Origin of the sequence: Corynebacterium ammoniagenes DSM 20306 (genome assembly GCF_001941425.1) — a bacterium.
GTDB classification, from domain to species: Bacteria; Actinomycetota; Actinomycetes; order Mycobacteriales; family Mycobacteriaceae; genus Corynebacterium; species Corynebacterium ammoniagenes.
The window spans coordinates 2356474-2587159 of the sequence record NZ_CP009244.1; the positions used below are offsets into that span (position 1 = coordinate 2356474).

Here is a 230686-nt window from a genome sequence, read left to right on the forward strand (position 1 = left end):
TAAATTCTTGACCATGATGATTTTCTGGTCAAAGGTCGAGGTCACCGAAGCAGACCTCGCCATCGTTTCGCTACTCGGCACGCTCCCCGAGCTTCCCACCAAGGTGCAGGAAGCCGCAGCGTTTGTGCGCAAGGTGGAGAATTGGACCGAAACCCCGCGCACCGATATCGCGGTTCCACGCGAGCAGCTGCGGGAGATGGCACAAGAGCTTATCGACGCCGGGTTTAAACCCGCTGGCTTGATGGCCTATACCGCCGAACGTGTGCGCAACCTCGAGCCCGAGCGTGCTGCAGATTTGGATGATAAATCCATCGCGCACGAAATCCCGCATTGGATTGGACGCGGTGAGCTACAAGGTGCGGTGCACCTCGAAAAAGGCTGCTACCGCGGGCAGGAAACCATTGCCCGTGTGGAAAACCTTGGCCGCTCTCCCCGACTTGTCGTCCGGCTCTACCTCGACGGCTCGGTTCCGGAGATGCCAGAAACCGGCGCCGATATCACCTCCGGTGGTCGTCGCGTTGGCCGCGTCGGCACCATCATCGATGACTTCGAATTAGGCCCAATCGCGCTTGGTTTAATCAAGCGCTCGGCGCTTCCGAAGCCTGATAAGCCTGACTCCGAAGCCCCAGAACTTCTGATCGGCGAGTGCGCTGCAACGGTCGATGATGATTCATTGCCCGCTGATGAAGGCGTCAAGCTCGGCCGCAGTGCCATCGATAAGCTGCGCGGCAGATAAGACCACTGCCTTTTACTCTCAGGCTATAAGGCCAAAGCCGCACGGTTCTCCCAGTTGAGAGCCGTGTGCGCCTGAGAATTATCCCTTAAATTGAGCCCTCGCGCGTTTTCTACAACTTTTGGAGGCGCTGAGTGCATTTAAGTGACGCATTTTTCAAAACTACGCCCTCTCCCGCATGGTAAACATGCAGGTCATGACATCGCACGGGGGGCGGTGCGGCATTCTCCGGCTGTACAGGCTATTGTGTCTAACAGGAACATATACAAGATTACAGCCGATGGGGCTTCCGAATTCCCTGGATTGCCCTACACACCTCAAGGGGGTCATGCACATGGGACGCGGACGCGCAAAGGCAAAGCAGACCAAGGTTGCACGCCAACTAAAGTACAACACTCCTGATATGGACTTGGATTCGCTACAACGGGAGCTGGCATCCCAGCGCCCAGGTAATTCACGGTCTCAGGATGACGACGACTACGGCGACTCATACGACGATTACGTCGATGAGTGGGACGACGACCAGGATGAGGTTGATGACCGGCGCTAGCTTCGGCTTGGCGTCGCATGAGTGTTGAAAATCTTTGTGGCTTTCAATCTTTGATTGATCGCTTCGAAGTTTGAGTAAATCCCAACTCCGCCCACTGTACAACACATAAATACCGCACCTTGTGGAATTCTCGGTTCCTAGTATTTCCGGCTATAGGTGCGGTATTTATGTGTTTTGGTACTTCTTGTACCGCAGTAAGCACAAAGCCCGAACTATCACTGCGCAAGCATAGTTCGGGCTTTCTCTAACGATTTGTGGTGGTTAGAAGTTGGAGTGCTCGCCGTGCATGACAACACCGGCGGTATCCTCATCCTTTTTGGTGCGGACTGTGCCCAACTCCCACGCGTCGACGTGGCGCGCGGTCAACATTGCCAAGGCGCGGTCACGGTCTTCCGGAGAAACAATCGCGATCATGCCAACACCCATGTTGAATGTCTTTTCCATTTCTTCCAGGCTCACTTTGCCGAAAGACGCGATGGTGCGGAAGATTGCTGCTGGTGTCCACGAAGAACGGTTGACCTCCGCGACGAGCCCTTCAGGGATAACCCGCTCGAGGTTGCCCGCCAAGCCACCGCCGGTGACATGGCAGAAAGTGGAGACTTCACATTCTGCGATGAGCGCAAGGCAATCTTTCGCATAAATGCGGGTGGGCTCGAGCAGTTCTTCACCCAAGGTGCGGCCGAGGTCATCAATGTAGCCATCGAGAGGCAAGCCTGCTCGTTCCAGCAAGACGTGGCGCGCTAGTGAATAACCATTCGAGTGCAGGCCAGACGAGCCCATGGCAATCAACACGTCACCGTCGCGGACCTTATCTGGTCCCAAAAGTTCATCTGCCTCCACAACGCCCACAGCGGTAGCCGAGACGTCATAGTCATTTTCGTCCATAACACCGGGGTGCTCTGCAGTTTCACCACCGAGCAACGCGCAGCCTGCCTGCACGCAACCTTCGGCGATACCGGAAACAATTTCGGCGACCTTTTCCGGGATTACCTTGCCAACAGCAATGTAGTCCTGCATAAACAGTGGCTCCGCACCGCAGACAACCAAGTCATCCACGCACATGGCCACCAGGTCAATGCCGATGGTGTCATGCTTGTCCATGGCCTGAGCGACGGCGAGTTTGGTGCCCACACCATCTGAGCCCGCGGCCAGGATCGGCTCTTTGTACTCACCAAGTTTGAACAGACCGGCAAAACCACCGAGCCCGCCCATGACCTCGGGGCGCGTTGCGCGCTTTGCTAGCGGCGCAAAAAGCTCCACTGCGCGATCGCCTTCTTCAATGTTGACGCCTGCCGCGGCGTAGGTATTTTCCGACATGTCAGATCAAATCTTTCAGTTCTTTTCGCTGAGCAAGGTTCGCACAGCGTCAGCATTGGGGTTAGCGGTTGGAAGACCAAGCTCATAATTGCCATCAAAGCAGGCAGTGCACAGCTCATTAATGGGCTGATGGGTAGCTTCCACCATGTCATCAACGGAGACAAAGCCTAAGGAGTCTGCTCCGATAGCTTCGCATACTGCCGCAGTGATGACCTCAGGGTCATCGGAGGGTTGGATATTGGCGATCAACTCCCCTGGTGAAGCGAAGTCAATGCCGTAGAAACACGGCCACTTCACTGGCGGGGAGGCAATACGCACGTGCACTTCCGCGGCACCTGCTTCGCGCAGCATGCGAATCAGCGCACGCTGGGTATTGCCACGGACGATGGAATCATCCACCACGACGAGCTTTTTGCCCTCGATGACCTCGCGCAACGGGTTCAGTTTCAGCCGAATGCCCAGCTGGCGCAGGGTTTGGGTGGGCTGAATAAACGTGCGGCCCACATACGCGTTTTTCACCAAGCCATGCGCAAAGGTCAAACCGGATTCACGGGCGTAGCCCACGGCTGCGGGATTGCCCGACTCCGGCACGGGGATGACCATATCGGCATCCTCAGCAGGGTGCGATTTAGCCAAAGCACGGCCAATGTCCACGCGGGTGGCATGGACGTTGCGGCCCTTGATCACGGTATCGGGACGAGCCAGGTAGACATATTCAAAGACGCAGCCTTGGCGCTTGGCCTGTGCGAATTTCTCGCTGCGAATGCCTGCCTCATCCACGGAAATCAGCTCGCCTGGCTCAACTTCCCGGATAAACTGCGCACCAACGATATCCAGCGCACATGTCTCAGATGCCACAACCCAGCCTTGGGATAAACGGCCCAATACCAATGGCCGCACCCCATGCGGGTCGCGTGCGGCATACAAAGTCTTGCCGTCGGTAAAGGTCAAGCAGAAGGCACCTTGGATACGGGGCAAGAGTTCCTTGGCGGAAGCGAAGACGGATTTGTCTTCGCCGACACCGTGCGCCAGCAACGCCGTCATGATCATGGAATCCGACAGGGATTTCTCACTGTCTCGGTACAGCCCCTGTGCCACTGCTTCATCACGTAGTTCTTGGTAGTTGACCAAGTTGCCGTTATGACACAACGCAATGTCCACACCATTCGCGGTGGTGTTAAACATCGGCTGGACATTGGCCCACTCTTTGCCACCGGCGGTGGAATAGCGAGTGTGCCCCACGGCGACGGAGCCGTGCAGGGAATTTAAAATAGATTCATCGAAAATATTCGAGACCAAGCCCATGTCTTTAAAAACAACGAGGCGGTCTCCATCACCGACGCCGATACCGGCGGCTTCCTGGCCACGATGTTGCAGTGCGAAAAGGCCAAAGTAGCTCAGCTTCGCAACATCCTCACCAGGAGCCCAGACGCCAAAGACACCGCACTCTTCGCGGGGTTCTTGCTCGCCTTGGTCATCTAAGTTCAGGTCGCTGGGGAAAGTAGTGTTCACCACACGGCTGATTCTACTAATTTTGGTGCGCGATAACTAACTGTTGCTACTTTTTCCATGCACGATCGGGGGCGTATGCTTGCATTTTATTCAGCACCAAAACCTTTTAAGGGGATGATCGGCAGCCACGCGGCAATCTCCGCAGCGCGTGAACCGGAGGCATCGACATCAGCCTGATCCCAGCTCAACAGGCCGGTCGCTAAAAGCAACCAGGTCCGTGGTGAGCACTCCACCACATTGGGTGGGGTCCCGCGGGTATGTCGGGGGCCTTCGATGCATTGAACAGCAACAAATGGGGGTACCCGTAGTTCCACTGAATGCCCCGGCGCATCATGTTCTAAAGTGCGTGCGGTTGTGCGCACAGCTTTGGCTAATTCATTGCGAGATGGTGCCGGAGCTGCTTTAAAGTCATGCAGCCAGTCGGCAATGGCATCCACGGCAGCTTTCGTCTCATGCGAATTGGGCTTGGAACGTTGGGGACTCATGCGAACCATTATAGTGACCTGCTATTTTGATTGATATGTCCCAACAGAATCCAAGTGAACAGTCCGCCGAGAAAATCAATGAGCATGCTAAAAAGCAAGAGGCGCAATCACAAGAGTCCCTAAAAAATCCGAATATCACCCTGCGCTTTATGGCCGCGCCAATGGATGTCCTCAACGCTGGCGCCCAAGGAATCTCCGGTGGCCGCGTTTTAGAGTGGATCGATAAGGCTGCCTATGCGTGCGCCACGCAGTGGTCAGGTCAGTACTGTGTGACCGTCTATGTTGGCCACATTCACTTTATGCGCCCCATTGAATCGGGACACTTGGTCGAAGTTCGCTCTCGCTTGGCGATGACCGGTACGTCGTCCATGCACATCGTCAACGAGGTATGGTCCGCAGACCCTCGCGATGGAATTTTCACCCGCGCTTGCGACTGCTTGGTTATCTTCGTAGCTAAGGACGCCGATACCCAGCGTCCTACCCCAGTTCCGACCTTCGTGCCGGAAACTGATGAGCAGATGCGCGTGATGGAAGCAGCCAAGACGCGCATCGATCTGCGCAAGGCGATTGAAGCTGAAATGCAAAAGCAGACCTATGTCGGACCATCAGATGCCCCACGTATGGTCAACCGTTTCTTGGCCAAGCCCACGGATATTAACTGGGGCGGCAATGTTCACGGTGGCACCGCTATGGAGTGGATCGATGAGGCCGGCACTGCGTGCACCATGGAGTGGTCAGGTGAGCAAACAATTGCTGTTTATGCCGGCGGCATTCGCTTCTACAAGCCAATTCACATTGGTGATCTCATCGAGGTCGACGCGCGCATGATGCGCACTGATAGCCGTTCGATGCAAATGTCGGTGCACGTGCGCTCGGGCGAAGCTCGCGGTGGCCGCGATAACCTCTCCACCGCCATCCACGCGACCGTGTCTTATCTCGCCATGGACCGTGACTGGAATCCTTTGCCTGCTCGCCAGTTCATTCCGCATACCGAAGAAGATAAGCGTCTGGCCGAACACGCCACTACCTTGCGCAACCTGCGCAGCCAATATTCACCGTTGCCGCTGGTCTACGCCCCTAATCATCAACACATTGATTAAGAGCTTCTAAGCAGGCCCGGAGCCAACCGGGGTGAGGGCGGCAGCCCTCACCCCGCTCCTACCCCGCTGCTTGGAGCACCGTCATCCAGATGGCGATCAGGTGCACGACCGCTGCTGCAATCGTGGCGGTGTGGAAGTGCTCGTGGTAGCCATAATATTTGGCATTGCGCCCTGGCCATTTCAGCCCATAGATCACTGCTCCCCCGGTGTAGAGCAGTCCACCGGCTGCGAGCAGCCAGACCACGGTGGGACCTAAATTAGTCCACAAGGTTGGGATAAGCGGTACAACCAACCAGCCCAGCGTCAGGTACACCACCACGTCAAGCCACCGCGGGTGGTTGATCCACACCAGGTTTAGGATGACCGCGCAAAGCGCCCCGGTCCATGCGATTCCAAGCATCCACGCTGCTGTTTGAGCGCTGAATGCAAGAATGCACATCGGCGTATACGTCGCCGCGATAAAAACGGAGATGGTCGCGTGATCCGCACGCCGCCACCATTGCACAGCGCGGGCTGTAGGCCACGGCCAACGGTGATAGAGCGCGGATACGGCGAAGAGCCCCACCAAGCCCACGCCATAGACGGTAACGCCGAGCGCTTCGACCCAGTTGAGCGTCATCCAGGAATAAGTGATGAGCACTGTGGAGGAGATGACAGATACTATCGCTGCTATTAAATGACCCCAACCTCGGGTCAACGGCCGCGGGCCGCGATCAACGACCCAGAAGCTGCGTTGGATGCGGTCAGCTACCGCATTGTGGTCTTTGGACATAGCCGACTCTTCGGTCTCCGTTCCGGGCGCAGAAACTGACTTGGTGTGGTGCGGATCAAATTTCATGGGCTTCCATCTCGCATTTCAACAGGGCGCGCGTAGTTTTCTTATGTTTACAAGGATAGTGTTGAGCATTTCTCCGCGCTGATCCTACGGTAGTGTAAATCTACCAATTTAGTTTTATCTTTCCTGTGCTTTGTCACCATCGTAGTCGCAGCGTACCTCGCCGAGCCTGTGATATTGCTTAGAATACCCGGAGGCTATTCTCCCAGGTGGCTCAACAAGACTGTTAAAACACGACGAACCCCGGCTGCGTCCACGACTTGAGTGTGGATGCAACCGGGGTTGTGCGGTAAGCCAACTAGTTAATAATGCCGAGCTCAGCTAAAGCAGCCGAGGATAAAAAGACCGGGAAAGTAGCTATCGCAATGAGCATCAACAGGCTTTCTTGAGGTACCGAGGAGTTTGTCATCACTCCCGCGGACTGTTGCGTGATATCGCTTGACGCAGCCTTAGCTGGTGCAGCCATTGCCGGCGCAGGTGCTACAACGCCGAGCGCCAGTGCGCCAGCTGCAGCGATGGATACGATCTTCTTGCGCATGATATTCTCCTGAATCTTGTCATTGCGCTGGAGTGTGATCTCTCGTGACTGGGAATAGATGTATTAATCGGGCAGGGTGTCTAGTCCAAACCAAGACGACAGAAAAATTGGAGCCATAGAGCCCATTCCCAAGCTGCCCATGAAAGTTCCAATGGGGTTAGTGATAAATGCTAGGCCAAGGGATTGTGCGGATTAGACGACAGTGCCAGCGTATTCAACGCTGGTATTTTCTACAACCATCGCAGGTGCAGGGGCGGCAATACTTGCGGCGAGTGCGCCGGCTAGAGCAATCGAACCGATCTTCTTGCGCATGATGTTCTCCTCAAAAGTGTCATGGTTCATGCTCTGCCGCGAACGCTACCAAAGGCTATGTGCTTCGTCACTAGAAAAAGTTCATACGCACATCATCCACGGTGAAATTTTGGCGCCCAAAACTACTACGCTGCTGGCCTTGCGCCCAGCGATGCAGTTCCTGTGAATTTGAAAACAATTCACACAGCTGTCGGGAATAGACAGAAAAAATGCCAGGCGACAGTTACGTTGCCTGGCACTTTTTAGCTATGCGAGAAGCGTTTACTCAACAACAGAGTTCGCACCGACAGCGTGGCCAAACAGCTTCGGCAAGGTGGCAGACCATGCCTCGCGCAGTTCGGAGATTGCAACTTCTTGTCCAGCGAAGGTGAAATTGCCCGAGTCGTTGGTGGTTCCCACGACAACAGCTGGAATGTCCAACTCAGCCGCACGTGCCAGGACACCGTCGAGGTGGTCGGAGGCAGTGGCGATGAGCGCGCGGGACGCAGACTCACTAAAGAGCGCAGTCAGTGCGTCCTCGTGAACTGCATCCAATTCCAGGTCAACACCGACATTGCTTTTCTGAGCCATCTCAAATGCTGCGATAGCCAGGCCGCCCTCAGACAGATCGTGAGCAGCCGCCACAGAGGTGTTGCCCACGAAGAATTCCGCGAGCTTAGCCTCGTTGGCTAGGTCTACCTGTGGAGGAAGTCCCTGCAGGCCGCCGCCGGAGACCTGCTGCCAGATGGAGCCGCCGAATTCTTCCTTGGTCTCACCCAAGAGAACCAGGGTTTCTGGCTCTTCAATGCCGCCCAAATCGTGAGCGATGGCGTTGTGCACATCATCGATGACGCCAAGGACACCAACCACTGGGGTCGGCAGAATTGGCTCCTCGCCCGTTTGGTTGTAGAAGGACACGTTGCCACCGGAGACTGGAATGTTCAGCTCCTTCGAACCATCGGCCAAACCATGAACAGCTTCACGGAATTGCCACATGACATCGGTGTTTTCCGGAGAACCAAAGTTCAAGCAGTTGGTCACAGCATATGGGCGAGCACCGGTCACAGCCACGTTGCGGTATGCCTCAGCCAAAGCCAAACGTGCACCCATGTTCGGGTCCAGCTTGGTGTAGCGGCCGGATGCATCGGCAGAAATAGCCACGCCGCGGGAGGTTTCCTCATTGATGCGCAAGACACCGGAGTCAGACTGCTTAGCCTTGACCGTATTTCCGCGCACATAGCGGTCATACTGGTCGGTGATAAATTCACGCGAGCTCAGCGCAGGAGAAGACACCATGTCCTTCAACGCCTGGACCAAAGACTCAGGGCGCGCGATTTCCGGGACCTGCTGCAGCTCATCCTGCCACTGCGGGCGTGCGTATGGACGCTCGTAGACAGGGCCTTCATCGATGGTTGATGGCGGAGCATCAACGACCAGTTCGTCGTTGTGGTAGACGAGGTAGGTGTCCTTGTTATCGGTTACCTCACCAATTTCAGCACAGGTCACGTCCCACTTTGCACAGATCTCGCGGAACTTGTCCACGTTTTCTGGAGAAACAACCGCGCACATGCGCTCCTGAGACTCAGACGCGAGAATCTCCGCTGCGGTCATGTTTTCTGCACGCAATGGAACATTGTCCAGGTTGACCACCATGCCGCCATCGCCAGCTGCTGCCAGCTCCGAGGTAGCACAGGCGAGTCCGCCGCCACCCAGGTCCTGAATGCCCACGACCACGCCAGCGGCGTAGAGCTCCAAGCAGCACTCAATGAGGACCTTTTCTGCAAACGGGTCGCCGACCTGTACGGCTGGTAGCTTGCGCTCTTCGCCTTCTTCGAAGGAGGCCGAGCCCAACACGGACACGCCACCGATGCCGTCAAGGCCGGTGCGCGAACCAAAGAGCATTACCTTGTTGCCGGTACCGGAAGCAAAGGCTAGCTTCAGGTCTTCCACGCGCAAGGTACCCACGCACAGTGCGTTGACCAGTGGGTTGCCGGCGTAGGACTCATCAAAGACGGTCTCGCCGCCAATATTGGGCAGACCAAGGGAGTTGCCGTAGCCGCCAATACCGGAGACCACACCAGGTAGTACACGCGCAGTATCCGGCGCATCAGCGGGGCCAAAGCGCAGCTGGTCCATAACCGCAATCGGGCGTGCGCCCATTGCCATGATGTCGCGGACAATACCGCCGACACCGGTCGCAGCACCTTGGTAAGGCTCCACGAATGAAGGGTGGTTGTGAGATTCCACGCGGAAAGTCACCGCGTCACCATCTCCGATGTCGACAACACCAGCGTTCTCGCCGATACCAGCAAGAATCTTCGACGCCATTTCTTCCGTGGTCGTTTCCCCGAAGTAGCGCAGGTGGGTCTTAGAAGACTTATACGAGCAGTGCTCCGACCACATCACCGAGTAGACAGTGAGCTCGGCATCGGTTGGGCGGCGGCCCAAAATGCCCACAATTTTGTCATACTCATCCTGCTTTAAGCCCAGTTCTTCCCAAGGCTGCTGCAGTTCAGGAGTGTTCTTGGCATTATCTACTGTGTCATTGGCAACAGTCATGTTTTACTCCTAAACGGACGCCGTGATGGCATTGATCGCGGATACAAACAAACCCAGACCATCGGTGGACGGTCCAGTCAAAGTTTCAATGGCGTGCTCTGGGTGCGGCATCAGGCCAACGATGCGGCCAGTTTCATTCGTAACACCAGCAATATCATTGAGTGAGCCATTGAAGTTATCGGTGTAGCGGAAGACCACCTGGCCTTCGCCTTCAAGCTTTTCGATGGTCTCGGGCGCCGCCTGGAAGCGTCCTTCACCGTGCTTGGCGGGGACATAGATCTTGTCACCGACTGCAAATTCGGTGGTCCACGCGGTTTGGTTGTTAACTACTTCCAGGTGGGTGTCCACGCAATGAAAATGCAGGCCTTGGTTGCGGGTAAGCGCACCATCGAGCAGGCCTGCTTCAGTCAAGATCTGGAAACCATTACAAATGCCTAAGGTCGGCATACCTTTGCGTGCGCTGTCAATAACTGACTGCATCACGGGTGCCAGTGCAGAAATCGCACCGGAACGCAGGTAGTCACCGTAGGAGAAGCCGCCGGGAACAACGACTGCGTCGACACCTTTGAGGTCAGTGTCTGCGTGCCACAGGCTAATTGGTTCGGCGCCGGCAAGGCGTACTGCGCGTTGTGCATCAACGTCATCGAGCGTGCCGGGGAACGTGATTACTCCGATTTTCGCGGTCAATTTACTTGACCTCCAGCCCTACAACTTCGTAGTCCTCGATGACGGTATTGGCCAGCAAGTTGGCTGCAACCTTTTGCAGGTCTTCTGCGCTCACGGAATCATCGACTTCGATTTCAAAGCGCTTGCCCTGGCGAACATCGCTTACTCCGTTTACACCCAGGCGTCCAAGCGCACGGACAACAGCTTGTCCCTGCGGGTCGAGGATTTCCGCCTTGGGCATGACATTGACAACAACACGAGCCATAATTCTAAGCCTTACTGTGCGAGTTTTACTGCTTGTCTGCAATTGCCCACTTTAGCGGTTAGGCATGCAAAACTCCTAGACGGCTGGGTCCATGCACTCCCCATCATTAGCCCCGCATCAATCCTCCCCCGTTTCATGAACGCGATATGTCAAGCGTTTAAACCACGGGATAACTTTCAGCTCCGCCTAAGCAAACTCCCAGCTCGCCATCATTTCTGCTGTTGCTGGGGTTATCAAACGGTAATAGAAACAGGAAGGTTGCTTCTTCGCACCCATTCGCCTCTTCATCTGAATAAGGATTTTCTATTTATGTCTTCCTCCCCGAAGCCAGCCTCGTCGGCTCGTCGTTTGCGCACCTTTGCACTCGCTGCCGTGGCATCTACTTCCCTGACCACCATCGCGATCCCTGCTGCGCAGGCTACGCCTGAAGGTGACAATGTCGTCATCAGCGAAGTCTTTGGCGGTGGTGGAAACTCCGGTGCACCGTTGGTCAATGACTTTATTGAGCTGTTCAACCCCACCGAAGAAGCCATTGACCTGGCGGGCTGGAACGTGGAATATTTCTCCGCTTCCGGCGGATCTAGCGGCACCACTGCTTTAACCGGCACCATTCCAGCCGGTGGTTACTTCCTCATTCAACAAGCCTCCGGCAAAAACACGAGCTTGACGGCGCTGCCGACCCCAGATGCTTCGGGCACATTGAATATGTCCGGCACCAAGGGGTCCGTGACGCTGAGCTCGCCGGCAGAAACCATTGACGTGGTGGGCTACGGTGCCGCGCAGATCAATGAGTCTTCACCTACGTCCCAGCTATCCAACTCGACGTCGGCTTCACGTGATGCGCTCGGTTCGGACACGGATAATAACGCGGCAGATTTCGCCGTGGGCACCCCTACTCCCACCAACTCCGCCAATGACTCCGAGGGTGGCGGCAGCACCGATCCGGAAGAGCCACAACCCCCAGTCAATCCGGGCGAGGTCATTGCCATCGCCGATATCCAGGGCACGGGTGCCACTTCCCCGCACGAAGGCCGCACGGTCACTACTCAAGGTGAGGTCACCGCGGTCTATGCCGAAGGCGGGTTGAACGGTTTTGTCATTCAAACTCCGGGTACGGGGGCACAGGTGCCATCGACAAGCGATGCTTCCCACGGCATCTTTGTCTACATGAACAACCGTCCTGCCGCCGAGTACCCTGAGCTTGGCCAGGTCTTAACCGTCACGGGTGACGCCGGGGAGCACTTCGAGTCCACGCAGCTGACCAACCCCACTTTTGCCGTCGCGGAGGGCGAATTCGAACCAGTGACCCCACTGCGCATCGATACGCTGCCAGCGGGCGATGCCGAACGCGAACCGTATGAGTACATGCTGGTCCTGCCGGGTAATCACACCGTGACCAACAACTATGCGCTCAATACCTTCGGCGAAATCGGCCTGGCTCCCGGCGAGGAAGCTTTCCGTCAGCCGACTGATTTCATGGCACCCGGCGCGGACGCCGTCGCGCAGGCTGAGGCGTACAAAGAAGAGCTAGTAACGCTTGACGATGCCCGCACTCGCAACTACATGCAATCGGACAAGCAGACCCCACTGCCGTATATCACCTCCGATGATGCGGAAACCATCAAGTCGATTCGCACCACCGACCAGGTGGAATTTCAAAGCCCGGTCATCGTGAAAAAGGATTTCGACCTGTGGCGCTTTTTGCCAACGACTCCGGTCACTGGCAACACTGCAGCGGAAGATTTGCCGATTACCTGGGAAGATTCCCGCGAGGCCGAATTGCACGCGGTCGATGATGTCGCTGGTGATTACACTATCTCCGCGTTTAACGTGCTCAACTACTTCACCTCTCTCGGCGAAGATGAATCTGGCTGCGGTGCGTATACGGATATCAACAACAACCCCGTGGCATCACGCAACTGCACCGTGCGCGGCGCATTTACCGACAGCGCCCTGCAGGACCAGCAGGAAAAGATTGTCTCTGCCATCAACGGCCTTAACGCTGATGTCATTGCGTTATCCGAAATTGAAGATACCTTCGCGGTCACTGGGGACATTGCCCGTCGCGATGAAGCATTGTCCACCCTCGTTGATGCCCTCAACGCCGACGGCGGCAACTGGAAATACGTCGAATCTCCTCAGCAGGTACCCAACGATCCGGATGTTATCCGCGTGGCCTTTATCTACAACCCGGACCGTGTGGAACCGGTCGGCGAATCCCGCATCTTTGAAGATGAGCGCTTCACTGGCACCGCGCGCGAGCCACTAGCGCAGGAATTCAAGCCTGTCGACGAAGACGTCACCGAAACCTTCGTCGCGGTGGCTAACCACTTCAAGTCCAAGGGCTCTATCGCTGGTGGCGACGCCGACCAAGGCGATGGCCAAGGCAATAACGCCAACCTGCGCGTATCCCAAGCCGAGGCCGTGCTCGACCACCTAGCTAAACAAAGCGATTGGCAGGATAAGGCCACCTTCGTGATGGGTGATTTAAACTCCTATACCCGCGAACACGCCATCGATACTTTCCGCGACGCCGGCTACTCCATCCCGCAGGAAGACCACCAGGCTGCCACGTCCTACCAATTCGACGGCATGCTGGGTTCTCTCGACCACGTTCTTGCCAACGCCAACGTCGAGGTCCAAGACGCGCAGGTGTGGAATATCAACGCCGATGAATCCATCGCCTTTGAATACTCCCGCCGCTTGTACAACGTGGTCGATTACCACGATGATTCCCCGTTCCGCTCCTCGGACCACGACCCCGTCAAGGTTGGTTTCAACCTGGATACCACCGATGACAACGGTGACAACGGCGACGGCGGCAATGTCGATGACGACGGCAATGACGGCTCAGACGGCGACGACCCATCCAACGAGGCACCTGGTGGTGGCTCCGCGGGTAGCTCTGCAGGCGGCATCCTCGGCGCAATAGCGGCCATCGCCGCAGCACTGGGTCTCAGCGCGATCTTCTCTGGCACCGTCGATCAGTACCTGCCGCGTGAGGCCAAGAGCTTCCGCGACCAGATCCGCGCATTCTTTAACGGACTGTTCTAAAAACGCGTGGTGTAATTGCCCGGTAACTACCCGGCGGTTTCATCTTCTTCAGGCTCTCGCCTGTGAAGGTGGAAACGCCGGGTTTTATTATTAGCTCTGCGTCAGCCGTGCGCGAGCCGTGCGCCAGCTCTGCGTTAGCTCTGCGGGCTTTTTCGTTTCGCCTGCGCTAAGAAGACGTCATAGGAGGCCGGCTTAGCGCCAGCTTTGATGGCTTTATCGATCGCGCGCATGAAATCGTGCTGGACCTTTTTATCGCTTAAGTTGCGGCCGGAGACCGATAAGCGCACGGTATTGCCGCGATTAGCACCGCGCTCGGCGGCACGAATGATAGAACGGCGCCACCACTTCGCGGCGCCAAAGCCCTCACCGTAGGACAGGTTGCGGGATTGATAGAACTCCTCGTGGCACAGATCGTGAATGCCTGTGGAAGAAACCGCTAAGGAAAAATCAAAGTACGGCAAGACATCCAAAGTCCCAGGAGACATGCGCCAGCGCGGCGGGGCGAAGATGTCGAATTCAAACCCTAGCTTCGACATCTGGCGCGTAGCTCCTTTCAGCCGCAGGGTGGCTTCGTGCGCATCTAGATTCGCAAACTCCGCGCGGCGGCCTTGCACGGCTTGGTCAAAGCCATTGAGAATCAACAAGCGCCCGCCGTCTTGCTGCTGCTCCAACCACTGTTTCGTGGTGGGGTCTTTTGCCAAGTGCCAGTTGCCATCAATGTGTGGGGCAACCAGCAAGGAGACGGGGACGCCTTCTTTATCGAGCTGATGTATCAGCCGCGCTGCGGACTTCCGGGTGTCGTCAAAAATAGATGAAATCGAAACCAGAAGATGCCCATGCATGCTTTCCATTATCACACAGGAGCGCCTGCCCCGCGCGGCAAGCAAGCAGGACTATTTCACCAATCCGGTGGCTTTATTAATCGTCCAGGCATACTCAAATGCGGTTTGGTACCAGCGGGCATAACGGCCGGAGACTCCGCCGTGACCAGCAGACATTTCCGTCTTCAGCAAGAATTCACCACCGGTGGCAACCTGGCGCAGCTTGGCAATCCACTTGGCTGGCTCCACATACAGCACGCGGGTGTCATTGAGAGATGTCACAGCCAAGATATCTGGGTAATCCTGCGCCACCACGTTTTCATACGGCGCGTAGGTCGCCATGTAATCGTAGACCTCCGGATCGTGGTACGGATCGCCCCACTCTTCCCACTCGCCGACGGTCAGCGGAAGTTCCGGCTTCAAAATCGACGTCAACGGATCCACAAAAGGCACCACCGCTTGAATGCCTTTAAACCGGTCCGGTGCCATATTGGCAATCGCACCCATCAGCAGGCCACCGGCAGAACCACCTTCAGCAACCAGCTGCTCAGGGCTGGTGAGCTGGTTATTAATCAAGTGGTCGGCAACGTCGATGAAATCAGTAAAAGTATTCTTCTTTTTCATCAACTTGCCCTCGTCGTACCACAGCCTGCCCATCTCACCGCCGCCGCGCACGTGCGCCACGACATAGAGCATGCCGCGGTCCAGCAAGGATAGGCGCGAGACCGAGAACCCGGGGTCCATGCTGGCCTCATACGAGCCGTAGCCATAGAGCAAGGTTGGCCGCGGGCTATCGGTGGCCAGGTCTTTTCGCTTGACGATGCTCACGGGGATCTGCGTACCATCTGCTGCAATCGCCCACTCGCGGTAGGCCTCATACTCTGCGGCGTCATAGCCGCCGGGGACTTCTTGTTCTTTGAGCAAGGTGCGCTCACCGGTAGCGATGCGGTACTGAAATAGCTGCGCCGGCTGGGTGTAGGACGTATACGACAAGCGAATAACCGGGGCATCCCACTCCGGGTTGCCCGCGGATCCGGCAGAGTAGACCTCTTCATCGAAAGTGATTTCTTCGAACTCGTCGAATTGGCCATTGGCAATTTTCATCACCGCAACGCGTGGGATGCCGCCACGGCGATACGCCAATGTCGCAAAATCACGATAGGTATCCACGCCTTCCAAGCGCACTTCATCATTGTGTGGCACCAAAATATTCAGGTCACGAATTGCCGGCAGCGGGCTGGCATCCGCATCAACCCAGGAGATTTCAAAGTTCGGGCCGTGCGCATTATGAGTGACCAACCACTGGTCTTTACCGTCGCGAACCACGTGGTCAATGTCGTATTCCACCCCTGGCTCACGCGTCCATAAGACCTCAAATTCGCCTTCTGGGTTATCCATATCCAGCACCCAGTATTCCGAGGTCAACGGGGATCCCGCGGCAATGATGAGGTATTTTTCGCTGCGCGTGGAGCCCACGCCGACGCGGAAACGCTCGTCATCTTCGCGGAAGACACACACGTCTTCGCTTTGCGCGGTGCCAACTTTATGGCGCCAGACGGTATCCGGGCGCCACGCGTCATCGACTTTTTGGTAGAAGATGTACTCTTCGCCGGCCCAGGTGGCACCGTAGAAGATATCGGTGAGGTGATCATCTAAAAGCTCGCCGGTATCTAAGTCTTTGATGAATAATTCAAAGCGTTCATCACCGGCGGTATCGGTGGAATAAGCCAGGTAGCGCCCAGACTTCGTCACCGAGGCCGCACCCAGGGCAAAGTAGTCATGGCCTTCGGCTAGCGCGTTATTATCCAGCAGGATCTGCTCGCCGTCGGGCTTTCCTTCCTCCGGAATAACCGGCGGCTCCCACGGATCTTGATCCTCAGAGACGGGAATACGGCAGCTATAGCCATATTCCTTGCCTTCTTCGGAGCGTCCGTAATACCAATAATCGCCCGCGCGCGAGGGCACGGACATATCGGTTTGTTTGACGCGGGATTTAATCTCTTCAAACACATTGTCAGTTAGCTGCTGCAAATGTGCGGTTTTCGCCTCGGTAAAGGCATTTTCTGCATTCAGGTAATCGAGCGTGTCTTGTGATTCCTTCGTGCGCATCCACTCGTACTCATCGACGAAGCTGCGCCCGTGAAATTCACGAATAAACGCTTCTTGCTTAGCGATGGGAGCCTGCAAGTTTTCGAGATTGTTTTCTGTCATAAGAAACAACCCTACCCGCGCGAAAAAGCAGACAGTTAGCTACCGATGAAGTCCACAAAGCGCTTGCCGGATAGACGCTCATACGCCTCGATATAGCGCAGGCGGGTTGCTGCCACGACTTCATCGGGAAGCGTGGGCGGCGGGGTTTCCGACTCCACGTCCCACCCGGATTCCTCCGAGGTCAACCAGTTGCGCACGTACTGCTTATCAAAGCTTGGCTGCACTACCCCTTCCGCGTAAGTATCTGCTGGCCAGTAGCGCGAAGAATCCGGGGTGAGCACTTCATCGCCTAAGACCAAGTTGCCGTCGGCATCAAGACCGAATTCGAACTTGGTATCTGCCAAAATAATGCCCTTGGCTTCTGCAATCTGGGCAGCTGCGGAGTAAATCCGCAGGGTTTCATCGCGAAGCTGCTCTGCTCGTTCTTGTCCCAAGTCCTGCACCACGCGCTCGAAAGTGACATTTTCATCGTGGTCTCCCTGCTCCGCTTTGGTCGCTGGGGTAAAAATTGGCTCGGGCAACCGCGATGCCTCCACGAGACCATCGGGAAGCTCAATGCCACAGACCGTGCCGTTGGCGTTGTACTCTTTCAGCCCGGAACCGGTCAGGTACCCGCGGGCTACGCACTCAAATGGCAGCATCTGCAATTTCTGCACCACAATGGCGCGCCCGAGTACTTCTTCAGGGATGCGCTCATCATCGATGGGCCCTGCTAGGTGGTTGGGAAAATCAATGGCGTCGAAGAAAAACATCGATGTTGCCGTGAGCACCCGGCCTTTATCGGGGATAGCTGGCTCCAAAGCGAAGTCATAGGCGGAGATGCGGTCGGTGACCACCATGAGCAAAGTGTTGTCATCTACTTGGTAGATATCGCGGACTTTGCCGGAGGACAGGTGCTGATAATCAGAAAGCTGTGGGCGCATGTCCTAAATATTAGTGCATGCGCCCACAGCTGCCGTGAACGGTCAGTGTTTTCCACTGCTCGACATTGTCTTGGCCTAGAGGATTTCTCCTGGGGTATAAGCCGCTGCCTTCGGGTGCTGGTCGGCTAATTCCTTAATCCGGCCAAGCACCGCATCCACCTGCGACTCGGCAGCGCCGATGAAAGCGTGCTTATCAGCGAGTGCTTCCTCGAGCTGTTCCTTGCTCATCGGCAGGCGATCATCGGCAGCCAAGCGCTCCAGCAAGTCCTGGTCGCCGCCATTTTCGCGCATATTCAACGCCACGGCCACCGCGTTTTCCTTGATGACTTCGTGTGCAGTCTCCCGGCCTACCCCGGCGCGCACGGCTGCCATCAAGATGCGCGTGGTCGCCAAAAATGGCAGGTAGCGCTCCAACTCACGGTCAATCATCGCTGGGAAGGCGCCGAACTCATCGAGCACAGTGAGGAAGGTTTCAAACTGGCCGTCGATGGCAAAGAAGGCATCGGGCAGCGCCACGCGGCGTACCACGGAGCAAAAGACGTCGCCTTCGTTCCACTGCTGTCCGGCCAAATCCGCCACCATCGTGAGGTAGCCGCGCAGGATTACCTGCAGGCCGCCGACGCGCTCACAGGAGCGAGCATTCATCTTGTGCGGCATCGCGGAAGAACCCACCTGGCCTTCCTTGAAGCCCTCGGTCACGGTCTCATTACCCGCCATCAAACGGATCGTGGTGGCCAACGACGATGGTGCCGCGCCCAACTCCACCAGAGCGGACACCGCATCGAAGTCGAGGGTGCGGGGGTAAATTTGTCCCACGGAATTAAAGACGCGGGCAAAACCCAGGTGGTCAGCAATATCGGTTTCTAAGGCTGCGAGCTTGTTTTCATCGCCGCCCATCAAATCCAGCATGTCCTGGGAGGTGCCCATGGGGCCTTTAATGCCGCGCAGCGGGTAGCGGCTGAGCAGGCTTTCCACGCGCTCAATGGCCAACAACATTTCATCGCCAGCTGAGGCAAAGCGCTTGCCCAACGTCGTTGCCTGTGCAGCCACGTTGTGCGAGCGTCCAGCCATGACCAAAGTCTGGTACTTGGCCGCGTGCTCACCAATGCGCGCAACAACGGCAATTGCCTTATCGCGGACCAGCTCCAGGGAGCGGTAAATCTGCAGCTGTTCTACGTTTTCCGTCAAATCACGCGAGGTCATGCCCTTGTGAATGTGCTCGTGCCCAGCCAATGCATTGAACTCTTCAATGCGGGCTTTGACGTCGTGGCGGGTCACGCGCTCACGGTCTGCGATGGATGCGAGATCTACCTGGTCAATGACCGCTTCATACGCATCGATTGCATCATTGGGGATATCTACGCCCAAGTCCTTCTGGGCGCGCATGACCGCAACCCAGAGCTGGCGCTCCATGATGATTTTATGTTCGGGGCTCCACAAGTTGGACAGTTCTGCAGAGGCGTAACGCGAGGACAAAACGTTGGAAATATTCTTTTTATCAGCCACACGCTTCATTATTCCACATGGCAAAAGGCGCAAGTACTCTACTTGCGCCTATGCCCTAATCATCAAGGCCTCTGCAGGTGACACTTACTTGATACGAATGCGGCCTTCTTCGGCAGCTTGACCGATATCGGTGCGGTAGAAACTGTCTTTGAGCTCGACATTATCCAACACCGCATAGGCGGCAGCACGCGCGTCTGCCAGGGTTTCTCCCTTGCCAATCACGTTAAGCACGCGGCCTCCGTTGGAGATAACGTGTGCATCTTTGACCGCGGTACCGGCATGCAAAATCTTCTCGGCATCAGCCAAATCAGGCGACGTAATCACATCGCCCTTACGTGGGTCATCCGGGTAATTAGCAGCGGCCACCACAACAGTGACGGCATAAGCATCCTCCCACTCCAGCGGCGGAAGTTGGTCCAAAGTGCCAGTGGCCACCGCGTTGAGAACCCCTGCCAGCGGAGTCTTGAGCAGCGCAAGCAGCGGCTGGGTTTCCGGATCTCCAAAGCGGCAGTTGAATTCGATAACCGATGGTCCTTGCTCACCCCACGCCAGACCGGCATACAGCAGGCCGGAGTAAGGAGTTCCGCGGTTGACCATTTCTTTCGCTACCGGCTCACAGACTTCGCGGACAATGCGGTCCACGCCCTCTGCTGGCAACCACGGAAGCGGGGTGTAAGCACCCATGCCGCCGGTGTTTGGTCCCTCATCATTGTCGTAGGCACGCTTGTGATCTTGCGCTGGCAACAACGGCACGACAGTTTCGCCATCCACCAAGCAAAACAGTGATACCTCTGGGCCATCCAAGAAGGACTCCAATAGCACTGGGTTGCCCGCGGAGTGCACAAGGTGGATGTGCTGGCGTGCTTCTGCGCGGTCAGAGGTGACAACCACACCTTTACCTGCTGCTAGGCCATCGTCTTTGACGACGTACATGGGACCGAAGTAGTCGAGCTCATGTTCAATATCATCATCGGTCATCCCCGGTGGCAGGGTCTGCGCACGGGCGGTGGCAACACCTGCTGCCTCCATGACCTCTTTCGCAAAAGCTTTAGAGCCCTCAATTTGCGCGGCCGCCGCATTCGGGCCAAAGACCGCGATGCCTTCCTCGCGCAATGCATCGCCGACACCGGCAACCAAGGGGATCTCCGGGCCAATGACAACTAGGTCTGGCGCAATGCTGCGAGCAAGTTCGACCATGCGATCAGGATCGGCTACTTCCTTGTAATCACCGTGCACGGTGGCAAGGGAGGCAAAAGCCGGTGAACCAGGTGCAACGTGCAGGTCAGTGGTAGCGGGGTCGGCCGCGAGGCCTTTGACAATGGCGTGCTCACGGCCGCCGGAACCAATTACAAGAATGCGCATGCAAACTATCTTAACTTTTTGTCCGACTGGGTACCCCACCACACAAGCCATAGTGGGTAAAAATCGATAGCATTGAAGACATGACCGAGATTGAGCCTTCTGTATTTACTAAAATTATCAACGGCGAACTTCCAGGCCGTTTCGTATACCGCGATGATAAATGCGCGGCATTTTTGACCATTGAGCCGCTGCGTTACGGCCACACGTTGGTCGTGCCGCTCAAGCAAGTTGATAAGTGGACCGACCTAGATTCAGAGACCTGGTTGCACTTGTCCAACGTCTCCCAGGAAATTGGTGAGGCCATCAAGACGGCCTATGACACTCCCCGCACCGGTTTTATCATCGCTGGTTTCGATGTCCACCACACCCACATCCACCTCTTCCCCACGGAGGAGATGGCGGAATTCGACTTCAGCAAGGCCATGGCCGCAGATGCCACGGACCCGAAGGCCATGGATGAGGCAGCAACGCGCCTGCGCCAGCACCTCAACACCGATGAAAATGGCTACCGCTTAAGCTAGGTTTCTTTTTCCTCGCGCGGGATATCGCCCCGCGGTGTGTCGCTATTACTTGTCGATGCCCCGTTTTTCTTACCATTGCGAAAACCCCGGCCCTTGCGGCTGGCTTTTACCGGCACCGCATTCGCCGTTGGGGTAGCACTGTCGTCAGCGCCGTCTTCGGCGTGGGTGGGTTCTGGATCGTCTGCCGCGGGCAAGCGCACGGTAAAGGTGGAACCCACGCCGAGTTCTGATTCCACATCGATGGAACCGCCGTGTTGTTCTACCAGGGATTTCACGATGGCCAGGCCCAGGCCCGAGCCGCCCGTATCCCGCGTGCGCGAGGTATCTTCGCGGTAGAAACGTTCAAAGATATGAGCGCTGACTTCTGGGTCCATGCCGCGGCCGGTATCAATAACCTTGATTAAGACATCATCGCCGTCGCGCTCTAATCCAATGGTGATTTCAGCTTCGTCCCCGCCGTGGCGGATACCGTTGGTGATCAGGTTCAAGATGATCTGGTGCAAACGGCTGGCATCGCCGTAGACCACCGGCACGCCCAAGGTGTCATTGGAGACATTGATGGTGCGATCGGTAAACGCCGCACGCGCAGAAGACGCGACCGATAGTGACAGCTCCAAGACATCGACCGGGCGGATATCCAACCGCGTTCCCTCCGCGCGGGTTAGCGCGAGCAAGTCTTCAACCAAATAGGACATGCGGGAGGATTCGGCATCGATTTTTGATAGCACCATGTCCACATCATCGGTAATCCCCGAGCGGTACAACTCGGTGTATCCGCGCAGCGAGGTCAATGGTGTGCGCAGCTCATGAGATGCGTCGCCGACAAAGCGACGCATCTGCTCTTCTTTGCCCTGGGCATGCTCAATGGATGCTTGCAGCTTGGCCAGCATGATATTCAAGGCGCTGGCGAGCTGACCGACCTCAGTGTGCTGCGGCCATTCCGGCACACGCTTGTCCAAATCACCCGCGGCGATTTCCGAGGCAGTTCGCTCCACCACGCGCAGCGGGCGCAACGCCCGTCTAATAAACCAGAACCCTGAGATCGCAATGAGCATCAAGACCACCACGGCGATCATCAGCTGCACAACGGCCAGCCCGCGCAGCAGCACTTGCTCAGAATCCAAGTTCTTCGCCACGACGGTGATAACCCCATCGCTTTCCGTGGCCATCGCACGCCATTCGGAGGTGGACCTGGATTCCTCCGTGGAATCGACGGTTTCCGGCGCGGCGCCAATCACGAGCTGGTCGACTTGCGGCATGGACTCATACGGATTGAGATAGCGCACCGAGCCATCCGGATAAATCTTAATCAGTGAATATTCTGTCGGCGGGCGCCCAGTCATATCCACGCCGAAGATATTGGCGGTGCGTGCCCACCCATTTTCGGCCTCGATAAGTTCATCATCGACCTGGTTGTACAACACATCACGCATCACCGCGGAAACAGCCACGGAGGCGCTGATAAGTCCCAGCCCAGAGACGACAACGAGCAAGACAACTAGCCAGGTGCGCAGCGGCATGGCCTGTGGCGAACCGGACATGCCGGGGTATAAATACCCGCGTACGCGTTCTTTAAATGTGCGCGTATCCACGCTAGGGGAAGCACTTGTAGGTACTTCACCGTTGCTGTCGCTATTATCTGCCGTTGCCTGATTAGTCACTCACTGCCTACTTTTACCTTGGACGCTAGAAATGTGGCGTAAAACGTGCCACCGATTCTAGGAGCGTGGGGTACGCAAGACATAGCCCACACCGCGCACGGTGTGGATCAACGGAGAATCTCCGGTATCAATCTTGCGGCGCAGGTAGGAAATATAGGACTCCACGACGTTGCCGTCGCCACCGAAGTCATAGTGCCAAACATTGTCCAAAATCTTGGCCTTGGACAACACAACCTCTTTGTTCTGCATCAAAAAGCGCAGCAGGTTGAACTCCGTTGGGGAGAGATCAATAATCTCGCCGCCCTTGGTCACCTCATGGGTGTCATCATTTAAGGTCAGGTCTGCATAGGACATGGTGGCATCGCTATTTTCATCCTGTCCTGCACCACCACGGCGCAAAATCACGCGCAGCCGGGTAATGACTTCTTCCAGGCTAAATGGCTTGGTGACATAATCATCAGCCCCAATGGTCAGGCCATGAATACGCTGGTCCACGCTGTCTTTTGCGGTCAAGTACAGCACGGGGCCATCCAGGCCTTCCGCGCGCAGCTTGGCGAGCAGCTCAAAGCCATCCATGCCCGGCATCATGACATCCAGGATGTAGGCCTCAGGGTTGATCTCACGCGCAATGCGCAACGCCTCAGTGCCAGAATTTGCACTACGGACGTTAAATCCCTGGAATTTGAGGGATACGGTCAAAAGTTCAACGATATTCGGTTCATCGTCGACGACCAAGACAGTTACTTGGTCATTGCTGGTGTCTTCCATATTGCTTCCTTAGAAAATCTTCGCCATTTCTTAACTGATCAAAAAGTGTGGCACACAGGCTATCAAAGCGACTGGACATTTTCTGGGAGGAAGCTGTGAGACTCAATGTGGTGTATATACTTTAATTTTTACTCCCACTGCACGTTCGCCAGATCGATTCCTTCCGCGCTCGCTTGGGCTTCCACCAAGTCTAGAAGGTACTGGCAATTATCGCCGTAAGCTTCGGCAAAGCGGTCATCGGCAACATACATCCGCGCCAAAATTACCTGCTTGGAGCGGCTCAGCGGCATGTACGGGCTAATGGTTGCTAAGTGCTTGTCGACGATTTCCTGCGCCTTCTCTGTTCCCGGCGCGATCCCGGCGGCGTGGGCGTTGCCGAGATCTACCTTGAAATCTTCATAGGCCTGTTGTGCTGCCTGAATATCTTCGGGGCTCATGCGTGCGACTTGTTCCTGACTTACTTTGTAATCGTCCGTATCGCCCCACCGCTGACGGGCTTCTTCCTGATAGGCGGGCCAATTCTCGCCGAATAGTTCAATTTTGTCTTCGGTGCTCATAGTGCGTCCTTTCGCGTGTGTTTCGGCAGCCAATAAAGCATCGACTGCTTCGATAAGTTCTTGCATGTGCCCGACTTTGTCCACCAGCACGGTGCGCTGGTGGCGTAAGATATCGGTTCGACTGGCTGCGGAGGCATCGATAAGCATTGCGATATCTTTCAGCGCTACTCCCGCACCGCGATAGATGAGAATATTCATCCCGCGCTCCACATCAGCCTCGGAATACAGGCGGTGATCACCCCAGCTACGCCAACTAGGCGTGAGCAAATCAATCTCATCCCAGTGGCGCAAGGTTCTGGTGGATATTTGCAGTATCTCCGCGGCCTCACCGATTGTGTAGTGTGCATCTTCTTTGTCGGTCACAAGAAGTATCTTCCTAGTTGACGCAGCGTTAAGTTCAAGTCCAATCCTAAACTTTCTTAGCCCCGACCCCGCGATATCGCTAGAATCTGGCCATGACCACCTTAAATGCCGGCGACAAAACCTTTGCCCTCGAGCGCGCCACGGCCGCTGATGTTGCAGATATCGTTGCATTGCTTGTCGATGACCCCCTCGGCCAAACCCGCGAGACCGCCCCCTTGGAGCACTACCTCGCGGCTTTTGCCGACATCGACCGCGACCCGAATCAAACCCTGCTGGTGCTGCGCGATGACACCCGCGCCGTTGCTGGCACCGTGCAGCTAACCGTCATTGCCTGTTTGGCGCGCGGGGGAACCAAGCGCTTGCAGGTGGAAGCTGTGCGCCTTGCATCCCATGTTCGCGGGCTCGGTTTGGGTACTGCGCTGTTTCAGTGGATTGACGAATTTGCCACAGACCACGGCGCGACGATGATTCAACTAACCTCCGATGCCCGCCGCACCGATGCCCAACGCTTTTATGAACGCTTAGGTTATGCCGCAAGCCATGTTGGCTATAAGCGGTTTCTCTGATTGGGGGTCCGGTTCAACCGCCATTGCGCTGCATAAGCGTGGCCGCCGCTTTAGGACAAGTGGCTATGACTAGCCCCGCGATAGACAATGTGCCAGATTCCGCCAAGCGCACAGATAAACTTACGGTCTTTTCCTGGGCCATGTGGGACTGGGGCTCCGCTGCCTTCAATGCGGTGCTGGTGACGTTTATTTTCTCCGTGTATCTCACCGATTCGGTAGGCGCGCAGATTGACACGGCGCGCACCCCGGCCCAGTGGCTTTCTTTATCCATGACCATCGCGGGGCTGGTTATCTTCGCGGTCACGCCCATTATGGGCCAGCGCTCCGACACCCGTGGCACGCGACGGCGCTCGCTGGCAACTTGGTCTTTTCTGACCTTCTTGTTGATGGCGGCGCTGTTTTTCATCCGCAACGACGCACCCGAGTACTTCTGGATTGGCCTGACCGTCCTTGCCATTGGCACCATCACCATTGAATTCGCCGAGGTGAACTACTTCGCGCAGCTTTCACAGGTCTCCACGAAAGAGAATGTAGGCAAAATTTCCGGCCTCGGCTGGTCCTTCGGCTATTTCGGCGGCATCGTGCTGCTGCTAATTTGCTACTTCGGTTTCGTCGCCGGCGATGGTGGCTTACTGGGCATTTCCACCGAAGGCGGACTCAATATCCGTCTGGTTGCGGTGCTTGCCGCCGTCTGGTTCGGCCTGTCATTTTTACCAGGTCTGTTCCGCGTGCCGGAGATTCCTCCCTCCGGCGAAAAAGCCAGCGGCATTGCCGGTTCTTATGCCAAGTTATTTCGCGATATCAAAGAGCTCTGGAACGTCGACCGCAACGCATGCTACTTCCTGTTTGCCTCCGCCATTTTTCGCGATGGCCTCGCCGGCGTCTTTGCCTTCGGCGCCGTACTTGGCGTGTCCGTGTACGGCCTCAACGCCGGCGACGTGCTCATCTTTGGCGTGGCTGCGAACGTCGCCGCCGCGCTGGGTGCGCTGATTGGCGGGCTTATCGATGACCACGTGGGACCAAAGCTCATCATCTTGACGTCGTTGTTTATCCTCGCCGCGACCGGCAGCGCCATGTACTTCGTTGATGGCCCCGTGGCCTTTTGGATTCTGGGGCTTATCCTGTGTCTTTTTGTCGGCCCCGCCCAGTCCGCCTCCCGCGGTTTCCTCGCACGTGTTGCCCCTGTTGGTCATGAAGGCCAGCTCTTCGGGCTCTACGCCACCACAGGACGTGCCGTCAGCTGGATGACTCCCCTGCTTTTTGGCGTTTTTGTCTCATTGATCGGCGAGGGCGACCGCGGTGGAGTCCTCGCGATCGCCCTCGTGCTTCTTATCGGCGCACTGATTTTAATTCCAGTGCGCGATCCTAAATCCGCCGAGCCTGCGCACTAATTACTCGGCGGATGTACGCGGCTATGGCCGTGGAATATTGCGCAAGTTCGAAGCCGCCATATCCACCATGTGGCCCACACCGCCATCAAAGACAGTGCGCGCCGCGGCCTTGGAAAAGCCCAGCAGCTGGTCGATGCTCAATGTTGGCGGAATAGACAGCGCATTCGGGTCCGTAATAAATTCCACCAGCACAGGCCCGTCATAGGACAATGCTTCACGCACCGCCTTGCGGACGTCCTTCGGCTTTTCGACGCGGATGGACTTGATTCCCGCGCCCGCCGCGATATCCGCAAAGCTGACTTCATCGTGGTCTGTTTCAAACTCTGGCATACCTTCTACCAGCATTTCCAGCTTCACCATGCCCAACGATGAGTTATTAAAGACAAATGTCTTCACCGGCAGGTCATGGCGCTTGACCGTCAGCAGCTCGCCAAGGAGCATGCCCAGTCCGCCATCACCGCTGAAGCTAATGACTTGGCGGTCCCGGTCAGCAAATTGCGCGCCGATGGCATGCGGCAAAGCATTTGCCATGCTGCCGTGGCGGAAGGAACCAATTTGTTCACGTTCGCCATTCGGGGTGATATAACGTGCGCCCCACACATTGCACATACCGGTATCGACGGTAAAGACCGCATCTTGCGATGCTTCCTCATCAATGACATCCGCAACATACTCTGGGTGCAGCGGCGTCATCTTCTCAATATTGGATGTATAAGCATCAATGACCTGGGTGAGCTTCTTGTGATGTTGCCTGAGCATCTTATCGAGGAAGGAGCGGTCCTTCTTTTCGTCGATGTGCGGCAAAATATTGGCAATCGTTGCTGCCACATCACCGGTAACCGGATAGGTGACCTTGGTGCGGCGACCAATGTGAGCGCCATTGATATCAATCTGCGCCACCACCGTATCGCCCGCTTCACCTTGCGGCAGGAAGTCTGCGTACGGGAAATCAGTACCCATCAAAATCAACAGGTCTGCTTCATTCATCGCGTCGTGCGCAGCGCCATAACCAAGCAGCCCAGACATTCCCACGTCGAAGGGGTTGTCATGCTGGATGTACATCTTGCCACCGAGAGCGTGCCCCACCGGCGCTTTAATCTTTTCCGCTAATTCCAGCACTTCCTTACGCGCATAACGCGCACCGGCACCGACGAAGAAGCTGACCTTCTCTGCCTCATTAATTGCCTGGGTCAGCGCCGCTGCCTCTGCGGGATCCGGGAAGGTAATGGGGTGACCGGAAGAGATAGTCGATTCCGCAAACTGCTGGTTCTCCGCTTCAAAGGAAGCCACATCACCGGGGATAACTAGCACGGATACGCCATTGCCAGCCATCGTGGACTGGATAGCCGCATGGGTAATAACTGCGCCTTGTTCTGCGGAATTGACCATCTCGCAGTAACCGGATGCTTCCTTAAACAAGATCTCCGGGTGGGTTTCCTGGAAAAACTGCAGGCCAATCTGGCGCGATGGAATGTGGCTGGCAATCGCTAGAACCTTTGCACCATTGCGATGAGCGTCATACAGGCCCTGAATCAAGTGGGTATTTCCCGGGCCACAGGAACCTGCACACACGGCGAGCTCACCGGTGACAAGCGATTCCGCGCCGGCCGCAAAAGCCGCGGCCTCTTCATTGTGAACGTGCACCCATTCAATGGAGGACTGGCGCACCGCGTCAACAATCGGGTTCAGTGAGTCACCGACAATTCCGTAAATGCGTTTTACGCCTTGCGCTTCAAGCGATTCAATGAGCTGGTCAGCATAAGTACGTGCCATGTCTAACCTCTTTTCATCTAAAAGTTTTATCGCTCGACTACGTGCCGAGCCTTACCCCATAGTGCGTCCAAAGCTCAAATTTCGCCACAATGCACGGTTATTCATCGCCAATTCATCGTGTGATTATTGCAACTACGCCTGCGTCAACACTTGTTTACTTTACCGAACGTCCGTTACAGTTACGCTTCATGACAGCAGGACACACTACGCGGCTGAGGACCGCGCGCAAAGAATTTCATAACAACTCCACACCAGCGCAGCGCTGGTCATTTTTCGCTGCCATTTCTTTAGGCCTGTTAATGATTGGCTTGGATAACTCCATCCTCTTTACCGCTCTTCCCACCCTGACCGAAGAGCTACACGCTGGAGAAACCCAACAACTGTGGATTATCAACGCCTATCCCCTGGTGCTTGCCGGCTTGTTGCTGGGCACCGGAACCCTAGGGGATAAAATTGGCCACCGCCGCATGTTCACCACCGGCCTGGTCATTTTCGGCGTCGCCTCGCTCGCCGCAGCGTTCTCCCCAACTCCCGCATTTTTGATTGGCGCTCGCGCGGTCTTGGGCCTTGGCGCTGCCGTGATGATGCCTGCTACTTTGGCGCTCATTCGCCTAACCTTCACAAATGAGCAAGAGCGCAATACCGCCATCGGCATTTGGGGATCGGTCGCCGTCGTCGGTGCCGCCGCGGGCCCGGTCGTTGGCGGCGCGCTACTGGAGATGTGGTGGTGGGGATCTGTCTTTCTCATCAACGTCCCCATCGTGGTCATCGCTTTAATCGCCACCGCGTTGCTGGCCCCACCAAATATGCCCAACCCGACTAAGCATTGGGATTTCAGCTCTTCTGTCTATGCGCTCATCGCTCTCGCGGGGCTTACCCTGACCATCAAGGAAATAGCCAACCCCAACCGCTCCTGGGTTCTGGTCGCTGCGGCGTTTTTCGCCTGCATCATTGGCGGATTCCTCTTTGTTCGCCGTCAGAATAAATTGGAAGAGCCTCTGTTGACCTTCGATATCTTCCGTAATCGTCTCTTCATCGGCGGCGTGATTGCTGCTTCGGGCGCGATGTTTATCATGGCCGGACTGGAGATGATCACGGCGCAAAAGCTTCAGCTTGCCGATGATTTCAGCCCCTTCCACGCCGGCGTCATCGTCGCCGTAGCGGCGATTGCCGCACTACCGACCTCCGCGCTCGGCGGCGCCAACTTGCACCGCATTGGCTTTATCCCGCTCATCTCTGGTGGCTTCTTGCTCAGCACGCTCGGCACCGTGCTGGCCATGTGGTCCGCACACGCCGATTCCGTAGCCGTGTTGATTACCGGCTTGATCTTCTTAGGCGCCGGCGCGGGTGCCACGATGTCGGTGTCCTCGATTGCGATCATCGGATCTGTTCCGATGCACCGTTCCGGCATGGCCGCCGGCGTAGAAGAAGTCTCCTACGAATTCGGCACCCTTTTGTCCGTAGCCTTCGTCGGATCGCTCACCCCAGCGCTCTACCTGTCTAACCTGCCTGCGAACCTCAAGCACATGGGCACCGAAGCTCTGCACGGTGGCCTTGGTCATGCGGATGCATCGACCGCGTATGCTTCTGCTTACGGCACCACCGTGGGATGTGTAGCAGTATTTGCATTCATCTTCACGCTGGCCACGCTCTGGTGCTTCCGAGGAAACCCAAAGTCAGGAGGAAACGGTGGCGCGGACGAGTAAGAAGGAAGAGGCTCTCCAAGCAGCCTTGCACATCATTGAACTCGATGGTGTGCAGGCCTTGACCTACGAGGCTTTGGCAGAAGCTACTGGCATGTCAAAGTCCGGGCTTATTTATCATTTTCCTTCTCGCCACGAGATGCTCATTGATATTCACGCCTGGTCAGCTCAGCGCTGGGAGGATGAACTGGTTTCCATCGCCGGCAAACCAGCATCTGAGCTCGATATCAAGCAGCGACTGCGCGCCGTGGTCTTGTCCCTGGGCAAAAACGATCCAGTCGTTGAGCTCATCCTGAGCATTCATTCCAAGTCTCACCCCGACTTTTCCGACCAATGGGCCCCGGTTGATACGCGATGGCTTCCCGATGCCTCCAACCCCGACCTTGACCCCGAGATCCTCGAAATTTCACTCATCGCCAATAGCCTGTGGGTCTACGACCACATCTCTCAACGGTCTCTTGCCCAATCCAACCGCAAACGCGCCGTCGACAATCTCTTAGATCGAATCGACAAGGTCTAGCGCCCACCACCGCCACGACTGAGCAAGCCCAAAGCACTATTTTCAGCTCTTTTGGCTCAAATAATTAAATAACCCCCGGCAGATAATGCGTCTGCCAGGGGTTTTGGAGCTGAAGACGAGACTTGAACTCGCAACCTACGCATTACAAGTGCGTTGCGCTACCAATTGCGCCACTTCAGCAGTGCCTACATAGAGTACAATACCGTCTTGAAAAACTGCCAAATAGGTGGCGGTGCACTGCAGAAAAGTCCCACTGACTCGGGAGTGTGCGCAAAATACATTCCATGATTAAAGTGCAGTACAGAAATCGTGCAACGCAACTGTGCGCAGTGTAAATATCCACAGAATCCGATGTCATTCATCACCGCTGATGTAGAGGAAATTCCTTGTCTGTATTTAGGTCTTTAAAGGCGCGCTTGTCCAAAAACGCGGCGCCAGAATCTGCGACGGAAGATACTTCGGCAACCCCTACGATGACGGATCAAGATTCCACGGTTCACGGCATTTTGACCGGTGAGTTCCCAGAGGGCTTTTTAAATACCGATCATGTTGCAACTGTCGATACGGCGATGGCGGCCCCGCCACCATCACCACTGGCACCGGTTGATTTGACGGACCCGGCGCAGGTAACGGGCGTGATGGAAATTGCCGCGCGCATCGGGGAGATTCTCATCTTTTCCGGCAGTTCAAACTCCGATGCCCGCGCGCAGGTGTACCTCGCCGCGGCCTCGTACGGCTTGCACTACTGCCACGTGGATATCGTCATGAACACAATTACGATCCACACCAATATTGGCACCGGTTCAAAACGACAGCCGCTCACAGTTGTGCGGTCAGCACGCAAGTGGACTATCAATTTCACGCGCTTATCAGCAGTCGACCGTCTTATCCGGTCGATCCACACGGGTTTTACCCCACCATCGGTCGCTGAGCAGGCGTTGGATGACATCGAAGCGATGAAATCCCCGCGCACCATCTTCACGGAGCTTCTTGGCTGGGCCACGATGGGTGGCGCTTTTTCGGTCATGCTGGGCGGCAACGTCTTTGTGGCCATCATGTCTTTCTTCGTGGCCTTTGCCATCATCGGCGTCGTCATCGCGATGGAGACCATGCGCATCCCGCCCTTTTACCACAATATTGTGGGCGGATTTATGGCCGTGGTACCCGCTGCGGTTGTCTACAACATTGCTTCATCCTTGGGCTTATCCTTCTCCCCCAGCCAGGTCATCGGTATGGGCATCATTGTCCTGGTTGCAGGGCTAACGCTGGTGCAATCAATTATCGATGGCATCACCAGGGCCCCAGTGACCTCCACCGCGCGCTTTTTCGAAGCACTACTATCCACCGCCGCCATCGTGGGCGGAGTTGGTTTGGGCATTCAGTTTTCCGAATGGATCGGATACCCACTACCACCATTGGCCTCCATGTCCGCGCCGGTGTACTACGAAGTCCCGCTTTTGGTCATCGCTGGCGGAATCGGCTCGGCCGGCCTCGCTTATGCCTGCCACGCAGCGTGGAAAGAAGTGCTCATCTCCGGCGCTACTGCCGCAGCCGGCATGCTCTTTTACTACTTTGTGGTCATTCCTTTTGGCACCGGCGTCGTCGTGGCCTCAGGAGTTTCCGCCATCGTCGTCGGCCTCGCCGGTGGTCTTTTAGCCCGTCGCTACTACATCCCGCCACTAATCACCATGGTCGTCGGCTATACCCCGATGCTGCCAGGTCTAACTTTGTACCGCGGCATGTATGCCTCGTTGAATGAGCAATTCATCACCGGCATGGCTAACTTGGCCACGGCTCTCGCCATTGCCGGGGCGCTGGCCGCCGGCGTGCTCTTGGGCGAGCGCGGGGCGCGGCGTTTGCGCCGACCCAAGCACTTCCGCCCGTACACGGCGTTTAAGCGCATCGGGCGCTACTCGGTCAACCAGGCGAAAGACCTCGCCGCCAAGGCACAAAAGATCCCGCGGGTTCCGCTGGCTCCCCTGGCACCACGCGCGAACCGACCCGAGCTGCCACCGATTCAAGGTCCAACACAAGCTCCCGAGGCAACCACCGCCATCTATGCCGACAGCACGCCGACCGCGCAGTGGGAAGTCCAGCCCAGCGATCACCCATATGACGAGTCCTGGCCACCACGAACGACCTTCCCCGCGCAGAGCTGGCCGGATGAAGAAGCCCCCACGGTGTATACCTCACCGGGCACCGAAGAGTTCATCGCACAGCATGCAGCAGCGGAAGAAGCCCAAGCGCAAGAAGACGCCTCAGCTGACGATGCACACAGCAAGGACTCCCCAGCCGAGCAAGAATAGGGCAAGGCGGCCTCACGAGGCCAAATGCGGTAGAATATACGGTCTGTACCCTACTTACGGTCAAATATCATCTTTCCTGGCCCAGCCCAGGGAAAGCATTTAGGAGGAACACGTGCCACCAAAGGTCACTGACACACAGCCAGCAGCGGAGCAGATGCATGCTGTGGAGGAAGAGACCGCGCGCTCAGCTCGCCGCGTCGTCGCAACTTATGCTCAAGATTTCTTGGACGGCGTTACTTTGATGTCCATGTTGGGCGTCGAACCAGAAGGTCTGGTTCACCGCAAGGTCTTGGCTGAGCAGGTAGATGCCGAGCCTAAGACCACCCGCAAGAAGGCGACGAAGAAGGCTACGAAAAAGACTCCTGCGAAAAAGGCCACCAAGAAAACAGCGGCGAAAAAAGCTACCAAGAAGACCGCTGCTAAAAAGGCCACGAAGAAAACCACAGCGAAGAAGACTTCTAACTAATTTCATTTCATCCAGCACATGCCACCTTGAGGAGCCTTTGAGCACATGAGCGAGACCGCCACGGGCGCTGAAGCCACTGGTACTACAGCTGCTGGCAATAACAGTTTTGTTGTCGTTGCCAACCGGCTACCCGTCGACATGATTTTGGAACCCGACGGCACCAAGTCCTGGCAGGAATCCCCAGGTGGTTTGGTATCTGCGCTCTCCCCAGTCCTGGAAAAACACCAGGGCTGCTGGGTTGGCTGGCCAGGCGTTGCTGATGAAGCCCCGGAGCCTTTTCGCACCGAACGCGGAGTCCTGCTGCACCCAGTAGAGCTAACGCACTATGACTACGAAGAGTTCTACGAAGGCTTTTCTAATGCCACACTGTGGCCGCTGTACCACAATTTGATTGTCACCCCAGAGTTCAATCGTTCCTGGTGGGATGCCTACCGCGACGTGAACCTGCGCTTTGCCACCGAGGTGGCAACGGTGGCAGCGCCCAATGCCACCGTGTGGGTCCAGGACTATCAGCTGCAGCTGGTGCCGGGAATTTTGCGCCAGATACGCCCCGATCTCACCATCGGGTTCTTCCTGCACATCCCGTTCCCGCCGTCGGAAATCTATCGCCAGCTCCCGTGGCGCGATGAAATCCTGCGCGGGCTACTCGATGCCGACCTCATTGGCTTTCATCTGGAAGCCAATGTTCGCAACTTCGTTGAATTGTGCCGCGCCTATGACTTGGAAGTCAGCGGAGAGATCAAGATTCGGGAAGCCGGCATCACCATCACCGCAGCCAATGGGCACGAAATCGGGGTGGGCGTCTTTCCCATCTCCATTGACACTTCGGCTATCGCCGCGACGCTAGCCGCAAACTCCCACCACGAAGCGCACGAAGAGCTCGAGCAGATTCACCGCGACATGGGCTCGCCGTCCACGGTCTTTTTAGGCGTAGACCGCTTGGATTACACCAAGGGCATCTTGCAGCGACTGCTAGCTTTTGAAGAACTCCTTGATTCTGGAGCCCTCGACCCGTCTGAGGTTGCGTTGGTGCAGTTAGCAACGCCGTCGCGAGAGCGCATCGATAGCTATCGCATTACCCGGTCCAAGGTGGAAGAAGCCGTCGGCCGCATCAATGGTCGCTTCGCACAAATTGGCCGCCCAGTGGTGCACTACCAGCACCGTTCGGTAACCAAAGACGTCTTGCTGCGCTACTACCGCTTGGCAGATATCATGCTGGTCACGCCATTTCGCGATGGTATGAACTTGGTCGCCAAAGAATTTGTGGCCACCCGCGCGGACTCGTCCGGTGCCTTGGTGCTGTCAGAATTCGCCGGCGCCGCGGATGAGTTGGACCAAGCGCATCTGTGCAATCCCTTTGATATCGAAGACATCAAAAAGGCCATGCTGCAGGCAACGTGGGGCTTAGATGATAATCCGGAGGCGATGAAAGAGCGCATGTCCGCGATGTATAACCAGGTCATTGAGCATGATGTTGACCTGTGGGCGAATTCCTTTTTAGGAGCCTTGGATAAATCACGCCCGTAATGAACTCGCCGATCAATTGTGTAAGTAGATCCATGAAAAAATTCCTCGCCCCCAGCCTCGCCGCAGCAGTGCTTTTAGCAGGTTGCAGCACCCCAGATGATGCCCCGCCGCAGCCGCTTGGCGATGACCGCGTGGGCGGAAAAACCTGGCAAGCCATTGGGATATACACCTCCCCGGAATCTAACGGTGCGATATCGGAAAACACGGTGTCTGTGCCGCGGGTGGTCTTCGGGGAAACGTCCATGATTGGCTCGACCGGGTGCGAGCAATTTAACGCCCAGGTCAGCTACTTTAGCGATGATGCGGAGGCCGGCGATGACGCTGCAGCCGAGCTACGTAAGGCCGATTCCGTGCGTATTGACTCGATTGTCTATGACACCGAAGGCGAGACCGGGAGTGTGGAATGCACCGGGGAGATGCTGTGGGCGCATAATAATCTCTCGCGGTTATATGCCGAAGGCAATGCCTTTGACATCGAGGTTGACACCAATAACCAGCTGATTTTAACGCTGCAAGATGACGTGGTGGATTCCCCCGCCATTCGCTATATCGGGCTCTAATCTGGGTGCATGGGTAATCTAGTACCCATGTCTGACTTCCCCATTGATTTTCGTGAATCGGCGAAGGCCGAAGAACTCATCGACAAGCTGGCGAGCACCCCTCGTTTGTTTGTCATCTCTGATTATGATGGCACGCTAGCCCACCACTCCACCGATATCTACGGCGTGGAGGTCAACCACGATTCGATCGATGCGCTCGGCGCTTTTGCCCAGCTGCCCGATACGTTCGCAGCCGCGCTCTCGGGACGGCATTTAGATGGCTTAAAGCAGGTCTTTCCGCTGCGCGACCCGGTGATGCTCGGCGGCTCTCACGGCGCGGAGACTGAAGGGGAAGAAACACCTTTCGATGAAGATATGCAGCGCTTCCTCGAGCGCGTCGGCGGTGAGCTGGAAGCTATCGCGGCCGATTATGAGGGGGTGTTCGTTGAGTCCAAGCCTTTCCACCGTGGCCTGCACGTCAAGGCTTTGGCGGAGCGTAACCCGCAGCAAGCTGAAGAGGCACTCGAGCGCGGTCGCGCCGTCGATCCCGGCGAGTATTTCCTGACCGAAGGCAAAAACATCGTGGAATTTTCTGCGACCACCGCTACCAAGGGCAAGTGGATTGACGCCGAGCGCCAAGCTGTCGATGCCACCGCCGTGGTCTTTTTAGGCGATGACGTCACCGACGAGCAGGGCTTCGACGTGCTGAACCAACCGACGGATCTCGGGGTCAAAGTCGGCGCTGGCGCAACCGCTGCCTACCTGCGCGTGGCCGATATTGATGAGGTCGCTACCTTCTTGCAGGCTTTGCTGACAGCGCGTCAGAATTTCCTCGCGGCGCGGCAATAGTATCCCCGGGAGAAAATTCCGTGTCTAAGAGCACGCGCAGTGGCGAGCCGTCGTCGGCGGTGGGATAGGCAGTGTTGGCCACGGTGGCATCGATAAGCTCGGCGAGCATCCGCCCGGCCTCGGCGCCTTTGTCAAAATTGGGCTGGCGAATAGTGCTCAAACCGCGCAGCCGGGCGGATTCAATGCCGTCGAAACCAGTCACCGACAGCTGTTCGGGAATGCTGATTCCGTGAGATTCCGCGTAGTCCATGACACCCAGCGCCATGGAGTCCGTTGTGCACAGCACGGCGGTCAACTCCGGATTATTGCTCAGCAATTCTTCGGCCGCTTCCCGCGCCGTATCACGGTTGTTAATATGCCGGGTGACCACGGGAATCTCATCAGCATCAATGCCGGCATCAGCGAAAGTCTTCAGCGCACCTTGCACACGCAAACGCTGCGTATCGAACTCCGCCGCAGCGAGGTTGTCCCGGTCCACAGCGCCATCCAAACGCTCGTGGCGCAGGCGGATGGACAGGATGCCGACGGTGGTGTGCCCGGCATCGACAAGCGCTTGTGCGGCGGGGGCAATGGCGGCGAAATCGTCGATGCCCACGAAAGGCTGACCGGTATCGCGCGGCTGGTCACAGACCACCACGGGCAAGCCCCGGGCGGTGGCAGCGGCCAAGTAGGGATCATCATCACCGACGGAATAGACCACGAAACCATCCACCACCGCTCGGCCTAAAAGCTCCGCGGCTCCGGTATCTTCGGCCGTGTCCGGGCCTGCGGGAATCAGCGTCAGGGTGCTATTTTTGCCTGCCAGCCCTTGCGCCATTCCGGCGAGAAAGTCCACGGAGGCGGCGTCTTCAAAGGCGTACGACAAATCTTCCGTCAGCACCACGCCAATCGAGCCCACCCGCCGGGTGCGCAAGCTGCGTGCCATCGGGTCTGGCCCTGAGTAACCATGCGCTGCGGCGGCGGCCAGGATGCGCTCGCGCAGCGCCGGCGAGAGCTGGTCTGGGCGATTATATGCATTGGAAACAGTGGTTCGGGAGACTCTTAATTCTGCTGCCAGCGAAGCTAAAGTCTTACGAACGGGACTGCGTTTTACCATGTCTTTAAGCTTACCGTCGGGCTTTTGTTTTCTTCCACGGGGAATGATGTCTGTGGTTTGCCGGTTGTACTAACTGGTTAAACCCTAAAGCCATTTTCATTTCATTTTCAGTTGACAATTGTTTTCAATAAGGCGATTATAGACATCATGCACTTCGACACCTCCCGCCCATTTTTCCGTCCGCGACGCGCGCAACGTGTGGCTTTAGCTGCGATGAGCGTTGGCGCCCTGGCTTTTGTCTCCGCCTGCTCAACGGCATCTTCGGATGAAGCAGCCGACTCCGATACGTTAAATATCGTCGCCTCTACTTCGATTTGGGGCGATGTCGCACAGGCTGTCGCGGATTCGACCGACGGCGTGGATATCGAAGTCACCTCTTTGGTGGAGGGCAATAACATGGACCCGCACCACTTTGAGCCTTCTGCCGCGGACATGGCGCGCGCACATGAAGCAGATGTCGTCGTGGTCGGCGGCGGTGGATATGATGCTTGGCTTTACTCTGCGCTCGATGATCAGGACAAGATCATCCACTCGCTTCCGCTGACCACCCACGACCATGACCATGGCGACGAGCACGACGACGAGGCTCACGGGCATGAAGCTCACGAGCACGTGGCTCATGCGCACGATCACGGCGAGGAGGGACACTCCCACGAGGTCGAATCCATCGATGGCAACGAGCACATTTGGTACGACCCCACCGCGGTGATGGAAGTCGCCCACGAGATTGCAGAGCACATCAACGACGTCGCCCCAGCAGCCAACGCCAGCGATGAAGAAGTCGTCAACCAGGTCTCTGGGCTGGATTCGCGGCTGCACGAGCTGGGGAAGAAAAACTACGTGCAGTCCGAGCCGATTGCTGATTACCTCCTCGCGCACACCGAGATGGAGGATCTGACCCCCGAGGGTTACCGCCACGCCAGCTTGAGCCACGGGGAGCCAGCAGCCGCTGATTTAGCTGCGCTTATCGATGAACTTAAATCCGGCAACGTCGATGTCCTGATTTACAATCCGCAAACTCAAACCGATATGACCACCCGGATTCGCACCACTGCGGAAGATGAAGGCATCGACGTGGTAGAAATCGGTGAAACTCCCCCGGATCATCAAAACTTCTTCGAATACTTTGACGAAGTAGTCTCCAGCCTTGAGGCGCTCGACGCTTAGTTTTTGGAAAAATACACGTAAGATGGTCTGGTTTGCGCCTTCGTCCTCAATGGGAGTTTGATGTTAGTTTCGTTCAACCAAGCAGCCGTGGATCCCTTGTGGTCAGGGTTGGACTTGGAGATTCACCCCGGCGAGTTCCTCGCGGTTCTAGGGCCTAATGGCGTCGGAAAATCCACGCTCTTGGGCACTATTTTAAAAACTCGTCAGCTCACCGGCGGCAGCCTCGATGTCAATGCGCGCATCGGGTATATCCCACAGCAACGCATGTTTCCCCAGCAGCTTCCGCTGCGCGCACGGGATCTGGTGTCGTTGAGTTTGGCACACGGGGTCATCGGAAAGCGAAGCCCATCGAAGCACAAAGTCAATGCACTTCTTGCTGAGGTCGGCGCGGAAGGAATCGCCGATCGTCGTGTGGGTCAGCTATCCGGCGGGCAGCAACAGTTGGTGCGCCAAGCACAAGCGTTGGCGAATAACCCGCAATTAATTTTGGCCGATGAGCCGCTGTTGTCTTTGGATCCGGCACGGCAGGCGGAGACCATCGATAGGCTGCAGCGCTGGCGCCACGACAAGGGCACCGCCACCATCTTTGTCACCCACGGTATTAACCCGGTATTAGACGTAGTCTCCCGCGTGCTGTATCTCGCGCCGCACGGGCATGTGCTCGGCACGGTCGAAGAAGTCATGCGCACCGAGGTGCTATCGGAGCTATACGGCGCCCACGTCAACGTTTTACATGTCGATGGAAGGATCATTGTCGCCTAATGGATCTGCAGACTTTCTTCGAAGACACCAACTACCTGCTGTCCGTGGACTTTGTGCAACAAGCACTCATTGCCTGTGCTTTGCTGGGCGTACTTTCTGGCGTGATGACGCCGTTGGTGGTCCTGCGGCAGATGTCCTTTTCGGTGCACGCCACCTCGGAGCTGGCGTTGATGGGTGCGTCGGCGGCGTTGCTTTTCGGCCTGAATATCGGCCTGGGCGCTATCGCCGGTGCTATCGGTGCCGCCATCGTGCTGGCGGTATTAGGTTTCCGGGGACAACAAGACAGCGCCATCGGCGTGGTGATGAGCTTCGGCTTGGGCTTATCCGTGCTGTTCATCCACCTCTACCCCGGCAACCCCACCGCCGCGATGTCGCTGTTGACCGGGCAGATTGTGGGCATTTCGGGTTCCTCGCTGTGGTTGTTGATGCGAACCACCATCATCGTGGTCGGCGCGGTCTTTTTCTTTTGGCGGCCGATGCTGTTTGCCTCCGCTGACCCCGTCATGGCGCAGGCCGCGGGCATCCCGGTGCGCGTTATCTCGGTGATTTTTGCCGTTCTGGTCGGGCTTGCGGCGGCGCAATCCGTGCAGATTGTCGGCGCCCTGTTGGTCATGGCGCTGCTGATTACCCCGGGCGCGGCGGCGGTGCAGCTAACATCCTCGCCGCTGAAATCAGTGGTGTTATCGGTCATTTTCGCCGAAGTAGCCGCCGTGGGCGGGTTGATTTTATCGCTGGCTCCAGGACTGCCGGTCTCCGTGTTTGTCACCACCATTTCTTTTGTTATTTATTTGATTTGTCGCGGCATCGCGATGGTGCACAATCGCCGGGCGGTGCGCGATGATATCGCGGCCAAACGCGAGAGCACGCAATTTCGCGCGGCTGTCTCTCCGCAGCTTAATAACGCCAACCCGGCGGAAGTTCATCACACGAGCGTGCACGATGAACACTGCGATCATGATGACGATTAAGCTTGAAACGTATGGAACAACGCCGGATTACTTTCCAAGACACTGAACGCCGCTACGTCCTCGTCCCGCCGGAAAACCCCGAGCCGGCGCCGCAGGATTTATTGCTGGTCTTTCACGGCTCGTTGCAATCGCCCAATGTCATCCGGCGCTTTACAGATTTCACTTTTGATGACCTAGCCAGCTGCAACACGATTGTGGCTTATCCCGGCGGCATTAAAAACCACTTCAATGACGCCCGCAAGCACCTGCCGGAGAAAACCCGCGAGCTGGGCACCGATGATGTGGGATTTACGCACGCTATCATCGATGAGCTGCGCAAGGAATACACTATCGGCCGCATCTTTGCCTGCGGATATTCCAATGGCGGGCAGATGGTGTTGCGCTTGCTTTTCGATGCCCCCGGGCTTCTTTCCGGCGCCGCCGTCTTCGCCGCGACCTTGGCTGCGGGTGAGAACCTCGCACCGACTAATCCGGTAGAGCTATATCAGCCCACCCCACTTCTGATGATTCACGGCACCTTGGATGACAAAGCTCCCTATGAAGGTGGCACGGCTGGTATCCACGTCAGGCGCACGCGTGGTGAAGTGCTGTCTGCGCCAGCAACGGGCGCGTATTTTGCCGAGCGCAACGGCGCAGGGACGGCACACAGCACCAAGCCCTTCCCCGATGTCGAAATCACCACCTGGCCCGGCGAGAACCGCGTGGAGCTGTGGACAGTCCAAGACATGGGGCATGTGGTGCCCTCGGGCAAAGAGCTCGACCCGCGGTTGGGAAAGAACACGGATTCTTTCACCGCTGCCGAAGTCACAGCAGCTTTCTTTGAGTTGAGCTAGATCAGGTCCATCGCCCCCAGACGCGAGACCTGATGCGTATTCGTGCAGCTGTGCCCACCCGGTGAGGTATAGCGCACGCACCCGCGGTGCCGGTTCATGCGCCCGCGACTTGGTGCTCCCGCGCCCCGTGAGCGGGAACTGCGTGGGTCATCGTCGTTGACGCCATTGTGATAGCGACACAACGTCGTCAGATTCGCAGGCGTGGTGTGCCCGCCGTGTTTGTGAGCATCAATATGGTGCACCTGGCACCTATCGGCCGGGACATTGCAGTCCGGCCACGGGCACACCAGGTTTTCTGCCTTCGCCAGCAGGCGATGTTTAAAAGACGCAAACCGTGCCTCATACAGGTTCACCGGCCCTTTGGTGGGATGGAAAAGCCCGGCGTAGAGCTTTTCTCCAAGGGCGTCGGTCAAGGCGGCATCGACAAGCTCTTGCCCTGTCATGGTGGTGCCGTCGGAGAGGCCGACGGTGATGTCATCGACAAGCCCTGCGGATATTTTGGCGACATCATCCAACCCAATAGCTATCACGGTGCTATAGGTAGGCCGAAAGGTCCCGCCGCGCTGCAAACGCGTCCGCAATGCGTGGAGCAAACCTTCCCGGCGCGGAGTTTCGGGGGATTGCTGCTGGGCGATGGTGTCGAGGGATTTTTCCAAATCCATAATCTCGCGCTCGGTATCGGTTATGACCATCGTGCGCATGCCCATCTTGGTCGTGCCAACCGTCACTCCGGGCACCGGCGGCTTGGGCGGCTTTAATTCTTTCACCCGGGCGAGGCCGAGCGCGCGAATGTCATCGACGCTGCCTTCGTGCGCGATAAGCTCCGCCCGCAGCTTCCAGGACTGCCCGCGGTGGGATTTTAGCTGCTTGGCGTAAAATTCGATCGCGAGTACGCGGTCTAAGGACAGACCGCGGGATTCGGCTAGTGCGATGGCGTCTTGTTGTTTGCGCGGGGAATCGGTCGGGCCGAAATACACCTTGGCGGTGTTGATGATGTTTTTGGCGGTTTTTAGCTCCATGCCAAAGCCCACGATGTCATGCGGCGACTGCGATGCAAAAAGACGCAACAGCTGCATACCGTGGCTGTTGATGAAAGCAAAGGCTGCTGTAAGGTCCATAACTTTGACGCTATGGCAGCCGGTGCACCTAGGCCAGCACAAGCTGGCAGGCCTGTGGATAACTCCGCTGACACCTCAACAACAAGCGGTAGTTATCCACATATTCTAGGATTCGTTGGCGACGCGGCGCTGGCGGGCGAACTCGGAGAGCACGGCGCCGGCAGCCACGGAGGCGTTGAGGGATTCCACCCAGCTGGTCATCGGGATAGACATGATGACATCGCAGTTTTCGCGGACCAAGCGCGAGATGCCCTTGCCCTCGGAACCGATGACAATAACGACGGGGTCTTTGCCGCCCTTGTAGGTATCCAAGGTGTGCTCGCCGCCGGCGTCGAGGCCGACGACCTGGTAGCCGTTTTTCTGGAATTCCTGCACGGTGCGGGTCATGTTGGTCTCGCGCGCTACCGGCAGGCGTGCTGCGGTGCCGGCGGAAGTGCGCCATGCCACTGCGGTCACGGAAGCCGAGCGACGCTCGGGGATGATGACGCCATCGCCACCGAAGGCCGCGACGGAGCGGATAACCGCGCCCAGGTTACGTGGGTCGGTGATGTTGTCCAAGATGACGAACATGCCGGGCTCTTGCTTCTTCGCGGCCTCGGCGATGAGGTCGTGGACATCGGCGTACTTGTACGGCGGGATTTGCAAGCCGATGCCTTGGTGCATGCCATTGCCGGTCATCTGGTCCATGACGTGGCGCTGGACTTCCAAAATGGGCAGGTTGCGGGCATTGGCGATGGCTACTGCTTCCGCCAGGCGCTCATCGCTGCGGGTTCCCTGCGCAATATACAGGTTGGTGGCCGGAACCTTGGCGTGCAGGCATTCGATAACGGGGTTGCGTCCCACAACCATCTCCGCGGTTTCTTTTTCATGCCGACCCGAATCGCGGCGCTGACGGTGCAGCTTCGCCTTGTGCTTGGCGTGGTAAACGCGGTCTTCTGCCTTCGGGGTTGGGCCTTTGCCTTCTAGGCCTTTGCGGCGCTGGCCGCCGGTGCCTTTAACAGCACCTTTTTTATTCGTTTTACGGGGGCCTGCGCCGCCGCGGCCGTGGGTACGTGCCATAAGTATTTCTCCTTCAAAGTGGTTTAATTAAGCGACCACGTGGCGCCATCAGCAGAATCTGTCACAGTAATTCCTGCTTGTGCCAGACGATCGCGGACTTCATCAGCAACAGCCCAATTCTTTTCTGCACGAGCTTGCGCACGACGCTCCAGTTCAGCCTGAACTAAAACATCTAATGCATCCAACGCCGCCGAATCATCGGAGGCGCCCTCCGACCACTGATGACTCAATGGGTCGAAACCTAAGATTTCCGCCATGCGGCGAACTGATTCTGCAAGTGTGCGTGCAGTGTCTTCATCGGAAGCAGACAGGGCCTTATTGCCCTCACGAACGGCAACATGGATTTCAGCTAGGGCCTTAGGAACTGAAAAATCATCATTCATGGCTTTTTCAAAACCGTCGGTCCACTCACCAAGAGCCACATCGTCAAAGCGTGCCAGAAACTCCTCAATGCGACGGTAGCCTGCGGCTGCCTCGGTCAACGCACCTTCGGAGTACTCAAGAACAGAGCGATAATGTGCAGACCCAAGATAATAGCGCAATTCCTGCGGACGAACTATATCGAGCAAATTATCCACGGCTAAGACGTTGCCCAATGACTTCGACATTTTCTCACCAGCCATGGTCACCCAGTGGTTGTGCATCCAGATATTGGCGAAACCATCGCCGGCAGCATGCGACTGGGCAATTTCATTCTCGTGGTGTGGGAACTGCAGATCCAGTCCGCCGCCGTGGATGTCAAAGCTCGAACCCAGGTAGTAGGTGGACATCGCCGAGCACTCGAGGTGCCAGCCCGGGCGGCCGGCACCCCACGGGGTTGGCCAGGAGGGCTCGCCGGGTTTCGCAGCTTTCCACAGGGCAAAGTCTTGCGGGCTTCGCTTTCCGATGACATCCGTTTCGCCCTGCTCCATATCCTCAACTCGGTTGCCGGAAAGTGAGCCATAATCGGAGCCTTCGGCGTTGACCCAGGCGGCGACGTCAAAATACACGGAGCCTTCCGAGGCGTAGGCGAAGCCGCGGTCAATCAAGCGTTGCATGTATTCGACCATTTGCGGCACAAAGCCGGTCGCGCGCGGTTCCACGGACGGCGGCAGCACGCCGAGGGTGTTATAGGCCTTGGTAAATTCGCGCTCGTAAGTAGACACCCACTCCCACCACGGGCGGTTATGTTCTGCTGCTTTATTTAAGATCTTGTCATCAATGTCGGTGACATTGCGAACAAAAGCTACGTCTAGCCCCTGGGCCATCAGCCAGCGGCGCACGATATCAAAGGCCACGCCGGAACGCAGGTGGCCGATGTGCGGCTTGGCTTGTGGGGTGGCACCACACAAATAGATCGAAGCATGGCCGGGAGTAATTGGCTCAAAATCGCGCAACGAACGGGTGGCGGTGTCAAAAATACGTAGGTTCACCTGTCCCAGTCTACCGCCCACCGCCGCAGGCACAATTAGGCCGGTTTGTGCTGCTGAATGAACTTATAATAATCCACATTGTGCAACTTGCTGGCTGCAGCTTCGTCGACGATCACGGTGGCATGCGGGTGGATCTGCAACACCGAGGCCGGGCAGGACGCGCTCAGCGGGCCTTCGACGAGTTGCGATACGGCGTGCGCTTTGTGCTCACCGGTGGCTAGAAGCACCAGCTGCCGGGCGCGCTGAATGGTGCCAAGGCCTTGGGTAACCACATGAATCGGGACTTCTTCGAGGGAGTCGAAAAATCGGGCGTTATCCGCCACAGTTTGCGGGTGCAGCGTCTTCATGCGGGTCAGCGAAGACAAGGAGCTGGCCGGCTCATTAAAGCCCACATGCCCGTTGGTTCCGATGCCGAGTAATTGGATGTCAATGCCGCCGGCATCGATGATGGCTTGCTCGTAGTCCGCGGCGGCGGCTGGAACGTCGTCGGCTAAGCCATTGGGGATGTGGACATCGGCGGGGTCGATATCGACGTGGTCGGAAAGCTCGTCGTGGATCACGCGGTAGTAGCTTTGCTCGTGGTCGATGGGCAGGCCGACATATTCATCGAGTGCGAACATTGTGCAGCCAGCGAAGCTGACCTCGCCAGCTTTATAGCGGCGGATCAGTTCGTGGTAGGTCAGAAGCGGTGTCGATCCGGTAGCCACGCCCAAGACGCCACCGTCTTGCGCGTAGCCCTGAAAAATATCCGCTGCCTTAACGGCTACCTCGTGCGGTGTGTCGCAGACGATGACTTCCATGTGTGCTGCCCCTCATTAAATTTCTGCGTGGTCGATATTGTGGCTGCGCGCCATTGTATAGCGCCCAGCCTGCAGGTAGTTAATGTAGATAGTGCCTATTTATTTCATAGCCACTTCGGCCGCGACGGAACCTAATCCTTGAGCCAGCGAAACAGCAGCTACTTGCTGCTTGGTCGGCATAACCACGGCAATGGTCAGATCCACACCGCGAGCGCGCAGCGCACGGGCATCCACGCGAATGACCGGCTGGCCGGCTTCAACGTGCTGGCCGGCTTCGACCAGGCGGGTAAATCCTTCGCCGTGCAGGTTGACGGTATCGAAGCCAATGTGGACTAAAACATCCAAGCCAGCGCTGGTGGTAATGGAAAAGGCGTGGTTGGTCTTAAACACCATCGACAATTGTCCGGAGGCAGGCGCGCACACATCAAAGACCGACGCGGTCTCCACAGGCACCAGCGCAAAACCCTCACCAACGGACTTGGAGGAAAAGGCTTCATCAGCCACATTCTCCAATGGAATCACGGTGCCCACGGTTGGTTTGGACAGCTCCACCGCGGTGGCCACACCAGTAGAAACCGGGGCGACATCCTGATCCAGCTCGGAGGCGGGCCGCTCGCCGATCAAATCCGCTTCAGCGCCAGATTGCGCAAGCAACCGGGCGACTTCGTCATAGACAAATTGCACTTTTGTGCCGACGATGACTTGAATAGATTGCTTCGTCGGCCGCACCAGGCTGGAGGCGGCGGCTTTGCGGATACGGGGTTCATCGACAAGCGATGCATCGTGGACGTGGGTACGCAGCCGCGTGGAGCAATAATCGATGGAATCAATATTGGCTTTGCCACCGAGGCCTTGAATGATCTCATTCGCGGTGTGGGTATTGGGATTATCGCCACCGCCGGCAGGTTTGGCGATGTCGGTGAAGGCATCGAAGTCTGCGCCCGCGTCGGCGTCGTCATCGTCTTCGCGCCCTGGGGTCTTGATGCTAAAGACGCCGATGAGGAAGTAGAAAATCCCGAGGTAGGCAAAGAAGTAAATAACACCCATGACCAGTAGCATCCACCACTGATTCGCCAGTGGGTTTTGCGAAGACAGCAGGAAGTCCACGGCACCGGCACTAAATCCGAAGCCGGCGGTCCAGCCCATCGCGGAGGCAATAGCCATAGAAATACCGGTCAAGATGGCGTGTACCAGATACAGCAAGGGAGCCAGGAACATGAAGGAAAATTCCAAAGGCTCGGTAACACCGGTAAAGAAGGAAGCTACAGCCGCAGCCATCATCAGCGCGCCGACCGCTTTACGACGCTTCGTCTTCGCCCGCAAGTAAATAGCCAAGGCGGCGCCGGGGAGGCCGAACATCATAATTGGGAAGAAACCTGCTTGGTATTGGCCGACCACGCCTAGGACCTCACAGGTGGTGCCGTCCCACACGCCGGGGCAGCTGAGTGCATCGGTTGCTGCTGCGGCGGCGTCGATGGTGGCGGGGCCTTCTTGGAATTTGCGGATGTCATCGATACCCATGACGTCGAACCAAAATACCGAGTTCAACGCGTGGTGCAGGCCCGTAGGAATTAATAGGCGGTTAGCAAAACCGTAAAGGCCAGCGCCGACGGCGCCGAGGCCTTGGATCCAGGCGCCGAAGGAAAAGAGCGCGGAGTAGACCAGCGGCCAGATGATGTACATGATGCCCGCGACCACGGCGGAGAAAATCGACGACAAAATGGGTACGAGGCGTCGGCCGGAGAAGAAGGCGAAGGCATCGGGAAGCTGCGTTTGATAAAAGCGGTTATAGATCCACGCGGCGAGAATGCCGATCATGATGCCGAATAACACGTTGCCGTAGCCAATGGCATCCCAGCCGGATTCTGCCCAGCGTAGGGCTTCATCGCCGGTTAATTCGGTGGGCTCAATTCCGCGGTAGCCGGCTATTGCCTCTGGGCCAATCAAGTTGACGAGCGTGGCAAAACCCACAAATCCTGCCAGGGCCGCGGCGCCGCTGTTATCTCTGGAGAGCCCATAAGCAATAGCGATGGCGAAGATAACACCTAAGTTATCCAACACCGCCGCGCCTGTTTTGAGCAGTAGGTCGCCGAAGATGACGGTGTTATCGCCGCCAACGGAGCTTATCCAATAACCAATGCCCATCATCAGGGCTGCCAGCGGCATGACTGCCACCGCGCCCATCAATGCTTTTCCGAGTCGCTGCAGCGGCTCCATGATTTTATCCATTGCGCCCGCGCCCTTTCTGGTGGTGTCAGGTTTCCAAGCTGGCGAGCAAACGTAATCTCGCTCACACTTTCACAGCTTGTTTTAACCTAACACGCCAGAGGTCTGCTGGCGATGGGTTTTTAAAACCTCAAGCCAAACTCAGGCTAAGCCATCCACACTACGGCGGTGGCAATCGCGGCGCGGCCTTCACCGCGACCAGTAAAGCCCATGTGGTCGGTGGTCGTCGCAGAGATCGATACCGGCGCGCCCAGAATCTCGCTTAAGACGCGCTGGGCTTCCTCGCGGCGCGGGCCCATCTTGGGGGTTTGCGCAATCAATTGGGCAGCGGCATTGCCGATGGTAAAGCCGTTGGCTTCTAGCAACTCGCGGCATTCTCGCAGCAAACGCTCGCCGGAGACATTGTCGTATTCTTTGCGGCCGACTCCCACGAACGAGCCGAGGTCGCCGAGGTTGGAGGCGGACAGGAGGGCATCGACAAGCGCATGCGATACAACGTCTCCATCGGAATGGCCTTCGCAGCCTGCATCGCCATCAAAGCGCAACCCGGCGATCCAGCACTCCTTGCCTTCTTCAATCTGGTGGGCATCAAAAGCTGTGCCTACGCGCGGGATAATCGGCTGGGAAGTCATGGGAACCTTTCTAGGATTGATCGTGGGCGAGCAAGGCATTAGCCAAGGTCAAGTCAATGGGAGTGGTGATTTTAAATGCCATCGCATCACCATCGACGGTAACTACGGACTGGCCGAACCATTCCATCAAGCTGGCATCATCGGTTGCGATAAATGTGCGCTCTTGGCTGGCGAAATACCGTTCATTGGCAGCGCGCAGGGTGGCAAGGTCGAAGGCTTGCGGGGTTTGCACCGCGCGCAATGTGGCGCGGTCTGGGGTATCGATAACTTGTGTGCCGTTGATGCGCTTGATGGTATCGGCGACTGGGAGCACTGGGATGGCTGCCGGGGCACCAGCGCGCACGGCGTCGACAACGCGCGCAATCATCGCGGGTGGGGTCAGTGCGCGGGCGGCGTCATGGACTAAGACGATGCCGTCGTCATCAGCAATCGACTGCAACCCGGCCCACACGGAATCTGCGCGCTCCTGGCTGCCGTGGACAAAGCGAACCTGCGCGGCCAAGCCTGCTGCCTCAAAGATGCTGCGTGCGTGGTCTTCCCTATCGGCCGCGACGACGACCGCGATGTCATCGACTGCCTGCGAGTCCAGCATCGCGCGCACCGAGCGCTCCACGAGCGTTTGGCCTTGTAGTTCCACGAAGGCTTTGGGCAAGGCAGCACCTAAACGAGTGCCCTGGCCGGCAGCTGCGACCAGGGCACTTACTCGACGAGCCACTCTTTAGTCCTCGTCGTCATCGAAGGAGAGATCATCCAGATCCGCATCATCATCGATGGAGGTAGAAATCGACTTATCTTCCACCAAGCCCGCGGCGCGGTGACGCTGAATGGTGGATTCAATCTCATCCATCATGGTGTCAGCCTTTTTCTCATCCACCGGTTGCGCCAAAGCCAGCTCACCGACGAGGATCTGACGCGCCTTGGCCAGCATGCGCTTTTCGCCCGCGGACAGACCGCGGTCCTGGTCGCGGCGCCACAGGTCACGCACGACCTCCGCAACCTTGTTAATATCGCCCGAAGCCAAACGCTCCTGGTTCGCCTTGTAACGACGAGACCAGTTGCCGGCCTCTTCCACATCAGTTTCACGGAGTACGGAGAAGACCTTTTCTAGGCCTTCTTTACCAACGACGTCGCGAACGCCGACCTGCTCAACGTTTTTGGAAGGCACGCGCACCACAAGGTCAGACTGATTAATCTGCAGCACGAGGTATTCCAGCATTTCTCCGCCCATTTCGCGGTGCTCGATGGCCTCAATCTTTGCAGCACCGTGGTGGGGATAAACGACAACCTCGCCGACCTTGAACTCCATTGCAGCTCCTTTAAAATAAAATTCCGTTGCATATGCACACGCGCGCACCACAATCTTTCATCCCCAGCCTGCCGACCGAGAGCCGACCGAGGGAGATACCAAAACTGCGCTATAGATGCACCTAGGACACACTCAGGTCATCAATTCTACCATGCAACCCGACCTCACGGCAGCGCGGGTGGTGGCATCCGCGCAGGCACTTTCCGCTGCGGTGGTGAGGAAAACGCCCGCATCGACAAGCAATGCACCGCTTGACGATGCCAAGATCACCCCCGAATTACCCCACGAATGCCCCCTAAATCGCCATTGTGAGCATCTCGACGGGAGGCAAACTGGGTATTATGTGACAAAAGGGACTAAGCTAGGGCGTTGATAACCCCCGTGATCTCAATCGATGGAGGACGCTCGACGTGATGTCCCTGAAGTCTGTTACCCGCAAGGGTGCCACCATTTCCGCCACTGCTATTGCCGCGCTGGCACTGGCATCTTGCTCTGCAGGCCAGATTACCCAGACCTCTAGCCAGGTAGCAGCTGTAGACGGTACCGAAGCAGAAAGCGAAGACGGCAATGTTGCGGTTCGCGACGTTACCATCCAGGTAGAGCCAGATTCGAGTGAAGCATCATTGAAATTCACCGCAGTCAACCAGGCTTATGCGGATGAAGAGATCACCTTAGAATCCATCTCCGTTGATGGCCAGGACGTCACCTTGCGTGGCTTGGAGCCGATGGAGCGCAACACCAGCATCGTTGGCAATTCCCAGGAGATGCTGGATTCGCATCCAGAGGCTAACAGCGACCGCATCCAGTATGTGGCCACCGAGCTGGACAATGATGATTACGGCATTGCCGGCTACCGTCCGGTGACCTTCACCTTCTCTAATGGCGATGTTGAGGTCAATGCCGCCATTGCCGCCCCGCAGATGGATGCTGGCGAAATGGACCGCGACGTTTCGAGCCCTGAAGGCTACGAAGCTAACTAATTCTTACGCTTAGTCCTTCACAGCGCCCTGCCCGGAAATCTTATTCCGAGCGGGGTGTTTTTGTATGTATGAGCGCTGCGAAAGTAGTGTCCCAGGCGTGGACTAGAGTGTGAAGACATGGCTAAAAAGCAACGTCCCGTCCACACGTGTTCTGAATGTGGATATGTCTCGCCGAAGTGGTTAGGGCGCTGCCCCGAGTGTGGTTCTTGGGGCACCTTACAGGAATCGATGCCGGCAACCGCCAGCGCGAATGTCGCGAGCGCCGCTATTTCCGGGCAGGTTTCCAAGGGTCTTACCCCTACTTCTCCGGCGCAGCCGATTTCCAAGGTTGCTAGCACCACCACGAAAGCGCTGAAGACCGGTATTGGGGAGCTCGACCGTGTGTTGGGCGATGGCATTATTCCCGGGTCTGTCGTGCTGATGGCAGGTGAACCTGGCGTGGGTAAATCCACGTTGTTGCTCGAAGTGGCGGCACGGTGGACGCAGGCTGAGAAGAATCCACGTACGGCATTGTATGTCACCGCAGAGGAATCCGTGGGTCAGGTGCGTACCCGTGCCGAGCGCACCAATGCGTTGCATGACACGTTGTATCTGGCGGCCGAGTCCAACTTGGATATTGTCTTTGGCCACGTGGAGCAGCTTAAACCCTCGCTGATCATCGTGGACTCGGTGCAAACCATGCACGCTTCCGGCGTGGAAGGGGTCGCTGGCGGCGTGGCGCAATCCCGTGCTGTCACCGCGGCGCTGACGACGTTGGCGAAGACGACCGGCATTCCCATCTTGCTGGTAGGACATGTGACCAAGGACGGCAATGTGGCCGGCCCGCGCGTGTTGGAACACCTGGTGGATGTGGTGTTGAACTTCGAAGGTGACCGCCAATCCAGCTTGCGCATGCTGCGCGGGATTAAAAACCGCTTCGGCGCCACGGATGAGGTGGGCTGTTTTGAACAAACCGCCGGCGGTATCCGGGAAGTTGCCGATCCTTCGGGGCTGTTTCTCTCCCACCGCGGCACGACCCCGGATGGCTCCGCGGTGACCGTGGCGATGGATGGCGTGCGCCCTATCCTCGCCGAGGTTCAATCCTTGACGGTGGATCCGGTGGGCAAAAATCCCCGCCGCGTGGTCACTGGCCTAGATAATAACCGGGTGCCCATGGTCCTAGCGGTGCTCCAAGCGCGCGCGAATGAGCGCACTAATGACAAGGATGCCTACGTGGCCACTGTCGGCGGCATGAAAATCACCGAGACGGCCACGGACTTAGCAGTCGCGCTTGCAACCTGGTCGTCTCTGCATGAAAAACCGCTGCCGTCTAAGACTGTTGTCATCGGTGAGGTGGGCCTGGCTGGGGAACTGCGGCGTGTGCCCAATATTGACCGGCGTCTAGGCGAGGCTGCGCGCTTAGGCTATACCCACGCTATTGTGCCCGCGGGAGTCCCGTCGGAAGTCACGGGCATGAAAGTCGCCTATGCCTCCACACTCGGCCAGGCTATCGCGATTATCAATAGCTAACCTCACATGAGAAACGCCCCGTGCACGCTTGGATTCTGCGTGCACGGGGCGGAGATTTCTGCCCTTAAGCTAGGTTGAAAGTATAAGGCTCAGAAGCGTTATCGCCGATAACGGTGTGGAGGAAATACGCACCTGGTTCCACTACTGGGCGCTGGCTGCAGTCGCCGCCGCGTTCCGAGGCCAAGCGGGACCAGACAGCGTCGAAGCTGCGCTCTTCACCAGCTGGGAAGTTGTATTCTCCGCGTTGGACGGAGTCATAGCAATCAGTATCAGTCCACATGCGCTGGTTATCGGAGATGCGGTAGACCTCAAAGCGCAAGCTTTCTTCATCCAGGTCAATCTTGCAGTCTGCGCCGGTGGGGTTAACCACGGTCATACCGAAATTGGGCTGCACACCGTCGGGATACGTGGTGGCATCGGATGAAGCGCGGATGACCAGGTCGGAGAGTTCGCAACTCTTTTTATCGGCCAGTGCCGGATCGACACCGGCAGCGCTGGGTTCCGTGGACTTTTCTGAGTCACGGTCCTCGTCGCGCTTGGATGCTTCCGAGGTGGTTGATTCTGCCGATTCGGATTCAGATTCAATCGCTTGGGAAGTTTCCGAGCTTGCGCCTTCATCTTCTGGATTTTCAGGCGCAGATGCAGGTGCAGACTCCGGTGCTGCCTGTTCATCATTGTTATTTCCGCCGAACGCACTAAAGGCAATCAGCAGGCCAACTACCACGACCAAGATCACCACAAACGCCGCGATGCGACGTCGCATGTAAATCTCGCGCGGCAGCTTATTGGAGGGCTGGTTCGGGTTAGACACACCCTTATGTTATGCGCTTTTGCTGCTCAGAGGCATCACGTAGACGGGCGTGTCTTAAAAGCTCCAGCCCTCAGCCCGAGGTGGCCAATGGGGTTACACCACGCCGTGCAAGACGACAGGTTCAATGCGGCTTTCATCCAGCAGGTAGCGGGTACCGACCACGCCTAGTTCGCCTTGGATAATGCGCTGATTAAGATCCGGCATACGGGCCAAAATCTGACGCACGGTGTCGACAACGTTCTGGCGCTCATAATCGGCATGCTCACGCTTGCCTTCTTTTTGCGCGCGCAGGGTCGACATCGCGACCTTTTCAATAATGCTGCGCTGAAAGCCCGAAGGAATCTGCATATCGCCATCAACGAATTCCGCGGTCGCACCGATGGCACCGCAGGACTGGTGCCCCATGATCACAATGAGGTTGCAACCGAGATTCTCTAAGGCGTAATCCAAGGAACCTAGCACCGTGTTATCCACGATGTGGCCGGCGGTTCGGATAACGAAGGCATCGCCTAAGCCCATATCAAATACCAGTTCCACCGGCACGCGGGAATCGGAGCAGGACAACACCACTACTTTGGGGTCTTGGCCCGTGACCAAGGAGACTCGTCGAGTCTGGTCAATATTCGGGTGTTCTGCGCGTTCTTCAACAAACCGCTGGTTGCCCTCTTTCAAGGCATTCCAGACGCTTTGCGGGTTCATATTCGTCATTTGTTCCGTCACAGGTACTGACCTTACTCCCTACTAGTACAATAGCCGTGATCATGATCGATACTTCTGCGCTTTTAACCTGGTTTGACCTCAATGAAAGACCCCTTCCGTGGCGGGATAAAAACACCTCCGCCTGGGGGGTCTTGATCAGTGAGGTCATGAGCCAGCAAACCCCCGTCGCCCGCGTCGCACCGCAATGGCAGGAATGGATTTCGCGCTGGCCCACGCCGACAGACTTCGCCCAAGCCAGCAAAGCCGAGGTCTTGCGCGCCTGGGGCAAGCTGGGCTACCCACGGCGCGCATTAAGGCTGCATGAGTGCGCACAGGCTATCGTCGACAAGCACGGCGGCGAGGTGCCCTCGGGCGTGGAGGAATTGCTCGCGCTGCCGGGCATCGGCGCATATACCGCGCGTGCTGTGGCGTGCTTTCACTTTGGCCAAAATGTGCCTGTGGTTGATACCAATGTCCGCCGCGTCTACGGGCGCGCGGTCACCGGTCAGTTCTTGCAGCCGCAGCCTTCCACAAAAGAGCTTGCTCAGGTCGCAGAAGTCACCACAGGACCGCGCTGTTCGGCGGCATTGATGGAATTAGGGGCGTTGGTGTGCACGGCGAAGAACCCGAAGTGCGATATCTGCCCGATTCGCCTTAGTTGTCAATGGCAGGAGCTCGGATGCCCGCAGCCAAGTGATGAGGAATTGAGCAAGGCGAAAAAGCGCGTGCAAAAATTCACGGGCACGGATCGCCAAGTCCGCGGGCTGCTCATGGATGTGCTGCGCGCTGCGGATAAGCCGGTGGACAAGGCAGAGCTGGACGTGGTGTGGCCAGATGCCGCACAGCGTTCCCGCGCGCTATTTTCGCTTGTCGATGACGGCCTCGCCGTCCAAACCCCCACCGGTACCTTCCACCTTCCACACTAAGGTAGAAGGACTTGACGTCTACTTCTTCCAGCGTCCGCGGAAGTTCAGCCCACCAGGCAAATTGACCCAAAAGCCACCGCGGGAGTTCAAAGTTACTGGACCGAGTTTGGTCGAGGTTGATGCGCCTGAGCCGGAGAAATTAACCCAGCTGTTCTTGCCCACCTTTTTGCGGTTTCGAAAGTAAAGTCCCATACAGAAAACTCTAGCGCAGCCCGGGCGTTTCAGCCACGAAATGCTCGAAGACCACAACAAGGACTAAAAAGGCGCCGTTTCAGAAGAAAATCTGAAACGGCGCCTTGTGGTGTCAGCCTATGTATTTACTGACTGACTGGCCTACTGGCCGGAAGGGGCTCCGGCACCAGCGGGTGGTGGGTTGTTTCCATCATCGTTCGAGGAAGAAACTGGGTCCTCTGGCAAGGTATCTGGGACAACGGTGTTGACGCTGTCGGAGTCCTCGCCGTCGTTGTCACGAACCTCGGTGTCCTCCAATGGCTCGTCGAAGGTGCCTTCTGGCAGTGGCTTCGGACGTGGGCTGAAGGTGAAGGTGGCCTTGGAATTATCCTTGGACTCACCGTCCCAACCTTCCACGTCGACGGAGATGATCTCACCGGCACCAATTTCGCCGTAGAGAATCTTCTCAGACAGCTGGTCTTCAATCTCGCGCTGGATGGTACGACGCAGCGGACGTGCGCCCAGTACTGGATCAAAGCCTCGCTTGGCCAGCAAGTCCTTGGCCTTCTGAGTCAGCTCGATGCCCATGTCGCGCTCTGCCAGCTGAGTCTCCACGCGTCCGATGAGCAGCTCGACCATCTGCACAATCTCGTCGCGAGTGAGCTGGTGGAAGACCACAATCTCATCAATACGGTTCAAGAACTCTGGGCGGAAGTGCTTCTTCAGCTCATCGTTGACCTTGTTTTTCATGCGGTCGTACTGAGCATCCGAATCGGCTTCATCATTGGAAGTAAAGCCCAGACCGACTGCCTTGGAGATGTCTTGGGTACCAAGGTTGGAAGTGAAAATCAGAACGGTGTTCTTAAAGTCCACGACGCGACCCTGGCCATCGGTGAGACGACCATCTTCCAGAACCTGCAGCAAGGTGTTGTAAATCTCCTTGTGTGCCTTCTCGATCTCGTCGAAAAGCACTACGGAGAATGGCTTGCGGCGAACCTTTTCGGTCAGCTGGCCACCTTCTTCGTAGCCAACGTATCCCGGAGGGGCACCGAACAGGCGTGAGGCAGTGAAGCGGTCATGGAACTCACCCATGTCGATCTGGATGAGGTCATCATCCGAGCCGAACAGGAAGTTAGCCAAAGCCTTGGACAGCTCCGTCTTACCAACACCGGATGGGCCGGCGAAGATGAAGGAACCGGAAGGACGGCGTGGGTCCTTAAGGCCTGCACGGGTGCGGCGGATGGCGCGGGAGACAGCCTTGACTGCCTCGTTTTGGCCAATGATGCGCTTGTGCAGTTCTTCTTCCATGTTGAGCAGGCGGGAAGATTCCTTCTCCGTCAGCTTCAGAACCGGGATGCCGGTCCAGTGTGCCAAGACTTCTGCGATCTGGTCTTCGGTGATCTCGGCGATTTCTTCCAAGTCACCGGAGCGCCACTGCTTTTCCTTGGTGGAACGCTCTTCGTGCAGCTTGCGCTCGGTATCGCGAAGGCCAGCTGCCTTCTCGAAGTCCTGCGCATCGATCGCAGCTTCCTTTTCCTTGCGCACATCCGCGATGCGGTCATCGACCTCGCGAATGCCCTTCGGAGCAGTCATGCGCCTAATACGCATGCGAGCACCGGCTTCATCGAGAAGGTCAACAGCCTTATCTGGCAAGAAGCGATCATTGATGTAGCGATCGGACAGCGATGCTGCTGCCTTCAACGCATCATCGGTGTAAGACACACGGTGGTGTGCTTCGTACTTATCGCGCAGGCCGCGCAGGATGGTGATGGTGTCTTCCATGGAAGGCTCATCAACCTGTACCGGCTGGAAACGACGCTCCAGCGCCGCGTCCTTTTCAATGTGCTTGCGGTACTCATCCAACGTGGTCGCACCAATGGTCTGCAGCTCACCGCGAGCCAACTTCGGTTTGAGCAAGGACGCCGCATCGATAGCGCCTTCTGCGGCACCTGCGCCGACCAAGGTGTGGATCTCGTCGATGAACAAGATGATATCGCCGCGCTGGTTAATCTCCTTGAGCACCTTCTTCAGGCGCTCTTCGAAGTCACCGCGGTAACGGGAACCGGCAACCAACGAACCTAAGTCAAGCGAGTACACCTGCTTGTCCTTCAAGGTCTCTGGCACCTTGCCGTTAACTATATCGAGCGCAAGACCTTCAACAACAGCGGTCTTACCTACACCTGGCTCACCGATAAGAACTGGGTTGTTCTTGGTGCGGCGGGACAGTACCTGCATAATGCGCTCAATTTCGGACTCGCGTCCGACAACTGGGTCCAGCTTGCCGTCCTTGGCAGCCTGGGTCAGGTTGCGGCCGAATTGATCTAATACCAGCGAGTTGGAACGCTCGCCCTGGCCACCTGGGCCCTGGCGGCCTGGGTTTTGCTGGCCGGTGCCAGCACCAACTGGGCCAGAGCCAGCTTCTGGCTTATCGCCCTGGTTGCCCTCGTAACCGGAAAGCAGCTGGATAACCTGCTGACGCACGCGAGGCAAGTCAGCGCCCAGCTTGGTCAGAACCTGTGCAGCAACGCCTTCACCCTCACGGATGAGACCGAGCAGCAAGAACTCAGTACCGATGTACTTGTGCCCCATCTGCAGGCCTTCACGCAAGGAAAGTTCCAGAACCTTCTTCGCACGTGGGGTAAATGGAACGTGGCCATTGTGTGGCTGGGTTCCGTGGCCAATAATTGCCTCTACCTCGCCGCGGACGTCCTCGAGGGAAATTCCCATGGACTCCAGAGCCTTGGCAGCTACCCCCTCACCTTCTTGGATGAGCCCGAGCAGGATGTGCTCGGTACCGATGTAATTGTGGTTGAGCATCCGTGCTTCTTCTTGCGCCAATACAATGACGCGACGAGCACGGTCCGTGAACCTCTCGAACATGAGTCTTACCCCTTGGATATCAGTATTTTCGTTGCTAAGTTGTCACCCACTCTAACGCGAGTTCGCCGCGACTATTTCTTCCTTCCTCGGCAATACTCCGGTTTTTCGCCATTTACCCAGCTCATAGGGGTGTACGCCGGTAGCGAACAGGGCCAGTAACGGTCAAAAAGGGTGAATTTTTCCCGGCGTTCGCAGGCATGCGAAAAGCCGGCATCGACAAGCGATACCGGCGTTACTGCGCGCTTTAGCTACGCGGTTTTTTCTTCTGTTTCGGCGAGATCGGAATCTGTAATTTCCACGTATTCCGGGTCATTGTTGACGCGTTTTACGAAAGGAACCAAGCACACCACAATCACCACGCAGGCGGCGGCAAAGGTAAAGGCCATGGTCGAGCCTTGCGCGGTCGCTGCGGCCTCCGATAGGCCAGCTTCGGTGCCGGCGATGGTGCCGCGAGTCAAAAAGACCACGAGGATTGCGGTACCTGTTGCACCTGCCAGCTGCTGCAGGGTGTTCATTCCCGCGGAGCCGTGGCTGTAGAGATTATCCGGCAAGGAGCTCAACGCCGTGGTCATCATCGGCGTCATCATCATGGCCATGCCAACGGAGAAAGCCACGTGCATGAGCACCACCATCCACACGGCGGAATTCTCATTGAGGAAAATCATGGCGCCAACACCCAGCAACATCAAAATGGCGCCGGGGATTGCCAGTGGGAACGGACCGTAGGCGTCAAAGAGGCGGCCCACAAATGGCGACATAATTGCTTGCAGGACACCGCCGGGCATCACAACCAGGCCGGTGACGAGTGCGGTAACGCCCAAAGAAGTCTGCAGGTAGATCGGCAATACGGTGGCAAAGCCGAGCATGGCACCGAAAGAGACCAAAATGACGGAGACAGCCAGGGTGAAGTTGCGGATGGTAAACGGACGCAGGTCCAAAAATGCTTTGTCTTCTTTGCCCAGCTTGAGCTGGCGCCAGACAAACAACACCAGGGATACCAGGCCGATAACAGCAACAATAATCGCGGTCGTGCCCTGTCCCGCGAGCATGGATTCGATGGACGAGAGGCCGTAAATCAATCCGCCAAAGGCAAAGGCGGATAAGAAGAAGGACAAAATATCCAGTGGGACGTCGCGTTGTTCACCGACGTTTTTCAACTTCATCCAGCCAGCAAGCAGCACCAAGGCAATTAGCGGCACCATGAGCCAAAATACCCAGTGCCAGGTCATGGAGTTCACAATGGCGCCACCAACTGTCGGGCCCAGGGCTGGAGCCACGGAGATAACAATGGCGATAATGCCCATAACCGAGCCGCGGCGCTGGCGTGGGACCAAGGTCATGGCCACCGTCATCAACAATGGAATAACTAAGGCTGTGCCGGCAGCTTGGATAACGCGTCCGATAAACAAGAAGACAAACGCCGGCGCCAGGGCGGCGACCACGGTGCCGCTGATAAACAGCAAGCACGCAGTAATAAATACCTGCCGGGTACTAAAGCGCTCAATGGCAAAACCGGTGGTAGGAATAACTACCGCCATGGTTAGCATAAAGCCCGTGAGCAGCCACTGGACGGTGGTTGCCGGCACGTCGTACTCCGCCATGATGGCTGGCAGCGCAACCGACAGGGAGGTTTCATTCAAAATCATGATGGTCGCTGCACCGACCAACACGGCCAGTGTGGCCTTGACGTCGGGCGCCATCTTTTCGGGAGCAGCTGCGGTAGAAGCCGCAGGGGAGTTATTCTGTGCCACTTAAATTTTCTTTCTCAACTAAACATGTATTCATTTAAAGCCCCCGTCGGACGATAAACCTCGTCCGAAGATGGGAAACTGGGCAACACCCTGCATCCTGCGCATCAGTGCCCACAAATTAAAAAGTGCCCAAACGGTAGTGGGCGAAAAAGTTCTTAAAAACCACAGGAGCTACTACCGCTTAAGAGCTAGCAACAGGTTACGGAATTTTCTTCCGCTGCGATACCCCGAGCGCGGTTCTGTGCTTGAAAACACTAAGTATTCCCAGTGTGCACTATGCTTTTCGATGCCCCGCTGCCGCTTCAGCGGTCGGTCCTGAAGTGTGGTCCGCGCGGAGTCGTTTAATAATATTTTCCGCGGAAATCAAACACAGCGGCACGCCGACCCCGGGCACGGTGGTCGCTCCGGCGTAATAGAGATTCTCGACCTTGGAGGAGATATTTTTCCCACGGAAAAACGCTGACTGCGCCAAGGTGTGTGCTGGTCCAATAGCTCCCCCATCCCAGGCGTTGTAGCGCTCGGCAAAATCAGCCGGGCCCACGGTGTGGGAGACGACCATGCGCTTGTCCAGATCATCAATACCCACCCATTCGGCGATCAGCTCGAGCGCTTGGTCTGCTATCTCCCGCACGCGCGTATCTTCGGCACGTCCAGATGCGGAATCACGAAACGCACTGCCGTGGCCTAAACCTGGCTCCGCCGCGGTAGGAATAAGAACAAAGAGATTTTCATAACCGGCGGGGGCGACATCGTCATCGGTAGCCGAGGTCTTGGAGACATACATCGAATGCGACCACGACTTCTGCGCACCAAAGACCGCCTGAAAGTCCGGGTCCCAGTCCTTGCTTAATAACAAGGTGTGGTGCGCAAGCTCCGGAAGTTGTCCTTTCACCCCGGCGTAGACAAGAACAGCGCTCAGACCAGGATTGCGCTTGTCCCAGTACTTGTGCGGATACGTCTGCAGGTTGCGCGGCAACAGCTGGGTTTCGGTGTGTTTGAGATCGGCGGCGGAGACCACAATATCTGCCGGAATAATCCTCGTATGTGTCTGTGGGTCGCGCTGGCGTGACCCACGCACATCGCGCACGCGTACTCCGCGCACACGTGGCTTGGACGTTCCCGCCAATGCGTGGCGCCGTTGTTTGCCGAAGGTGACAATCTCTGTGGCTTCCGTGCCTAGCTGGAATTCCACGCCATTATCGTGTGCCAATTTAATGAAGGAATTGACCACCGCGGAAAATCCGCCGCGGGGATATTTAGGGCCTTGAATAAGGTCCGTGTGGCTCATCAACGAGTACAACGCCGGGGCAGCTTTGGGCTCGGTGGATAAAAAGACCGCCGGGTAGCTTAAAACCTGACGAAGGCGCGCATCTTGGGCCACGGTCTTGACGTACGAGTCCAAGCTGCGCGAGAGCAAGACGGCGAGCAATCGCGCGTGCATGACCATCTCGCGTGTCAGCAGGTTGTGGGGCTGAGTGAAGTTGTTATACAGAAACTTTTGGATGGCCACGTCGTAGACCAACGAAGATCTATCCAGGTACTTCTTTAAACGCTGACCGGCCCCTGGTTCGATGTCCTCGAAGGTCTCAATGATGGTCTCTGGGGTGATATCGAGTACTTCGGGTGGCCGAGTTGGGTCGGCCGGTCCCGCTGGCTCGGAGATGACCCGATACGCAGGGGTGAGTTCTACTAAATCGAGTTGCTCTTCGGTGCTGGTGCCGCACAGGCGGTAGAAATGGTCAAAGGCCTCGGGCATGAGATACCAACTAGGCCCTGCATCCCAGCGAAAGCCTGGGGCATCAGGAGTGGTAAATGTCCCGGCACGACCGCCTGGTTCTTCCAAGCGATCGATCAGCGTGACCTTATACCCTTCGCGGGCTAATAACGTCGCGCTGGCAAGACCTGCAACGCCGGCGCCAATAACGACTGCTGTGTCACCACTCATGATCGGCTACCACCCTTTCGTTGTGCTGCGATACGCGGAACGCGCGCCAAGACAATAACTTTGCGCGCTGGCGACAAGCTCACGCGGGTAGACAATAACTCGGCCGCGCTAATGCGATCGATGTCGTTGGTCAGCTCGGCAAAGATCTCCGTTGCGGCAATCACTCCAATCCGCGCGTTGGCGGGCAAGTAGGAAATACTACTCCGTGCCACCGTAAGGTCACTGCGAATATCGGCAACGAGCTCGGCCTTGAGGGCATCGTCAAGCTCTTGCTCTTCTAACTGCGGGAAGTATGTCCGGCCCAGAAACTGCGTGTCATTGGCGATATCGCGCAGGAAGTTAATTTTTTGAAAAGCAGCTCCCAGCGTGCGCGCGCCGTGTTCCATGACGCCCCGGGCATCTGGCGTGGGATTCTGGCCAACCAAAAACGCCTGCAGGCACAACAGCCCGATGACTTCCGCGGAGCCGTAAATATAGTCATCGAATTCTTGTTGTTTATTGCCGCTTTGTGGGCTTAAGTCGCGGCGCATGGACGCAAAGAAAGCCGAGAGATACTCATCTTTGAATTCGCACCGGCGAGCAGAAATGGCATACGCATGCAGCACAGGATCGCTATGTAAGCGCTGGTGTGGGGCGGCGAGTACTTGGCGCTCGTAGTCATCGAGAAGCTGCTGGCACTGACTCGTATCAAGACCTGCCCCGTACCCGGCGCCGTCGACAATCTCATCAGCGATACGCACCACGGCATACAGGTTGCGGATGTCAGTCTTGACGTGGCCGCGCAAGAGGTTGGAGGCCAGAGAAAAGCTATTGGAGTAGCGGCGAATAATCTGGTGCGCCGCATGCTGTGCCGTGCGGTCATAGTGGTGCAGCAACTTAGCCGGTTGCTGCTCCCACGCGCCTGACATTGTCGACATACCTCCACACGATGCGCTGGACGATGCCGCGCACCTTGAAAACCTTGACTTCATTTCCGCTAATTTCTGCACAATTAGCACCCACTGACTATAAGCCGGAGGGTGGAAAACTCGGACATCGGGGATAAATTACTCCGTTCGCACAGCGGTATTTCGGCTTCGAAAATGATCCGAAAATAAACCCCTTTATTCACATGAACATCATGCAAATACACAGTTCACAGTAGTGCACCCCTGGTTTACCCCTGTTGCTCGCCGCCGTTTTTATTGAGTTCTACAGTCATTGAATAGACCTTGATAACGATTAAATAACGCACCTTTCGCATCCTGTGTTGAACCACGCAGAATGCAAAGGACGGTTTAAGTGGAGCGAAATCGATGAACGCTATTCAAACTCAGATCGCTGGCATCGTCGCCGTCATTACTGCCGCGATGGGTAATTTCACCGGCGGCGTCCAAGACGTCGTCGCATCCATCGGCGATCACATTGCGGGTTCTTCACAGAACATCACCGCCACGGCTAATGCTGCCACCCCGGCAAGCTCTGGCTCCAACGTCAACACCACTTCGGTGTTCCTGGCGATTAATGAATACCGTGCCCGTCACGGTGTGGCACCAGTTGCCCCAAACCCACAGCTCAATGGCATTGCGCAGCGCTGGGCGGATCACATGGCCCAAACCGGCGTGCCAGCTCATAACCCGAGCTACTTGCAGCAGTACCCAGCTGGCTGGAAAGAAGGCGGCGAGAACGTCCACCAGAACTGGCGCGGTGCTTCTACCCAAGAAGTAGTCCAAGCATGGCACAACTCGCCTTCCCACCGCCAAAACCAAGCGGATCCAGGCTTTAATCAGATTGGCGTGGGCGTTGCCTACGGCGCCGATGGCCGCATGTATGTAGTAACCAACTACATGAGATAAACCATGGCCTTCACGGCCTTTCCAGCACTAAAAAGCTAGAGCACTCACCTGCTCTAGCTTTTCGCGTTTTTGCCGCGCGCTTGACGACGTGTTGTCGCAGCCTCATAGATCACCAAAGCCGCGGGCTGCAATCATTATTGATCACTGCCCGCGGCTGGAATGAAAAAGCTTAAGCGTTAACCTTCTTCAGCATGGCCTCAAGATCGGTAAACATGTTTGCTGCTTCCTGAATCTTGCGGTCTTCTGGGGAGAAGTTGCCCTCTGGAAACTCAGTAAACAGGTTGAATTCCAAAGCAGCACGCACCTGCAGCATCTGGAAGTTAGCAACAATCAGGCGCCATGCCTCAATTGCGCGAACACCGCTGGACGCACCGTAGCCAACAAATGCTACAGCCTTGCCAAACCATTCGGAGCCCAAGGCATCAAAGGCGTTTTTGAAAGCACCTGGGATGGAGTGGTTGTACTCAGGGGTAACAAAAATGAATCCGTCGAAAGAGTCGATCGCATTAGACCATTCCTGGACCTGATCGTTGTCATACTGCTTGTTCGCAGCACCTGGAACGACAGGGCTTTCCAGCAGTGGAACATTAAATTCCTTCAGGTCTACAAGCTCGTACTCAACGCCGGTGTCGCGACCCTGAGCCAAGTCAGTAACCCAGCGTGCAACGCCTTCGCCCATACGACCTTCACGGATGGAACCTAAAACAATGCCGACCTTCATTAGAGAAATCCTCTCGATAGTTGATATGTCACGGACCACCCTAATTGATTAAAGGTTTAAGCGCTAGTTCTGTGATTCAGGTTTCACCAGTGGGAAGAGAACCGTCTCCCGGATGCCCAGACCCGTCAAGGCCATGAGCAGGCGATCGATACCCATTCCGGCGCCACCTGTTGGCGGCATGCCCTGTTCCATCGCTGAAAGAAATTCCTCATCCAACACCATGGCTTCGTCGTCGCCGTCGGCGGCCAGGCGCGCTTGGTCCTCAAAGCGCTCGCGCTGAATGACTGGGTCAACCAACTCGGAGTAGCCGGTGGCTAACTCAAAGCCGCGAACGTACAGGTCCCACTTTTCGGTAACACCCGGCTCAGAGCGGTGATCACGAGTCAATGGCGAGGTCTCAACTGGGAAGTGCTTGACAAAAATTGGGCCTTCCAGCTGATCTTCACACAGAAGCTCCCAGATTTCTTCCACTAACTTGCCGTGGCCCCAGCCACCGCCCTTCGGAACTTCGAGGCCAACCACGTCAGCCAATTCCTTAAGCTCTTCCACGGTGGAGTCAATAGTGACTTCTTTTTGCCCAGGGAATTTCTTTTGCAGCGCCTCATTCAGCGATGGGTACATTTCAATTTCCGGCCAGGTGTCGCCGCCAAGGTCATACTCGGTGCCATCGGCAAGCGTGACAACGTGCGAGCCAAAGACCGCCTGTGCGACGGCCTGGATGGATTCTTTAATGGTCTTGGCGATGCCGTTGTAGTCGCTCCAGGCATCATAAATTTCCAGCATGGCAAACTCCGGCGAGTGCGACTTATCGATGCCCTCATTGCGGAAGTTGCGGTTAATCTCAAAGACTTTATCGATGCCGCCGACAACTGCCCTCTTAAGGAAAAGCTCCGGGGCAATACGCAGGAACAGGTCAATATCCAGCGCATTAGAGTGCGTTACAAACGGCCGTGCCGCTGCGCCACCGTGCAGGGTCTGCAGCATCGGCGTTTCAATTTCATTGAAGCCTTCATCCTCGAGGTGGTGGCGCAAAGCGCGGATGACCTGAATGCGGGTCATGGCATTCTTGCGGGCTTCTTCACGCAGTATCAGATCGTTATAACGCTGACGCACGCGAGTATCTTCTGCCATATCAGCAAAGGCCACCGGCATCGGACGCAAGGACTTCGCTGCCATCTGCCATTCGCTGGCCATGACAGAAAGCTCACCGCGGCGAGAAGAAATTACACGACCAGTCACGGAGATGAAATCTCCAAGGTCAACGTCAGCCTTCCATGCTGCTAGCGCGTCTTCGCCTACCTCAGCGAGTGACAGCATGGCTTGCACCTGGGTGCCATCACCATCTTGCAGCGTGGCAAAGCACAGCTTGCCGGTATTGCGCATAAAGATGAGACGTCCGGCAATAGAGACGACATCTTGAGTTTCCTGCCCAATTTCCAAGAAAGTCACGCCATCTTGGGGCTCTGCGGACTCACCTTCAGGCAGCACTTGGTACTGCTGGCGCAGATCCGCCAAGGAAATGGTGCGCTTTACGGATACTGGATAAGCCTCAACGCCGTTTTCTAACAGGCGGGCTCGCTTGTCACGGCGGATCCGAAGCTGCTCGGGAACGTCTGGGGTCTGATTGTTTTTCTTCTGCTCGCTCACGCCCACAAGGTTAGTCGATCAACCACACCCACGTTAAATACAGGCCGAGCAGCAGTTTCTACCCCAACTATGGGCCAATCATGAGCCACTTGATAGTTAATTCACCTAACTTTCATTTTGTGTTATTCCTTAGGCAAGGTGAACTACCTAGTTTGAAACAGTCATCCCCAGACATTCTTTTCACTATTAGATTTCAGACTGGAGCACCTTTTCGTGGATCTCAAAGGACGCAACCTTTTAAGTTCGCTGTTTTCATCTTCTCGTTCTTCATTGACCTGCACCTATAAATGCGGCAACGCGTGCTTCGGGGCATGCGATAACACTTCTAATAACCCGTACTTTGCCGACCAATTCTCCCGACGCACCGCACTGCGTGCTGGTGGTCTCACCGTGGTCACCGTGGGTGGCGGCGCGGCACTAGCTGCCTGTGCTGCTCCCAATGAGACCGAACCGGTGGCAAATACTTCGGCCAACGCCGCACCAGGCTCGTCCTCTAGCTCGTCTTCCGCGACTGTGGAGCATGTTTCCGATAAGGGCATGCAATTTACTCCGGTTGAACCTAATACTGAAGACAAAGTTGTCATTCCGGAAGGTTATGAGCAGTCCATTTTGATTGCTTGGGGCGACCCAGTGATCGAAGGTGCTCCTGAATTCGATGTCGAAAACCAAACCGCCAAGGACGCCGAGAAGCAATTTGGTTTCAACAATGACTTCGCCGGTTTGCTGGACCACCCAGGCGATGATTCCCGCATGGTCTACGTGTGCTCACACGAATACACCACCGAGCCACAGATGTTCCCGGACTACGATCCGGACAACCCCACCGAGGAGCAGGTCAAGATTGGTTGGGCAGGACACGGCCTGACCGTTCTGGAAGTATCCAAGGTTGATGACTCGGGCGATCTTAAGCGCGAATTCGGCCCGCTTAACCGCCGCATCACCGCCACCACCCCGTTTAAACTGGTGGGCCCCGCAGCAGGTTCTGATTACACCAAGACCGAAGCCGACCCGACCGGCGAAGAAGTATTGGGCACACTCAATAACTGTGCAGGCGGCGTGACGCCGTGGGGCACTATCTTGTCTGGTGAAGAAAACTTTGACCAGTACTTCGCCAATGCTTCCTCGAAAGACAAGCGCACCCAGGAATCCCTCGAGCGCTTTGGCTTCAGCGATGAGCCCTCAGATCGCAAGTGGGAAAATTTCGACGACCGTTTTGATGTCTCGAAGGTCCCCAATGAGGTCAACCGCTTCGGCTACATCGTGGAATTCGATCCCTTTGATCCCAAGTCCACTCCCATCAAGCACTCAGCTACCGGACGCTTCAAGCACGAAGCCGGCAATATCCACATCACGGACGACGACACCGTCGTGTGCTACTCCGGCGATGACTCCCGTTTTGAATACATCTACAAGTTCGTTTCTTCCAAGAAGATGGTTGAAGGCGACCTTGAGCACAACATGTCCATCCTCGACAACGGCACCCTGTACGTTGCAGTGATGGAGGGCAATTCCCCAGAGGACGAAATTGATGGCTCCGGCGTGCTACCAGAGGATGGGGCTTTCGATGGCTCCGGTACCTGGAAGCCACTACTGACCTGTGAGGACGGAAAGTACGAATCTCACGTCGATGGTTTCACCGCTGAGGAAGTTGCTATCTTCACCCGTGAGGCTGCCGATGAAGTCGGTGCCACCAAGATGGACCGCCCAGAAGACATTGAGGTTCACCCCACCAGCTCCAAGGTTTATGTCGCTTTGACCAATAACTCCTACCGCGGCGCTACGAGTGAAAACAAGGAAAAGAGCCAAGAAGGCCCGAAGGAATGGGCACCGGTCAAAGAAAATAAGAACGGCCTCGTCATGGAAATTGAAGATGACCACGCCGGCGAGTCCTTTACCTGGAACCTCTTTTTGGTCTGCGGCGATCCGAAGGAAGCATCCACCTACTTCGGCGGCTTCGACAAGGAGAAAGTCTCGCCTATCTCCTGCCCAGATAACTTGGCATTCGACAACCACGGTCTGATGTGGATTTCCACCGACGGTAACGCTCTGGATTCCAATGACGGGCTCTACGCTGTCACGACCGATGGTGAAAACCGAGGCGAGCTCAAGTGCTTCCTCACCGTCCCAGCCGGCGCTGAGACTTGCGGTCCGATTGTCACCGATGAGCGCGTAATGGTCAACGTTCAGCACCCAGGCGAATCCGATGACGCCACCTTTGACAAGCCAACCTCCAATTGGCCTGACGGAGGCAATTCCACCCCACGCCCAGCGGTTGTCACCGTATGGCGCACCGACGGCAACATCGGTATTCAGGATGCTTAAACGCTCGAATCATCCCCATTGCTAAGTGCATATTTAGCAAGATTCGCTAGTCATGCACGAAGTACCACTCCCTGGCAGGTTCATAATTTATTGCGTCTGCCAGGGAGTTTTTGGATCCTACGATCAGAAACACTCAACTTATGTTGTGCATAGCAGACGTTACATATTTTCAAAGCCTGTCGCGTCCACTCTCCATGGTATACCCTGTATTCACAGCTATTTTTGATGTAAGTCACACATTGCTGTGATCTATCTGATCATATTTTCCGACGCGGAGCACACTTATGAACTCATTACTTTTAGCGATTATCGGCGTTGCCATGATGGTTGCCGGATATCTGTTGTACTCAAAATTTCTTGGCAAAAAAGTTTTCAAGCTTTCCTCCAACTACAAAACTCCCGCCCACACCATGGAAGACGGCGTGGACTTTGTCCCCACTAATAAATACGTTCTGTGGGGACACCACTTCACTTCCGTGGCGGGTGCCGCGCCCATTATCGGCCCAGCAGTCGCGGTGATTTGGGGCTGGTTCCCAGCATTTTTGTGGGTCACGCTCGGCACTGTCTTTGCAGCCGGCATGCACGACATGGGCGTTTTGTGGGCATCGCAGCGCCACCGTGGCCAATCGATCGGCCTGCTTTCGGGACGCTACATCGGCAAGCGTGGCCGCATGCTCTTTTTGGTGGTCATCTTCCTCTTATTGCTTATGGTCAACACTGCCTTTGGTGTGGTGATTTCTAACCTGCTGATTTCCACCCCATCTTCTGTGATACCGACGTGGGGCGCTATTGCGGTCGCAGTACTTATCGGTCAAGCAATCTACCGCTTCAAGTGGAACTTGCCGCTGGTGTCCATCGTGGGTGTTGTTTCCTTGTATTCTTTGATGATTCTCGGCGATCAATACCCGATTTCTTTGCCGGATACGGTGCTGGGCATCCCGGCTAACGGTATTTGGATCATCATTTTGTTCATCTACGCCTTCTTCGCCTCGCTGCTTCCGGTATGGGTGCTGTTGCAGCCACGTGATTACATCAACGGCCTACAGCTATTTATCGGACTCGGAATTTTGTACGCGTCCTTCCTCTTTACCCGCCCGGACATTGTGGCTCCGGCTCTGCGCGATGATGTTCCCGCAGGCACCCCGGGTATGTTCCCCTTGCTCTTTGTCACCATTGCTTGTGGTGCGATTTCTGGTTTCCACGGCATGGTCGCCTCGGGTACTTCGTCCAAGCAGTTGGATAAGGAAACCGACTCCCGTTTCGTCGGCTACTTCGGCGCGGTCGGCGAAGGCCTGCTGGCATTGGGCACCATTATCGCCACTACCGCGGGCTACCGCACTTACCAGGAATGGGAGACGATCTACTCCGAATTCAATGCTGGTGGTGTCGAAGCCTTCGTGGAAGGTGGCGGCAACCTGCTCAATGAAGGCCTCGGGATTTCCACATCTCTGTCGGCCACCATCTTGGCAACGATGGCTGTGCTATTTGCTGCAACCACCATGGACTCCGGCGTGCGTCTACAGCGCATCGTGGTCCAAGAACTGGGTGATACTGCAGGCGTGAAAATCAATACGTTTGTCGCTACCTGTATCGCCGTCCTCGTGGCCTTTGGTCTGACCTTCTCCCAAGGCACCGATGGCTCGGGCGGTATGACCATTTGGCCGCTCTTTGGTACTACGAACCAGCTCATGGCGGGTCTATCCCTGTCCATCCTGCTACTGATTTTGATGCACCTGCGCAGGCCTACCTGGCCCATTATCATTCCGCTGGTCTTCCTCACGGTCATGTCACTGTGGGCAGCATTTATCCAGCTCGGAACGTTCTTCCAAGAAGGCAATTGGCTACTCTTTGGCATGGACGTCATCATCGTCCTCGCCGCCATCTGGATTATCGTCGAAGTCATCTTGGCAATTGGCCGAATGAAGGAAACCAAACCACTGGTCTGGACGGATGAAGACCAAGACGCACCGCCACTGGAAAAGGTGGATAGTGAGGTCTAGGCAATGTCATTAAGGGACAAACTCGCACGGTTTAGCACGGAACTGCAAGAATATTACGCCGCGCCGTACCGAGCTGTGTTTGCCAAAGCTCAGCAGCAAGAAGATGACCTTTTCATGCTGCTGGTGATGTCAGAAGCTTTAGGGATACCGAACCCCGCCAGCTTTTATACCCTGGAGCTTCTGCCCATCGTCTACGAAGATTTCCATGCCTGGCACCGCCGAATGGGAATGGCTAATTCACCGTTGGAGAACATTCAATGCTGCTAAATCTCCCGACCGCTCCGATCATGTTTTTCGGCGGTAAGGGTGGCGTGGGTAAAACCACCGTTGCTAATGCGACGGCATTAAAGCTCTCGCCGCACGCTTCCACGCTGGTGGTATCCACTGACCCGGCGCATAACGTCGGGCATTTGTGGGATAAAAAGGTCGGCGATAGTCCAACTCGCGTGCGTGACGGCATCGATATTTTGGAACTCGATCCGGCTCGGGCGACAGAAGAGCACCTCAAACAGGCCGGCGATACTATGCGCCGGATGATGCCAGAGCACTTGCACAAGGAAGTTACCAAGCACCTCAATCTGTCGCGGCAGTCTCCTGGTACGCATGAGGCTGCGATGTTAGAGCGCATTGCCACCATCATCGAAGACTACGAGGACACCTACGACCACATCATCTTCGATACCGCGCCGTCGGGGCATACCTCTCGGCTTATGGCGCTGCCGGAGCTGATGTCGGCGTGGACGGATGGGCTTTTGGAACGACGTGCGAAATCAGAGAAGTTTTCGGATTTGGTGCGCGGGCTGACCCCGACGGGTAAAGATACGACGGTGACCACGGCAGAAGATCCCGTGGATCGGCGCAATCAGGAATTGCGCTCTATCTTGCTCAAGCGGCGTCGTCGCTTCGAGCGTTTACGCACAGTGCTTACCGATGCCACCGCCTGCCAGTTCCACATTGTCCTCACCGCGGAGCGTCTGCCCGTGCTGGAAACCGATGAGTTTTACCAGGAGCTGCACTCTAATGGGGTCCACGTCGGCGCGTTGATTGTCAATCGCCGCTCGCCTGCGGATCAGGGTGAATTTTTGGCATCGCGTCGCAAATATGAAGATGAGGCCTTAGCGGATCTGCATCGCCGGCTGCCAGACCTTGAGGTTATTGAGATTCCTTTGCGCCCGAATGATGTGGGCTCACCACAGGCGCTGGAAGCTATCGCTGATTACCTAGCGCAGTAGCTGCTCCTTCCCTAGTGCGCTAGGAATCTGGGTGCGTAGTCCCCTCGGCGTGTTCTTCGATATTGCGGAAACCAATGCCTAGGGGCAGGCCGACGTTATCGGTCAAACGAACACCGCCGATATTGGCTGCGACCAAAAGACGCGCATCGCCTTGTTCAGGTGCAGGGCCTAGATCGAGGCCGCGCAGCGCGACATAATCTGCTTCGATGCCAGCTGCATCCAGCACCATATTCACGACCTCTAGGACCTTGTCTGCACCAGCTTCCGCAGCGTGGGCACCGGCGGTCACCGCCGCAGATAGGGTGCCGGCTTTTTCACGAGCTGCTTCGTCGACGTCAAGGTTGCGCAAAGATACCGCCAGTCCATCCGGCATGCGCACGGTGGGAACACCTCGCAAGCGCGTTGGAATGTGGAAGTCGTGAATGACCTGGTTCAGCGCAATCAGAAACTCGTAGTCTTTCTCACCGACGACAACATCGCTGGGACCCAGCACGCCCATCAGCGCGAGGTGGCGCGACAGTGCCTCGCTGATTACTTCGACTGGCTCCAGTCCTTCAATTTGTGGGCGCAGCTGCACGCGCTGGCCTTTGGGCCACAGCTGCTCTTCCGTGTACTGCCAGATGACATCCACAGATTCTTTGCGCAGCGCGTCGAGGTCTTCTTCGGCAGTCGATGATAGTGCGACCACCACGACGGCTCCGCGAATAGCTTTCGCCGCGCGCACCAACATAATGTGGCCCGCATGCACTCCGGCGCCGAGGGGAACGAGCACGACGGGGGCGCCCGTTTTCTTAAAAGCCGAGCCGACCTGGGAAATTCTATCCAGCTCAGTGATTACTGTTGCTTGTCCGCGTTCAATGCTCATCGTAGTTCCTCCTGTAGGCCCCACATCTCTAGTTCCATATTGCGCTCTATCTCCCCTACGCGGCGGGCTGCTTCCACGAATGCTTTTCTAAAGCCAGGATCCGTAATGGATTGAAAAGCGGAGTAAATATCGCTGGTTTCAATCCGTGGGGCCAGAAACTCCCCGTCTGCTTCACTGGGCGGGACTGCTTCTTCATCCAAGACCTCTTTTAAGTCTCGGTGCGCAGCGCGCGCAAGTTGTCGCACCATCTGGGCATAAGCAATCTTTGGCGCAATTTCCACGCGCTCGGCATCAGTCTTCGGCAGCGTGACTTGGCCGGATTCAAATAGCAGCACTTCTGCAATACCTTGAGCTAGCTCGTCACTGGTGGTAACCACCCAGCGATCTGCGCCCACGTGAGCAATCGCCATGGCTAAAGCGCCGTGTACTTCCAACGGATCCAGGACTTGCACGCCAAGACCAATGCTGGTGTGAATGACTATTTGTCCGCGACGAATGTGGGGCTCGAGGGCATCGACAAGCCCTTCGAGCTGAGCTTCTGCGGCGCTGATGACGATGGCTTCGCAATCGACCGCATCAGCCGGCGCGTGCAGGTCCGCTATCTCATGGCCTTGGGCATCAAGCAGCGCCCGCAACCGGTTTTCGCGGCCGAACCAACCGACCCTCATGCGTGGTGCTGGCATAGGATTTAAGAATCCTTTTGGCGCTTCTTCGCGGCTTCCAGCAATTCCGCAACGGAGACGGTGCCCTCGCGATGTGCATCGCTGCGGCGGCGTCCGCCCCGTGGCTCGTCGTCTTCAGTCTCTGCGTGCTTGGCGGCCGGCTTAACGGCATCATCGCCGCCGGTATCCCAGCGCACTGCCTGGAAGGAGCCGGTGTTGAATTCCTTAGGCTTGCCGTCAGATTTCTTCTCAGACTTTTCTTCCGTCTTGGTCGACTGCTTGGAGGAAGCATCTGCTGGCTTCTTATCTGCCTTGGGCTTGGCTGCATTCTCGGATTTCTTGTCCTCTGCCTCGCTCGGCTTTGGCTGCGCGGGAGGGTTGGCCATCTTGGGCTCTGCGGTGGAATCAGAATTCATCTCATTGATAAATTCCGCCAAAGGGTTGTCATTGCGTGAATAGGTCGGGGTATTGCCAATACGACCGGCAATGGCATCCGCTGATGGCTTGCCGCCAGAAGGTTGGGTAAATTCCACAGACGATGCGTCGGGCTCCACCCCTAGATCAGAGCTATAGCCCGAGTTATAACCCGAGGTGTAGCCAGCCTGCTGCGATTCGGCGGCCTTGGCGCGCGCTTCGATTTCCATGATGCGGCGTGCTTCCGCTTGCAGTGCCGCTGGTTCATAGGTGAATTCGCGACCGGATAGTTCTTCGAGTTGTTCGCGAATGGAGGCAAGCTCAGCCTTGATTTCTGCCAAGACATCCATGTCCACGTGCGGAGAATTCTCAAGGCGGTCCAATGCTTTGCTGGTCTCACGCTCGGCACGCAACTTATCTAATTCTGCATGGTAGAGATCCTCGCGGACATACATTTCTTCTTCACGGTCACGCACCTGGTTGCGGTAGCGGGTAACCAGGAAGATTCCGCCTACTGCAGCCCACAAGGACGCGAGCAGAGCAATCTTTAATGCCGCGGTGGAGCTGGCAATCAGCATCACGATGGACGCGATGAGGGCAAGTACGACTAAGACAATGAGCACAATGGAGCCGTTGTCTAAGCCTTGCTTTTTCGAGGTGGAATGACCGGTTGAATGATCATCGCTTAAGTCGTCTGCAGAGTGTGAATCGACGTTGTGACCTGCATAGTGATCGGTGTAGTGATCACCGTTGTCAGAGCGTTCAGAGTCGGTATTCTTCTCTTCGTCGTAGGCGGTCATGTTTCTACTCTATCGCTTGTGTTCCATCAGTTGGAGGTGGCACCTCACAGTGTCGCTCCAGGATTAATCCGGCAACGGCCATTGCTAAGCCGCCGAGCACCGAACTTACTACCCCGGTGACATCATCGGCAGCCGCGGCAATTTGTCCTGCCATGGGCACAACATACAACGCCATGCCCAAATACGCCGCGCCGACGATGGTTCCTGTCCAAGCGGAGGCTTTGCCAACCAGCATGAACCGGGCGATGGTCATGGGGTTGATTTGGCTGCGGTCCAGTCCAATGCCGTGCGCGTCCTCGCCTTTGGCTTTATGTACTTTCCACGCCAGGCCTGCGCATAAGATGGCCATGGCCCACAGGGTAATAGACACCGTGGTGGGTACCGCCAGCATGGAGCCGTAAAAGCCGCGGGTGAGGATAAAAACCGCCAGGGTGATAAAGACAGCAACGCCCGATAGGACGGCAATGGAGGTCTTTTTCACAGTTCCTCAATTCGGCCTAAGACCTTGATGCCATCAATATCAGCCTGCGGAAGCATGCCGATTAATCCGGCTACCGGCTGGCCAGCGAGTGTGGCATGCACATCGGCTGCCATCCACGGAATCAGCACGAAGGCGCGTTGCGCGGCGTGTGGGTGCGGCACGGTGAGCTCGTCGGTGTTGGAGCTAAAGCCCTCGATTTCCACGATATCGACATCTAAAGTGCGCGGGCCCCAGTGGCGTACCCGCACGCGATCTGCAGCCTGCTCTAGTGCCTGCCCGCGATGCAGCAATTCCAGTGGGGTCTGCTCGACATCGACGATGATGACGGCGTTGAGGAATTCATCCTGGTCTTCCACGCCCCACGGCGGGGTGGAATAGACGGGGGAAGCAGCGATGATGTCATCGCTAAATTCGTCAAAGACAGTCTTCAATAGCTTGACCCGGTCGTCCATATTGGACCCGATTGATAACACCGCGCGCATGCTTATCTCCGCTCAGTCTTGCGGGAACGCCGTGCCACCACGGATACATCGTGGAAGGTGCGCTCGATGGGGGCATCAGGTTTATGCACGGTGACCTCGACGGCATATAAAATTGGGTCGCTGGCCATGATCTTGTCGGCGATTTCGGTCGCGACGGTTTCGATAAGATCGCGCGCGGGGCCTTCGACGATATCCGCGGCAATATCTGCCAGGTCGGCGTAGTTAACAGTCTTTTCTAAGTCATCGGTGGCTGCGGCTTCTTGGAAGTTCAGCCAGCAGGTCAAGTCCACGATGAATTTTTGACCATCGCGTTTTTCGTGATCGAAAACCCCATGGTAGCCAAAGCATTCTAGGCCTTTGAGTTCAATCCGGTCTGCCATTTATTGTTCCCTTCCTGAAACATAGTCTGCGCCAGCAGCCCATGCCGCGGCAACATCGACTGCATCACGCGAGACTGGAACGTCGTGCACGCGCACCGCCCAGGCACCTAATTGTGCTGATAGCGCGGTGACCGCTGCGGTTGCGGAATCAGCCAGGTGCGGTCCGTGCTCGACGCCACGGTCTTCGCGGATAGCCGATAAAAAGCGTTTGCGTGAGGCACCCACCAAGATGGGGTAATCGCCGTTAATAAATTCGGGCAGTGCTTTCAAAAGTGCCCAGTTATCTTGCGGGGTCTTAGCAAAACCCAGCCCGGGGTCCAAGGTTATTAGTTCGGGCGCTACTCCTGCTTTCAGTGCATTATCGGTCAAGCGCCCGAGGGTGTCATGGACGTCTTGGACCACATCACCATTGTGGTCAGCAGATCCGGCCGCGTCTCCAAACCGGACGGTGCGCCAGTGCATCAAACACACCGGTACCTGGGACTGCGCCATAACGGAATACATATTGGCATCGGCAAGGCCGCCGGAGACATCGTTAAGCAATACTGCTCCTGCCTCCACTGCTGCCTCGGCAGTGCTGGCGCGCATGGTGTCAACGGAGACCATGATGCCTTCTTGCGCTAAGGCCTGAACCACCGGGGTCACGCGCTGTTTTTCCACCTCGGCGTCCACACGCGTGGCACCGGGGCGGGTGGATTCCCCGCCGACATCAATCATGTCAGCGCCCTGGGCTACTAATTCGCGGCCGTGCTCAATGGCTTTGTCAATATTGATCCATTTGCCGCCATCGGAAAAGGAATCTTCCGTGACATTAACGATTCCCATCACCAATGTGCGCTTGGCTGCGGCGTCGGGCCAAATATCAAAGACCTGCATGAATGTAGCTTTCTTCGGGTTGGTAAACGTGCCAGGGTGGGCCCCGAGGCCAAAGGATTAGCTGCGAATAAGGCTAAGGACTTCGGCGCGGGAGGCAGAGTTATTTTTAAACCCGCCACGAACAGCGGACGTTGTGGTCACAGACCCTGGTTTTTGCACCCCGCGCATGCCCATGCACAGGTGCTCACATTCAATAACCACGATGACCGACTGGGCTTCGAGCACCTCAGTAAGCGCATCTGCGATCTGGCGGGTCAGACGCTCTTGGACCTGCGGGCGCTTGGCAAAGCCATCGGCAAGACGCGCCAACTTCGACAAGCCGGTGACACGGCCGTCGCTGCCGGGGATATAACCGATGTGGGCTACACCGTAGAAAGGCACCAAATGGTGTTCACAGGTGGAGTAGATCGGAATATCGCGCACCAGGACCAATTCTTGGTGGTCTTCGGCAAAGGTCTTTTTCAGGACCTCTGTTGGATCTTTATGTAGTCCAGCAAAAATTTCTGCGTACGATCGTGCAACTCGCGCGGGAGTTTCTTCTAATCCCTTGCGGTCGGGATCTTCACCAACTGCAAAGAGCAGTTCGCGGATCGCTGCTTCAGCACGCTCCTGATCAAAAGGCCTGCGGGCTGGAATCGAGTTATCACTCATATCGTCGGATGTCCTTGCGTTCAACGTTACTTATCCTCCCCACGCTAGCGCTTATGCGGGAAGGGGTTAAATCCACCTAGTAATTATCTTCACCGGGGTGGCGGTCTTTGTTATCTTTCTGCGGCTGCGAATAAGGGTTGCGGGAATCATCCTTTTTCTCCCAGCCCGGTGCCTGCCACCCTTCATCATCATTCATCGGTGGTTTGTGGTGCCGACCAATCGGGATTTCGGCAGTGTCGTCCTCGCTCGGGCGACGCTCGCTCTTCTTCTCCGCATCAGCAGACTGGTCAGCCTCAGGCTGGTCATCCGCTGCCTGGCTTTCAACCTGTGGCTTAGAAGCTTCAGGCTTGGAAGCCTCGGGCTTAGAGGCCTCAGGCCTGTCAGCCTTTGAGTCAGAGTCTTTCGGCTCGGACATCGCAAAAGATGGCTTCGGCTCAGCGCTCTTGTGGCCGTTGGGCTCGGACATGGCAAAAGACGGCTTTTCCGACTTCGGCTGGTCATCCACGGAATCTTCTTCGGTCCAGTCACCGGCGTGCTGTCCGAAGTTGAAACCAATTTCGGGTTCGTCGCTTGAGGTCTGTGAGGAGTCGATATCCGCATCGGAGTCATTGGTGGCATTGGCCGCGGATTCTTCCATCGCTAAGCGGCGCTCACGTGCCTGACGGGAGGCATCCAGCAATGTGAAACGACGTGGTGGTTCCTCGCCGCGCTCGATAGCCAGCTCCACGGGAGTTTGTACTGGCTCCCGGCCAGCTTGGGCAGGGAAGCGCACGTTTTCGCCGGGGAAGACCTCATGGAATTCACGCGGCTCGATGCCTTCAAAGAGCTCTTCGAGGTCCGGACGACGCAAGGTTTCCTTTTCCAGCAGTGCTTCTGCCAAGGAATCCAGGTAGTCGCGGTGTTCCGCCAAAATGTCATAGGACTGTTGGTGGGCAGCATCCAAGAGATAAGAAATCTGGTCATCAATCTTGGCTGCGACCGCATCCGAATATTCGGAGACTCCCCCGCCGCCGGTGTACGACATTGGGTCGCCTTGTTCCTTGCCGTATTTCACGGTGCCAAGTTCCGGGCTAAATCCGTATTCGGTGATCATCGCGCGGGCAATCTTGGTTGCCTGCTCAATATCGGAGGAAGCACCGGTGGTCGGAGTGCCAAAGACCAACTCTTCGGCGGCGCGGCCACCCATGGCGAAGATCAAACGCGCGAAAAGCTCATCGCGGGTGTACATGCCCTTGTCGTCTTCTTGCGCGGTCATGGCATGACCACCAGTGCGGCCACGGGCCAAGATGGTGACCTTGTAGACGCGCTCAATATCCTTCAGCGCCCACGCAGACAGGGTGTGTCCGCCTTCGTGGTACGCGGTGATCTTCTTTTCTTGTTCCGAAATCACCTTGGATTGACGGCGTGGGCCACCGACAACGCGGTCGGTTGCTTCTTCCAAAGCATCAGCGGTAATGACATTGCCGCCAATACGCGCGGTCAACAGCGCTGCCTCGTTCAGCACGTTAGCTAGGTCGGCGCCCGACATACCGGCGGTGCGCTTAGCCAACTGGGTGACGTCAACGTCCTTGGCCAAAGGCTTATTCTTCGAGTGCACGCGCAGAATCTGCTCACGGCCAGCCAAATCAGGTGGAGTGACAGGAATCTGGCGGTCAAAACGTCCCGGGCGCAAAAGCGCTGGGTCCAAAATATCAGGACGGTTGGTAGCGGCAATGAGGATTACGCCCTCACGGTCACCGAAGCCATCCATTTCCACCAGCAACTGGTTGAGCGTTTGCTCACGCTCATCATGTCCGCCGCCAGTGCCAGAGCCACGCTGCCGGCCCACGGCATCGATCTCATCGACGAAGATAATACAAGGACTGTTTTCCTTCGCCTGCTTAAACAGGTCACGCACGCGAGAGGCACCAACGCCGACGAACATTTCCACGAAGTCGGAGCCGGAGATGGAATAAAACGGTACGCCGGCCTCACCCGCAACAGCGCGGGCAAGCAGGGTTTTACCAGTGCCGGGAGGACCATAGAGCAAAACACCGCGTGGGATTTTCGCGCCGAGCTCGTGGTAGCGGCTCGGGTCTTCCAAGAAATCTTTAATCTCTTGAAGCTCATCGACTGCTTCGTCCGCGCCAGCCACATCTTCAAAGGTGTTGGTCGGCATGTCCTTGGTCAGTTCCTTGGCCTTGGAACTGCCAATGCCAAACATGCCCCCGGCTCCGGTTTGCATGCGCGAGATGAACCAGAACAGTACTGCGAACAGGATCAACATCGGCAGCAAGAACGACAACATCGACATGAAGATCGAATCTTGCGTGACGTTGGTCTGGTACGTCTCCGCACCTGAGTTGCGGACCGAGTCGAAGATTTCCGGAGAAGTACGCGCTGGGTACTTCGCGATTACTTCTTCAACACCTTCTTGCTCTTCCACCGTGATGGGCTCACGCAGGGTTAGGCGAAGTTGTTGTTCGCGGTCATCAATTTGAGCCTCTTCAACGTTTTGGTCGTTGAGTTGCTCAATGGCAATGGACGTATCCACCCGCATGAAAGAGCGGGTGTCGTCAGAGAAGAAGGTGAAGATGTACAGCGCTACAAGTACAATTGCAGCGATTCCACCGTATTTAATCCAGGAAGAGTTTTTCATTAAGCGTTACAGTTTAGTCGTTGGAGTAAACGTCCGGGTGCAAGGTCCCCACATAGGGCAGGTCACGGTAGCGTTCGGCGTAGTCAAGGCCGTAGCCGATGACAAATTCATTAGGGGTATCAAAGCCCACGTCGTACAGGTCAATATCGGCGGTAACTACCTCCGGCTTGCGCAGCAAGGTAATAACTTCCAAGGACTTCGGGTGACGGCCTTCGAGGTTGCGCAGCAACCAGGACAAGGTCAGGCCGGAGTCGATGATGTCTTCGACGATCAGCACATCGCGGCCTTCAATTTCACGGTCCAAGTCTTTAAGGATGCGCACTACACCGGAAGAGCTGGTGGAGTTGCCATAAGAAGACACAGCCATAAATTCAATCTGGGAAGGAATCGACAGTGCCCGAGCAAAGTCCGTGAGGAAATAAACTGCGCCTTTGAGCACGCAGATTAGCAGCAGGTCCTCGTCTGTATCTGCGTAGTCTTTGGATACTTTGTCCGCTAACTCCTGGATTCTTTCCTGGAGTTTGTCCTCGCTGATAAGGACCGACTCCACATCACTGCCATAACGGTGTGGCGGGACGTTAAAGTCTTTGGATTCATATAGCGCAGTTTCGTTGTGAGCCATGGTCGACCTTTCTCATGAGCCGGTTTTAGGACCTGAAGGTGGCTTAGGGTGCGTGAAAACGCAATAGTCTCAGTTTGCCACCAACTCGCACGACTTCCAACCTACTACGCGGGTTTTTTGCGTACGCATCACCCACTGCAACGCCACCTTGTCCACTCCATGCGCTGCACAATGCGTCAATTGCCGCAAGCCCGGCGCGGGTAACTAGGACGTCTTTCGCAACCAACCAGCGGGCAATTATTCGCTGTCGCACAGGTTGCGCAAGGCCAGAAAGTTCGTTGCAGTCCAGCTCTTCATGCTTGTCGATGTTTTCTCCGCCCACCCCATACTCCTGCGGAATGAGAGAATGCAGCACCGCGTCATCGGCAGCGGCATTATTGGCTGCTGCCGCTAAAGGCGCCACCGCATCCCCGCCGATGATCTCTGACAGCATGGGCACAACTGTCTTACGAATAGCCACGCGGCGGAAGTCTTCGCGCTCATTTTGCGGGTCGTGCCACGCCTGTACTCCCAATTCCGCGCAGGCGCCTAAGGTATCCGCACGCCGAATGCCCAACAGCGGGCGATAGATTTTCGCCCCTTCGATCTCTGTCGCAAAGGCCATGGTGCTGATATGTCCGCGCAGGCTGCTCAGAAGCAGTGTTTCTGCTTGGTCTTCGGCGGTATGCGCCACAAAAACTGGGGTCATCTCACCTGCGACCTCCGCAAAAGCTTGGTATCTCACCCGGCGCGCTTCGGCTTCCATCCCACCGGCGGAATCACGTACAACTTCCACGGGAATGACACTCGCTGTCGCTCCCCACCGCTCAGCGTGTGCGGCGGCTTGCTTGGCGATGTCCCCCGAACCGTCTTGCACACCGTGATCAATACACAGCGCGTGGACGCTGGTCGTTGCCACTCGTACCTCTGCACATAGCGCGGCGACTAGGGCCAGCGAATCCGCCCCGCCGGACAGGCCGACATAGACCTGTTCTGGCCAACCGAGTTGCTCCAGGCTTTCACGCACGGCACCGCGCACGGCGAGAAAGTGCGGTGATTTCCGGGGCCAAAAAGGTGCGGTATCCATGCTCACCACAAACTGCCTTTAGTATTCCCGCAGCAGGCTGGCCATGGCATCTTGTGTCGCGCGAGCGCCTAAGATATCGCCATCATTGACTAGGAAAGTAAAGGCATACACGGTACCCGAATCACCTAAGGCGGTCCCGCTGAGCGCCGATACCCCGGTGAGCGTGCCGGTCTTCGCGCGCACAAAACCCTTCCCGGATAAATCTGCATAACGGTCCGCTAGGGTTCCTTCGCCGCCGGCAACCGGCAGGTATCCCAAGATTTCGCGCAGTGGTTCATGGGCCGCGGCCTCCGCAATAATGTGGGTGAGAAGGTCCGCGGTAATCCGGTTATCTTCGGACAGACCAGAGTTATCGTGAATGGTGACGCCCTGGGTATTAAAGGAAGCATCGTTCAGCGTGCGCAACGTCGCCTTTGTTGCTCCGTCGAAGCTCGCCTCGGCGCCTGCAGCGAGCGCAACCTCCCGGCCAACAGCTTCGGCCATGACATTGTCCGAGTGTTTCATCATCTGTTCTGCACGCAAGGCAAAAGGCTCTGACTCCACGGAAGCGATTGCTTCGGCACCTTCGGGCACCTCACCGAGACCAACATTGGGAGCTTCAATGCGCGAGGCCACAGCGCTTGCCACATCCAAGGCGGGAGTATGCGAGCGCGGCACGTCTCCTTCGGTATCACCAATCCGGCCGCCGTAGAGCATAGCTGGTTGCATAGGGGCCACAAACCCGCCATCGACGTTGGTGGGATCCCAGCCGGGGGCTTGTTCTGCGCCTGACCAGATGCTGTTGTCAATCAACACCGTATCGATGCCCGCATCATCTGCGGTGGCCTCTACCTTTTTATTAATCTCTGCGGCGAGTTCATCCATTTGCTCGGTGGTCATCCACACATCGCCGGCGGCTTTAATCACAGCGGTATTACTGCCCGGCGCGCGCAGGACTTCGGTGGTCAACCGGGCGTCATCGTCAAGCGTTAAAGCGGCTGCGGCGGCAGTGAGTACCTTCGTCGACGACGCTGGAATAAGTGGCGTGGTGGAATCGTGCTCCCACAACACCTCCCCGGTGGAGGTGTTGATGACCTGCGCGCCCAACGTCGGCACCGACGGGGACTCGGCGAGTGCTTCTAAACGCGCCCCCATGTCCGAGGTATCCACGTCCGACGGCTTTTGCGGTTGGACCAACTGTTGTACCTGCGGCGCTTGGGGCGCGGGTCCGTGTTCCAGCTCGCTGTACTCCTGATGCACGGCAATGCCCAGCGCGGCGGTCGATCCGACAGCTGCGGTGGTTACTATTGTGACGGCAATCCAGGCGACGTGTTTAGCTTTCATCGCCACTTAGCCTAGCGTGCAGGATATCGCAGTGCGGCAAAAGGTAGACTGTGTTAAGTACTGTTTACCCCGAAGCGCAATGCGTACTCACCGTGGTACCTATTGCCGGGAATTTTTACCGTGTATGAGGAAAGGACGCGTCAATCGTGAGCGTTGAAGTAACCATTGAAATCCCAAAGGGTTCGCGTAATAAATACGAGATCGACCACGAAACCGGCAAGGTCTACCTGGACCGTTACCTGTTTACCCCAATGGCTTACCCAGCTGACTATGGCTTTATTGACCACACCTTGGGCGAAGATGGCGACCCACTAGACGCGCTGGTTCTTCTTCCGGAGTCCGTCTTTCCTGGCGTTATCGTCAAAGCCCGCATCCTCGGCGTGTTCAAGATGACCGATGAAGCTGGCGGCGATGACAAGCTGTTGTGCGTGGTCGATGACCCACGTTCCGAGCGCTACCAGGACATCACTGATGTCGAGCAGCACATCAAGGATGAAATCGAGCACTTCTTCACCCGCTACAAGGATCTGGAGCCTAATAAGGAAGTCACCGGTTCCGGCTGGGGCGACAAGACCCAGGCAGAGGAGATCTACCAGGAATCCATCGAGCGTTACGGCAAGTAAACGCACGTTTTAATTTACCCTGCACACCCGGGAATTGACAGCAACGCTGGCTCAGCGTTCGCAGTCGATACCCGGGTTTTGCGATCCGTGGTCAATTATTTAATGCTCGACTCTTTAGCAAGGGCGCGAAGGAACGTAGGATAGACAACATGTATGAGGTATCACCAAAAGATGTTCCCGCTAACGCTCAGCTAATCGATGTCCGCGAGGACGACGAATACGCGGTTGACCACGCGCGCGGCGTCAAGCACATTCCGATGGGCGATATTCCGGCTCGCTACCAGGAAATTGACCCCGACCAAGATGTCTATGTCATCTGCAAGGCCGGTGGCCGCTCCATGCAGGTCTGCGGCTATCTCGAAAATGCTTTGGGCTGGGACAAGATCATCAACGTTGCCGGCGGCACCGATGCTTGGCGCGAGCAAGGCTTGCCGATGGACACTCCGAACAAGACCCAGTAGCAATCCCGGCAGCGGGATTCCTAGCGGACTCCGGATTCTGGGGTTTCGGCGAATACGCACCGAAACCCCAGGTGGGAACGTTTTTCAAATTAGTGGACAACCTCAATCATTTAGACAACTAATGGTAGGCGCGCTACTATCGTCTTATGAGTTCCGCCAATTCCCATACAGTGCCCACATCACTGCTGCAATCGCCTTCCTTTCAGCTCGAGCGCTTGCGCCGCCGCACCCGTGACTGCGTCGACGCCGCCCTAGCCGCGCATGACACGACCATCCGCGAGTACTGGGTTCTGACGTGTCTGATTGAAGAAGACGCCGCCTCGCAGTCTTTCCTCTCCGAGACCCTGGCCATTGATGCCTCCGATATGGTGCGCCTGATTGACGCCCTAGAAAAGCGCGGCTGGGCCAAGCGCGCACGCGATCCCAAAGACCGCCGCCGCCAAATTGTTGCCTCCACGAAGAAGGGCACCAAGACCCACGCTGAACTAACCAAGTTGGTTGCCGCCGCTGAGGATGAAGCGTTAAATGATTCCACCTCGAAGCAGTTGAAGCATTTGCGTAAACTGGCGCAGGTCATCATCGATGCCGACTCCGAAGATGAGGGCCATTAAATAATGAGCGATCTCCTGGCCACTATTCCGGACCAGTACCTCCTCCACAATCAAGCTCCAGCCCCTCGAACCCTCTGGGACGTCGTGCGCGATTCCGCAGCACACTACCCCGAAGCCGCCGCTATCGACGACGGCGAAATCTTAACCTACGCTGAGCTGATTCAGGATGTTGAATCCTGGGCCGCGGAACTACGCGAGCACGGCGTGATGCGCGGCGATCACATCGGAATCCGCATGACCTCGGGTCAGCGCAACCTGTACCTGGCCATTTTGGCAACTCTCGCAGCAGGTGCGGCATATGTTCCCGTGGATGCCGATGACCCAGACGAACGCGCGGAAATGGTATTCAGCGAAGCCGGCATCAACGGCATCTTTACCGATGAAGGCTTTCGCAAGCTCAACCCGTCCACGGGCACAGATCAAGATGAACCGCACTTGGAAGACACCGCGTGGATCATTTTCACCTCTGGTTCCACCGGCAAGCCCAAGGGTGTTGCGGTGACGCATCGTTCTGCTGCTGCTTTCGTGGATGCCGAAGCAGCGCTATTTCTCCAAGACAACCCGCTCGGTTCAGAAGACCGCGTGTTGGCAGGGCTTTCCGTTGCCTTCGATGCCTCCTGTGAGGAAATGTGGCTGGCCTGGGGCCACGGTGCTTGTCTGGTTCCTGCGCCCCGGGCGTTGGTGCGCTCCGGCATGGACTTGGGTCCCTGGCTTATCCGCCGAGATATCACTGTGGTTTCTACGGTTCCCACCTTGGCGGGACTGTGGCCTGCGGAAGCACTCGATAATGTACGTTTGCTCATCGTCGGCGGCGAAGCCTGCTCACAAGAGCTGGTTAACCGCTTAGCCACCGAAGACCGGGAAATGTGGAATACCTACGGTCCCACCGAGGCAACGGTTGTTGCTTCCGCTGCGATGCTCAAACCTGATCATCCTGTATCCATTGGTCTTCCCCTCAACGGCTGGGATCTGGTTGTCATCGACGGTGAAGGAAATCCCGTTCGCCCTGGCGATGTCGGCGAATTGGTCATTGGTGGCGTCGGTCTGGCCCGCTATCTCGACCCGGACAAGGATGCGGAAAAGTACGCGCCTTTAGCTTCTGTCGGTTGGGATCGCGCCTACCGCACCGGCGACCACGTGCGCTTGGAAGAAGACGGTCTGTACTTTGTCGGACGTGTCGATGACCAGGTCAAAATTGGTGGTCGTCGCATTGAGCTTGGTGAGGTCGAAGCCAACGTTGCCGCCTTGCCGAATGTGTACAACTCCGCGGTCGCGGTCAATAAGACTGCCGCCGGCGAATCTGTCCTGGTCGGCTACGTATCCCTCGAAGACCCGGAGGCAGGTTTTGACCACCGCGCTGCGAAAGAGCGCTTGGCAGAAACGATGCCCGCGGCCTTGGTTCCGCGCATTTGCGTCATGGATGAGCTGCCGATTCGCACCTCAGGCAAGGTGGATAAAAAGGCCTTGCCGTGGCCACTTCCCGGCGTCGGTATTGAAGCCGTGGGGCTGAGCGAGACCGAAGAATGGCTCGCTCAGCTTTTCGTCGACGTCCTCGGAGTTTCTGTGGAAGACGAGGATGCTGATTTCTTCACCTTGGGCGGCACCTCGCTGGCTGCAGCTACCTTAGTTGGCCGTATCCGCGAGCGCTTTCCCACCGTCGCCGTGCGCGATCTTTATGATCATCCACGCTTGGGTTCATTGGCAGAAATTATTGATTCCACCGCCCCCAAAGCCCAGAAGGTAGAACCACGCCACGTCACACCCGTGAGAGCCGGCACTCGCCTGCTGCAATTTTTGTGGCAACTTCCCACCATGACCTTGGCCGCAACTAACTGGTTGGCGTGGCTGCTTTTCGGCTCCAATATTGCAGCGGAGCTTGGTGTTGATTTTGCTCCGCGCACGTCGTGGCCCGTCGTCATCATTTTCCTCATCATTTTTGCCTCCCCCTTGGGCCGAATCCCCATTGGCGCGTTGGGTGCGCGCGTGCTCACCGCCGGCATTAGTCCCGGTAACTACCCGCGTGGTGGCGCTGTTCACCTGCGCATTTGGGCAGCGGAACGCTGGAGCGATGCTTCAGGCGCGCGTTCTATCGCCGGCGCGACGTGGGTGCTTACCTATGCCCGCATGCTCGGCGTCAAGGTCGGCAAATACGTTGACTTACACTCTTTGCCACCGGTAACCGGTCTGCTGACTTTGGGCCATCATTCCGCGATTGAGCCCGAGGTAGACCTTTCTGGTTACTGGCTCGACGGCGATATTTTGCGGGTTGGCGCAATTGAGGTGCAAGCAGGCGCTCGCATCGGCGCGCGCTCGCAGCTTTTGCCTGGAACTGTTGTTGGTGAAGAAGCCCATATCGAGGCGGGCTCCACCGTCACCGGTGAGAAAAAGGTCAAAGCTGGTGCTCGCTGGTCAGGTTCTCCAGCAAAGAAGGTTGGCCGTTCCAAGCACCGCTTCCCCGACCACGCCCCGGCGCGCCGTTCCTGGTGGGTCCCTATTTATGGCGCGACTTCCCTCTTGCTCGCCGCGCAGCCGCTTGTCGCGATTGCATTAGCAACCTTCGTCGTCATCGCCCTCGTGGACGCCACTGGCGGCAATGCCTTTGTCGGCGCCGTGCTTTTCGCTCCACTCGGTGCACTGGCAGCGTTTGCGTTTTATATGGTCCAGACCTGGTTGGGTGTGCGCATTCTTTCCTTGGGCCTTAAACCCGGTGTATTTCCTGTGCGTTCCTCGCGCGGCTGGCGCATCTGGGCCATCGAAAGGCTTATGGATGATGCTCGCACCATCTTGTTCCCGCTTTATGCAGGCCAGCTCACTCCGCTGTGGCTGCGGTCGTTGGGAGCGAGCATCGGCAAGGACGTGGAGATTTCCACCGCCGTGATGGTGCCTAAATTCACCGAAGTCAAAGACGGCGCCTTCTTGGCTGATGACACCATGATTGGCGGCTATGAACTTGGCGGCGGTTGGATGTCCTCCGGCCTAGCTAAAGTCGGCAAGCGGTCTTTCGTCGGTAACTCCGGCATTACCGCCCCCGGACGTAAACTCGCGAAAAATTCGCTCGTCGCCGTTTTGTCGTCGACGCCGAAAAAGACCAAGTCCGGTGCTAACTGGTGGGGCTCGCCGCCGGAGCGCATGCGGCGCGTGGAAGCATCGGTAGGCGATGGCGAATCTTTGACCTATAACCCACCGGTGTGGGCGAAGGTCGCCCGTGGCGTTGTTGAAACACTGCGCCTGTTGGCATCGGCAGCCTCTGCCATGTTGTTGGCGCTCGTACTGGGCACCATGGTTGTTCTGCTCAACTCCGTGGGATTAGGAATGACCTGGCTACTATCCGGCCTTATCCTCATGGCTGCGGGCATTGTCGCTGTCGTGATCACCACCGTGGTCAAATGGGTGTGCGTCGGCAAGCATAAGCTGGCTGACCACCCGCTGTGGTCTGCTTTTGTGTGGCTGAATGAGCTCCAAGATGCCTTCGTCGAATCCGTGGCCGCACCCTGGTTTTTCAACCACGCCTTGGGCACCGCCGAACTTAATACGTCTTTGCGGTTGCTCGGCGTGAAAATCGGCCGCGGCGCCTGGATTGAGTCTTACTGGTTCCCCGAAACCGATCTGTGCCACATCGGCTCTGGTGCCACCGTTGGTCCTGGCACCGTGGTGCAAACCCACCTCTTCCAGGATCGCGTGATGAGTCTGGATACGGTCACTGTCGACGACGGTGCCACGCTAGCTGCGCACTCCGTCGCACTGCCAGCAGCTCATATTCATGCCGGCGCAACGGTTGCTCCGGGCTCTTTGGTGATGCGCGGGGACCAAGTTCCGGGCCATACCACCTGGCAAGGTAATCCGATTGAACCGGTAAATTAATCGCTTATACATCAACAGTGCGGCTTCCTCTTTCTTGTGCTTGGGGAAGCCGCACTTTGACGTTTTCTCCTCGACGAAAATGCCATTCACCCCCACGTGGCCTGCATATTTGCCGCCATAGATAGTGAACTTTCACAGATTCCTAGATTCCCCAGGAGCACGCCTTTACAGTAATCCACATCACCTTCTGGTGGATGAGAGGAGCAGTATGGCGAAACAACTTCTGCCTTGTGAAGGCCTCAAAGCTTTACCAACCCCCGTGGCTTTTACTGCCATGGTGCTCGCAGGTCTTCGCTGCGGGCAAGGCCATGTACGCAAAGCTTCAGTGTGAAAAGGATAAATCATGGATATCTCTGCAAAGACCGCACTAGTAACCGGTGGCGCTTCCGGGCTCGGCCTTGCCACCACGACTATGTTGGCAGCTGCCGGCGCCCGTGTTGTGGTCATTGACCTGCCGAACGCCGATCAAAGCCGTCTCAATGACATCGAAGGAGATGTTGTCTTCGCACCTGCCGATGTCACCAGTGAGGATGACGTGCAGCACGCTGTTGATATCGCGAATGAGAACCACGACCTGGCTATCGTCGTCAACTGCGCTGGCATGCTTAACGGGTTTAAGACTGCGGGTTCTAAAGGCCCGTTTCCCTTCGAGGAATTCACCAAGGTCGTCAACGTGAATTTGAATGGCACCTTTAATGTCATCCGCTTGAGTGCCCAAGCAATGCTGGATAATCCTGCCGATGGTGAAGAACGCGGCGTGATTGTTAACACGGCATCGGTGGCAGCATTCGATGGCCAAATGGGGCAAGCTGCCTACGCTGCCTCAAAGGCTGGCATTGCCGGAATGACTCTGCCTATTGCGCGTGACCTTGCGCGTTCGCTCATTCGGGTTGTCGCCATCGCACCCGGTACTTTTGAAACGCCCATGGTGGCCACTATGACCGACGAGGTCAAAGACTCTTTAGGCAAGCAAGTTCCGCACCCTTCTCGTTTGGGCAAGCCCTCCGAATACGCGCAATTAGTGGAATCCATCATCCGCAATCCGATGCTCAACGGGGAAACCATTCGCCTGGACGGCGCTATCCGCATGGGCATGCGGTAGCGGGAATGCGCTAGCACAAATACGTCAAAGTTCTCTTTCCTGCCCACCAAATAAGTTCACAGTCAGACCTGCATACTTTTGGTAATTCGGCTCTCCATTTGGACGCCGTGCATTCGTCACAGACAATAGGACTAATGATTACTTCCAGATAAATTGCAGTCTGGGTGACGTGAGTGAGCATGGAAGGGACAAATAGATGACCGGCAATCTTCACGATGGCCTCCCTGATAAAGAAGGCAACGTACCACCGCCTTCTGCCCCTCCGGCTCCCACCGCTGACGTGCCTTCAGCTCCGTCTGCTCCCACCGCTCCAACTACGCCTGCCGCACCAGCTGTACCTGCCGCTCCTGTCGCGCCTTCGGTCCCGCAAGCACCAGCTGCATCGGGTGCTCCCACTGCTCCCGCAGTTCCGCCAGCTCCTAGCGCAAGCACTGACGCTGAAGCGCCCACAGTGCCACCGGCTCCGCCAACTCCTGCGGCTGCGGTTACTCCGGCTGCCCCTGCCGCGCCTGCACCTCCAAGCAATACGGAAACAACTGCGCCCAGCGCACCGAGTGCACCACAAGCACCTGCTGCTCCCACGGCTCCCAATGCTCCAGCCGCACCGCCAGCACCGACAGCACAAGCAGCGTCCACCGCACCCGCGGCACCTGCTGCGCCGGCCGCGCCTGCACCTCCAACTAGTACGGAGACAATCGTCCCCGGCGCACCCAATGCGCCACAAGCACCATCTGCTCCAACACCACCCGCAGCGCCGTCGGCGCCCGCATCCGCTGCACCTGCCACACTAGGTGTTCCAGGTGCGCCCGCAGCTCCGAGCGCTCCCGGAGCACCATCCGCCCCTGCGGCACCGAGTAGCCCCAGCACACCATCCGCTCCGGCTGCGCCACAAGCAAGTGCGCCTGCCAAGCCAGCGGCTCCGGCAACGCAAAAGCCAGCAGCAGCGAAGCCAACTGCAAAGCCCGCTGAGACAAAGAAGACCGCCGACAAGAATTATGGTCGCTTCACGCTAAAGCAATGGATCGGCGGAGGAATCGCCGTCATCATTGGGCTGGCAATCCTGCTGGCCTTGGCGGTCTTCGGGGCGAGGTATTTCTTCACCACCGAGATGGGTACAGATTTCCTCAACCGCTACTCCGGGCACATGCCGCTGCCAGATAATGCGCCAGTCGGCATCCCGGCGTGGATGAACTGGCAGCACTTTTTCAACATGTTTTTCATCGTGCTGATTATTCGCAGCGGTCTGCAAATCCGGTATGAGCGCAAGCCGGCGGCATATTTCACGCCCAAGAAATCATCGGCGAAGATTAGCCTTACTTTGTGGTTCCACCTGGTTCTGGATCTCCTCTGGGTCATCAATGGCGCAATCTTTATCGTCTTGCTCTTCGTCACCGGTCACTGGATGCGTATTGTCCCGACTAGCTGGGAGGTCTTCCCGCATGCCCTATCGGCAGGATTGCAGTATCTTACCTTGGATTGGCCAACCGAAAACGGTTGGGCAAACTACAACGCCTTGCAGCTTCTCACGTATTTCCTCACGGTATTCGTTGCGGCACCACTGGCAATTGTCTCCGGGTTCCGAATGAGTCATTTCTGGTCGAAGAAATGGACAAAGGCATCGAAGTTCTACCCAGCACCGGTAGCGCGCAAGATTCACTACCCAGTGATGATTTACTTGGTCATCTTCATCATCGTCCACGTGGTCTTGGTCTTGGCCACTGGTGCGCTGCGCAACCTCAACCACATGTATGCGGCCCAAGGTGATGTCGATCCGACGGTGTATGCCAATAACTGGACGGGTTTCTTCATCTTCTTAGGCTCATTGGTAGTGCTCGCGGCAGCGTGGATTGCGGCACGTCCAATGCTGCTGGCGCCCGTTGCGCGTCTTTTTGGAAAGGTCACCGCGCGCTAATCTTCAGCAGTTGAAAACACAATAATGGTCGCTCCGGGTTCATCCTGGAGCGACCATTATCTTTATCTGACTGACACTTAGGCGGGCTTAGTCACCGATTTGATTGCGGCCTCGCTTGACGATGTTTTCATCCGGCTCCCCCACCACCGAATGATCCTTATTGGTGTATTCAAACTTGCTTAAGACATAACGCATCGCGTTAATACGCGCGCGCTTTTTGTCATTCGACTTAATCGTGATCCACGGGGACTCATCGGTGTCGGTATAGCGAAACTGTTCTTCTTTCGCGCGCGTGTAATCATCCCACTTGTCCAGGGAGGCTAAGTCCATGGGCGAGAGCTTCCACTGCCGCACAGGGTCAATCTGGCGAATCGCGAAGCGCGTGCGCTGCTCTTTACGCGTGACAGAGAACCACAACTTCGTCAGCGAAATGCCAGAGCCTAATAACATGTTTTCCAACATTGGAACCTCGCGGAGAAACTCCGCGTGCTGTGATTCGGTGCAAAAGCCCATCACGCGTTCAACGCCGGAACGGTTATACCAAGAGCGGTCAAAGAAGACGATCTCTCCGCCCGCTGGAAAGTGTTTAATGTAGCGCTGGAAATACCACGACGTTGATTCGCGTGGGGAAGGCTTTTCTAATGCCACGGTGCGCGCACCACGCGGATTCAGGTGCTCATTAAAGCGCTTAATGGTGCCGCCTTTACCAGCAGCGTCGCGGCCTTCAAACAAGATGATGTGGCGTTGACCCGTTTCCTTGGTCCAGTTCTGCCATTTCAACAGCTCGATCTGCAGCGCGCGTTTGGTGACCTCGTACTCCTCGCGGGACATGCGCTCGTCATAAGGATAGTTCTCGCGCCAAGTCTGAACCGCGGAACCATCGGGCATAATCAAGCTCGGATCATCTTCGTCCGAGTCATCGACTACATAACCGTCGGTCTTTGCCAGATCGATAACTGGTAATTCATCGTCTTTAATATCAGCCATAGTGGCTAGTTTAATCGTTAAAAGTAATTCAGGCGCGCTGAGGACCGGGATATCTTTCATCCGCTACCGATCAGCAAAGCCCCCGCTCAAGAAGCGGGGGCTTTGGGTTAGTTACTGCTTAAACAGTGACTAATTAAAGAACCAGACCAATCAGGTCAGCGGCAGCGCCAGCCCAGTCGCCAGCGGTCTCCAGCAATGGGAGGAGGGAGCCGAGGACACCCTCAGAGGACAGGCCAGTCCAAGAACCGAAGAAATCTTCCATGATATTACTCCTTTAGAGATACAGTGAGCCGGACTTCATCGCCGCACACTTTAGTTGTTTAGTGATTGATTAGTTGCCAATTGGCAGCTAAATTACTTTTCTTCTTCGTCAGAGCTGCTCAGGGAGGAGCCAGCCTCTTCGCCAGACTCAGCTTCGTTGGAGGAACCGAGAGCGCTGGAGGTATCTGCCCAGTCCTGCTCGAACTGGCTCTCGTCAGCGCCTTCTGGGGTGTCAAACCAGCCGAACAGGCCCTGGAAGAACTCGAGTGGCTTCTGCAGGAAGTCACCGATTGCGCCAGCGAAGGTAGCGAAAGTGTCGAGCTGCTCCTGGATGAAAGATAGATCCATTGTGATCTCCTATGTGAAGTCCGGACTCGTGCCCGGAGGTGTTTGCGGATTTGCAGACACCCTGTCGGGCGTCACACCGAATATCATGTCACAAACCGGTCACTTTTCAACCCTAAATATGCAAAAAGTTTTTCCTCAAAATTTATTCACCAGGATGGATGCAGCTCGATCTCGATCTGCCAGTACGACATTTCGTAATTTCCCTGCCGTGAAGTGACCATGCTGAACTGCGGTTTTAACATGCCATTTACTTAAAGTTTCACAGATTTCACCAAGGTTAATTGTTGGCGATGAGCAGCAGTTATGGCGTTAAGTCCTTTTTCGGCTGAAAATTTCCTTCAAAATATCTTCACGCTTGGTATATTTTTACCCTAATACGGGGTCAGCCTCGCTGCGCCAAACATATAACTACTGGTTAGATCTACAAAAGCAATTTTCGCATTTCGTTCACGGTGGCGCGCTTTCTGGTCATTTCTTGCTGACGCAGTATTCAAATTTCGCTAAGTAAAGACATTTTCTGATTGACTCCACTTCTGCTGAGTGACAGCGCGGCGGGGCCGAGAATCAGGAGTTTGGGCATAGTACATAAAGGAAAAGCTCACCGTTTCCTAGTTCAGGAAACGGTGAGCTTAGAGTTGCGCGTTAATGCGCGTGCAGCGGGGACTTAGAAGCCCATGCCGCCCATTGCATCAGCGTCTGGCATAGCTGGAGCATTTGGCTCTGGCTTGTCAGCAACTACTGCCTCGGTAGTGAGGAACAGTGCAGCAATGGAGGTAGCGTTTTGCAGTGCGGAGCGGGTGACCTTCACTGGGTCGTTGATGCCTGCTTCCATGAGGTCAACGTACTCGCCGGTCTGAGCGTTCAGACCCTGGCCGTCTGGCAGGGATGCAACCTTGTCAGCAACAACGCCTGGCTCGAGGCCAGCGTTGTAAGCAATCTGCTTCAGTGGAGCAGACAGTGCGGAGCGAACGATGTTGGCACCGGTTGCCTCGTCACCGGAAAGCTCCAGTGCGTCGAGTGCGGATGCTGCCTGCAGCAGTGCTACACCGCCGCCGGCAACGATGCCCTCTTCGACAGCAGCCTTGGCGTTGCGGACTGCGTCTTCAATGCGGTGCTTGCGCTCCTTGAGTTCAACCTCGGTAGCAGCGCCAACCTTGAGGACTGCAACGCCGCCGGAGAGCTTAGCCAAGCGCTCCTGCAGCTTCTCACGGTCGTAGTCGGAGTCAGAGTTTTCGATCTCGGCGCGGATCTGCTTGATGCGGCCGTCGATCTGCTCCTGGGAGCCAGCACCCTGAACGATGGTGGTCTCATCCTTGGTGACAACAACCTTGCGTGCCTGGCCCAACAGTGGCAGGTCAGCGGTTTCCAGGGACAGGCCAACTTCTTCAGAGATGACCTGGCCGCCGGTCAGGATTGCCATATCCTGCAGGGTTGCCTTGCGACGATCGCCAAAGCCTGGTGCCTTCACAGCAACGGACTTGAAGGTGCCGCGGATCTTGTTGACAACGAGGGTGGACAGCGCTTCGCCCTCAACGTCTTCAGCGATGATCAGCAGTGGCTTGCCAGCCTGCATAACCTTCTCCAGCAAAGGAACCAGGTCCTTGATGTTGGAGATCTTGGAGGAGACCAGCAGGATGTATGGGTCTTCGAGGACTGCTTCCTGGCGCTCCACGTCAGTTGCGAAGTAGCCGGAGATGTAGCCCTTGTCGAAGCGCATACCTTCGGTGACCTCAAGGTCAACGCCGAAGGTGTTGGACTCTTCGACGGTGATGACGGAATCCTTGTTCACCGCACCATTGCCCACGGTGTACATTGCTTCCGCAATCTTTTCGCCAATTGCCGGGTCCGCAGCGGAAATGCCAGCGGTGGTAGCAATCTGCTCCTGGGTCTCGATGTCCTTTGCGGATTCGAGCAATGCGTCAACAACAGCCCTGGTGGCTGCTTCGATGCCGCGCTTGATGCCCATTGGGTTAGAACCAGCAGCTACGTTGCGCAGACCTTCGCTAACCAGTGCCTGAGCCAGGACGGTTGCGGTGGTGGTGCCGTCGCCGGCGACGTCATCAGTCTTCTTAGCAACTTCCTTAACCAGCTCTGCGCCGATCTTTTCGTATGGTTCCTCGAGCTCGATCTCGCGAGCGATGGAAACACCATCGTTAGTAATGGTTGGAGCGCCCCAGCTCTTTTCCAAAACGACATTGCGTCCCTTTGGGCCTAGGGTTACCTTTACTGCGTCTGCCAGAGTGTTAAGACCACTCTCAAGACCACGACGTGCCTCTTCATCGAAGGCAATAATCTTTGCCATAGTGTTTTAATCTCCTAGATTGGGTTTCACTCAAGGGTTATCGGTCACGCAGGCGCCCGCGACGGCAGGATTGGTGAGTGTGTACCAACCTCAACCTGGTGTCAGCAACCATTCTGGCACTCTCACCCCTCGAGTGCAAGAAAAAACGCCACGGGCGATCCGAAAAATCCGGCTCACCTGCACGGGCATAAATCCGCCCATCCGCCCGGCGCGCTAGCAGCCTTCGCTGCCAGGTGTCCAGGTGGTCATTTCAACAGCCTCCTCGGTCATTTTATGGACGATTCGCCGGCCTATAAAGCGCATTTCTTTCTTCTTGCCATTCCACCTATTGGAACGGCGCTGCGGTGTAAGTTGGGGACATGGCTGATATTAAGGACATCATTGAAAACGATCGCGACAAGATCTTCACCCAACTTTCCGAACTCGTAAGTTTTAATTCGGTGCACACCATCGAAGAACTCAAAGACGAGATGGAGGGTGCTAAGAATTGGGTGAGCAGCGCGCTGAAGGACGCGGGCCTGACAGTCGAAGAACACGTCACCGAGGATGGCTCCGTGACGCTTTTGGGCGAACGCGCCGGTAAAGAAGGCGCCAAGACGGTGCTGTTGTATTCGCACTATGACATCGTTCCCGCAGGCGATCTAAACAAGTGGGATTCGGATCCGTTTACTCTCACGGAGCGTGATGGTCGTTGGTACGCGCGCGGCGCGGCAGATTGTAAGGGCAATGTGGTGATGCACTTGGCTGCCCTGCGTGCGCTTGAAGCCACCGGCGGTACGGACCTTAATATCAAGGCGCTAATTGAAGGCTCCGAAGAAATGGGTGGAGCGGGCCTGTCCAAGCTCATCGCCACAAACCCGGAAGCATTTGCTGCCGATGCCATCCTCATCGCCGATTGCGGCAACTGGGCGGTTGGCGAACCAACCCTGACTTCTTCCCTTCGTGGCTCGGCGCAGGTTCGGGTGCAGATAGATACTTTGTCCAGCCCGGCGCACTCTGGCCAGTTTGGCGGCGCAGCACCAGATGCGGTCAAGGCATTGATGCGTGCGCTAGATTCGCTTTACGATGCCACCGGTGCGACCGTCATCGAAGGCACCGACTCCGAGGCGAAATGGGAAGGCCGCTCGTACCCTGCCGAGGATTTCCGAAAGGATGCACGTTTGCTTGAGGGCACCGAGATTGCCGGCGACGAGAATACTGATGCCGGGGACTTGGTCTGGGCGCGCCCGTCGGTCACCGTGACCGGTTTTACTTCCACGCCCGTGGACCAAGCGGTTAATGCGGTTCCCGCAACAGCTGAGGCCATGCTCAATGTGCGCGTGCCAGCGGCATCTGACCCACAAGAGATTGCCGAGGCTGTTATCGCGCACTTGAAGGCGCACACTCCTTTCGGCGCGCACCTGACCGCGGAAGTGATTGAAGCTGCGCGCGGTTTTGAAACCGACTTGCACAAGCCAGCCCTCAAGGTTTTGGAGCAGTGCCTCTCTGAGGCCTACGGCAAAGAAACCGGAACGATGGGCATGGGTGGTTCTATTCCGTTGACTGTCGAGTTACAAGATGCGCATCCGAATGCGGAGATTGCACTGTTCGGCGTGGAAGAACCCCAATGTGCGATCCACTCCCCTAATGAATCCGTCGATCCCACAGAGATCGAGCACATCGCCACCGCGGAAGCTCTTTTCTTGCAGCGCTACCAATAATTGCTGCGCACGAGTGTGATAACGGCTTAGCCGCCATTAGGGTGGCTAAGCTATTTTTATGTTTAGCCCCTCCCGGACAAGAATTCTTGCGGACCTTGAGCACATGGTCGCCTTTGAATCTGTGCACGCAGATTCTTCTCTGCGCAAGCAGTACGAGGCCTGCGCCCAGTGGGCCCACGATGCGTTTGTGGAGGTCGGCGCGAACACACAGATTATTGAGGGCGTCGATAATTCTCTGGCTATCCTCGGTGAGGTTGCCGGAGATCCGCACAATAATCGCACGGTTTTGCTCTATGCCCACCACGATATTGTGCCGCTGGGCCCGCGCGAGGAATGGGACAATGAGCCGTTGGAAGTCACCGAGCGCGATGGTCGCTGGTGGGGTCGCGGCACCGCAGATTGCAAGGGTCATATCGCGATGCACCTGGAAGTTTTGCGCCTTATTAAAGATCAGCCGAATCTTCCCACCATCAAATTCGTCATCGAGGGCTCGGAAGAAAATGGCGGGCTGGGGCTCAAGCACCTGTTGACTGAGCGACCGGAGCTTTTTGAAGCAGAAGCCATCTTCGTCGTAGATACCGGAAATACCGAACCTGGTGTGCCATCCGTGGTGACTTTGCAACGCGGGTCCGCACAGATTCGCGTGCACTGCGAAACCATGGAAGCGCCCGTGCACTCTGGAAAATTTGGCGGTGCGGCTGTCGATGCCGTCGCAGCCCTTATCCGGGCGCTCGATTCCGTGCGCGATGAAGAAGGCCGCTGCGTTATTGATGGTGTCGACTGCACCGGCGAGTGGGACGGGGAAGAATATCCGGAAGAGAAGTTCCGCGCAGATACCGGCATGTTCGACGAGACGGAGCTGCCCGAGGGAGATATCGCGAGCTTTATTTGGGCGCGGCCGGCGGTATCTATCACGGGCTTTTCGTCGACACCGGTGGAAGATGCCATTAACGCCGTGCCGGCGACCGCTGAGGCGCATTTGAATTTGCGGGTGCCACCACGTCAGCGCAATAGCGCAGGCAAGCGGATTACCACGGCAAAGACCGCCAAGCTATTGATTGAGCACTTAGAAAACCATACGCCGTGGGGCGCGCAGCTTAGCGCCGAGATTCTCGCCATCAATCGCTCCTACGCTGCGGATGAAGACGGCGAGATCCTCAACCTTTTGCGCGAGTGCATGTCTGATGCCTACGGCATGGATGCCAGCGAAATCGGTACGGGAGGATCCATTCCTTTGACCGTGGAATTGCACGAAGTTTTTCCGGATTCCGAGATTGCGCTGTTCGGTGCCGCAGATCTGACCTCGGCTATTCACTCCCCGCAGGAATCAGTTGACCCTTCTGAGATTGAACGCATGGCGCAGACCGAAGCGCTTTTCCTCACGCACTTTCGCTAATCCGCGGCAATTTCGCTCCCATGTGGCAACTGTGACGGGAGTGAAATGAGTGTTTTATCGCCGGTTACACCTGGATGTGGCAAACTTAACGTTTTTGCGCAGGTGGCATCGAAAAGCAATGCATTTCGTGGCAAAAAATTCGCGTGACGGCACAACGTGCCAGCGCACAGCAAAAACACGCAACTGCGGCATCAACTATTGATCGACAGAAAAAGCGCAAACGAGCGCAAGCGCACTATATAATACTGTGTAATTTGAAATTATCTTTCAAAATTATCCACGTCACGCTACTATTGGCTGTGTTGGCCGCGCCGTTTTCTATCGACGCCGCCTCAACATGATCGTGCAGCAGCCTCACCCAGGATCGCGCATGTTCATGTTGGAGATTCCTTAGATGTTGCAGTAATAAACGGTAAACAGCACTTTCATGCGCTCGCTTTGCCACCGCTGGGACAGCGCGGGTTGAAAGTCGATAAAGCGGAGTACCGGTGGCCCCCTACCCTGTCCGTTTTAAGGAGCACTATTGCTTCGCTAACTAAAGTGGGAGAGCACCGAATACCGTGCTGATATTGCTGTTAGCTCTAATTGCCGCGACGCTGTGTGCGCCTTTTTTACTCCACGCACTCGGGCGATCTGCCTTCGGGCTGTTGGCACTCGTGCCCGCCGGAGGGTTTATCTGGGTTGTGCAACAAATGGTCCAAGGAAACCTGGACCACAGCGCCAGCATCGAATGGATGCCCGCAGCACACCTGAACTTAGACTTCCGCCTCGACGGGCTAGCCGCGCTCTTTTCCCTCATCATCCTCGGTGTGGGCGCGCTCGTACTTCTTTACTGTTGGGGCTATTTTGATGCCGTTCCCCGGCGCTTAACGCTCTTCGGCGCGCAGATGATTGGCTTTGCCACCGCGATGTATGGCCTGGTCATATCTGATTCCCTGCTGTTGATGTACGTCTTTTGGGAAATCACCTCCGTGCTGTCCTTCCTGTTGGTGGCGTATTACGGCGAGCGTGCTTCCTCCCGTCGCTCCGCAACGCAGGCGCTGATGGTCACCGCCGCGGGCGGCTTGGCGATGTTGGTCGGCATCATCATCTTGGGACGTCAGACCGGTGTGTGGCACTTTAGCGACATCATGGCATATGACGGCTGGGCGAATACCCCGTATGTCACGGTTGCCCTGTGCTTGATTTTGGCCGGCGCACTGTCGAAGTCCGCTAATATCCCGTTCCACTTCTGGTTGCCTGGAGCCATGGCTGCGCCGACCCCGGTCTCGGCGTATCTGCACTCTGCGGCCATGGTCAAAGCTGGCATCTACTTGGTCGCACGCTTGGCACCAGAATTCCAGGAAGTCTCCGCCTGGCACTTAGTTGTCATCCCCATTGGTTTAGCCACGATGCTCATGGGCGGCTGGATGGCCTTAAAACAAATCGACCTCAAGCTGGTTTTGGCCTACGGCACCGTCTCCCAGCTGGGCTTTATCATCTCGATTATGGCCATCGGCTCGCGTGAAGCCATGATGGCTGCACTGGCGCTGACCTTCGCACACTCCTTGTTTAAAGCGACGCTGTTTATGATTGTCGGCGCCATCGACCACGCCACCGGCACCCGCGAGATTCCCAAGCTGTCCGGTCTCGCACTCAAGGAACCATTCATCTTTGTGCTTGCGGTGATCTCCGCACTGTCCATGGCTGGTATCCCGCCGCTATTTGGCTTTGTCACCAAAGAAGCGGTCATCGATGCCGTCATGCACGAAGAGCTACTGACCGGCATGCCACGCAATATGATGCTGATTGGCATCATTCTCGGTTCGGTGTTGACCATGGCGTATGCCCTGCGCTTTTTGTGGGGAGCTTTTTCTACCAAAAATGATGCGGTGTCCAAACCAGTGGCAGAAATGCACCGGATTCAGCCGATACTGTGGATTGCACCGGCAGTTCTTACCACGCTGACTGTCATCTTCGGTCTGTTCCCGAAGTTGATGTCTGATCCGATCAACCAGCACTTAGGTCAACTCTACGGTCCGGATGGCACGGTTCTTGCCTTGTGGCACGGGTTTAATGTTGCGTTAGGAATTTCAGCGGTCATCATCATCGCTGGTTGCGCGCTGCACTGGCAGCGTCATCTGCTGCGGCCATTCCAAGGTGAATACGCGGCACTGGGTAATGCAGACAATGCTTATGACGCCATCTTGGTCGGCCTGCGCAATCTTTCCTTGCGCATTACCGCAAATACGCAGCGCGGCTCCCTGCAGCTCAACCTAACCACAATTTTTGCATGTCTGATCTTGCTGCCAGCCTTCGCCATTGTCTTCGGCGATCTCACCAATGTGCGCATGATTGTCGCCGAAAATCCGTGGCAGTTCTTCGCAGCGGTGATCATCATTGCTGCTGCTGTAGGTGCCACGATTACTCATAACCGTTTATCCGGCGTCATCATCGTGGGTATTTCTGGCTACGGGTTATCCTTTATCTTTGCCCTGCACGGTGCACCGGACTTGGCGCTGACTCAGCTGCTGGTTGAGACGATCATCATGGTCTTGTTCATGCTGGTGCTGCGTAAGATGCCCCCAAATACTGAGTGGCGTGGAGAACCTCGCCACAACCGGCTACGCGCCTGGTTGGCCATCGGTGTGGGTCTGTTGACGATTATTTTGACTATGTTCGCGGTCAATGCCCGCACGGAAGAGTCCATCTCTATTCACATGCCGGATTTGGCAAAGGAAATTGGCCACGGCGCCAACGCGGTCAACGTCTTGCTGGTTGATATCCGTGCTTGGGATACCTTCGGCGAAATCACCGTCTTGGTTATTGCAGCAACCGGTGTCGCCTCGTTGATTTACCGCACGCAGTCCTTTACTCGCGAGTCCCGTCGCCCCACGCTGCGCGTGACCGGTCGCCGCTGGTTGGCTGCCGGAGTGGAAACTGAGCAGCAGCTCAACCGCTCGTTGATGGTCGATGTTTCCACCCGCGTGCTTTTCCCTTCCATGATTGCGCTCTCGCTGTACTTCTTCTTCACCGGCCACAATGCCCCCGGTGGCGGGTTTGCTGGTGGGTTGGTCGCAGCGCTGGCATTTATCTTGCGTTACTTAGCCGGAGGACGAGCAGAGCTGGAAGAAGCATTGCCTATCGATGGCGGACGCATCATGGGCGCCGGCTTGTTCTTTGCTATCGCCGCAGCTGTCGGACCGATGCTCTGGGGTATGCCACCTTTGGCTTCGGCCTACGGAACCTTGGATCTGCCGTTAATCGGCGAGGTATCACTGCCGTCCGCACTGGTCTTTGACCTCGGTGTCTATCTCATCGTTATTGGTTTGACCATGCACATCCTGCATTCACTCGGCGGCAAGCTTGACGAAGAAGAAGAAATTCGTAAGCAACGCGCTCGCGACCGCGCGCGTTCTCTGGCGCGTAAGAACCGTCAGCGAAAAGCTCGCGTCAAGGCGGCGGCAACAGCCCGAACAACGTCGGAGCCAAGCACCGATACCTCAGGCACCGCAGAGATTGATATGCCCACGGAAGTTCCGCCGCAGAAATCAGTGCCGGACTCGGACAACTCGCAGCCTTCGGCCAACTCCAGTCCGATTAGCAAGATCCTCAACAACGAAGACGAAAAGGAGAAGTAAATGGAAGCCAACCTCATGTTTCTCCTCGCCTCCGGTGCCATGATGGCCGCGGGCGTGTACTTGGTGCTCGACCGCGCCATGACCAAAATGCTGCTGGGGATCTTGCTCATCGGCAATGCCGTCAACCTCATCATCATCCAAGCTGGCGGCTCCGCGGGTTCCCCACCGATAATGGGTCGTGAGTCCACACCCTATGGCGAAGACATCGCCGACCCCCTAGCGCAGGCCATGATTTTGACAGCGATTGTGATTTCCATGGCGTTGACAGCGTTTATTTTGACGCTTGCTTACCGCCAGTACCGCTACCGCACCGATGACGTTATTGAAGACGATGTTGATGACGTAGCAGTGGCATCGATGGCAACTCGCCCATCGGCTGCTCCCGACCAGGACGCGTCTTCTGACCCGACCACTGGTCGCGCCACTAAGGAAGGCGATACCTTCGGCCCTCGCTTCTTCGAAGAGCCAGTCAAGGGGGTCAAGGATGAGTGATCTCATTGCCTCGTATGTGCAGCTCGTGCTGCCATATATTAGCTATCTCATTCCGCTGCCGGTCTTAATTCCAGTCGCGGGTGCCGCACTAACGCTGCTGTTGGCGCGCTTTCGCCAAGTGCAATCCCAGGTAGCGTTCTTCATGCTGGCATTATCGGCCTTGGTCAGCCTGACGCTGTTGGCGGTCGCAGATTTCGATGGCATCCAGACTTTGCAGGTCGGTGGCTGGGATGCACCGGTTGGCATTACCTTGGTCGCAGATCGCTTGTCGACGGTCATGCTCTTTACTTCGTCCATCGTTTTGTTTTCAGTGATGTGGTACGCCATTTCACAAGGTGTGCGCGATGGCGGTAAAGACGAGCCAGTCACGGTCTTCTTGCCGACTTATATGCTGCTGACGATGGGCGTGAATGTCTCCTTCCTAGCCGGAGACCTATTCAACCTCTACGTTGGTTTCGAGGTCTTCCTCGTCGCGTCCTATGTGCTGCTGACCTTAGGTGCCTCTCCCGCACGTGTGCGCGCAGGCGTGGGCTATGTGATGGTTTCCATGGTCTCGTCCATGATCTTCCTGCTGGGTATCGGACTTACCTATGCCGCAGTCGGTACCGTTAACATGGCGCAGATCGGTATCCGCATTCAAGAGATTCCGGAAGGCACCCGCACTGCCATTTTCGGCGTCTTGCTGGTTGCCTTCGGCATTAAGGCCGCTGTGGTGCCACTCGATGCCTGGCTGCCGGACTCCTACCCCACCGCGCCCGCGTTGGTCACCGCCGTGTTTGCTGGTTTGTTGACCAAGGTCGGTGTCTATTCCATCATCCGAATGCGCTCCGCGGTCTTTACCGATGGCTCGCTCGATGGATTGTTGATGTGGGTGGCGCTGGCGACCATGCTCATTGGTATTTTGGGCGCGATGGCGCAGACCGATATCAAACGTCTACTGTCATTTACCCTGGTCAGCCACATCGGTTACATGATCTTTGGTGTGGCTATTGGCACCGCGCAGGGGCTATCCGGTGCAATTTTCTACGCAGTTCACCACATTTTGGTGCAAACGGCACTGTTTTTGGTGGTGGGCCTCATCGAAAGGCAATCGGGCACCTCCTCGCTGCGGCGTTTAGGCTCGCTGCTCTACACCGCCCCGGTTATCTCCATTTTGTACTTCATCCCCGCGATGAACCTCGGTGGTATTCCTCCATTTTCTGGTTTCATGGGCAAGATTTTGCTCTTGGAAGCTGGCGCGAATGATGGCTCGTGGATGTCGTGGGTACTTATTGGCGGCGCTGTGATTACCTCGCTGCTGACCTTGTACGTCATGGTCTTGGTCTGGTCGAAGGGCTTTTTGCGCGACCGTGCCGATGCTCCCGAAGGCCACGTTGCACTCGCACGCCCTGCACCGCTCGCCGATGTCACGGATGAGGTCGCCTATTCAGAGCGCGCCGATGTCGGTCGCTTGCCCTTTGGAATGTTTGGCTCGACCGCACTCTTGGTCGTCGCGTCCACGCTGATTACCTTTGTCGCCGGCCCGGTATCGGGGATTACTTCCCGCTCGGCAGAGTCGGCGCAAGACCAGTCGATTTATCAAGATGCGGTCTTAGGTGATCACTCCGATAATCCAACACGTCACCTGGACCCGCAAGATCGCTACATTGACCGCGATTCCATTGAGAACCGTAACCATCCCCTTCCGGGGCCGGAGCCAACGAGAAACGGCACCTATAATTTCTCGGATTCAGCGGCTGATGCTGGGGAGGAGAACTAGTGAGGAATTATCTAACGGGCGCACGCCACCGCTTCCGCCCTTCCTTTATCTTGTGGCTCGCCATCATGTGGTGCTTGCTCATGGGCGAGGTCACCTGGGCTAATGTCATCGCCGGTGTGTTGATCGGCGCAGGCATTGTCTTCTTTTTGCCGCTGCCGGCTATGCCGATTAGTGATCTCAATGTGGCCTGGGGCAGGCTATTTCGCTACATGTGTGTTTGGACGGGCGAGCTTTTATGGGCTTCGCTAAAAGTCGGCTGGATTGCGGTTCGTCCGGGAGAAAAGCCCAAGAATGCCATTTTGCGCGGGCCGATGCGCGTGGAAAATGAGCTGGTCTTAACCTTCGCGGTGGTGTTATACAACCTGCAGCCGGGCGGCACCGTGGCCGAAATTGATATTGCTAACCGCATGCTGACCGTGCACGTTCTTGATGCTACGACGCAAGAAGATATCGACCGCGAAGTCGCCAACTTGGTCAGCCTTGAGCGCCGTATGATTTCTATCTTCGAAGGGAAACACAAATAATGGATCCCACAATTTATAACGCGCTATTGTCCGTCGCCGCGGCGATGTTTGTTGCGTCCTTCTTGCTGACTACGTGGCGTATCGTCAAAGGTCCGAACTCCATGGACCGGCTGGTGGGCATGGATGGCTTCGTCGCCATGTTCCAGTGCGCGATGGCCGTGTATATCTGTTGGACGCTGGATACCACGGTCAGCAATGCCATGCTCGTCGTCGCGCTGCTGGGCTTTATTTCCACGGTTTCCGTTACTCGCTTTAGGAAGAGGGACAATTAATGAGCTACGCACTTTTTGCTGATATCGCCTCCCTCGTCCTCATCTTCGCCGGCGCCTTGTTGGTGCTGTCTGCATCGATAGGCGTGGCACGTTTTCTCGACCCGATGGCGCGCATCCACTTCGTCACCAAACCGCAAACTGTCGGTTTGGTATTTACCATCCTCGGCGCGGGAATCCGGGTGACCGGATCTGAATCTTTTGGGGTGGCTGAACGCGGCGACTTAGGAATTTTATTCTTGCTCGTGGTCTTTGCTTTGGCGACCAGCCCGGTGACTGCTCAGCGCATGACGCGTATTTCGCGCCGCGAGGGCCTGTACGCCGACGATGACCAGATGTCGCGCAATGACCAGCCTGCGACCAAGCAAATGCGCCGTAAATAGGTAACAAGCCCTCGGTAGAGGGTGTAACTTTTATAGAGGCTAACAACGAGTAGATAGAGATACCACGCGTGAAAAAGTTCTGGGGCACCACTTCCCTGGCGATTGCCCTTGGGGCATTCGCCGTCTGGGCGATTCTTCGAATCCACAATTTTGACGGGCCCCACGCCCTGGTGTGGCGCGTGCCGCTGGATTTACATATCTACGTCCTGGCTGGCCTGGACATCGTCGACGGCGGCCTGCTCTACGACCAGGCCTATGTCGGCGAGTTGCCGTTTACCTACCCGCCTTTCGCCGGAGTGGTGTTTACTGCCTTGAGCTATCTCAGCGATAACTGGCTGATTATCTTGTGGCAAGGTGGTACGGCGCTCGCGCTATTTCTCGTCTTCCTGCTGGTCTTTCGCGAGCGTGGCTACGGCTTCCGCCCGTCCAACTGGCTCATCAGCGCGTTGTTAACGCTTGCCGCAGTTGCCACCGAACCTGTGCATGGCACACTATTTTTCGGCCAGATCAATGTCTTCCTTATGCTGCTGGTTGCTTTGGACTTCCTTCCCAAGTGGCGCCTGCCCGGCATCGGCATTGGTCTGGCAGCCGGATTGAAACTAACACCAGCCTTTTTGGGTTTGGTGTTGTTATTCCAGCGCCGCTGGTGGGCTGCAGGAATTTCCATCGTGACCTTCCTCGCCACCGTGGGCGTGGGCTATTGGCTTATCCCCGATGCGCATGATTTCTGGATGCGCGCGATCTTCGATTCCTCACGCGTGGGCGACCATGAAAACCCCGGCGCGCAGTCGATTCGTTCGGTACTCGAGCGGGAGTTTAGCATCGAAGGTGGCATCTGGTGGATTGCTGCGGTGCTCGTGGTCTTCGTGCTGACCTGCATCGCCGTCTACGTTGCCGCCCGGCGCCACAATGCCACCGTGGCCATGGCGCTGACCGGAATTTCTTCCTGCTTGGTCTCGCCGTTTTCCTGGTACCACCACTGGGTGTGGATTCTGCCGCTATTCCTCGCGATTTTGCTCAGCGTCAACAACTGGATTGGCCAGCGCCTTCACGGTTGGTTCGGCGCGCAGGTTGCCGGCCTTGCGTCCTTGCTCGTGATGTTTATCGCCGCGTCGCCTTTTGTCACCCACATCGTGTGGAATGCGATGTCATACCGGTATTTAGACGATGTCAACGGCTTCGGTGCCACGGTCTTTATTGGCACCGGCGTGCTCTTTATCGCGGGTTACGCGCTGTCGGGGCTATTGCCGTCGCGGGCTTCTTCTTCGACCAGCGGCAAATAAGTATCTAACTCGTCGCAGGTCATATCAACCACGCTCTTCCAGTCGCCAGAGGTTTGGAATTGCTTGCGCTGGCGTTCATAGCCGGCGCCGCGGTCGATGATTTCTAACACCAGCTGCAATTCGCGCGCGCAGCCGAGTTCTTCAGCCAACGGCGTGAGCTCATCGACTAGATCAGCCAGCTCATCTTCGACCCAGCGCTCATCGGTGGCACGGGAGGTAATCACCAAAGCATCCATGCCGTAGCGTGCACCGCGCCATTTATTTTCCGCCACGTGCCATTGCTGCAAGATCGGCAGGGGTTCGCCGGCGTCAATCATGCGGTCAAAGTGCACCACTAAGCAATGTGTGAGCGCCACGATGGCAGAAAGCTCGCGCAGGTTCGAGGAAGCATCAGATACGCGCACCTCAATGGTGCCCCACTTTGACGCCGGGCGGATATCAAAGTGCATGGAGCCGGTGTGGTTAATCACGCCAGAGATGGCTTGGTCGCGCATATAGTCCTGCCACGCGGCCCAGTCGTGGAATTGATACGGCATCCCGGCGGTCGGCAATTGCTGGTACAGCATGGTGCGGTTGGAGGCATAGCCGGTATCCAAGCCATCCCAGCCCGGAGAGCAGGCGGAAATAGCCAAAAGGTGCGGGTACTTCGTCATCAACGCATTGATAATCGGCCACACGCGGTCCTCGTGGGAGATACCGACGTGCACGTGCGTGCCCCACAGCAACATCTGCTGGCCCCAGTACTGGGTGCGGTTGATAATTTCCGAATAGGATTCCTTTTCCGAGACCGGGTTTTCCGAAAGTCCGAAAAGGGGTGTCCGCCGGAAGCCCACACGCGAATATCGCGTGCGGTGGCCGCGGCCTGGACCGCGCGGATTCCAGTTGTAAGCTCAGCAATTGCCTCAGGAACGGTGTGGCAAATGCCGGTGACCAGCTCAACTGTGTTTTGTAGAAACTCTTTTTCCAGGTGGATGTCGGGCGCGGTATCCGCCACCGCATCCACAATTTCAGATGCCCGAGGCACCAGATCACGGGTTACGGGGTCCACCAGCGCCACTTCCCACTCAACCCCCAGCGTCGGCTGCGGGGAGCGGGCGAAGATCTCTTCGACGTATTCCGTGTTACTCACTGGTCTATCGTACCCAGAGGCACCTGCTTGGAGCGAGATTACATTCTCACATGTCTAGTTCTCAGTAAGAATAATAGTGATGCCATCGCGGGTTTCATCCGGCAAGATATTGGAGTTTTCGCGGGCAACGCCGTCGTATTCATCGGCAAGCTCACGCGCTACCTGCTCGGCATCTGCCTTGCCCTTCGGGAAGAACACGGTGGTCTCCGGCAAGATTTCCTCGGAGAAGTTACCGACCTCGCCCAGCTCGCGGCCATCGGCGCGCAAACGATCTGCAACATCGGCAGCAAGGCCTTGGGTCATGGAGTTATTTAGCACGTTAATCTTCAGCGGTGCCGCCGGTGCAGCATTGCCGGAGCCACCGCTTGTCGATGCCCCCTTCGTATCCGCCTCGCGCGCCTCCGGGCGCTCAGGCGCAGGCTTTGCCTCGTCGCGCTTTTCGGCATCCTGCTCAGGCTTATCAGCATCATCTGCCGGTGGTGCTACATCCGTGGACTGCTCCGCGGTATCAGCGCCAACGGTGCCCGGCTCCTGCTCACCAGCTTGGTTGGATCCGGCAGAATCAGTCTGCTCGCTGGTATTCTGCGAGGCCTGATCAGAGCTGTCATCTTGAGTAAAGGCATATAAAGCCCACAGGCCAAACATGACTGCGACGGCGATAAGAACCATCGCAAAGCCACGCAGCGGCAACGTGGTGCCCGCTGCAGCACCTTTGTCGGCGGATTGGGTAGCTTCGTTCTCTGAATTATCTACAGTCTCATTAGTCACACCAGTAACACTAGTGTTCCTCGTCGGGGTTTCCGTGCGCGGCGCGCCGAATTTCTTCGCGTTCTCCACGTTTTCGCAACAGCCGCTTGACCAACACGGGGTTATACGCCAACGCGGCAGGCAATTCGACAATCACGTTGAGCCGTTGGTGATAGCGCACCGGGGAAATATCCAGCTCGGCGCGAATCGCTTTTTCTTTCAATGCGATGGCTTTGGGCGCGTGCGCCTCAAAATCCAGGATCTGCTGATCCATCTCGCTCAATTCTTCAAGCCCGTTGCCCTCGCCTGCACTAGTCATGCTTAAACTGTATTCCATGACTATCCGCGCAATTGTGATCCACGGCGACCCTGTCCTTCATAACCCCACTGAACCGGTCACCGAGGCGATCGATTCCCCCGAATTGCAGACCCTCATTGCAGACATGTGTGAAACCATGGCTGCCGCGCATGGGGTGGGCTTGGCGGCAAACCAGGTGGGCATCGCCAAGCGTTTGTTTGTCTATGACTGCCCGGACGATGACGGCCACATGCACAAAGGCTGCATTATCAACCCGGTGCTGGAAACCTCCGAAATCCCAGAGACCATGCCTGCCGATGACGGCTCCGATGACGAAGGCTGCCTATCTGTGCCCGGGGAAGGTTTTCCCACCGGCCGCGCGGACTGGGCAAAGGTCACCGGGCTGAATGAAAAAGGCGAGGACATCGAAGTCGAAGGCACCGGCTTTTTCGCCCGCTGCTTGCAGCACGAGGTCGGACACCTCGATGGCATCGTCTACACCGACACTTTAATTGGCCGTAATAAGCGCGCTGCGAAAAAGACCATCAAAGCCAATGGCTGGAATGTCCCGGGGCTAACCTGGATGCCCGGGGAAGATACCGACCCATTTGGCCACGACGACGAATAAGGCGATACCGCAATTATGGCTAAGGCATTTCGCTCCGACCCCATCACTATCAATGACCGCGTGGTTGCGCGCCGAACCTTTCAAGGCGGCGGGCACAGCGACGTGATCGGTCATGTCATGGCCTTAGAACCCTTGACCATCCGCCCGCAGATGGTGGGCGGATATCCGTCCGTGCTGCCGGAGGTGGTCATTCCCGCCGAGGAGCTGTATATCGTTAAAAAGCTCTCGCCGCGCACGGTGCGAAATTCTGATATCCGCCACGTCGAAGTCGCCTCCGCCAAGTCTTATCCCGGCCACACCGACCAGTGGACGTCTAATGGCCAGTGGCTGATGCGCGCCGGCGACGGCACGACCTTGCGCACTAATTCCGCTATCCCGCTGGGCCCCTCCGCCGGTTTCGAGCCCGCGCCGCTGGCAGAGCTGACGACTTTTTACTCCAGCCGCAATCTCCCCTGCTTGCTGCTGGTGCCAGAGCGCATTGGTAATTCCGCGTTGAAAATTCCGCATGCCCATGTGGATGTGGAAAAAATCGTCATGACCCGCGATCTGGCCGAGCTTGAGGACATCCAGCCCTACCTCGATGAAAAACTCGAGGTCGACATCGCTGCCAGCCCCACGCCTGAGTGGCTGGAGCTATCGGACCACGCAGATACTGACCTCGCTGTGCCTTCGCTTGTCGATGCCCCCCTCGCCTTTTTCACCACTCCCCTGGGAGCAGTGCTGCGCGCGACCATCACGGAGTCCGAAAACGGCACCAAGTGGTTGGGTATTGCGTGCGTGAAAGTGAGCGAATCCGCGCGTCGTCAGCGCTTAGCGGCACGCCTGGTGGCTGCGGCGATGGCCTGGGGCCAGGCCGCTGGCGCGGAGAAAGCCTACCTGCAAGTCAGCGTGGGAAATGATGCCGCGGTAGCACTGTATGAAAAATTGGGGATGCTCGAGCACCACCGGCATCGCTATCTGAAAGTTATTCCAGGTAATCTATAAACCATGCGGATAGCCACGTGGAATATTAACTCGGTACGCACTCGCGGCGAGCGAGCGCTGAACTTGATGGACAAGCACGACATCGATGTCCTGTGCCTGCAAGAAACCAAGGTCGCTGATGATAAATTCCCGCGCGAACTGTTTGAAGATGCCGGCTACCACGTCGTATTCCACGGCTTAAACCAGTGGAACGGGGTAGCCATCGTCAGCCGCGAGGAACCGAGCGAAGTCATCACGGGTTTTCCTGAACAACCCGGCTACCACAATGATGAGGACAAAGAACAAGCGCCTGAGGCCCGTGCTTTGGGCGCGGTGATTCGCAATGTCGAAATCTGGTCACTCTATGTCCCCAATGGCCGCGAAATCACCCAGCGGCACTATGATTATAAATTAGATTTCCTCTATGCTCTTGCCCGCTACGCCGAGGGCAAAAAGCGCGAGAAATTGCTGTTGACCGGTGATTTCAACATCGCCCCACGCAATGAGGATGTCTGGGACTTAGAGCTGTTTCGCGGCAAGACGCACGTCACCGAACCCGAGCGCGCCGCTTTCCAGCGCTTGGAAGAAGCAGGTCTAGAAGAAGTCACCCGACAGTACACTGAAAAGGACCGCTGGACTTATTTCGATTACAAATCCATGCGCTTTCAAAAAGATGAAGGCATGCGCATCGACTTTCAGATGGCGACCAAGTCGCTGGCAGAGAAAGTCACCGGCGCGGGCCTAGACCGAAAAGAACGCGCGGAAAAAGGCACCTCTGACCATCTTTTGCTGTGGGCTGATTTTGACCTGCCTGATTTCGACTCTGTTCGTTAACCCAGCTTCATGACCTTATCTTTAGACCTCAGCTTCTGGCAGGCCGCGTTTTTCATCCTGGATTACGCCATCAAGATCTTTGCCATCGGCTTTGTCCCTGAAGGCCGCCGCCCGTCGTCATCGACCGCCTGGTTGCTGGCAATTTTGCTGCTGCCATTTATCGGCCTGCCGCTGTTTTTGCTCATGGGCTCGCCCCAAATCAACCGGCGCCGCCACCGCATCCAGCAAGAAGCGGATGATGCCATCGACGACGCGCACAGCGACGTTCCCGACCACCCCTTTGAACACCTTGAGCCCGAAGTCGAATCCATCATCAAGCTCAACCGCCACCTCACCGGCTTTCCCGCGGTGGTCGGGCATAACCTTGGTATTCACGCGGACTATAAAAAATGCATCCAAGCCATGGCCGATGCCATCGACCAGGCCGAGCGCTACGTCTACGTCGAAATTTACATCACCAGCTGGGACGAGACCACTGACCCGTTCTTCCAGGCCTTAGCGCGCGCCCGCCAGCGCGGCGTGGAAGTAAAGTTCCTCTTCGATCAGATCGGCAGCTTCAAATACAAGGGCTATCGCACCCTGGGCAAAAGGCTCAGCGCCATTGACGTGGACTGGCGGCTGATGTTGCCACTGCAGATTCACAAATTCCGCTTTCGCCGCCCGGATCTCCGCAATCACCGCAAGATGGTCATCATCGACGGTAAACGCGGCTTTATCGGCTCCTTGAACCTGATTAAGCGCGAGTATAAAACCACCGACCGCGCGTGGATTGACTACATGGTGGAGCTCACCGGCCCCATAGTGGTCTCTTTGCAGGCTGTGTTCGCCGTGGACTGGTACACCGAATCCGGCGAGTACATCGAAATGCTCACCGAACTAGAAGATTCCGGCCAAGAACCCGACTCCAACTATCTCCAGCTCATTCCCTCCGGCCCGGGCTATACCACCGAGCCGAATTTGCGCATGTTCACCTCGCTGATTCACCACGCGAAGAGCCGGCTTATCATTTGCTCACCGTATTTCGTCCCCGATGAATCCCTTCTTGATGCCGTGACCACCGCCGCCTACCGCGGCGTGCGCGTGGAGTTATATGTCTCCCAGCGCGCCGACCAATTTGTGGTCGACCACTCGCAATCGTCGTACTACCAGGCGCTACTGGAAGCTGGCATCTACATTTATCAATTCCCCAAGCCCTTCGTGCTGCACTCGAAGTTCGTGCTCGCCGATCCCGACGCCGGCCGCGCCGACCCCGAGGAAACCGAGGAAGGCATCCGTCTCAAGTCCCACCCACTGGCGGCTTTCGGCTCCTCCAACCTGGATATGCGCTCGTTTGGCCTCAACTACGAATCCACCATGTTGGTCACCCAAGGTAATTTGATCACCGAGTTCAATGAGCTCGCCGCCAACTACCGTGCCGTCTCGCACGAGCTGACTTTGGAAGAGTGGAATAAGCGCGGATTTTTCCGCCGCTATATCGACAATGTCATGCGGCTTACCTCCGCGCTGCAGTAGGTTAATCAGCGTCGAATCCGCGCGTGGCCGCCAGTAGGCCGGTCGCCGAAATCGCGATGCACACCGTCATGCCCACCGACATCGTCATCGCAGTATTGCCGCCCAGACCCATCAACGGCCCCACGGCAGCCGCAAGCACGGACTGCCCAAAGCCCATAATGGCTGTCACCGACCCGGCGCGCTCGCGCATCAGGCCCGTGGCCATCGCCGTGGAATTTCCCATGATGACACCATTGGGAGAAATACACAGCAGCAGCGCCAACATCAGCCAGCCCACCCCAGCGCCGGAGAAAACCAGCACCAGCAGCAGCACATTGCCGACAACAGACAGGCTGAGCCCGCCGAGCACCATGGTCTTGGTTCCTAGCTTGTCGATGTAGCGTGAGTTGATAAAACTGCCCACACACATACCCAGCGCGTTGAGCGCAAACACGGCAGCATAGGCCCGTGGACTTAAGCCGAATTCGTGTTGGAAGACAAACGACGAGGCAGCGATGTAGCAAAACATCGATGCAAACGCGAAGGCCATCGCGGTGAGAAATCCCCAAAAGCGCGGGCTTTTTAGCACGGTGGCGTAGTTGGTGAGCACGCGCCGGACAAAGCTATCACCCGCGGGGCTATTTCCGCCGGTTTCGGGAATGATGACCAGCACGACCAGCAGCTGCACCGCGTGCAGCCCGGTCAGCACCCAGTAGATTCCGCGCCAGCCGATGGGCTCAGCGAGCAGTCCACCAACGATCGGCGCGACCGCTGGGGCGATGGCCAAAATCGCCATGAGCATGGAATAGGTCTTTGCGGCTTCGCGTCCCGAAAGCAGGTCTGGGACCATCGCGCGGGAGAGCACCACGCACGCCCCGCCGCCCAGGCCTTGCAAAAAGCGCGCGGCCACGAAGATGGCGATGCTCGGTGACAGCGCTGCGATAGCCGATGCCACCAGCGCGACAATAGCACCGCCAATGAGCAGCCGGCGCCGGCCAATGACATCCGAAATCGGCCCCACCATCAACTGCCCTAAGGCCATGCCGACGAAGAAGCCGGATAAGGTCAGCTGCACGACCGAATCAGGGGCGTTAAATTCGGCTCCCACCGCCGGCAAGGTGGGAAGGTACATATCCGTTGCAAAAGGCGCTGTTGCGGACAACAGCGCCAATGCGAGAAGTAAAGAAACGGCCATCTATGCGTCTCGTTTGACCAACATAACCACACCAATAATCCAGGCGACGACGGCCCAAACTGTAAAGACCAGCCCTGAACCGGCCACGGAATCCCATGGCGCGGCCGTGACATCGCCATCCATGATCCACGTGTTGAGAGCGGAAAATGGCATGTAGTGCACGATGTCCTCACCGATCTTCGGAATCATGGTGACCATGCTGTCGATGCCCAAGTACAAAATCAACGAAATCGCCACGGCACCGGTGGTCTGCCGCATAATCAGGCCCAACCCCTGGCTGAAGATCACCAGCAGCAGCATGCCCAGCGGGAAGACCCACAGCGCGCGCTTGGTGAAATCATCAAAGATTTCAAAATTCTCGCCCATCTGCCCATCTAGCGTCAGCTTGGCAACCGCCAAGTTAGCCAAAATCCCGACGACGACCAACACCGCTGCAATCACGGCGTACATAATGGCTTTCACGGTCGCGACCATGGCACGGTTTTGCGTGGCCATATACGTATTGGTCTGCACCGCAAAGCGATATTCCGTGGTGACAACCATGACGGCTTGGATGAGCAACACCGGCATCGCCAAGCTGTAGACACCCGTAAGCAAGGCATTCGGCGGCAAAGGCAGCTGTTGTTCTGGCGGCTGCGAGTTCGTACTCAACGTCATCAGCAGCGTCCACCCGATGGACAGGAAGAAAAAGACTCCGGTGGTCCACCACACCGAGCGCGTGGTAAATAGCTTGGTCAGCTCGGAGCGAAAAGTATTAAGAAGCATCGGAGTCCTCTCCACGTGGAGCTTCAGCATGGTACTGCACGGAATCACTGGTCAGATCCATAAAGGCATCTTCCAAGGAGGCACGCTTGAGCGAGAGCTCAGTCAACGGCACCCCTACCGAATAGGCCAGGTTGCCGACATAATCCGTGGTTTGATCGCGAATCAGCAGCTGTTCGCGGCCTTCTTCATCATGCGTGGTGGAAAATTCAATATTGTCTTCTTCCAACGCCGCAGAAAACTCCGGCACGAAGTCCGTGCGCACCAAGACATTCGAGGCCGAGTGTTCTTTAACGAACTCATACGTCGGCTGGTCTGCAATCAGCTGGCCACGACCGATGACCACCAAGTGGTCCGCGGTCAGCGCCATCTCGGAGAGCAAGTGCGAGGAAATTAAGACCGAACGCCCCTCGGCCGCAAGCGCGCGGACCAACGAGCGCACCCAGCGAATACCTTCGGGGTCGAGGCCGTTGACGGGCTCATCCAAAATCAAAATCTCTGGATCGCCCAGCAAAGCACCGGCGAGGCCCAGGCGCTGGCCCATGCCCAAAGAAAAGCCGCCGGCATTTTTCTTGGCGACCTCGCTCAAGCCCACCAGTTCCAGCACTTCCTTCACGCGCGAGGTCGGAATCCCGTTGGACTGCGCCATCCACTTCAGGTGCGCAGCGGCGGAGCGGTTCGGGTGCACGGCCTTGGCATCGAGCAAGCATCCGATGGTGCGCAGCGGATTTTTCAGCTTCGAGTAGGGCTTGCCGTGAATTAACGCGCTGCCTGCGGTGGGCTCATCAAGCCCGACGATCATGCGCATGGTCGTCGACTTGCCCGCACCGTTGGGACCCAAAAACCCAGTGACTTTCCCAGGCTTGACTTCAAAAGAGAGGTCATCAACCGCACGGACTGACTTATACTGTTTCGTCAATCCTTGAACTTCAATCATGCCCACAACGTTGCCATAAAATCGGCGACCATGACCGTTTGCCCCACCGAGACCCCCTTAAATTAACGGCTCAATCATCTCCCGGATCCTTGGCAAGGCCTGCCGAAACGGTGCAATCAGCGGCAGGTTTTCCAACTCCGCCACCGGCACCCATCGCAACTCATACGATTCTTCATTTGCCGTGGTAGACAGCGTTTTTTCATGCTTTGTCCGCGCGATAACCGTGGTATAAGTCCATCCACCAGGCAACCCTGCGGCTGCTTCAAAAGGCCCGGAAGTTACTTCTGAGCCAACAACTTCGATGTGTTGTGGATCTATTGCGCACTCTTCTACCGTTTCGCGCACTGCTGCCTCTTCGACGCTTTCATGAAGGTCGCGGGCGCCCCCGGGAATGCCCCACGTGTCACCAAAATTGGTCCACGCGGCACGGTGTTGCATCAGCACCACAGGATGAGTTCCGTCTTGCGCCAACAGAAATAATCCTGCCGCGCCATAGCGCCCCCACATCCGAGCGCCACCCGGTCCTGCTGCCCAACCGTCACCGTTTGCTTGTAGCGATTCCCGTCCTGCCATAGTTTTACATCCTACTCGACCAATCTCGCCGGCGAAGCAAGTCACATCAGCCCCATCTTTCACAATTTTTCGCACCCATGGGTAGAAGATCACACTTTGATTGCGTTAGTCTTAAGCAATGGCCGGTCAACGGGATGTGCAGCTAGTAAACGAGGATTTCCCCTCTGCCGAATCCACTGATCCCGGCTCACAGGACCACTGGTTGGACGAGGTCACCGAACCGTCTAATCCTGTATTTAATCCCGCCACCCAATTCGCGTTGTCGACCTTCGCGGGCCCGGCGCGAATAATCCGCCGCATTTGGAATTTCATGACGACCACCCCTGGTCGCATGTTCGCCATCACCGTGGCGCTTTCCTTGGCCATCGCGGCCGCTGGCGTGTCGATGTCCAACTCCTCCGCCGAGCGCCAAGGCGACCTCGATCGGCTGCTGACGGTAACAGAACCCACTGCCAATGCCGCACATAACCTCTATACCTCGCTGTCACTGGCGGACACTGTGGCATCGACAGGCTTTGTGCAAGGTGGGGTGGAATCATCGCAAAGCAGGCAAAAATACAACGAGGCCATCGACCGCGCCGCTGTCTCTGCGACCCAAGCTGTTCAAGGCGCTGGCACCGACGACCATGAAATCCGCCAGCTGGTCCGCTTTATCCAGCGTGAACTTCCGGTGTATACGGGCATGGTGGAAAATGCCCGCGCCAACCACCGCATGTCCAATGCCGTGTCTGCGGCGTATATGTCCAATGCCTCAGCGATTATGCGCGAGGAAATCCTCCCCGCTGCCTCGCGGCTATTTACTATTACCTCCAGCCGCGTGGCCGATGAACAGCGCAGCCTGACTGCACCGCAGTGGGTGCCGCTGTCCGGGCTGCTGGCTGCGGTCATTTTCTTGCTGCTTGCCCAATGGTGGCTGTGGCGGATTACCCGCCGCCGGCTCAATCGCGGGTTTGTGACTGCAACCTCGCTGATGGCTTTGGCCATCATCTGGGTATCTTTGGCCAATATTGCGACCTGGACCGCGGGTTCGCAGGCTTTCGACGAGGCCTCTAGCCCCTGGAGCTCGCTGACGACCTCCCGCATTGCCGCGCAGCAGGCGCGCACCACCGAAACCTTGGCGCTGGTACGCCGGGATTCCGAAGAGGACTCTGTGTCTTTTTCGCAGGTGGAATCATCCATCCGCGAGGCGCTGGATGAGTTTGAAACGACCACGCCGATTACCACCGATAGCGAGGAGCTCACGAGCACCCAGGTGGCTATTAACACCGCGCGTGAATCCCTAGATGAATGGAGCACGTCGCACGAAGCGTTCGTCTCCGCGCTGCGCACTGGGCGCTACGACGCGGCTTTGCACCTGGCCACCGCGCCGAACCCGGATGCGTCCGAGGAAGCCACGGCGGCGTCGGCTTTTAATGCTTTAGATAATGCCTTGACCAAGCTCATCGCTGATTCGCGCGAGACCATGCGTGCGTATATCTCCGATGGTTTAGCCGCGATGACCTTTGTGGCCTCGGCGGTGATGGTGCTTACGGTGCTGGCCATCTTTGCTGTGTGGTTGGGTATTCGTCCACGATTGCAGGAGTACCTCTAATGGCTCATTCTCGTGCACTTTTCGCTCTGGCGCTCACCGCAACGTTGCTGCTGAGCGCGTGCGGCACCACCACCGATGACACCGCCCCGCCGGACCCGGCGCTGCAGGAAAAAGAAGTCGCTAATGAACTCCCGCGCGCGATCAACTCGGATCCGCTGACCGCGCCGATTGCCGGTCCGCCGCTGCCGGTGGGCTCACGCTGGATGCCGGCGGAGGAATATACGCCGAAGGAGTCCAATTTCGACGCCGAGCTGCGCGGGACCTACCGCCCGGAGGATAAAACGCCCGAAGAGCGCGTGCCCAATATCATCGAGCGCGGCCGGCTAATTGTCGGCGTGGACCAGTCGCATAACTTGCTGTCGTATCGCGACGCGGCCACGGGCGAGCTGCGCGGCTTCGAAGTCGACTTGGCGCATGAAATCGCCGAGGATATCTTCGGCGACCGCAACCGCGTGGATTTCCGTTTCCTGGAATCGGCGGAGCGCACCCGTGCGTTGGCCAATGGCACCGTCGATATTGTCATTCGCACGATGACGATTACCCCGGACCGTGAAAAGGAAATCGCGTTCTCGCAGCCGTATATGATCACCGATACCCGCATGTTGGTGCTGACGAGCTCCGGCATTACCTCCGTAGAGCAAACCTCCGGCCGCACCTTGTGCGCGGTCGATGGCTCAACTGCTTTGGATAAAATCCCGGATTTTGCGCCGAATTCCAACTTGCTCATCACCAAGTCCTGGGGCGATTGCCTGATGTCGCTGCAGCTCGGCCAGGCGAACGCGGTGGTCGTCGATGACGCCTTGTTATCCGGCATGATGGCGCAGGATCCGTATTCGTCCATCGTCGGCGAGACGCTCGATACTGAGGTCTACGGCATTGGCGTGCGCAAACCAGACGCCCACTATGACTCCCGCGGGCTTATCCGTCAGGTCAATTCCACGTTGGAGCGTATCCAGGATGATGGCACGTGGCGCTCGCTTTTCGATGAATGGTTTGGCCCTTATCTTCCCGTTCCCACTTTGCCGGAACCCAAATACATTTCAGAGCGTGATACTGAGGAGCAATCATGACCCACAACTTCTCTGATGATGAGCTCAACTATCTCAACCCCGAAGATGACGATGATGGCGCCGAGCCGGGCACGGAGGCCGCGGCGTTTGATCCCTTCGCCGATGAAGACGGGGATGATACCCAAAATTCAGCGGATGCCGAGGTCGAGGAGTTATTAAAGCAAGTCGGGGCGCCCGATACCGCGGCGGCGACCGAAGCCGTGGCCTATGACCCGTTTGCTGACGACGACGAAGATCAAGGCACCGACGCCGTGGCTTTCGATCCTTTTGCCGACGACGAGGAAGACTCCGAGGAGTCTTTTACCGACCCGGATAATATCGCCGCGCTGATTAAAGATTTAGGCCAGCTGCGCGACCAGCGCGAAAAGCGGCGTAACGATGGCTCGGCGCTGCTTGATACCTCGCAGCGCTCCCGCCAACAGGCCCTTGATACCTTCCGCGAGCTGCGCTTGGCAGCGCGCACCAACCGCGAGGTCGCCGATGGCATGGTCACCTTGCCCTTTGTGGTTCCCACCGCGCCCGAAGACGCACTAATTGACCCAGACAAGGCGGTCAAGGAAAAGAAAATTCCGCCGCCGCAGCTCAAGCCCGGCGATATCGTCGCCAGCCAGTATGAGATTTTAGGTGTCATCGCACACGGCGGCATGGGCTGGATTTATCTGGCCAATGACCACTTTGTCTCCGGCCGCGTGGTCGTGCTCAAAGGCATGCAGGCACACAAATCCGCCGATGAAACCTCCGCGGCCGAGGCCGAGCGCGAGTTCTTGGCGGATATCACCCACCCGGGCATCGTGAAGATTTTCAACTTCATCGATGATGCGCGCGTGCCCGGCGGATTTATCGTCATGGAATACGTGGGCGGGCCATCGTTACGCAAACGGCGCAATGAACTGCCCGACCGCCGCTTGCCATTTAGCATTGCCATTGCCTACATCCTGGAATTACTCCCCGCGCTGGACTACCTGCACTCCCGCGGCGTGGTCTACAACGATTTAAAGCCCGATAACATCATCGTCACCGAAGACCAGGTCAAGCTCATCGACCTCGGCGCAGTCTCCGGCATCGGTGCGTACGGCTACATCTACGGCACCAAAGGTTTCCAGGCGCCCGAGGTTCCCACCGAAGGCCCCTCGGTGGCCAGTGATATCTACACCATCGGCCGCACACTAGCAGCGTTGACGTTGAAGTTGCCGCACGAAGACGGCGTCTTTTTGCCCGGCATCCCCAACCCCACCGAACAGCCACGGCTGCGCCGCCACGTGTCTTTCTACCGGCTTTTAGAGCGCGCAACCAACCCGGATCCGAAAAAGCGCTTCAAGGATATCGGCGAGTTGCGCACGCAGCTCTATGGCGTGCTGCGCGAGATCATCGCCATTCGCGATGGCATCCAGCACCCCGCGCAGCATTCGCTGTTTTCCCCGGCGCGTTCAACTTTCGGCACCAAGCACTTGGTCTTTCGCACAGATCAGCTTATCGATGGCATCGAGCGCACCGTGCGCATTACCGCCCCGGAGGTCGTCTCCGCGCTGCCGACGCCGCTGCTCGACCGCGATGATGTCGGCGCGGCCCTATTGCAGGGCTATTCCTACACCGAGCCGCAGGAGGCGCTGGAAACGCTGCGCCAGGCGATGCAAACGGCGGAATATGAAAATTCCGCGGAAATCCCGTTTGGCGTGGTGCGCTCCATGCTGGATTTGGGCTATACCGGCCAGGCTCGGCAGTGGCTGGAAAAGCTCGAGCCCAGGCTTGGCGATGATTGGCGTTTCCAGTGGTATTCCGGCGTGACCCAGCTGCTGCTCGAAGACTACGAGGCTGCGCAGCTGCACTTTTCAAATATGTTGGAGCTTTTGCCGGGCGAGTCCGCCCCGAAGCTAGCGCTGGCGGCCGTCAACGAGCTGCTGTTGCAGTCTTTAGGCTATTCCGAGCAGCAACTTTTAGATCCACCGGTAGCGCGCGCCTGTGCGAATATTACCTCCAACCTCTTCGAGCTGGACGAGTCCTATTTCGAAGACCCCACCATTTGGGAGCACATCACCTCGGATCCCAAGCGCATCCGTTTTAATTCGCTGCGGCTTTATGGCACGGTGTGGTCTACCAACCCCACGACGGTGTCCTCGGCCTTTGGCCTGGCGCGCTTGCTGCGCGCGGAAAACCAGGTGGAGACCGCCGTGGCCGCTTTGGACCGGGTGCCCAATGCCTCGCGGCACCAGCGCATGGCTCGCTTGACGACGATTGTGCAGCTTATTTCCTACGACGTCAACGAGTCACGCGTGCGCCGCGCAGCCCGCCGCCTCGAAGAAATCCCGACGAATGAGCCGCGCTTTTTGCAGATTAAAATCGCCGTGATTTCCGCTGGTCTAAGCTTTCTGCGCGATGCCAAGCTCAAGGCCGCAGCCTCGCCGAATGATCTCTTTGAGTTCTCGTTTACCCAGCGTGGTCTGCGCTACGGGCTGGCCGATACGCTGCGCGCGCTCGCGCGGCAGGCGCCGTTTAGCCGGCACCGCTACGCGCTGGTGGACTTGGCGAACCAGGTCCGCCCCGTCACCATGTTTTAAACCGTGCTTATGCTTGCGTAAGCACCGCGGCTTTTTGTGCGATGGCAAGTTCCTCGTTGGTCGGCACCACTAGCACCTTGACGGTGGAGTCATCGGTGGAAATCACGCGCGGGTCACTTGATCGTTGCGCATTGCGCTCCGGGTCGATCTTGATGCCGTAGAGCTCGAGGTCCGCCAGCGCATCCGCGCGGACTTCCACGTCATTTTCGCCCACGCCTGCGGTAAAGCTAATCGCGTCCACGCGGCCCAAGATGATCATGTACGCGCCGATAAACCGACGCAGCTGGTGAATGTAGATGTTGTACGCCAGCCAGGCATCGGAATTGTCCTGCTCGATCATCTCGCGCAGGGCGCGGAAGTCATTGACGCCCGCCAAGCCTTTAACGCCGGATTTTTTATTCAGCAGCGTATCAATCTCATCAACGCTCATCTTCGCCTCGCGCGCAAGGTGGAAGATAATGCCCGGATCAATATCACCCGTGCGGGTTCCCATCACCAGCCCTGCCAGCGGGGTCAGCCCCATCGAGGTATCCATCGCCCGGCCATTGTGCACCGCTGCTGCCGATGCTCCATTGCCCAAATGCAAGGTAATCTGCCGCGTGTGCTCTGGGTCGCGGCCCAACACCTTCGGCACCTGCTGCGAGACGAATTCATGCGAGGTGCCGTGGAAGCCATACCGGCGAATGTCATGCTCCGAGGCGACCTCATTATTAATCGCATACAGCGCTGCCGCCGGTGGCATGTGATTGAAAAAGGCCGTGTCAAAGACCGCGACGTGCGGCAGGTCGGGAAGGATTTCCCGCGCAACCCGGATGCCATCGAGGTTCGCCGGGTTGTGCAGCGGGGCCAGCGGAATCAGGTCTTCGATCATGGATTCAATCTGGGCATCGATAAGCACCGGCTCCGAAAACAGCTTGCCGCCGTGGACCACGCGGTGCCCGACCGCGAAAAACTCCAGCTGGGTGGGGCCGACGCCGTTGGCATCGAGAAGCTCGAATGCGCGCTTGAGCCCCACCGTGTGATCGGCAATTTCCAGTTCTTCGCGGGATTTCTCCCCGTTGATGGTTACGGTAATCGCGCCCGAAGGCTCCCCGATTTGTTCCACCAGGCCGGAGGCCAAAGGCTCATCGGTGGCCGCGGAAGCCGGGTCGACAATCTGAAATTTAATCGACGAGGACCCAGAATTGATGACCAAGCAGTACATTATTTGCCTCCCGCTTGAATCGCGGTAATAGCCACGGTGTTGATAATATCCGGCACCGTCGCACCCCGGGATAGGTCATTGACCGGTTTCTTCAGCCCTTGCAAAATCGGGCCGACGGCCAGCGCATTGCCGGTGCGCTGCGCAGTCTTGTAGCCGATGTTGCCGGCCTCCAGGTCAGGGAAGATAAACACATTCGCGTGTCCGGCAACCTCGGAATCCGGCATCTTTTTCGCCGCCACCCCGGGGTCACAGGCGGCATCAAATTGCAAGGGGCCATCGACTTTGAGCTGCGGGTCTTTCGCCTTCGCTGACTCCACGGCAGCCACCGCGCGCTCGACATCGGGACCGGCGCCGGAAGAACCAGTGGAATACGACAACATCGCCACACGCGGGTCGATGCCAAATTGCTTCGCCGTGCGCGCCGAGACCACTGCGATTTCACCCAACTGCTCCGCCGTCGGGTTTGGGTTGACCGCGCAATCGCCAAAGGCCCACAGCCGCCCGCGCATGACCATCAAAAAGATCGACGAGACCACGGATGCTTCGGGAACCGTCTTGATGATTTGAAACGACGGCTTAATCGTGTGCGCCGTGGTGTGCGCAGCACCAGAGACCATGCCATCGGCCGTGCCGCAGTAGACCATCATGGTGGCGAAATAGGAGATGTCTTTCATGGTCTCGCGCGCCTCATCCAAGCTAATGCCTTTGGACTTGCGCAGTTCGACGAATTTTTTCGCATAATCTTCCAGCAGCGGCGAGCGCACGTGGTCCAGCACCGTCGCATCCTGCAGGTCCACGCCCAGCTGCGAGGCGCGGGATTCCACGTCCTCCGGATCCCCCAGGATCGTCAGTTTCACCACGCCCTGGTCCAACAGTGCGCCGGCGGCGAGCAGGATGCGGTCATCCTCGCCTTCCGGCAAGACCACGTGCGCGCCGACCTTCTTCGCCTGCGCCAACAGGTTGTGTTCAAAGACCGGCGGCGACATCACGGGCTCCACATTTAAGTGAATCGCGCGGCACAACGCGCGAACGTCCTGCAGCTGCTCAGGGCTAAAGACTCCCGCTACCGTGGCGTGGACATCTTTAGCGTGACGCTCCGCCAACATCGCCGCGCGCCCGTCTTCCCGGGCCACAAAAACCAGCGGAACGCCGAGGGCAGCGGCAACGACGGCATCAAAGTGGCTATCGCCGGAGCCTTCGATCAACAGGGGGCCATCGACAAGCGGCTGCGCAGCGACAATCTCTGCAACCTTGGGCGGTTGATCCGCCAGCCGCAGAAAACCAACTCCTGATTTCGCAGCCAAAGCGGCCACATCAATCTCGTCGAAACTCAAACCAAGCGCGCTCAGAAGCGCAGAACGGGTTTCAGGCATAATTGGAAGTAGACCTTTCGTATTAAGGCGTGGAGCAATGCGTTCAATTCTATCCGAGCGCCGCGGATCCCACCCGAAAAACGAAAAGCTACCAGATTTATATGCACTCCTCGCACACCGCCAATACACTGGCGAAACAGTGCGCGAGCCGCCTTAAAACCGAGGTGAGACGTGATTATTACCACAGACGTAGCTTAATCTACACCGTAAACTTAAAACCTATTCGAAAACCCAAGGAGACGAACATTCCGATGAGCACCACCGCGGACATTCACGCAACCAACCAGCCCGCCCGCATTGCGGTTATTGGCTCCGGCCCGGCCGGCATTTACGCATCCGACCTGCTGGTGAAATCCGAACTGGATGTCCAAATTGACCTGTTTGAGAAGATGCCCGCACCGTTTGGCCTCATCCGCTACGGCGTGGCCCCTGACCACCCACGCATCAAGGGCATCGTGCAGTCACTGCATAACGTGATGAATAAGAACGAAATCCGCTTCCTCGGCAATATCGAAATCGGCCGCGACATCACCGTCGATGAATTGCACGAGTACTACGACGCCATTATTTTCGCGACCGGTGCGACCCAGGATAAGGCCATGGGCCTGCCCGGTGAGGACCTCGACGGCAGCTTTGGCGCCGCGGAGTTCGTGGGCTTTTACGATGGCAACCCGAATTTCAAGCGCGAATGGGACTTGAGCGCGGAATCCGTCGCCGTTATTGGCGTGGGCAATGTGTCGTTGGATGTCTCGCGTATTTTGGCCAAGACGGCCGATGAACTCCTGGTCACCGAAATTCCAGACAATGTGTACCAGTCGCTGAAGCAAAATAAGGCCAAGGAAGTTCACGTCTTCGGCCGCCGCGGCCCGGCGCAGGCAAAGTACACGCCGAAAGAGCTCAAGGAGCTCGACGAGTCCCCGACCATTGAGGTCATCGTCGACCCCGAAGATATCGACTACGACGCCGCATCGGAAGCTGCTCGCCGCGAGACCAAGTCGGTGGATTTGGTGTGCCAAACCCTGGAAAGCTACGCCATGCGCGAGCCGGGCGATGCCCCGCACAAGCTCTACATCCACTTCTTCGAGTCGCCTACGGAAATCCTGGGCGAAAACGGCGAGGTTGTTGCCATCCGCACCGAGCGCACGCAGCTCGACGGCAACGGCAATGTCACCGGCACCGGTAAGTTCACCGATTGGCCAGTCCAGGCGGTCTACCGCGCGATTGGCTACCACCCACAGCACGTCAAGGGCGTGCCTTTCGATGACAAGAAGTCCGTTATCCCCAACGACGGCGGCCACGTCATCGACTCCTCGACTGGTGAATCCATCCCGGGCCTGTACGCCACCGGCTGGATTAAGCGCGGTCCGGTTGGTCTGATTGGCAACACCAAGTCCGATGCCAAAGACACCACCGCCATGCTCATCGAGGACTACCTCGCTGGCAAGCTCACCGCCGCAGATAAGCGCGACCCAGAAGCGATTATTAACCTGCTGGAATCCCGCGACGTTTCGCTGACCACCTGGGAAGGCTGGGGCCGCCTCGATGCCGCTGAGCGCGCAGCCGGCGAAGAGTTCGAGCGCGAGCGCGTCAAGATTGTGGAGTGGGACGACATGGTCCGCCACGCAGGCCCACAGGCTTAAATTGTGGATAACTTCGCCGGATAGGTGATGTGACAACGCACTTATCCACAGGCCCGGCTGGCATGACTCGACAGGGTTGTGCAGCCGGGCTTAGCGTTGGGGCATGGACATTTTCCAGGCTTTTACGCAGGTGGCAGCGCACGGGGTGGCGCTGCTTCGCGCGTGCCATCAGCGCAGTGCGTATGACATTGCGGGCCTGGGTTTTTCGCTGGAGCAGTCAAAGAAATGGAAACGCACGGCCGAGTCTTTCTTCGGCCCGGCAGATTCCCCGCGCGTGCAGCGTGAGACGGTAGCAAGGGCCGAGCAGGCAGGGTTGAGCATTGATCGCTTGACGATGATTAACCGCCACGCCCTTCGCCTGCGCGCCCGCGGGCAAGCGTGGGCGCTGCGCGCTGAGCTCGTGGAGATGACCGGTACTTTCGAGGAGGTCAACGCCCATGGTGCAGCGCGAGTCGCCGAGATTTTGGGCCCGACGCCGCGCGAGGCGGGCATCCGGGTGGGACGCGCCAAAGAGGGCATGCGCACCATGACGATTACGGCGTCGCAGCGGCGTATCACGAACTTGGAAAAGACCCTGGACGCCGTTGCTGCCGCGCGTGCAGATGAGGGTGCAGCGCCGGTGAAGAAACGCTCGCAGCAGCTTCTCGATGCCTTCTGGGCCCATCTAGATTCTGGCGCAGGCTTGGTGAAACCGGAGTATCGCACGGTCATTGCTATTGGGCTCGACGACTGCGCCAAAGTCCTGCGCGGCGAAGACGACGACGTGCTCGTGGGGCTGTCGGATGGCACCACGATGCGCGGTGCGGAGCTATTATCCGCACTGCTGGCGGGAGAACTCGGCAGCGAGATTTTCGCCGGCCTCTTCCACCCGGTGCACGGTCCGGTCAATCTCTACTCCGCGCGCTTTGCCTCGTTCAAGCAGCGCATCCTGGCGGCCGCCGAAAACCTAGTGTGCCCGTGGCCGGAGTGCAATGTGCCCGCCGATAGGTGCCAGGTGCACCATCTGCACCCGCACAACTTGGGCGGGCAGACCAGCCCCGAAAACTTGACGATGCTGTGCAAGTACCACAACGGCGCCAATGACGATCACCCCAATGCCCCGCCGCGCAACGGCCGCATGTTTCGCAGTCGCCGCGGAAAGATTCGCTACCGCAGCCCCGGCGGGCGGGAGTTAGATAACCTGCACCTTAATAGCTCACTCGGTGCTTTGAGCCTGCTCTGATCCCGCTTCTTCTGATCCAGCTACTTCTGGATCAGGCACTGCCGGTGCTTCTGACTCCGCCGATGCCGGAGTCACTGGCGCTGCGGTGATCGAAATTCGCGATGCCGCGATCGCCGCGCGATCGCGCGCTTCGGAGACGTCTTCTGCCGTAGCCATGATCAATCCCATGCGGCGGCCCGGATAGGCCGAGGGCTTGCCGAATAGGCGCACGTCGGTCTCCGCTACCTGCAGGGCTTCTTCCACGCCGGAGTAGGTTACTTCGTTGATGTCTTCGGTCGCGTGCAGCAACGCGCTGGCACCGGGCGAGACGAGCGTGATATCAATCGGCAAGCCCAAAATCGCCCGCGCGTGTAATTCATATTGGGAAAAACGTTGCGTCGCCTCGGTTAACATCGCCTTATCGGAAGGACGCGGGGTCACCGAGGAGAAGTAAATATCATCGCCGGCCACAAACAGCTCGACCGCGAAAATTCCGCGACCGCCCAATTCATTGGAAATACGCGCGGCCACCGAGCGAGCATTTTCAAACGCGCGCTGGCTCATCCGCTTCGGCTGCCAGCAATCGACCAAATTGCCCTGGGCATGCTCATAGCCAATCGGCTCAGAAAACCACGTCGCCAGCTTGCCGGTTTCCGGGTCAATCGAGCGCACCGCCATGATGATGACCTCATAGTCAAAATCAACAAAGCGCTCGGCCACCACCCATGAGTTCTTCTTGCCGCGGCGCACATTATCCCACGCGTCTTTAAGCTGGTCGTGGTCTTTAACGAGCACGTGCCCACGACCGGAGGTGGCAACATCAGGCTTGACGATGCACGGCAGCCCCAACTCCTCCACCGCCGCCTCCAAATCGGCGAAGTTTTCTACGACCTTGTACGCGGTCGTCGGCAAGCCCAGGCTCTCGGCGACTTCGCGCAGCTTCTTGCGGTCGCTGGTTAACTCGCACGCACGCGCGGTGGGAACAACGGTGGTCGAGGAGTCATCGTGAAGCGCATGCAAAGCTTCGACTGCGACGCCCTCGATTTCCGGGACCACGTACTGCGGTTTGAGGTGCTCAACTAAATCCAGCACCGCTTTTTCATTATCGATATCCGCGGTATAACTAAAGTGCGCAACCTGCTGCGCTGGAGATCCTTCATAGCGGTCGACAACGTGGACTTCAAGGCCCAAATTCTGAAAAGCGCCCACTAGCCCTTTGGCCAGCTCACCGCCGCCGAGCATGAGAACGCGCACAGCATTCGAGGTCAACGGACTACCGATATAGGAATCCAAGGTTGCTCCTTTAATCTATTTCTCGTCGAGCACGTCGTGGCGCACGATAGTCTGATCGCGGCCCGGACCGACGCCAATGTAGGAAATCCGGGTGCCCGAGAGCTCCTCGAGGCGCAACACATAATCCTGCGCCTTTTGCGGCAGCTCGTCGAACGTGGTGCATCCGGTGATGTCTTCGTCCCACGCAGGCATGGTTTCATAAATTGGCTCTGCGTGGTGGAACTGTGACTGCGTCAGTGGCATTTCATCAAAGCGCTCGCCGTCGACGTCATAGGCCACGCAAATCGGGATTTCGCCGATGCCGGTGAGCACGTCGAGCTTGGTGAGGAAGTAATCCGTGAAACCGTTGACGCGGGTGGCATAGCGCGCAATCACCGAGTCATACCAGCCACAACGGCGGGTGCGCCCGGTGTTCACGCCGACCTCGCCGCCGGTGACTTGTAGGTACTCGCCCCACTTATCAAAAAGCTCGGTCGGAAACGGTCCAGCACCAACGCGGGTGGTGTACGCCTTGATAATGCCCAGCGAGTGGGTGATGCGGGTTGGGCCAATGCCCGAGCCCACCGACGCGCCACCGGCGGTCGGGTTCGAGGAAGTCACGAACGGGTAGGTGCCGTGGTCCACGTCCAGCATCGTGGCCTGGCCGCCTTCCATGAGCACGTGCTTGCCGGCATCGAGAGCAGTGTTGAGCTCGTATTCGGAATCAATGACCATCGGCGCCAAGCGGTCGCGGTAGCCCAGGAAGTAATCCACGATGGTTTCTGGGTCAATGGCCTTGCGGTTGTACATCTTGACCAGCATCTGGTTTTTAATATCCAGCGCGGATTCAATCTTCTGGCGCAGAATCGACTCGTCGAAAATGTCCTGGACGCGAATGCCGACGCGCGCGACCTTATCGGCGTATGTGGGGCCAATGCCGCGACCGGTGGTGCCAATCGCGCGCTTGCCCAAAAAGCGCTCCTGCACGCGGTCCAAAGTCTGGTGGTACGGCGCGACCAGGTGCGCATTCGAAGAAATACGCAGGCGCGAGGCATCGGCACCGCGGGCTTCAAGCCCTTCGATTTCCTCAAAGAGCGCCTCAAGGTTAACCACGACGCCATTGCCTAAAACAGGCACGGCGTTCTCGGATAAAATGCCAGCGGGCAGCAGCTTGAGTTCATACTTGTCGCCACCGACGACCACGGTGTGGCCAGCGTTGTTACCGCCATTGGGCTTGACCACATAATCCACGCGGCCGCCCAGGATATCTGTAGCTTTGCCCTTGCCTTCGTCGCCCCATTGGGCGCCGACGATAACGATAGCTGCCATGGTTATTCACTTCCTAGATTTAAGGCTAAATACGCGTTAACTCTACCTTTATCGCCAGTGATAATGTATTTAGCCATGCATGTCCGTATTTTGCGGTGCGGCGATGTGGCAATGCCGGATGTCGATTTTCACCAGGTATCGGCCATTCCAACGCGTCAAGAGCTTAAGCTTATCGATGCCTCCGCCGCCGCCATTTTGCCGTCCGACCCTACCCCTTCGCTTGATGAGATTGCCCGGCAACCGGACGTTTCGCATTTAGGGGCGCCGCAATTTGCTCCGCAGCCCATCGACAAGCCTTTGCGCATCGTGGTGGTCGGCGATGACGCCGCGCTGTCTGCGGTGCTGACGCGGATGATGCGCGCGGACTATATGTGGGCCGAGGTGGCTTATGTCCCCTCATCTGCGAGCACCGCGGCGCAGAATTGGAATATTCCCACCGATTCCGATGCCGCCTGGGCGCTGGCGCTGGAAGGCGAGGTGCGGCCGGTGCCGTTGATTCGTACGGATACGGGCCTTGCGGTGGCGGGCTCAGCGACAGTGAGCTCGTGGGATCATGGCCCGTTGGTTGGCGAAATCATCGTGGATGACACCACGTTGGTCCACAGCGGCGAGCGCTTTGGGGCGCGTTTGGTGCCGATGGTGGATGCCCCAGGGTTGCTGGCGGCGGCTGCGGTGACGCCTTTTGCCTACCCCGAGGCTGCTAGTCGGTGGCAGCGATTCCGACAGAAGCTTGCGGGCACGGCAGCACTTGGCCAGCTTGATGCGGCTTCGGCGCGAACGGGCCGGGCGATGCAGGCGGGTGGGCCGGAGCTGCGGGTCAGCGTCGACGGGGCCAGTGGCAAACGGCCCGTGAAGCGCTCGACGTTTTACCGGCACCTACGCGATCTGCAGGTTGTGCGCCCGCAGTCTTAGACCTCCGGCGGAAACGCTGGGTTCTTCGAGGTGGGTTTTAGCTGCGCGACTGCGGATTCCCGCGACATGCCGCAGACAATCATCAAGTCGACGGCCACCGAGCGGGTTTGCGCCAGGATGGCGTAGGCGGACAGCACGGAATGTTTGTCGAGGACCTCGGTGCCCGATTCTGCGGACACCTCGCGCAGTCGGTTGATCAGCGCGGGGATTTCTTGGGCCTCGATGACTTTGGTGTTTTTCTGATAGACCGTGGATAGCCCCAACGCGATATCGGCGAGTTCTTCGAGCAGCTCGATTTGTTTCTCGCTGACTTTATCGCCGTCTTCGCACAGAACGCCGGCGCGGCGCGCGAGTACTTGGACTAGGCGCACGCAGTTGCCAACCGGTTCGAGCATGCGCTCAAAAGAGCGCAGTTGCCGACGTGAGCTCCACATCAATGGCGAGACATTGGTGACTTCCTTGCCGGATTTCGCGGCGGCCAGCATGCTGTTGATTTCGGCTTGGGAGTTGTTGACCGCGTCCATGGCTTGGTCGATAATCGCCGAGTCGCGTTCGCGCAAGCCTTCGACGACGTCGTCGAGGACTGACGAGATAATCGCGAGCACCTTAGAAATCTCATTACGCCCATTCGTCAACGGCGAATTGGGCAAAAGCGCGATGGTGATAATACCGATGACGCAGCCAATCAACGCGTCGATGGCGCGCTCGAGCCCGCCATTGGAAACATCGGGCGGCAAGATGGTGGCGATCAGGATGGAGCCAATCACGATCTGGTTGCTCACCAGCACGGATTTCGTCAAAATCGAGCCCAAAATCAGCGCGACGAGCACAATCAACGTAATTTGCAGCGGGCCGGTGCCGCTGGTGGAGTGAAAGAGTAGATCTCCCAGTGCCACGCCCAAGACGCCGCCGATGGCCATCTCAAACGAGCGGCTGAGCCTATCGCCACCAGAGAGTCCGAGGATAATGACCACGGACATCGGCGCGAAAAACGGCTGCGGGTGGCCGACAAAGTCGTGGGCCACCCAATACGCCAAGCCCGCGCCGATGGTGGCCTGGACGATATATGGAAAGCGGGTGCGCACACGGTTCACGCGCGATCGCAGCGAGTGCTCGATGACCTGCAGCCTCTCGCGGGTATTGATCTTGCCGCCGTGTGTGCCTTTTCCCTTTCCTGCCATGTGTACCGAGCTTAGTCGAATAGCCCGCGGCTCGAGTTCCCAGCGCTACAGGTTTCCTTCCCCAGCCAGCTTGGTAAGCGGCAACAATTGAGATTCCAAGCTTTCGAGGCTGTCACCCGCGACGATGTCACGTGCTGCGACTGCCGCGTTAAAATGAGCGCCGCCAACCTTGATCCCCATGCCAAATGATTGGAAAATACCCGTGTGGGCAGACGGATCTTCGACCCAAGTCCACTGACCATCGCACTGCTGGCGGTACCACGTTCCCACCAAATAGGTAACGAGCTCGACTCGTTTTTCTTCTGGAAGCTCACTGTCCCGCAGCGACTCTAAAGCTTGCCGCGGGAAGCTGGTTCCTTTTAGCTTTGTGATTGACAGCTCCGGAGAAATCAGCGGCTGCGACTCACGCTGTTGTGCCTCAAGCGCAGCTACCGCCTTGCCGTCAAATTCCGCAAGTCCATAGTTCCCGCATATCTCATTATCCGCATTAGTAGACATAACTTTGTCTCTCCTCAAGCCTTTAAATAATGAATTCACCACATGCTATTTGGTCCAGGTTCAGGATACTTTCCTGAATCTAGCCGCCTTTTACCGAAGGTTGCCTTATAAGAGTGCTTGAATTCATGAAGAGAGAATTACCAGCTACCAAAACCCCGGTTTAAGGTCCATAAGATTTTCATTGACTCAGACCAAGGCTTGTACTGATGAAGGCCTTTGGGCGCACTCACAATTTCTTGAACTAGGTTCTATCAAACCCTGGTTATAGCGACAAGAAAACCCACCGTCAAATGGCTCAGACGGCGGGTTTCGCGTGGCATTTATTTACTTGGTGACGGACTTTCCAACCGACTTCAAGTCGTGGCAGGACTCGATGACGCGCTCTGCCATGGACTGCTCTGCCTTCTTCAGGTAAGAGCGTGGGTCGTAGACCTTCTTGTTGCCAACTTCGCCGTCAATCTTGAACACGCCGTCGTAGTTGGAGAACATGTGGCGCGCGATTGGGTTGGTAAACGCGTACTGGGTATCGGTGTCCACGTTCATCTTGATGACGCCGTAGCGCAGCGATTCTTCGATCTTTTCCTTCTCGGAGCCGGAGCCGCCGTGGAAGACGAAATCGAAAGGATTAGAACCAACGCTCAGGCCGAGCTTTTCTTCGGCGACCTTTTGGCCCATGTCCAAGATTTCGGGACGCAGCTGCACGTTGCCGGGCTTGTACACACCATGCACGTTGCCGAAGGTCGCGGCCAGCAGGTAGCGGCCATTTTCGCCGGTGCCGAGGGCATCGACGGTCTTTTGGAAGTCTTCTTCGGTGGTGTACAGGTTCGCGCCGGCCTTGGCTTCAACGCCGTCTTCTTCGCCGCCGACGACACCGATTTCCACTTCGAGAATGATATTCGCCGCGCGAGCCTTGGCGAGCAGTTCTTGCGCGATCTCCAGGTTTTCATCGATAGGCACTGCGGAGCCGTCCCACATGTGGGACTGGAACAACGGCAGCTCGCCGCGGTCGACGCGCTCTTGGGAGATAGCAATCAGCGGGCGCACGTACTCATCAAGGACTTCCTTTTGGCAGTGGTCGGTGTGCAGCGCGACGTTGATGCCGTAGTGCTTCGCTGCTTCGTGCGCGAATGCGGCCAAAGCCTGAGCACCAGCAACCTTATTTTTCACACCCAGACCAGATCCGAACTCGGCACCGCCGGTGGAAAACTGGATGATGCCGTCAGATTCGGCCTCCGCGAATCCCTTCAACGCGGCGTTGATGGTCTCCGAGGAGGTGCAGTTGATCGCTGGGAACGCAAAACCGTCCTTCTTGGCGGTGTCCAGCATTGCGTTATAAATTTCAGGAGTTGCGATTGGCATGAATTCTTCCTTCTTACGCGTGGAATGAAATGTCACTAACTAGTATGCCTGTGTGAAGCATTTCCCGCCGCCAACTCGCCTGTGAGATTAACTGCGTTCTAAAGATTTCGCTACGCGAGCGGCGGCTTCCAGCAGCATCCAGCCGGACAATTGCACCGACAAATCTCGCTCGGCGATGCGAATAACCCCGACCTTTTCACCAATGGTCGACGCGCCCACGCCGTAGTTGTGCGGCAAGCGGGCATCCGCGGTCCAGTCGGTGCCGAAAATCGGCAGACCATCGACTTCCAGGCGGTGCTCCCACACCGAGTTTGCCGAGGCTATGACCAGTCGGGCCGCTAATTTCCGCGTCGCGCGATTCGCCGGAGAATCCGCCGGCAAACGCACCGCGACATCCGCCAAATAGCGCACCAGGATGCCCTTAAACAGCCCGCCATCGCCGTCACCGGTGTCCCAATCAATCACGCCCGCAGGCGTTGCCATATCCGAAGCCACGGCTTGCACCAGGCCGCGAATGCGGGTGAGATAGCGCATGGTTTCATCGGCAAGCTCTGCGTCGCGCACTGAATCTATTTGCTCTAAAGAGCCCACCCCGGCCTCATCGCGAAGCGCCAAAGCAATCTCTAAACACGCGCCAAGCACCACGCCTTGGCAATACGGGTGGATATTGCGCACCAACTCAGGCCCGTCCATGCGCATGCGAAGCCCATCCATGATGAAGCCGTCATCGTCGACCAAGTGGTCATAGATCCAGTCGATGATGTGCCGGGCTTCATCGATACGCCCCATGCGCGCCAACATGATAGCGGCCGGGCCATTTGTGGGAACGTTGAGGAAGGTCTCGCCTTCGCGCCACGGCAAGATGCCGAAGGTCTCATCGCGGCCGTCCAAAATGTTATTTTGCAGCAACGTCAGCCCCTTGGGCCGTGACATTTTCGGCAGCTTCGCCACACGGTCCATGGCTAGTGCTAGCCACAGTTTGTCGTCGTAGTAGCGGTTTTTCGTCAAAGCTGTGAGGTTGCGCCGCCGAATCCCGCGGAGGGTATCGGCGATGCGCTTCCGCCGGGTTTTGGTGTTATGGCGCGAGGCTGCGTCCACCTGACAATCGACATAGTGCGCCTGCCACCAGTAGTGCCAGTGCACAAACAGGCGCTCTTTCGTCACGGGTGGCCAGCTCACAACCGCCAGGTTCGTCCGCGGCAAAGACCAGACGGACGACGCATGGCGATCATGAATGGCAGACTCAGCGAGGTCAGCGCGATGCGACCATTTTTCTTCCACGGCGGCTCTATCACTCCTCAAGTTGATATTCAATACAAGTTTTATATCACCATGCACGCGATAAATCTGCGTGCTGGCGAATCCAAGTATGCATGGCAATACCCGCCGCTACACCTGCGTTGATGGAGCGCGTCGACCCGAATTGCGCAATCGAGCAGGTCATCTCGGCGCTCTCCTGCGCTTCCGCGGTCACACCGGGGCCTTCCTGGCCAAAAAGTAGCAGGCAACGTTCAGGCAATTGTGCGGTCTCTAAAGGGACACTTCCGGGGGTGTTATCAATGGCCACCACCGCAATCTCGTGCTCGCGCGCCCACGCCATCAACTCGGTGACGGTGTCGTGGTGTTCCAAATGTTGGTAGCGGTCCGTGACCATCGCCCCGCGGCGATTCCAGCGGCGACGGCCCACGATGTGCACGGTGTTGACCGCGAAAGCATTGGCGGTGCGCACGACGGTGCCGATATTGGCATCGTTTTCGAAATTCTCAATCGCGATGTGCAGGCTGTGCCGGCGGGTATCAATATCGGCGACAATCGCCTCCCGCGTCCAGTAGCGGTAGGCATCGACGACGTTGCGGCGGTCGCCGTTGGCAAGCAGTTCGGGGTCGAAGTGGGCATCGTCAGGCAAAGTGCCCTCCCACGGACCCACGCCGTGGCGGCCTTCATTCCATTCGGTCGGGCCAGGTTGTTGGTCGTGCACTTAAAGCCCCAGGTCCTGCAGGTCGAGCAGGTAGCGGTATTCCAGGCCTTCGGCGGCGATGACATCCGCGGCACCGGTAGCGCGATCGACAACAGTAGCCACGCCGACGACCTCGGCGCCTGCCTCGCGCAGCGCGCACACAGCGGTCAGCGGGGAGTTGCCAGTGGTGGTGGTATCTTCGACGACCAGAACTTTTTGCCCCACGACATCAGCGCCTTCGATGCGACGCTGCATGCCGTGCTTTTTGGTTTCTTTGCGCACCACAAAAGCATCGATAGGCCGGCCGTCGGCGTGCATGACGGAGGTCGCTACCGGGTCAGCACCCAAGGTCAGCCCGCCCACGGCGACAAAGTCCCAGTCTGCGGTGAGCTCACGCAAGAGCTTTCCGATGATCCGTGACGCCTCATGCTGCAACGTCGCCCTGCGCAGATCCACGTAGTAGTCAGCTTCTTTGCCCGAAGACAAGGTCACCTTGCCGTGAACAACGGCGAGTTCTTTGACCAATTCGGCCAGGCGGGTCTTTAGCTGCGGGTCCAAGCTCATGGATGGGGCCTTTCAGTTAGTCGGTGTGGTCTTCAAAGATGGAGGCATCGGTGCCTTGCTGGCGGGTGATGCGGACATCGTTGGTGCGCGGCGGTTCTTCGTCGGCGGGTTGATCCCCGATGGCGTCGACATCGTCAGCGCCAATATCGTACGCGGCGACGTCATCATCATCGAAGTCACCACGTGAGTCATCAATGGCGCGGGTGGGCAATTCGATGGGTTCTTCGGGGCGTTGCACCGGTGGGTGCTCGAAGTGATCCGTGGTCGTGCGAATAGTCGGCAGGCCGGATAATTCCACTGGTCCCGCGGGTGGCGCGGGGCGAGTGGGGTCGCCTTCTTCCACGCGCAGTTCTTGTGCGGTGGATGGGCGTGGTGGAAGGGTGCGGGCGGCATCGGCAAGCAATGCAAGGGGTGCGAGCATTTCTTCCCACACTGGCGACAGTGCGTTTTTGGTGGTCTGCGCCAGCACCCATTCGGATTCCATCCAGATGCCGGTGACATCGTGCGGCATGCGCTCCAAGGCGACATTGACGCGGATATCGCGCATGCGTTGGGCAACTGCGGTGTCGGTGGCTAGCGCGATGAAGTCGTCGTGGCTAAATGCTTCGAATAGATCTTCCGAGGATTCCTGCTCTATTGCGTCGCGGCGGCGGAAGTCGATGACTTCCTCGGTGGCTGAGCCCGTGCGCATTGCCATGACGTTGACTCCGCCGAGATCCATCAGCAGCATTTCGTGGCCGAAGACGTTGCCGACGACGATATCGCGCGGCGATGCACCATTGGAGGCAGCCCCGCGGAACCATTCGTCTTCAAGGTATTCGTCTGATTTTAAAAACTCGAAGTTTTTAGCTTCCGCCCAGTGCCGGCGCTCGCGTTTGAGTGTTCCCGGCAGCATGAGTCGGGCGTGATGCTCGGGTTCCGCTGCTGGCGCTGGCGCTGGTTCTGGTTCCGCTTCCGGCTCGGGTTCTGGTTCTGGCGCTGATTCGGCCGTGGGCTCAGGTTCGGGCTCGGGGGCAGGGACTGCCTCAGGTTCTACCTCACGCTCCTGCTGCGCTTCCGACTGTGGTTCCGGTTGCGGTTCTAGTTTGGGTTCGCGTTCGGAGGTTGGCTGTTCCTGATTATTGGCAGCGCGCCACAAGGCGACGGCCGCCGCGGCCGCGCCTAGGGAGAGAAGAAGAAGTACAATAGCCATCGCCTTCCCACTTTACTGCGTGGGGGCGGCTTAAACGTTGATTGCCGTGCGATCCCCGCGTTCTACGGGGTTGGCGGGGTTTGCTGACCACTGCGACCAGCCGCCGACGTAGTGGCGAGCGCCGGTCAGACCAATCCATTCCATCGCCGCTAGGGCCAGGGCGGAGTGGTTTCCGGAACCGGAGTAGACAATCGCGTCTTTGACATTGTCCTCGGTAATACCGGCGTCGTGGAAAATCTGGGAGATTTCTTCCTTGGTTTTCCACGTGCGGTCTGGGTGGTGCAAATCGCGCTCCGGCACGTTGACGGCACCGGGGATGTGGCCGGCTTTCAAGTCGAGGTTTTCGCGGCGGCCGGCAAAGCGGTTGGCCTCGCGGGTATCGATAAGCAGGCCGGTGTGGTTTTTCACGTCATCGATCGTGGCAACCATGTGCGGTTGTGGTTTTACAATCTGGTCGGTTTCGACAGTGATATTGCCCGGGCCAGTCATCGTCGGCAGCTTTAACCGGCGCCAATTAGCCATGCCGCCATCGAGGATGTGGACATTTTCCACGCCCGCCCAGCGCAGGATCCACCAGGCGCGGCCGGCGAAAAGACCACGGCCTTCGTCGTAGACAATCACTGGACGGTCTTGGCGCAGACCCCAGGTTTCAAAGTGCTTTTGGAGTCGTTTGGGATCCGGCATGGGATTGCGGCCATCGCGCGAACCCGGAAGTCCCGCGAGGGCGCCGGCAGTATCGCAATATTGCGCGGTAGGAATGTGCAAAGACTGGAATTGTTGGGCGCCGTCATATTCGCTAGTTCCCCACAGCGAGGCTAATAACGTGTAGCGCTGACCTTGATGAATTGCATCATTGAGGGCTTGCGGAGAGACCAAAATACTCATGCCGCTCATTCTATAGTGCTTGTCCTTGGCTGGCAGAGGACCAGAGTTGAGCCGATGGGAGCATGCCGATGACAAATGTAATGGCCATCCGTGAAACCACGCCCTACCGCAAGCCCGTGTGCGCCGGAAAAATTAGAGCCATGACACAGACACAGCAAGTCTTGCAGGTACACAACCTGAATAAGACATACAAGACAGGAAAATCCGAACTCAAAGCAGTCGATAGTCTCAACTTCCACGTCAATCGCGGCGAAGTCTACGGCTTGCTGGGTACCAACGGTGCTGGCAAGACCACAACGCTCGAAATCATTGAAGGGCTATCCAGTGCCACTTCCGGGAAGGTTGCCGTGTTCGGCAAAGACCCCATCACCCACCGCAGCGAAATCCGCCCTGAGATGGGAATCATGCTGCAATCCGGTGGACTTCCCAGCCAGCTCACCGTCAAAGAAACACTCACTATGTGGCAAGGCACGTGCAGCCATCCCCTCGAAGTGGAAGAAGTGTTGGACAAGGTGGGGCTTGGGCATCGACAAGCAGTGCGCGTTGGCGTGCTATCTGGCGGCGAACAGCGCCGACTCGACCTCGCCTGTGCCCTGATTTCTAATCCTTCTTTGTTGTTTCTGGATGAGCCCACCACTGGCCTGGACCCGGAATCACGCCGCAATGTGTGGCAACTGCTGCTGGATTTGAAAGCCCACGGCGTGACCATGGTGCTGACCACCCACTACCTCGAAGAAGCTGAAATGTTGTGCGACCGCATCGCGATTATGGACCAAGGCATTGTGGCCGCCGAGGGAACGTTGGATGAGCTGGTGGCAAAGGTGTCCTCCGAAATCGAGTTCACCGCCGAGCAGGCACCAAGCGTTGAGCGAGCAACTTTGCTTAGCGATGGCACCAAGCACCTCATCTCCACCGACGACCTCGTGGGCGATACGTGGAGAGTATTGACGTGGGCGCGCGAGAACGGCGTGGAGCTGCGCGGATTCTCCGCCCGGCCGGCGACGTTGGAAAAAGTCTTTTTGTCCATCGCGGACCAGGAAATTGCTTAAGGAGCAGGTCATGAAATTTTCACGATATTTTGCACTAGCCAAGGCCGAGACCACCCAGTTTCTACGCAACAAGACTTTGCTGTCGATGGGTCTGATCTTTCCCATCGGTATCGGCTTGGTTTCGCAGCAGCTCGCTCAAGGTGGCGAGAAACAGGTGGTGGCGGCGACCTCGATGGAAGTATTCTTCCTGATTACTTTGATGTTCGTGCAGTATTACTCGGTGCTGTCCATGGCGACAACCCGGCGCGATGAGCGGGTACTGAAGCGTCTGCGTACCGGTGAGGCGCGGGACGGCGAGATTATGCTCGCAATTTCCACGCCCGGTGTGCTGTTGTCGGTGATTCTAACGGCGCTGATGATTACGGTGCTGGCGATTCAGGCGGGCGAGATGCCGAATTCGACGCTGCTGCTATTTGTCGGGCTCGCGCTGGGACTTGTGATTTCCACAGCGCTGGCCTTTTTGACCAGCCGAATGACGTCTAATGCGGAAGCCGCACAGATGACGTCGCTGCCGGTCATAGTGCTGGCTATGTTGTCGCAGTCGCCGCTCCTCGCGATTTTTCCGGACGATGCACGACAGATTTTGGAATTCACGCCATTCGCGTTGATTGGGCAGTTGTCCTTTATCGACTGGGCTGGTGCGCCGCTGACCGAGCTCACTGGTGGTGGCGAAATTGCCGAGGGCTTCGCAGTCTTTGGCGCGGCTGGGGTGCAGATTGCGGCGCTGGCCGTGTGGGCGATTGTGTTGTCCTGGTTGTCGGTGCGGTTTATGAAATGGGAAACCAACCGGTAGAGCGCTAGGTAGCATGATTTTATGAGTCAACTTCTCCCGCAGTGGGTTGCGCGCATGGATAGCACGGAACGGTTCCAGGCTTATATGCGCGTATCGCTCCATGTGTCTGTGGTTTTCTTGGCGCTGGTAGTCATTGTGCCGGCGTTGTGGGAGCCGCAGCCGCTGTGGCTGACGGTCGCAGTGCTGGTGATATCTATAGCAAATCTGGGGCTGGCGTTATGGTCGGTTGAGGAACTGCCGGGGCTCTCAAAGCAGCCGCCTAAGCGGTGGCCACAGCTACAGATGTGGGGATTTGCCGCGGGTGTGGCCACGCTGGTGGTTTATGCGGCGCTGACGTGGCTGTTGGACGTGGAGTCGCCGGTGATGCTGGCCTCGGGCTTGGTGACGCTATTTTGCTTGTCGATGATTTACACCCCTACCCTGCCCCACGGGTTGTGGATAACGCTGGCCTTGGGCGTGGCCAGCGGCTACCTGTTCCAACTGCCGGTGATTGCAGTGCCGCTAGCCATCGCGGGGTTTACGGTGGTGTTGTGGGCAGCGGGCAAAGTCACATTATGGTCGGCGCAGGTGGTCAATGAGCTAGACCGCAGTAGGGACTTGGAATCTCAGGTGCGCGTTAATCAGGAGCGGCTGCGTTTTGCACAAGAACTGCACGATAGCTTGGGCCAGCACCTGGCAGCGATGTCGCTGAAGACGCAACTGGCGCTGTCACTGTACAACCGTGGCGATGAGCAGGTTGAGGAAGAATTACGGGACCTGGAGGGGCTGATTCGGCTCACGCGTAAGGATTTGAATCAGGTGGTCTCCGGCTACCGTGAGGTTTCGGTGGAGGACGAGATTGTCTCCGCCGGCAAGGTGCTCAGCACCGCGGGCATTGCGGTGCGCGTCGACGGTGATGCCGAACAAGTACCGGCGCACGTGCGGGAAACGGTGGCGTGGTTTATCAGAGAATCCGCGACGAACGTGCTGAAGCACTCCCAAGCCACGTGGACAGAGATTTCCGTGGAGCCGACCGAGGTCGAGGTGGTCAATGATGGCGTGCAAGGAAGCATCGGCAAGCTGGGCGGGACTAGACCACTGCAGCAGCGCGCGCTGGAATTTGATGGCAGCATTGAGCTGCGCAATCGTGACGGTCAGTTCGCTGCGATTATGACGTGGAAATGACACTGGGAAAGGACAGGCGATGGTTCGGCTTGTAATTGTTGATGATGAACAGCTCATCGCTTCTTCCTTGGCAACGCTTTTGAGTCTCGAGGAGGACTTGGAGGTGCTGCAGACTTTTCCGTCCGGGGAGACTGTCCTGGAATGGTGGCGAAAGCAAGTAACCATTGGAGAGGCGGTGCCCGATGTGTTGGTGACGGATCTGAACCTCGGGGGAATCGATGGGATTGAGGTTGCGCAACAGGTCAGGGCGCTCTCTCCCAAGACGGCGCTAGTCATTGTGACCAGCCATTCGCGGCCGCTGCTTCTGAAGAAGGCGTTGGCTACTGGGGTGCAGGGATTTTTGCCGAAGACGGCCTCGGCGGAAGAATTCGCCGCGGCTGTGCGCACGGTTCACGGCGGCGGACGGTACATCGATCCCGAGCTTGCGGCGATGACGATTACGGCCTCTGATAGCCCGCTAACCGAGCGTGAGGCCGAGGTAGTCAACGCCGCCGGGCAAGGCGGGTCAGTCGAAGAAATCGCGCAGTTGGTGTTTTTAGCCCCGGGCACAACTCGGAACTACCTGTCCTCGGCTATGACAAAAATCGGCGCGCAGAACCGTTTTGAGGCGTTTCTGCGCGCGCGGGAGAAGGGCTGGATTTAGCCCCCCTGCTGGATTAGTTGGTGGACAAGGTCAGGGATTCGCCGTCTTCGGCGGTGGTGACGTGCACGGTATCGCCATCGCGAATCTCGCCAGCGAGCAACTTGCGCGCCATCTGGTCACCAATAGCCTGCTGGATCAAACGACGCAGTGGACGTGCACCGTAGTCAGGGTCGTAACCACGTTCGGCGAGCCAGTGCTTCGCGTTCGAGTCCACATCGAGTTCCAAACGACGCTGCTCTAGGCGCTGGGCCAAGCTTTCTAGCTGGATATCGACGATGCCTTCGAGCAGCTCGGTCGATAGAGCTTCAAAGAGCACGACATCATCTAGGCGGTTAATAAACTCCGGCTTGAAGGCCTTCTTGACTGCTTCCATGACCTGCTCGCGGTCGCCGCCGGCGCCGAGGTTGGAGGTCAAGATGATCACGGTGTTGCGGAAGTCGACGGTGCGGCCTTGGCCATCGGTAAGCCGGCCGTCATCGAGGACCTGCAGCAAGATATCGAAGACATCAGAGTGGGCTTTCTCGACTTCATCGAAAAGCACTAGCGTGTACGGACGACGACGCACTGCTTCGGTGAGCTGACCGCCGGCCTCGTGTCCGACATATCCCGGAGGCGCACCGATCAGACGTGCGACCGAGTGTTTTTCGCCATATTCGGACATATCGATACGAACCATGGCCGATTCATCATCGAAGAGGAACTCCGATAATGCCTTGGCCAGCTCCGTCTTACCGACACCGGTGGGACCGAGGAAGAGGAAAGAACCGGTGGGACGGTTCGGATCCGCGATGCCCGCGCGGGAGCGGCGAACCGCATCCGATACGGCGCTGACGGCCTCCGACTGACCGACCACGCGGCGGCCGAGCACATCTTCCATGTGCAGCAGCTTCTCCGTCTCGCCTTCCAGCATCTTGCCGGCAGGAATACCGGTCCACGCGGAGACAACTTCGGCGATGACATCGGGGGAAACTTCTTCGACCAGCATGGTGTTTTGCTGCTGGTTAGCGCGCTCTTCGGCTTCTTCCACTTGAGTTTCTAGCTTAGGAATCCGGCCGTATCGCAGCTCGGAGGCGAGCTCATAGTCTCCGTCGCGCTCGGCGATTTCGGCTTCGCGGCGCAGGTTTTCCAGTTCCTCTTTGGCTTCCTGAACATCGTCGATAGCCCTTTTCTCGTTATTCCACCGGGCTTGCAGTTCGCCGAGTTTCTCGCGTTCATCGGCAAGCTCTTGCTGCAACTTGCTCAGGCGGTCTTGGCTGGCGGCATCCGATTCCTTCTTGAGCGCCAGCTCTTCGATTTCCATGCGGCGGACGATGCGCTCGAGCTCATCGATTTCCTGTGGGGAGGAGTCGATCTCCATGCGCAGGCGCGAGCCGGCCTCATCAACCAAATCAATTGCCTTATCCGGCAAGAAACGGTTGGTGATGTAGCGATTCGACAGCTCTGCTGCTGCAACCAGCGCGGAGTCCATGATGCGCACACCGTGATGGACCTCGTAGCGCTCTTTCAGACCACGCAAAATACCGATGGTGTCTTCCACGGATGGTTCCGCGGCGTAGACCTGCTGGAAACGGCGTTCCAGCGCAGCATCCTTTTCAATGTACTTGCGGTACTCATCCAAGGTGGTTGCACCGACCAGGCGCAGCTCACCACGGGCCAGCATGGGCTTAATCATGTTACCGGCATCCATCGAGCCTTCGCCGGTAGCACCCGCGCCGACTAGCGTGTGCAGCTCATCGATAAAGGTAATAATCTGTCCTTCAGATGCCTTGATCTCATCCAAGACAGCCTTGAGGCGCTCTTCAAATTCGCCGCGGTACTTCGCACCGGCAATCATCGAACCCAAGTCCAAGGAGAGCAGGGTTTTGCCCTTCAAGGATTCCGGCACGTCGCCGGCGACAATGCGGCGGGCAAGGCCTTCGACGATCGAGGTTTTACCGACGCCAGGCTCACCGATGAGCACGGGGTTATTCTTCGTGCGGCGCGAAAGTACCTGCACGACGCGGCGGATTTCTTGATCACGGCCGATAACCGGGTCAATCTTGCCCTCACGGGCACGGGCGGTTAAGTCCGTGGAGTATTTTTCTAAGGCTTGGAACTGCTCCTCGGGATTTTCGGTGGTCACCTTCGCGGCACCGCGGACCGAGGGGAAGGCTCCTTTAATGGCTTCCGCCGTTGCGCCGCGGGAGATAAGCAGCTCAGAGGCATCTGTCTTCGAGGCGGCGATGGCAGCGAGCAAGACCTCCGTGGAGACGAATTCATCCCCGAGCTCCCCCGCAAGTTCTTGCGCATTGGTCAACACGTTGAGACCGTCGCGGTTAAAGTTCGGGTTGGCCATATTCTGGCCTTCGGCCTTGGGGTAGCCGTCTACTAAGGCGCGGGCTTCGGCCAGCACGGTGTCGGGATCCACGCCGGTTGCTTTCAGTACCGGAACGGCGATGCCGTCTTTTTGGTCCAAGATAGCGGCCAATAGGTGCGCCGGGCGGATGTCCGGGTTGCCATTGGACGAAGCCTTGGCGAGCGCTTGCTGCAAGGCTTCTTGGGTTTTAGTAGTGGGATTAAATGAATTCATAAGTGCTCCTTTTAGCTATTTTTTCAGCCTCCATCATAGGTGCTTCATCTCTTCCAACGCACCCTAAGTTGAGTCTATTCCACTCATGTTCAAATATTTTGAAAAAGTTGAGTGTCCTCGGATCAATAAAAGCGCCCACATCAGATGACGTGGGCGCAGGGGGAAATCGTGGTTGATTTCTCTAATCATTGCGGGCGCGACGGGCCCACCAAGTGCCAAAGGCTTGAATCAGTTGGACTACCACGATCAAAATTACCACCGTGATAATGATGGCGATGGTGTCAAATTGCTGGTAGCCATAAGAAATTGCGAGGTCGCCAACACCGCCCCCGCCGATGGTGCCGGCCATCGCGGTGGCGGAAATCAAGGTAATAGTCGAGGTTGTGAGCGCCAAAATAATGCCGGCTTTGGCCTCGGGCAACAAGAAGTAGCGGATGGTCTGCCAGGTGGTAGCGCCCATCGATTCGGCGGCTTCCAAGATTCCGGAGTCCACGTCCAAAACGGATTGCTCAATCAGTCGGGCCATAAAGGGCGCTATGAAAATAGTCAGTGGAACCAGTGCCGCGGTGGTGCCAATCGAGGATCCGACAATGACCCGGGTAAACGGCAAGATGGCGACCATCAAGATAATAAACGGCAGCGAACGCACCGTGTTGACTACGAAGTTGACGATTTCATAGAGCCAGCGCACCGGGCGCAGACCGCCGGGACGGTTGAGCACCAAAATAATGCCTAAGCCAGCACCTAAAATCGTGCCGATGAGCAGCGAAATGCCCACCATATATAGGGTCTCGATGGCGGCTTCGCCGTATTTTTCAAAACCGACGCGGGTGTCGAAGATATCTGTTAGATCCATTAGTTCACATCCTCTACTTCCAGGCCGGGGCGGTGGGAAAGGTGGGCTAGGCTGGCATCGATAAGCGATGCGTTTTGGGCAGACAAACCTATAACCACGGTGCCAACTGACTGCCGACGCAAGGCGGCATCGGAAGCATGCAGCAGCGATGCCTGAATGCCCTGGTTAGCAAAATCCGAGATGAGGTCACGGGCTGCGCCGCCGTTGTGGATGGCGCGAATGACGCGGTCGAATTTGCCGCTGCGCACCTCCTGCTCGATGGCCAACGGGAGCTTTTGCGGCACCACGGTTTCAACAAATTGGCGGGTCAGTTCTTGCTGCGGGTGAGCAAAGACCTGTGCGACATCGCCGTTTTCGATTACGCGGCCGTGCTCCATCACTGCGATGTGATCCGCGATGCGCGAGACGACGGACATCTGGTGCGTGATAATTAGCACCGTGATGCCGAGTTCGCTGTTGACCTTGAGCAAAAGATCCAAAATCTGGTTAGTGGTTATCGGGTCCAGCGCAGATGTGGGCTCATCACAGATGAGGATTTTCGGGTTGGTCACCAGGGCGCGGGCGATTCCCACGCGCTGACGCTGCCCGCCGGAGAGCTGCTTCGGGGTATTTTCTGCGCGGGTATCGAGCCCGACCATCGCTAGTACCTCGGCCACGCGCTTTTTTACCTGCGCGCGTGGGGTGCCTGCCAGTACCAAGGGAAGCCCGACGTTGTGGGCCACCGATTGGCTATTGAGCAGGTTAAAGTGCTGAAAGACCATGGAGACCTCGCGGCGCAGACCACGCAGATCGCTACCGTTGAGCTTCGTGACTTCCTTGCCGAGGACCTGGACGACGCCCGAGGTGGGCTTTTCTAAGCCATTGACGGTGCGCAACAACGTGGATTTGCCCGCACCTGAGGTGCCGACCACGCCGAAGATGCTGCCGGCTGGGACTTCGGCGCTGACATCGTCAAGCGCTGTGATGCTGCCGGCTTTGGTCTCGAAGACCTTGGATACATTGCGAAAGGAAACAGCGACCATAACCCTGCTCTACTTCTGAAGTGATTCTGGGATAAACCAGTAGTCATCCTCGTTTTGCTCGGCCACGAAATCTAGGAATTCCTCGGAGCGGTATGCCTCTGCAACGGCATTAGCCCACTCGGAATCCACCTGCTCTTCGGTGGTGACAGCCTGCAAAATCAGGTCATCGGTGAGGTCTTCTTGCTCTAGGGCCAAGGCAGGATCAACCTGGGAGGAATACGCGATGGAGCCAGGGATAATGCCCCAGTCCAAGTCGCCGAGCGCACGCGGAATTGTGGCTGAGTCCATGGGCTGGATGTCCAAATTATGCGGGTTTTCCTCAATGTCCGACGGGGTGAGCAAGTTCGGATCGGCATCCTCGTTGACCGTGATCCAGCCCAGCTTAATGAGCAAGCGGAACGCGCGGGTCTGGTTGGAACCATCAGCGGGAATACCCACGGTCTGGCCATCGGCGACATCATCCACGGATTTGAGGTCATTGGAGTAAATCTTGGTCGCCACGGTGGGGATATCGGTGATATTGGCCAAGTCGGAGCCGGTTTCATCATTGAAGACATTCATGTACGCGGTGTGCTGGTCGACGTTAAGATCGACGTCATTTTCACTCAGCGCGACATCGGCCTGACGCAGGTCGGTGAACTCCGTGTAATCAATTTCGTAGCCCTGCTCGCTCAAGATGGGGTCAATGCCCTCGCGGAAAAGCTCGGAATAAGGCCCAGGGGAGGTACCGACACGAATCTGGGTGGTGTCGCCGTCTGCGGCGGAATCACTATCGGACGAGCCGCACGCAGCCAACGTGAACGCGGCGGAGCCTGCCGCGACAACGGCAAGAATTTTCTTCGACATAGGAAAAGCCATGATGAAACCTCTTTTTCGGGAATAGTTAGGGAAACTTCTTGTCTGTCATCACAACCACAAACAAGACCGTTTATTCCATCCAATATAGACCACTTGGTATATTTTGCCCATGTTTACCCCCATTAGGTATAGAAAAAGCACCCAAGCAGGGGTGCCTGGGTGCTTTACGAATTAAGTTAGTAGCTAGCCTTTGGGGACTTTCTCCCCGACGTTGCCAATTCCTTGGGCGAAAATCGTACCGCGCGGCGGCATCCACCCTCCGAACTTGGCCAGTAAGTAAATACTGATGGCAAGCGCCACCGAAATCCAGCCCAGTCCTGCCGTAAAGCCATAGACCACAGCAATTGGTGCGATGACGGTCATGCCGATTTCGAAAGGACCGAAGCCGACGTAGGCCATACCGTATTCCGAAAGCGTTCCGGACTTGAGCTTGGGGTCGACGATCTTGAGCAGGGCGATACCAGTGGAAACCGCGGCGGTAGCCCAGCCCCAGCCGAACAGGCCGCGCTCGAACCAGTTCTCGCCGAAGAACTCGGCTGGGAACCAGAGCAGGAAGAAGACACAGAAGATGGTGCCGAGGACGAACATGATGGACAGTGGCACCCAGTAGCTGGCGATAGCAGCTGGTGCAATGGATGCGATACCAAAGGCAATCAGGTAGTCAGTTGCCGCACCAGAGACCGAGGATGTGGTCTCGCGGTCCAGGTAATCCTTGGCGCCGATTGCGTTCATGATGGCGCGGATAACCAGACCAAGGACAATGGACATTGCGAACAGCGGGATGGAAACCTGTTCCCAAATATTGGAAATCAACGTATTAACGCCGTAAGCCAACACCACGGTGAGCACGATAAAGCCCACGTGCAGGGTCAGTGGCTCAATCGACGAAGGGTTCGTGGTCGCGCGGCCAACCGAAGGGCGATCTTCAATCTTGGAGATGTAGCCCTTGCGTAGATCATCTGGCAGACCTTCAGAGGGCACTTCTGCTACCTTACCGCGGCGAATACCCCAGTTAGCAGCGATGATGCCGCCAACAATCGCGGCGAGTGTACCCACGGTAGCGGAGGTAAAGCCCAATGATGCAGCGTCCGAGGCCCCGATCTCTTCCAGCGCGCCACCGACGGCAGCGGCGGTACCGAAACCGCCGGTAAAGCCGACTGGCAGCATCATGCCGAACCAGTTCGGAGTATCAAACACTGGCATAAACAGGTACAGGCCCAGCAAGATAAATAGGCCCCACTGCCCCAGGAACATGACCGTGGAATAGGCCCACATATTGCGAGCGCCCTTGCGCATATTGCCGCCCACATCCATGGAATAGGCCATGGAGGCAAAGACGGCTGCAATCAGGATGGTTGAGTAATCACCCATCGAGTCCGAAAAGTTTAAAATGCCCAGTGCATTAGGGCCGAGCAACAGTCCCAGTAGGCCGGCGGTGACAGGTGCAGGAAGCAGCAAGTCCTGGAATACAAATTTGATGCGGTGACGCAGGACGTTGCCGACAACCATAAGGATTGAAATTAACCCGACGTCTACCATCAGATCAAAGGCGGAGAATTCCACGTGTCCTTTTCCTTTCATTTAAAGACGTTATTAGTCTTTGTAAGCACCCTCTTGTGATGTGTTAGAGAATTTCTTGTACAAATATCAGGTCGTGCGCTGAGTTCATCAGTGAAAACCTCAGAGTCCTCCCAAGCTTATGGAAGAGTTACTAGGTACTGTATCGCATGCCACGAAATTTGCCAGATTGTCCCTGGCAACACATTTGCACATCCCGTACCCTAAGACTCCTCAACCAAATAGGTGCGTATCTCCTTAACCTTGGCTGTTTTTACCATTGATGTGAAGGTAAAAACATGGCTAAATCGCGCTCGTTGTGGCTGCACACCCTCGGCGAAGTCGAGATAACCATCACAGGATGCGGAGCGCCCGTGATTAATGGCGCCGAGCACCACCGCGTGCGTGGGTGCGACCGCGGGAAGGTCGGGGCCGAAATGGTGCCAGGAGGGGGCATCGACAAGCGACTGCTCAAGAGTGTCTTGATTCCCGGAAGCCCAAGCAATGGCCAGGTCGGCCACCAAAGCCATACGCGGGGAATTGCCGCAATCGGACGGTAGAGTGATATCCATAAGTGAATTGTCGCACAGCTATGACGCAACCAACATTTCCAACTTCAATCTTTAAGTGACAAATCAACAACTTTAGGTAGACTGCAGGCTATGAAATCATTTGGCTTTTTAAGCTTCGGACACTACGCCCTGGGCAAGAACCGACCGAATGCCACCGATATGGCAAAAATCCACCTGGAATTGGCGAAGAACGCCGATGATATTGGCGTTAATAATGCCTCTTTCCGCGTGCACCACTTTGTGCCGCAGGCAGCCGCCCCGATGCCGCTGCTGGGCGCGATTGCTGGATCTACGAAGCACATTGAAGTGGGCACCGGCGTCATTGATATGCGCTATGAAAACCCGCTTTACCTAGCAGAAGAAATCGCCAGCTTGGATCAGATTGCTGAAGGACGCATTGCCTTAGGTCTGTCCCGCGGCGCGCCGGAAGCTGCGGACCGCGGTTGGGAAGCTTTTGGCTATAAGTCTGAAGCTCCTAATGGTGCAGATTTAGCGCGTGCGAATTTCTTGCGCTTAATGGATGCGCTCGATGGTCACGGGATGGCCGTGGCGGCACCCTTGGAACGCCAGTACCCCAACATGTACCAGCCGGGCATCCCGCTGCCGATTTTCCCGCACTCCCCTGGTGTGCGTCAGCGCATCTTCTACGGCTCTGGCACTCACGCGTCTGCGGAGCAAGCAGCGCGCGATGGTGTGAACTTGATGTCGTCGACTTTGGTATCGGAAACGTCTGCGGAGACGTTGGGCGAGGTGCAGGTTGAACAGATTCGTCGCTACCGCGCGGAGTGGAAGGAAGCCGGCCATGACTGGACTCCCCGCGTGAGCGTATCGCGTTCGATTTTCCCGATTGTCGATGATGCGGATCGCCGTATGTTTGGCCTGCATAAGACCAGCACGGACCAGGTGGGCATGTTGCCAGAGGCTGGCGCTGCAATCTTTGGCCGCACCTATGCGGATGAGCCGGATGTTTTGATTGAGCAGCTTAAGGCCGACCCGGCAGTCATGGAAGCCGATAGCCTGCTCATTGCCATTCCCACGGGCATGGGCGTGGATGTCAATACCAAGATTTTGCAGAATTTCGCGGAGCACGTCGCCCCGGCGCTGGGCTGGATTCCGAATACGGAAGGCCGTCCTGCGGGCTATCCGATTGACTAATCTGTACGATCGATCTGCGTGACAGGCACATCGACGTTAAAGACCTTGCGGGAGCTAGCCCATGCGCTGCGTGAAGCGGATGAGCACTACCGAAATACAGTGCATGAGCTGCTCTTTAGCCGCATTATGGAAGCGCGTCAGGTATTCGCCCCGGCGCGCTCGGTCCGGCATGTGGATTTAACCGTTGCGATTGCATGGGCGTTGGAACCCTCCGCCTCTGAAGTAGAGCCGCTCGTTGCCGAATTGGGCCGGGATCACCGCCGGCTCGGCTTTCCGCCCGAGGTCTATGACACTTTCGCGCAGTGCTTGATTGAGGGCTTAGATATTTTCCAGCTCTCGCCAGAGCTTGTCGATGCAGCCTCCGCCCGCTTAGAAGGCCTGTGCGCCACGATGAAAGCGGCCGCGATGGAGGCTGATTTAGAAGGCGTTCCACCTGCGCATACTGCTACGGTGGCGGCAGTTGAGCGTCCGAATCGTAAAACCACGCTGGTGCGTGTGGAATCTGCGTTCCCCATTGCTTTTCAGCCCGGGCAAGCCATTCCGGTGACCACCGCGCATTTGCCTGGGGTCTGGCGGTTGCTGACCCCAGCTAATATTTCCGATGAAACGGCGCAGCTGTTTTTCCACATCGCTGATGCCGGTGGCGCCTCAACGCTTTTATCCGTCGCACGCCCAGGGGATATTTGGACGTTGGGCAATGCGCGTGGGACATTTCCCCAGGAAATTGATGTCAGCTACTTAGGTGATTCCGCGCAGAGCCCGGATCTTTTCATCTGCTACGGCACGGGGTGGGCTGCGGTGCGCTCGATGCTCTTGGGCAAAATCGACGCTGGCGATGACACTCCAGTCGCCGTGATCGCCCATGCCACTAGCCCCGGCGGGCACTACGATTTATTGCTGCAAAATAATCTGGTGGAGCTCGCACCGGAAATCTCCATCGAATACACCATCAGCACTGCTCAAGACCCCGTGCTCTATGGCACCGCGTTGCCATTTCCCAATCAAACCACCATCCCGCCGATGACAGTCATTGATAACCCGGCGCGCGTGGCTTTGGAGGCGATGGTGTCTAACCCGCATGTATTCCGCCGCTGCGTATTGGTGGGACCGGCCGATGAGGTCACCGAAGGCGCCGGTATTTTGAATGTCGGCCTCGCACGAGCTGGCATTGTCGATGGCGTGATTGAAACCCATCCCTGGGGTGAGGGGCGGTTAACTCAAAGTCTCAAGTACGGGCAGGGTTTTTCGGGTTTTAGCGACTAGCTCCGGATCAATGTCGGCGTAGATGATTTCTTCTTCATAGCCGGCTTCTGCAATCCGCTCTCCTGTGGGAGTGCAAATAACCGAGTGTCCAATGCCAGTCGGCCCAGAAGACTCACCGGCTTTGTCATTGCCACCGGGGCGTGCTTGGCCCGCGCAGACAATATAGGCGGTGGAATCTAGCGCGCGGGTGGCTGAGAGCAAACGCCACTGCTCGAGCTTTTTCGGGCCATCTGCCCAGCTGGTGGGCACCACGATAACCTCTGCGCCCTGCTGCGCGAGTGCCTTAAATTGCTCGGGAAAGCGCACGTCATAGCAAATAGCTACCCCGACGGTCAGCCCGCCGAGTTCGAAGCTGACCAATTCCGTGCCGGGTTTGACCGTGTCGGATTCACGGTAGTCGAAAGCGTCATAGGTGTGGATTTTGTTATAGCCCAAGTGCACCCCCGGCCCGGTAATCAGCGCGGTGTTATAGACCCGGTTGATAGTCTTGCTGTCTTTGTCGACGCTGTCAGCCGGACGGAACATGCCAGCGACCACCGTCACGCCCAGTTCTTCGGCATGCGCTTGCAATTGCCGGGCAAAGTCGCCGTCGAGTTCTTGGGCATTGGTATCCAAGCGTCCGGAGGAAAAAGATTGCGCCGTGGCTTCCGGCAAAACAATGAGCTGGGCGCCGTTGCTGGCGGCAGTGGAAATCAGCTCTTTCGCGCGGTCGAGGTTTTCTTCGATGTCTCCACCGGAGACAAATTGCACAGCTGCTACCTTCATGTTTGCCTTTCTTCGCGGATATAAACCACGTTATCCACAAGCTATTGGTGCCCACCCTAGACGGCGCTTCCAGGCGCCGCAATGATAAGTGTCATGAACATTTTCTTTAATAATGACAGTGAAAATCTCCTCCATGACTATTTAGATCTCACCACGTCTTCCACCCTTCCGCAGCAGATTGCGCAAGTAGTTAGCCACCTGGGCCCCGGGTCTTTGACCGCTGGGGCATTAAATCGTGCTGCGGATTCCTGGTCGCGTTCGGTGGCGCATTCCACGGGTGCTACGGCCGAGCAATTGCATTCGGTCACAGCGCTATTAGATAGCATGCGCGAAGATGATGAAGGGCTGGCTGCCCACTTGGGGCGGCTGCGATGAATCTAAATAGTTCCGCAATGTTCGCCGCTGCCGCGGCCTTACGACAGCAGGCTGTCGAAGCACGGTGGCTGCGTGACCAATCCGATGATTACCACCGCGCCATCGTCCACGCCGGCTTCGACGGTGAAACACTGGATGTGGCTTTGAAGAATACGCAGGAGGCATCGACAAGCTTAAATGCCCCGGCTGAGCGAATGAGTATTGCTGCCACGGTGCTGGAACTTTTTGCGACCTTGCAGCAACGTACCGAGCGGTTATTAATCAGCAACTTGAGTGAGAACTTAATGGTTAACCTCAACTCACTTGGCGCAGCGCTGGATTGGGCGTGCGCACGCAGCATCGATGCTTTGTGTACGCCATCTGCTGCCCCACCGCCACGACGCTTGGATGATTTTGGCGAACTTTCTCTCGACGCCATCCATGAGCTCAACATGGCACAAGCCCCACCGGAGATTCGCGCGCTAGCCGATGCCAACGCCGATTTATACCTGCTCGAAGTCGGCGAGGACACCATGGTGGCCATCATTGATCCGCACGGTGTGAAAACCCAGCCCAGTTCGGTGACCACTTTTGTCGAAGGGGTGGGCTCCTCAGAGCAGTCACGTTGGCCAACCGCCATCGAGCGGTCACGTTCTATTGCTCATGCCACCGGCGGGGTCACGGCGTTGTGGTTGGGTTATAACGCGCCGGACAATCTTTCCGGCGCCGTGCATGCGGCACCAGCCCAAGCTGCCGGTGCGGAGCTCGCGCGCTTTCAACGCAGCTTAAGCAGCCGCTTTCCGGCGGCGAAAAAAGTCGTGACCGGATATTCCTATGGCTCCGTGGTCTCCGGCTACGCCGCGCGCGAGGGCCTTGCGGCCGATGAATTGCTACTTGTTGGCAGCCCCGGGGCGGGTGTGCCTCACTCTTCGCTGTTGGGCTTTGATGGGCCGGTCGTGGCTGTGACCAGCGATGGCGACCCGATTTCTTTTACCGGCGGCAACTATGGCGGCGTGCACGGAGTGGATCCGACAGCGCCCATGTTTGGTGCGCAGCCCTTCCCCACCAGGCCGAAGGGTTCACACTCTTCGTATTGGACTGACCCGGAGTTTTTGGAAGGACTGCGCATTATTGCCACACGCTAACAGGTGATTAGAACAAGCCGTCTGGCTTCTCCGAGTAGGAGATCAACATGTTCTTGGTCTCCTGGTAGTGCGACATCATCATCAGGTGGTTTTCGCGGCCCAGACCGGATTCCTTGTAACCACCAAACGCGGAGTGAGCTGGGTAGTTGTGGTAGTGGTTAATCCACACGCGACCTGCCTGGATATCGCGGCCAGCGCGGTATGCGGTGTTTTGTCCACGTGTCCACACACCAGCGCCCAAGCCATAGTTGGTGTCATTGGAAATCTTGATGGCCTCGTCGTAGTCCTTAAAGGTTGCTACTGCCAAGACTGGTCCAAAGATCTCATCCTGGAAGATCTTCATGTCATTGGTGCCACGGAAGACGGTGGGCTCGATGTAGTAGCCGTTTTCGAGTCCTTCGACCTTGTTGACTCCACCACCGATGAGTGTCTCCGCGCCTTCTTCTGGGCCGGACTTGAGGTACGAGGTGATCTTATCCATCTGCTCGACCGATGCCTGCGCACCCATCATGGTCTCAGTATCGAGCGGGTTGCCAATCTTGATGGCCTTGACGCGCTCGATGGCGAGTTTCAGGAAGTCTTCGGCGATGTCTTCGTGAATCAGCGCGCGGGAAGGACAGGTACAGACTTCGCCTTGGTTCAACGCGAACATCGTAAAGCCCTCGACGCACTTTTCCAGGAAGTCGTCATCTTCGTCCATGATGTCCTTGAAGAAGATCGATGGCGACTTACCACCCAACTCCAAGGTCACTGGGATGATGCGCTCGGCAGTGTTTTTGTTGATCATCTTGCCCACTGCGGTGGAACCGGTAAACGCGACCTTCTTGATGCGCTCATTGGAGGTCAGCGCCGCGCCGGCTTCATCGCCGAGGCCGTTGACGATGTTCAAAACGCCCTCTGGAATGACATCGGCAAGTTTTTCCATCAAGTACAAAATTGACGCTGGTGTCTGCTCGGCTGGCTTGAGCACGATGCAGTTACCGGTGGCCAGGGCTGGGGCAATCTTCCAGGACGCCATGAGGATAGGGAAGTTCCACGGAATAATCTGTCCGACCACGCCGAGTGGCTCGTAGAAGTGGTACGCCACGGTGTCTTCATCGATCTGGGACAGGCGGCCTTCCTGTGCACGCAGCGCGCCAGCGAAGTAGCGGAAGTGGTCTGCTGCCAGTGGGATATCGGCGGCGAGGGTCTCACGAACGGCCTTGCCGTTTTCCCAGGTCTCTGCGACGGCGATTTCTTCCAGGTTTTCTTCGATGACGTCCGCGATGCGCAACAGCACCCGGGAGCGTTCCTGAGCAGATGTCTTGCCCCAGGTTTCAAATGCTTTCTCTGCCGCGTCAATCGCCAGGTCAATATCTGCTTCCTTGCCGCGCGCTACCTGGCAGAAAACCTTTCCTGTGACTGGGGAGATATTGTCCATGTATTCGCCGTCAGCGGGTGCGACCCACTGGCCGCCGATGAAGTTGTCGTAGCGTTCGCGGTAGTTGACAATGGAGCCTTCAGTGCCGGGTTGTGCATAAACAGTCATGATTAGCCTCTCTTCGAATGCGCACCACACCATTGTGCGTAATGCGCGCCGCAATATATATGGAACATGAACCAAGTCACGTTTACAGCCATGTTAATGCAAGTCGAATTTTTCGGCTATGAAATTAACAAGACACCCGCCATTGGGGTACAACTTTTACGATGTCCCCCGCTATGACGGGTGTCTTCTTTGCAGTTTTAGCTAATCATCCGCACGACGACGACGTGGTTTCCACATCACCACGGACGTCGAACGCGGCACGTGGACTAGCTCGCCGCGCGGCTGCCCCTGCCGAGCTCGCAATGATTGCAACTCGTGAGCTAGCTCGTCGCGTTCTTCACGCAAACGGTCGCATTCTTCAGTCAGCTCAATAATTGCTTTAATGCCGGCTAAATTGACGCCATCTTCTTGAGAAAGCTCCTGGATCCGGCGCAATAGCTTAATATCGCGGTCCGAATACCGACGGCCACCGCCGGAGGTTCGCTCCGGGGTTACCAGTCCGAGTCGGTCATAAGTGCGCAGCGTCTGCGCGTGCATACCCGCGCGTTCGGCGGCTACGGAGATGACATACAAGGTTTTCTCGCTCATCACTACACCTCCTATGCATTCCCAGCCCAACCAGCGCGAGGGTTAAATCCTGACTCTTTTTCCGCCTGTGCGTAGGTACGCAGCGCTGACGATGCCGCCGCATCCAAGTTCGTTGGAACCTTCACTTGGACGGTGACCATCAGATCACCTGCGGTGCCACCGCGCTTGGGAACACCTCGGCCGCGTACACGCAAGGTCCGACCATCGGGTGTGCCCGCTGGTACCTTTACACGCACTGGTGAATCCAGAGTTGGCACGTTAATGGTATCGCCCAAAGTCAGCTCAGAGAAGCTCACCGGAACGGTAACATGCAGGTCATCGCCCTCGCGGGTAAAGACTTTATCTTGCTTGACCTTGACTTTAACGAATAGATCTCCCGACGGCGTGCCATTGGGGCCTGCTTCGCCTTGGCCGGCAAGACGTACCTTTTGCCCATCAATCACGCCCGCGGGGATACGCACGGTAATCGAGCGGGTGCGGTGTACAGTGCCCTGGCCCTTGCAGTCATCACAAGGATCGGTCACCATACGGCCGGAACCGCCACAGACGCTACAAGGGCTCGAGAAAGCAAAGGCTCCACGGTTTTCACTGGCAAATCCAGTGCCGCCACAGTTCGAACAGGTCGTGGTCTTGCCCGACTTCGAGCCCGATCCATGGCAGGTCGTACAAGGCGCCTCACCGGAAAGCTGCAACGGGATGGTGGTCCCTTTCGCTGCTTCTCGGAATTCAAGGGTTACTTCCGTTTCGACGTCCGCCCCGCGCGACGGCCGAGCTGCGCGGCCGCCACCGCCACCGCGGTTGAAAACGCCACCGAAGATATCCCCAAAGCCACCGCTATCGCCTTGTCCAGACGCCCGGTTTCCGAAGATGTCGGAGAGGTCGAAGTCTTCTTGCGTCGACCGAAACCCGCCGGGAAATCCGGCGCCTCCTGACCTTCCGAAGCCGCCGGAGCGGACCATCTTGCGGAAATTATCGTATTCCTTGCGTTCATCGGGGTCAGATAGGGTGTCGTAGGCTTCGGCCGCCCGCTTGAAGCGGTCTAATGCCTCTGGGTTATCGGGATTAGTGTCCGGGTGATTTTCGCGAGCTAGTTTGCGGTAGCTGCGCTTGATTTCATCTGCAGACGCGGACGAGGAGACCCCCAGATCCGCATAGTAATCTTTGTCTGCCCATTCAGGTTTTGCGCTCACTGGGCATCTCCTCCTTTCATAGAAGATTGAAAATTGTCATAAGTAATTATTGTTTTTTCTAAGCTAATTATTTAATTCTTAATACTGCCACTAACAACAGGAAGGGCGTCAGAGTTGGTGTAATAACACCCCTGACGCCCCCTTTCACGCTGGCTAGCTTTCAGACTGAGCTGAGTCCTCTGAATCAGCATCAGCGATAATAACCATGGCATTGCGCACAAGCTTGTCGCCTACGCGGTAGCCGCGGCGGAGAACGGTACCTACTACCTGGTCTCCACCACTGGAAAGATCCTGTACTGCTTCGTGGATCTCCGGGTCAAAAGCATCGCCTTCTTCGCCGAACCCTTCGAGCTTTTGGCTCTCTAAGGTCGCGGAGATCTTATCGGCAATCGCCTTGAGCGGGCCGTCGTTGAGGTCACCGTGCTGGCGAGCCAACTCCAAGTCATCCAAGATTGGCAGGAAGGCAGCAATCACCTGGCTCTTAGCATTTTCAATTACTGCCTGGCGGTCACGCTCAGTGCGGCGGCGGTAATTGGTGTACTCAGCATTCAAGCGCTGGAGATCATCGGTGCGCTCCGCCAACTCGGCGGCGAGATCCGAAGCCTCGCCTTCCTCATCGACGTCAACGATATTTGCTTCAATGTCGGCTTCTACCTCTGGACTTACCTGGGCTTCGCCTTCGGCGACAGCTTCTAGAGTTTCATCCACGACGGCATCTGCCTGTGCTTCCGAAGCCTCCTCTGCTGCTTCCTCAGCACGGTCTGCAGAGGTTGCCTCAGGGTCAGTCTGCTCTGGGTCGCCGGGGTTCTCTGACATTCCGTTCGGCTGAGTCATTACTTATCGCCGTCCTTGTTCTCTGATGCATCTGCATCAGCGTCATCTTCGTCTACGACCTCTGCGTCAACAACGTTTGGGTCGGAGTTTTCGGATGCTGCGCCAGCCTCTGCACCTTCAGCAGCCTGTGCTTCGTAGATCTGCTTGCCCATCTCCTGAGATTCAGTGGACAGCTTCTCTACTGCAGACTTGATTGCTTCGATGTCATCGCCCTTGAGAGCTTCATCGACAGCATCGGCAGCCTCGGCGACCTTAGTCTTGATAGCGTCATCAACCTTGTCGGAGTTTTCTTCCAAGAACTTGCGGGTCTGGTAAGCAGTGTTTTCCCCGTTGTTGCGGGTCTCCTGCTCTTCACGACGCTTCTTATCTTCTTCAGCGTGTGCTTCCGCGTCCTTGACCATGCGGTCAATCTCTTCCTGAGACAGGCCGGAACCATCCTGGATCTTAATGGTGTTTTCCTTGCCGGTGCCCTTGTCCTTGGCGGAAACGGAGACAATACCGTTTGCGTCAATGTCGAAGGTGACCTCAATTTGAGGCATACCGCGAGGAGCCGGTGCGATGCCGCCGAGCTCGAAGGAACCGAGCAGCTTGTTGGCAGAAGCCATCTCGCGCTCACCCTGGAAGACCTGAATCTGAACGGAAGGCTGGTTGTCTTCCGCAGTGGTAAAGGTTTCAGACTTCTTGGTTGGAATGGTGGTGTTGCGCTCAATCAGCTTGGTCATCACGCCACCCTTTGTTTCAATACCAAGTGACAGTGGGGTGACATCGAGCAGCAGAACGTCCTTGACCTCACCGCGCAGAACACCTGCCTGCAATGCTGCACCTACTGCAACAACCTCATCTGGGTTAACGCCCTTGTTTGGCTCACGGCCGGTCAATTCCTTAACCAAGTCGGAAACTGCTGGCATACGGGTGGAGCCACCAACGAGGACTACGTGGTCAACGTCGCCCACGGACATTTCAGCATCCTTGATGACCTGGTTGAAGGGGCTCTTGGTGCGGTCTAGCAGATCCTGGGTAATCTTCTGGAATTCGGTGCGAGACAGGGTCTCGTCCAAAAACAGTGGGTTCTTGTCGCCATCGACAGTGATGTATGGCAAGTTAATGCTTGCCTGCTGAGCGGAAGAAAGCTCAATCTTTGCCTTCTCAGCTGCCTCACGCAGACGCTGCAGGGCCATCTTGTCCTTGGTCAGGTCAATGCCATTGGCAGCCTTGAACTTATCTACCAACCAGTCAACGATGCGCTGGTCCCAGTCATCGCCACCGAGGCTGTTATCACCTGCGGTTGCCATAACCTCTACAACGCCATCGCCGATTTCCAGCAAGGAAACGTCGAAGGTGCCGCCGCCAAGGTCGAAGACCAAAATGGTCTGTTCCTTGTCGCCCTTTTCCAGGCCGTATGCAAGAGCCGCTGCGGTTGGCTCGTTAACAATACGCAGAACGTTCAGACCTGCAATCTGGCCAGCTTCCTTGGTGGCCTGACGCTGAGCGTCTTCGAAGTAAGCAGGAACAGTAATAACCGCGTCGGTGACGTCCTCACCCAGGTAAGCCTCAGCGTCGCGCTTGAGCTTCATCAAGGTGCGAGCGGAGATTTCCTGCGAGGTGTACTTCTTGTCGTCAATATCAACGCTCCAGTCGGTGCCGATGTGGCGCTTGACTGAGCGGATGGTGCGGTCAACGTTGGTAACTGCCTGGTTCTTTGCAGACTGGCCAACTAGGATTTCGCCATTTTTCGCGAAAGCCACAACAGATGGGGTAGTACGTGCACCCTCTGAGTTAGCAATAACGGTAGCCTCGCCACCTTCCAACACGGATACAACCGAGTTGGTAGTACCAAGGTCAATACCTACTGCGCGTCCCATATTTATGTTCTCCTTCTAGCTTGGGTTTCATTTAAGTTGATTGTACGTGACTCAACTTTGAATGAGCTACTCGCCCACACTAACAGAAAGTTGTGCACTTTGTTAGCCATCCTGAGTGTTGGTCACTCAACTAGTATAACGGCACAAGTTCCAAAGTTGTTCCCGCCTGACTCAACTTTCTTTTAAAGCCCACTATATCCGCAGGTAAACTGGGTAAAAATGTTTTTAGAAAATCCTAAACACCCCTTCAAAAGACACGCCTTCAGGTTTTTCTATACAATTGGAGGAAGCTTACAGATGCCCATTTTTTTGAGTTAACTCACAGATGTACGATTACGGCATATATCCGATTTCCTTGTGTTAGGGGTGAGAGTTGAACACAGAGCTCGTGCGCAAGCGCCGCTCCAGCGACCGTCCGCCGGTACGCCGTTGAGCTAGTCCTCGCCGCTTTGTTTTCACCAACCCAGGCCCACCCATGGCCTATTTTTGTAGAGGAAATTTTCATGACTACTGCTGCACATACCCGCTTGCCAGAATCCGATGACGTTGAAGCTGTCGTAGAAGCCGCTGCCCAGCGTGCACGGACGTGGCTAACCGTCACCGAAGACAAGCACGATGCCTCAACTGAACAGCTTGCCGCCTTGCTTCGTGATGAAGATGGTGTGGCTTTCACCATGGATTTCGTCGACCGCGTCATGCGTCCAGAAGACGATAAGGTTGCGGCAGATGCACTCCAAGCCATTACTGAGAAATTCGACCCGGCATTTTTGGGCCGCTTCAATGGTTTACTCATCGGTATGGGCGGCTTTTTCGGCCCGATCCTGCCGAACTTGGTCATGCCGTTGGCACGCATGCGCATGCGCCAAATGGTCGGCCACCTCGTGTTGGATGCGGAATCTGACAAGCTCAATAAGACTTTGGCGAAAGCTGCCGAATCCGGAGAGCAGCTCAATTTAAACCTCCTCGGGGAGGCAGTCTTGGGCGAAGATGAGGCGCGCTCGCGTGCGGAGCGCACCTTGGCCTTGATTCGTAACCCGCTGGTGACCTACGTGTCGGTCAAGGCATCGTCCATGGTCGCGCAGCTTAACCCGTGGGATATTGAAGGCTCGCTGAAGCGATTGAAAAAGCGTTTGCTTCCGCTTTACGATGAAGCGGCGAAGCGCTCCCCCAACGTCTTTATTAACTTGGACATGGAGGAATACCACGACCTGCACCTGACCATTCGCCTGTTTAAAGAACTCCTGAGCGAGCCTCGCTTTAAAGACCTAGAAACCGGCATCGTGCTGCAGGCTTACCTGCCAGATACCTTTGACAGCCTGGTGGAATTGGCTGATTTCGCGCTCGAGCGCGTGGCCGCAGGTGGCGCACCCATCAAGATTCGCTTCGTTAAAGGCGCCAACTTGTCCATGGAGCATGTCCAGGGCGAAGTCCACGGCTGGCCAGCGGCAACGTACCTGACTAAAGATGAGGTTGACGCCAACTACTACCGCCTGCTCGATTACATCCTGCGCCCAGAATTTAAAGATGCCGTGCGCATTGGCGTGGCCACCCACAACCTGTACACCGCGGGCATGGCCTATGAGCTCGGCAAAAAGCGCGGCGTGTTGTCCATGATGGACTCCGAAATGCTGCAGGGCATGTCCCCGTCCCAGCAGGCAGCGGTGCGGGAGATGTTCGGCAACCAGATTTTGTACACCCCCGTGGTGCACATGGAAGACTTCGACGTCGCGGTGTCTTACTTGGTGCGTCGTTTGGAAGAAAACTCCGCGGAGCAAAACTTCCTCTACGCCCTGTTCGCACCCGATGAGGCCGGCGAAGAAGGACTGACTCCGTTGCAGAAGCAGGAACAGGCTTTCCGTCGCGCAGTCGCTAATCGATGGGACGTCTTTGCCGGTCCGCGCCGTGAACAAGACCGCCGGACGGAAGAAGACGGCCGCCAAGCACCCACGATTGGTCGCTTCGTTAATGAGCCGGATACAGACCCAGCATTGCAGCCCAACCGGATTTGGGCGCTGGATGCTTTGGATAATGATCCAGGCGAGCACGGGATCGAGGAAGTAACGGACCCAGATACCGTCAACCAGGCCGTGGCTAAGGCCCAGGAGCTCGGCGCCAAATGGGGCGCCCAAACGGGCGACCAGCGCGCCGAGGTACTGGAATCCATCGGTGATGAACTCGCCCGCAATCGCGGCAAGCTCATCAGCGTTGCAGCCTACGAGGCGAATAAGACCGTGACGCAAACAGACCCCGAGGTCTCGGAGGCCATCGACTTCAGCGTCTACTACGCTCACAGCGCCCGCATGCTCGATAGCGCGCGCTCGAAGTTCACCCCGCACGAGGTCACCGTGGTCACCCCACCATGGAATTTCCCGATTGCTATTCCTACCGGCGGCATGATGGCGGCCCTAGCGGCAGGTTCCGCGGTCATCATCAAGCCAGCTCCACAGGTTGTCCACTGCGCCAAGGTGGTCGTGGAAGCTATCCACACCGCACTCGAGGCGCACGGTTGGGATAAAGATTTGGTGCAGCTGGTCTACACCGATGAAGGTGATGCCGGCAAAACCTTGATGTCACATGAGGACGTGGACAATGTCATCCTCACCGGCGCTTCCGATACCGGTCAGCTGTTCCGCTCCTGGCGCCCAGAGATGAACCTCTCGGCCGAGACCTCGGGCAAAAACGCGTTGATTATTACCCCAGCCGCAGACCCGGATCTCGCCATCGCGGATCTCTATGACTCGGCCTTTGGCCACTCCGGGCAGAAGTGTTCGGCAGCTTCCTTGGTCATCTTCGTCGGTGCAGCCGGCAAATCAGATCGCCTGCGCAATCAGCTTCTCGATGCCGTACGTACCCTCAAAGTCGGCCCCGGCTTTGAAGTAGAAACCACGATGAACGGCCTCGTTGAGCCACCAAGCGATAAACTGCTGCGCGGTCTGACCCAATTGGATCCCGGCGAGAAGTGGTTGATTAAGCCAGAAAAGCTCAACGAGGAAGGCACCCTGTGGTCCCCAGGCGTTCGCGATAACGTACAGCCTGGTTCCTGGTACCACCTCAACGAGTGCTTCGGCCCAGTCTTGGGCATCATGCACGCCGAGACCTTGGAAGAGGCCATCGAATGGCAAAACTCCACGGGCTACGGCCTGACCGGCGGCATTCATTCGCTGGACGATGCCGAGCTGCGCTACTGGATCGACAATGTCGAAGTCGGCAACGCTTATGTCAACCGCGGTATCACCGGCGCAATCGTGCAGCGCCAGTCTTTCGGCGGCTGGAAGAAGTCCGTGATGGGTCCAGGCGCGAAGGCCGGCGGACCGAACTACGTGGCACAGTTTGGTACCTGGGAAGATGGCGAGCTGCACCCAGTCGACGTGGATATCACCCCGAATATCACCAAGGCTCTGCAAGGGCTTACGGATCGGGCAGCATCCAAGCTGGGTGAAGACAATATCGCCTGGCTCTGGCGCGCTGCCGAGCTGGATCAGCTGGCATGGCAGTCGGAGTTTAGCCGCGAGCATGACCGCACTGGTCTTATCGCCGAGGCCAATATCTTCCGCTACCGCCCGCTGCTGGATGTCTTGCGTATTCGCGTTAACTCGGGCTACCAGCTGCGCGATGTGGTGCGTCAAAAGCTCGCCGCGCTCATTACTGGGGCTGAGATTCGCATGTCTGCTCCGGCCGATATCGCCGCAGAGCTTTCCGATGCCGGCATTGCCGTCATTTCCCAAGACACAGCCGAGTTCGCAGCCGAGGTTGCACATGCAGAATCGGCCCGAATTCGCGCACTAGGCGAAGTCGAGCCGGAGGTCTATGAGGCTGCGGTCAAGTCCAATTCGGTGGTCTTGGCACAGCCCGTGCTTGCCGATGGCCGCCGCGAGCTGCTGCCTTACCTGCTCGAGCAGGCGGTCACCGTGACCATGCACCGTTTCGGAATCATCCGCACGGTGGCAGGTATTGAGCGTTAAGAGCTCATTGCTTCGTAGAGTTTACGCACCCGAGCGCGGGGAGATTCTTCCGGATTATCTCCCGCCTCGCCGGTGCGTATATCTATATCTTCAGGGCCAATCTCCCTCGCGCGCAGCGAGACCATCTCTGCGTGGTATCGCAGCACGGTTGCAATGGTTGCTGCCACAGGGACCGCGAGGAAGGCGCCGATGATGCCCGCCAGCGCCGAGCCGACGGTCACAGACAGCAAGACGATGGCTGCGTGCAAGCCCATAGCCTTGGATTGCAAGACTGGCTGCAGCACATTGCCCTCGACCTGCTGGACAATCAAAATCAGCGCCAAGACCAGCAGCGCGTTGACGAGACCATTGGAAACCAGCGCGATAACAACCGCCAGAACACCAGCGGTGACAGCACCGATAATCGGGATAAAGCCGGCGAAGAAGGTAATAACTGCCAGCACGAACGCCAGCGGCACGCCCAGGGCCCACAGGCCCAGACCAATGAAGAAAGCATCGACAAAAGCGACCGCTGCTTGCGCCTGGATAAACCCAGCCAGCGTCTTCCACACGCGGGTAAACAGCTCAGTGACGTGCCAGCCAATGGTCGAACCGGAGTACTTGCGTACCCACGGCAAAAAGCGGTCTCCGTCTTTCAGAATGAAAAAGGAGATAATAAACATCACGGCGACGGTCACGAGCACCGATGACGCCGCCGAAGCACCGGAGATAACACCAGAGGCAATCGAGGACATTTGTCCTTGCAAGAAAGACGTGGCGTCTTGCACCAGCTTGTCAATCTGCTCGGCATCGATGTTAAAGGGCAGGTCTTCAGACATCGCTAAGAGCTTGTCGATGCCCTCTTCCGCCTGCGTCCACAACTGCGACCCCTGGCGGGAGACGACCGGTCCCATGGCGGTAAAGACTCCGACGATAATGAGCAATAAGCCCAACAGCGTGGAAATCGATGCCAGCGCAGGTGGGAATTTCCAGCTGCGCAGCTTAGAGGTCACCGGTGCTAATACCGAGGACAGTAGGATTGCCAAAATGACGGGCAGAAGGCCGACCCACACGAAGTACAGCAGGAACCCTGCCACGGCCAACGCTGCCACGATGACGATAAACCGCCACGACAAGCTGGTGATGCCACGGGCGTCATCGCCCATGACCGTCGTTTTATTATCAACCGCGGGATCTTCTTCCGCGATATCGTGACCGACGCTGTCTTGATCGTCAGCTACCAATTCTTGGTCTGGTTTTTCTGTCATTATTCTTCCAATAGTCCAAGTTCACCCAAAGCGGTAAACAGTTGACGCGCACCTTGTGGCACGGCTTGGGCCCAGCTTTCTTCCGCTAGTTCATCCGCAGAATCCGAAATCTGCTTCAATAATGTCACTGGAACGCCGAACAGGCCGGCGGCTGCGGCAACGGCGTAGCCTTCCATATCGCACAGGCTTGAGGTTTTGGCTAAACGGTCGCGGGTTTCAACATCACCGACGAATTGATCGCCGGTTGCTAAGCCAGCGGTGGGTAGACGACCCGAGGTCGGCAATTCGATAACATCCGGCAGCAAATATTCTGCAATGCCGGAGTGATCATCTAAGTGGAAATCGTGCTTGGTTACCCGGTCGACTTCATAAACTCCGGCTAAGCCCCCGCGCAGTGCGCCGGCGGTGCCGACGTTGACCACGCGCGCGGGCATTGCCCCCTGCGCCTGCGCGCGTGCCAGCACGGTGCTCACGGAAATCGCCGCGGGCACCGTGCCGATGCCGGTAATCAGCAGCGGCACATTTTGCGGCAGGCGTTCTGCCTCGCCGTGGACCGCTGCGACAAAAAGTGTGCGGCCAGCCAAGCTCTCTCCGGAGACTAGCTGGCCGACATTATATTGATCTACTGGATGTTCACTCATGAACTCCAGACTAGCGCAGACGATGCCCAATCAGCCCGGCTGCGAGGGTATTTCCTGTCGAGGAATCGGTCACCAAGAAATTTCCGACCGCGCCGCGCGCTGCATAGTCTTCAACAGGGAGTTCTTCCGCGACCTCAACATTGATGTGCGCGATGTCATTGAGCGCGACTTTCTCTGGTTCCAGCACGTCGTCTGCAACGTTGTCCAGATCCAGCGCCCGCTCAATCGCGGTAATTCGGCCCTTGACCACCTTGGAGCCATAGCGGATCTTGTACATCGGTCCCACGCGCAAATCTTTTTCAGTCAACGCCACCACGGTGGCTTCAAAAGAACGCACCGCTTCTGGTCGCTGCGAGCCGGAGATCAGATCTCCGCGCGCGAGGTCAATATCATCCGCCAAGCGCAACACGACAGAGTCACCATTGACTGCGCTTTCTGCCGGTTCCGGCCGGTCGATGTGGGTGACCGTGGAGGTACGCCCGCCATCGAGGTAGACCGTATCGCCAACTTTCACCGAGCCGGCTTCAATACGTCCGGCATAGCCGCGGTAGTCCGAGGCATGCTCGCGGATGACGTATTGAATCGGCAAGCGGAAATCTAACTCCGTCGCACGGCCGTGGGCTACAGGATAGGATTCCAGCAGCTCCAGGACGGTTGGCCCTTCGTACCACGGCATATTGGCCGATGGCTCGACGACATTATCGCCGCGCAGTGCGGAGATCGGCACCGCGGAGGTATCTTCAATGCCCAAGCGGTCAGCCACCGCGGTAAAGTCCGCTTCAATGTCGCGGAAGACGGATTCAGAGAAATCCACCAGGTCAATCTTGTTGACGGCCAAAATCACGTGTCGCACGCCCAACAGCGCTGCCACATTGAGGTGGCGGCGAGTTTGCTCGACGACGCCGTGGCGGGCATCGATAAGCACCACCACGACCTGCGAGGTGGACATGCCGGTGACGGTGTTGCGCGTGTACTGCACGTGGCCGGGAGTATCCGCCAGGATGAAGGTGCGCTTATCCGTGGCGAAGTAGCGATAAGCCACGTCGATGGTGATGCCTTGTTCGCGCTCGGCACGGAGGCCATCGACAAGCAGCGATAGGTCGAGACCATCGAAGCCGCGGTCTTTCGATGATTTTTCCATCGATTCCAACTGGTCAGCCAGCACGGATTTGGTGTCGTGCAATAGGCGGCCCACAAAGGTGGACTTGCCATCATCGACGCTGCCGGCGGTGCACAGGCGCAGGGTCTCGCGGGTTTTTAGTGTTGCCACCGAGCTCATCAGAAATAGCCTTCCTTCTTGCGGTCTTCCATGGCAGATTCGGATAGTTTGTCATCGGCACGCGTGGCGCCGCGTTCGGACAAGGTGGAAATCGAAATCTCTGCCAAGATTTCATCCGGGGTGGTTGCGGTTGATTCCACCGCACCGGTGCACGACATATCGCCCACGGTGCGGTAGCGCACGGTCTTCAGCTCCAACGGCTCATTGTCGTTGGGTCCGCCCCATTCACCCGGTGAGAGCCACATGCCGTTGCGGTTAAACAGCTTGCGCTGGTGGGAGTAGTAAATCTCTGGCAGGCGCAGCTCGCGCGCACCGATGTATTCCCAGATATCTGCTTCGGTCCAGTTGGAGATGGGAAAGACGCGGATATTCTCGCCGGCCATCTTGCCGCCGTTGTACAGATCCCACAGCTCGGGGCGCTGGCGGCGTGGGTCCCAGCCGCCGAAGGAATCGCGGACGGAGAAGATGCGTTCTTTCGCGCGTGCTCGTTCTTCATCGCGGCGCGCGCCACCGAGTACGGCGTCGTAGCCGCGCTCGGCGATGGTTTCTACCAGCGGCACGGACTGCAGCGGGTTGCGGGTGCCATCGGGGCGCTCTTGCAAATCGCCGCGGTCAATCCAGTCTTGGACTTTCGCAACGTGCAGGCGTGCGCCGGTTTCTGCCACGAGTTCATCGCGAAATTGCAGAACTTCGGGGAAGTTATGTCCGGTATCAATGTGGACTAATTCAAAAGGCACGGTTTGAGGCGCAAAAGCCCGGCGCGCGAGTTCGAAGACAACGCAGGAGTCTTTGCCGCCAGAAAACAGCAGGCCTACCTTGTCGAATTGGCCAGCCACCTCGCGCAGGATGTGGATGGATTCATTCTCCAAGTCCTGCAGGTGCGGCGAGAGAGTAGTAGTCATGAAATTAACAATCCTTTTTATAAATTATTCGTGCAGTCCGCATTCGGTCTTGCCATCGGCAAAAACGCGACCAGAGCGCGCATCATCATCGTCGCCAACCGGGAATGTTACCGGCGCACAACCGATTGAGCGGTAGCCCTGCAAGGTCAGCGGGTGGATGACTAAGTCTTCCTCGGCAATGTAGCGGTCGGTATCGGCTAAGTCCCAGGTAATAATCGGCGAGATTTTCAACCGCCCCGTCCGGTCCAGGCTCAAGGCTGGGGCACTCGCGCGGTGTTCCGAGTCCGCTCGGCGCAGCCCGGTAACCCAGCCGACATACGGGTCCATGGCCATATTCAACGGTTCGACTTTGCGCATGCGGTTATACGCCGCCAGGTCCCAGCTATACATGCGCGCGCCGTAGACCTCGTCTTGTTCCGCAGGGCTAAGCAGCGGGGTAATGCGCTTTAAAGGCAGCTGCGGGTAGCGCTTTTCTACGGCGTCGGCAGTGTCCAGGGTTTCAGGAAAGTGAAAGCCGGTATCGATAAATAGCAGGTCAGCATCCAGGCCCGCTTTCGCGGCGAGTTCGGCGAGTACGGTATTTTCCATCGACATGGTCACCGCGATGCGCCCTGGCGCATGCTCGGCGGCCCAGGCCATGATGTCGGTGGCGGAGGCATCGAAAAGCTTATCTGCCCATTTATCCACCAAAGCTTGGTTGGTTGTGGCTACATCAGCCGAAAGCGGCGCAGTATCGCGTGTGCCTTCGGGGCTTATCGATGCATCCCTGTAGTTCTTGCCCGCGTTAAGTAGGTCCGTCATGCCCATTACCTTAAGCGGATTAGCTGTTTAATACACCCTGGCGAAAGTTTTAGCGGGCTAAGCGGGCAGTTTAGGAAGAATAAATATCTCGCCAAACTGAAACACTTGGTCTATTTTTATAGACAAAGCAGTCTATAAAGGAGTTATTATGACCCGTGTTTCCGTAGTTGGCTCTGCCGCATCGAGCCTACAGACCGCAGAACACCTCGTCCGCGCCGGCATGTCCGTGGACCTATTTACAGAAGAACCCGCGCCCTTTGGGCTAATCAATAACTGCCCTGGGGAAGGCTCCTTGCGGCTATTTGGCAATATCCGCATTGGTATCGACCTCACCATGGCCGAAATCCTCCACGCCGATGCCGAAGCCCTCCTGCGCGCACGCGGGGTGGCATATACCACCTGGAGCGGGGGCTGCCCGGAGTACCCCATTGACTGGGACGCGGTTATACAACGTGCAAGTCGCGTGCCGGTCGTATACTTATGAGGTAATGAACGACAAAGACATCCGGTTATCTGACAATGACCGCAATGACGCGATAAACCAGCTCGCACGCGCGGTGGGCGAGGGTCGCTTGAGCATGGACGAATTTGAGGATCGCTCCAACGAGGTCATGCACGCTACCCTCGGCAAAGATTTAGTGCCCGTGCTCAAAGATATTCCAGCGCTGCGTAATGAGGAGATTAAGGAATTTTCGCGGGCTGACATCGATAAGCTGCGCGCCGATGGCCGCAAGACCCGCGCTGGTATTGCCCTGATTTCTACCCTCCTGGGTTTTTCTATCGGCCCTGTTCTCATCGCCACTGGTACAACCTTTGCTGGTATTGCCTGCCTGGTTGCCGTGCCGATTATTTGGGTATTGCTGTATGTGATGAAAATTGGCCCCGATAGTTGGCACACCCCGTCAATTCGCCAGCTCGAGCGGCAACGCAAGCGCGAAATTGAAGCCCAGCGCAAGGATAAATGGAGCCAACTTTCCGATGAAGCCTTCGGAATTGCGCAACGGCAGCTATCGAGGTGGAATAAGAAATAGTTGTGGCACAATATTGCTATGACTTCTCCACGACTTCGAATCCTTGACCAAGCCGACAAACTGCGCAATGTCGCCTACGACATTCGCGGCGAGGTATCAGCGGAGGCGGAGCGCATGGAAATGGACGGCAACCGCATTCTGCGCCTAGATACCGGCAACCCGGCGCTTTTTGGTTTTGATGCTCCTGACGTCATCATGCGGGATATGATTGCGGCGTTGCCGACTGCCCAGGGCTATTCCACCTCCAAGGGTATTGTCTCTGCGCGCCGGGCTATTTATACCCGCTATGAGCTGGAGGATTTCCCGGCTTTTGATATCAATGATGTCTACTTGGGCAATGGTGTCTCCGAGCTCATCATGATGACCATGCAGGCATTGCTTTCCGATGGCGACGAGGTGCTTATCCCCGCCCCTGACTACCCGTTGTGGACTGCGGCTACTTCCCTGTCTGGCGGCACGCCGGTGCACTATATCTGCGACGAGGAAGATGAGTGGAATCCTTCGATTGAAGATATTGAATCGAAGATTACCGAGCGCACCAAGGCGATTGTGGTCATCAACCCCAATAACCCAACCGGCGCGGTGTATTCCCGCGAGGTTTTGGAAAAGATTGCGGCGATCGCTCGTAAGCACTCCTTGCTGGTGCTTGCCGATGAAATCTACGACCGCATCATCTACGACGATGTCCAGCACATCTCCATGGCCTCTTTGGTGCCGGACTTGTTGTGCATTACCTACAACGGTCTGTCGAAGGCTTACCGCGTTGCTGGCTACCGCGCCGGCTGGATGGTGCTGACGGGCCCGAAAGACCACGCTGCGGGCTTTATCGAGGGCTTAGACCTGATGGCCGGCACGCGTTTGTGCCCGAATGTGCCGGCGCAGCACGCTATCCAGGTCGCGCTCGGGGGCAAGCAATCGATTTATGCGCTCACCGCAGAATCCGGCCGCTTGCATCGCCAGCGCGATGTGGCTTTTGAAAAGCTCAACGAGATCCCTGGTGTCTCGGTGACTAAGGCGCAGGGCGCGCTTTACGCCTTCCCGCGCTTGGACCCGAACGTGTATGAGATCCACGATGACACCAAGTTGATGTTAGATATTTTGCGCTCAGAAAAAATCCTCATGGTGCAAGGCACCGGATTTAACTGGCCGACTACCGACCACTTCCGAATTGTCACCCTCCCCTGGGTTTCTCAGTTGGAAGAAGCTATTGAACGTCTCGGCAACTTCCTGGTGAGTTATAAGCAGTAAAATTATCGGCAATATCGTGCGCGGTTCCGCGCCATCCTTCCCGAAATTGTGGGTTCGGATTGTGGTAGATGGGTCCCCCAGGCTCTTCTTGACGCCCCGCCCAACCGTGTTCATCACGCTCAATGCGACCGTTTTTCGGCGGGGCGTTGGGATTGTCATCGTTGCGCGCATTGTGCGGTCCGCACAGGCTCACGGTGTTTTCCCAGCTGGTCTCCCCGCCGTGATAGCCCACGGAGCGAATATGGTGCGCCGCGCATAAAACCCCTGGCAGATTGCACGCTTCATGCGCGCACACTAGGTTTTCTAAGATAACTCCCACGCGGTGCAGTCCGGTGGAATAGCGCTCGCGAATAATCGGCGCGATAGTTTCCAACTGGGCTTTGCCATCATGAATCGTTGTCAGCGCGACATAACCGGTGCCGACAAGTTTCAGGTTCACTGCCTCATCCAGCGGTATCTGCGCCCCAGACAACGTATTTAAGTATCCGCGCTCGATATCCACATTCGGATCCCCGGAGAAGATGATCCTGGGCGTATAAGTAATGCTCGCTTCAGAGACATCATCCGTGGTGCCATTGAGCAAACGATTAATCACCCAATTAGCCAACATCTGGTCATACTGCAGCGATGGGTTCTTTTTCATCGCCGACTTAATATACGGATCCGCTGCCGCCATAATCGCCCGCGCCTGATCGGATTTGAACTTCCCCATCAGGTGCAGCATGCCATTTTCATCCGGCTGCTTGGCAAAATTTAGACGGTTCGTCCGCCGGGTGCGCGCACCCCGCTCCGCCGAGGACACAATCTTGCGCAACCGAGTCGCTGCTTCATGCAACGTGGCATTCTCACAGGCTTTGAGCATGGTGCTCAGAATCGAGGGGACATCGTTAAGCCGTGCGTCCACCTTGCCAATGTACTTGGACACCAACGACAACATATCCAAGCTCAACCGCAGCTTCGCCGCGATTTTATTGCGCGGTTTAATGTTTTTATATATCCGCTGCAGGAGTTTTACCTCGGACTCCGCAATTCCATCGCGACGGGCAATACTGCTGGCCTGCTGCGTGCCGGCGCGCTGATGAAATGCCAACAACACATCCCAGCCGCTGGCTTTCGCGGCGAGATACGAAGTATAAGCATCAGTCATAAATCTGAGCCTAAGCCCACCGCGCAACCCTGCCAAGGTTTGATCGGAGCAAAACCAGCAAATCTGTGGATAACTGAAAAACTAGGCCAAGTTATTCACAGATCGGCCCAAAGCCTCGATAATCCACCCCGCCGACTGCCACGCCGACACGTCCAAAACGTTGCGGCCATCGATAATGCGACGCGAGGCCACCAGCTTCCCGGTCGCCTCGGGGTCGAGCTCGCGGAATTCTTGCCATTCGGTTGCGAGAATCACCAGCTCTGCATCCTCCAAAGCCGCGTGCGCGGAGTCCGCATAGTTGAGAGTAGGAAAGACCTTGCGGGCATTGTCCATGCCCTGTGGGTCATAAACGGTCACCGCAGCACCGCCCAAAGAGAGCGAACCAGCCACCGACAACGCCGGCGAATCCCGCACGTCATCAGAGTTTGGTTTAAAAGCACAGCCCAACACGGTGACGCGATGTCCCAGCAACGAACCATTGAATGCCCGCTTGGCCAAATCCACGGTGCGGTCGCGGCGGCGCATATTAATAGCATCGACCTCACGCAAAAAGGTCAAAGCCTGGTCAGCACCCAGTTCGCCGGCGCGGGCCATAAAAGCGCGAATATCCTTCGGCAAACAGCCACCGCCAAAGCCCAATCCGGCGCCTAAGAATTTGCGGCCGATGCGGTCATCGTGGCCAATAGCATCCGCCAACGCCACCACGTCGCCGCCGGTGATTTCACAAATTTCAGACACCGCGTTGATAAAAGAAATCTTGGTCGCCAAAAAGGCATTCGCCGCGACTTTCACCAGCTCCGCGGTTTGCAGGTCAGTGACCAAAAAGGGTGTATCTTGCTCCAGCGGCTGTGCGTATACCTCACGCGCAATCTCCTCGGCGGCACTTTCCCCACCACGGACACCAAGCACGATGCGGTCCGGGGTAATGGTGTCTTTGACCGCATAGCCTTCGCGCAAAAATTCCGGATTCCACGCAATCTCAACCGAAGTGCCCTCCGGCGCCAAAGAATCCGCTAATTCCTGCAACTTGGCCGCCGTTCCCACCGGCACCGTGGACTTACCAAAAATCACATGGTCGCCTTTGAGCATGGGAACCAGCTCTTCAATCACTGCGCGCACATACGTCATATCCGCCGCATAGGAACCGTGGCGCTGCGGGGTGCCCACGCCCAAAAAATGCACGTGGGCGAATTCTGCGGCGCGGGCATAGTTCGTCGAAAAGCTTAAGCGGCCAGATTCCAGATTGCGCTGCAGTACCTCCGGCAGGCCGGGTTCATAAAAAGGCACCGTGCCCGCGGACAGCGCCGCAATCTTGCTGTCATCGACATCCACGCCCAAAACTTCATGGCCCAATTCGGCCATGCATGCTGCGTGGGTTACGCCTAAATACCCGGTACCAAAGACTGTCATTCGCATAAGAATTCAGCCTAGTAGCCCAAGTTGAACCAGCGATTAACTTTATTGAAAATTCAAGTAGGACTTCGACGCCGTCGGCCCGCGCTGACCTTGGTACTTCGAGCCCAACGCCCCGGAGCCATAGGGCACTTCCGCCGGCGAGCTCATCATAAACATCGCCATCTGCCCGACCTTCATCCCTGGCCACAAAGTAATGGGCAAATTAGCCACATTAGAAAGCTCCAAGGTGATGTGGCCAGAAAAGCCCGGGTCAATAAAACCAGCGGTGGAGTGCGTCAGAAGCCCCAGACGGCCCAGCGAAGATTTACCTTCCAACCGGCCCGCCAGGTCATTGGGCAGGGTAAATTTCTCCAAGGTCGCAGCGAGAACAAATTCGCCGGGGTGCAGCACAAAAGGTTCATCGTCGGGCACTTCGACTTCGGTGGTCAGATCAGGCATGTCTTGCTTGGGGTCGATATGAGTGTACTTCGAGTTATTAAAGACGCGGAAGTACTTATCGATGCGCACATCCACGCTCGATGGTTGGATTAAATCCGGTGCGAAAGGTTCAATGCCTAAGCGCCCCGCATCAATGGCAGCGCGGATGTCCTTATCGGATAACAGCACAATGACCCTCCAATTTTCTGACCGTTTCGGCCTCGGTGTACACTTACATCACAACACGCCGGCGTAGTTTAGTGGTAGAACATCAGCTTCCCAAGCTGAGAGTGCGAGTTCGATTCTCGTCGCCGGCTCCATTTTAGCCTTAACTACAGGTCACAATCGGCTGGGGATCATAGACTGTCGTCGTGGTTTCCCGGCTGATTTCGCTTCCACTTAAATCCCGGATAATGCGGGTATCTGACGTGGTAAACCCAGGCGCACCACTCGATGGTGAACAATCATCTCCTGACAGCTCCATGCGGTTCGGGGAGGTTTGTGCCCAACGGCCATTGTTGACCGATTCCACATCCACGGTCTTGACACCCATGAGCTTGACGGTCACGCTGCCGCCACCCACGCTGGTTTGAATCTGCACGGGGTACTGCGCGTCATTTTTAAAGACCAAGTCAATCGCGCCTTCGTACACAGTCGCCTCACGACCCGCTGGGTAGCGGGAGATGTAATACGAGTGCGGGGTGTGCGCGACATCGGTCATGCCACCAAAGTACGCGGCGTTATACAGCGTCGTGGCAAACTGGGAGATGCCGCCGCCCACAGCGGTTCCGGCATGGCCATCAATGATGATGCCGGACTCCACAAAGCCCTGTGCCGTACCGCGCGGACCAGTATACCCGTTCAAAGAGAAGGTATCTCCCGGTGAGATCACCGCGCCATTGACCATCTGGGCGGTCAATTCAATATTGCGCCCGGACGCATCCGAGTAGCCAGAGGTAGTAAATTCACCTACGACTTCATCAAAGGACGCATTTTGTGCTTCCTCCGTGGTAAATTCCGCTGGCTCATCTTCATACGCCGCATCCCACTTCCGAGGCTCTTCATCCAACACGCGCTTATTAAAGTCGCGCAAGGTGGTCTCCCAGTCAATGACCTCACCATCCGAGTGCGGGGTGACCTGCAAAGACCCACCGGCAAAGGAGATCTTCGCATTTTGCATCTCGGTTTCGGTCTCGGCCAAGGTGGCATCGAAAAGCTCTTGTGCATGCGCCGTGTCGATGACCAGCTCGAGGTTATCGTCCTTCTTCTCTACCCCAACGAAGCTGGAAATAGCTGCCTTATCCAAGCTGGCGGTCACATCATTGCGACCTGTCAGCTCCAGCGGGCCACTGAGCGCAGCCTTGGCCGGACCAGAAGCAAAATCTTCAACCTTGTCCTGGTTAATCACCGGTTCGACCTCCACCGGCTCGACCTCCACGCCGCTGGGATCCAACCAGTCGTGGGTAACGCCATCCTCCAGCTGGCCGCGATCTACGGTTTGGCCCAGCTCGGCATCGACGGTGTTAACGTCGCCTTCTTCAATGACAACTTGGCCATCGGTGGCATCAACGGAGAGCTCATCGGTTAAGCGGTTGAGCACGGGTTCCAAAGACGCAGGGTTGACATCGGCATCGACATCAATTTCCTGCGGGCCGCCGAAAAAGGCCGCTAGGCGCGCAAAAGGATTCATGGAGGCTTCAGGAATAGACTCCACGGCCGCAGCAAAATCCAGGGACATGCCGGCCTGCTCAGGGATAAACTGCGAGGTTTCCTCCCCAGCGGTCACGGTGACAGGTTCGGCGGTGGCACCACCGAGTTCGCTTTCTAGCTTGTCGATGGCCGCCTGCGGCTCCATCCGCGAAATATCCACGCCGCCGACCGACGTCTTGCGGGGAAGTTTGCCTTTGCCACTGACAACATCGAGCGCATACGCGACGCCCAAGATCACCAAAAGACCCACGAGGAGCCCTGCGACCACGGCCCACTTTTTCCCTGTACCAGCTTTATTCACAGACATTAGGGTAATGCGTTATTGCATGCTATCCAACCTGTGAGCCACCCGCTGGGCACCCGACTGCAGGCGATACGGGTGAATTTCTCCAGTTTCCACAGCGTGCACACACGCATCAATGACCGCATTAATATCGCTTGCCGATGACCATAGTGCCTGGTCAGCACCCGCCGCCAGCGCCTTGGGCACAGCCTGTTCAATGCTCATAGTATTGGAAATTGCGGCCATTCCGGTCAGGTCATCGGTATAGGCCATGCCGTCGAATTTGTGATGATTCCGCAATAATCCATAGGCATGGTTATTAAGGCTGGCCGGCGTTATGCCATCGCCAAGCCCTGGCACCACCATGTGACCGACCATGACTGCTGCTCCTGGGGCCTGGACGAAAGCTTCCTCGAAAGGAATGAGATCATGGCCCATCAGCTCCGGCAAAGGCGGAGTAATAGCTTCACCCAGGTGAGTGTCCCCGGAGGCACGACCGTGGCCGGGATAATGCTTGAACACCGGGTGCACACCTGCGCGCTGAAGCCCGCGGGCAAAAGCCGCACCATAATCTCCGGCTAGGCGCGGGTCTTGGGAAAAGGAGCGGTCTCCGACGACTTCGAGACCGCCGCCGTCGACGTCAATGACCGGTGCGAAATCCACCGTAATGCCGTGCGCGCTTAGGCTCTGGCCGATTTCTTGCGCCTTGGCCTCGACTTCTTCCATGCTCATCGTCGCGGCTAAATCCCGCGGGGCTGGGTGATCGCCGAGGATGTGGGAAAAGCGCTGCACCCGGCCGCCTTCAAAATCAATAGCCACATCAAAAGGGCGGCCGATTTCAGCGCGCAGAGCGTGAATATCGCGTCCCGGCTCGGTCAGCAAATTGGGATCTGCCCAGCTGGTGATAAAAATCCCGCCGACACCGGCTTCGAGCTTTGCCTTGGCATCGTCATAGCTGACCACCCCGGGCATGAGCATGCTGGCAACTTGCTGCCTTACCTGTGCGGGATCAGGTTCTGGCTCCGGCGTCGTGGTTGTGGTCATGGTCGTGGTTGAACTTGGGGAGGTAGTCGGGGTTTGCTCAGCAGGTGTCGCGCACCCGGCGAGCATCCCGACGGAGACAATTAATCCAGCAAACCTTTTCATCGGTTTTCTAGTGTGCCGCACTAACCCCATTTTGGCGAATACCATGGTTACAATTGTGGCTATGAATACTGCACAAACCATGCTCATCGCCTATGACGGTTCTGACCGTGCCGTACGCGCTATGGAATACGCTGCGCGTTATCTACAAACCAGCACGGTAGAAATCCTAACGGCGTGGGAGCCCGTGGCCCGCCAGGCAGCTCGCGTGGTTACGCGCACGGGGTTGCAACAAGCCGCGATGGAAACTGAAGCGGCAGAAAATGACCCGGCTTATGAAGAAGCCCTGGCCATTTGTCGCGAAGGCGTTAAGGTCGCTGAAGATCTCGGCCTTGCCGGTCGTGCGCATTTAGTGGAGTCAGCAACGACTATTGCTTCTGCTATCGTGGACGCGGCAGATGAGTTAGATGTTGATATTATTGTCACCGGTACCCGCGCCTTGAAGGGCTTTCGCGGCTGGTGGAATAACTCCACGGCGGAACATATCGTGCGACACGCCGGCCGCCCTGTCTTCATTGTCCCACCGGAGAAGGATGATGAGGATGAAGATGACCCAGAGTACTTCGAATAAGGAATAAGATGATCCCTCGCACTTTTGGCCCCGCCTTAGGCTCCGTCGTCGTGGGCATTGCCCTGGGAATTGTCACCGTCATTGGGGTTGCGCAATTTTCTGGGCAAGATTCCGTTCCTTCGGGACATGCGGTACCTGCTGATGATGCCGTGCTGGGCAGCCCCGAATACGGATCTCGCGGATAATTGTATGTTCATGCCATCGGGTGGGCTATCTGTGCCCTCATGGCTTTTGTGCAGCCATTTGGCTTAATCGCTGCCGATACTAAACATGATTTAGCCGCCAACCCACTGGGGTTTTTAACCGGCGCATTTTCGGTCTACTCGGATAATTTCACGCTCGGCCAGCTACAAAACCAAGCCTACGGCTATCTTTTCCCCCAAGGCTCCTTCTTTCTTCTCACCGACTTTTTACCCGATTGGGTTGCCCAGCGCCTGTGGTGGACAATAGTTCTCGGCGTTGGCTATTCCGGCTTCGTTGTTCTGGCCCGCAAGGTTTATCCCACCTCGATGCCGTGGCTGGTACTCGGCGGAGTGGTTTATGCTTTTAGCCCGCGCGCGCTGACGACGCTCACGGCGATTTCCTCGGAGACCTGGCCGGTGATGCTCGCGCCCTGGGTTATCGCGCCCTTTGTTGTGCAGCGAATTTCCTGGCGCCATATTGCGGCGGCCATTGTCCCCGTCGCGTGCATGGGCGCTATTAACGCCACCGCGACTTTGGCGGCATGTCTTCCCGCGGCCATCGCGCTGATCTATCGCAAACAATTCAAAGCACTCGGGATGTGGCTTGTAGGCTGCGCGCTGGTCAGCGCCTGGTGGATTGGCCCGCTGCTGATCCTTGGCAAATACGCACCCGCTTTTACCGACTATATTGAGTCTGCGTTTGTGACCACCCGCTGGTTAAACCTGCCGGAAATCCTCCGCGGCACCACCAGCTGGTCCACCTTTGTCGAAACCGAGCGCCAAGCCGGCTCCTTGCTGACTTCCGAACCGCTGTTTGTCCTTGCCACCTGCGCGGTCGCAGCCGTCGGTCTCGCGGGTCTGTGCCGCTTGCCCAAAGTATGGACCGCGATGTTGCTTATCGGCATCGCCATTTTGGGCATCAAGTTCGGAATCTACCTCGACTTCCTCGACGGCGCCGGCGCCTTTATGCGCAACCTGCACAAATTCGACCCCCTGGTGCGCATCCCGCTCAGCCTGGGTGTGGTCGTAGCCGTGCACAAACTCGCCACACGCCAGATGGCCGCAGCGGTGCTGGTGGTCTTGGTGGTGCTCACCAGCACCGCACCTGCGTGGTCGGCTCGTTTGCTACCCACCGGTGCGTATGAAGAAGTCCCGCAGTACTGGCAGGACGCGGCCGATTTTATCAATGACAACGCCGAGAACACTCGCACGCTCATCGCGCCGCAAACCTCCTTTGCCCGCCAAGACTGGGGCTGGACGCGCGATGAACCCGCGCAGCCTCTGGTAGAAACTCCCCTGGCATTTCGCGATGCCATTCCGCTGATTCCGTCCGAAGCCATTCGCGGTCTAGATGGAATCATGGATATTTTGCGCTACGACCCCACCGAAGGTGCGAAAGCCCTGCAGCGCTTAGGCATCGGCGCGGTGCTCTACCGCCACGACTTAGATAATTCCTTTACCGAATTCGACCCGCACGAACTCCCCGGGCACGTACATACCTTCGGCGAAGTCGACGTGGTGCTGTTGGATAAGCAGCCTGACATGCTGATCTCCGATGATGAACCTGTCACCGTAGCCGGCGGCGGTGAAGTCCTCGCCTTGCTGGATATGCTGGGCACGCCAGGCCCACGCAGGTTGGTCGAAGAAAACGCGGAGATTGTCACCGATACTCCCGCTCTGGTGGATAGAAACTTCGGAACCCTAGACGGCGCCGCCAGCGCGCAGATGGCACCGGAGGATCCCACAACGTCGAATAACGCCGCGCGCGATTATCCCAGCGCGGGGCCTTTGACCACAGTCGACGAAGGCGCGGTGCACCTATCCGCGGAATCTTCCGCCAGCGATGCCTCTGCGTTTGGCGGTGCGAACCCGGCGCGCTCACTGACTGCGGCAAGTGACGGCAACCCCGAGACCGCCTGGTGGCCTGCGCCCGGGCACACCGGTTGGGTGGAGCTGGAAGGCGAATTTCCGACGCCGTCGATTACGCTAACCGCCACCGAGGACACGGAAGTCATTATCCACGGCGCCGATGGCGCGAATGTGAAAGTGTCGCTGAAGGCGGATACCCCGCGCACGATTGCAGTGCCGGGTGGGCCGACCACGCAGATTCGTGTGGAGTTGACCAAACGGGTGGGCATCGCGGAAATCGCTGAGGCATCGCGCGTGGTGAAAGTGCCAGATACCTCGCCGAATGTGCAGCAATTTATCTTCCAACGGCTATTTCTGGATACCGGGATCATCATCCGCGAATTCACCGCGCCGCGGGGGATGACGGTGACCTTGGATGCGGACAGAGCAGAAGTGCTTATCGATGACACCCTCTATTCCCCCGGCGACACGCTGACCTTAGACAAAGGCACACACCGGCTCGAAACCCGGGCGCAATGGGTCAGCTTGAGTGCTTCCCCACCGCACTCCGAATATGCGGCGACTGGCAACGAGATTGCCGCAGCCGATCACGAGCGGATTTTGAATACCGGCCGGGCGTTTAATGCTGGTCTGCGCGGCTTTATTGGGGATGTGGAAGTAGACGCCGTGGAAGTGGATGCGGCCAGCCAAGCTTTTGTCATTCCCGCCGGTGTTGAAGGAACCTTCCGCATGGAGCATGAGGCCAATGGGCTCTACCGCGCCTGGTTGATTATTGGCGGCGCAGTCGGCATTGCCACGGCCATGGCGTGCGCGTGGACGGGACGGTTGCGCGGTGAGCCCGCTCACCTAGACATGGCGCGCCCGTGGCTTTTGGGCATGGTGGTTCTAACCGCCATCAATTGGGTCTTTGGGCTGGTTGCCGTGGCCATGTGGGCGGTTGTCCGCTGGACTAATTTCAAACCGGAGTATCTCAGTCCCGCGCTGATGTTGATGACGGGGGCGATGTTGGCGAGGGCGCCGTGGCCATCGGAAAGCTATGCCGGTGACTCGGTCTTCGTTGGGGCTTTAGCTGCCGCGGCGGTTGCGTGCCTTTTCTTGCCGCGGAAATAAAAGCGCGCGGGCTCCTCCACCAGCTCGTAGCAGGCGTAGCTCACCGCGATGGTAAATGCGACGGTGAGAATGAAAATCAGCAGGAAGTGCCCGGAAAACACCGAGATTCCGGTTAGCGGGAACATCAGCCCCAAAATCGCGACGTGCCATAGGAAGATGGAATAGGAAATCTTGCCGAGAAATTGCCAGGTTTTACTTTCCAAAACCTTCGACGGCCCACCCAGGGCATAAGGCACGACGAGGCACGCGGCAAAGCAAGCACCAGCGAGAATGCGGCGGTTGAACTCCCCGGGCTCCGGATGCACGAGTCCCTGGGGTCCGAACCATTCGCGCGAGGCCAGCCACATGATCACGGCGGCAACAACCCAGGCGACGGGGCGAATTTTGGAGGTTATGTGCACGCGGCCTTCGTATTCGGCGGCCAGCATGCCGATGGCAAACCACGGGATATAAGACGGCGGCCAAATCTGGAAGTTGATGCCGTCGCCATCGAAGGCGGCGACAAAGGGCAGCCAGGGCCAGGCAAAAGATAACGCGGCAGCGCCGATAATCACCGCGACGCGGCGGTTGTGCGTCAGACCGCGCAGGCTTAGGGCTATCGCGGGAAGCGCCAGGTAGAAAGCAACCTCGACGCACAGCGACCAGAGGTGCGTGAGCCCCGGAGCAAGGCCATCGGGGATGTAGATCTGTGTCAAGGTGAGGTTGGTCAGGATTTGCCAGATATCCATGCTGCGGGCATCGGGGTAGAGCAAAATCACTGCCACGACACACACGAGATACGCGGGGACGATGCGAGCTGCGCGGTTGCGGTAATAGGTGGGATTGACCGGGCGGCGCCAGAGGACAAAGGCGGACAGGGCGAAGAAGACGGCGACGAAGTAATCGAAACGTTCGGCGACGGCCCAATCGGTGCCGGTTTGGAAGGAAACGTGGGTGACAACAATCCCGAGTGAGGCTACCGCGCGGATACCGTCTAGGGCGGGCAGGTGCTGCGGTACAGTACTAATCGTTATCACCTCCTTGAGTTTGAATTGGACAACCTTCCTTAAATGCTACGTACTCCATCTTCCTTGAAGCTCACCACTATCATCGCACTGGTGTGCTTGATTGTAGGTGCCTTGGCGCCGACCTTGATTACGCAGCGCACGCGCCCTTTATCTTTCAAGGAAGATATTTCCGTGTCCAAGGGCTCCGAGCACGCGCAGGTGGCGCGCTGGGAGGATTATGAAGGCTGCGAGGACGGTCTCAAGTGCGTTGTCCAGACGCAGGATTTAGACATTGATCGTCATTCCACCACGGCGAAGACGGATGTGGATGATGCCGCGGCGCATTCGGAAAGCTCCATTACCATCAGCTTAGATGGCGAGCAGATTGCCGAGATTGCGCAGACCGCGCTGCTTAACCGCGAGTCGGCGTATCCGATGGCGGGTCTGGATACTAACCAGGAATTTACCGTCGCCGGCGAGACCGTGCTCTCAGCCGAGGGCGCGGAGATTGATGGCATTGATTATTTCTTCCCTTCGCAGACTGAACAGCGTTCTTATCCGTACTTCGATACGGTGATGCAAAAATCCGAGCCGATTGACTATCTCACCGATGAGAAAATCGATGGGATTCCCACCTATTCCTTCTATCAACAGCGCCAGGGCGTCAATGTTGATCATCTCTTTGCCGATCCGCACTTCCCCGGCCGCGCCGGGGACCTTTATTCCGACGCAGAACTTGCGGAGCTAGATCTGGCCGCCGATGACCACGTGGAGCTAAAACCGTATTACGCCGTGGAGCGCACCGTGTGGGTGGAGCCTACTACCGGGCGGATCGTCGATAGCAATGAAAAACTGCAGATTTACCTGGCGCAATCACAAACAGAAGCACCCACGGGGGAACGCACACTCTTTTCCGCCGATATTTCCTGGGATGAGGAATCGACCCAAGCCGAGTTGGATAAAGTGAAAAACACGGTGATGGCGGTGCAGGTCGCCACCATCGTTGGTTGGGTGCTCGCCATTATTGGTGCGGTATTATTGCTCGCCTGTGCGTGGCGTTTTAGCAGGCAGCGTGAGAATTAGGCTGATCTTCTGCGCCTTTTCGGCGGCCGCTGTCGCGGCGGTAGTGTGGCCTTTTCTCTTCGGCGGGCAATTAGCCTGGCGCGACATGCTGGTGCTGGATTCGCCCGGCATGACTGCCACCAACTTTGGCGGTGGGGACCTGTTTGCGCGGAACGCGCCGCAAGATGGGGTGCTGGCGATCATCGCTAAGCTTGTGCCCGCCACCTGGGTGGTCAAAGCGCTCATGGTGGCCTCGGCTATCGGCGCCGCCGCCGGCGCTTGGTGGTTGAGCAATAAAGAACTCCTGCCCACTTTGGCAGCCATTGGTCTCGCGGTGGCCAATCCCTTTGTCATCGAAAGGCTCATGCAAGGCCAGTGGTCTTTGGTCATTGCCGCGTGGTTGTTGCCGTTGATTGCCGCCGCAGCCCTCCACGGTGTCACGCTGCTGGTCTGGCTGCTCATGTTTGTCGCTTCCCTTACGCCCACCGGCGCGCTAGTTGGGTTGATTGTGGCCGTGGTGTGTTTGCGCAAACATCGACTGCTCACCCTGGCGCTGGGGGCGCTGTATACCGCACCGTGGGCGATTCCAGGTGTTATCGCGACCTTTCGCGGCGGACAAGAAATGAATGCCCAAGCCGCCGCCGAAGCTTTTGCCCCGCGCGCGGAAGAAGCCGTGGGCACCGTGGGCGCGCTGCTGGGATTAGGAGGTATCTGGAATGCTGATGCCGTGCCCGAATCCCGGCACTTAGGCTTTGCCCTTTTTGGCCTGGGCGTTTTTGCCTGCGTGCTTGTAGGCGCACGCTTTGTGCCGCGCCGGTTACTGGTGCTTGCTGGGGTGGGGCTTGCCATCGCTACTCTTGCCTGGCTGTGGCCGACCGGCATGGCCTGGGCGCTCGAGCATATCCCCGGCGCGGGCCTGGTGCGCGATAGCCAAAAGCTACTCCTGCTGGCACTACCCGGCTACGTTATGGCGCTTGGGCACATCCCTGCCCGACACACCGTCGCCGCAGCGCTCGCTTTGGGCTGCGTCATCCTGCAAACCCCGGACGCGGCGTCGTCCCTGTCGGTTCTGCGCGGCACGCAGGCCCCGTTGGTAGATAACAACCTCGTGGCAGAGATCAACGAGCGCGATGTGTTATTTATTGACCGCCACACCCTGGCTGATATCGATGGCCGCTTGGTGGTAGATCCCTATTCCAAGGTGGTCAACAAAGTTGAATCCGGAAGCTTAAGTGTTGATGGCACCCTGGTGGATCTTCCCAGTCCCCGCTGGCAGGCTGCCATGCAGGCGTGGGAGGACAATGACCGCACAGCGCTGGAAGATTTAGGCATCGGCGTAGTGGTCGAGGACGAAAAGATTATCGCTGAAACCTCCGTCACACCACACAGCGTGCCGTGGATTTTAACCAGCCTCTGGCTGTTGAGCCCGGCTATTGCTGGGTTAGCCTACGCAGGAGTTCTTCGAAACGAGCGCCGGTCGAATCCCACGAAAATTTAAGCGCAAAGTCTTTGGCGGCCGCGCCTAATTCCTCGCGCAACTCCACGTCGCGAATCAGCCTCCGGGTGGCATCAATAAACCCTTGTTCATCGCTAACCAGCAGCCCGGTTGTATTATCCTGCACGCTATCGCGCAGCCCGAAAGAATAACCGACCGTCGGCACGCCATGTTGGGCAGCTTCCATCACTGCCAAGCCCCAGCCTTCTTTGCGCGAGGGCATTAAGTGAATATCGGCGCGCGCTAATAGCGCGTGTTTATAATCCTCGGTCACCTGCCCGTGGAAGATGACCTTGTCCAACACGCCCCGCTCGCGGGCATAGGCGCGTAATTCTGCCTCCCACCAGCCGCTGCCGATGACGTCCAAGGTGGCATCGTCAAGCGCTGCGACAGTATCAATCGCGTGCTCAATCTGCTTATAAGGCACCAGACGCGACAAGGTGACCAAGTGAATGGGCGTCTCGCGCGCAATCAGCGGAATGTGCTCGGGGATGGGGTCAACGCCATTTTCAATAATCTGGGCATCGGGCACCCCAAGTGCCAGCAAGTCCGCGCGGGAGGCTTCCGACACTGTCACCGTCTGCGAATTGCGGTAAACCCAGGGGGCGACGCGAGATTCCAAAAACCAGCCCAGGGGCCCGATAACGCGCCCGGCCACCGGCCATACCTCGCGGTGGCAATGATGCGTTAATAACACCGTGGGCTTGCCGGATACCAACCGCGCGAAGAAAGGAATACCATTTTGGGTATCAATAACTGCGTCAAACCCGCGCAAGGGACCGATGCCCAAGCGGGCGGCAACTATCATCGCTAAGGCTGCTGGATATACGCTGTATTTGGCGCCACCACGGGAGTATCGCACCCCGTTGCGCACCTCGCGCCGCGCGGCATTCATGTGCCGGGAGGTGCGAAAGACCACCTCGTGGCCTTGGGAGACCAGATACTCCCCGACGCGTTCGAGGTAGCGTTCTGAGCCGCCGCCTTGCGGGTGGGTGGAGTCGCGCCAGCACAACAGGAGGATCTTCATCGTGGATAATAAGCCTAGCGGGTATCGCCTCAAGTCTTTGACGCACACTCGGGCTGTCGCGACGTTTTCACGCGCTTGGAAGCTGTTGCGTTCCTTCCGGTTTGAGCAAACCCAGCCTCATGTTTTTTATTCCGGTCTGGCGCACGACACCGCTTTGCTTATCGATGCCCTCTGCCACGACTTCGCTCTCTCCCTGAGCGGTGCCCGCGTTTTGGATGTCGGCGGGGGCCCAGGATATTTTGCCGCCGAGTTTGAATCCCGCGGTGCGCGCTACGTCGGCGTGGAGCCGGATGCCGGGGAAATGTCGGCGGCGGGCATTGCCGTCAGCCAGGCTGTGCGCGGCGATGGAACTGCCCTGCCTTTTCGCGACGATACTTTTGACGTGGTTTATTCCTCCAATGTAGCCGAGCATATTCCCAACCCGTGGACGATGGCCGATGAGATGCTGCGCGTTGCCCGCCCCGGAGGGCTGGTGGTGCTGAGCTATACCGCGTGGTTGGGCCCTTTTGGTGGCCATGAAACCGGCTGGTGGCAGCACTATATCGGCGGTGATTTTGCGCGAAGACGATATGAAAAGACCCATGGGCATCCGCCGAAGAATGTCTTTGGCACCTCGTTATTTGATCTCTCCGTGCGCGAAGGGCTGGAGTATGCCCGCGGCAAAGAGCTCCTGGCGGCTTTCCCGCGCTATCACCCCGCTTGGGCGTGGTGGATTGTGCGCGTGCCTCTCCTGCGTGAGTTTCTTACCTCCAACCTCGTGTTGGTATTAAAAAAGCCCGCCCACCACGAGGGCGGACGGGCTTAGTTAGTTCTTATAGCCGTGCTTCGATGCGCTCTTGCAGCGCGTCAAGCTGGTTGTGTACTTCTTGTGGCACGCGTGGGCCCAAGAAGCGCAGGTACTCGAGGTTGTCTTCGAGATCGGAGCCCCACTCAGCAGGATCAACACCCAAGGCTTCCTTGATGTCATCCAGTGGAGTATCCAGGCCGGTCAGATCCAGGTCTTCTGCACGGGCGGTGCTACCAATAACGGTTTCTTCCGCACCGACGTTGCCCTCAACGCGGTCAATAACCCACTTGAGTACGCGGGAGTTCTCGCCGAAGCCAGGCCACAGGAAGCGGCCGTCTTCACCACGACGGAACCAGTTGACCAGGAAGATCTTCGGCAGCAAGTCGCCGCCCTTATTGCCCATGTCGATCCAGTGCTGCAGGTAGTCACCGGCGTTGTAGCCGATGAAAGGCAGCATAGCCATGGGGTCGTGGCGCAGGGAGCCGACCTTTGCTTCTGCTGATGCCGCGGTCTGACCCGATGCCAGCAGGGAGCCGATCATGGTGCCGTGCTCCCAGTCGAAGGACTGGGTCACGAGTGGCACGGTGCTGGAGCGACGGCCGCCGAACAAGATGGCGTCGAGCTTAACGCCCTTCCAGTCATCAAATTCTGGGGCTGCAGTTGGGCACTGGGAAATTGGGGTGCAGTAGCGCGAGTTCGGGTGCGCTGCAGGAGTAGCCGAGTGCTTGTCCCAGTCTTCGCCGGTCCAGTCGATGAGGTGCTCTGGGGTCTCACCATCCATGCCTTCCCACCACACGTCGCCATCATCGGTGAGCGCCACGTTGGTGAAAATCGTATTGCCAGGCTCCATGGTCTTCATCGCGATCGGGTTAGATGCGTAGTTGGTGCCAGGAGCAACACCGAAGAAGCCGTTTTCTGGGTTGACGGCGTACAGGCCATCTTCGCGCAGGTGCAGCCATGCGATGTCATCGCCGACGACCTCGGCGGTCCAGCCCTCAAGGGTTGGGGTAATCATAGCCAGGTTGGTCTTGCCACACGCCGATGGGAAAGCACCAGCGATGTGGTACGCCTTGCCCTCTGGAGAGATCAGCTTCAGGATGAGCATGTGCTCCGCCATCCAGCCTTCTTCCTTAGCCATGACAGAGGCAATACGCAGGGCGTAGCACTTCTTCGCCAAAATGGCGTTGCCGCCGTAGCCCGAACCGTAGGACCAAATTTCCTTGGTGTCTGGGAAGTGCGTGATGTACTTGGTGTCATTGCATGGCCATGGAACATCTTCCTGACCTGGCTCCAACGGTGCGCCCACGGAGTGCAAAGCGTGCACGAAGTCGCCGTGCTCGCCGATCTTATCCAGCGCATCTTGGCCCATGCGGGTCATAATGCGCATCGACAGCACAACGTACGCTGAGTCAGTCAGCTGCACGCCCAGCTTTGGGTTGGGATCGCTGATAGGGCCCATGCAGAAAGGAACAACGTACATGGTGCGCCCGCGCATCGAGCCACGGAACTCCTCCGTCATCTCTTCCTTCATGGCTGCCGGTGGAACCCAGTTATTGGTTGGGCCGGCATCCTCTTGGTTTTCTGCGCAGATAAAGGTGCGGGACTCTACGCGCGCGACATCCGAAGGGTTAGAACGTGCTAAGTAAGAATTAGGACGCTTTTCCTCATTCAGCTTGATCAGGGTGCCTTTTTCCACCAGCTCCGCAGCGAGGCGGTCAGCCTCTTCCTGCGAGCCATCGATAAAGACCACCTGGTCTGGCTGGAAAAGCTCGACATTTTCATTAATCCATTTAATGAGCTCTTCGTTATTAGTTGGTACTTGACCAACGAGGCCTTGAATAGCGGCGGTCATCTACTAAATCTCCTGCGATAATTGGGAAGGATCTTCTCTGAGTTAGTCTCAAGCACCAGCCTAACTGTCAGAGTGAAGAAATTGGACTAGATTCTTCACACGCTGGTTATATCCACCGAACCTACCACAATATTTGCTGCCCGAACAGGACGTAAACCACAGATAGAGGTTTGGTTTCACACCCCTTAACGGGGGCAGACAAGGAAACGTAGGCCGCGAAACTACTTCCACACGGCCACCCCCGCGCCGCAACTGGTTATACCCGCCCACGCAAAAGCTGGTGTTTTTGTACACTTTTGGACGTCAATCTTTGCCTCTACCGCCTTGCCCATGGACAATAGTGTGAGATAACAGTAAGCAACTTTTGTCACAGCTTGTTTTTAATTACTAACTAACCCTTAAAAAGAAAAATTATGGATAATACCGAAACCACTTCAGGCCGACCTCCGCAGACTGATTTCAACACAGTCTTTAATAATGATCTGGACTATCCGCGCCTCGGCAATGTCACCTTCCGCCGCGGCACGTTGACGGAGAATCAAGAAGCCTTGTTCACCGAGAACTGGCCCGTCCTGGGCAAGGATCTTTCCGATGAGATCATCGATATCGATTCCTGGTTCGGCCGCTCGGGTCATAAAACCATCGTGGAGATTGGTTCCGGTACCGGCACCTCGACCGCAGCCATGGCACCGCTGGAAGCAGATACCAATGTTATTGCCGTCGAGCTATATAAACCCGGCCTTGCCAAGCTCATGGGGCAGGTAGTGCGCAACGACCTTGATAATATCCGCATGGTGCGCGGCGACGGCGTCGAAGTACTCGTGCGCATGTTTGAGCCAGAATCCCTTGATGGCCTGCGCGTCTTCTTCCCGGATCCGTGGCCGAAAGCCCGGCACAATAAACGCCGCATCATCCAATCCGGCACGCTGAATCTTTTTGCTTCCCGCCTCAAAAAAGGCGGGGTCTTGCATGTCGCCACCGACCACGCGGACTACGCCGAGTGGATCAATGAGCTCATCCACGTCGAACCCACGCTGGAGTACAAGGGTTGGCCCTGGGAGTCGTGCCCTCAGCTAACAAACCGCCAGGTCATTACGAAGTTCGAAGGTAAAGGTCTTGATAAAGACCACGTAATTACTGAATACCTGTGGGAAAAGAAATAATGAGCACGACATATGCCCTAATCTGGGACGCGCCGAATATGGACATGGGCCTCGGCGCCATTTTAGGCGGTCGGCCCACCGCGGCTTACCGCCCCCGCTTTGATGCCATTGGCCGCTGGGTCGTGCTCAACGCCCGGGATTTAGGCGCGGAACCGCAAGCATCCGTATTTACCAACGTCACCCCCGGCGGCGCAGATGTCATCCGCCCCTGGGTTGAAGCCATCCGCAACGTCGGCTTTTCCGTCTTTGCGAAGCCCAAAACCGAAGAGGACTCCGACGTTGACCCGGACATGATTGAATACATCCTGGACAACCGGGATGACCTTGCAGGGCTCGTCGTAGCCTCGGCGGATGGCCAAAACTTCCAGCCGCTGTTGGAAGAAATCGCCAATGACGGCATTCCCGTGACCATCTTGGGCTTTCATGAGCACGTGTCCTGGGCTATTTCTTCTGAGAATCTGCACTTTGTGGATTTAGAAGATATCCCCGGGGTCTTTCGGGATCCGCTACCGCGAGTCAGCCTGGATGCTTTGCCACCAGAAGGTGCTTGGCTGCAGCCTTTCCGTTCCTTGTCCACGTTATTAGAGCACTAGGAGTCGTTGAGACGTGTTTTTAAAATGGGGCCACTTTTCCTACGCCTACCGTAAAATCATTCCCTTTGTGCTCATCGGCATAATCCTCGCGCTCTTTGGCATCTTCGGTACCCAATTAGGTGACCGCATGAGCCAAGAGGGATGGGAAGATCCCAACGCTGCCTCCACGCAAGCTGCCCAGATTGAAAACGAGGTCTTCGGCCGCGATAAATCTGGCGATGTCGTCGTCATGGTCAATAATCCGCAGGAGAGCTTGGAGGAAGGCCGCGAGTACGTCGACAAGCTAAAAAGCTCCTACCCGCAAGAAATTGCCCAGGTCAATAGTTATTTCGATACCCAAAACCCGAATCTGCTCAACGACTCCGGCGATACCGCTTTCATCGCCATTGGTCTCGCCGGCGATGAAGAACAGACACTTAAAGACTTCCGCACCATCCAAGATGCGCTGACAGATACCTCCCTGGATGTCGAAGTCGCTGGTGCCACCGCCGTCGCCGATGCTCTCGATGCCGGCATGGCTGCCGATATCTCCCGCGCCGAGCGCGCCGCACTGCCTCTGGTGGGCTTGTTATTGCTGGTCGTCTTCGGCTCCGTCGTCGCTGCTTTCATGCCGCTGGTCGTTGGTGCCCTATCTATCTTGGGCTCCATCGGCATTTTGGCGATCCTGGCGGGCTTTTTGCAGGTCAATGTCTTCGCCCAAGCCGTGGTCACCCTGCTCGGATTAGGCTTGGCCATCGACTACGGGCTGTTCATGGTCTCGCGCTTCCGCGAGGAATTAGATAAAGGCCGCGAGGTCAAAGATGCGGTTGCAGTAACCACCGCTACCGCGGGACAAACCGTGGTCTTTTCCGCCGCCATGGTGGCGGTGGCCATCTCAGGGCTGTTCATCTTCCCACAGGCCTTCCTCAAATCGGTCGCCTATGGCTCCATTTCCGCGGTCGGTTTAGCAGCGCTTTTGTCTGTTACCTTGCTGCCGGCGCTGTTTGGTTTGCTGGGGCACAACATCGACAAGTGGTCTATCCGGCGCACCAAACGCACCGCCCGCCGCTTGGAAGATACCTGGTGGTACCGCCTGCCCAAGTGGGCCATGAAGCACGCGAAGCTAATGACGGTGGCGATTTGTGGCCTGCTCATCGCGCTGACCTTGCCCATTGTCAATATCTCCTTCGGCGGTATTAATGAAACCTACCTGCCGCCGAGGAATGAAACTCGTGTCGCGCAGGATAAATTCAACGAAGAATTCCCAAGCTTCCGCACCGAGCCAGTCAAACTCGTCGTCGACAATGCATCGAACGAGCAGCTTGTCGATGTCATCATGCAGGTCCGCGAACTCGACGGGTTGACTTCACCCATGGCCCCATCGTCCGCAACTGTCGATGGCACCACGGTGCTCTCTGCCGGCATCGAAGACCGTGATGATTACGCCGATATCGTCCACGAGCTGGAAAACCTCAACGCCCCTGACGGAGTAAACCTATACGTCGGTGGCACTCCAGCGATGGAGGTGGAATCCCTCGACGCACTCTTCGACAAGCTGCCGTGGATGGTTATCTACATTCTCGTGGCAACATTTATCCTCATGGCCTTGGTCTTTGGCTCCGTCGTCTTGCCGATGAAGGCGATTTTGATGACGGTGCTGACCCTGGGCGCAACCTTGGGTATTTTGACCGCCATGTTTGTCTCCGGCATAGGTTCTGGCTTGCTCAGCTTCTCCCCCGGCCCGCTGATGAGCCCGATTCTGGTACTTATCATTGCGATTATTTACGGCCTTTCCACGGACTATGAAGTCTTTTTGGTCTCGCGCATGGTCGAAGCCCGCAAGCAAGGTGCAACAACTGATGAGGCGATTAATTCCGGCACCGCGCACACCGGTGGCATCATCACCGCGGCGGCACTGATCATGATTGTGGTGGCCGCAGCCTTTGGTTTCTCCGATATCGTGATGATGAAATACATCGCCTTTGGCATGATCTTCGCGCTGTTTATCGACGCCACCATCGTGCGCATGCTGCTGGTCCCCGCCGTGATGCACTTGCTGCGGGAAGATAACTGGTGGGCACCGAAGTTCATTCATAAGGCCTATGAAAAAATGGGACACGGTAGCGAGCCGGCGATGGCAACCGCGCCTGTTGCGACTACAGTGGGCGCAGCCAACTTTGAGCCACAGCCCGAACCTGTGGCCCAAGAACTTGGTGAAGAAGAGTTCTACGACTCTTATAACGACCACCAACAATGGGAGGAAGACCACGTGGCTGAAGAAGATTATGATGGCCCCGGCCGCTCGGGACGCACCATTGACGAAGATGAATCACTCGTTCCCTTTAATGTTTTGATGGAGCGCTTGGCTCAAGAGCGTCGTTCTATCAACCGCGCACCTGAGCACCGCCGTCTGCCTCGATCCAAGGACGATAACGCATAAATGACAATGCAATCCGGGATGCGCTGGTTGCGCTGGGGAGCCTCCTTATTGGTTCTCTTCGTGCTGGTGTGGGTCTTTCGCGACGAGCTTGATTTCCTTGGGGAAGGATTTCAGCGACTCCAAAAGGCTAATCCGGTTGCGGTTACCGTCGTCATTATTGCCTCGGTGGCATCGTTAGTCGCGATGAGTGGGGTGATGCAACAGCTCATCATCGCCGGCGATGTCTCGGTGTCGCTGAAAGAGGCAACCGCCGTGTCCTTTGCGTCGAATGCGTGGTCCACCACGCTTCCCGCAGGGCCGGCCTTTTCCGCGCTATTGACCTTTCACGTGCAGCGCTCCTGGGGCGCCACAGTCGCATTGTGCGCCTGGTTTTTCGTCGTGTCTTCGGCCGTGTCCACCATCTGGCTGGTGCTCATCGGACTTTCCGGTGTCATGCTTTTCAGCGCCTCCATCGCGCTCAGCGCCCTGCTTACCTCGCTCGTGCTCATGGTGTTGCTGCTTGCCGGATTGTTCTGGGTGACCAATAACCCCTTAAAAGTAGAACGCTGGTTGCGACGGCAAAAACTCATCTCGGGCAAGATTCTTAAAGGCATCGTGGAGCAAGTCCGCAACCTCAAAGAAGTCCATCTGTCGCGGTACCAATTCCTGTCGGTCTCCGCATTTTCTTTAGGCCACCGCCTTTTTGACATGGCTTCACTGTGGGCCTGCGTGTGGGCTGTTAGCGGTGCCATTCCCTGGATGAACGCCGGGGAAAACCAAACCACCTTAGCCGGAGTCACCCTGGCTTATATCACCGCTAAGCTTGCCGGCTCCGCACAGATCACCCCGGCCGGTCTGGGCACGGTGGAAGCAGCGATCATCGCCACGCTGGTGGCCACCGGCATGACCGCGGTGGATGCGACAAGCGCTGCCGTTATCTACCGCCTGATATCGTTTGCCCTGATGACCGCTATTGGCTGGGTTATCTACTTCTGGCACTATGCGCGCAAAGGCCTCAAACTATCCTCGCTAAGCACTTCCATGCGGGAGAAAGAAGAACAATGACTAAACAGCTCACCTACGACGTGATTGCCATCGCCATCTTTGCTGTCCTGGCACGCTTTGCCCACCCACCGGTGACCCTCGGTGGCATCTTTGATGCTTTCTGGCCCTGGGCCATCGGCGCTGTTTTAGGCTGGGGAATTTTGCGCTGGGTATTCAAGACCACCAATATCTGGGCGCAAGGTGCCACCGTGTGGGCGTCCGCGATTATCTTTGGCATGATCCTATGGGCACTCGTGAATTCTTCCCTCCCGCATTACAGCTTCCTCATCGTCGCCATCACCATGTCGGCGCTGCTGCTTTTTGGCCGCCGCGCAATCTCGCAGTGGCGGGCGCGCAGAACGGTTGCAGCTTAACTTCACACCCCACCGTGAGTGCAGGTCACTCACGGTTTTATTGTGCCCATTCCACGCTTTGTTATTCAATTGAACGATTGATACTCTTTGCAGAATGAGTACTGATGTTTTGGGTTTTCGCGCGCAACGACGCCGGGCTCAGATCTGGTCAGCAGTACTAGTCATTGCCCTTGCCGTAGTACTCGCACTCGGGCTGATAATCGGGCCGACGCCGCTTCATCTCGCGGATTTGGGCACGATTTTATCCCACCATCTTTTCGGCTCCGCCCTGCCGGACAACCTGCACACAGCAGATGCCATCGTGTGGGACATTCGCTTGCCACGACTGCTCTTAGGCGTAGCAGTCGGCGCGGGGCTCGCAGTCGCCGGCGCCATTTTGCAGGCGGTCGTGCGCAATATGCTCGCTGATCCTTTTACTTTGGGCATCAATTCGGGTGCATCGACAGGCGCTGCGATGGCCATCCTCTTTGGTGCCGGCGCCATCTTCGGCGATTTCGCGCTGCAGGGCTCCGCTTTTATCGGCGCGGCCGTGGCGGCGGCATTGATGTTTTTCGTCGCGCGTACCGCCGGGCAGTTAACTTCGGTGCGCTTGCTCATGGCGGGCGTGGCGGTTGGTTATGCCCTATCCGCGCTGACGTCTTTTTTAATCTTCGCCTCCGATTCCGCCGAAGGCACACGCTCGGTGATGTTTTGGCTGCTCGGCTCCTTAGCCCTCGGCCAATGGGATCTCACCCTGCCCGTGACCTTTGCAGTCGTTCTCATCATCACCATCATTTTGTGGTGTTTGGGCCCGTGCATCGACGCGCTGACCATCGGCGATGACGCCGCGCTTACCCTGGGCATTAACCCAGATCGCATGCGCGCAATACTTGTGGTTTTAGTCTGCATCGTGGTCGGCGCGGTTGTCGCTATGGCCGGTTCCATCGGCTTTGTCGGCCTCGTCGTCCCGCACGCGGCCCGGCGCATGGTCGGCGGTACCCACCGCTATATGTTGCCGGTCGCCGCGCTATTAGGCGCTGCACTGCTGGTACTCGCCGATATTGCCTCCCGCACGCTATTGGCACCGCAAGAAATTCCCATCGGCATCCTCACCTCCTTAGTCGGCGCACCATTTTTGCTGGTCTTGATACGAAAGATGAGCGCACGATCATGATTACCGTTGACAACTTAAGCTTTCGCAATATCTTGCACAATATTTCCCTGCAGATTCCCAACCACGGGATTACCGGTTTGGTAGGTCCCAATGGCTCCGGCAAGACCACGCTGTTGCGCTGCATGTACGGCGCTAATAAGCCGACGTCTGGGCAGGTGCTTGTCGATGACACTCCGTTGCCAAAACTCTCCTCCCGCGACTTAGCCCGCACGATATCTGTGGTCGGACAAGAACACGGCGAGCCACCACCGATGACGGTCGCGGAGTTAGTGCGCCTCGGACGCTTGCCGCACGGGGATAACAAAGAACAGCTCATCCTGGATGCGCTTGCGCGCGTGGGCATGGTGGATAAAGCTACTCGCCCGGTCGCGCAGTTATCCGGTGGTGAGCGTCAGCGCGCGATGATTGCGCGAGCTTTTGTCCAAAACACCAAGCACATGCTTCTCGATGAACCCACCAACCACCTCGATATCTACTACCAGCTGGAGGTCTTTCAGCAGCTCGTAGAGCGAGAATCCAATGCGGTGGTCGTGCTGCACGATCTCAACAGTGCCTTAGCTTATTGCGACACTGTGCATCTACTGGATAAAGGACAGATTGTCGCCTCTGGCCCGCCCGATGACGTGCTGGTCCCAGAGATTCTCGAACCCATCTACCGGGTGCGTGTTCAGCGCACCGTCAACCATCTTCACCTCGAAAGGTTTGATTCATGAAAAGATCCCTCATCGCCCTAGCTTTACTTGGCTCTTTGGCGGTGGCGGGCTGTACCGCACAACAACAACCCTCGTCCGAAGCCACGGGTGACCACTACACGGTAGAAAATTGTGGCAATACCTGGGGTTTTGACACCGTGCCGCAGCGAGTAGTTGTCCAAGATGTCTCGGCGGTGCAAACCCTCGCGGAACTGGGCGTTTTAGATAGCGTGGTGGCCAAAGCAGGCTACTTCCCTGACACCTACTTTGATGACGAGACTTTTCAGCAAGTCGATGCCATCCCAACGTTGACCGATCGTCTCGGCGAGGCTGGACACTTGGAAATTACAAAAGAAGCAGTGCTTGCTCAAGAACCTGACCTGATCGTGGGGTTTAGCCCGACCGTGCGCGATACCACGGTTAACAATATCCCGATCATCAACGAGCCCGGCTTTTGCGGTGAGGTCCACGATGCCTCTTTCAATGATGTCTATGAGCACATCGACCTTTACGCCGACATCTTCCAAGAGCAAGAGCGCAGCGAAGAATACAAGGCAGAGCTGAAATCCCGCATCGATGCTCTCGATGCCAACGCCGGCCAGGGGCGTTCTGTCGCCGTGCTATATCCAGCAGTCAAGGGCTCGACGGTCTATGCCTATGGCACCGACTCCATGTCCAATGCCGTGGTCTCTGCCGTTGGCCTGGACAATGTCTTCGGCAAGGAATCAGAACGCGTTTTTGAAATCAGCGCCGAACAACTTGCCGCGGCGAACCCGGATGTCATCGTCTTGCTCAATTCCGGTGAAGACGACCTGGAATCCTATGTCACGTCCCTGCCCGGCGCGACGTCGATCACCGCGGTCCAGGATGAGAAAATTATCCCGCTAGAGCTCGCTTTCGCAGAACCTCCCACACCCTTTGCCGTAGACGGCGCAGAAAGCTTGGAACAAGCTTTGAAATAAGACGTTTGACCAGGCGTTTTCCGGGGGCGCCTCCCGATTTGGATCGAGGGTTTAGAATAGACAGTAATGTGTGCTTTCGCAAACATTACGCGACCGTTTCCTGACGGCTCGTTGAATAACCAAATAGATCTAGATGGAGGATTTCCATGCACTTGACTCAGCGTGAGCAAGAAAAGCTCTTGATTGTGGTCGCAGCTGATTTAGCGCGGAAACGTAAAGAACGCGGGCTAAAGCTCAACCACCCCGAAGCAAAGGCGTATATCACCGCAGAACTGCTCGAAGGCGCACGCGACGGCAAGACCGTCGCAGAGCTGATGAGCGAAGGTGTCACCTACTTGTCTCGTGAAGAAGTCATGGAAGGCGTGCCAGAGATGATCACCGACGTGCAGGTCGAGGCCACATTCCCCGACGGAACCAAGCTGGTTACTGTCCACAACCCGATCCGCTAACACCACGTCGCACAGGAGAACAATTTCATGATTCCCGGTGAACTCATCTTCAACGCCACCGAAAAAATTCTTATCAACGAGGGCAAAGAAGCAATCACCCTCGAGGTAACCAACAAGGGAGACCGCCCAGTTCAGGTCGGATCCCACTTCCATTTTGCCGAGGCGAATGCTGACCTGGAGTTTGACCGCCAGGCGGCCCAGGGCAAGCGCCTTGATATTCCTGCTGGCACAGCTGTGCGTTTGGAGCCAGGAGATTCTCGCACCGTCGAGCTGATTGATTTCGGCGGACACCGCAAGATTTACGGCTTCAACGCCGAGCTCAACGCCAAACTCAACCGTGCTTAATTCACACGGTCCCGCTTTTATATCAAGGTTTTAGGAGAAATAATTGTCTTTTGAAATGGACAGACGCCAATATGCTGAGCTCAACGGCCCAACCACTGGCGACGGCGTGCGCTTGGCAGATACCAACCTCGTTGCCATCATCGAATCCGATGCCACTGTCTACGGCGAAGAAGTATCCTTCGGCGGCGGCAAAGTAATCCGTGATGGCATGGGCCAAAATGGGCGCTTAACCGCTGTCAATGGCATTCCAGATTTGGTCATCACCAACGCGCTCATCATTGACTACACCGGCGTCTTCAAAGCCGATATTGCTATTAAAGATGGCAAGATCTTAAAAATCGGCAACGCCGGCAACCCCGATACCCAGGACAATATCGACATCATCGTCGGTGTTGCTACCGAAGTCATCGGCGGCGAAGGGCTCATTATCACCGCCGGCGCGATTGACACGCACATCCACTACCTATCCCCGGATCAGGTAGGCGCGGGTCTAGATAATGGCACCACGACCTTTATTGGTGGCGGCACCGGCCCGCTCGATTCGTCGAATGCCACCACCGTCACCGCTGGCCCCACCAATTTGAAGACCATGACCAAGGCCACCTCCGGTCTGCCGGTCAACCTGGGCTTTTTAGGCAAAGGCCACGCCTCCGAACCAGAAGCGTTGCGGGAGCAAATTCGAGCAGGCGCCGTCGGGCTGAAGGTGCACGAAGACTGGGGTGCAACGTACCACGCCATCGACGTCGCCCTCGCCGTTGCCGAGGAGATGGACATTCAAGTCGCTATCCACTCGGACACGCTCAATGAAGGCGGCTTTGCCGATAACACCATCGCTGCATTCAAAGACCGCGTCATTCACACCTTCCACACCGAAGGAGCCGGCGGTGGACACGCACCAGATATCTTGAAGGTAGCCGGGCTGAACAACGTCCTGCCGGCCTCGACCAACCCGACGTTGCCTTATACCGATAACACCATCGACGAGCACCTCGACATGATCATGGTCTGCCACAACCTCAACCCAGATCTGCCGGAAGACGTGGCATTTGCGGACTCACGTATTCGCAAAGAGACCATTGCGGCCGAAGACGTGCTGCACGACCGCGGCGTTTTGTCGATTACCTCGTCCGACTCCCAGGCAATGGGCCGCGTCGGCGAAGTAGTGCTGCGCACCTGGCAGGTTGCTCACCGGATGAAAGAGCAATTCGGCCCGTTGGCAGGTGATAGCGAAAACAACGACAATAATCGCATCAAGCGCTACATCGCCAAGTACACCATCAACCCGGCCATCGCCGCGGGTATCTCGCATGCCGTGGGCTCGGTGGAAGAAGGAAAACTCGCAGACCTAGTGATCTGGGAGCCCGCGTTTTTCGGCGTCAAGCCGAAGATGGTGCTGAAATCAGGTGTCGTCGTTCGCGCCATCGTGGGCGATTCCAACGGCTCCATCCCAACCCCGCAGCCACGCACCATGCGCTATGAATACGGCGCATACGGCGACGCCGCTGGTCAAGCCTCGGTCACCTTCTTGCCCACCGCTGCTTTTGAAGCAGGCTTGCCGGAGGAATTGGGCATCAACCGCACATTCATCGAGGCAAAGAATATGCGCACGATTTCCAAAAAGGACATGAAGCACAACGACGCTACCCCGCACATCACCGTGGATCCGGAAACCTACGAGCTCACCGTCGACGGGGAAAAGATCACCTCAGAACCAGCCTCTGTTCTGCCCATGGCCCAGCGTTACTTCCTGTTTTAGAAAGGACATCAGTGATTATTGACAACATCACGGACAACGTCGCAGAGCTTAACGATGCAGACCTTGCCGCCCTGACCATCGACGAAGTCTATTTCGATGACGAAACCCGCCTCAAGCGCATCCAGCGCGTCACAGCACAATCCGGTGAGGAACTCGCGCTGCGTCTACCCACCGGGTTTCGCGAAATCAAAGACGGCGATATCTTGCACCGCGGCGAAAATACAATTTTCGTCGCCAAGATGAAACCAACCGATGTACTAGTCATCGCCCCGCGCAGCATCCAAGAAGCCTTGGTCGTGGCACATACGCTGGGCAATCGTCACCTGCAAGCCCAGTTCTTCGATGCTAACTCGCAGTTCGGCGCCGAGGTCATGGTCGTGCGCTATGACCACACCGTCGAGCACCACCTGCAGCATGCCGGTGCCCCGTATTCCCGCGGTGAATACGTCATGCCTGAGGCCTTCCGCCATGCCGAACATACCCACTAGTCGCCGCGCGCAGCTGGTTATCTGGCACTTAACAGACTCGGCATTGCCCACCGGCAGCTTTGCCCACTCCGCAGGCTTGGAAACTTATGTCCAAGCCAACCACGTGCACGACGCGGCCACTTTTAGCCAGTGGTTGCAGGGCTATCTGCGCCAAGCCAGCTACAACGACGCCCTCGCGGTGAAGCTCGCGGTGGGGTTGGCGGGGGCATCGACAAGCGATGGCGACAAGCTAAAGCACTTGGCCGAGCTGGATGCCTTGCTGCACGCTGCCCAAACGCCGAAGCAGGTTCGCGTATCGATGAACTCCATGGGAAAACGCATGGCACGGGTTGCCAAGATCGTTGCTCCCGAGGACTTTTTGGTCCAGGAGTACGAAAAGGCGATTAGCGGCCGAGAAATGCATGGCAATCCTGGCATCGCCACCGGCCTCGTGCTCGCCGCGGTGGGTGTCAGTGAGCGCTTGGCTGTCGATGCCTACCTGATGCAACTTGCGACGTCGATGACGCAGAACGCGATTCGTGCGATTCCGCTGGGGCAAGATGCCGGGCAACGCGTGCTTGTCGATGCCTACCCCACCATCGAATTGGCAGGCGAGATGACCATGGCTCATTCCATGGCGGATTTGGGCGTGGTCGCACCGCGCCTGGAAGTTGCGCAAATGCAGCACGAAAAGCTGCACTCGCGCATGTTCATGTCTTAAAAACTACAAAGATAAGGATTTATGCAATGACATTAATCAAAATCGGGATTGGCGGACCGGTAGGTTCCGGAAAAACTGCCCTGGTAGAACGCATTACTCGCGCGCTCGACGGCGAAGTATCCATGGCGGCCATCACCAATGATATCTACACCACCGAAGACGCCAAGATTCTAGCGCGCGAAGGTCTCCTGCCCGAAGACCGCATCATCGGCGTAGAAACCGGCGGCTGCCCGCACACCGCGATTCGTGAGGATACCTCCATGAATGAGGCCGCCATCGAAGAGCTGGAATCGCGCCACTCCGACTTGGAGTTGGTTTTCGTCGAATCCGGCGGCGATAACCTCTCCGCGACGTTTTCGCCCGAGCTGGTGGATTTTTCCATCTACATCATCGATGTCGCCCAGGGTGAAAAAATTCCGCGCAAGGCTGGCCAGGGCATGATCAAATCCGACATGTTCATCATTAATAAGACCGACTTAGCCCCGTATGTCGGCGCGGATCTATCCGTGATGGAAGAGGACTCGAAGCAATTCCGCGGCGAGAAGCCCTTTGCTCTGACCAACCTGAAGACCGATGAGGGCCTGGATCAGGTCATCGAGTGGATTCGCCACGATGTGCTCATGCAGGATCTCGCCAAGTAAATGTGGACGATTCCAAAAAGCGCATTTCACCATGTTCCGCCGCGCCCGTTAATGGGTGAGCTGGAGCTGGGAATTGCCCTCTCCGGTGGCAAATCCATCGCCACCACCCAGTATCACGCACGCGCGCTGAAGGTGATTCGTCCGCATTACCTGGATGATTCCGGTCAGGTGTATTACACCATCGTCAACCCCGGCGGCGGTTATGTCGGCGGGGATGCGTACCAGATGACAATCAGTGTGGCCGACGGTGCTTCCGCGTTGATTACTGATCAATCCGCGGCGAAGGTCTATCGCACTCCCGATGATTACGTGGTGCAAAACATCGAGTTCAACCTCGGTGAAAACGCCGTGTTGGAATACATCCCAGACCAGCTGATTTTGTACCGGGACGCAGATTTCCGCCAGCGCATTATCACCAGGATGCATCCCAGCGCGTCACTGTTTCTCTCGGATATCATCACTCCGGGCTGGTCACCGGATGGCGGCAAGTTCCTCTACGAGCAAGCGCATCTACTCAACGAGGTACACATGGATGGCGGGCCGGTGCTGCTGGATAACCTGCGGATTAATCCGCTTGCCAGCGACTTCCGCGACGGACAGGGGTTTTTCCTGGACGGCCGCACGCACATCGCCACAGCGATCTGCTTCGATCCCGGCATTACGCCAGAGCTTATCGATGCCCTCTCTGCCCTCATCGACAAGCACCAAGCTCACGATACGTCGATGATCGCCGCGGTGACCGAATGCGACAAGCCTGGCTTCGTGCTGCGTGCGCTCGGCAACCGCACCGAAGAACTGCATGCGTTGGTGCTCGCCACGGCAAATTACGTGCGCTCGCAGCTGCGCGGCCAAGGTGACATCCACCTGCGCAAGTACTAGTTTCCTAGTGCCTGTGGATAACTTAGACGTCTGAGTGACGTGTCATGTTAAGTTTCCACAGGTTCTGGGGCTTGCTCTAGCGCAGGCGTGCGCAGGCTTTTTAATGTCGAAGGCATGAAAGGCTACCAACTTTTAATGCACTTCAACACCAGCGGCGTCGACATACTCCGCGACGTTGTCGAGTGCTCACCGTATGACATGGCAAGCGACGGAATGGTGCTCTCCACCGCAAAGCAGTACGTCAAGCTTGCCCATGTCCTCTTCGGCCCCGCCGACTCCCCGCGCGTCCAGCGCGAGGCGATTGAGCTCGCCGAAGAGCGCAAGTTGAGCATCGAGTATCTGCAGATGGTCAACAAGCACGCGAAGAAGCTGACCGCGCGCGGAGCCGCGTGGAAACTTCGCGCAGAACTCATCGCATACGAGGGGAGCTACGAAGAAGCTGATGCGCATGGCAAAAAGCGCGTCCTAGAAGAAGGCGGCGACACGCCGAAACAACCCGGCGTGCGTATCGGCCGGGCTATGGATGGGCTGCGCACCATCTCCGTGACCGCTGATCAACGCCGTGTGACGGACCTCGAAAAGACCCTCGACGCTGCTATCGAGGACCCTGACCAGCCGCGTTCCGAAGCACTGTTGGAGGCTTTCTGGAACCACGTCGAAGGCACCGGCACCGGCACCGGCTCCGGTTTGATCCGCCCCGAGTACCGCACAGTCATCGCTATCGGTCTCGATGACTTCGCCAAAGTCAGCGCTGGCTCAGCTGACGACGTCATCGTGGGCCTTTCGGACGGCACGACCATGACTGGCGCTGAACTTATCAACGCCGCACTTGCCGGTGCACTCGGGGACAAGGTCTACGCCGGGCTCTTCCACCCCACCGCCGGGCCAGTGAACTTGTACGAGGCCAGGTTCGCATCGTGGAAGCAGCGAACTTTAGCGATGGCCGAAAACCTCGTCTGTCCCTGGCCAGATTGCAATGTGCCGGCTGATAGATGCCAGGTGCACCACATCGACGCGCATAAAAATGGCGGGAATACCAAGCCTTCCAACCTGACGATGTTGTGCCGCTATCACAATGGCGTCAACGACGATGACCCGCATCGTCGAAGTTCCAAGCCCAAACGCGGCAGAATGCGTCGCCACCGCGGCAAAGTCCGCCTCATCACTCCAGGTGGCAGACCCGTGGACAACACGCACGACCTAAGCAGCATGGGAGCAATGAACCTGCTCTAAACCCCCAGAGCACACAAGCGCTAACGAGTTGCCCCGACTGGTTAGCCAATCTGGCGATCCCTTATCACAACGGCAGTATCAGTGCTGGTGGCCGGTGCCAATCCAATGCAGCAACTCGTGGACGTGCTCATTGTGGATGCCGTAGTAGATGCTGCGCCCGTCGCGCTGGGAGATTACGGTGCCGTTTACTTCCATCGCGCGCAAAGCTGCGGAGGCGGTGGGAATGCGCACGCCGGTGGCCTCGGCTAATTCGCTGACGGTGTAGGCAAAACGTCCCGCGTAGTGGATGGCGCTGAGCAATTTCAGCCGCGTGGGGTCCCCCAAAGTTTTGAAAGTGCCGGCCCATTCTTCAGCCAGGTCGAGGTTGTGTCGCAGTTCCTCCTGCTCTGACATGTCCGCGCTCTTTCTTTCAGTAGGTCGACGTGTGGTTAAAGGGAAAAGACAGATAAATCCGGATGCTCGCAATTATCTGCGTGAGCGCCAAACTGTGCCCACCACCAGCTTATCCACTCAGCTTCCCCAGGATGACGTGGCGGGGCAATGACTTTCTCCCCCACGTGAATGTGCGTCACCGGGCTGATGCCGTGAAGAGCATTCAGAAACCACACCGGCCCGGCAGCAAGGTCGTCGGAAAAGATGGAAGCAAATTCAATTCTTATTCCAAGCTCTCGTGCTCGCATGAAGACTTGGTACAAGGTCACGCTCGGTAGTTGCTTATCCAGCCGCTCGGATAGGACGAGGACGTCATCTTTCCACAGTGCCAACGCACCGGTCGTTGTTTCCAGGCAAGCACCGTCGGTGTCGCTGATAATGACGTCATCAGCTTCCACACCGGCTTTCATCTCCGCAAATAGCGCCAGGTCGGGGCCTTTGAGCACAGGAGCTTGTCGATGATCCTCCCCCACCCCATAAACCAACGTCGTCGTTTCGCGAACTGCCGGTGCTGGACGGACTTCGAAGCCGATACGCCGGGTCCCGTCGTGAAATTCCAGAAGCGATATGCGCGGAAACAGCTCACATTCCCGGTTTTCGGGACTCGATAGGCACGCGTTAATGCGCTGCCACACCTCGCGCCGCTGTTGTTCAGTTAACGCAGAACCCACGGAGGCAACAGCCGCGTTGAATCTAGCAGCATGGTGCCCGAGCCCAAACGACTGTCCGTAACGATGCCGCCAGGAATCAATCACCAGCAAGCGATAATCCCCCGTCAGGGGCAGCTGACGAAAATCACCGTCGTTCCAAATCAGTGGGTTCATAAGTTTGCGCTTAAAACTTGAGCGATAGAATTCAAAAGAGCCGCCGCTTTGAGTTCTTTTTCTGCGTTTTCTTCCCTCGCAACAGAATCTAGGACAATAGCTCCGCCGGCGCCCACGGTGATGTTGTCGCCAGCTTTAACAATCGTGCGGATAACAATATTTAAATCCGCCGTACCATCGAGTCCCAAATATCCGATGGTGCCCGAATATACCCCGCGCGGTCCGGCTTCTAAAGAATCAATAATACTCAGCGTGCGTTCTTTGGGCGCTCCTGTCATCGAACCACCTGGGAAGGTGGCGTGAAGGAGGTCGATGAGGTCGGCATCGACAAGCAACTTGCCCTCGACCGTGCTGACCAGCTGATGGACTGTCTGAAACGACTCCACGCCCATGAGCACGGGAACCTCAACAGAGCCAACTTCGCAGACTCTCCCCAAGTCGTTGCGCAGAAGGTCCACGATCATCAAATTCTCTGCTCGCGTCTTGGGGTCGCTTTGCAGGTAGTAGCTGCGTCGCCGGTCCTCGTCCGGGTCATCAGATCGCGCAATGGTTCCTTTAATCGGTTTGCTAGACACGGTGCCGTCAGATTCAACTTTCAAAAATCGCTCCGGCGACGAGGACAAAATCTCCAGCTCATCACCAAATGCCGCAAGCTTCAGGTAGGCAGCATAGGGCGCGGGATTATTGCGGCGCAGTTGCCGGTACAAGTCCCAGCCATCGACCGCCGCCTGGGTTTCAAAGGTATCGGTCAGGCACACTTCGTAGCTGTCGCCACGGCGCAGGGCCTTGTCCACTTCCCCGATTTTTTCCACGTATTCATCCGCCGACAAGCGCCAGTGCCCCTCCAGTCCTTTGTTCGTTGGCGGCACGCTCTCAAAGTCCCGCCCAACTTCTAAGGATTCCTGCAGCCAGTCCATGAGCTGCGTGGTTTCTGCCGTCGGGCCTTCTACCGCATCATAGACAACGCAAAGATGCGCATTCGCTTGTCGATGATCAAAGACCATAAAAGCCTGCGGAAACACCCAATACGCATCGGGAGTATCTGCACTGTGAAGACCTGGCCCAACCGTAAGGGCTTTGCACTCGTATCCTAAAAATCCGACGAAGCCACCCCGAAATGGCAGCTCTGGCAGGTGGTGAATATCGATCGATTCGGCGAGCAGTTCCCGAAGATAGGACAAGATGTCAGTCTCAATATTCAAACGCTGGCCACCGCGTACTACGTGCACGGTCTGGGCGCTAATGTCATATCGGATAGACGCGGCTTTGGAACCGGTATTGGTGCCGAGGATCGAGTAGCGTCCCGCGCCTGTCTCAGCAGTTGCTGAATCTAGCCAGAAGGCGTCTTGTGCACCTTCTTTCAAACGGGCAAAGGTTGCCTCGCAGTCAATCCGCAGGGCAATCTCGCGATGCTGTAGTTTCCACTTCCCGGGGGTTGCTTGGCCGAGGAAGTTCTCGAGTATCGTTCGCCCGTGCTCGGTCAAAATGGATTCCGGGTGGAACTGCACGCCCCAATGCGGCTGTCCGATGACTTCAAGGGCCATAAGCACGCCGTCTTCGGACCATGCCAGCGGCTTTATCCGCGTGCTATCGATATCGTCTACGCACAGTGAGTGGTAGCGCACCGCTTTGAAATCTTGCGGAACATTGGCGAATGGGCCGGTACCTGTGTGGCAGATAGTGCTGATGTGCCCATGTTTTGGTTCGGGTGCTGCCTTGATGCCAGCGCCATTGAGAAGAGCGAGTCCTTGGTGCCCAAGGCAAATTCCGAGCACTGGTATTTGGTCCGCGGCTTCGATGACGTGGCGCGCGGCGTCAAAGTCCTGCGGGTTGTCTGGGGTGCCTGGTCCCGGTGAAATGACCACATGGCTAAACTCGCCGGCGCGTACCCGCTGTGGCAGGTTTTCGCGTTCGCTGGATTCGGCTCGAATCACCAGGGGTGATTCTCCTGTTATCTCGAAAATGAGTTGGTACAGGTTGAAAGTATAAGAGTCATGATTATCGAGTAGGAGAATCATCAACGTCCCCGTCTGAATTAGAAATGCGGGCTCCGTGGAAACCACGAGCCCGCATTATCGCGCCACTTTTTACATAAACTGGTGAGCAATGCCGTTGATGAACATAACGGTGTAGCTGATCAGTTCGCCGACGATGTCGAAAACGCTAGAAAGCATGGGGAAGACTCCTTCACATAGTCTGTGGTAACTCTACTGTGTAATATCCGCACAACACTAGCACTACGTTACATCGGCGCAATAGGGTGCTTTTTGGGTAGGTCGGATACGTTCTTCGTTTCCAGCTGACGCAATGCACGACGCAGGGCGATGCGCGACTCGCGCGGGCGAACCATTCCATCCAAGTACCCACGCTCGGCGGCGACATAGGGCGAGGTCATGTTCTCATCGTAGAAGTCCATGAACATCTTCTTGGTCATCTCACGCTGCTCAGGCGTCTCCGCGGCATCGAGCTGCTTGCCCGCAATCATCACAACCGCTGCGGCAGAACCCATCACGGCAATTTGCGCCGTAGGCCAAGCGAGGTTGATGTCGCCCGCGAGGTTCTTCGAACCCATGACGGCATAAGCGCCGCCGAAGGCCTTGCGCACAATCAGCGAAACCTTCGGCACGGTGGCTTGCACCCCGGCGAAAGCAAACTTGGCGCCGCGGTGGATCAAGCCGGCCTTTTCCTGCTCGACTCCCGGCATATAGCCCGGGGTGTCGACAACGAAGACCAACGGCACATTATAGGCATCACAAATCTGGATAAACCGCGCGCCCTTATCGGCGGCATCGGCGTCAATGCAGCCCGCCAAATGCATCGGGTTATTGGCCACAAAACCCACGGTCTTGCCATCGATGCGCCCGAAAGCAGTGATCATGTTGGGGGCAAAGTTGGGCTGGATTTCGATCAGCTCGTCATCATCGCCAAGCTGCTCTAAGAGCTCCAACATGTCGTAGCCCGCGTTGGTGTCATCCGGCATGAAGGAATCCAGCTCGATATCTTCCAGCAGTTCTTCATCACTCGGCGCCGCAAACTCAGGGGCTTCATCAAAGCAGGACGACGGCAGGTGGTCGAGGAGATCGCGGACGAAATCGAAGGCTTCATCCTCAGAATCCACCACGGCGGACACGTTTCCGTTGAGCTCTTGCTGGCTGGCACCACCGAGCTCCGCCGAGGAGATATCTTCACCGGTGACCTCGCGGATAACCTTCGGGCCGGTGACATACATTTCCGCTTGCTTATCCACGGCGATGACAAAGTCCGTGGTCACTGGCGCGTAGACCGCGCCACCGGCGGATTTGCCGAGCATGATCGAAATCTGCGGGGAACGACCCGACAGCGGAAGCTGGCGCCGCGAAATCTCCGAGTACATTGCCAACGACGTCACGGCGTCTTGAATACGCGCACCGCCGGAGTCTTGAATACCAATGACCGGGCAACCAATTTTGATGGCCATGTCCATGACCTGGCAGACCTTTTGCCCAAAGGTCACGCCGACCGAGCCGCCGTAGACAGTCTTATCGTGGGCATAGATGCACACAGGACGCCCCGCGATGCGGCCATAGCCGGTGACCACGCCATCCGAATAGATGGCATCCGGGTCATTCGGCGTCTTGCCTAAAGCACCGACCTCGACGAAAGAGCCCTCATCCAGTAGCGCATTGATGCGCTGGCGTGGGGTGCTGCGGCCTTCGTCATCGCGACGCTTGCGGGAGCGTTCGCTGCCTGGGTCCTGCGCCTGTTCGAGGCGAGCGGATAGGTCAGCGATTTTCTCCGCAGTGGTAGTCGGCTTATTAGCTGCCGTTGCCACGAATCTTCTCCTCAATCCAGTTATCCATGTGCTTGGCCACGATGCCAATGACTGGCTCATCGGGCACTGCGAGGTGATCTCCAGGCAGTTGCACAATTTTCAGGTCTTCTACGATAGCGCCCCAACCACCGTCTGGGTCAATATGCGCATACCGTGGCTCGAGTTCAATCGCACCATCATGCATGCGCTCCGAGCGGAAAAGCAAAACCGGCGCGGTGACATCGACCCAGCGAATGAAATCAATGCTGGACAGGATTTGGTTATCCACAAAGGATGCGCGCTGATGCTCCAACACCCCGGCAGCGAGGCCGTGCTCGGAGGCATCCGTGGTGGCTAGTAGCTGCTCGAGCATCTGCATCACGGCGGGTTCACCCGCGGTTTCTAGCAGCTCATACGGAACCGGGAATTCTAGGCCATAGGTCTTCTTCGCAAATTCCGCATAGCGCTCCCAACGGGCCTTGGTCTCTTCCAAAGTATCCGGTGCCGGGTCTGAAGGGTGGGCGGTATCGAGCAGGGAGATATACGCTACCTCGACCTCGGGGCGCTGCTTTTCCAATTGCAGTGCTACTTCAAAGGCCAAAGCTCCGCCAAACGACCAGCCACCCAAAATGACCTTGCGGCCGCGGGCGTACTTGACGATGTCATCGAGATACGCCTCCGCGCGCTCTTCCAAGGTGCCTTCGAGGCGTTCGACGCCATAGACGGCGACATCGTCAGACAAGCGGCGCATCAATGGCTGGTAGACCACGGTGGTGCCACCGGCGGGATGGAACATAAATACCGCGGGGCCATCAGCTTCGCGCAGCACGCGAATATTGCCTTCGACTTCCGTCTCCAGGCCTTCGCGGACCAGATCAGACAAAGGCTCGAGGGTCTTCGCCTCAGCGACTTGCTGGGCGGAGATTTCTACTCCGGAACGCTCGGTGAGCCGCTCGGCGATTTCTGCAGCTTGCTCCGCGGTAATCGCAGGCAAGTCACTGGTGACACCACCGGCAGCAGCGCCAGTAAAGGTTGCCCAGGTGGCGAAGACCATGCGCTCGGAGGCATCGCGTGGGGCAACGCCGACGCCAGTGGCCTTCGAGGTGGCCGGCTCGGCTTCATCGACGTCGAGCTTGTCTAAATCGCCCATGGCTTCCGCTGCTTCTTCCAGGCCGGTGCCGGTTTCCGACGAGGTTTCTTCGTCGGCAGCAGCGTCCGCAGAGTCAGAACTGCCCTGGGAAACGGCTTCTTCGACCATCACGATGACATCGGCTAGCGATGCATCCCGCAATGCCTGTACCTGCAGCTGCGGGATTTGGAAGTCATTTTCCACCCGGTTTTTAATACGCATGCCCATCAAGGAATCCAAGCCCAAGTCAATCAGCGGCAGCTCACGCGGCAAGTCCGAGACGTCATAGCCCATCGATTCCGACACGATGGTAGCCAGGCGCTCTTCCACCGTTTCCGTGGCTGGGTCCCAGCGCACGGCCTGAATGTCGTCGTTGGCAAAATCCGCGGGGGAATCTTCGCTTTCTGGCACCGCGCTGACACCTTGGAGCTGCGCCGGTGCACCGCCCAGTTCCAGCGTGGTGGCAAAACCTTCCGCGACCAGCTGGGTCAGCCCACCAACCACGGTGTAGACCGCGATGGACAAACCACCCAGGTTCCGGTCGACCACGGTGGTCACTTCGCCTTGCGCTGGCAAGACGGCATGTTCCTCGCTGGCTACGACCTGCGCGCGGGCATCGACAGCTGCGGCGGCAGATTCCACAATGGCTACGGCAGACGGTGCCTGGTCGGCATCGGTAGAAAAGGCAATCTTGCCATCGGGCAAGGTGACCCGCGAGCCCGGCAGGCCAGATACGCCTGACGATGGCCGCGCCGAGGTCCAATAACGCTGCTTCTTAAACTGCGTATACGGTGCCTTCACGTTCGTTGCGGCGGTGCGGGAGCCGAAGACCTTGGCAAAATCGACCGGGGTTCCGGTGACATAGAGCTTCGCCAACAAATCCAGCAGGGATTCAGAAGGGTCGACCTTACGCTTGAGCGAAATCAGCAACTGCGCATCTGCCTTGCCGACGCTAAACGCGGTATTCATCATGCCCATCAAGGCCACGGGGTTCGGAGAAATCTCCACCAGCTGGTTGTGGCCGGCAGCCAAAGCTTGCTCCGTGGCGTCTTGGAAATAGACGGCCTGGCGCGTCATGCGAATCCAGTATTCATCGGTGTGCACCGTGGTGCCTGGCTGGTAGACGGTGCCGCGGTCGACGGAGCTAAACAAGGTGGTGTGAATAGGACGCGCTGCAATGCCGGCGATTTCTGCGGCCAGCTCGCCCAAGAAAGGCTCCACGGCGGAGGTATGGCCTGCGCCCTTAACGTTCAAAGCACGCGCAAACTTGCCGTCAGCTTCGAGCTTTTCGACGAGATCCAGTACCTGCTGGCGTGGTCCGCCCACCGTCGTCATGCCTGGTCCGGCATAGACTGCGGGCTCAATGTCATTATCGAGCGCCTCGATATCGGCCGCGGTCATCTCCACGACGGCCATCGCGCCCTGATTTTCCGGCGTCAACGAGGCTTCGCCCTCACCCATCAAACGCGCGCGGTGGCTGGCGATGAGCAAGGCATCGGTGGCATCGAGGCCGCCGGCGGCATAAGCCGCAGCGATTTCACCCATGGACATGCCCATAACGCCTGCGGGGCGCACGCCAAAGTGTGCCAACAGGTCTGTCAAGGCAATCTGAATAGCTGTGATAGCTACCTGGGCGGTTTCGGTGTTGTAGGTCTGCGAGTCGTCATCGATAAGCTCTAGCAACGACCATCCCGCCTCAAAGTCGATGGTCTCATTGAGCTCTTCCAAGCGCTGGGTAAACAGCGGGGAAACGGCCATGAGGTCCTTGGCCATCTTGCGGTGCTGGGAGCCAAACCCGGAGTAGACAAAGACCGGGCCGTGCGTGGCTGGCGAATCTGCCGCGGCGATGCCCAAGGACACCTTGCCGTCGGCGACTTGGCGCAGGCGCTTGATGGCATCCTCGGCGTTATTCGCGGTGACCACTGCGCGAGTGCGGCCATGGTTGCGGCCGGCCAAAGAACGCGCCAATTCCAGCATGCCGGCGTGATCCAGCTGCTGGTCTTCGATGTAATCAGCCAGCGTTGCCGCAGCGGTGCGACGACGCGATGGAAGCAGACCAGACACTGGTAGGGCCACGGTGGCATCGACGGCAGTGGGCTCATCGCCTTCTTCTGCCGCTGGTACTTCGCGGGTGCCTACGGCTAGCTGTGGCTCGGCGAGCGACGGGGTGCCGGTGTATTCAGCGACTACGACGTGCGCGTTGGTACCGCCGAAGCCGAAGCCGGAAATACCTGCGAGCTTGGCGCCAGAGTATTCCGGCCACTCGCGTGGGTCTTCGACGACTTCCAAGCGCTCGGCGTCGAAATCGATGTAGCGGTTGGGCTCGGAGAAGTTAATAGACGGCGGGATGATCCCGTGGCGCATTCCTTCGATGACCTTGATGAGGCCCACGATGCCCGCTGCCGATTCGGAGTGGCCGATATTGGACTTGGCGGAACCGAGCAGGGCTGGGTTGGCGGCGTCGCGGCCGGCGCCGACGATTTTGCCGAGCGCGGTGGCTTCGATGGGGTCACCCAAGATGGTGCCGGTGCCGTGCGCTTCGATGTAGTCCACGGTGTGTGGGTCTACTTCGGCGTCGAGGTAGGCGCGCTCTAGGACATCAACCTGAGCGTCGGGGTTCGGGGCGGTAAGGCCGTTGGAGTGGCCATCGGAGTTGACCGCGGAGCCCTTGATGACGCCGAGGATATTATCGCCGTCGGCTTCGGCTTCTTCTAAGCGCTTAAGCACGACGACGCCAGCGGCATCGGCGCGCACAAAACCATCCGCGTCATCGGAGAAAGCGTGGATGACGCCGGTTGGAGAAATAACGCCGAGCTCGCCGAATGAGGTGGTGATAAACGGCGAGGCCTGAATATTGACACCGCCAGCAAGAGCTACATCGGCGTCGCCTTCGCGCAGACCGCGCACAGCCTGGTGGATAGCTACCAGCGACGAGGAACAAGCAGTATCGACGTTGACCGAAGGCCCGCGCAGGTCCAAGGCATAAGACACGCGGTTGGGAATGATCGACGACGAGGAACCGGTCAGCGCATAAGGGTGTGCTTCAGCCGGGTCAGCGGCAATGAGCATGCCGTAATCATTATTGGTCGAGCCCATGTACACGCCGGTAGCGGTGCCGCGGAGTTCATTGGCGGGCACGCCGGCGTCTTCGAGTGCCTCCCAGACCAGTTCCAAGGTGATGCGCTGTTGCGGATCCATGTTGGTGGCCTCCAGCGGGGAGAGACCAAAAAATTCTGGGTCGAAGCTGGAGATATCATCCAAGTAGCCGCCCTGAAGATTCTGAGTATCCATCTTCGTGCGCAGTACTTCATCAGCGTTGTACTCCGACCAGCGGCCAATGGGCAGTTCGCCGGTGCCGGCGCGGCCTTCGCTGAGCATCTGCCAGAATTCCTCGACGCTATCAGCGCCGGGGAAACGGCCAGCGACACCGATAATCGCGATATCGTGCGAGCCGGTTCCGCTTGCCTTCTTCGCCGAGGTGCGCTTGACCTGCGCCGCGGCGGGCGTCTCGGTTGGGCCGTTAATTAAACGCTCGGCTAAGGCCGCGATCGTGGGGTATTCATAAGCCACGGTCGCATCCAGTTGAAGACCGAGAAGGTTTTCTAACTCACCTGACAGCACCACTGCGTCACGTGAGGAAAGTCCAAAATTCTCCAGAGGTTTTGTATCTACGACTTCTTCTTCTGGCAAGCCAGTAACATCGGCTACCCAAGCGCGGATCCAGCCTCGGAGTTGTTCAACGGTCATAAAGGTTAATGCCTTACTAATTTACAAATCACTAATTCACTCAGAAAACCAGTTACATAGTCATATCGTGACCAGACCGGTTCATTGTTACATGCCACTAGTACACATCATGTGGTACTGGTTTTGAAAATCACAACGCCCGGTTAAGCCACATGCAGCTGAACCGGGCAGTAGTGCTCCCGCAGGAAGGTTGTCCTGGGGCGGTTTAGGCCTCGTAGTGCTTTTTCGCTACACGACGAGCAATTTTTCCAGACGACGTGCGATTGATCTCATGTGGCGCTTTCCACTCAATCGCATCCGGCACGATGCCGTGGTTCTTGCTGACTGCGGTGCGGATGATCTCGGTTGCTTCGGCATCTCCGGATTCATCTGCGGAATCAGCGCGCTCGACCAAGACAATCAGTTGCTCGGTGTTATCGCCTTCGACGGAAAATGCCGCGATGGAGTCCGGGCGTACGTGATCGGAAGCTTCCTGGATGGTGCCTTCAATATCCTGCGGGTAGTGGTTGCGGCCCGCGATGACAATCAGGTCCTTCAAACGGCCGGTGATATACAGCTCCCCATCGATGATGGTGCCCAAATCTCCGGTTGCCATCCACTTATCATCATCCGGTGCACCCTCTACACGGCTGCCTGTTGCCAGGCGCTCGCCCAAGGTATTACGGAAGGTGTCCTTGGTGTCGTCTTCGCGGCCTAGATAGCCGACCGCCATGTTTTCACCGTGTGCCCACAGCTCGCCGACGACGCCGTCTTCGACTTCCGCGCGGGTTTCTGGATCCACGATGGTCAGGTATTGACCGGTGACCACTTGACCGTTGGAGGCAAAAGGCACGGTGTTATCCGACGGGGCGGTTGGTTTCGCCTCGCCATTGGCCAACGCGTCGCGATCAAAGTGGTTGAACACTGGGCGCTCGTCATTTTGCGGGGTCGAGACCAGCAGTGATGCCTCAGCCAGGCCGTAGGAAGGACGCAGCACCTTGCGGTTTAGGCCGTGGTCTTTAAATGCGTCGTAGAAGTTCTCGACTGCGTTTTCGGTCACCGGCTCGGAACCGATGATGAGACCGTCGATATTGGACAGGTCCAACTCTTCCCCATCGGCTGGCTTGCCGTAGCGGGTAGCCAGTTCCAGCGCGAAGTTAGGAACAACCGAGTAGGTTGCAGCCAATTTCTCATCGATGTCCTTGCGCTTGAGCTGATCGATCCAGCGCTTCGGCTGCTGGATGAAATCGCGTGGACGCATCATCTCAAAGGGCAAGCCCATGATGACGACGAACAGGGACAAGATGATACCCATGTCGTGGTGCAGTGGCAGCCAGGTGACCAGACGCAGTGGCATCTTCAGCTTGGCAGCAGCGTAAATCTGCAGGACGTTGGTCAAAATGGAGCGGTTGGTTAGCTCCACGCCCGCTGGCGTGCGGGTGGAACCGGAGGTGTACTGCAAAAATGCCGTCTGGTCGATGGGCATCACGGTGGACATCGCCAGCAATTGCTGGCCTTCCAGCGTGGATTGCGGGGTGACATAAGATTCCGCCAAAGAATCTGGCAGGGAGTCCACGGACAAGATGCGTGGGCGCTCACGTGATGGCAGCTCGGAAAAGTGGGTGCGCACGGCCTGCGCTGATTCCGAGTTGGTCAGAACGAACTTCGGCTTGCAGTCCGCGAACACGGCGCGCAGGTGGTCAGCGTGGCCGGGCTCATTGGGATCATAAAGCGGCACGGGAACCATGCCGGCGTACAGCGCACCGATAAAGCCAAACAGGTACTCCGGTGAGTTACCCGCCAAGATGGCAACACGGTCATTGAGCTTGCCCACTTGCTGCAAACGCGCGGCCACGGCCTTAATCCGGGTGTTGATTTCCTGGCGAGTGTAAATGACCAGTTCGCCCTCGCGGGAGTTGGAATAATCCCAGTAACGCATGGCCTTTCGGTCTCCGCCACCGGTGTGCAAGTCGCCTTGGTACAGCAACTCTGCCAAGCCAGCCAAAGACAGCTGGGGGGCTAAGGTGATTTCTCCCTTATCGTTGTAGAACTGCTGCATTGCGGCATGCAAATCCATGGAATCTCCTTTGAAGAAGTGTTAACTTAGTCCTCTAAAACTATCAGTATTATTATCGAAAACGTTACCTGATAGTAAGTTAGCCACCGTTGATTATTTTTGCGGCCCAGCCAACAACCCACTGATCAGTGGTCATATCTGGGAAAACCTCATCGTTTGAGGCGTACAGAGCGTGGATGCCATTTGCATCGATAAGCTCCATTGCTCTTTCTGCGGCATTGCCAATATTGTGCGGCGCATCGCAAATGCTATCTGAAGGCGCGCAGATTTGATACGTACGATCCGCCAAGGCGCCGAATTCATTCGGGCGTGGCCCGCGCATGGAAGCGCCCGGAACCACCAACTGCACCAAGCCGGTCACTGGCTGCAGAGCAATTTCTGCGCCAATGCCATTGAGTGGTGCGCCAGGGTTGATGCCCACGCCATTTTCACGGCGGCCATCGGCAATAGCGGTTACGCCCGCAACCGATTCTGCGGGGATAACGCCGGTGCCGCCACCGATATCGTCAGCGACGTCACCCACGATGACCGCGCCTTGGGAAAAGCCAGCCAGGATGAACTGGGTTTGTGGACATTCGCCGTGCATCCACGACAACTCCCCTTCGAGCTTGGCGCGACCCTCGTTGCGGGAGTCGTCGTAGCTCATTTCTTGTTGCGACTGCACGCTCTTGAACTGCGCGGTATAAGGCAAGGTCCACACACGAACCTGGTCTTCACCAAACTGTTCTTTCAAGGGGTTAGTAATAGACAGCATGAAAGAATGCGGATTGGCCTGCGGATTCATGGGGTCATCATCGGCGGAAGACTCCCAGGTACCTGGCGCTGAAATGAACTCATAAGCCGGGCACCACTCAGGCTGCTCAGCGGTTTCTGGTGCGGCTTCAGTGGACTCACCAGGTCGTGGCGTGCTTTCGCCGGCGCCTGGGGTCTCCGAGGTCTCGCGCATCAGGTACTGCGCAGCTCCTCCGCCGACCACCAATAAGACGATGATCACGGCGAGGATAGTCAGTGTTTTTCTCATAGGGGGAAGTTGTACTCCATTATCCTGGCAACGTTCAACAATTCAGCTAGCAGTAGGCTGCCTGTGCGCGTTCGTTGATCAAAGTCACAACTTCCTCAACGTCCTTGTCTGTCCGGCCTTGCTCAATGAGCTGGCCGGCTACAGCGAGCACGGTGACTTCATCGTCTGGGTTGCACGCAGTGTGCGCGGCACTGACGAGTTGGTTTTCCACGCCCTCGACATCGATACCACCGCCGGCCACGGCATCCAGGTAGCCAGCATCAGAGTTGGATACCTGCGGCGTGGGGGCCTCTTCGACCTCCCGCGCGCCGCGATCTTCCGGCGCAGGTTCGCTAGCGCTGGTTGTTGCCTTCGTGCTGCTTTCTGCGGCCTTCGAGCTCGAGGTCGCAGCAGACGTGGAGTCTTCTGGCTTTTCTGATTCCTCACTGGAACCGCGCTCTAGTGGTGCCACGGTGGAATCTGGTGATACCTCCGAGTCACTATCGACGGTTGCTGAACCGCAGGCTGCCAAAGTCGTGGTGGCCATCAGCGCAACCACGGCGGACATCATTCGCTTCATCGCTTAACGCTCCTTAGCTAACGACGCCCATAATTTGGCGGATGGTTCCGTTTTCAAAGTCCTGGCTTAGGCCACCAGCTGGGATGTCGTTTTGATCAGAGGTTGGGTAACCGTACTTGCCGTTTTCATAGCCGTTGTCGCTCCAGTTCGTGAAAATTTCGCCGTAAGGGATAAAGTGCGCACCGGTGGACGGTGACCAGTAGATGTTGCCGTTTTCAAATTCCTGGAACGCGCCGTCCTTGAGCTTCTTCTCTCCACCGCGAGGGGCACCCGCAGCTGAGTTCGCGCCGCCCATTTCCTTGTACTTCGCGCCGATCCGTCCGTGGACGACGTGTGCCGTCTTATCCTTGGTCTCAACGAGGACGCCATTTTGGAAGAACTGGAACTGGCCGCCACCGTCGATATTGGTGACTGGGCCTGCGGGGTACTTCAAATCGCCATTCTCGAAGCCATTTTTGCCCCACGCCTTCATCATGGAACCGGTAATTGCATACGCACCGGTTTCTGCAGTCCAGTAGATAGAGCCGTTTTCGAAGTGAACGAACTTGCCCTTGCCGTCCGGAGTGCTCTCTTCGCCGGTGGTTGGGAAGCCCAACCAGGAGGTAGGCCCACCGATTTCTGCATAGCGGGCGTTGATTCGGCCAAAGAGTGCATGCGCACCGTCGTCTGGGGACCAGTAGGCGGTGCCTCCGGAGAAGTCCTGTGCCTTGCCGTCATCGACGCTGTACTCATTATTGAGGCAGTCACCAATGACACCGGACTGGGTCACGGCTGCGATATCACCAGTTACCTCACAGTCCGCTCCGCGGTCTACTTCGCCCAAACCGAAGGTATCAGCAATGACCGGCCATGCCTGGGTCATTTCAAACTGCCAGTAATCCCAGCTGTGCACGCCCGATGGACGCAGCTTGGAGATAACATCTACGCCCTCGCTCTTCGCACGCTTGGCGAAGGAATCGGTGGACATGCGCGATAGAACCTCAAGGCCAATGCCCGCGTAGTTTGCTGGTCCGCTGGCCACGGAGTTTTCCTGGCCATAGTCATCTTGACCAGAGCCTGCGGAGACATACACCGTCATGTCTTTCAGATCCTTGATACCCAGCTTCGGGTCGTGGTTGTACCATTCCTGAGAATAAAATTCTCCCCACATCTTCTCGGCGTTGTAGCCGCCGGCATCCATCTGCGCTGCGGCAATAGCCTGAGGCATGCCCGTGGAGGTGGTGTCCAAGTAACCGGAGAAGGAACCGACGAAGTCAAACAAGTAGGAGTGACGCTCGGCCAGGTTCATCGCGGCGGTACCACCCATGGAGATACCAACCACGGCGCGCTGCTTATTGGAGCGGAACTCATTGTCCAAGATTGGAACGAGTTCCTGGGTCAGGAAGGTCTCCCACATGTAGTGCTTGCCGTTATCAGGTTCTTCCCAGTCGGTGTAGAACGAGGACTCGCCGCCGACGGGCATGATGACATTGACGTTTTTATCAGCGTAGAACTTTTCAATATTGGTCTCGATGGTCCAGCCTGATTCGTCATCGCGCGCACGCAGGCCATCGAGGGCCCAAACCTCTGGGAAATCCTTATCCGGCTGGGAGTACCAGTCACGTGCCAAGAGGATTTGCACGACTTGCTCTTGCTCTGGCATCGCTGCTGACTGGATATACACCTTCACGTGGCGTGGTGACAGGTACTCCACGCGGTTGACGTCCACGCCTTCTGGCAGTCCCTCTACCTCTGGGTAGGTGGTGTCAATGGGATCGCGCTTCGGCGGGTTGCCTGGCGCAAAGGAGTCGGACAGGCTGCCGCCACCCGGCAGTGAGGACTGCGCACCGGCGAAAGGAATCAGTGAAAGCCCCAGCACGGCTGCGGTGGGGAGGGCAACGAGCGCCATACGACGGCGCTTGTAGTTTGGCTTACGCACGGTGGAACGGGAATCAGTAGGGCGCATGAACATGTCCTCATTGTCGGTGTGTAGGTGTACTAGTTATGTTCTCTCGCACGAAAAGTGGACACATGTATCCTCCAAGCGTCACCTTAAAAATGTGTGTGGCAACGATAGACGCCTAGAAAAACATCTGGTCCAACACTGAAATAAAGTGTCATGAGGCAGTCAAAAAATGCCGGCGCCACGGCGGGTGACACCAGAATTGACACTGCCTCATGCTTTTCACATCTTCCGAAGGTTCCCCTCCTCCGGCAGCTGCGATATTAAAGTATTGTGAGCTGTCTTTTGTGCTCAAGTTTAAGTTGAACTTCAGACTTTCGTGCTGGCGACACACCCACAGACAAGAAAACCACCGCGCCCCCGGCTCTCACTATCTCAGCGAAAGTCGGGGGCGCGGTGTGATGCGTTAAGCCGTGCGTTAAAGACGCACTATTACCAGGCGTTCATAACGTCAAGAACGCGGTTCTTGGTCTTCGAGAGCTGGCTACCGAACTGGTTCCAGTTGTGGATACCGGTTGGTGGGTAATCAGCCGTGAAGTTCAGACCCATTGTACGAGCCTTGGTGTCCCAGATTCGGGTCGAGCCCATTGCGACTGCTTCCAAAGCTGCGCCGGACAGTGCCAAGTTCCATGGGTAGTTGGCATCGGAAGGGCTTGGAATACCAGAGCCTGCGGAGACATAGACGTCAGCGCCGTGCAGGTTTTGGATCTGGTTGAATGGGTCATTTTCAAAGCGACGTGGGCTGATGATCGAACCGTACATCGCGTTCAAGTTGAATCCACCGGCATCCAGCAGGGCCAGACGCATCAGGGTCTGTGCACCAGGGATCGAGGTGGACAGGTAGCCCGAGTAGGACAGGGTCTGACGGAACTGGTCGCGGTGCTTACCAGCCAAGGTGATGGCAGCGGTGCCGCCCATGGACAAACCAGCGATGGAGTTATTGGTTGGAGAAACACCGAACTGACGGTTCAGGTAGCCCTTCAGTTCCTGGGTCAGGAAGGTTTCCCACTGGTAGTTGACTGGATCGTTGAGGTCGTACTTTGCTGGACCGTCCCAGTCAGCGTAGAAGGACGCCGCGCCACCAACGGGCATCACCAGGGTGATGTTGTGTGGCTCGTACAGACGCGCTGCGTTGACGTCATTAACCCACGCATTGGTGTGCTCGGTTGCACGCAGACCATCCAGCAAGTACAAGCCAGCATTGCCGCCGCGCTGAGCTGGTTGGATCTGGACGGGAACAGTGCGGCCCATAGAGTCCGACCACACGTCACAGCGCTGAACCCAGTATGCGACGGCATCCCAGTCACAGGTACCGGTAGCGTCTGGGCGCAACCAGTCACGGTTGGCAGCTTCTGCCTTGGGCGCACCAGCAACGGTGACAATAGTGGCCACCATGATGATCGCAGCCAGCACTGCAATGGCACGGCGATAAAATCCCATGCTGGTGGCAGTAAGGAACTTCATGTTTCTCCTAATAAATTTTGGTACAACGTCCAGATCGCGATTTTTATGTACTTCACATGTATCGCTCAACAACCCTTAAGCGTTAACATTACGAAAGGATAACGGTAATGCGCCTAGCGTAACGCACTTTAAACGAGATTAATAGTTTATGAAAAATTCCTGAATGATTCTACTGCGTAGACCAGTTTTCCGGAAGGTAGTCGTAGGGGTCAGATGATAGTTGCAGGGTACGGCCATCGGTAAGCGAAAATGTAATATTGCTCAAGAAACGCTCCACCGTTAATGGTGCACGGTAGCTGGAAAAGAGTTTCTGGAAATCTTCTGTCTCCAGTGCTGCACGCGCTGCCTTGGCATCATCAGAATTAATCCATACTGGAAGCTCATCCAGGTCAGCAGCTGAATCAGCGACTTGCCAGATGCGATCCAGATTCTTGTCGTGTCCCACGCGGCCATCCTCAATACGTGGCTGGCGTGCCGCCATCGGGGTGGAAAGACCAATATTGTCCAGGACCCGAATATCTAGTGGCGCATTCATGGACGACATACCCATATTGATGAGGTAAATCGTGGCTGGATCGGATCGGTGCTCATCGCGCGGCAAGGCCTCCCAATCAAAGACCTCTGGGTCATCATTTTTCAGGTAGCGCAGCATCATCGCATCGCCATCTTGCAAAGCCGCCATGCCGCCGTCCCAGCCATTAAGAAATGGTGAGCTTTGAAAGTCCTGGGCGTTCATGGGTGGATCGCCTTGTTCGCGATTGGTGGCATACGTCCAGAATTCGCGTTCATCGACGATGACGCGCCCGGTATCAAAATCCGTCCAATCATTGGGCAGACCGCGGTAGGCAATAACCAGCGACCACACCGCGATACCACCGGTAATCAGCGCGCCGATGATGATGCTGCCGAAGAGGTTGAGCGGTAAGACAAATACCGGCAACAACAACGCAAAAAGCGGCAATAACAACATGCGTCCATGCATGAAGTCCCCGCCGACGCGCAGCACGTAGATGATGTGCAGCAAGGCACAGCCGACCAGCACGATAACGGCCGTCTTCTCCGAGCGCACCTGGTGTAGCCACGTCCAGTTCCGCGCGCTATCCTGCGACGATGAGGAAGCGGATTCCTTCTCATTATCTATCCGACGACGGCGGCGGCCGCTCAACGCTTGTGCTTGAGCAGCAGAGCGGTTAAGCGGCTGCGCCAACGCAAATACCCCGACTACGGCGAGAACAAGAACTGGCAGCCAGAGCCAGTAGGGGCTGACAAAGTCTTGCAGGTAGTGAAACCCGGAGGCCCATTGGGAATCGCTCGCGGATTTGGCCACGGCGGTATGCGGGGTTAGCAGACCGTAATAGCCCATGCGGAAGATTTGATACCCGCCAGGCACTGGCAGCGCGACGGCCAGGATCAACAGCCACTTTTTCCAGTTACGGTGAGCAAGAAAGAGCACGATTCCAGCAACGCCGCCATAGAGAGCAAGTTCGGGGCGCACGAGCCAGCTCAGCCCCGCCCAAAAGGCCAGGCCGTAGGCAGAAAGGTCAAGGTCCTTTGTGCCATCAGCGTTGCCTGCCCACCACAACAGCAGTGCCCACAGCACCGCGAGGTAGAAGATGGACAGACCCCACTCGAGCCCGGAGGTAAAAAAGTCGCGCGCCGGCGGCAGCGCCAGGTACACCAGGACACCAGCGGGAAGCACCGTCCATGTGGACCAGTGGACAGGGACTGCTGCGATGCCGGTCGCTGGTTTATACAGCCGCGCGGTGGCCCAGCAGCCAATGACAACTGCCAGTACTGACAGGCCCAGTGCGCAGTACAGCGCGACCACAGCGAGCTCTTGGCCGGTGACCATGTGCACGACGGTGATAATGTACTGCCACAACGTGGAGGTATTGGCCTCTACTCGCTCGCCCACGTTGAAGACGGGGCCGTTGCCAGCAAGCAGGTTGCGCACGGTGCGCAGGACGATGAGTCCATCATCGGACATCCAGCGGCGCTGAAAACCAACGATAAATGCCACAACGCCGATGATTAAAGCCGAGCCGAGAGCCCACCAGGTGGACTGACGCTCTACTAAAGTACGAGTTGAGGCATGGTGCATGACTTTAGAGATTACTCGGTGCCCAACCGCCCGGGAAACTGACACTCATGCACTGCCAGCAATGTGTGCCCTAATAATGCAGAAAACACCCCGCCGGATTAGAAAAATCCAGGTGAGGTGTCGAACTTCATCGTGGCTTCGTACTGCTAGGTCAGCAGCGGGAAGACGTAGACAGCCATGGCGATACAAGCCAGCCACAGCAGGGCAAGGATCTGCAAGGTGCGGTCTTCCAAGGCAATTTCATCGGGAGCACCACCGCGGCCACGGTCCACGTCAGCGGCGTAGCGCAAGATGGCGATGGTGAAAGGAACCATGGAAATCTGGTACCAGATGGCAGCCCAGCCTTCGGTTTCATTGGCGAGCTGAAAGCCCCACAGCGAGTAGCTCATAACCACGGCGGTTGCCGACAGCGTCCACACAAAGCGCAGGTAAGTCGGGGTGTAGCCGGCCAGGGACTTGCGGATCTTGGCGCCGGTACGTTCTGCCAGCAAGATTTCGGAGTAACGCTTGCCGGAAGCCATAAAGAGTGAACCAAAAGCTGCGACCAGCAAGAACCACTGGGACAGCTCAATGCCAGCGGCCACACCGCCGGCCATCGTACGCAGCATAAAGCCCGACGACACCAGGGCAATATCAATCACCGGCATGTGCTTCCAGCCAAAGCAATAACCCAGCTGCAAAGCAATGTAAACACCAATGACCAGTGCCAATTGCAGCCCGGAGGTCGCCAGGAAGGACAAACCAACGGCCGCGATAATCAGCACCACGGACATGGCATATGCCAGGTTAACCGGCAGGACACCGGCGGCAATCGGGCGGAAACGCTTGGTCGGGTGCGCGCGGTCAGCGTCGACATCGCGGGCATCGTTGATCAGGTAGATCGAGGATGCGCCCAGGCAGAAGACGATAAAAGCTAAAGCCACGTCCAGCAGGGTGCGGGTATGGAAGAGGGCATCGGCGCCAGCAGCCGCGGGGGCAGCCAGGACCAGAACGTTTTTCACCCATTGTTTTGGACGCAGGGCCTTGATCATGCCATCGGCAAGGTTCTTCGGCGGCTGACGTTTGCGGGAGTCCTCAATACCTTGGGTATGTGGTTCCGGGTGGAAAAACTTCTGCTGGCCGTCACCTTCAAAGGTTTCAGGCTTCTCGGTCATGCAGTTTTCCTTTCATAACGTGTAATTGCCTCCGCAGTTGCAGCACCTAATGCTGCCCCAAAAGCAGTATCAGATGGGTAGTGCACGCCCAGCACCATGCGCGAGAGCATCATGACCGGAATCCCCGCCAACGGGGCAGGGGTTCCATACAGGCGTGCAACGGCAACCAAAAAGGCCGTTGTCGAGGTGGAGTGTGAAGAAGGAAACGACAATTTCGACGGAGTTCCTACTCCTACGCGCACGTAAGAATAATCCGGACGCTTTCGTCTCACAATTCGCTTGACGATGACCGATGCCGCATGCGCAGTAAAAGCCGAGGCACCCACGGCAATCCACTGCCGACGACGTTTTTTATCCAGGCTCCAGCCCAAGGCGGAGAGACCCATCCACCCCAAGGCGTGCTCGCCGAGGTGGCTTAGGCCGCGAGCGGCCGGCAGTACTCCCGGAGCATCGAAGGCAATATTTTGGATGTTTTCCAAAATGCGCGACTCCGCAGTGCTCAACGCGGTGATGCTACTCAAAGATCTTCCTCCAGGACTCACGCGAGGTTAACTCTGGCAGTGCCTCGCGGTAGACGCGACGCATCTCATCAAAGTTTTCCTCAATCTCGTTGAGAAGCTCACGGGTCTGCTCCACCAAGTCGCGTGCCAAATCGCGGTCGCGCTTGCGGAATGCTACACCGGTGCCACCAGCAGTCGACACCGTTGCAGAATCGACGCGGGACAGGGTAAACCAGCGCGCTTCATCCGGGGTCAGGTTAAGCTGCGGTGCTTCATGGTGGCGTGGATCTTCCTTCGACAGCAGGTGCTTGAGCCCCTTGACCGCCCACGGCAGCTTTTTAATCTTGGCTAGGCGTCCGCCAATATTGTGCGTCGGCACACCCGGCGCGCCCGTCGGTGCAGGCAGTTGGTCGGCGGATTCGATGATGACAGCATCGGAGTAGTTGGAGCGCAGCTTAGCGATGCGCGGCAGGGAGGTTTCTAGGATGTCAAAGAGTTGATCAGGTCCTGCCAAGAAATCTCGCATGGCTTCGATTTGGATAGCCATGGTGGAATATTCCATGCACATTGTGTGCTTCAAGGTGGACTTGAAGATGGAACGGGTAATGCCCTTGGTATCACCATCGTGGTACAACGCGGCAACGATGAGGCGGTTGCGCAGGTGGAAATACGCCTGCCAGTCGATGGCATCGTCTTTATCTGCCCAGGCCATGTGCCAAATGGCAGCGCCTGGCCAGGTCACGGTCGGAAAACCATTGGCGGCGGCGCGCAGGGAGTATTCCGTGTCATCCCATTTAATAAACAGCGGCAGCGGCTGGCCGTTAGTTTCCGCGACAACGCGTGGGAACAGGCACATCCACCAACCGTTATATTCCACATCGACGCGGCGGTGCAGCGCGCGCGAATCATAGGAACTTGGGTCTTTGTGGCTTTGTGCGTCCCCGATTGCGGACAGTGGGTACTTGGCAAAGTCGTGGTCGTAGACCGCGTGCGGTGCCGCACCCCACATGAAGTCTCCTCGGTCGACCTGCTCGCCGGTGGTGCGCAGTTGGCTGCGCTCCTGCAGGTTGAGCATCTGTCCGCCGACGATGATTGGGCTCGCCGCATAGCGTGCCGCCTGCACCGCGCGCAGAATCGAGTCTGGCTCAATAGCGATGTCATCATCCATGTACAAGATAAAGGGCGATTCGGTGTTTTCTAGCGCCTCAAACATGATGCGGGAGTAACCGCCCGATCCACCCAGGTTGCCCTGGCGGAATTCACGGAAACGCTCACCGAAGTGTGCAACGGCCTCGTCATATCCGGGCTCATCGGCGGGGTGCTGGTTGCCTTGGTCCGGCATGAGCACAAAGTCGATGATGCCATCAACAACCGGGTCTTCTGCCAGTGCCTGCAAGGCAGCCACGGCGTCAGTCGGGCGGTTGAAGGTGGGAATACCTACTGCAACGCGCTTGTCCGACGGTTCAATGGTGGTGCCATCCGGCATAGTTTGTGGACCAGGGGCAGAAGGCGCGCACCATGCGGCTTGCGAGATGGTGGCTTCGGTCTCCGCGGTGACATCGAACCACAGCCAGCCGCCGTCTTCGAAGTTTTTCAGCGGCAGCTCAAACTCGTGGTGCCCGGTCTTAACCAAGTGGTTAGCCACGGAAATGCGCTGGCCATCTTGCTTGGAGCGGTAGATGGAGATATTTGCCTCGCCATCAATATCCAGCGCCAAGATAATAGAGTCCAGCTGCGACCAGCGGCGCCAGTACGACGCTGGGAAAGCGTTGAAGTAAGTCTGGAATGAGACTTCTTCGCCAGCGGGAACCGTCAGCGAAGCGCGGTTGGACCAGCGCAGGCGCTCACGGTTTTGTTCCGCTTCGATGATGTACAGCATGCGGACATCAAAGGGTTCGCCACGCTTGGGCAATAAAATGCGCTGAACGGCATTGTCAGAAACAGTGTTGTTTGCTGTCACGATGGTTTCAATTCTCCCATTTCACTACAGTCTTCAAACCATCACAGTACTGGTTACCGCCGCGGGTTTACTTGCTCAACGCGCATCGGGGGCACTGATAATCGCCTGAGAATCCGCATTGTGCCTTTCCACACGCAAAAAGAGGCGCCGGTGACTGCTGTGTCATCGACGCCTCTTTTTACACTAAGGCTAGTTCTTATTCACTTGAAAAAGTGCGGTTAAGCGGAGAGTTTTACCTGCTCAGTCAACGGCGTGATGCCGAGCTTGTTGAGCATGTACAGCACGCGAGCTTCCAAATCATCAGCAAGCTCACGAGTTTGCTCTACGTCTTCAGCGTGTGCGATTGGCCAAATCTTAATATCCTTGCCAGCTTCATCACGTGGGACATCTGCGCCCAGGTAAATGATGTAGTCAGGCATGGAGACAGTTCGGACATCTTCTACGTGACGTTCGTGGGCATCAAGTCCACGCTCTCCCAGGACATAAGACATGTGGCCTTCTGTCTGGTTTTCTGGGTGAGAAACTGCGCCATCAACGACCAATGCGTCGCCGGCGTGCTTTTTCGTCAATGCAATGGCGGCCTTAACCAAGTCAGTGTTAAGACCCGCAGCAAAGCGGACGTGGTTACGGTGCGCTCCGAAGTATTCCATTACTTCGCGCTCAACCAGAACAGCAATGTAGTCATCCAAAATGGCTTTGCTCTTATGCTTTGCGATGATTTCATCGAGCTTTGCATTAATAGTCTGCGCCGTGTGGGCGTGGCCGTATGCCTCGTGCAAATCTTGACGAAGAGTTTCGAACCGGGACTCATTATTAACAATAAACATTTCTTCCCCCCACTCACTTTCTGGTATCTGGGTGTCAGGTAATTTAGTGATTCTAAATTCAACCTTTTGTTAACTTACCGTTAACCTTAAGCGACTTCATGGGCGCTGTCAAATAGTTGGCGCAAACCCACTACTTTTCTGCCGCCATTTTCACGAAGTTTTCCGCCCCAGAAATAACAAAACCCGCTGGTCGGAAAGATATTTCCAATCAGCGGGTGTGCGCCAAATTTTTTCGGACTTTTATTCATCGTCCAAAACCGCGCAATCGCGGCGGCTTTTTGGTATGAAAGTCTCAACCCAAGCTTAAGGCAGGTTCGACACTTCTTTTCGAGAAACGAGCAACTTTACCGAGCGGTCCTACCGGACGGTTCTACCGGGCGCGGCCTTGCTGCTCGAGTGGCTGGCCTTCGGTGAAGAAGGGTTCAATCTTGTTATCAAACATCGTCAGCGCGGAACCGATAGCCATGTGCATATCCAGGTACTGATACGTACCCAGACGTCCGCCGAACAAAACGTTGTTCTCGCGCGCTTCCATAGCCGCGAGCTCGCGGTACTTCTTCAACATCTCGCGGTCTTCTGGAGTGTTAATGGGGTAATAAGGCTCATCGCCCTTTTCCGCCGCGCGTGAGTATTCCTTCATGATGACGGTCTTATCCTTGGGATACTGCTTGTCACGCTCCGGGTGGAAGTGGCGGAACTCGTGGATGCGGGTATAAGGGACATCCGCGTCGTTGTAGTTCATCACCGAGGTGCCCTGGAAGTCACCGGTGTTGAGTACCTCCATGTCAAAGTCCAAGGTGCGCCAGCCCAAGTCGCCTTCGGCATAGTCGAAGTAGCGATCCAGCGGGCCAGTGTAGACAACAGGCGCCTCTGGAGACTTCGCGCGTACCTCATCGCGAACCTCGAACCAATCGGTGTCGAGGACGACATCGATAAGCTCTGATGCACACATATTTTCCAGCCACGCGGTGTAGCCATTAACTGGCAGGCCTTCATAGGTATCGTTGAAGTAACGGTTGTTGAAGGTATAGCGCACTGGCAAACGAGTGATATTGCCGGCAGGCAGGTTCTTCGGGTCGGTTTGCCACTGCTTGGCGGTGTAGTCACGAATGAACGCCTCATATAAAGGACGACCAATCAAAGAGATGGCCTTTTCCTCGAGGTTTTGTGCATCATCCACGTTCATTTCCGCGGCCTGTTCCTTGATGAGCTCACGGGCTTCATCAGGAGAGTAGTAGCGGCCGAAGAACTGGTTGATGAGCCCCAATCCCATGGGAAATTGGTAGGCAGTGCCATCGTGCATGGCGAATACACGGTGCTGATAGTCCGTGAAATCCGTGAATTGGGTGACATAGTCCCACACGCGCTTATTGGAGGTGTGGAACAAGTGAGCGCCGTACTTGTGAACCTCGATGCCGGTTTCTGGTTCTGGCTCTGAGTAAGCATTACCGCCGAGGTGATTGCGCTTTTCGATGACTAAAACGCGCTTACCCAGCTGCGTAGCAGCACGTTCTGCCACGGTAAGGCCAAAAAAGCCGGAGCCGACGACGATGAGATCGTAAGTCTTATCAAGGTTGGTCATAGCTGACACCCTATTAGATCCCCGTACCGTTGCCGCGATGGCACGCAATTAAATGGTCATCTCCTCCGAACACGCCGTCAATTCAACATGCGCCACAGTAATCACAGCTGTATCATTGGCTCCAGCTGTTTACTAATATCACTTCGGTCACTTAAGATGACCGTCGGGAGGGCGCCGGCAACCGCCCGACCGAACCCTGGCAGGACATCACTTGTTGAGGGCGAAGTAACTGATAGGGAGATTCCAGTGCAACAACGACGCCGACTTGTTCCCACGAGGTCCTCGTGGGCTACCCCGGTGACCGCAATCTTGGCGGCCACTGCAGTAGCTGCGGCTGCTGCTTTTGGGGGAAACCAAATTCTTAATACCCAGTCCGGAGGCTCCGGCCCGATTGAGACGACGTCGTCTTCGGCCAACTTTGGCGATGGCGACACCGTCGTCGTCGACGACCCCGCTATCGCTGCCCAAGGTGGCGGCGCTGGTCCCCGCGCGGTGAAAGAATTCCGTCAGGATGATCCTTTCTCGATGTTCGCGTTGACCTGGCAGGGACAAAAAGATGTCGCTGCCTTCGTTCGCGCTGAGCAAGAAGACGGTTCCTGGGGCGAATGGTTCAATGCTGAGCCCATGGACGTTGTCACCGAAGGCACCAATGGCACCGACCTCATCTTCGTTGGTGATACCAAGGCCGTTCAGGTCTCTGTCGGCAACGTAGACCTTGGCATCCCCTCCGACGAGGAAGTAGCCGAAGAACTCGGCACAAACGAGGACAACTCCAACGAGACTCCAGCCGAAGCAGCACCTGCTGCCGACGACCAAGCGGAAGCTCCAGCTGAGACCGCTACCGAGACACCGTCTGAGGCGCCGGCTGACACTCCTGCAGACACGCCAGCAGATGCAGCAGCAAATGTTGCAGAGCGTGTCGGACAGCAGGTTTCCGCAGGCACCGCGCCAAAGCCAAGTGATATTGGCAAGATTAAGCCAGTTGCTGATTCCGAAGATCTCCCCGCAGATAGCAGCGCGGTCTCCGCTTCTGACCTCGAGGCTGTCTTTATTGATGGCAACGCACAAGAAAACGGCATTGCCAATATGGCTGATACCGACGGAATGCCGCCAGTTGTCACGCGCGCTGGTTGGGGCGCTAATGAAAGCCAGCGCTGTTCCCAGCCTGATTACACTGAGCCCACCAAGGCTTTGACCTTGCACCACACCGCAGGTAGTAATGACTACTCCCCGGCTCAAGCAGCGGCGCAGGTGCGTGGCATCTTCCAATACCACGCTCAGACCTTGGGCTGGTGCGATATGGGCTACAACGTACTCGTCGATAAGTACGGCACCATCTACGAAGGACGCTACGGCGGCCTAGAGCGCGGCGTCATGGGCGCTCACGTGGGTGGTTTCAATAGCAACACTTGGGCTATCTCGATGATGGGCAACTACGAAACCGCTCAGCCTTCGACCGAAATGCTCAATTCTGTCACCAGCATTGCCGCATGGAAGGCGGCTCAGGCAGGTATCGACCCGACCGGCACCGTAAGCTTGCGCTCCGGTGGGTTCGGCGGCTCCAAGTACCCAGCGGGCACGACGGCAACCGTGCCGGCCTTCCATGGCCACAGCGATTTGCACAACACCTCCTGCCCTGGTGGCAATGTGATTTCGCGCTGGGGAGAAATCCGCAACGCGACGAAGATTAAGACTGACGCCATTAACGCTGGTGACGTCATCAGTCAGCCGCCGACAAACAATAACCCTGGTGGCGGCGACAATGCCGGCGACAACGCTGGAAACGGCGGCGAGCAGCAAGCCGGCGTAGAGGACTTGTCCTCCGCGCTACCTGGCCTGTCGTCCATTGCAGAGCGTGGCATGAACCAGCAGGGCTCTTCCGACTTCAGCCCTGAGGAAACTCAGGCTGTCGCTGCAGTGGCTACCGCTGTTGCTGGTCTGGCCATCACCGCGGGCACAGTGACCTTGCCTGAATCTGGCGATGAAATCATCCCGGGTGTGACTGTCGATGCCTTGCCAGGAATTATCTCCAAGGTCCTCACGGTCACCGGTAACGAAGAAGCAGGTTCTGCCTTCGATACGCTCATCAATGCCTTCGGCCCCGTGCTGGGTCAACCAATTGGCGGGCCAAACTCGGAGAACGCGCAGCTTGTCTACCAGCTGTTTAATAACGGCGTGGTGCTCAGCTCCGAAGAAACCGGTGCTCATGCCTTGATTGGTGAATTCGCGCGTGCTTGGGCAGAGGGTGACACAGCTACCGAGCTGGGTCTGCCGACTTCTGACCAGTACTCCGTTGACCAGGTCAATGGCGGTAACGCCGTCCGCGTTGACTTCCAGGGTGGCTACATCACCTTCGATCCAAATACTGCAACGGTGGATGTTCACACCAACTAAAAGGCCTGTGCCCTGTCCTTAGGAATCCCCTAGCGGCCCGCATGCTTCTTTACGAAGCTACGGGCCGCTTTCCTTATTCCTTTGTTCAGCCGTCGGGCCTGGGCTCGGAAGGGTTACTCTTCCCAATCCAGGGTGCGCTCAACGGCTTTATTCCAGTCCGCGTACAACTGGTCGCGGACTTCTTCGTCCATGTTCGGAGTCCAAGATTTATCAGTCGCCACCAAATCTTCTAAGGCATTCAAATCTTCCCAAAAACCTTGACCAAGGCCAGCAGCAAAAGCCGCACCCAACGCCGTGGTCTCAATCTCACGAGGGCGGATGACTTCGGTGTCTAAGATGTCCGATTGCAGCTGCATGAGCAGTTCATTAGCCACCATGCCGCCATCGACGTGCAAAGAAGTCAAAGCGATGCCAGAGTCGGCTTCCATAGCTTCGACGACTTCTCGGGTTTGAAAGCACGTTGCTTCCAGCGCTGCCCGCACGATATGCGTGCGGTCGACAAAGCGAGTTAGCCCAACGATGACACCGCGGGCATCCGGACGCCACCGCGGAGCAAAAAGACCAGAGAATGCGGGAACAATGTATACCCCGCCATTATCTTTGGCGGCAATCTTTTCGCTCGAGGTGGCATCGGGGATAATTCCCAGTTGGTCTCGTAACCACTGGATAAGCGATCCACCTACTGCTACTGCTCCTTCTAGTGCATAGACCGGCTTTTGGCCTTCACACTGAAATGCGACGGTTGTCAGCAAACCATTATCAGACCAGCGCGGCTGCTCACCAGTATTGAGCAGCATGAATAATCCCGTGCCATAAGTATTTTTGGCTTCACCTTCGCTAAAGGCAGCTTGCCCAAAAA

Annotated in this window: 198 protein-coding genes, 2 tRNA genes and 1 pseudogene (2 of these 201 running past the window's edge); 87 read left to right on the forward strand and 114 right to left on the reverse strand. The window is 57.1% G+C overall.

Annotation, left to right across the window (positions count from 1 at the left end):
* Together ygfZ and CAMM_RS10840 are read left to right on the forward strand one after the other, a co-directional pair.
* Positions 1-736: the 3' portion of a CAF17-like 4Fe-4S cluster assembly/insertion protein YgfZ gene (gene ygfZ / locus CAMM_RS10835; protein WP_003847559.1), read on the forward strand. Its footprint begins 344 nt before the window's first position; only the last 736 of its 1080 coding nucleotides appear in the window; its start codon lies off the left edge, out of view; it ends in the stop codon at positions 734-736.
* A 331-nt stretch (positions 737-1067) separates the two neighbouring features.
* The gene (locus CAMM_RS10840; RefSeq protein WP_171974895.1) at positions 1068-1283 is read left to right on the forward strand and encodes a DUF3073 domain-containing protein; all 216 of its coding nucleotides are present in this window, start codon (positions 1068-1070) and stop codon (positions 1281-1283) included.
* A gap of 261 nt (positions 1284-1544) precedes the next feature.
* Here CAMM_RS10840 and purM read toward each other — a convergent pair whose 3' ends face one another.
* The 3 genes from purM to CAMM_RS10855 form a co-directional block, all read right to left on the reverse strand.
* Positions 1545-2600, reverse strand: coding sequence for a phosphoribosylformylglycinamidine cyclo-ligase (gene purM, locus CAMM_RS10845; protein ID WP_003847564.1), 1056 nt, complete (start codon positions 2598-2600; stop codon positions 1545-1547).
* Positions 2601-2615: 15 nt separating this feature from the next.
* Positions 2616-4115 carry an amidophosphoribosyltransferase gene (gene purF / locus CAMM_RS10850; protein WP_003847565.1) on the reverse strand — a complete coding sequence of 500 codons (1500 nt, stop codon included), beginning with the start codon at positions 4113-4115 and terminating at the stop codon, positions 2616-2618.
* Between the two features lie 83 nt (positions 4116-4198).
* The gene (locus CAMM_RS10855; RefSeq protein ID WP_040355631.1) at positions 4199-4597 is read right to left on the reverse strand and encodes a sterol carrier family protein; all 399 of its coding nucleotides are present in this window, start codon (positions 4595-4597) and stop codon (positions 4199-4201) included.
* Between the two features lie 149 nt (positions 4598-4746).
* Here CAMM_RS10855 and CAMM_RS10860 point away from each other — a divergent pair, with 149 nt between their 5' ends.
* Positions 4747-5697 carry an acyl-CoA thioesterase gene (locus CAMM_RS10860; protein WP_050759869.1) on the forward strand — a complete coding sequence of 317 codons (951 nt, stop codon included), beginning with the start codon at positions 4747-4749 and terminating at the stop codon, positions 5695-5697.
* A 58-nt stretch (positions 5698-5755) separates the two neighbouring features.
* On the opposite strand, the gene trhA is transcribed toward CAMM_RS10860, so the two are convergent.
* The 5 genes from trhA to purS all read right to left on the reverse strand — a co-directional run bounded on the left by trhA (position 5756) and on the right by purS (position 10851).
* The gene (trhA, locus tag CAMM_RS10865; RefSeq protein ID WP_003847571.1) at positions 5756-6535 is read right to left on the reverse strand and encodes a PAQR family membrane homeostasis protein TrhA; all 780 of its coding nucleotides are present in this window, start codon (positions 6533-6535) and stop codon (positions 5756-5758) included.
* Positions 6536-6830: 295 nt separating this feature from the next.
* Positions 6831-7070 (reverse strand): hypothetical protein, encoded by a 240-nt coding sequence (locus CAMM_RS10870; protein WP_003847572.1) that lies wholly within the window; start codon positions 7068-7070, stop codon positions 6831-6833.
* 573 nt (positions 7071-7643) lie between these two features.
* A complete protein-coding gene (purL, locus tag CAMM_RS10875) occupies positions 7644-9920 on the reverse strand; it encodes a phosphoribosylformylglycinamidine synthase subunit PurL (RefSeq protein WP_003847576.1) in 2277 nt (758 codons plus the stop codon).
* A gap of 9 nt (positions 9921-9929) precedes the next feature.
* Positions 9930-10607 (reverse strand): phosphoribosylformylglycinamidine synthase subunit PurQ, encoded by a 678-nt coding sequence (gene purQ / locus CAMM_RS10880; RefSeq protein WP_003847577.1) that lies wholly within the window; start codon positions 10605-10607, stop codon positions 9930-9932.
* 1 nt (position 10608) lies between these two features.
* The gene (gene purS, locus CAMM_RS10885) at positions 10609-10851 is read right to left on the reverse strand and encodes a phosphoribosylformylglycinamidine synthase subunit PurS (RefSeq protein WP_003847578.1); all 243 of its coding nucleotides are present in this window, start codon (positions 10849-10851) and stop codon (positions 10609-10611) included.
* Between the two features lie 309 nt (positions 10852-11160).
* Between purS and CAMM_RS10890 the strand changes: the two genes are divergently transcribed.
* Entirely contained in the window at positions 11161-13905 is a 2745-nt protein-coding gene (locus CAMM_RS10890) for an ExeM/NucH family extracellular endonuclease (protein ID WP_147581086.1), read from the forward strand.
* Between the two features lie 134 nt (positions 13906-14039).
* Here CAMM_RS10890 and CAMM_RS10895 read toward each other — a convergent pair whose 3' ends face one another.
* From CAMM_RS10895 to purD, 5 genes are all read right to left on the reverse strand, one after another.
* Entirely contained in the window at positions 14040-14747 is a 708-nt protein-coding gene (locus CAMM_RS10895) for a DUF2334 domain-containing protein (protein ID WP_040355531.1), read from the reverse strand.
* Positions 14748-14798: 51 nt separating this feature from the next.
* Positions 14799-16937 (reverse strand): S9 family peptidase, encoded by a 2139-nt coding sequence (locus tag CAMM_RS10900; RefSeq protein WP_003847584.1) that lies wholly within the window; start codon positions 16935-16937, stop codon positions 14799-14801.
* Between the two features lie 35 nt (positions 16938-16972).
* Positions 16973-17860, reverse strand: a complete 888-nt coding sequence (locus CAMM_RS10905; protein WP_003847586.1) for a phosphoribosylaminoimidazolesuccinocarboxamide synthase — start codon at positions 17858-17860, stop codon at positions 16973-16975.
* A 75-nt stretch (positions 17861-17935) separates the two neighbouring features.
* On the reverse strand, positions 17936-19375 hold the full coding sequence (gene purB, locus CAMM_RS10910) for an adenylosuccinate lyase (protein ID WP_003847588.1): 1440 nt from the start codon (positions 19373-19375) through the stop codon (positions 17936-17938).
* Positions 19376-19450: 75 nt separating this feature from the next.
* Positions 19451-20728 (reverse strand): phosphoribosylamine--glycine ligase, encoded by a 1278-nt coding sequence (purD, locus tag CAMM_RS10915; RefSeq protein WP_040355534.1) that lies wholly within the window; start codon positions 20726-20728, stop codon positions 19451-19453.
* Between the two features lie 80 nt (positions 20729-20808).
* Between purD and CAMM_RS10920 the strand changes: the two genes are divergently transcribed.
* The gene (locus CAMM_RS10920) at positions 20809-21249 is read left to right on the forward strand and encodes an HIT family protein (RefSeq protein ID WP_003847592.1); all 441 of its coding nucleotides are present in this window, start codon (positions 20809-20811) and stop codon (positions 21247-21249) included.
* On the opposite strand, the gene CAMM_RS10925 is transcribed toward CAMM_RS10920, so the two are convergent.
* From CAMM_RS10925 to CAMM_RS10935, 3 genes are all read right to left on the reverse strand, one after another.
* Complete coding sequence (locus CAMM_RS10925; protein WP_003847593.1) at positions 21246-22769, reverse strand: sensor histidine kinase; 1524 nt, start codon at positions 22767-22769, stop codon at positions 21246-21248. The genes CAMM_RS10920 and CAMM_RS10925 overlap by 4 nt on opposite strands.
* A 198-nt stretch (positions 22770-22967) precedes the next feature.
* Complete coding sequence (locus tag CAMM_RS10930; protein WP_003847595.1) at positions 22968-23678, reverse strand: response regulator transcription factor; 711 nt, start codon at positions 23676-23678, stop codon at positions 22968-22970.
* A gap of 128 nt (positions 23679-23806) precedes the next feature.
* A complete protein-coding gene (locus CAMM_RS10935; protein ID WP_003847596.1) occupies positions 23807-24598 on the reverse strand; it encodes a MerR family transcriptional regulator in 792 nt (263 codons plus the stop codon).
* Positions 24599-24690: 92 nt separating this feature from the next.
* Between CAMM_RS10935 and CAMM_RS10940 the strand changes: the two genes are divergently transcribed.
* Positions 24691-25164, forward strand: coding sequence for a GNAT family N-acetyltransferase (locus CAMM_RS10940; protein WP_003847597.1), 474 nt, complete (start codon positions 24691-24693; stop codon positions 25162-25164).
* Positions 25165-25229: 65 nt separating this feature from the next.
* Positions 25230-26555 (forward strand): MFS transporter, encoded by a 1326-nt coding sequence (locus CAMM_RS10945; protein WP_003847598.1) that lies wholly within the window; start codon positions 25230-25232, stop codon positions 26553-26555.
* A gap of 21 nt (positions 26556-26576) precedes the next feature.
* Here the strand turns inward: CAMM_RS10945 and CAMM_RS10950 are convergent, their stop codons facing one another.
* Positions 26577-28328, reverse strand: coding sequence for a pyruvate dehydrogenase (locus tag CAMM_RS10950; RefSeq protein ID WP_003847599.1), 1752 nt, complete (start codon positions 28326-28328; stop codon positions 26577-26579).
* A gap of 188 nt (positions 28329-28516) precedes the next feature.
* On the opposite strand from CAMM_RS10950, the gene CAMM_RS10955 reads away from it, so the two are divergent.
* Together CAMM_RS10955 and CAMM_RS10960 are read left to right on the forward strand one after the other, a co-directional pair.
* A complete protein-coding gene (locus CAMM_RS10955; protein ID WP_050759863.1) occupies positions 28517-30034 on the forward strand; it encodes an MFS transporter in 1518 nt (505 codons plus the stop codon).
* The gene (locus CAMM_RS10960) at positions 30018-30551 is read left to right on the forward strand and encodes a TetR/AcrR family transcriptional regulator (RefSeq protein WP_003847602.1); all 534 of its coding nucleotides are present in this window, start codon (positions 30018-30020) and stop codon (positions 30549-30551) included. The genes CAMM_RS10955 and CAMM_RS10960 overlap by 17 nt, the downstream gene beginning before the upstream one ends.
* A 104-nt stretch (positions 30552-30655) precedes the next feature.
* Here CAMM_RS10960 and CAMM_RS10965 read toward each other — a convergent pair.
* Positions 30656-30731 (reverse strand) — tRNA-Thr (locus CAMM_RS10965).
* A gap of 293 nt (positions 30732-31024) precedes the next feature.
* Between CAMM_RS10965 and thrE the strand changes: the two genes are divergently transcribed.
* The 5 genes from thrE (at position 31025) to otsB (ending at position 36238) form a co-directional block, all read left to right on the forward strand.
* Complete coding sequence (thrE, locus tag CAMM_RS10970; protein WP_003847604.1) at positions 31025-32857, forward strand: threonine/serine exporter ThrE; 1833 nt, start codon at positions 31025-31027, stop codon at positions 32855-32857.
* 112 nt (positions 32858-32969) lie between these two features.
* Positions 32970-33323, forward strand: a complete 354-nt coding sequence (locus CAMM_RS10975; protein WP_040355540.1) for a hypothetical protein — start codon at positions 32970-32972, stop codon at positions 33321-33323.
* Positions 33324-33368: 45 nt separating this feature from the next.
* On the forward strand, positions 33369-34850 hold the full coding sequence (locus tag CAMM_RS10980; RefSeq protein WP_003847608.1) for an alpha,alpha-trehalose-phosphate synthase (UDP-forming): 1482 nt from the start codon (positions 33369-33371) through the stop codon (positions 34848-34850).
* Between the two features lie 32 nt (positions 34851-34882).
* Positions 34883-35410, forward strand: a complete 528-nt coding sequence (locus CAMM_RS10985) for a hypothetical protein (protein WP_003847610.1) — start codon at positions 34883-34885, stop codon at positions 35408-35410.
* Positions 35411-35437: 27 nt separating this feature from the next.
* A complete protein-coding gene (gene otsB, locus CAMM_RS10990) occupies positions 35438-36238 on the forward strand; it encodes a trehalose-phosphatase (RefSeq protein WP_003847612.1) in 801 nt (266 codons plus the stop codon).
* Here otsB and CAMM_RS10995 read toward each other — a convergent pair.
* Complete coding sequence (locus tag CAMM_RS10995) at positions 36180-37334, reverse strand: LacI family DNA-binding transcriptional regulator (RefSeq protein WP_050759864.1); 1155 nt, start codon at positions 37332-37334, stop codon at positions 36180-36182. The two genes, otsB and CAMM_RS10995, sit on opposite strands and share 59 nt — an antisense overlap.
* Before the next feature lie 147 nt (positions 37335-37481).
* Here CAMM_RS10995 and CAMM_RS11000 point away from each other — a divergent pair, with 147 nt between their 5' ends.
* Genes CAMM_RS11000 through CAMM_RS11015 form a run of 4 tightly spaced genes read left to right on the forward strand, consistent with a single transcriptional unit; the run spans position 37482 to position 41064 of the window.
* The gene (locus CAMM_RS11000; protein WP_040355542.1) at positions 37482-38501 is read left to right on the forward strand and encodes a metal ABC transporter solute-binding protein, Zn/Mn family; all 1020 of its coding nucleotides are present in this window, start codon (positions 37482-37484) and stop codon (positions 38499-38501) included.
* 60 nt (positions 38502-38561) lie between these two features.
* Complete coding sequence (locus CAMM_RS11005; protein WP_003847618.1) at positions 38562-39263, forward strand: metal ABC transporter ATP-binding protein; 702 nt, start codon at positions 38562-38564, stop codon at positions 39261-39263.
* Entirely contained in the window at positions 39263-40231 is a 969-nt protein-coding gene (locus tag CAMM_RS11010) for a metal ABC transporter permease (RefSeq protein ID WP_003847620.1), read from the forward strand. The genes CAMM_RS11005 and CAMM_RS11010 overlap by 1 nt, the downstream gene beginning before the upstream one ends.
* Before the next feature lie 11 nt (positions 40232-40242).
* The gene (locus tag CAMM_RS11015) at positions 40243-41064 is read left to right on the forward strand and encodes a CE1 family esterase (protein ID WP_003847622.1); all 822 of its coding nucleotides are present in this window, start codon (positions 40243-40245) and stop codon (positions 41062-41064) included.
* Here CAMM_RS11015 and CAMM_RS11020 read toward each other — a convergent pair.
* From CAMM_RS11020 to CAMM_RS11055, 8 genes are all read right to left on the reverse strand, one after another.
* Positions 41061-42182, reverse strand: coding sequence for an HNH endonuclease signature motif containing protein (locus tag CAMM_RS11020; protein WP_003847623.1), 1122 nt, complete (start codon positions 42180-42182; stop codon positions 41061-41063). The two genes, CAMM_RS11015 and CAMM_RS11020, sit on opposite strands and share 4 nt — an antisense overlap.
* A 105-nt stretch (positions 42183-42287) precedes the next feature.
* A complete protein-coding gene (rlmB, locus tag CAMM_RS11025; protein WP_003847625.1) occupies positions 42288-43241 on the reverse strand; it encodes a 23S rRNA (guanosine(2251)-2'-O)-methyltransferase RlmB in 954 nt (317 codons plus the stop codon).
* A 23-nt stretch (positions 43242-43264) separates the two neighbouring features.
* Complete coding sequence (gene cysS / locus CAMM_RS11030; protein ID WP_040355545.1) at positions 43265-44653, reverse strand: cysteine--tRNA ligase; 1389 nt, start codon at positions 44651-44653, stop codon at positions 43265-43267.
* A 35-nt stretch (positions 44654-44688) separates the two neighbouring features.
* A complete protein-coding gene (gene nagB / locus CAMM_RS11035; RefSeq protein WP_003847628.1) occupies positions 44689-45453 on the reverse strand; it encodes a glucosamine-6-phosphate deaminase in 765 nt (254 codons plus the stop codon).
* Between the two features lie 99 nt (positions 45454-45552).
* On the reverse strand, positions 45553-47682 hold the full coding sequence (nagE, locus tag CAMM_RS11040) for an N-acetylglucosamine-specific PTS transporter subunit IIBC (protein WP_003847630.1): 2130 nt from the start codon (positions 47680-47682) through the stop codon (positions 45553-45555).
* A 143-nt stretch (positions 47683-47825) separates the two neighbouring features.
* Positions 47826-48311: a 2-C-methyl-D-erythritol 2,4-cyclodiphosphate synthase gene (gene ispF / locus CAMM_RS11045; RefSeq protein WP_003847632.1), complete on the reverse strand. Its 486-nt coding sequence runs from the start codon at positions 48309-48311 to the stop codon at positions 47826-47828.
* A gap of 10 nt (positions 48312-48321) precedes the next feature.
* The gene (gene ispD, locus CAMM_RS11050; protein ID WP_003847634.1) at positions 48322-49026 is read right to left on the reverse strand and encodes a 2-C-methyl-D-erythritol 4-phosphate cytidylyltransferase; all 705 of its coding nucleotides are present in this window, start codon (positions 49024-49026) and stop codon (positions 48322-48324) included.
* Between the two features lie 3 nt (positions 49027-49029).
* A complete protein-coding gene (locus CAMM_RS11055; protein ID WP_003847636.1) occupies positions 49030-49617 on the reverse strand; it encodes a CarD family transcriptional regulator in 588 nt (195 codons plus the stop codon).
* Between the two features lie 413 nt (positions 49618-50030).
* On the opposite strand from CAMM_RS11055, the gene CAMM_RS11060 reads away from it, so the two are divergent.
* Both CAMM_RS11060 and radA read left to right on the forward strand, forming a co-directional pair.
* The gene (locus CAMM_RS11060) at positions 50031-50597 is read left to right on the forward strand and encodes a hypothetical protein (protein ID WP_003847638.1); all 567 of its coding nucleotides are present in this window, start codon (positions 50031-50033) and stop codon (positions 50595-50597) included.
* A gap of 117 nt (positions 50598-50714) precedes the next feature.
* The gene (radA, locus tag CAMM_RS11065; RefSeq protein WP_040355550.1) at positions 50715-52106 is read left to right on the forward strand and encodes a DNA repair protein RadA; all 1392 of its coding nucleotides are present in this window, start codon (positions 50715-50717) and stop codon (positions 52104-52106) included.
* Positions 52107-52170: 64 nt separating this feature from the next.
* Here radA and CAMM_RS11070 read toward each other — a convergent pair whose 3' ends face one another.
* Together CAMM_RS11070 and CAMM_RS11075 are read right to left on the reverse strand one after the other, a co-directional pair.
* The gene (locus CAMM_RS11070; protein ID WP_003847647.1) at positions 52171-52869 is read right to left on the reverse strand and encodes a hypothetical protein; all 699 of its coding nucleotides are present in this window, start codon (positions 52867-52869) and stop codon (positions 52171-52173) included.
* 141 nt (positions 52870-53010) lie between these two features.
* On the reverse strand, positions 53011-53625 hold the full coding sequence (locus tag CAMM_RS11075) for a carbonic anhydrase (RefSeq protein ID WP_003847648.1): 615 nt from the start codon (positions 53623-53625) through the stop codon (positions 53011-53013).
* Positions 53626-53678: 53 nt separating this feature from the next.
* On the opposite strand from CAMM_RS11075, the gene CAMM_RS11080 reads away from it, so the two are divergent.
* Positions 53679-54542, forward strand: a complete 864-nt coding sequence (locus CAMM_RS11080; protein WP_003847653.1) for an HhH-GPD family protein — start codon at positions 53679-53681, stop codon at positions 54540-54542.
* 18 nt (positions 54543-54560) lie between these two features.
* Here the strand turns inward: CAMM_RS11080 and CAMM_RS11085 are convergent, their stop codons facing one another.
* The 5 genes from CAMM_RS11085 to CAMM_RS11105 form a co-directional block, all read right to left on the reverse strand.
* Positions 54561-54734 carry a DUF4236 domain-containing protein gene (locus CAMM_RS11085; RefSeq protein ID WP_003847655.1) on the reverse strand — a complete coding sequence of 58 codons (174 nt, stop codon included), beginning with the start codon at positions 54732-54734 and terminating at the stop codon, positions 54561-54563.
* Between the two features lie 141 nt (positions 54735-54875).
* Entirely contained in the window at positions 54876-57593 is a 2718-nt protein-coding gene (locus CAMM_RS11090) for an ATP-dependent Clp protease ATP-binding subunit (RefSeq protein ID WP_003847657.1), read from the reverse strand.
* Between the two features lie 248 nt (positions 57594-57841).
* Positions 57842-59293 (reverse strand): MDR family MFS transporter, encoded by a 1452-nt coding sequence (locus CAMM_RS11095; protein WP_003847661.1) that lies wholly within the window; start codon positions 59291-59293, stop codon positions 57842-57844.
* A 325-nt stretch (positions 59294-59618) separates the two neighbouring features.
* Complete coding sequence (gene crtI, locus CAMM_RS11100; protein ID WP_003847668.1) at positions 59619-61289, reverse strand: phytoene desaturase family protein; 1671 nt, start codon at positions 61287-61289, stop codon at positions 59619-59621.
* On the reverse strand, positions 61286-62197 hold the full coding sequence (locus CAMM_RS11105) for a phytoene/squalene synthase family protein (RefSeq protein WP_003847669.1): 912 nt from the start codon (positions 62195-62197) through the stop codon (positions 61286-61288). Before CAMM_RS11105 ends, crtI begins: the two co-directional genes overlap by 4 nt.
* Before the next feature lie 387 nt (positions 62198-62584).
* On the opposite strand from CAMM_RS11105, the gene CAMM_RS11110 reads away from it, so the two are divergent.
* Positions 62585-63124: a CAP domain-containing protein gene (locus tag CAMM_RS11110; RefSeq protein WP_003847672.1), complete on the forward strand. Its 540-nt coding sequence runs from the start codon at positions 62585-62587 to the stop codon at positions 63122-63124.
* Positions 63125-63293: 169 nt separating this feature from the next.
* On the opposite strand, the gene CAMM_RS11115 is transcribed toward CAMM_RS11110, so the two are convergent.
* Both CAMM_RS11115 and lysS read right to left on the reverse strand, forming a co-directional pair.
* Positions 63294-63845 (reverse strand): NADPH-dependent FMN reductase, encoded by a 552-nt coding sequence (locus CAMM_RS11115; RefSeq protein WP_003847673.1) that lies wholly within the window; start codon positions 63843-63845, stop codon positions 63294-63296.
* Positions 63846-63908: 63 nt separating this feature from the next.
* Entirely contained in the window at positions 63909-65492 is a 1584-nt protein-coding gene (gene lysS, locus CAMM_RS11120; RefSeq protein WP_040355679.1) for a lysine--tRNA ligase, read from the reverse strand.
* A 213-nt stretch (positions 65493-65705) separates the two neighbouring features.
* Between lysS and CAMM_RS11125 the strand changes: the two genes are divergently transcribed.
* The 4 genes from CAMM_RS11125 (at position 65706) to CAMM_RS11140 (ending at position 71046) form a co-directional block, all read left to right on the forward strand.
* The gene (locus CAMM_RS11125; RefSeq protein ID WP_040355554.1) at positions 65706-67814 is read left to right on the forward strand and encodes a PhoX family protein; all 2109 of its coding nucleotides are present in this window, start codon (positions 65706-65708) and stop codon (positions 67812-67814) included.
* A 284-nt stretch (positions 67815-68098) separates the two neighbouring features.
* Positions 68099-69814: a carbon starvation CstA family protein gene (locus tag CAMM_RS11130; protein ID WP_003847682.1), complete on the forward strand. Its 1716-nt coding sequence runs from the start codon at positions 68099-68101 to the stop codon at positions 69812-69814.
* A gap of 3 nt (positions 69815-69817) precedes the next feature.
* Positions 69818-70081: a cory-CC-star protein gene (locus CAMM_RS11135; RefSeq protein ID WP_003847684.1), complete on the forward strand. Its 264-nt coding sequence runs from the start codon at positions 69818-69820 to the stop codon at positions 70079-70081.
* Entirely contained in the window at positions 70072-71046 is a 975-nt protein-coding gene (locus CAMM_RS11140) for an ArsA family ATPase (RefSeq protein WP_003847686.1), read from the forward strand. The genes CAMM_RS11135 and CAMM_RS11140 overlap by 10 nt, the downstream gene beginning before the upstream one ends.
* A gap of 19 nt (positions 71047-71065) precedes the next feature.
* Here CAMM_RS11140 and CAMM_RS11145 read toward each other — a convergent pair whose 3' ends face one another.
* The 12 genes from CAMM_RS11145 to dacB form a co-directional block, all read right to left on the reverse strand.
* Complete coding sequence (locus CAMM_RS11145) at positions 71066-71911, reverse strand: pantoate--beta-alanine ligase (RefSeq protein WP_003847688.1); 846 nt, start codon at positions 71909-71911, stop codon at positions 71066-71068.
* Positions 71908-72594: a 6PGD fold domain-containing protein gene (locus CAMM_RS11150; RefSeq protein ID WP_040355557.1), complete on the reverse strand. Its 687-nt coding sequence runs from the start codon at positions 72592-72594 to the stop codon at positions 71908-71910. Before CAMM_RS11150 ends, CAMM_RS11145 begins: the two co-directional genes overlap by 4 nt.
* 5 nt (positions 72595-72599) lie before the next feature.
* Positions 72600-73787 carry a DUF6779 domain-containing protein gene (locus CAMM_RS11155; RefSeq protein WP_003847691.1) on the reverse strand — a complete coding sequence of 396 codons (1188 nt, stop codon included), beginning with the start codon at positions 73785-73787 and terminating at the stop codon, positions 72600-72602.
* A gap of 4 nt (positions 73788-73791) precedes the next feature.
* Complete coding sequence (locus CAMM_RS11160; protein WP_003847693.1) at positions 73792-74268, reverse strand: DUF3180 domain-containing protein; 477 nt, start codon at positions 74266-74268, stop codon at positions 73792-73794.
* Positions 74265-74750 (reverse strand): 2-amino-4-hydroxy-6-hydroxymethyldihydropteridine diphosphokinase, encoded by a 486-nt coding sequence (gene folK, locus CAMM_RS11165; RefSeq protein WP_003847695.1) that lies wholly within the window; start codon positions 74748-74750, stop codon positions 74265-74267. Before folK ends, CAMM_RS11160 begins: the two co-directional genes overlap by 4 nt.
* Positions 74751-74752: 2 nt before the next feature.
* Positions 74753-75130 carry a dihydroneopterin aldolase gene (gene folB, locus CAMM_RS11170; RefSeq protein WP_003847696.1) on the reverse strand — a complete coding sequence of 126 codons (378 nt, stop codon included), beginning with the start codon at positions 75128-75130 and terminating at the stop codon, positions 74753-74755.
* Entirely contained in the window at positions 75131-76006 is an 876-nt protein-coding gene (gene folP, locus CAMM_RS11175) for a dihydropteroate synthase (protein WP_003847698.1), read from the reverse strand. It lies immediately after the preceding gene.
* Positions 76007-76063: 57 nt separating this feature from the next.
* Positions 76064-76657: a GTP cyclohydrolase I FolE gene (gene folE / locus CAMM_RS11180; protein ID WP_003847700.1), complete on the reverse strand. Its 594-nt coding sequence runs from the start codon at positions 76655-76657 to the stop codon at positions 76064-76066.
* Between the two features lie 76 nt (positions 76658-76733).
* Positions 76734-79295, reverse strand: coding sequence for an ATP-dependent zinc metalloprotease FtsH (gene ftsH / locus CAMM_RS11185; RefSeq protein WP_003847701.1), 2562 nt, complete (start codon positions 79293-79295; stop codon positions 76734-76736).
* A gap of 13 nt (positions 79296-79308) precedes the next feature.
* Positions 79309-79917, reverse strand: coding sequence for a hypoxanthine phosphoribosyltransferase (hpt, locus tag CAMM_RS11190; protein WP_003847704.1), 609 nt, complete (start codon positions 79915-79917; stop codon positions 79309-79311).
* A 43-nt stretch (positions 79918-79960) separates the two neighbouring features.
* The gene (gene tilS / locus CAMM_RS11195) at positions 79961-80983 is read right to left on the reverse strand and encodes a tRNA lysidine(34) synthetase TilS (protein ID WP_003847705.1); all 1023 of its coding nucleotides are present in this window, start codon (positions 80981-80983) and stop codon (positions 79961-79963) included.
* Positions 80984-81001: 18 nt separating this feature from the next.
* Positions 81002-82306, reverse strand: coding sequence for a D-alanyl-D-alanine carboxypeptidase/D-alanyl-D-alanine endopeptidase (gene dacB, locus CAMM_RS11200; RefSeq protein ID WP_003847707.1), 1305 nt, complete (start codon positions 82304-82306; stop codon positions 81002-81004).
* Between the two features lie 146 nt (positions 82307-82452).
* Here dacB and CAMM_RS11205 point away from each other — a divergent pair, with 146 nt between their 5' ends.
* The 5 genes from CAMM_RS11205 (at position 82453) to CAMM_RS11225 (ending at position 88964) form a co-directional block, all read left to right on the forward strand.
* Complete coding sequence (locus tag CAMM_RS11205) at positions 82453-82929, forward strand: inorganic diphosphatase (protein ID WP_003847708.1); 477 nt, start codon at positions 82453-82455, stop codon at positions 82927-82929.
* 149 nt (positions 82930-83078) lie between these two features.
* Positions 83079-83390 (forward strand): rhodanese-like domain-containing protein, encoded by a 312-nt coding sequence (locus CAMM_RS11210; RefSeq protein WP_003847710.1) that lies wholly within the window; start codon positions 83079-83081, stop codon positions 83388-83390.
* Positions 83391-83536: 146 nt separating this feature from the next.
* On the forward strand, positions 83537-84001 hold the full coding sequence (locus tag CAMM_RS11215; protein ID WP_003847711.1) for a MarR family winged helix-turn-helix transcriptional regulator: 465 nt from the start codon (positions 83537-83539) through the stop codon (positions 83999-84001).
* 3 nt (positions 84002-84004) lie between these two features.
* A complete protein-coding gene (locus CAMM_RS11220; RefSeq protein ID WP_003847714.1) occupies positions 84005-87862 on the forward strand; it encodes a Pls/PosA family non-ribosomal peptide synthetase in 3858 nt (1285 codons plus the stop codon).
* A 343-nt stretch (positions 87863-88205) separates the two neighbouring features.
* Positions 88206-88964, forward strand: coding sequence for an SDR family NAD(P)-dependent oxidoreductase (locus CAMM_RS11225; RefSeq protein ID WP_003847718.1), 759 nt, complete (start codon positions 88206-88208; stop codon positions 88962-88964).
* A gap of 210 nt (positions 88965-89174) precedes the next feature.
* Here CAMM_RS11225 and CAMM_RS13140 read toward each other — a convergent pair whose 3' ends face one another.
* Positions 89175-89954 carry a hypothetical protein gene (locus CAMM_RS13140; protein WP_003847723.1) on the reverse strand — a complete coding sequence of 260 codons (780 nt, stop codon included), beginning with the start codon at positions 89952-89954 and terminating at the stop codon, positions 89175-89177.
* A gap of 79 nt (positions 89955-90033) precedes the next feature.
* Between CAMM_RS13140 and CAMM_RS13145 the strand changes: the two genes are divergently transcribed.
* Positions 90034-90876, forward strand: a complete 843-nt coding sequence (locus tag CAMM_RS13145; RefSeq protein ID WP_003847726.1) for a cytochrome b/b6 domain-containing protein — start codon at positions 90034-90036, stop codon at positions 90874-90876.
* A gap of 87 nt (positions 90877-90963) precedes the next feature.
* Here the strand turns inward: CAMM_RS13145 and ppk2 are convergent, their stop codons facing one another.
* From ppk2 to groL, 4 genes are all read right to left on the reverse strand, one after another.
* A complete protein-coding gene (gene ppk2, locus CAMM_RS11235) occupies positions 90964-91863 on the reverse strand; it encodes a polyphosphate kinase 2 (protein ID WP_040355684.1) in 900 nt (299 codons plus the stop codon).
* Between the two features lie 133 nt (positions 91864-91996).
* Positions 91997-92125: a hypothetical protein gene (locus CAMM_RS13000; protein WP_003847729.1), complete on the reverse strand. Its 129-nt coding sequence runs from the start codon at positions 92123-92125 to the stop codon at positions 91997-91999.
* A gap of 92 nt (positions 92126-92217) precedes the next feature.
* Complete coding sequence (locus CAMM_RS11240; protein ID WP_003847731.1) at positions 92218-92472, reverse strand: PorH family porin; 255 nt, start codon at positions 92470-92472, stop codon at positions 92218-92220.
* 664 nt (positions 92473-93136) lie between these two features.
* Positions 93137-94774, reverse strand: a complete 1638-nt coding sequence (gene groL / locus CAMM_RS11245) for a chaperonin GroEL (RefSeq protein ID WP_003847732.1) — start codon at positions 94772-94774, stop codon at positions 93137-93139.
* Positions 94775-95133: 359 nt separating this feature from the next.
* Here groL and CAMM_RS11250 point away from each other — a divergent pair, with 359 nt between their 5' ends.
* The 9 genes from CAMM_RS11250 to CAMM_RS11290 all read left to right on the forward strand — a co-directional run bounded on the left by CAMM_RS11250 (position 95134) and on the right by CAMM_RS11290 (position 106200).
* Positions 95134-96474, forward strand: coding sequence for a dipeptidase (locus CAMM_RS11250; RefSeq protein WP_003847733.1), 1341 nt, complete (start codon positions 95134-95136; stop codon positions 96472-96474).
* A 58-nt stretch (positions 96475-96532) separates the two neighbouring features.
* The gene (locus tag CAMM_RS11255; RefSeq protein ID WP_003847734.1) at positions 96533-97870 is read left to right on the forward strand and encodes a M20/M25/M40 family metallo-hydrolase; all 1338 of its coding nucleotides are present in this window, start codon (positions 96533-96535) and stop codon (positions 97868-97870) included.
* A 560-nt stretch (positions 97871-98430) separates the two neighbouring features.
* Complete coding sequence (locus CAMM_RS11260) at positions 98431-101490, forward strand: Na+/H+ antiporter subunit A (RefSeq protein WP_003847738.1); 3060 nt, start codon at positions 98431-98433, stop codon at positions 101488-101490.
* On the forward strand, positions 101491-101982 hold the full coding sequence (locus tag CAMM_RS11265) for a Na(+)/H(+) antiporter subunit C (protein WP_003847739.1): 492 nt from the start codon (positions 101491-101493) through the stop codon (positions 101980-101982). It abuts the gene before it with no gap.
* Positions 101975-103741: a Na+/H+ antiporter subunit D gene (locus CAMM_RS11270; protein ID WP_003847741.1), complete on the forward strand. Its 1767-nt coding sequence runs from the start codon at positions 101975-101977 to the stop codon at positions 103739-103741. Before CAMM_RS11265 ends, CAMM_RS11270 begins: the two co-directional genes overlap by 8 nt.
* Complete coding sequence (locus tag CAMM_RS11275; protein WP_003847742.1) at positions 103741-104265, forward strand: Na+/H+ antiporter subunit E; 525 nt, start codon at positions 103741-103743, stop codon at positions 104263-104265. Before CAMM_RS11270 ends, CAMM_RS11275 begins: the two co-directional genes overlap by 1 nt.
* A complete protein-coding gene (locus CAMM_RS11280) occupies positions 104265-104537 on the forward strand; it encodes a monovalent cation/H+ antiporter complex subunit F (RefSeq protein ID WP_003847743.1) in 273 nt (90 codons plus the stop codon). Before CAMM_RS11275 ends, CAMM_RS11280 begins: the two co-directional genes overlap by 1 nt.
* Positions 104537-104917: a monovalent cation/H(+) antiporter subunit G gene (locus tag CAMM_RS11285; RefSeq protein WP_003847744.1), complete on the forward strand. Its 381-nt coding sequence runs from the start codon at positions 104537-104539 to the stop codon at positions 104915-104917. Before CAMM_RS11280 ends, CAMM_RS11285 begins: the two co-directional genes overlap by 1 nt.
* Positions 104918-104985: 68 nt before the next feature.
* Positions 104986-106200 (forward strand): glycosyltransferase 87 family protein, encoded by a 1215-nt coding sequence (locus tag CAMM_RS11290; protein ID WP_003847745.1) that lies wholly within the window; start codon positions 104986-104988, stop codon positions 106198-106200.
* Here the strand turns inward: CAMM_RS11290 and CAMM_RS11295 are convergent.
* The 3 genes and pseudogenes from CAMM_RS11295 to CAMM_RS11305 all read right to left on the reverse strand — a co-directional run bounded on the left by CAMM_RS11295 (position 106143) and on the right by CAMM_RS11305 (position 108395).
* Positions 106143-107302: pseudogene (locus CAMM_RS11295) on the reverse strand (glutamate--cysteine ligase). The gene CAMM_RS11290 and the pseudogene CAMM_RS11295 overlap by 58 nt on opposite strands.
* Before the next feature lie 81 nt (positions 107303-107383).
* Positions 107384-108097 carry a LytR C-terminal domain-containing protein gene (locus CAMM_RS11300; protein ID WP_003847748.1) on the reverse strand — a complete coding sequence of 238 codons (714 nt, stop codon included), beginning with the start codon at positions 108095-108097 and terminating at the stop codon, positions 107384-107386.
* Positions 108098-108107: 10 nt separating this feature from the next.
* Entirely contained in the window at positions 108108-108395 is a 288-nt protein-coding gene (locus tag CAMM_RS11305; RefSeq protein ID WP_003847749.1) for a DUF3263 domain-containing protein, read from the reverse strand.
* Positions 108396-108411: 16 nt separating this feature from the next.
* Here CAMM_RS11305 and CAMM_RS11310 point away from each other — a divergent pair, with 16 nt between their 5' ends.
* The 4 genes from CAMM_RS11310 to CAMM_RS11325 are packed head-to-tail and all read left to right on the forward strand — an operon-like array spanning position 108412 to position 112311.
* Positions 108412-109002 (forward strand): peptide deformylase, encoded by a 591-nt coding sequence (locus CAMM_RS11310; protein ID WP_040355691.1) that lies wholly within the window; start codon positions 108412-108414, stop codon positions 109000-109002.
* Positions 109003-109017: 15 nt separating this feature from the next.
* Positions 109018-109986, forward strand: coding sequence for an N-acetylglutamate synthase, CG3035 family (locus tag CAMM_RS11315; protein ID WP_003847753.1), 969 nt, complete (start codon positions 109018-109020; stop codon positions 109984-109986).
* A gap of 3 nt (positions 109987-109989) precedes the next feature.
* Positions 109990-110799: an exodeoxyribonuclease III gene (locus CAMM_RS11320; RefSeq protein ID WP_003847755.1), complete on the forward strand. Its 810-nt coding sequence runs from the start codon at positions 109990-109992 to the stop codon at positions 110797-110799.
* Positions 110800-110808: 9 nt separating this feature from the next.
* On the forward strand, positions 110809-112311 hold the full coding sequence (locus CAMM_RS11325) for a phospholipase D-like domain-containing protein (protein ID WP_003847757.1): 1503 nt from the start codon (positions 110809-110811) through the stop codon (positions 112309-112311).
* A gap of 1 nt (position 112312) precedes the next feature.
* Here the strand turns inward: CAMM_RS11325 and CAMM_RS11330 are convergent, their stop codons facing one another.
* Genes CAMM_RS11330 through CAMM_RS11345 form a run of 4 tightly spaced genes read right to left on the reverse strand, consistent with a single transcriptional unit; the run spans position 112313 to position 115757 of the window.
* Positions 112313-113485, reverse strand: coding sequence for a multidrug effflux MFS transporter (locus tag CAMM_RS11330; protein ID WP_003847759.1), 1173 nt, complete (start codon positions 113483-113485; stop codon positions 112313-112315).
* Positions 113486-114250, reverse strand: a complete 765-nt coding sequence (locus CAMM_RS11335) for an ABC transporter permease (protein ID WP_003847760.1) — start codon at positions 114248-114250, stop codon at positions 113486-113488. It abuts the gene before it with no gap.
* On the reverse strand, positions 114240-115184 hold the full coding sequence (locus CAMM_RS11340; RefSeq protein ID WP_003847762.1) for an ABC transporter ATP-binding protein: 945 nt from the start codon (positions 115182-115184) through the stop codon (positions 114240-114242). Before CAMM_RS11340 ends, CAMM_RS11335 begins: the two co-directional genes overlap by 11 nt.
* Positions 115185-115241: 57 nt before the next feature.
* Positions 115242-115757, reverse strand: coding sequence for an NUDIX domain-containing protein (locus CAMM_RS11345; protein ID WP_040355561.1), 516 nt, complete (start codon positions 115755-115757; stop codon positions 115242-115244).
* A 118-nt stretch (positions 115758-115875) separates the two neighbouring features.
* Between CAMM_RS11345 and CAMM_RS11350 the strand changes: the two genes are divergently transcribed.
* From CAMM_RS11350 to CAMM_RS11360, 3 genes are read left to right on the forward strand one after another with little or no spacing between them, the layout of a single operon-like run.
* Positions 115876-117348 carry a hypothetical protein gene (locus tag CAMM_RS11350; RefSeq protein WP_003847765.1) on the forward strand — a complete coding sequence of 491 codons (1473 nt, stop codon included), beginning with the start codon at positions 115876-115878 and terminating at the stop codon, positions 117346-117348.
* Entirely contained in the window at positions 117348-118418 is a 1071-nt protein-coding gene (locus CAMM_RS11355; RefSeq protein ID WP_003847767.1) for a glutamate ABC transporter substrate-binding protein, read from the forward strand. Before CAMM_RS11350 ends, CAMM_RS11355 begins: the two co-directional genes overlap by 1 nt.
* Positions 118415-120973 carry a serine/threonine protein kinase gene (locus CAMM_RS11360; RefSeq protein ID WP_003847768.1) on the forward strand — a complete coding sequence of 853 codons (2559 nt, stop codon included), beginning with the start codon at positions 118415-118417 and terminating at the stop codon, positions 120971-120973. The genes CAMM_RS11355 and CAMM_RS11360 overlap by 4 nt, the downstream gene beginning before the upstream one ends.
* A 7-nt stretch (positions 120974-120980) precedes the next feature.
* Here CAMM_RS11360 and CAMM_RS11365 read toward each other — a convergent pair whose 3' ends face one another.
* Entirely contained in the window at positions 120981-122180 is a 1200-nt protein-coding gene (locus tag CAMM_RS11365) for an acetate kinase (RefSeq protein WP_040355564.1), read from the reverse strand.
* Positions 122177-123550, reverse strand: coding sequence for a phosphate acetyltransferase (gene pta / locus CAMM_RS11370; protein ID WP_003847773.1), 1374 nt, complete (start codon positions 123548-123550; stop codon positions 122177-122179). The genes CAMM_RS11365 and pta overlap by 4 nt, the downstream gene beginning before the upstream one ends.
* A gap of 251 nt (positions 123551-123801) precedes the next feature.
* Here pta and CAMM_RS11375 point away from each other — a divergent pair, with 251 nt between their 5' ends.
* Both CAMM_RS11375 and CAMM_RS11380 read left to right on the forward strand, forming a co-directional pair.
* A complete protein-coding gene (locus CAMM_RS11375; protein WP_040355568.1) occupies positions 123802-125190 on the forward strand; it encodes an FAD-dependent oxidoreductase in 1389 nt (462 codons plus the stop codon).
* A gap of 103 nt (positions 125191-125293) precedes the next feature.
* A complete protein-coding gene (locus CAMM_RS11380) occupies positions 125294-126412 on the forward strand; it encodes an HNH endonuclease signature motif containing protein (RefSeq protein WP_003847776.1) in 1119 nt (372 codons plus the stop codon).
* On the opposite strand, the gene purT is transcribed toward CAMM_RS11380, so the two are convergent.
* Together purT and CAMM_RS11390 are read right to left on the reverse strand one after the other, a co-directional pair.
* The gene (purT, locus tag CAMM_RS11385) at positions 126386-127684 is read right to left on the reverse strand and encodes a formate-dependent phosphoribosylglycinamide formyltransferase (protein ID WP_077715818.1); all 1299 of its coding nucleotides are present in this window, start codon (positions 127682-127684) and stop codon (positions 126386-126388) included. The genes CAMM_RS11380 and purT overlap by 27 nt on opposite strands.
* Positions 127685-127699: 15 nt before the next feature.
* Positions 127700-128992 (reverse strand): adenylosuccinate synthase, encoded by a 1293-nt coding sequence (locus tag CAMM_RS11390; protein ID WP_003847779.1) that lies wholly within the window; start codon positions 128990-128992, stop codon positions 127700-127702.
* Between the two features lie 75 nt (positions 128993-129067).
* Between CAMM_RS11390 and CAMM_RS11395 the strand changes: the two genes are divergently transcribed.
* Positions 129068-129904 carry a diacylglycerol kinase catalytic domain-containing protein gene (locus tag CAMM_RS11395; protein WP_040355570.1) on the forward strand — a complete coding sequence of 279 codons (837 nt, stop codon included), beginning with the start codon at positions 129068-129070 and terminating at the stop codon, positions 129902-129904.
* Here the strand turns inward: CAMM_RS11395 and CAMM_RS11400 are convergent.
* The 8 genes from CAMM_RS11400 to CAMM_RS11435 all read right to left on the reverse strand — a co-directional run bounded on the left by CAMM_RS11400 (position 129901) and on the right by CAMM_RS11435 (position 137540).
* On the reverse strand, positions 129901-131085 hold the full coding sequence (locus CAMM_RS11400; RefSeq protein WP_003847783.1) for an FUSC family protein: 1185 nt from the start codon (positions 131083-131085) through the stop codon (positions 129901-129903). The genes CAMM_RS11395 and CAMM_RS11400 overlap by 4 nt on opposite strands.
* Positions 131086-131130: 45 nt before the next feature.
* On the reverse strand, positions 131131-131583 hold the full coding sequence (locus CAMM_RS11405; protein ID WP_003847785.1) for a hypothetical protein: 453 nt from the start codon (positions 131581-131583) through the stop codon (positions 131131-131133).
* Positions 131584-131907: 324 nt separating this feature from the next.
* Entirely contained in the window at positions 131908-132942 is a 1035-nt protein-coding gene (gene fbaA, locus CAMM_RS11410) for a class II fructose-bisphosphate aldolase (RefSeq protein ID WP_003847787.1), read from the reverse strand.
* 87 nt (positions 132943-133029) lie between these two features.
* Entirely contained in the window at positions 133030-134223 is a 1194-nt protein-coding gene (locus CAMM_RS11415; protein ID WP_040355572.1) for a glycoside hydrolase family 76 protein, read from the reverse strand.
* 46 nt (positions 134224-134269) lie between these two features.
* Positions 134270-134920: a TrmH family RNA methyltransferase gene (locus CAMM_RS11420; RefSeq protein WP_003847793.1), complete on the reverse strand. Its 651-nt coding sequence runs from the start codon at positions 134918-134920 to the stop codon at positions 134270-134272.
* On the reverse strand, positions 134921-135463 hold the full coding sequence (gene pyrE, locus CAMM_RS11425; protein ID WP_003847796.1) for an orotate phosphoribosyltransferase: 543 nt from the start codon (positions 135461-135463) through the stop codon (positions 134921-134923). It abuts the gene before it with no gap.
* A gap of 16 nt (positions 135464-135479) precedes the next feature.
* Positions 135480-136655: a type III secretion system chaperone family protein gene (locus tag CAMM_RS11430; RefSeq protein WP_003847797.1), complete on the reverse strand. Its 1176-nt coding sequence runs from the start codon at positions 136653-136655 to the stop codon at positions 135480-135482.
* A 30-nt stretch (positions 136656-136685) separates the two neighbouring features.
* Complete coding sequence (locus CAMM_RS11435; protein WP_040355697.1) at positions 136686-137540, reverse strand: sulfurtransferase; 855 nt, start codon at positions 137538-137540, stop codon at positions 136686-136688.
* A gap of 140 nt (positions 137541-137680) precedes the next feature.
* Between CAMM_RS11435 and CAMM_RS11440 the strand changes: the two genes are divergently transcribed.
* Genes CAMM_RS11440 through CAMM_RS11455 form a run of 4 tightly spaced genes read left to right on the forward strand, consistent with a single transcriptional unit; the run spans position 137681 to position 141189 of the window.
* Positions 137681-138589: an ABC transporter ATP-binding protein gene (locus CAMM_RS11440; protein WP_040355700.1), complete on the forward strand. Its 909-nt coding sequence runs from the start codon at positions 137681-137683 to the stop codon at positions 138587-138589.
* Between the two features lie 10 nt (positions 138590-138599).
* On the forward strand, positions 138600-139382 hold the full coding sequence (locus CAMM_RS11445) for an ABC transporter permease (RefSeq protein ID WP_050759866.1): 783 nt from the start codon (positions 138600-138602) through the stop codon (positions 139380-139382).
* A gap of 21 nt (positions 139383-139403) precedes the next feature.
* On the forward strand, positions 139404-140546 hold the full coding sequence (locus CAMM_RS11450) for a sensor histidine kinase (protein ID WP_003847802.1): 1143 nt from the start codon (positions 139404-139406) through the stop codon (positions 140544-140546).
* Between the two features lie 19 nt (positions 140547-140565).
* Positions 140566-141189, forward strand: a complete 624-nt coding sequence (locus CAMM_RS11455; protein ID WP_003847803.1) for a response regulator transcription factor — start codon at positions 140566-140568, stop codon at positions 141187-141189.
* A gap of 13 nt (positions 141190-141202) precedes the next feature.
* Here the strand turns inward: CAMM_RS11455 and clpB are convergent, their stop codons facing one another.
* The 6 genes from clpB to CAMM_RS11485 form a co-directional block, all read right to left on the reverse strand.
* A complete protein-coding gene (gene clpB / locus CAMM_RS11460; RefSeq protein WP_003847804.1) occupies positions 141203-143758 on the reverse strand; it encodes an ATP-dependent chaperone ClpB in 2556 nt (851 codons plus the stop codon).
* A 181-nt stretch (positions 143759-143939) separates the two neighbouring features.
* A complete protein-coding gene (locus CAMM_RS11465; protein WP_003847805.1) occupies positions 143940-144614 on the reverse strand; it encodes a methionine ABC transporter permease in 675 nt (224 codons plus the stop codon).
* The gene (locus CAMM_RS11470) at positions 144614-145636 is read right to left on the reverse strand and encodes a methionine ABC transporter ATP-binding protein (protein ID WP_003847806.1); all 1023 of its coding nucleotides are present in this window, start codon (positions 145634-145636) and stop codon (positions 144614-144616) included. Before CAMM_RS11470 ends, CAMM_RS11465 begins: the two co-directional genes overlap by 1 nt.
* Before the next feature lie 9 nt (positions 145637-145645).
* On the reverse strand, positions 145646-146494 hold the full coding sequence (locus CAMM_RS11475) for a MetQ/NlpA family ABC transporter substrate-binding protein (RefSeq protein WP_003847807.1): 849 nt from the start codon (positions 146492-146494) through the stop codon (positions 145646-145648).
* A gap of 183 nt (positions 146495-146677) precedes the next feature.
* Entirely contained in the window at positions 146678-148075 is a 1398-nt protein-coding gene (locus CAMM_RS11480; protein WP_075761559.1) for a sodium/glutamate symporter, read from the reverse strand.
* Positions 148076-148275: 200 nt separating this feature from the next.
* Positions 148276-148623: a hypothetical protein gene (locus CAMM_RS11485; protein ID WP_075761560.1), complete on the reverse strand. Its 348-nt coding sequence runs from the start codon at positions 148621-148623 to the stop codon at positions 148276-148278.
* A gap of 90 nt (positions 148624-148713) precedes the next feature.
* Between CAMM_RS11485 and CAMM_RS11490 the strand changes: the two genes are divergently transcribed.
* On the forward strand, positions 148714-149778 hold the full coding sequence (locus tag CAMM_RS11490) for an LLM class flavin-dependent oxidoreductase (protein ID WP_003847811.1): 1065 nt from the start codon (positions 148714-148716) through the stop codon (positions 149776-149778).
* An 18-nt stretch (positions 149779-149796) separates the two neighbouring features.
* On the forward strand, positions 149797-151041 hold the full coding sequence (locus CAMM_RS11495; protein ID WP_003847812.1) for a hypothetical protein: 1245 nt from the start codon (positions 149797-149799) through the stop codon (positions 151039-151041).
* On the opposite strand, the gene CAMM_RS11500 is transcribed toward CAMM_RS11495, so the two are convergent.
* Entirely contained in the window at positions 150991-151806 is an 816-nt protein-coding gene (locus CAMM_RS11500; RefSeq protein WP_003847813.1) for a carbon-nitrogen hydrolase family protein, read from the reverse strand. The genes CAMM_RS11495 and CAMM_RS11500 overlap by 51 nt on opposite strands.
* A 93-nt stretch (positions 151807-151899) precedes the next feature.
* On the opposite strand from CAMM_RS11500, the gene CAMM_RS11505 reads away from it, so the two are divergent.
* Both CAMM_RS11505 and CAMM_RS11510 read left to right on the forward strand, forming a co-directional pair.
* The gene (locus CAMM_RS11505; protein ID WP_147581088.1) at positions 151900-152181 is read left to right on the forward strand and encodes a type 2 periplasmic-binding domain-containing protein; all 282 of its coding nucleotides are present in this window, start codon (positions 151900-151902) and stop codon (positions 152179-152181) included.
* Entirely contained in the window at positions 152178-153305 is a 1128-nt protein-coding gene (locus tag CAMM_RS11510) for an alpha/beta hydrolase (RefSeq protein ID WP_003847815.1), read from the forward strand. The genes CAMM_RS11505 and CAMM_RS11510 overlap by 4 nt, the downstream gene beginning before the upstream one ends.
* Before the next feature lie 7 nt (positions 153306-153312).
* Here the strand turns inward: CAMM_RS11510 and exaC are convergent, their stop codons facing one another.
* From exaC to dnaK, 5 genes are all read right to left on the reverse strand, one after another.
* A complete protein-coding gene (gene exaC / locus CAMM_RS11515) occupies positions 153313-154833 on the reverse strand; it encodes an acetaldehyde dehydrogenase ExaC (protein ID WP_040355583.1) in 1521 nt (506 codons plus the stop codon).
* Between the two features lie 201 nt (positions 154834-155034).
* Complete coding sequence (locus CAMM_RS11520; protein WP_003847817.1) at positions 155035-155421, reverse strand: heat shock protein transcriptional repressor HspR; 387 nt, start codon at positions 155419-155421, stop codon at positions 155035-155037.
* Between the two features lie 11 nt (positions 155422-155432).
* Positions 155433-156611, reverse strand: coding sequence for a molecular chaperone DnaJ (gene dnaJ / locus CAMM_RS11525; protein ID WP_003847818.1), 1179 nt, complete (start codon positions 156609-156611; stop codon positions 155433-155435).
* Positions 156612-156764: 153 nt separating this feature from the next.
* Positions 156765-157445: a nucleotide exchange factor GrpE gene (gene grpE, locus CAMM_RS11530; RefSeq protein WP_003847819.1), complete on the reverse strand. Its 681-nt coding sequence runs from the start codon at positions 157443-157445 to the stop codon at positions 156765-156767.
* Positions 157445-159307 (reverse strand): molecular chaperone DnaK, encoded by a 1863-nt coding sequence (gene dnaK, locus CAMM_RS11535; RefSeq protein WP_003847820.1) that lies wholly within the window; start codon positions 159305-159307, stop codon positions 157445-157447. The genes grpE and dnaK overlap by 1 nt, the downstream gene beginning before the upstream one ends.
* A 503-nt stretch (positions 159308-159810) precedes the next feature.
* Between dnaK and CAMM_RS11540 the strand changes: the two genes are divergently transcribed.
* Positions 159811-163269 carry a proline dehydrogenase family protein gene (locus tag CAMM_RS11540; RefSeq protein ID WP_003847821.1) on the forward strand — a complete coding sequence of 1153 codons (3459 nt, stop codon included), beginning with the start codon at positions 159811-159813 and terminating at the stop codon, positions 163267-163269.
* Here CAMM_RS11540 and CAMM_RS11545 read toward each other — a convergent pair.
* Genes CAMM_RS11545 through CAMM_RS11565 form a run of 5 tightly spaced genes read right to left on the reverse strand, consistent with a single transcriptional unit; the run spans position 163266 to position 168145 of the window.
* On the reverse strand, positions 163266-164516 hold the full coding sequence (locus CAMM_RS11545; protein ID WP_003847822.1) for an AI-2E family transporter: 1251 nt from the start codon (positions 164514-164516) through the stop codon (positions 163266-163268). The two genes, CAMM_RS11540 and CAMM_RS11545, sit on opposite strands and share 4 nt — an antisense overlap.
* Positions 164516-165157 (reverse strand): nucleosidase, encoded by a 642-nt coding sequence (locus CAMM_RS11550; RefSeq protein ID WP_050759867.1) that lies wholly within the window; start codon positions 165155-165157, stop codon positions 164516-164518. Before CAMM_RS11550 ends, CAMM_RS11545 begins: the two co-directional genes overlap by 1 nt.
* A 10-nt stretch (positions 165158-165167) precedes the next feature.
* Positions 165168-166436, reverse strand: a complete 1269-nt coding sequence (locus tag CAMM_RS11555) for a sulfate adenylyltransferase subunit 1 (RefSeq protein ID WP_003847824.1) — start codon at positions 166434-166436, stop codon at positions 165168-165170.
* Entirely contained in the window at positions 166436-167338 is a 903-nt protein-coding gene (gene cysD, locus CAMM_RS11560) for a sulfate adenylyltransferase subunit CysD (protein WP_003847825.1), read from the reverse strand. The genes CAMM_RS11555 and cysD overlap by 1 nt, the downstream gene beginning before the upstream one ends.
* A gap of 24 nt (positions 167339-167362) precedes the next feature.
* Entirely contained in the window at positions 167363-168145 is a 783-nt protein-coding gene (locus CAMM_RS11565; RefSeq protein ID WP_003847826.1) for a phosphoadenylyl-sulfate reductase, read from the reverse strand.
* Positions 168146-168287: 142 nt separating this feature from the next.
* Here CAMM_RS11565 and CAMM_RS11570 point away from each other — a divergent pair, with 142 nt between their 5' ends.
* The 3 genes from CAMM_RS11570 to CAMM_RS11580 are packed head-to-tail and all read left to right on the forward strand — an operon-like array spanning position 168288 to position 170418.
* The gene (locus tag CAMM_RS11570; protein WP_003847827.1) at positions 168288-168623 is read left to right on the forward strand and encodes a hypothetical protein; all 336 of its coding nucleotides are present in this window, start codon (positions 168288-168290) and stop codon (positions 168621-168623) included.
* Between the two features lie 4 nt (positions 168624-168627).
* On the forward strand, positions 168628-169170 hold the full coding sequence (locus CAMM_RS11575; protein WP_003847828.1) for a DUF1707 SHOCT-like domain-containing protein: 543 nt from the start codon (positions 168628-168630) through the stop codon (positions 169168-169170).
* A gap of 18 nt (positions 169171-169188) precedes the next feature.
* Positions 169189-170418, forward strand: coding sequence for a pyridoxal phosphate-dependent aminotransferase (locus CAMM_RS11580; protein WP_003847831.1), 1230 nt, complete (start codon positions 169189-169191; stop codon positions 170416-170418).
* Here the strand turns inward: CAMM_RS11580 and CAMM_RS11585 are convergent.
* The 3 genes from CAMM_RS11585 to dcd form a co-directional block, all read right to left on the reverse strand.
* A complete protein-coding gene (locus tag CAMM_RS11585; protein WP_003847833.1) occupies positions 170375-171565 on the reverse strand; it encodes an HNH endonuclease in 1191 nt (396 codons plus the stop codon). The genes CAMM_RS11580 and CAMM_RS11585 overlap by 44 nt on opposite strands.
* An 81-nt stretch (positions 171566-171646) precedes the next feature.
* Complete coding sequence (locus tag CAMM_RS11590) at positions 171647-172981, reverse strand: UDP-glucose dehydrogenase family protein (RefSeq protein ID WP_040355590.1); 1335 nt, start codon at positions 172979-172981, stop codon at positions 171647-171649.
* 42 nt (positions 172982-173023) lie between these two features.
* On the reverse strand, positions 173024-173587 hold the full coding sequence (gene dcd / locus CAMM_RS11595) for a dCTP deaminase (RefSeq protein ID WP_003847836.1): 564 nt from the start codon (positions 173585-173587) through the stop codon (positions 173024-173026).
* A 57-nt stretch (positions 173588-173644) separates the two neighbouring features.
* Between dcd and CAMM_RS11600 the strand changes: the two genes are divergently transcribed.
* A tRNA-Gly gene (locus tag CAMM_RS11600) sits at positions 173645-173718 on the forward strand.
* An 8-nt stretch (positions 173719-173726) separates the two neighbouring features.
* Here CAMM_RS11600 and CAMM_RS11605 read toward each other — a convergent pair.
* Together CAMM_RS11605 and CAMM_RS11610 are read right to left on the reverse strand one after the other, a co-directional pair.
* Entirely contained in the window at positions 173727-175415 is a 1689-nt protein-coding gene (locus tag CAMM_RS11605) for a VanW family protein (protein WP_003847838.1), read from the reverse strand.
* A 12-nt stretch (positions 175416-175427) separates the two neighbouring features.
* The gene (locus CAMM_RS11610; RefSeq protein ID WP_040355594.1) at positions 175428-176537 is read right to left on the reverse strand and encodes a glycoside hydrolase family 3 N-terminal domain-containing protein; all 1110 of its coding nucleotides are present in this window, start codon (positions 176535-176537) and stop codon (positions 175428-175430) included.
* A gap of 61 nt (positions 176538-176598) precedes the next feature.
* On the opposite strand from CAMM_RS11610, the gene CAMM_RS11615 reads away from it, so the two are divergent.
* Genes CAMM_RS11615 through CAMM_RS11625 form a run of 3 tightly spaced genes read left to right on the forward strand, consistent with a single transcriptional unit; the run spans position 176599 to position 180266 of the window.
* Positions 176599-177105, forward strand: a complete 507-nt coding sequence (locus tag CAMM_RS11615; protein ID WP_040355600.1) for a universal stress protein — start codon at positions 176599-176601, stop codon at positions 177103-177105.
* A gap of 8 nt (positions 177106-177113) precedes the next feature.
* The gene (locus tag CAMM_RS11620; RefSeq protein WP_003847844.1) at positions 177114-177290 is read left to right on the forward strand and encodes a DUF2613 domain-containing protein; all 177 of its coding nucleotides are present in this window, start codon (positions 177114-177116) and stop codon (positions 177288-177290) included.
* 39 nt (positions 177291-177329) lie between these two features.
* On the forward strand, positions 177330-180266 hold the full coding sequence (locus tag CAMM_RS11625) for an alpha-(1->3)-arabinofuranosyltransferase domain-containing protein (RefSeq protein ID WP_003847845.1): 2937 nt from the start codon (positions 177330-177332) through the stop codon (positions 180264-180266).
* Here the strand turns inward: CAMM_RS11625 and CAMM_RS11630 are convergent.
* Positions 180191-181282, reverse strand: a complete 1092-nt coding sequence (locus CAMM_RS11630; RefSeq protein ID WP_003847846.1) for an acyltransferase family protein — start codon at positions 181280-181282, stop codon at positions 180191-180193. The two genes, CAMM_RS11625 and CAMM_RS11630, sit on opposite strands and share 76 nt — an antisense overlap.
* A 33-nt stretch (positions 181283-181315) precedes the next feature.
* Here CAMM_RS11630 and CAMM_RS11635 point away from each other — a divergent pair, with 33 nt between their 5' ends.
* Together CAMM_RS11635 and CAMM_RS11640 are read left to right on the forward strand one after the other, a co-directional pair.
* Entirely contained in the window at positions 181316-182335 is a 1020-nt protein-coding gene (locus CAMM_RS11635; protein ID WP_003847849.1) for a porin PorA family protein, read from the forward strand.
* A complete protein-coding gene (locus CAMM_RS11640; protein ID WP_003847851.1) occupies positions 182325-183812 on the forward strand; it encodes an MmpA family trehalose lipid delivery protein in 1488 nt (495 codons plus the stop codon). Before CAMM_RS11635 ends, CAMM_RS11640 begins: the two co-directional genes overlap by 11 nt.
* On the opposite strand, the gene CAMM_RS11645 is transcribed toward CAMM_RS11640, so the two are convergent.
* Positions 183745-184836, reverse strand: coding sequence for a glycosyltransferase family 4 protein (locus tag CAMM_RS11645; RefSeq protein WP_003847853.1), 1092 nt, complete (start codon positions 184834-184836; stop codon positions 183745-183747). The two genes, CAMM_RS11640 and CAMM_RS11645, sit on opposite strands and share 68 nt — an antisense overlap.
* Before the next feature lie 37 nt (positions 184837-184873).
* Here CAMM_RS11645 and CAMM_RS11650 point away from each other — a divergent pair, with 37 nt between their 5' ends.
* Positions 184874-185641, forward strand: coding sequence for a class I SAM-dependent methyltransferase (locus CAMM_RS11650; protein WP_040355716.1), 768 nt, complete (start codon positions 184874-184876; stop codon positions 185639-185641).
* 7 nt (positions 185642-185648) lie between these two features.
* On the opposite strand, the gene CAMM_RS11655 is transcribed toward CAMM_RS11650, so the two are convergent.
* Entirely contained in the window at positions 185649-187475 is a 1827-nt protein-coding gene (locus CAMM_RS11655) for a phosphoenolpyruvate carboxykinase (GTP) (protein WP_003847860.1), read from the reverse strand.
* A gap of 413 nt (positions 187476-187888) precedes the next feature.
* Here CAMM_RS11655 and trmB point away from each other — a divergent pair, with 413 nt between their 5' ends.
* From trmB to CAMM_RS11735, 16 genes are all read left to right on the forward strand, one after another.
* Positions 187889-188638, forward strand: a complete 750-nt coding sequence (gene trmB, locus CAMM_RS11660; RefSeq protein WP_003847861.1) for a tRNA (guanosine(46)-N7)-methyltransferase TrmB — start codon at positions 187889-187891, stop codon at positions 188636-188638.
* A complete protein-coding gene (locus tag CAMM_RS11665) occupies positions 188638-189231 on the forward strand; it encodes an NYN domain-containing protein (protein ID WP_003847863.1) in 594 nt (197 codons plus the stop codon). Before trmB ends, CAMM_RS11665 begins: the two co-directional genes overlap by 1 nt.
* A gap of 13 nt (positions 189232-189244) precedes the next feature.
* Complete coding sequence (locus CAMM_RS11670; protein WP_003847866.1) at positions 189245-191650, forward strand: MMPL family transporter; 2406 nt, start codon at positions 189245-189247, stop codon at positions 191648-191650.
* The gene (locus CAMM_RS11675) at positions 191651-192694 is read left to right on the forward strand and encodes a lysylphosphatidylglycerol synthase transmembrane domain-containing protein (protein ID WP_003847868.1); all 1044 of its coding nucleotides are present in this window, start codon (positions 191651-191653) and stop codon (positions 192692-192694) included.
* Positions 192691-193047: a DUF3054 family protein gene (locus CAMM_RS11680; protein WP_003847869.1), complete on the forward strand. Its 357-nt coding sequence runs from the start codon at positions 192691-192693 to the stop codon at positions 193045-193047. The genes CAMM_RS11675 and CAMM_RS11680 overlap by 4 nt, the downstream gene beginning before the upstream one ends.
* A gap of 94 nt (positions 193048-193141) precedes the next feature.
* Positions 193142-194200 carry a FecCD family ABC transporter permease gene (locus tag CAMM_RS11685; RefSeq protein ID WP_003847871.1) on the forward strand — a complete coding sequence of 353 codons (1059 nt, stop codon included), beginning with the start codon at positions 193142-193144 and terminating at the stop codon, positions 194198-194200.
* On the forward strand, positions 194197-194913 hold the full coding sequence (locus CAMM_RS11690; RefSeq protein ID WP_003847873.1) for an ABC transporter ATP-binding protein: 717 nt from the start codon (positions 194197-194199) through the stop codon (positions 194911-194913). Before CAMM_RS11685 ends, CAMM_RS11690 begins: the two co-directional genes overlap by 4 nt.
* Positions 194910-195854 carry an ABC transporter substrate-binding protein gene (locus CAMM_RS11695; RefSeq protein WP_003847875.1) on the forward strand — a complete coding sequence of 315 codons (945 nt, stop codon included), beginning with the start codon at positions 194910-194912 and terminating at the stop codon, positions 195852-195854. The genes CAMM_RS11690 and CAMM_RS11695 overlap by 4 nt, the downstream gene beginning before the upstream one ends.
* Before the next feature lie 146 nt (positions 195855-196000).
* A complete protein-coding gene (locus CAMM_RS11700; protein WP_003847876.1) occupies positions 196001-196303 on the forward strand; it encodes an urease subunit gamma in 303 nt (100 codons plus the stop codon).
* Between the two features lie 27 nt (positions 196304-196330).
* Positions 196331-196648 carry an urease subunit beta gene (locus CAMM_RS11705; protein ID WP_003847878.1) on the forward strand — a complete coding sequence of 106 codons (318 nt, stop codon included), beginning with the start codon at positions 196331-196333 and terminating at the stop codon, positions 196646-196648.
* A 43-nt stretch (positions 196649-196691) separates the two neighbouring features.
* Positions 196692-198404: an urease subunit alpha gene (ureC, locus tag CAMM_RS11710; RefSeq protein WP_040355605.1), complete on the forward strand. Its 1713-nt coding sequence runs from the start codon at positions 196692-196694 to the stop codon at positions 198402-198404.
* Positions 198405-198415: 11 nt separating this feature from the next.
* The gene (ureE, locus tag CAMM_RS11715) at positions 198416-198892 is read left to right on the forward strand and encodes an urease accessory protein UreE (RefSeq protein ID WP_003847883.1); all 477 of its coding nucleotides are present in this window, start codon (positions 198416-198418) and stop codon (positions 198890-198892) included.
* Entirely contained in the window at positions 198873-199592 is a 720-nt protein-coding gene (locus CAMM_RS11720; RefSeq protein ID WP_003847884.1) for an urease accessory protein UreF, read from the forward strand. The genes ureE and CAMM_RS11720 overlap by 20 nt, the downstream gene beginning before the upstream one ends.
* Before the next feature lie 26 nt (positions 199593-199618).
* Positions 199619-200233, forward strand: coding sequence for an urease accessory protein UreG (gene ureG, locus CAMM_RS11725; protein WP_003847886.1), 615 nt, complete (start codon positions 199619-199621; stop codon positions 200231-200233).
* The gene (locus CAMM_RS11730; RefSeq protein ID WP_040355607.1) at positions 200234-201112 is read left to right on the forward strand and encodes an urease accessory protein UreD; all 879 of its coding nucleotides are present in this window, start codon (positions 200234-200236) and stop codon (positions 201110-201112) included.
* A 114-nt stretch (positions 201113-201226) separates the two neighbouring features.
* Positions 201227-202345, forward strand: coding sequence for an HNH endonuclease signature motif containing protein (locus CAMM_RS11735; RefSeq protein WP_003847891.1), 1119 nt, complete (start codon positions 201227-201229; stop codon positions 202343-202345).
* A gap of 78 nt (positions 202346-202423) precedes the next feature.
* Here the strand turns inward: CAMM_RS11735 and CAMM_RS11740 are convergent, their stop codons facing one another.
* The 16 genes from CAMM_RS11740 to glf all read right to left on the reverse strand — a co-directional run bounded on the left by CAMM_RS11740 (position 202424) and on the right by glf (position 227433).
* Positions 202424-202738 (reverse strand): ArsR/SmtB family transcription factor, encoded by a 315-nt coding sequence (locus tag CAMM_RS11740; protein WP_003847893.1) that lies wholly within the window; start codon positions 202736-202738, stop codon positions 202424-202426.
* A gap of 35 nt (positions 202739-202773) precedes the next feature.
* Positions 202774-203601 (reverse strand): aminotransferase class IV, encoded by an 828-nt coding sequence (locus CAMM_RS11745; protein WP_003847895.1) that lies wholly within the window; start codon positions 203599-203601, stop codon positions 202774-202776.
* Entirely contained in the window at positions 203598-205619 is a 2022-nt protein-coding gene (pabB, locus tag CAMM_RS11750) for an aminodeoxychorismate synthase component I (protein ID WP_003847899.1), read from the reverse strand. The genes CAMM_RS11745 and pabB overlap by 4 nt, the downstream gene beginning before the upstream one ends.
* A gap of 224 nt (positions 205620-205843) precedes the next feature.
* Positions 205844-207412, reverse strand: coding sequence for an acyl-CoA carboxylase subunit beta (locus CAMM_RS11755; protein ID WP_003847900.1), 1569 nt, complete (start codon positions 207410-207412; stop codon positions 205844-205846).
* On the reverse strand, positions 207396-212267 hold the full coding sequence (gene pks13 / locus CAMM_RS11760) for a polyketide synthase Pks13 (protein ID WP_003847902.1): 4872 nt from the start codon (positions 212265-212267) through the stop codon (positions 207396-207398). Before pks13 ends, CAMM_RS11755 begins: the two co-directional genes overlap by 17 nt.
* A 205-nt stretch (positions 212268-212472) precedes the next feature.
* On the reverse strand, positions 212473-214323 hold the full coding sequence (locus CAMM_RS11765) for a FadD32-like long-chain-fatty-acid--AMP ligase (RefSeq protein ID WP_003847903.1): 1851 nt from the start codon (positions 214321-214323) through the stop codon (positions 212473-212475).
* A 79-nt stretch (positions 214324-214402) separates the two neighbouring features.
* Entirely contained in the window at positions 214403-215344 is a 942-nt protein-coding gene (locus CAMM_RS11770) for a cutinase family protein (protein ID WP_003847904.1), read from the reverse strand.
* A 46-nt stretch (positions 215345-215390) separates the two neighbouring features.
* Positions 215391-215903 carry an LptM family lipoprotein gene (locus tag CAMM_RS11775; protein WP_003847905.1) on the reverse strand — a complete coding sequence of 171 codons (513 nt, stop codon included), beginning with the start codon at positions 215901-215903 and terminating at the stop codon, positions 215391-215393.
* Positions 215904-215916: 13 nt separating this feature from the next.
* Positions 215917-217848, reverse strand: coding sequence for an alpha/beta hydrolase-fold protein (locus CAMM_RS11780; RefSeq protein WP_040355609.1), 1932 nt, complete (start codon positions 217846-217848; stop codon positions 215917-215919).
* 429 nt (positions 217849-218277) lie between these two features.
* Positions 218278-219309 carry an alpha/beta hydrolase gene (locus CAMM_RS11785; RefSeq protein WP_003847908.1) on the reverse strand — a complete coding sequence of 344 codons (1032 nt, stop codon included), beginning with the start codon at positions 219307-219309 and terminating at the stop codon, positions 218278-218280.
* A 169-nt stretch (positions 219310-219478) separates the two neighbouring features.
* A complete protein-coding gene (locus tag CAMM_RS11790) occupies positions 219479-221410 on the reverse strand; it encodes an arabinofuranosyltransferase AftB family protein (RefSeq protein ID WP_003847910.1) in 1932 nt (643 codons plus the stop codon).
* A gap of 146 nt (positions 221411-221556) precedes the next feature.
* Positions 221557-222564, reverse strand: coding sequence for a decaprenyl-phosphate phosphoribosyltransferase (locus CAMM_RS11795; protein ID WP_003847912.1), 1008 nt, complete (start codon positions 222562-222564; stop codon positions 221557-221559).
* On the reverse strand, positions 222561-223085 hold the full coding sequence (locus tag CAMM_RS11800; RefSeq protein WP_003847914.1) for a phosphatase PAP2 family protein: 525 nt from the start codon (positions 223083-223085) through the stop codon (positions 222561-222563). The genes CAMM_RS11795 and CAMM_RS11800 overlap by 4 nt, the downstream gene beginning before the upstream one ends.
* The gene (locus CAMM_RS11805; protein WP_040355612.1) at positions 223078-225024 is read right to left on the reverse strand and encodes a glycosyltransferase; all 1947 of its coding nucleotides are present in this window, start codon (positions 225022-225024) and stop codon (positions 223078-223080) included. The genes CAMM_RS11800 and CAMM_RS11805 overlap by 8 nt, the downstream gene beginning before the upstream one ends.
* Positions 225025-225242: 218 nt before the next feature.
* Positions 225243-225851: a three-helix bundle dimerization domain-containing protein gene (locus CAMM_RS13005; protein ID WP_003847918.1), complete on the reverse strand. Its 609-nt coding sequence runs from the start codon at positions 225849-225851 to the stop codon at positions 225243-225245.
* 370 nt (positions 225852-226221) lie between these two features.
* Positions 226222-227433 carry a UDP-galactopyranose mutase gene (gene glf / locus CAMM_RS11815; protein WP_003847921.1) on the reverse strand — a complete coding sequence of 404 codons (1212 nt, stop codon included), beginning with the start codon at positions 227431-227433 and terminating at the stop codon, positions 226222-226224.
* 246 nt (positions 227434-227679) lie between these two features.
* On the opposite strand from glf, the gene CAMM_RS11820 reads away from it, so the two are divergent.
* On the forward strand, positions 227680-229827 hold the full coding sequence (locus CAMM_RS11820) for an N-acetylmuramoyl-L-alanine amidase (RefSeq protein ID WP_232051069.1): 2148 nt from the start codon (positions 227680-227682) through the stop codon (positions 229825-229827).
* Positions 229828-229940: 113 nt separating this feature from the next.
* Here the strand turns inward: CAMM_RS11820 and glpK are convergent, their stop codons facing one another.
* A protein-coding gene (gene glpK / locus CAMM_RS11825) for a glycerol kinase GlpK (protein WP_003847924.1) crosses the window boundary here: on the reverse strand, positions 229941-230686 show its 3' portion. It continues 754 nt past the right edge of the window; 746 of the gene's 1500 nt are visible here — the last part of the coding sequence; the start codon falls outside the window, past its right edge — the gene reads right to left on this strand; it ends in the stop codon at positions 229941-229943.

Excerpts from the sequence above, each read along its gene's own strand:
- CAMM_RS11665 (WP_003847863.1), top strand. The coding sequence starts at position 188,638 with ATGAGCACGACATATGCCCTAATCTGGGACGCGCCGAATATGGACATG.
- nagB (WP_003847628.1), bottom strand. The coding sequence starts at position 45,453 with ATGGAAGTCATCGTCTGCGACACACCGCACGAGGTAGCCGTTAAGGCA.
- pabB (WP_003847899.1), bottom strand. The coding sequence starts at position 205,619 with ATGATTCTCCTACTCGATAATCATGACTCTTATACTTTCAACCTGTAC.
- CAMM_RS11320 (WP_003847755.1), top strand. The coding sequence starts at position 109,990 with ATGCGGATAGCCACGTGGAATATTAACTCGGTACGCACTCGCGGCGAG.
- CAMM_RS11680 (WP_003847869.1), top strand. The coding sequence starts at position 192,691 with ATGACTAAACAGCTCACCTACGACGTGATTGCCATCGCCATCTTTGCT.
- CAMM_RS11720 (WP_003847884.1), top strand. The coding sequence starts at position 198,873 with ATGCCGAACATACCCACTAGTCGCCGCGCGCAGCTGGTTATCTGGCAC.
- CAMM_RS11490 (WP_003847811.1), top strand. The coding sequence starts at position 148,714 with ATGAAATCATTTGGCTTTTTAAGCTTCGGACACTACGCCCTGGGCAAG.
- CAMM_RS11000 (WP_040355542.1), top strand. The coding sequence starts at position 37,482 with ATGCACTTCGACACCTCCCGCCCATTTTTCCGTCCGCGACGCGCGCAA.
- CAMM_RS11700 (WP_003847876.1), top strand. The coding sequence starts at position 196,001 with ATGCACTTGACTCAGCGTGAGCAAGAAAAGCTCTTGATTGTGGTCGCA.
- CAMM_RS11140 (WP_003847686.1), top strand. The coding sequence starts at position 70,072 with ATGCTGCTAAATCTCCCGACCGCTCCGATCATGTTTTTCGGCGGTAAG.
- fbaA (WP_003847787.1), bottom strand. The coding sequence starts at position 132,942 with ATGCCAATCGCAACTCCTGAAATTTATAACGCAATGCTGGACACCGCC.
- CAMM_RS11555 (WP_003847824.1), bottom strand. The coding sequence starts at position 166,436 with ATGAGCTCGGTGGCAACACTAAAAACCCGCGAGACCCTGCGCCTGTGC.
- dacB (WP_003847707.1), bottom strand. The coding sequence starts at position 82,306 with ATGAAAGCTAAACACGTCGCCTGGATTGCCGTCACAATAGTAACCACC.
- CAMM_RS11480 (WP_075761559.1), bottom strand. The coding sequence starts at position 148,075 with ATGAAAGGAAAAGGACACGTGGAATTCTCCGCCTTTGATCTGATGGTA.
- grpE (WP_003847819.1), bottom strand. The coding sequence starts at position 157,445 with ATGACTCAGCCGAACGGAATGTCAGAGAACCCCGGCGACCCAGAGCAG.
- thrE (WP_003847604.1), top strand. The coding sequence starts at position 31,025 with ATGACGGATCAAGATTCCACGGTTCACGGCATTTTGACCGGTGAGTTC.
- CAMM_RS10930 (WP_003847595.1), bottom strand. The coding sequence starts at position 23,678 with ATGGAAGACACCAGCAATGACCAAGTAACTGTCTTGGTCGTCGACGAT.
- CAMM_RS10840 (WP_171974895.1), top strand. The coding sequence starts at position 1,068 with ATGGGACGCGGACGCGCAAAGGCAAAGCAGACCAAGGTTGCACGCCAA.
- CAMM_RS11675 (WP_003847868.1), top strand. The coding sequence starts at position 191,651 with ATGACAATGCAATCCGGGATGCGCTGGTTGCGCTGGGGAGCCTCCTTA.
- CAMM_RS11690 (WP_003847873.1), top strand. The coding sequence starts at position 194,197 with ATGATTACCGTTGACAACTTAAGCTTTCGCAATATCTTGCACAATATT.
- pks13 (WP_003847902.1), bottom strand. The coding sequence starts at position 212,267 with ATGACCGTTGAACAACTCCGAGGCTGGATCCGCGCTTGGGTAGCCGAT.
- folK (WP_003847695.1), bottom strand. The coding sequence starts at position 74,750 with ATGCGCGCGGTGTTATCAATCGGGTCCAATATGGACGACCGGGTCAAG.
- CAMM_RS13000 (WP_003847729.1), bottom strand. The coding sequence starts at position 92,125 with ATGGAAGATTTCTTCGGTTCTTGGACTGGCCTGTCCTCTGAGGGTGTC.
- CAMM_RS11705 (WP_003847878.1), top strand. The coding sequence starts at position 196,331 with ATGATTCCCGGTGAACTCATCTTCAACGCCACCGAAAAAATTCTTATC.
- CAMM_RS11645 (WP_003847853.1), bottom strand. The coding sequence starts at position 184,836 with ATGAAGATCCTCCTGTTGTGCTGGCGCGACTCCACCCACCCGCAAGGC.
- CAMM_RS11345 (WP_040355561.1), bottom strand. The coding sequence starts at position 115,757 with ATGGCAGGACGGGAATCGCTACAAGCAAACGGTGACGGTTGGGCAGCA.
- glf (WP_003847921.1), bottom strand. The coding sequence starts at position 227,433 with ATGACCAACCTTGATAAGACTTACGATCTCATCGTCGTCGGCTCCGGC.
- CAMM_RS11545 (WP_003847822.1), bottom strand. The coding sequence starts at position 164,516 with ATGACAGAAAAACCAGACCAAGAATTGGTAGCTGACGATCAAGACAGC.
- CAMM_RS11325 (WP_003847757.1), top strand. The coding sequence starts at position 110,809 with ATGACCTTATCTTTAGACCTCAGCTTCTGGCAGGCCGCGTTTTTCATC.
- CAMM_RS11440 (WP_040355700.1), top strand. The coding sequence starts at position 137,681 with ATGACACAGACACAGCAAGTCTTGCAGGTACACAACCTGAATAAGACA.
- CAMM_RS11775 (WP_003847905.1), bottom strand. The coding sequence starts at position 215,903 with ATGAAGCGAATGATGTCCGCCGTGGTTGCGCTGATGGCCACCACGACT.
- pyrE (WP_003847796.1), bottom strand. The coding sequence starts at position 135,463 with ATGAGCTTGGACCCGCAGCTAAAGACCCGCCTGGCCGAATTGGTCAAA.
- CAMM_RS11695 (WP_003847875.1), top strand. The coding sequence starts at position 194,910 with ATGAAAAGATCCCTCATCGCCCTAGCTTTACTTGGCTCTTTGGCGGTG.
- CAMM_RS11780 (WP_040355609.1), bottom strand. The coding sequence starts at position 217,848 with ATGCGCCCTACTGATTCCCGTTCCACCGTGCGTAAGCCAAACTACAAG.
- CAMM_RS11510 (WP_003847815.1), top strand. The coding sequence starts at position 152,178 with ATGAATCTAAATAGTTCCGCAATGTTCGCCGCTGCCGCGGCCTTACGA.
- CAMM_RS11265 (WP_003847739.1), top strand. The coding sequence starts at position 101,491 with ATGGAAGCCAACCTCATGTTTCTCCTCGCCTCCGGTGCCATGATGGCC.
- CAMM_RS11335 (WP_003847760.1), bottom strand. The coding sequence starts at position 114,250 with ATGCTTCTTAATACTTTTCGCTCCGAGCTGACCAAGCTATTTACCACG.
- CAMM_RS11605 (WP_003847838.1), bottom strand. The coding sequence starts at position 175,415 with ATGTCTGTGAATAAAGCTGGTACAGGGAAAAAGTGGGCCGTGGTCGCA.
- CAMM_RS11280 (WP_003847743.1), top strand. The coding sequence starts at position 104,265 with ATGGATCCCACAATTTATAACGCGCTATTGTCCGTCGCCGCGGCGATG.
- CAMM_RS11470 (WP_003847806.1), bottom strand. The coding sequence starts at position 145,636 with ATGGTCGCTGTTTCCTTTCGCAATGTATCCAAGGTCTTCGAGACCAAA.
- CAMM_RS11765 (WP_003847903.1), bottom strand. The coding sequence starts at position 214,323 with ATGGATTTGCATGCCGCAATGCAGCAGTTCTACAACGATAAGGGAGAA.
- CAMM_RS10855 (WP_040355631.1), bottom strand. The coding sequence starts at position 4,597 with ATGAGTCCCCAACGTTCCAAGCCCAATTCGCATGAGACGAAAGCTGCC.
- groL (WP_003847732.1), bottom strand. The coding sequence starts at position 94,774 with ATGGCAAAGATTATTGCCTTCGATGAAGAGGCACGTCGTGGTCTTGAG.
- CAMM_RS11225 (WP_003847718.1), top strand. The coding sequence starts at position 88,206 with ATGGATATCTCTGCAAAGACCGCACTAGTAACCGGTGGCGCTTCCGGG.
- nagE (WP_003847630.1), bottom strand. The coding sequence starts at position 47,682 with ATGGATAAAATCATGGAGCCGCTGCAGCGACTCGGAAAAGCATTGATG.
- purM (WP_003847564.1), bottom strand. The coding sequence starts at position 2,600 with ATGTCGGAAAATACCTACGCCGCGGCAGGCGTCAACATTGAAGAAGGC.
- CAMM_RS11455 (WP_003847803.1), top strand. The coding sequence starts at position 140,566 with ATGGTTCGGCTTGTAATTGTTGATGATGAACAGCTCATCGCTTCTTCC.
- CAMM_RS11390 (WP_003847779.1), bottom strand. The coding sequence starts at position 128,992 with ATGGCAGCTATCGTTATCGTCGGCGCCCAATGGGGCGACGAAGGCAAG.
- CAMM_RS11350 (WP_003847765.1), top strand. The coding sequence starts at position 115,876 with ATGGCCGGTCAACGGGATGTGCAGCTAGTAAACGAGGATTTCCCCTCT.
- CAMM_RS11485 (WP_075761560.1), bottom strand. The coding sequence starts at position 148,623 with ATGGATATCACTCTACCGTCCGATTGCGGCAATTCCCCGCGTATGGCT.
- trhA (WP_003847571.1), bottom strand. The coding sequence starts at position 6,535 with ATGAAATTTGATCCGCACCACACCAAGTCAGTTTCTGCGCCCGGAACG.
- CAMM_RS11540 (WP_003847821.1), top strand. The coding sequence starts at position 159,811 with ATGACTACTGCTGCACATACCCGCTTGCCAGAATCCGATGACGTTGAA.
- CAMM_RS11615 (WP_040355600.1), top strand. The coding sequence starts at position 176,599 with ATGAATACTGCACAAACCATGCTCATCGCCTATGACGGTTCTGACCGT.
- CAMM_RS10980 (WP_003847608.1), top strand. The coding sequence starts at position 33,369 with ATGAGCGAGACCGCCACGGGCGCTGAAGCCACTGGTACTACAGCTGCT.
- CAMM_RS11240 (WP_003847731.1), bottom strand. The coding sequence starts at position 92,472 with ATGGATCTATCTTTCATCCAGGAGCAGCTCGACACTTTCGCTACCTTC.
- purD (WP_040355534.1), bottom strand. The coding sequence starts at position 20,728 with ATGCGCATTCTTGTAATTGGTTCCGGCGGCCGTGAGCACGCCATTGTC.
- CAMM_RS11450 (WP_003847802.1), top strand. The coding sequence starts at position 139,404 with ATGAGTCAACTTCTCCCGCAGTGGGTTGCGCGCATGGATAGCACGGAA.
- CAMM_RS10995 (WP_050759864.1), bottom strand. The coding sequence starts at position 37,334 with ATGGTAAAACGCAGTCCCGTTCGTAAGACTTTAGCTTCGCTGGCAGCA.
- CAMM_RS11570 (WP_003847827.1), top strand. The coding sequence starts at position 168,288 with ATGACCCGTGTTTCCGTAGTTGGCTCTGCCGCATCGAGCCTACAGACC.
- CAMM_RS11060 (WP_003847638.1), top strand. The coding sequence starts at position 50,031 with ATGTCCCTGAAGTCTGTTACCCGCAAGGGTGCCACCATTTCCGCCACT.
- CAMM_RS10920 (WP_003847592.1), top strand. The coding sequence starts at position 20,809 with ATGACCGAGATTGAGCCTTCTGTATTTACTAAAATTATCAACGGCGAA.
- otsB (WP_003847612.1), top strand. The coding sequence starts at position 35,438 with ATGTCTGACTTCCCCATTGATTTTCGTGAATCGGCGAAGGCCGAAGAA.
- CAMM_RS11340 (WP_003847762.1), bottom strand. The coding sequence starts at position 115,184 with ATGATTGAAGTTCAAGGATTGACGAAACAGTATAAGTCAGTCCGTGCG.
- CAMM_RS10950 (WP_003847599.1), bottom strand. The coding sequence starts at position 28,328 with ATGGCACGTACTTATGCTGACCAGCTCATTGAATCGCTTGAAGCGCAA.
- CAMM_RS11505 (WP_147581088.1), top strand. The coding sequence starts at position 151,900 with ATGAACATTTTCTTTAATAATGACAGTGAAAATCTCCTCCATGACTAT.
- CAMM_RS11115 (WP_003847673.1), bottom strand. The coding sequence starts at position 63,845 with ATGAAGGTCGGCATTGTTTTAGGTTCCATCCGTGAAGGTCGTATGGGC.
- dnaK (WP_003847820.1), bottom strand. The coding sequence starts at position 159,307 with ATGGGACGCGCAGTAGGTATTGACCTTGGTACTACCAACTCGGTTGTA.
- exaC (WP_040355583.1), bottom strand. The coding sequence starts at position 154,833 with ATGACTGTTTATGCACAACCCGGCACTGAAGGCTCCATTGTCAACTAC.
- CAMM_RS11735 (WP_003847891.1), top strand. The coding sequence starts at position 201,227 with ATGAAAGGCTACCAACTTTTAATGCACTTCAACACCAGCGGCGTCGAC.
- CAMM_RS11610 (WP_040355594.1), bottom strand. The coding sequence starts at position 176,537 with ATGAAAAGGTTTGCTGGATTAATTGTCTCCGTCGGGATGCTCGCCGGG.
- CAMM_RS11105 (WP_003847669.1), bottom strand. The coding sequence starts at position 62,197 with ATGTCAGGCGCGTGGGAGCAGCAACCGGCTAAGTTGCTGCACCACTAT.
- CAMM_RS11740 (WP_003847893.1), bottom strand. The coding sequence starts at position 202,738 with ATGTCAGAGCAGGAGGAACTGCGACACAACCTCGACCTGGCTGAAGAA.
- purS (WP_003847578.1), bottom strand. The coding sequence starts at position 10,851 with ATGGCTCGTGTTGTTGTCAATGTCATGCCCAAGGCGGAAATCCTCGAC.
- CAMM_RS11770 (WP_003847904.1), bottom strand. The coding sequence starts at position 215,344 with ATGAGAAAAACACTGACTATCCTCGCCGTGATCATCGTCTTATTGGTG.
- CAMM_RS11430 (WP_003847797.1), bottom strand. The coding sequence starts at position 136,655 with ATGGCTATTGTACTTCTTCTTCTCTCCCTAGGCGCGGCCGCGGCGGCC.
- CAMM_RS11585 (WP_003847833.1), bottom strand. The coding sequence starts at position 171,565 with ATGACTGATGCTTATACTTCGTATCTCGCCGCGAAAGCCAGCGGCTGG.
- pta (WP_003847773.1), bottom strand. The coding sequence starts at position 123,550 with ATGCCTGAAACCCGTTCTGCGCTTCTGAGCGCGCTTGGTTTGAGTTTC.
- CAMM_RS11020 (WP_003847623.1), bottom strand. The coding sequence starts at position 42,182 with ATGGACCTTACAGCAGCCTTTGCTTTCATCAACAGCCACGGTATGCAG.
- CAMM_RS11055 (WP_003847636.1), bottom strand. The coding sequence starts at position 49,617 with ATGGAGTTCAAGGTCGGCGAGGTTGTCGTTTATCCCCACCACGGTGCT.
- CAMM_RS11435 (WP_040355697.1), bottom strand. The coding sequence starts at position 137,540 with ATGAGTATTTTGGTCTCTCCGCAAGCCCTCAATGATGCAATTCATCAA.
- CAMM_RS11785 (WP_003847908.1), bottom strand. The coding sequence starts at position 219,309 with ATGAAGTTCCTTACTGCCACCAGCATGGGATTTTATCGCCGTGCCATT.
- crtI (WP_003847668.1), bottom strand. The coding sequence starts at position 61,289 with ATGAGTGGTGACACAGCAGTCGTTATTGGCGCCGGCGTTGCAGGTCTT.
- CAMM_RS10955 (WP_050759863.1), top strand. The coding sequence starts at position 28,517 with ATGACAGCAGGACACACTACGCGGCTGAGGACCGCGCGCAAAGAATTT.
- CAMM_RS11400 (WP_003847783.1), bottom strand. The coding sequence starts at position 131,085 with ATGGCAGGAAAGGGAAAAGGCACACACGGCGGCAAGATCAATACCCGC.
- ppk2 (WP_040355684.1), bottom strand. The coding sequence starts at position 91,863 with ATGGCTGATATTAAAGACGATGAATTACCAGTTATCGATCTGGCAAAG.
- folP (WP_003847698.1), bottom strand. The coding sequence starts at position 76,006 with ATGCAGGTCTTTGATATTTGGCCCGACGCCGCAGCCAAGCGCACATTG.
- CAMM_RS10870 (WP_003847572.1), bottom strand. The coding sequence starts at position 7,070 with ATGCGCAAGAAGATCGTATCCATCGCTGCAGCTGGCGCACTGGCGCTC.
- ftsH (WP_003847701.1), bottom strand. The coding sequence starts at position 79,295 with ATGAAAAACTCTTCCTGGATTAAATACGGTGGAATCGCTGCAATTGTA.
- CAMM_RS11090 (WP_003847657.1), bottom strand. The coding sequence starts at position 57,593 with ATGTTCGAGAGGTTCACGGACCGTGCTCGTCGCGTCATTGTATTGGCG.
- CAMM_RS11220 (WP_003847714.1), top strand. The coding sequence starts at position 84,005 with ATGAGCGATCTCCTGGCCACTATTCCGGACCAGTACCTCCTCCACAAT.
- folB (WP_003847696.1), bottom strand. The coding sequence starts at position 75,130 with ATGGCAGACCGGATTGAACTCAAAGGCCTAGAATGCTTTGGCTACCAT.
- purB (WP_003847588.1), bottom strand. The coding sequence starts at position 19,375 with ATGAAGCGTGTGGCTGATAAAAAGAATATTTCCAACGTTTTGTCCTCG.
- CAMM_RS11155 (WP_003847691.1), bottom strand. The coding sequence starts at position 73,787 with ATGACCGCCTACGACGAAGAGAAGAATACCGACTCTGAACGCTCTGAC.
- CAMM_RS11075 (WP_003847648.1), bottom strand. The coding sequence starts at position 53,625 with ATGACGAATATGAACCCGCAAAGCGTCTGGAATGCCTTGAAAGAGGGC.
- radA (WP_040355550.1), top strand. The coding sequence starts at position 50,715 with ATGGCTAAAAAGCAACGTCCCGTCCACACGTGTTCTGAATGTGGATAT.
- CAMM_RS11085 (WP_003847655.1), bottom strand. The coding sequence starts at position 54,734 with ATGGGACTTTACTTTCGAAACCGCAAAAAGGTGGGCAAGAACAGCTGG.
- hpt (WP_003847704.1), bottom strand. The coding sequence starts at position 79,917 with ATGGCTCACAACGAAACTGCGCTATATGAATCCAAAGACTTTAACGTC.
- CAMM_RS11730 (WP_040355607.1), top strand. The coding sequence starts at position 200,234 with ATGTGGACGATTCCAAAAAGCGCATTTCACCATGTTCCGCCGCGCCCG.
- CAMM_RS11330 (WP_003847759.1), bottom strand. The coding sequence starts at position 113,485 with ATGGCCGTTTCTTTACTTCTCGCATTGGCGCTGTTGTCCGCAACAGCG.
- CAMM_RS11745 (WP_003847895.1), bottom strand. The coding sequence starts at position 203,601 with ATGAACCCACTGATTTGGAACGACGGTGATTTTCGTCAGCTGCCCCTG.
- tilS (WP_003847705.1), bottom strand. The coding sequence starts at position 80,983 with ATGGATACCGCACCTTTTTGGCCCCGGAAATCACCGCACTTTCTCGCC.
- purL (WP_003847576.1), bottom strand. The coding sequence starts at position 9,920 with ATGACTGTTGCCAATGACACAGTAGATAATGCCAAGAACACTCCTGAA.
- CAMM_RS10925 (WP_003847593.1), bottom strand. The coding sequence starts at position 22,769 with ATGCCGCTGCGCACCTGGCTAGTTGTCTTGCTCGTTGTCGTCTCTGGG.
- CAMM_RS11210 (WP_003847710.1), top strand. The coding sequence starts at position 83,079 with ATGTATGAGGTATCACCAAAAGATGTTCCCGCTAACGCTCAGCTAATC.
- CAMM_RS11655 (WP_003847860.1), bottom strand. The coding sequence starts at position 187,475 with ATGACCGCCGCTATTCAAGGCCTCGTTGGTCAAGTACCAACTAATAAC.
- CAMM_RS11310 (WP_040355691.1), top strand. The coding sequence starts at position 108,412 with ATGACTATCCGCGCAATTGTGATCCACGGCGACCCTGTCCTTCATAAC.
- CAMM_RS10985 (WP_003847610.1), top strand. The coding sequence starts at position 34,883 with ATGAAAAAATTCCTCGCCCCCAGCCTCGCCGCAGCAGTGCTTTTAGCA.
- CAMM_RS11015 (WP_003847622.1), top strand. The coding sequence starts at position 40,243 with ATGGAACAACGCCGGATTACTTTCCAAGACACTGAACGCCGCTACGTC.
- CAMM_RS11790 (WP_003847910.1), bottom strand. The coding sequence starts at position 221,410 with ATGCACCATGCCTCAACTCGTACTTTAGTAGAGCGTCAGTCCACCTGG.
- CAMM_RS11305 (WP_003847749.1), bottom strand. The coding sequence starts at position 108,395 with ATGACTAGTGCAGGCGAGGGCAACGGGCTTGAAGAATTGAGCGAGATG.
- CAMM_RS11250 (WP_003847733.1), top strand. The coding sequence starts at position 95,134 with ATGGCTGATATTAAGGACATCATTGAAAACGATCGCGACAAGATCTTC.
- CAMM_RS11565 (WP_003847826.1), bottom strand. The coding sequence starts at position 168,145 with ATGGGCATGACGGACCTACTTAACGCGGGCAAGAACTACAGGGATGCA.
- CAMM_RS11130 (WP_003847682.1), top strand. The coding sequence starts at position 68,099 with ATGAACTCATTACTTTTAGCGATTATCGGCGTTGCCATGATGGTTGCC.
- CAMM_RS11375 (WP_040355568.1), top strand. The coding sequence starts at position 123,802 with ATGAGCACCACCGCGGACATTCACGCAACCAACCAGCCCGCCCGCATT.
- CAMM_RS11010 (WP_003847620.1), top strand. The coding sequence starts at position 39,263 with ATGGATCTGCAGACTTTCTTCGAAGACACCAACTACCTGCTGTCCGTG.
- CAMM_RS11625 (WP_003847845.1), top strand. The coding sequence starts at position 177,330 with ATGGCTTTTGTGCAGCCATTTGGCTTAATCGCTGCCGATACTAAACAT.
- CAMM_RS10940 (WP_003847597.1), top strand. The coding sequence starts at position 24,691 with ATGACCACCTTAAATGCCGGCGACAAAACCTTTGCCCTCGAGCGCGCC.
- cysD (WP_003847825.1), bottom strand. The coding sequence starts at position 167,338 with ATGACTACTACTCTCTCGCCGCACCTGCAGGACTTGGAGAATGAATCC.
- CAMM_RS11635 (WP_003847849.1), top strand. The coding sequence starts at position 181,316 with ATGCTACGTACTCCATCTTCCTTGAAGCTCACCACTATCATCGCACTG.
- folE (WP_003847700.1), bottom strand. The coding sequence starts at position 76,657 with ATGAGTGATAACTCGATTCCAGCCCGCAGGCCTTTTGATCAGGAGCGT.
- ureG (WP_003847886.1), top strand. The coding sequence starts at position 199,619 with ATGACATTAATCAAAATCGGGATTGGCGGACCGGTAGGTTCCGGAAAA.
- ispF (WP_003847632.1), bottom strand. The coding sequence starts at position 48,311 with ATGACTTCCCAGCCGATTATCCCGCGCGTAGGCACAGCTTTTGATGCC.
- CAMM_RS11270 (WP_003847741.1), top strand. The coding sequence starts at position 101,975 with ATGAGTGATCTCATTGCCTCGTATGTGCAGCTCGTGCTGCCATATATT.
- CAMM_RS11070 (WP_003847647.1), bottom strand. The coding sequence starts at position 52,869 with ATGCGACGTCGCATCGCGGCGTTTGTGGTGATCTTGGTCGTGGTAGTT.
- CAMM_RS11150 (WP_040355557.1), bottom strand. The coding sequence starts at position 72,594 with ATGCCAGCACCACGCATGAGGGTCGGTTGGTTCGGCCGCGAAAACCGG.
- CAMM_RS13005 (WP_003847918.1), bottom strand. The coding sequence starts at position 225,851 with ATGTTTATTGTTAATAATGAGTCCCGGTTCGAAACTCTTCGTCAAGAT.
- CAMM_RS11620 (WP_003847844.1), top strand. The coding sequence starts at position 177,114 with ATGATCCCTCGCACTTTTGGCCCCGCCTTAGGCTCCGTCGTCGTGGGC.
- CAMM_RS11465 (WP_003847805.1), bottom strand. The coding sequence starts at position 144,614 with ATGGATCTAACAGATATCTTCGACACCCGCGTCGGTTTTGAAAAATAC.
- CAMM_RS11590 (WP_040355590.1), bottom strand. The coding sequence starts at position 172,981 with ATGCGAATGACAGTCTTTGGTACCGGGTATTTAGGCGTAACCCACGCA.
- CAMM_RS11285 (WP_003847744.1), top strand. The coding sequence starts at position 104,537 with ATGAGCTACGCACTTTTTGCTGATATCGCCTCCCTCGTCCTCATCTTC.
- CAMM_RS11575 (WP_003847828.1), top strand. The coding sequence starts at position 168,628 with ATGAACGACAAAGACATCCGGTTATCTGACAATGACCGCAATGACGCG.
- CAMM_RS11475 (WP_003847807.1), bottom strand. The coding sequence starts at position 146,494 with ATGGCTTTTCCTATGTCGAAGAAAATTCTTGCCGTTGTCGCGGCAGGC.
- CAMM_RS10900 (WP_003847584.1), bottom strand. The coding sequence starts at position 16,937 with ATGACAGAAAACAATCTCGAAAACTTGCAGGCTCCCATCGCTAAGCAA.
- CAMM_RS10905 (WP_003847586.1), bottom strand. The coding sequence starts at position 17,860 with ATGCGCCCACAGCTTTCTGATTATCAGCACCTGTCCTCCGGCAAAGTC.
- clpB (WP_003847804.1), bottom strand. The coding sequence starts at position 143,758 with ATGAATTCATTTAATCCCACTACTAAAACCCAAGAAGCCTTGCAGCAA.
- CAMM_RS11315 (WP_003847753.1), top strand. The coding sequence starts at position 109,018 with ATGGCTAAGGCATTTCGCTCCGACCCCATCACTATCAATGACCGCGTG.
- rlmB (WP_003847625.1), bottom strand. The coding sequence starts at position 43,241 with ATGGCACGTACCCACGGCCGCGGCGGCGCAGGCCCCCGTAAAACGAAT.
- CAMM_RS11005 (WP_003847618.1), top strand. The coding sequence starts at position 38,562 with ATGTTAGTTTCGTTCAACCAAGCAGCCGTGGATCCCTTGTGGTCAGGG.
- CAMM_RS11550 (WP_050759867.1), bottom strand. The coding sequence starts at position 165,157 with ATGAGTGAACATCCAGTAGATCAATATAATGTCGGCCAGCTAGTCTCC.
- CAMM_RS10945 (WP_003847598.1), top strand. The coding sequence starts at position 25,230 with ATGACTAGCCCCGCGATAGACAATGTGCCAGATTCCGCCAAGCGCACA.
- CAMM_RS11580 (WP_003847831.1), top strand. The coding sequence starts at position 169,189 with ATGACTTCTCCACGACTTCGAATCCTTGACCAAGCCGACAAACTGCGC.
- CAMM_RS11685 (WP_003847871.1), top strand. The coding sequence starts at position 193,142 with ATGAGTACTGATGTTTTGGGTTTTCGCGCGCAACGACGCCGGGCTCAG.
- CAMM_RS11500 (WP_003847813.1), bottom strand. The coding sequence starts at position 151,806 with ATGAAGGTAGCAGCTGTGCAATTTGTCTCCGGTGGAGACATCGAAGAA.
- CAMM_RS11405 (WP_003847785.1), bottom strand. The coding sequence starts at position 131,583 with ATGTCTACTAATGCGGATAATGAGATATGCGGGAACTATGGACTTGCG.
- CAMM_RS11110 (WP_003847672.1), top strand. The coding sequence starts at position 62,585 with ATGAACGCTATTCAAACTCAGATCGCTGGCATCGTCGCCGTCATTACT.
- CAMM_RS10895 (WP_040355531.1), bottom strand. The coding sequence starts at position 14,747 with ATGCATGGGCATCTTCTGGTTTCGATTTCATCTATTTTTGACGACACC.
- CAMM_RS11795 (WP_003847912.1), bottom strand. The coding sequence starts at position 222,564 with ATGACCGAGAAGCCTGAAACCTTTGAAGGTGACGGCCAGCAGAAGTTT.
- CAMM_RS11080 (WP_003847653.1), top strand. The coding sequence starts at position 53,679 with ATGATCGATACTTCTGCGCTTTTAACCTGGTTTGACCTCAATGAAAGA.
- CAMM_RS11380 (WP_003847776.1), top strand. The coding sequence starts at position 125,294 with ATGGACATTTTCCAGGCTTTTACGCAGGTGGCAGCGCACGGGGTGGCG.
- CAMM_RS11360 (WP_003847768.1), top strand. The coding sequence starts at position 118,415 with ATGACCCACAACTTCTCTGATGATGAGCTCAACTATCTCAACCCCGAA.
- CAMM_RS11215 (WP_003847711.1), top strand. The coding sequence starts at position 83,537 with ATGAGTTCCGCCAATTCCCATACAGTGCCCACATCACTGCTGCAATCG.
- CAMM_RS10890 (WP_147581086.1), top strand. The coding sequence starts at position 11,161 with ATGTCTTCCTCCCCGAAGCCAGCCTCGTCGGCTCGTCGTTTGCGCACC.
- CAMM_RS10860 (WP_050759869.1), top strand. The coding sequence starts at position 4,747 with ATGGCCGCGCCAATGGATGTCCTCAACGCTGGCGCCCAAGGAATCTCC.
- CAMM_RS11445 (WP_050759866.1), top strand. The coding sequence starts at position 138,600 with ATGAAATTTTCACGATATTTTGCACTAGCCAAGGCCGAGACCACCCAG.
- CAMM_RS11255 (WP_003847734.1), top strand. The coding sequence starts at position 96,533 with ATGTTTAGCCCCTCCCGGACAAGAATTCTTGCGGACCTTGAGCACATG.
- trmB (WP_003847861.1), top strand. The coding sequence starts at position 187,889 with ATGGATAATACCGAAACCACTTCAGGCCGACCTCCGCAGACTGATTTC.
- CAMM_RS11135 (WP_003847684.1), top strand. The coding sequence starts at position 69,818 with ATGTCATTAAGGGACAAACTCGCACGGTTTAGCACGGAACTGCAAGAA.
- CAMM_RS11520 (WP_003847817.1), bottom strand. The coding sequence starts at position 155,421 with ATGAGCGAGAAAACCTTGTATGTCATCTCCGTAGCCGCCGAACGCGCG.
- CAMM_RS11145 (WP_003847688.1), bottom strand. The coding sequence starts at position 71,911 with ATGAGCATTGAACGCGGACAAGCAACAGTAATCACTGAGCTGGATAGA.
- CAMM_RS11095 (WP_003847661.1), bottom strand. The coding sequence starts at position 59,293 with ATGGCGCCCGACGTCAAGGCCACACTGGCCGTGTTGGTCGGTGCAGCG.
- CAMM_RS11395 (WP_040355570.1), top strand. The coding sequence starts at position 129,068 with ATGCATGTCCGTATTTTGCGGTGCGGCGATGTGGCAATGCCGGATGTC.
- CAMM_RS11355 (WP_003847767.1), top strand. The coding sequence starts at position 117,348 with ATGGCTCATTCTCGTGCACTTTTCGCTCTGGCGCTCACCGCAACGTTG.